This window comes from Oenococcus oeni (genome assembly GCF_020510245.1).
GTDB lineage: Bacteria > Bacillota > Bacilli > Lactobacillales > Lactobacillaceae > Oenococcus > Oenococcus oeni.
On the sequence record NZ_CP084701.1, the window covers coordinates 460,472 to 691,157 of the forward strand.

A 230,686-nucleotide genomic window follows, 5' to 3' on the forward strand; every position below is an offset into this window, starting at 1 on the left:
TGCGATTACAGCCATAGCTGCATTAGTAGCTGGCTTTGTTATTTTGTACAAGCACAATGCTAAGTTCCGTGCTTTTGTCAACGGTATTATCAAGGCCGCTGCTGATTTAGCTAAAAATGTTATCAAATGGTTTTCCGACATGTTCCATGATATTTCATCTGGACTAAGCTCTTTTGGCAAAACCTTTTCCAAAATTTGGAATGGGATTACTCAACCATTCAGAGACGCTGGCCATAGCGCTTTTAAATATGTTCACGATCAGTTCAAGCTTTATACAGACCTAATTTCCAATGTCTTTAAGCTCTTTAAAGATGTGTTTACAGGCAACTGGAAGAACTTGGGTAAAGATGTCAAAAATATTTGGTCTGGTCTTTGGAAAGATATTAAAGGCATTGTTAAAGACGCTATTAATGGCGTGATTGGCATTATTAATGACGGAATTGGTGCAATCGATAGTGTTATCCATGACTTCGGTGGTAAAAAACATGCCATTGGTTTAATTCCTAAGTTTGCCAAAGGCACACAAAACGGTGCGCCAAAAGGTTTGGCCATGGTCAATGATGGTGCTGGTCAAGAAGCCATTATTGATAAACAGCAGAATGTGCATATTCTAAAGGGAAAGAACCAGCTCGTTAACTTTGAAGGTGGCGAAACGGTTGTTCCTTATGAAGCGTCAAAGTCCATGTTTGGCGGGCTGGTTAGCCACTTTGCTTCTGGTACTGGAAATTGGCTGTCAGCAGTCGGAAGCTGGTTTAAAGACAAATGGGATGCTTTAACGACCTTTATCAAAGATCCGTTGAGTGCTGTTGGAAAAGTCATGACGAAAGCCATGAGCAGCACACTAGGTGGCGCTTCCGCTTTGGTTAGTTCGATTACGCCAGCCTTGGGTAAAGGCTTGGTTAATGGAATTTCCGATCCGATCAAAAAATTGTTCGAATCATTGAAATCCAAACACGATGATGAATCATCTAATCCTTCTGGCACCAGCATTACTCGTTGGACTGCCGATGTTAAACGGGCTTTGAAAGCTAACGGCTTGTCAACAAGTGCTTCAATGGTCAGCAAAGTCTTACGCCAGATTCAAACCGAATCTGGTGGTAATCCAACGGTTACTCAACATGGTTACACGGACATTAACACGATTTCCGGAAATCTTGCCAAAGGTTTGATGCAGGTTATTCCAACAACCTTTAATGCCTATGCTTTTGCTGGCCATAAGAATATTTTTAACGGATATGACAACTTGTTAGCCGCTTTGGCTTATGCCAAAAACCGTTATGGCTCATCACTTAGTTACTTAGGCCAAGGTCATGGTTATGCCAATGGTGGCTTAATTTCGACTCATGGTTTATATGAAATTTCCGAAAATAATCGGCCAGAATTCGTTGTCCCAACTGATAATCCATCTCGTGCCAGAGATTTGTTGAATCAAGCTAGTCAAATGTCTGGTAATGGTTCAATATCTGCGACAGATAATTCCAAAATGGAGTCATTGCTTAGCCAAAATAATCAATTGACAGGATTGGTTACTAATTTGCTTGAAGCAATATTGGGGGAAACAAAGAAAAATAGCGAACAAAAAACCAGTGTTAATTATCGAAAAATTAATCAAGCACTCGGACAAATTAATTTGCAGACATCGAGGGGGCTTTAAATGACTGAAAGAATTATGACTTGGAACGGTATTAGTTCTGATAACTTTAATGTGTTTTTTTTAGCAGACGCTATTACTTTTTCCAAGCCGGAAAGAGACCTCACTCAAATTGAAATACCTGGAAGAGATGGATATGTCACAATTGACAACGAAAGATTAAAACCCGTTTCACAAAATTTTGATCTAGTATTTTTGCGGAAAATGTCTGATACAAAGTCAATTACAGATTACATTAATGCAATTACTAATTGGCTTTTTTCAACTAATAGCTGGTCACAATTGGAACTTGATTTATTCCCTGATTATTTTTTCAGGGCTATGATTCAGTCTGGTTTTGACATAATAAAGACTAATGCTTTATCTGGAAATTTTACTGTTCCGTTTCTTCTTTACCCCTATAAATTTCTCAAGTCTGGTCAAACACAAATAGCTGCCAGTGCTTCGCTAACGAATCCAACTGCTTACTCGGCTTCGCCTATTTATACAATTACAGGTTCTGGAAACGGATCCTTAACGATCAATGGTATCGGTATGGGCTTTCAAAATGTGAATGGCGGGCTGGTTATCGATATTGAAAAACAAACTGTAATGGATTTGAATGGTCAACCAGCTTATTCAACGATGACTAGCGAAGTATTTCCAATCTTAAAGTCAGGATTGAACACATTATCTTGGACAAGCGGTTGGTCTGTACAACTAGTTCCTAACTGGAAGGAGGTGATTTAATGGCAGTTTTATATGAGTCCGGAACAGCTGTTTCACAAGCGGTCGGTGGTGGACTTGGTTTTCTATCTGATGCTGTTGGCATACAAGTCACGAATTCCGTTAATGGCGAATTTTATTTAGAAATGCTTTATCCAAACGATAGTCTGTTATCTAAGGAATTGCTTGAGAATCGTTTAATCAAAGCTGACGCTGGTACTTCATTGAAGAACCAGCTTTTTATTATCAAAAAAGTTCAGCGATTTAATGATGGCAGTCAATCTTTGCAAACGTCAAGCGGATCAAGTGTTTCTATTCCGACTGGAATTTATGTTTATGCCGAACAAGTTGGTTTGAGTCTGACTAAAGATATTTCTTTAAAACAGCCAACAGTCACTATCAATAGCCAAGACGCAACTGGCGCTTTAACTGTTTGGAAGAATAATTTAGCTATTAATACACCTTTTGTGGTTGATTCCGACATTGCTACTCAAAATTCTACTGCCTTCACACTGGCTGATTTTCAGCATGCTAGTGACGCTTTAGCTGGTACAACAGGATCCATTCTTGATGTCTGGGGTGGTGAATATAAATTTGATAATTACCATATCAGTCTTTTACAGAGGATGGGAAAAACTGTTAACGGTATTCTGTCTTATGGACGAAATATTCAAACGATTGAACAAGAATCTGATATATCTACGATTTATAATTCCATCATTCCATATGCGACAGTTTCTCAACCATCTGGTGATAGTAGTGTTGATATTATTCACGTCTTATCTGGTAGTGATTATATTCAAGCGGGTAGTTATGCCAATCAATATCCTTATCCAATCACGTTGCCCGTTGATTTCTCTGACCAGTTCTATGCGTCTGACGCTAGTGCTGATGAGAAACAAGGTAAATACGCTTATTCCGACGCCCAATTAAAAGCATTGGCGCAAAAATATTTATCTGATAACGAAGTTGGAAAGCCAACTGCCAATATGACAGTAACGGCTATTGATTTATCGAAGTCACTTGAATATCAAGGAACGAACGAGCAACCAATCGAATTAGGCGATATTGTCCCAACGAACTATGAACCGCTGGCAATTAGTGGTACAGCAGAAGTCACACAAACTATTTGGGATGACATTACTAAACAATACGTTGAATATACGTTTGGCCAAAAACAGACGTTGACTAGCGCAATGGTTAGTATTGCTGATAATGCAGTTAGCGGTGTACAAAAACAAGTCACGGCAATTAATACGATTATCAATGGTTTGGGACAACCTGATTCATACTCTGGCGACCCTACAGCTGGTTACCCTGCTGATCCAGTTTTAGGGCAAAAGTTCTTCTTAACAGATGGTAATAACCAATACATTTATCAATATTCCTATGACGACGCGACTGGCACGTACTATTGGAAAGAATTAGTCAGCACTTATACCAGTCAGGAAATAGATAATAAAGTTTCTTCTGTTGTTTCTGACGCCAAATCCTACACTGATGACTTGAATGATTCTCTTACTCCGCAAATAGCTGCTATTGACAGTCAAGCATCTAATGCTGTTGTTGGTGCACAAACCGCTAATAATAACGTTAATTCACTTTCTTCAGCTACGGATATTTCCACAAGCCAAGCTAATTCAAATGCCAGTCAGGCTATAAATCAAGCATCTGAAGCAATCTTGGCGGCAAGTAATGCCAATGTATCGGTTAGCTCTTTGTCTGGAGAGTTAACTACAAATAAAACTGCTATTGCAAGTAATGCGCAGGTAATTGCTACCAAAGCAGATCAAACAACAGTAAATTCTTTAGGTTCACAGGTTGGTTCTCAATCTACGTTGCTAGCTCAAACTGCTAGTGAAGTAGCGTTAAAAGCTGATTCAGCCGCCGTCAGTTCATTAAGTGGGCAAGTTTCAGAGAATTCAGCCCAAATTGCAGTCAATGCTAACTCTATTCAAGACACTGTTACTAGTATTAACAACCTCCAAATTGGTGGAAGAAACCTCGTGCTTGGAACTTCAAATGCAATAAATGTTCTTAATGACTCAAATGGTTCATGGACACAAAGCACTAGTGGCTTAGTTTCGTCAATTTATGGACAAAGTGATCAATTAACAGTAAGTTTCTTTATTACTTTAGTTAATCAGACTTCCATGCCTAAATTCCGGCTTAATTTTACCAATAAGTGGGGTAATGACAATCAGACAACAGCTGGAGCTTCCATATATTCATTTGATTCCGTATGGACAATCAGGCAAATATCCGACACAGAGTATTTTATGTCAGCTCCATTTCTTGTTAATTTTTCATCAAATGGGATACCTAGTCGCATAGATTTTGTTGCTCAAGAAAATGGTATTCCTAACTCTGGTTTTAATATTACTAGTTTTAAGGTAGAAGAAGGCAACAAGCCAACAGCTTGGTCACCGGCTCCGGAAGACATGGCTACAGAAGCTGATCTCTTAATAACCTCTAGTGAAGTAGCAACAAAAGTATCGGAAGCCGACTTCTCAACCTACCAAACTCAGACTGCGAGTGCTATAGCGGCTAAGGTATCTAACGATTCATTTGCTAGTTACCAGCAACAAGTGGCTGACGGATTTAGTCAGACTGTTTCAACAAGCACGTTTAATACATTACAAACACAAGTCAATAATCTTGGGCAAACCAACCTAATTGCGAACTCTGACTTTAATCCCGATACCGGTGGATGGATTACATGGAAAAATGCAACACTTGGGACAGTTTTAAGCAATCTGCATAATGTTAGTGGGAAAAATGTTATGGAAATAACTGCTTCTACTACTGGAATTGGTCCAAGAGTAATTTCACAACCTATTCCTATTAATTCTTTGAATAGTACAACTTCTCCAACGGTATCGCTAAGCTTTGCATATTATGTATTCACAGGTTCTACTAATTATTTCCAAATTCAATATCTTGATGACGCTGGTACCGATATGGGATATGCCGGAGCAGTTGCTTTATCTGGAAGTGGTTGGCAAGCCTACGTATTACAAAATATAACTTTGACAATACCTACTGGTGCAACTCATATAGCTTTGCTATTTGATGCTCGTGCTAATGGAAAACTTGGTATTGCAATGCCTATGCTTGTTAATGGCTCTACTATAGGATCATATGTTCCCGGTCCTTATGTGGGCCAAACGACAGCTCAAACATCTGCCATGAGTACTATTAACCAAGATCTCACATCAATAACAGATTTTGTTACTGACGGTAATGGAAACATGGGTACTGGTCTATTGACTGCTTTAGAAGCAACTACACTTATGCAAGGATTAGATGGGACGAAATCGATCATGTCTCAAACAAGTGCCGCTTGGACGGTTGCCTTGCAAAATACTGGTGCGCCAAATCTTTTAGCCAATACTTCGGACATGACGGATTTAACCGGTTGGGGTAGTTCTACTGCAAATGATGTTTCTATAGTTGAGCATTCCTTTTATGCTAATGGCACTAGAAACCTATTTAAACTATCAACATCAGGAATTGGTGAAGTTTATTTAACCAGCGATCGCATTCCTTTAATTGGAGGCGCTACGTATACGGTCCAGTTAAAAGCCTTCCATAATAGTGCTCAGACATCAATGGATATTTTCCTATTGACGCGTTCAGCTAGTTCCACGAATGCTTATGACCATGCACAATCTAAGCAAAATCTTGTTCCAAGTGTATCGGCGATTAATGAATATACAGTAACCATTACAGTTCCTGCAGATGTTGCTTCTGGCTATGTACGAATTGATAATAATGGTTCTAGTACATCCGGAACTAGCGCAGATTTATATGTAACCGAAATAAAGTTGGCTCAAGAATCAATCGCAAGTCCTTATTCATCAAAACCAATTGATGGTAATAGCTTATTGGCACAAATCAATGTGCAAGCAGGCACGACACTTATCCAAAACGATAAAATATATTTGAACGCTTCTTCGATTGTTTTTGGCGGCACTGCATTTATAAACGATGCCATGGTTACTGATTTATCGGCTTCTAAACTTACCGCTGGAACGATTGACGCAAGCAAAATTACCGTTATTAATTTGGACGCCAATAATATTTCGGCTAATGCCTCAGCATTCTTTACCACACAATGGCAAAGCAACTATGGACAATATCTATCCATAACTGCTTCTGAAATAGACTTTATTACTTCTTCTAATACTGCCAAAATAAATTCAAGTGGTTTTACAGTTTATCAAGGCAGTGGACAATTTGGATTCAACGTTACCAAATGGGGCGATTCATCAGGGGGCACAACATCTTCATATGGAACTTATATGGGGACTTATACATCGAATGGATTCTTAGCATTTACCGGTAATGGAATTGGAAGTACTTTAGTCTGGATGGATTCTGGCATGTCCAAAGGGAGCCAGGTGGGCGAACTTGGCGCTTGGAACTTCTACCGTGATGTTTTAATTGCCCCTGATGCTTCTAACACTAATCAATCAAGGCAATTGTCATTCTTTGGTACTAATTATGGTATCAAAGCCGATAACCAACATTCATCATTAAACTTCTATACACAAAATCATTTCTGGTTCAGCCATAAAATTGTTGTTAACGGTTCGGTAGCTTCTACTTCACTACTTTCTCTAAAAACAATTATTGGAGAAATGGGAACAACCGAAGCTATTGACGATATTTTAGCAACAGATATAGAAAAATATTATTTCAATGATGATCCAGACCAAGTTATCCAACTGTCTCCGATTATTGATGATGTAAATACAACTCCTAAATATTCGATACCAGCCATTATCAACAACGGAGATTCAGTAAATATTTATGCTATGGCTTCGTTGTCATTTCTTGCCATTAAACAATTAGTTGCTGAATTAGGCGATTATACAATTAAAGGAACTACGCTTCTTGATGGTAAAAATGTTAAAGCTAATTCAATGAGCGTCAATTCGCTTGATGCGAATTACATTGCCGTGAATAATGGAATTCTTAATCTTTCATCTAGTGATAAAACTTCTGTGGTTCAAATTAATTCTGGTAGTGTATTGATCCAGCAAAATACGTCCGCTGGAGTTCTTGATGGTCAAATGTTGATCAATGCCTATTCATTCTCTGTATTTTATGGATCAAATTTGATGACCATGGAAGCAGACGGCATCCATATGTTAGACGAAAATAGTTTGTTATATACAAACATTTATAATGGCTATATCGAAATGAGTGCCACGCAATCGTCTACACAAGCGATCAGTGTTGGCGGCTTAATTACGACATATGATTCTACTAATGGCGGCGGAGTATTCTTAATTGCTAATACACCTGGAATGGGTGGAACTACTCATAATTCTTCTTCTGGTAATTATTGGAACGCTGCTAATGTTGGGCTTGCCTATCGCAATTCAACAACTGATGAAAATTCTGTAGGTTTTGCTCTTAGATACAACGTAACTGGCCAAACTATTTATATTAATTCAACTGATGTTGTGTTTTCTAATAGTGCTGGCACAGGAAACGGAAAAATTCACTTTGGTACGGCGGGTTCTGCTTATGGAATACAAGTAGATTCAACTGGTGCTTCTATGAACTTCTATAGTTCTGATCATTTCTGGTTCAGCAAAAAAATTGAAGTTGTAAGCACCACTTATACATCTCTGCTTTCTAAAAAGAATGTTCTTGGAGAATATAAGTATGATGCCTTGAATGAAATTAATAAAACCGATATTAGATTAATCAAATTCAAGTCTCAACCAAACGATAAGGAACATTTAACTGCTATTATTGATGATGTAAACGAGCAAAGTAAATACTATTTGCCGAGCATTATGAAAGATGATGGTGGTGTTGATCTTTACTCTGCCGTTTCTCTAACGTTCTTAGCAATCAAAAAAGAAGATTCCAAAGTTGAGAAACTAAAGAAAAGGGTTAACGAACTTGAAAATCAGGTTAAAATGTTGCAATCAGCTTAAAATTTAAGTGATTATTATAATATTGGACAGAAAGGATATTTATGGAATTCCAGAACAAAGAAATACAACCGGTCATGCGATTTATTTCGGCATTTGCCGAGTCCGGTATTTCTGCACAAGCGACTAGAGCTCTTGTCAGGCTAAACGATCTTCTTGTAGACGCTACAAAGCCAATGGGAAAGTCACAAGAAGAATTAGTTAAAAGATATGGCGGAGAAATTAATAAATCCAGCGGTCAAATTTCTTGGCCAAAGCAGGATAACAATATTGCTCCTGATGAATATAACGAAGAATTCGCTAAAATGCTTGATGAAACAGTCATTGTTAAACCAAGAAGGCGTTGATCAATATTCATTTACATCACTTGTGGCTTTGGGATTGAAAGAAGAGGATAGCAAGGTTGAAACACTAAAGCAACGTGTCACAGAATTAGAAAACAAAATAAAAACTTTGAAAGCCGCATAGGCTTTTTTATTTAGGAGAAAATATGGAAATCAAGAATCAAGATATTATCCCAGTTGCAAACTTTTTAGGTTCATTGAAGTTGCCTGCTAAAGTGGCTCGTGGCGTGGCTAAGTTTCAAAAGTCGCTGGCTGAAATTGCCAAAGACTTGTATGAATCTGAAAAAGATTTAGTCAAACAATTCGGCGGTTCAGTCGATGACCAGGGGCGCATTACGTGGCCTGTTGACTTGCCTACTGCACAAGTCGATTATCAGCAAGCTCATAAAGACCTGTTTGATGAAACGGCTGAAATTCAGCCACGCTACAAAGAAGAATTTAGTGTCATCAAAGACTATTTTGCAAGCTTTGACCAAGACATCGATCCACAAAACTTACATGGTTTTGATGCCTTTATGGACGCTTTTGAACCAATTGAAGAAACAAAAGAGGCTAAGAAATGATAGGAAAAGAAAGTATGGAAATCACAGATCATTCAATTATTTTTCACGGGAACAGTGTTCTTAAATCAGGCACGGTCGATGCAAGCCACATCAAAATTATTAATCAAGGAGACAAATAATGGAAATCAATAAATCACAGAGCTTCAATGCTCAAAGCAAAGACGCTAATGGCAGCCAAATTGCCTATTTCAATGGTTCGGTCAATGGTAGTAACGTCAGCCTTTCGGTCAATCCTATTAACGTACAAGGATTTAGTGCCAATCGTACTCAAATTGAAGCAGATTTTGCCGACTTTGAAAAGTCTGTTTTTGATGAAGCGGCATCACAAGACGTCACGCCTGCGAGTTAATACATGAATCCGGATGGCATTAGGTCTTGGCTAATGTTGATCGCAACAGGCATTGGCCTGCTGGGATCCATTTATGCCATATTCAGAAAAACATTAAATAAATTCTTCACAGACAACTTTAAAGAGTCCACTGAGTCGTTAAACGAAACAGTCCATTTACTCAATGAAAGTGTTAAAAAACAGTCCGAAATGTTAGATCATGATTTCAAAAAAATCCAAGAGATAGATGAAAAAGAGTCTGATCATGAGAAACGCATTCATACGTTAGAGGATTGGAAAGAATTTACAAATGGAAAATAAACAATTTAATAGTTTAAAAAATATGTTTGCACTAGCTAATTAGCCAGTGCTTTTTATTAGGAGGTAATTTTTCATTGACACATAAAAAGTTAAATACAATTTTAATAACAATCTCGGCTTTATCGGCTTTTGCGATTGCTTCACCGGTCTTTGCGGCTAAAGGAGATCAAGGAGTGGATTTAAGCCACTATCAGACAAGCACAGCCGAGTTCGGACAGGCAAGCGACAAGTTTGCCATTATCCAATTGGGTGGTTATTACGATGGCTACTTTAGTCCACAGTCGACTTATGCTACACAAGTAGCTTCAACGATTGCCCAGGGTAAAAGGGCACATACGTATATTTATGCTCAATTCTCCAGCAACGCTCAAGCTGATGAGATGCTAAATTATTATCTGCCCAAGGTTCAAACTCCTAAAGGCTCGATTGTTGCTTTGGATGTTGAATCAGGCAACCCAAACACGACCAGCGTTAAATATGCTTTAGACAAAATCCAGGCAGCCGGTTATACAGCTGTCTTGTATGGTTACAAAGCTTTTTTAACCAGTCATCTTGACCTAGCTTCTTTAGCTAAAAGTTACCCACTTTGGATGGCTGAATATCCTAATTACAACGTAACGACTAGTCCGAACTATAATTACTTTCCAAGTTTTAATAATATTCACTTATTTCAATTCACTAGTACTTATAAGGCTGGTGGCTTAGACGGTGACATTGATTTAACTGGGATTACCGATAACGGATATAAGGGAACGACCACAGCTTCAACCGGAGGCACAGCGGTAAAGACAACCACTTCTACACCAGCTGTTAAAGCCGGTCAGCAAGCCAACAACACTCCAAAGAGTTCAATCGTTGTTGGTGACACGGTTAAGGTCAACTTCAGTGCTTCTAAATGGTCGACTGGTGAATCAATTCCAAGCTGGGTTAAGGGTAAAAGCTATAAAGTTGCGCAGGTATCAGGTAACAACGTTCTCTTGGCTGGGATTAGTTCCTGGATCAGTAAGAGCAATGTTGAGATTCTGTTAACCACCTCAACGACTGCTAAAATATCCGCTCCTAGCTCAACTGGATATTACACGGTTCAAAGTGGCGACACACTCGGTGCTATAGCTGCTAAATATGGAACTACTTATCAGAAACTAGCTTCATTAAATGGAATTGGCAGTCCATATATCATCGTTCCAGGAGAAAAGTTAAAGGTTTCCGGATCCGTATCATCTAGTTCTGCTAGCTACTACAAAGTTGCTTCTGGTGATACATTGAGCGCAATTGCTAGTAAGTATGGAACAAGCGTTAGTAAATTAGTTTCATTAAATGGATTAAAAAATGCCAACTATATTTATGTTGGTGAAAATTTAAAAATAAAGTGACAAAAACGTCTTAAAAAGGCGAAAAGTTTACATTGCTTAGACAAGTAAACTTTTTAAAAATACAAAGGAGAATTAAAAAATGAATCTAGTTAATATTTCTGATCTTATTATTGCGATCGCCGTGGCCGTTATTCCGGTTATTGGTGCCTACGTCGTTAAAATCTTAAAAGCCAATAAGTTTGTTGCTTTACTAACGCCATTGGCTCACGATGCCGTGGTAGCTGTACAAAAGCTAGGTGTTGTTAAATACATTGAAGGGGAAGCTAAAAAGTCTAAGGCCGTTGAGCTTGTTGTTTCAGCTTTAACTAAACTTGGTTTTAAAAAGGCTGATCTAACCACTATAGAAAATGCTGTCGAAGATGAATATTCTAAGGCCATTAAAGAATTGGATGTCACTTACCCACAGATGACCGAAGAACAAGAAAAAGCAGCTGCAGAGCAAGCAACTGCTAAAGCACAGGCCGATCAAGCGGCCGCAGCTGCTAAAGCTAAATCCGATGCACTTGCCGCAGCTCAAAAGGCTGCTACCGATGCACAAGCTAACCTAGCAAAATTACAAGCAGCTAATTAATAAATAAACTAAAAGCGTCTAACCTTAATTGGTTGGGCGCTTTTTTTATATCTTAATTTGCCACATTTTTGCCACACAATGTAACGAAACGCCTATATATCAACGTTTTATGATCCCCATTGGAGCTATGTAAATTCACTGGTATCAGCATTTATAGCACGTTTGTACAAAAAAGCATCTAACCAATTAAGGGTGGATGCTTTTTTAATTTTAATTAATTATTAAAAAAATTAAATGTTTTTATAGGGAAAAATAATCTAAACCGGATATTTTCTATTCCGGCTCTTTATGAAAAAAGATGAATTATGATTTGATTAGCGCTTAGTAATAACTAATCGTCATTTCTAAAGGGATTTAATAACGAAATATAATTTCGATGTCTCAAAAGCATTACTTCGGAAATCCTTTATTTTTTGAACATTATATTCCCATTAGATCAATAAAAGACATCATACAAAACAATTAATAGAGATTATTGACTTGGAGGCATCAGTACTAATATGTCCAAGAAAAAAATATCGCCTAATTTGCTTTATCTGGTCTTTAATTTTTTTGTGCCAATGATGTTTTAGCATTTTTCCCAGCTGTGAGTATTTTCAGTCAGTATATATTCAAGACGATTTTCTTTTTTTCAGCTGTAATTAGTGGGACCGTTATTCAAATAATAATAGAAAGAACTGAGAAACATGATAATCTTTGGTTTATTTGGCCTATATATTTCTTTTAATAATGGTTTTATTCTTTGCTACACAATTCATATTTTCTCAATTTAAAATAGTTATCGTACTTCTTTTGTTAGAGAAAAAAGAATTGTAGTTTCAAGCAATCTTAAGATCTTTGGTAATTAATTCCAGTGCTTTTAAAAAACGCTTCCGTTTAATAAAATAAATCACAGTTAAGAAGAGCCGATCTTGGTTGCGACGATTAGTTTGGTTCCAAATAATCATCAGCATCGAAACGACTAACATTGGTTAATTTTTAATCTGCTTGTTTCACTTAACTAATACTAGATTGTTCCTATAGGTGCTAAATTGCTAAAAAGCTGTTCCGGATCATAAAAAATTTTAATCCAGTCGGTTTTTATGTGCGTTTCTTTAAATTAAAACAGCCAACTTAGGGCTGTTTTTTATTGAAAAATTTGCTAGACTCTAATGCGGGTATCTTTGATACCTAAAACTAAATTAATTGCTGATTAATTCAGTTTTCATGTTGTATCGGTTGATGAAAAGGCCGATATTGGGACCGCCACTATTAAATTAGTAGTGGTTTTTTAATGCAAACCATATTAAATTAAATAACTGATTTACTAATCCTGCTTTTGGAGTAGGTCTCTTTTAATCATTCATTTAATTCAGTTAACAAGGAAACCGTTTTTTTAAAAGGATTAGTGCTTTTTATTTAAAAAAGACTATAATTCATTCAAGGCACTTTTAATAAGTACCGACCGCCAAAATTTTTTTAAGTAATCATATTAATTTATCCATGTTTCAATAATTACAACATATATCTCCCGGCCTTTAATTAGGCCGGTTTTTTAAATATTTTTCAGTAGTTTGTTTGATTTGAGCTGTAAGCAGTTTCGAATCATAATTCCTGAGAAATATGGATTATACTGAACGTAGGACCACTGCTTTTTAATAATTTTCGAACGATATTTTCAATAAATAAGATCCTTGAAAATGCTTTTCGGATTCCAAGTCATAAAAAATTCAGTTATTTCCAAATTCAGAGGATGGTTATGATGACGAAAAACAATTGTGAAGAGATTTTAAACGATATCTATAATCTAATACTTAATCCAGCGACCAGTGCTTGGGAACGTTCATTGCTTTCATCTGCTAAGAACGCGATCGGCGAAGATATGAATTTTGAGCGTCAGCTTTCAAAACTGGAATTTGAATTGTGACCGCTTGCTGTCAGAAATAATTTGACTGCCGATGTGACAGATTTTTACATGAAAATTACCGGAAATTCACCTGATCATCTTCAATTTGATTTTTCGAAACATTATGCAAAAGATCTCTCTTATCAAGATCGAGCGATATTTGCCGGGGGATGTTTCTGGTGTATGGTCGAGCCCTTTGAAAACGAGCGTGGAATTGTTTCAGTACTGTCCGGTTATACCGGAGGCCATGTTGATCATCCAACATATGAACAAGTGGTGAGCGGCTATACAGGCCATGTTGAAGCAGTTGAAATTATTTTTGATACGAGAATTATTCAATACACAGAGTTGCTTGATCTTTATTGGCAAATAACCGATCCGACTGACGAATTTGGCCAAATTAATGATCATGGGCGATAATTATCGACCGGTAATTTTTGTTAGAAATGAAGAACAAAGAAAAATTGCTGAGAGTTCAAAACTAAAATTAGCCGAATCGGGAATGTATAATCGTCCAATCGTTACAGCGATTGAACCGGCAACCAATTTTTGGCCTGCAGAAAATTTTCACCAGCAATTTTACAAGAAAAATCCGAAAAAGTACAAAATAATTGAAAAATCCCGTCAACGGTATTTGGCATTTCAGCATTTGCAGGGAAGGATCAGATTGGGTTTGAAAGGACTTACGAAGAAGCACTGAAAAGTGTTTTTTTGATTTATTTAATCTTTCAGCCGTTTTTAATCTTGAATTAATTTTCAATATAATTTTATTTAAAATTTCTACTCTACATTAGTAAACGTGCTTGTTCAAAGCAAACATCAGTAATTTCGGAGAAGTACTCAAGTCTGGTTTAAGAGGCCTGTTTAATTTATTAGGCAGGTAGGTCGTTAACTTTTGTTACGATGCGAGGGTTCAAATCCCTTTCCTTCTCCATAAGTCTTTATTTATAAAATGTTAATCTCTTCTTTTTTTAACTTGAAAAGAAATTAGTATCAAGCCCAAAAGACCAAGGCTGATTCCTAGAAACATAAATTGATAAACACTCAGCCAAATAACCGATACAAATATTAAAAATGCATTGCTTACAAAGACGCTGGCGATATAGATTATTCGAAATAGATTATTAATAGGAACAAAAAGACAGATAACTTGAAAAATATTTAATGCTCCGGAAGCCAAGGCGGCATAAATAGAAATGTTCAGGATTAGGCTGCCGGCTTTTGTAATCGAATAATTGTCGATCGCATTTTTAATTAATGTGAAGGCGATCAGAATAGTGCCGATTGCCGAAATTAACTTTAAAAAAAGTAGGAAGAACTTGAATAAACGATTGTCATTATACATAATCAGATCCAACTTTCCCTTGCTTAAATAAAAACTATATTTTAATTATATTCGTATATTACAATCATTGGTTTAGACTGACCTATTTGGATGTTTAAAATGTTTAGGAATATTTATTTTTTTGATATGAAGAAAAAGTTTTAAACATTTTGATTGCTCGTGGCTGATTTACAAAACGGAACTATTTAATGTATTGTTTTTTTGAACTATACTTACTTTTAGAAACCAATTTAAGGAGGTAGATATATGTCGCAAATAAATGCTTCTGCATCAGGGACTTATGCTTTTGATGATCAATTTAAAGTTAACCGGCTTGGTTATGGAACAATGTAGCTGACCGGTGGGGGGACTTGGGGCCCATATGATGATCCAAATAATGCCGTATCCGTTATTAAAAAAGCGGTTGATTTGGGAATCAATTTTTTTGACACGGCCGATTCTTATGGTCCGTGGTTTGCTGATCGTTACTTGGCAGAGGGCTTGAAGTCAGCAAGCAATCGTGATGAGATTTTTATTTCTGACAAGGTTGGCCAAACTCGTCAGGGACCCGGCGTTTGGACACCACATGGGGAACCTAATTATCTTCGTCAACAGGTTGAAGTATCTCTAATGACCTTGGGTATTGATCATGAAGATTTGCTCTTTTTACACCGAATCGATTCGCATTTTTCGGTTGCTGAACAGGTTGGCGAATTAAAAAAGCTACAGGACGAAGGAAAAATAAAGCACATTGGTCTCAGCCAGGTAACTGTCGGACAAATCAAGGAAGCCCAAAAATACGCAAAGATTGATGCGGTTGAAAATCTTTATAATGTTTCTGACCATCGCGACGACGATGTCCTCGATTATGCCGAATCACAGCACATGGCTTTTGTACCCTGGTTTCCATTGAATACTGGAAAACTGACCGGGGCAAACAGTCCGTTGGCCAAGATTGCCAATAAATATAAAGCAAGTCCGGCTCAGATTGCCTTAGCCTGGTTGTTGAAACGATCAGGAAATGTTCTTCCAATCCCTGGTACAAGTTCGGTAGCTCATTTGGAGGATAACGTGGCTGCCGCTTCAATCAAATTGAGTGATGATGATTTCAAAGCTATTACTAATCTGGGTGTTTCTAATAGGTAGATTAGCGATAAATCAATTACGCATCAGCTCTAATATGATCCTGAGTAAATCGTATTGGAGCTTTTTTCATAAATATTTTAATTTTTTTTGAATATTTGCTTAAATACTAATTTTTTATTAGTAAAATAGACAATAGTTTCTTTGAGGGGATCGGGCGACGAGTGCTGTTTCTTTGGAGAATTTTATAACAATGAAAACAGCAATTAAAAAAGTTTTAGAATACCAGGGATTAGATGTTTTTGATTATTCTCTGGAGAATAGTCAGGGTGCGCGAATTTCCATTAGGAACTTTCCTGATTTTTGGCATGAATTTTCAATCATAGACGAGAATAAAGAACGCCAAAATCTCCTGATCGACTCTTTCAACAAAAAAAATATCGCTCAAAATATAGAAAAATTCCAAAATTTAAAAGCAGTTGTTCACGAAAACTCAATTACGTTAAAAGAAGATCTGCATTCTATTTCTAAAGAAAGCAATTCCAGGAGAACCCTTTTTCAAATAACTTATACTCTTTTTGAAGATAATTCGGTCACGATTAATTTTGATACCGATTCACAAACGGATTATTCTAAATTGTCGGTTTATCTGGAAAATTATTGGATTGCGGCAAAGAATCAAGTAAAAGTTGAGTCGGAAGATAATTTCCAAATCGATGGAAAGCAAGTTGAACACACACTTGTTTTATCTGAAAATGATCGAAAAGAATTTCCGGTTCTTCAAATAAAAGATCCTGATTCAAAATACGGTTTGGATTTCTTTACAAACATGGATCAACTACTTTTATCAATGGTTAATTTAAAGAATTCAAGCTCTATCTCGTTTAACAAAAAGCAAAGCAGCAACTTAGCACTTCAACTTTGTTTTAAAAATTTATTCGATTTTGAAAAAAATAATCAATTAGATGTTCGAAATAATTGGATTACGTATAGAATTAAATACCATTGAGTAATTAAGGATTTTTTATGCATAGTTTGACTGAGGGGAAACCGTTAAAATTAATAATTTTCTTCACAATACCGCTTTTATTGGGGAACCTTTTTCAGCAGCTTTATACTTTTACCGACACGGTGATTGTTGGCCGGGCTTTAGGTGTTAGTGCTTTAGCAGCTGTTTCTTTAGCAGCGGCCTTAAATTGGCTGTTGGTGGGTTTTGCTCAGGGTTTTACTGCTGGAACGGCAATTGTAACTGCCAAACGTTTTGGCGCAGGAGATTTTCGCGGTGTCCGTCAGTCGATGGTCACGACAATTCTGTGCACAGTAATTTTGACAATTTTCATGACTTTTATTGCAGTTGCTTTCAATAAACAAATTTTGGAATTAATGCAAACGCCGAAAAATGTCATGACTCAGGCGAACATTTTTCTAACGATTCTATTGGGATTTATGTTCACGACAATGAGCTATAATTTGGCAGCTAATGCAATGCGGGCGGTTGGCAATTCCCGAGCACCATTGATTTTTCTAATTGTAGCTGTCTTTATCAACATCGCCTTGGAACTTCTTTTTATCGTTGTTTTTCATTGGGGCATTGCCGGAGCGGCTTTTGCTACTGTGATCGCTCAACTTATTTCGGGGATTGTTAGTTTTGTTTATATTTATAAGGTTTTGCCTGTTTTGCAAGTCCATCGCGGCGATTGGCACACTGATATGAATGATATTAAAGAACATTTGCGTTTTGGTCTGCCGATGGCTTTTCAAAATTCAATCATCGCAATCGGCGGAGTAATTTTGCAAACGGCATTAAATACCCTCGGCACTGATTCGGTTGCTTCTTCCGGTGCTGCCTCAAGAATTGATCAATTGGCAACTTTGCCCATGATGAGTATCGGAATTACGATGGCGACTTTTACTGCTCAGAATTTAGGAGCCAGGAAATATTCCCGAATTCTCGAAGGGGTAAAGAAAGCTTTGATCGTTGGCGGAATTTGGGCAGTTTCCATGTCAATTCTCGAAATTAGTTTTGGCCATTATATAGTTCAACTTTTCTTGGGCTCCGGTAGTCAACAGGTCCACGTACTCGAGCTGTCGCGAATTTACTTTATCATCAATGGCGGAGCTTATATTCTTTTATCGACTCTATTCTTGATTCGTTATACCCTGCAGGGCTTGGGAAACACTTATGTTCCTACGATCGCCGGTGTTTTCGAATTATCGATGCGGGCCTTTGCGGCTCTTGTACTGGTTGCTATTTTCGGTTATGCCGGAGCAGTTATGGGCACGCCCCTGGCTTGGTTTGGTTCTCTAACGGCATTAACCCCGGCCTGGCTTTCAGCCCATAAGAAGCTGAAAAAATTGAGTGACGGACAAAAGATTAACAAAAAATTTGAAGAAGCAGATTAGTTTTTCATTGTTGAAATTGGTCTTTATTCGTATTTCTGTTTATAATATTAGTCAGGAATGGTCAAATTATGGCAGAAGCTAATATTTCAGATTTAATTGAACAATATTTAAAGGAAATCCTCAGTCAGGACGAAATCACCGAGATTAAACGAAGCGAGATCGCCAGTCGTTTTGCTGTTGTACCAAGTCAAATCAATTATGTAATCAACACCCGTTTTACCCTTCAAAATGGATATATAGTAGAATCCAAACGTGGCGGCGGCGGATATATCCGTATTGAACATGTTGATTTGGTTGATGATACAAAAATCTTTGATGAACTGATAGATTATATCGGCGATTCAATCGGCAATAACAATGCGGATCAAATTATTACTGCTCTTTTGGAAGACAAAGTTGTCAGTGAAAGAGAAGCAAATTTGATGGTTGCAGCAATCGACAAGAATTCTTTGCGGATTTCTGATAAAGTATCAGAAAACACAGTTCGAGCTCGTGTCCTTGTTGGCATGATCAATCGGCTGAGATTTGAGAGTACAAACATTCATGGATAATCAATACACAGCATCTGCAAAAAATGTTTTACTTTTAGCCCAGGAACAGGCGAAGTATTTTAAACATGAAATCGTTGGTTCGGAACATTTGCTGTCGGCTCTTACTTTGGAAAAAGATGGGTTGGCGAGCAAGGTTCTTCAAGATTACAATGTCACCGACGATGATATTAGAAATGAAATTGAACAATTTACCGGATATGGAACTCATACAAATATAAAAGCCGGCTTTTTGGCTTATTCTCCAAAGGCTCAGGAAATTTTAAAGAATGCAGCATTGCAGGCCCAAAGTCTTGGCGCCCGTCAAATTGGAACCGAACACCTCCTTTTGGCTTTATTGACTGATGAATCGATTCTTAGCTCGCGGATTTTGGCTAGTTTGGACGTCCGTTTGCAGGATTTGACTCGTGCGATTTTTAAGCGGATTGGTGTCGATCCAAATCAGCAAAAACCGAAATCCAAGCAGCAGGGACAGGCTAATCAACAGGGAACGCCGACTTTGGATTCGATGTCGCGTGATTTAACGGCTTTGGCGTCAGCTGGCCAAATTGATCCAGTTGTCGGTCGGGATCAGGAAGTTCATCGGGTAATTCAGATTTTGAGCCGTCGAACGAAAAATAATCCGGTTTTGATTGGCGAACCAGGTGTCGGCAAGACGGCAATTGCCGAAGGTCTGGCACACAAAATTGCCACTGGTCAAGTTCCTTTTGATCTGGCGAATAAACGTTTGATGGCCCTTGACATGGGCGCCTTAATCGCTGGTACCAAGTATCGTGGCGAATTCGAAGACCGCTTAAAGAAAATTATCAACGAAATTCATCAGGATGGTCAAGTGATTCTTTTCATTGATGAATTGCATACTTTAATTGGCGCTGGTGGGGCCGAAGGAGCACTGGATGCCTCCAACCTTTTAAAGCCTGCTTTGGCTCGTGGAGAATTGCAAACAATCGGTGCAACTACTTTTGATGAATATCAGAAGTACATTGAATCCGATCAAGCGCTTGAACGTCGTTTCGCAAGCGTAACAATCGATGAACCAAGTCAGGAAGATTCGGTTGAAATTTTAAAGGGTTTGCGACCGCGTTATGAGGAACATCATCGCGTTAATATCTCCGATGAGGCAATCAATGCAGCTGTTAAATTAAGTTCACGTTATATTGCGGACCGTTTTCTTCCCGACAAGGCGATTGATTTAATGGATGAGGCGGCTGCGAAGGTTCGAATCGATACAGTCCAACCAGAGGATAAAAAGGTTGATTTAGAAAGACAGCTGAATGGTTTACGTGATCAATTGGATGATGCTGTTTCTTCTGGCGATTTCGATCAAGCAACCAAGATTCGCCAGCAAGAAATCAAAATAAGAAAAGAATTAGCAGTTGTTGAGACCGACAATTTGATTAATGGCACAAAAGATCATAAATATCAGTTAACGGTCCGGGAAAAGGATATTACCGATGTTGTCGGACAACAGACTGGTATTCCTGTGACGCAATTACAAAAATCAGAATCCGAGCGGCTTCTGCATTTGGAGGAAATACTTCACCGTCGGGTCGTCGGACAAAATGAAGCAATTTCGGCTGTTTCTCGGGCTATTCGTAGAGCCCGCTCGGGTATCAAAGATCCAAGCCGTCCGATTGGGACCTTTCTTTTTCTTGGTCCGACTGGTGTTGGTAAGACTGAATTGGCTAAGGCTTTGGCCGAGGCAATGTTTGATTCGGAAGATAATATGATTCGAGTCGATATGTCCGAATATCAGGAATCATATTCTGCTTCGCGATTAATCGGATCCGCGCCTGGCTATGTTGGCTATGATGAAGGCGGCCAGCTAACCGAACGTGTGCGCAATCATCCTTACTCGGTTGTTTTATTGGATGAAGCCGAAAAGGCTCATCCGGATATCTTTAATCTTTTATTGCAGGTTTTCGATGATGGCTATATGACTGATTCAAAGGGTCGTAAAGTTGATTTTAGAAATACGATTATTATCATGACATCGAACCTTGGAGCAACTCGAATTCGCGATAACAAACATGTTGGTTTTGGTGCAATCGAGCCCCAAGACAGTTACAAAGCAATGTCCAGCGAAATTCAAACAGCTTTAAAGGAACGTTTTCGTCCAGAATTTATCAACCGAATCGACGAGACGATTATTTTCCATTCTTTGAGCAAACCTGAACTTCACAAAATTGTCGAGTTAATGAGTCATGGAATTTTGCAACGTGTTGCTGAACAAGGGGTCTCGATCAAGATAAATAAAGCGGCTATTGATTTGGTTGCTCAAGTCGGATTTGATCCTGAATATGGAGCTCGTCCAATTCGGCGAGCTTTCCAAAACCAGGTTGAAGATAAAGTTTCGGATGCTTTGCTATCCAAGGATATTCGACCAGGCGATTCCGTGACAGTTGGTTCGCGAAAAGGCAAAATCGATCTAATGATTCATCACCAAATTGAAAAAAGTACAAAATAAAAGCTTTCAGTCTTATTGACGGAAAGTTTTTTTGTTTTTTACACAAATTGTTTATTCAATTACTTTTCAAGTATTGAAATATAATTGGTCTATGGCTAATTATATAAAAGATATTCGTGAGAAGGTCGGCCATATGCCGTTAATCATGGTTGGTGTAGGCGCTGCTTATATTAAAGAAGAGAAAGTCCTGCTGCAGAAAAGGGCCGATACAGGGGGATGGGGTCTTCCCGGTGGCTATATGGAATACGGAGAAAGTATCGAGCAGACTTTAAAACGTGAGTTTAAAGAGGATGCCGGATTGGAGATTATTGATTACAAATTTTTGAAAAACTTCGACCGGGAATTTTTTAAATATCCAAATGGTGATCAAACTCAAGTTCTGACACCCTTTTATTTAGTAACGAAGGTCAAAGAGGGTAAACCGCAATTTGATCCTCACGAAACTTCGAGAGTTGATTTTTTCGATTTTAATGATTTGCCGGAAATCCATTTTGCTTCCCATAAACGTATTCTTACTTATCTGCAAGATATTTTGTAAATATATCTATTCTTTAATAAAAGTAAGTTAATCGGCCGTTAGTTTGGAGTGTATTTTTTTTGTAAGAAATTTCCAAAGCGGAGGGGTTATTCGTAACTGCTTTAAGTCGGTTTCATTGAGTGAATAATTAATTCCTGCTTCTTGTCCGTTCTGAACTTTCTCGACCCATTGAGGCTCACGCAGCATTTCTCGTCCAAGGGCAACAAAATTAAAGCCATCTTCAATTACTTTTTCGGCTTCTTCCGGTTTGGCAATGTTCCCCACAGCAATCAAAGGAACTTCATTTTTGGTATGTTCTTTAATTTGATCGACAACCGGAATTTGATCGTCAGAATCGTTTTTGCTGGTTTGCCAAACGTCTCTTGTTGAAATATGCAGATAATCGATCGGCTGTTTTTTTAAAACATCGATTAAGGCTAAAGTATCAGCCAAACGAATTCCGGGAGTTTCAATTTCTTCCGGAGAAATTCGGTAACCGATGATAAAGGGGCGGCCGGCATATCTTTCAACAATTTTATGGACTTGCTCCACAACTGCCAATGGGAACTTCATTCTTTTTTTCAGACTCCCTCCCCAGTCGTCTGATCGCCGATTGGAATGGGGAGAAAAAAACTGCTGGATTAAATAGGTTTTGGCTCCATGCAATTCTATTCCATCGAAGCCGGCTTCGATCGCTCGCCGGGTGGCCTGCCCGAAATCTGAAATTATCTGCAGAATTTCTTCGTTTGTTAATTCACGCGGTATCTCCGATCCGGGCCGTAAAGAAGCAACAGCCGAGGGACCGACAGCTTGCTGACCACGAAGAATCTTAGAGTCACTTATTCGGCCGGCATGGTGTAATTGCAGAATGGCCTTAGTGCCATTGACTTTAATTGTATTTGCAACCTGAGTCAGGCTTGGAAGCATATCGTCGCTGGCACAACTCAGCTGACCTTCGAAACCTTTGCCTAGGCTACTAACGTTACTTGCCGGAGTTATAAAGATTCCGGCCCCACCGGTTCTCAGGGCAAAATAATCCAATTCGTTTTTGGTGACATTTCCATCTTCAAAACTTGAGCATTCCGTCATCGGTGGGATTACAATTCTATTTTTAATCTTGATGCCATTTTTGAATTCGAACGTCTGTAAAAATTGATAATTTGTCATAAACAGCCTCTTTTTATTTAAACAGCTAAATCTGACACTTTGATAATTATCTTCTCAGTTCCCTTAATTATAGAACTTTGATATAATCTAAATGAGGCTAATCCAGTGAAGAAGACACTAATTCCAAAAAAATAAAAAATGAAATTGGTGTTTTATATTAATTAAAAACCACCGATTTCCAGAAGGTGGTTTTTGTGTATTCTCATATTGAAAATTTAGAAAAAATATTAATGGCGATCTTTTAATCAAGATCAAAAAACTAAATATTAATGCTCGTCAAAGGATTGGCGTTATTGGCGATAATGGCCAAGGTAAAACAACTTTACTGAATATTGTTTCCGGCCAAGATCGTAACTTTTCCGGGAAGCTTCAAAATCAGGGGAAAATAGTTTTTGTCGAACGGCTTAATCGGTTCAATGATTTATCCGGTGGCCAGAAAACGCGTGAACTGATTGAAAAAGCTTTAGCGCAAAAACCGAACTTGCTTTTGTTGGATGAGCCAACGACCCATCTTGATGAAAAAAATATTAAGTGGCTACTTAGAGAGTTGCGTAATTTTTCCGGAAGTATTTTAGCCGTTTCTCATGATCGGTATTTTTTAAAACAATTCGCTGATTTACTTTGGGTCTTTGAAAATCATCAAGTAAAGGAATTCACGGGAGATTTTGTTCATTTTATTGAATTTAGAAAATCTTTATCACTTAATCAAAAAAATGTCTATAAAAGTGCAAAAAACAAAAGCCGGCAATTGCAAAAATCTGCTCAAATTATTAGTAGTAAAGCCGATAAATTAGCGAAAACGAGTATTCGAAACCCTTTTTATGGCAAGAAATCAAAAAAATTAGCTCATTTAGCCAAGAATAATCAAAGGCGAATTGAAAATTTGGAAAAAGTAGAAAAACCTTACGAAAAAAAATCTCTGAAATTAAGAAATTCGTTTAACTTGAAAGAAGGCAAAAATTTCATTAAAGTTTTGAATCTCGACGTTATTCGTGAAGAACGTTTGTTGGTATCTGGACTCAGCTTGACAATTTCAACTGGGGACAAAGTGGCATTAATCGGCGATAATGGTGTCGGGAAAACAACTTCGATCGAGGCGATTATGTGTGCGAAAGCGCCAGTTGTTACTCGTTCGGAAAATTTGGAGATCGCTTATTTTCATCAGGATTTAAGTCAATTGGATGATTCTAAAAATTTGTTGGAAAATATTTTAAACGGATCGCTTGAAAGCGAACAAACAGCCCGTGATTTCCTTGGCGCTTTCGGGATCCGTCGAGATAAAGTTTTTCAAAAAACGATCAGTCTTTCAGGTGGGGAAAAAATCAAATTAGCTTTGATAAAGACTTTATTATCTGGAGCCAATCTTTTGATTTTGGACGAGCCGACGAATTTTCTTGATATAACGGCGGTTAAGGCTTTAGAGGATTTCCTGCTTGGTTATTCGGGCGGTGTTCTATTAATTTCCCATGACCGTGAATTAGTTGAAACAGTTGCAAATAAAATATACAAAATTTCAGGTCAACGTATAATTGAATTATGAGTATTTTAGATGAAACTTTTCAATTGAATAACGGGAATCAGATTCCTAAGGTCGCCTTTGGCACTTGGCGATTAAAAGATGGGGATGAAGCTTATCAAGCCGTTGCGGCTGCCCTGAAAATCGGTTATCGCCATATTGATACTGCTTTTCATTATTTTAACGAGCCATCTGTCGGCCAAGCGATCAAGGATTCAGGAATCAAACGGGAAGATATTTTTCTGACAACAAAATTGCCGGCCGAAATTAAAAATCATGATGATATTTTAAAGAATTTTCAGGAATCTCTCGATCGGTTGCAGACAGATTATGTCGATCTTTATTTAATTCACGCTCCATGGCCGTGGGCTGACATTAATTTGGATTATCGCTATGATGGCGCTAATCGCGAGGCTTGGCAGGCAATGGAAGAAATTTATAAATCCGGTCGGGCAAAAGCAATCGGTGTTTCTAATTTTGATGTGCACGATTTAAAAAACATTCAACAAATTTGGTCGGTTAAACCGGCAGTTAACCAAATAGAATTTTACGTCGGTTGGACACAGCCGAAGATTGCCGCTTATACTAAGTCCTTGGATATCCAACTGGAGGCATATTCCCCGCTAGCAACCGGAGGCTTGGCAACTCAACCCGATATTCAGAAGATTGCCGAAAAATATCAGGTTTCCGTTCCTCAGGTTGCGCTGAAATACGTTCTTCAAAAGAATGTTTTGCCACTGCCGCGGGCTACGAAGGCCGAACATGTTAAATCGAATGCGGAACTTGATTTTGAGATTTCTGCAGCTGACATGGAAGTTCTTGACAAATTGCCGGATACCGGTCAAGCGCGTCACAATGTCACGATGGGCTAAAGGATGGCTGAAGGTAATTACATTAGCCGGATTCGTGCCAAAATCGGTCATGATCCTTTAATTATGATTAATACGTTTGCTGTCCTTTGGAATGAAAAACACGATGCCATTTTTTTGGAACAAAGAGCTGATATTCCTGATGGATGGGGTTTTCCGGGTGGCTTTGTCGAATATGGCGAATCGCCGATGGATGCAATTGTCCGCGAGGTCAAAGAAGAGACCAATCTGGATGTTAAAGTAAAAAATATGTTTGAAATGATTTCGAGTGTTAATCCACATAACTTTTGGGGAGACGCTCAACAGAATTTAAGCTTGGGATTCGAAATTGAATTGCTTGACGGAAAATTGCAGGTTGATCAAAGTGAGACTTTGGCGGCTGAATTTGTTCCAATTAATCCGGAACCAAAGATGTTCGTCCCAGCAGCTCAGGCAAATATGCATCGGATTTTGACTTGGGAAGATCGGCCGAAACCCTGGTTAATTGACAGTAATATAAAAAGTCATAGTTGAACTATGACTTTTTATTTTTCTTATATTTGAATAAAACGGATGTCAGCCAAGGGAGATAGCACAGGGCGATAATAGTAACGACCAGATAAATTTTGCCGGTCGAATTATTGATCAAGTAATGGCCAAGTTTGGGCAGGCGCGCCAAAATATCAAGCACACCAAAACCAATAAAAGAGAAATTTAAGAAAAACCATAGTTTACGGTCTTTTTGCCGAAAATACCAGATCAATTCGGACAACATTAATAAAATAATGACGGATATACCAAGTATTCCCTGAAGCTTCAATTGAAAAGATGTTCTAACGAATATCATGATTAAAAAGATTGGGATAGTCAAAATTATGATCAATATGATCTTCAAGATCCGTGAGAGAATATTTTTGTTTCTGTAGATATCACGATTGATTATATAAAAGATGCCGATCACTAATATAATCGCGTAGAGACCCGTTAGACCGATGCTGCCTATATTGAGTGTCCGTTGGGGATTTAGCAGACTGGGAAAAAACCAAAAAATGTGAAAGATCCGATGGTTATCAAAATTAATTTAAAAGCTTCAATAAAATCGTTAGGCAAAACTTTAATCATATCATCGGCATATGCTTGTGGGCTTTTGCCAAAATAATCCTTGGATGAAATGCCCTTAGCTTGGGCCTCCAACATGTCCTGCAGTATTTCCAGTAAAAGTGTTTCGACTTGTTGATCATTTTTTGAAAGACTTTTCGTTCGTAGATACAGCAGCAAATTTTCGTAATATGCTTTGTTAGCAGGACTTAGTTGTTCTCGTAATTGATTGTTTTTCTCGATTAATTGCTCGCTGGTCATTACTTATCCTTTTTAATTAGTTGGTCCACACTGTTTGCTAAAGACTGCCATTCGCTTACGAATATCTTCTTTTCTCCCAAACCTTTTTCGCTAATTCGATAATACTTTCGCTTTGGTCCGTCAGACGATGGTTGCATTTTACCGGTGATTAATCCCTTCTTTTCCATGTTTAAAAGTAATGGATAAATCGTTCCCTTGGGGATGCCTTGAAAACCATACTGCTCTAATTCTTGACTAATTTTATAACCGTACATCTCTTTTTTTGTGGAAGTTTGTCAAATGGTGTTGAAGGATAGTTTCTATCCTTTGGAGATCTCCTCGTGTGGGAGATCTTTTTTGTTGTTTTATTAGTTGCGGCGTTTAATCTGGTGTGTTGTCTGAATATCGTACTTGAAGGCATAACAAATAAGCCTACCATCGTGACGTTATTGTGGTAGATAATCTAGGCAATCAGCTGGTAGACGCGTGTGAACATATTGGCCTGATTGGAGAAGCCATAACAAGCACGTTTGAGCTCCTTGATCTTACGGTTGATGCCCTCTATCGGTCCGTTAGAGTAGGACGATTTGGCGGCGTTAATTACTCCATTAAGATTCTTTTCGTAGGGTATGCATGGCCGTATCTAGGGGCGTGCCGTTAGGCTGATAGTTAGTGATGATATTCTTGAGTTCATCAGCGTGACGCCCCATCAAAGCATCGTGGAGATCGATGTAGGTTTCATAAGCTGTTTTGAAGGCCGGAAACGTATCGGCTCCAATATCAATAGCGTTCTGTTCGGTCGAGTACTCATTCAGGCCGAAGAGGTAGCGGCTCTTTTGTGCGTCAGGGTTGGCCTTGTGGAATAGGCGCCATAGTGATTTCAGTACTTTATATTCCCGAATGCTTGTCGAGTTGCTTTAAACATTGAGTGCGAATGGTATCCATCGTCCGGCCCATTAATTGAATAATGTGGAACCGATCAATAATGAGTTCGGCGTTAGGGAATAGTTCGTGCACGAATGCCTGATAGGAGGCGTTCATGTCCATGATGACGCGTTGAACCGCGGCCCGTTCTGCGGTGCTGTACTGACTAAGAAAGAACTGTTTGATGGTTCTATTAAGGCGGTCGCTAAGTACTTTAACTGATTTGTGAGTGTCGGCGTCAATGCAAATAAACGACATGGAGCCGTGCGTGGAACGGAATTCATCAAAGCATAGATTAATCGGTAACCGGCGGCTCGCGTGTGGATGAATATTAGCCGTCAAAATACGCTGAACTGAGTTTGTCGAAATACCGGTGAGACTGGCGATAGTCTTAGCCGGGAGTGATTTACTACTGGCTAGCTTCAGCACATGAGTCGCTAGTCCGTGACCGATGGCGTGGTTGGTTGATACCACTGGAGTGGTGGCCGTACAAGTGCTATGGCAGTTACTACAACGCCAGCGTTGCTTGTTTAGCTCTAGAATTACGGGCCGGTCCATGGGTCCTGCAATGTGGACATGAGTGAGCTTGTGTCCGTTAGGGTGCAACGTATTGTATCCACAGCTGGGACAGCGCCTGAGTGTGTAGGTAAGCTCTGCCTGGATGACCAAATACTTTTTGCGACCCGAGCCCCGACCATGAAATTCATCACGAGTACCGAACACCTGAATGTTTGTGTCTGTAATTCCCAGTAATTTAAGTGTATTATCTAGTTGGGATATCTATTCCTACCCCGCTTATCTTGAGTTTCGTCGCTTAAAGCATAGCACTAGGGAGGCTTAGATGCCTTTTTTTGTTATCAAAAAGGGCCTAGTACTTTTGGAATGGAAATACTTTCCAACACCAAAAATTCTAGACCCTTTTTTGTCAGTAATATTAGCAAGCAGCCCTGAAGAATACCTTTTAACATTTGCGATGACGTTTCCTGTTTCAAAACTATCGCCTTCTTTCACTAGCTTGTATTGCCAACTAATAATTTAACAAAATTTCATCTAGTTTGCAATACATACTAGATTAATAGAAAAAGGGGAAAATGTTTTGATAATTTGTATATCGTAAATTAAATAAATGTCATAAAAACTTTAGAAGCAAGAAATTCTTTTGACAATCTTAAAGGTCTTATAAAGAATATTTTTATTTTTTTTAGCGCGCTAAAATGGTTTATATGGTCAAAATTGAGAGAATTTATGGAACAGAATCAAAGGGTTATCGAATTTTAATTGATAGTCTTTGGCCCCGTGGGGTTAGTAAGGAAAAAGCCGCAATCGACTTATGGGCAAAAGATATTGCCCCTTCGGCAGATTTACGCAAACAGTTTTACGATCACGATATTGATGAAATGGCTTTTAGGGCAATTTATTTAACGGAGCTTTCGAGCAATCCCGCCAGCAAAGATTTCTTGCAGACCTTAAGAGACCACGAGGACAGTGTTTTATTGTATGCAGCTAAAGATGATCATGAAAATAATGCTAAAGTTTTGGCTGATTATTTAAAACGTCAAGGATTTGATTTCAGCAAAAATGAACCGGAAAAGGAGCCTGATAAAGACGACCAAGAAAGCAAAATCTGAATTTATTCATGTAATCCATCCCTGGCCGCCAATTTATGATGAGAATTCAAAAGTTTTATTATTAGGCAGCTTACCGTCTCCGAAATCTTTGGCTTCCGGATTTTACTATGGCAGCCCTCAGAATATATTTTGGTCGACTTTGGCAAAAACGCTTGGTGTTGATGAACCGGAAAAAAGTAAAGAAGCGCGTTTATCGTTTGCTTTGAAACATCGTGTTGCGATATGGATAACTTTAAAGGAAGCCGACATTATTGGAGCACAGGATTCAACAATTAAGAATCCTGTTCCAAATGATTTTTCCGATATTTTAAAGAATTCTCAAATTAGGACAATTTTTACAGAAGGAAAAAAAGCCACGGAGCTCTTTAACAAATTGGCAGCGCCGAAAATAGGCCAAGAATCAGTTTATTTGCCCTCGACTTCTCCTGCTAATCGGGCCACACAGGCCAAACCGATTTTTATGGAACGTTGGAATTTGGTTAAAGACGCTCTTAATGACTGATCTGAAGCGCAAATACTGCTACTGCCGTTTTTAGTTCAAATTTTTTATATCACTAATCGGGAACTGTTGGGGAATTGAGACAGTTTTTTTAATTATATCTAAGTAAGCGCTTCCACAATGTTTATTTCTTCACAATAATATGGTATATTATCTTTGTAAATTTTTGTACAAACTTTCAGGGTGCAAGTTTACGAATTCCTCAAAAATTTAGAAAAGTAAAACCATCTTTTGTGACAGAAAATCACAGATTACTGGAAACAAATAATCTGTTATTTGGTTTTGTTTGAAGAAATAAGAATCTTTCAAATTGTTCGTTTGTTTTAGTCGGTGTGCTTAATTATCGTGATTTAATGGTCTTTCTATTTGCTACAAAAGAAGGAATTAAGATATTCAAAGAAAGTCGAGAACTAAAAATGAAAGCTGCAGTTGTTCGTGAAAAAAATGATGGGTTTGTTGATCTGATAGATGATTGGAAACCACGTGAATTAGGCTTTGGCGATGCATTGGTAGATGTTGAGTATTGTGGTCTTTGCCACACCGATCTGCATTGTGCAAGCGGAGATTTTGGCGATCCAAATACTTTAGGCGAACGCAACGGAGATTTCCGTCGTGTCGTTGGACATGAAGGAGTTGGAATTGTTTCTAAATTGGGCGAAGGGGCAGACCAATATTTGAAGGTTGGCGATCGTGTTTCAATCGCTTGGTTCTATGACGCTTGTGGTGTTTGCGACTATTGTGTATCCGGTAACGAGACTTTTTGTCGCAAGGTAAGAAATTCCGGTTATACAGTTGATGGCGCAATGGCTCAACAGGTTGTTGTCGATGCTAAATATGCAGTTAAAGTTCCTGAAGGACTTGATCCGGCTCAGGCTTCTTCGATTACTTGTGCCGGAGTTACAATGTACAAATCTTTGAAAGTCGGCGAAACCAAACCTGGTCAGTGGGTATCTGTACATGGTGCCGGCGGATTAGGCAATTTGGCTGTTCAATACGCTCATAATGTTTTTGGTGCCCATGTTGTTGCAATTGATGGAAATCCGGATAAGCTGGAAGCCGCTAAAGAAGGTGGCGCTGAAGTTTTGATTAACCGTAAGCAGCCCGGCATCGATGTTGCTGCTGAAGTTCAAAAGGACACTGGCGGTGTCCACAACGCCCAAGTTACGGCTGTTAATGATGCAGCTTTCAAGCAGGCTGTTGATTCGCTTCGGCCAATGGGCAAGCTTGTTGCTGTTGCTCTTCCGCAGGGCGATATGGAACTTAATATTGTTAAAACTGTTTTGGATGGGATCGAAGTTCGTGGCTCATTAGTTGGAACAAGAGCTGATTTGAAAGAAGCTTTCCAATTTGGCGCCGAAGGTAAGGTTACCCCAATTGTTGAAAAGGTTGATTTGAATGATATTAATGATGTGATTGAAGAAATGAAAGAGGGCACGATCACTGGTCGCAAAGTCTTTGATTTTACTCACATGTGAGATAAATATTTAATCATTTAAAAAAGTTCGCTTAAAGCGAACTTTTTTTATTTGATCTCAACAGTAAAAATTTCGGCATTTTCAATATACAAAGTATTTAAATTCTGCATTAATAAAATCAGCAAACCAAAAGAAAGGCTGAATGAAATAATCTCAAAGGCAGTTAGTGATAGATAATGCACGGTTTGAAAGAGAATTTCCGAAAGTGCCAACAATCCCGCAAAACCATAAGCCGTTAGAAGAAATTCACGGGTGGCATTCGGCAGTAGCCATTTCAAACCGATAATTAAAATTAATACTAATATGACAAGGGCGTTGGCGGACCACCAATGCAGTTCGTGTAACCAAATAATCGATCGATTATTTTGGAAAGCACCCACTAAACCAAAAACGATTGAAGTTGCCGCTAAGAGCAAACGCAAGACCTTCATTTGTGTGTTAAAGAACTGAGGGATTTGAAAAATTAAAGAAAAAATATAATCAATTAAAGTCAACATAATCATGGCGGAAAAGATTAAAGTCAGATTGAACTGCCACCAGTTATTTGATAAATTCGACCCCAAATAAGAGAAATTAATTTGCCACCAATCTTCATGCTTGTTATTGATCATTGAGAAAAAAATTCCGCCAACAAGTGTGAAAATCAGAATTGTTGTGATTGTTGAAAAATCAATTGACTGAGCTGCGTTCATCATTAAATAACTTGCTATCCCGACAAAGCCGGCAATCAAAGCAGAACTTGTGTACCGATCCAAAATAACGCCGTGAAAGGCCAAATCAACGAAATAAAAGAAATAGGAAGTTAAAGAAAAATCAAGCAACGTAAACGCAATCGACAGAGTTGTGATTGAGCGAAATTTTGCTAATCGACTTGTAATGACCAACTGTTTTCTGCCTAGTAACAATAATGCGATTAAAAAAGTAATAAATCCGAATAGAGCAGCTAAATAAATTGTAATTTGACTGATTGAGTTGGCACCTGATAATTTAACGTAGTCTGTTTTTTGAATAAAAAAATTGACCAGTGCGACGAATCCGGCTAATAGGCCGGGAACCATAAACCAGCGAAGTGATTGTGTTTGTGCCTCTGTTTTTGTTTCTTTGGCTTGAAGAATAATTCGATTATGATCGATTCTTGCCAGGAGCTTATTTTTACCGCCATTATTCAAATATAGTTTGTCAAAGGCTCTTTTTGGAATCGAGATATTTACCTGCTCATTTTTATTCATTACTTAATTCTAATTCAATTGGTAAATTCCTATAATCTCAATTATTCCTGCATATGGCGTAAAATATTTGCATATGCAAAAAGTATTTATTTTAAGTGCGGTTCGAACACCGATCGGAAAATTTGGCGGCGTTTTAAAAAATAAAACGGCTGTTGAACTCGGAGCAACGGTTATTAAATCACTGCTTAAGCGTTCAGAAATATCTGCCGAGGAAATAGATGAAATTTATATGGGTAATGTTATTCAAGCAGGCGTCGGGCAGAATCCTGCTCGTCAAGCAGCTCGTCTAGCCGGTATTCCCTTTTCAATTCCCAGCACGACAATTAATGATGTTTGTGGGTCGGGACTGCATTCGATTAATTTGGCGGCTAAATTAATCGCTGGCGGTTTTGATGACATAATTGTAGCCGGAGGAATGGAATCGATGTCCAATGCTCCATTTTTGCTTAAAAATCATCGATTTGGACATAAATTAGGAAACGAAAAGATTGATGATACATTGTTACGGGATGCTTTGATTGACCCGATCGGAAACTTCCATATGGGTATTACAGCCGAGAACATTGCAGAAAGATACTCTATTAGTCGTCAATCGATGGATAGATATGCGCTTGAATCGCATTCTCGGGCAGTTAGAGCCGAGAAAAAGGGTCTTTTCAATGATGAAATCGTTGCTGTCGATCAAGTTAAGCAAGATCAAGCACCAAGAGCCGACACTTCTTTAGAACAATTGTCGAAGTTAAAGGCTGTTTTCAAAGAAGGGGGCAAAGTCACAGCTGGAAATGCTTCGGGAATTAATGATGGAGCTGCTGGAGTTATTTTAGCCAGCGAAAGAAAAGTGGGAGAACTTAATTTGAATCCTCTAGCCGAATGGAAATTTGGGAATGCCGTTGGCGTTAATCCGGAGATTATGGGAATCGGACCGGTTTTTGCAATTAATGATCTGTATAAAAAAAACAATCTAAGTGATCAGGATATTGACTTATACGAGTTAAACGAAGCTTATGCTTCACAGATGCTGGTCGATACGTCGGAACTTCATCTGAATTTAAACAAGGTTAATCCTAATGGGGGATCAATTGCTTTGGGACACCCGGTGGGTGCTTCTGGCGCAAGGATTTTAGTCACCTTATTGTACGATCTGATTCATGAAGAAAAAAAACGCGGAATTGCCAGTTTATGTGTCGGCGGTGGCATGGGTGTTTCAACAATGATTGAAAAAATTTAACTAATCCGAAGCAATTTTGCACTTTTCTGGATTTTTAGGGGCTTAAAAGTGTAAAATATTTACGTTCGGATGGATACCCAAGTGGCTGAAGGGGTCGGTCTAGAAAACCGATAGGTCGTGTATGCGGCGCGAGAGTTCGAATCTCTCTCCATCCATAATGACGTTGGCAGGTCAAGAACTACTCCATTAGTGTTTTTACACATCTTGATATCGCTTGTCGAGGTGATATTTAGTTTTTATAAAAATAGATCGGCATCCAATGTTATGGACCGGTTTCGTTAATGTTTTCCTATTTTGACTTAATCGAATTTTTCGCTGAGCTCAATTATGATAGGATTTAAGGAATAATTCTGTTTATTTAATTCTTCTTTTATTATCGAAGCTTTTATCTGAATGGAAACTGTATGTACGATAATCAATCAAAGGAGCTATTACTAGTGGATTACGATAACTTTTTTCTAGGTGTTGATAATATGGCGGAATCTGTCGATTTTTATAAAAATGTCCTGGGTTTGCCTGTTAAATTTGATTTCCGCGACAAAGGGATGATAGGATTTCAAATTGGTGAAAATGAACCAGCCATTATTCTAAAAGATCGGCACATGTTTCCTGACGCGGAATCAACGCTTTGGTTTGTAGTCAAGAATGTGAAAGATACCTATTCTCATTTAAAGGAAAGTGGACATGTAAATTTTATGTCGGAGCCATACGAGATTCATACTGGGCTTGCTGTAGAATTCGAAGATTTATCCGGCAATCGTTTGGGAATTACTGATTACAGCAAACAATAGTTATGTGGCAGTATGTGGTATAAAGTAAACTCAATCTTTGGTTTATGTATCTTGAGGACCTTTCAGAAGCTTTAAATGGTTAATCGGGGTTAATACTGATTAAGTCATTAATAGAGTGTGTCATTAAGAAGATGAATTTCTTTGAAAAGGTAGCAGGATTTTCGGGCTTGGGTTGGTTCATCCAATTGGCAATAATGGTTAGTGTTTGGGTAACGGCCAGTTGCATCATGAATTCGACGCTTAAACCAGTCTTGGCCTCAGAGCCTTTAAAGTAAGGTTCTAAAATATCAATATAACTTTTCATAATAAATCTAGTCCAAGGCGGGCAGGCTATGCCCTTGTACAAAATCTGCAAATATTGTCGTTTACTGTAAAGATCGGGCAGGATTTCTTCAGCAAAAAAATGAATTAAATCGGTGTGTTGATATGCAGCTTGTTGAGATAAAAATTTTTTTAATTTCATTTGTGGATTCTGATCGATGAAATAATGCAGGGCAATAACTAGTTCATCGATGCTCTGATAGTGAGTTTTATATAACGCTTGGCGTGACATCCCCAGTTTGTTTGCCACACTGATTAATGTTATTTTGGAATATGAGCTTGATTCTTTGATGACAAGGACAAAAGCCGTAAAAATACGTTCGTCAATTTCGTTACATTGCATTTAAGACGCCCCCTAAAAAAGTTATTTGAAAATGAGCCGATATTCTACAATTAATTTCATTATGAGTCAATGATAAACGGTTGACAACTGTCAACCAAAAGGGATTGAATAGTATTTTTTTTCATGAGAAGATTGATTGATGGAAGTACTTAATAATATTGATAAGAGTGTACAGAAAGATATCTTTGAGATATTAAAAGAGAATGTCAATAGGTAGTACGATTGTGTATACATCGCATATAGTGTTAACAAATTATCCGGTTACAGAGGTTGAAATATGAAGATCTTTAAAATAATCTGCATGTACATTGTCAACCTGTTGATTCTGGCGACGGTAACTTTACCAAATCACAAGAACATAGTTACGGTTGTTTGCCAACAGTTTTCAAAGAATACAATTATCCCGGGAATTTGGCTTGCCCTAGTTGTTTTGATATTATTCCTCTTAGCTGATCGTTTGAATAAAAAGGATAGCAATGATATTTATTTCAATCGACTAAGATCAATAATGATGTTATTGATCTTTGTTTCTTTAGCGACAAGTATCTTTTTTTGAATCGAATGGTGCATTAAAAAACTAACAAGAAACGACTGATTTTTAAACAAGCAATTTTTTAGTAATCGTTAACCAATTGCGAATTTGGGCTATAGTCTTAAAAAAGTTTGACATTCGTGAAAAAGACCGATATCGTAATCTCGTTGGTGAGAAAATTGCCACTGCTAAAGATTGAAAGAGGCATGTGATTTCATGGAAGTATTTGACTATGAGAATGTTCAGTTGATTCCTAACAAATGTTTGATCAGCTCGCGTTCAGAAGCTGATACGAGTGTTGAGTTTGGCGGACATCGTTTTAAATTACCCGTCGTACCAGCCAATATGGCTTCGGTTATCGACGATAAGTTGGCAATTTGGCTTGCGGAAAATGGATATTTTTACATTATGCACCGCTTTGAACCGGGGAAAAGATTTAACTTTGTGACCGATATGAAGCAAAGGGGTTTGATTAGTTCGATCAGTGTCGGCGTTAAAGAAGAAGAATATCGTCTGATCGACGAACTGGTTGATGCTGGTTTGACGCCGGACTATATCACAATTGATATTGCCCATGGCTATGCTAATACTGTGATTGATATGATCCATTATATTAAAAAACATTTGCCGAAGGCCTTTGTCGTTGCTGGAAATATTGCGACACCGGATGCTGTCCGTGAATTAGAGGACGCTGGTGCCGACGCCACAAAAGTTGGGATTGGTCCTGGAAGAGCCTGCATCACAAAATTAAAGACAGGTTTCGGGACAGCTGGTTGGCAGCTGGCAGCTGTCCGTTTGTGTGCTAAAGCAGCCCGCAAACCGATTATTGCAGACGGTGGTATTCGTCATAATGGTGATATCGCCAAGTCGGTTCGTTTCGGCGCGAGCATGGTTATGATTGGCTCCCTTTTTGCCGGCCATAAACAGTCTCCTGGCAGTGATCTGGTGATCGACCATCGTCACTACAAGCAGTATTATGGGTCAGCTTCAGCCAAACAAAAAGGCGTTTACAAGAATGTCGAGGGGAAGGACCTTTTGGTTCCTTACCGTGGTGACATTGCAAACACCTTAAACGAAATGGCTCAGGATCTCCAGTCCTCGATTTCTTATGCTGGAGGAAATAATCTCCAAGCTTTGAGAACTGTTAATTATGTGATTGTGCAAAATACAATCATGAATGGTGATTAAAGATAATAAATAAATTTAATTTTCCTGCTGTTTAACACTTCCAGCAGGATTTTTTATTTTATTAGTCACCCTGTCTGGTTGGATAATCAAATTTAATAGAACAGCACATAAGCTGGCAATAACAACGCCGTTACTGAAAATTAATCTAACTGTTTCCGGTAAACTTTGGAAGATATTCGGTTCGACGCTGACACCTAAACCGGCGCCAATCGAAATAGCAGCCACAAGGATATTTTTGTTGTTTGAAAAATCCATTTTCTCCAGTATGCGGATTCCCTGAATAGCAATCATGCCAAACATAATCACGGTTGCACCACCAATCACGGGAGTGGGGATGATTGTTGCTAATGCACCGATTTTAGGCAGTAGGCCGAGCAGCATTAAGAAACCGGCAGCATAGTAAATCGGTTGGCGGCTTTTAATACCGGACAATTGGACCAAACTGACGTTTTGTGAAAAAGTCGTATACGGAAAAGTATTGAAGATACCACCTAATATGCCGGCTAAAGCCTCGGCACGGTAACCTTTTTTGAGATCCTTTTCGCCAATCGGTTTTTTGGTGATATCGCCGAGGGCGAAAAAAACACCAGTTGATTCTACTAAGGAAACCAATGAAATGGCAATCATTGTCAAAATAGAAGAAACCTCAAAACGTGGAGTGCCGAAGTAAAAAGGTTGTGGGAAGTGGAACCAACTGGCATCAACAACTGCTTTAAAGGAAACCATGCCCATCAAGGAAGCTAAGATTGTCCCCAGTAGAAGACCGATCAGGACGGCGATTCGACTGATGAAACCACGACCATAAACACTGCAAACCAAAACAACTAAAATCGTGAACAGACCCACAATCAAATTATTGCCGGAACCAAAGGATTTAGCTGTGGCACTGCCGCCGCCAAGATTTACAAAACCGATTGGGATCAGAGTTAAACCAATTACTGTAATGACAGTTCCGGTTACCAAGGGTGGAAAGAACTTGCGGATTTTGGCAAAGAGGCCCGCAATTAAAAAGACAAAGACGGCTGAAGCAATGATCGCACCATACATAGTGCCGATTGAAAAATTTTGACCAATCATTTCCAATGGAGCGACTGCTTGGATGGCGCAGCCTAAGATAACCGGTAATCCAATCCCAAAAATGCGATTAGTAAATAATTGCAGAAAAGTGGCCAGCCCACACATGAAGATATCAATTGAAATAAGATAGGTCATTTGAGCAGCACTGAATTTAAGTGCACCACCGATTAGTAGTGGGACAAGAACTGCTCCGGAATACATTGCCAACAGATGTTGAATACCTAAAAGCGCTGAATGATAATTATCGACAAGATTATTTTGACTTTCCCGATTATTAATTGACATGCGAAGTTTCCCCTTGTTTACTAAAAACGACTTGTCCATCCTCGAAACGATCAATGCTTGCCAGCGAGACAAGCGGCAGGTTTTTTGACAAGATTAATTGATGTCCAGCTTGAAAACGTTTTTCAATTACAATACCGACGCCGACAGCGCTGGCACCCGCCTGATTTATGATATCCAGTAATCCTTGAACCGCTTGGCCGTTAGCCAGAAAATCGTCAATGATCAAAACACGATCACCGGGATTGATAAACCTTTTTGAAACGGCAATCTGGTTTTCTGTCTGTTTTGTATATGAATAAACGCTGGCAGAAAAGAACTCCTCATTTAAAGTACGGCTTTGGTGTTTGCGCGCAAAAATCATTGGTACCTGCAGCTGAAGACTTGTCATTAGAGCTGGAGCAATTCCTGAGGATTCGATTGTGAGTACCTTACTTATGTTTTCGTGACTGAACTTTTCAGCAAAAGCCTGTCCGATTTGCGACATTAAAAAAGGATCGATTTGATGATTCAAAAAACTATCGACCTTTAGAATATCTGATCCGAGCACGATGCCTTCGGATTTAATTTTCTCTTCTAAAATTTTGATAACTAATCTCCTATCTAATTTCAATAGAAGAAAAAGCTTCCCGCAGACTATGAAAAATCAGCACAAGTACTTAATTGCTTATAGTCCTGAGTTTGTGGCTCCGGGTAGAAACGGTCATCCTTATTACGACCATATATAAGCTTTTTCAACATTCTGAATTTGTTATTTGTATCCTATCACAGGAAAAAAGTCGGCGCAAGGAAATCTTAACGTAAAATATATTCCAAAGGATATTAATGGCAGAAATTAATTATCAATTAATCGATTTTGATAATCGTGGCGACTTAGGATTGAAAAACGAGCCTTTTGAACTTTTTGGTCGAATGAAAATTGATCGTCTCAATAATAATTGGTCGTACGAAGTGGAAATATTTACTCACAAAAGGACGATGGCTTTTCCAGATGAAAGATATCATTTGCAGGAAATAAATCAGAATGGATTTGCTTTGGGCGCTTATGATGATTCGAATTGTGTCGGCCTTGCTATTTATCAAAAACATTGGAATAAATATCTTTATCTGAAAGATTTAAAAGTTAATAGGGATCATCGTAAGTTGGGCATAGGTAATCAGTTAATTAAAGAAGGACTCCGAAGGGCAGTCCAATTAGGTTACAAGGGGGTTTATGCAGTATGCCAAGATAATAACCTAGCTGCTTGCCAGTTTTACCTGAAAATCGGTTTTCAAATAGGGGGATTTAACGATTTCGACTATAATTACACGACTCAATCGGGAAAATCAGACATTTATTTTTATTTGGATAAAAATAGTGCTAGATAGATATGATCCAACGAGATAAATTGGTGTCATTATTTATAGTTTGCTTTCCTAAAAGACATTTTTATGATAAAAATAAAGGCTTTAACATTTGAGAACACTGAGACAGTTGGTGATTGCCGGATTATGGTGTTAAATTAGTTCCAAAAATAATTTTTACCATATTGGTGATTTGTATGAAATGTTTTTTTGCTTTTTCTGACTGTTAAGCGGGATGAAGATAAAATTAGTTCTTTGACTTATAAAAAGAAAAAGGCTTTTAATGATTCTACAATTTTTTTAAATTTATTTTCGGCCATTAAGAAGCGAGAATATTGTTTTTACTTTAAAAAGTTAATTCGCAATTATTGGTTGTTGGTTATATAATTAGTTAAACTAACTAAGTAATAGGAGCCAATTTTGACTGACGATTTATCCCTACAATCTTATATTATTCTGCATAATACGGCTCGGAAACTTCATTTCTTAGCACGTATCAGATCCAAGTCTGAGGGAATTCCGCAGGAGTTGGGAAGAACTTTAAACGCTATCAGCCACAAAAACGGTCGTTGCACTGCCAAAGATTTTGCAGCCCACCTGAGAATTACAGCTCCATCAGCAACAATGAAGATTAATAATCTTCTTGAAGAGGGTCTGGTTAAAAAACGTCTGGTTTCTCAAGACCATCGAAGTTTCTTTTTGGAAATTACTGAAAAAGGTGAAAAACTTCGTCAGCAAATAAACCGGCAGAATATCGAAGTTGGTTCGAGAATTTTCTCAAGTTTCAGCACACAACAAAAAAAGACTTTGTCAAAATGCTTCAGATCATTGATCGGGAGATAGACCGACAAATAGAATAATTTTTATCTTATTACGGTTGGTTTTTGTTAATTAATTTTTTTGAAGGGAATTTGGTATAAATATGCAAAAAGAAGCAGATACTGCTGGCAATAAATACGCTACTTGGCAAATGCTGCGTTTTGTTTTTGGTGAGGTTTTGCATAATCGTTGGATACTGATTTTAAACGTAGTAGCTCTGACGATTATTACAATGCTACAATTTGTAATTCCGCAAATCGAACAATTTATCATCGATTCAGTGATCCCAAAAAAAAGATTTCAGCTGGCTGATCGGTTCAACTGCGGTTTTATTACTGACGGCCGTTTTTTTAGGCTTGCTGAACTATTTTTCGGTTTATTACATGGGAGTGCTGAGCCAATCGGCGATTACAGGATTGCGCAATAAGCTTTACCATCAAATAATTCAATTGGATACTCATTTTTTCGAATCAAGTAAAACTGGTGATTTGATGACCAGACTGACTGGGGATGTCAGCAATTTGCAGAATTTAATTTCAAGCAACATGCTTTCGATAATTGGGAATTTTTTTTACTTTTATCGGTGTTTGGGCCTTTATTTTTTACGTTAATTGGCAAATGGCTTTGGCTGTCAGTCTGACTTTTCCATTTATGTTTATAATTTACCGTGTTTTTCGTGGCCGTATCCATACTGCTTTTCGCGCGGCCCGTCGTTCTCAATCCGATATGTCGAATCAAATGCAAAATACTTTAACACAGATTGAATTGATCAAAAGTTATGCCAGCGAAAATTTGGAAGAAGAACGTTTTGAAGAAAACAGTAATCGAAATAAGCGTGATTTGATTCAGGTAACACACAATATGGCTATTTTTTCGCCATTAGTCGATTTGGTTAATTATATCGGAACGGCGATAATTCTTACTCTGGGAGCTTATTTTGTCATTCACGATCAATTAACCGTAGGACAATTAGTCGCTTACTTGAGCTATGTTTCACTTTTACAAAATCCTATTCGTTCCTTGACTTCTTTGCTGAATCAGTTGCAGGAATCTTTGGTATCTTACGGAATTACGGAAGGATTATGGATATTAATCAGGTCAAATCTTCGATCGTTGAGGACAAAGGTGCAATAAATTTTCCAAAAATTTCTAAGGGAATTAATCTTGAAAACGTTAGTTTCGCATATGAGAAAGAGGAAACTATTCATGATATTACTTTTTCGATTCCCTTCGGCAAAACCACGGCTTTGGTTGGGCGTTCTGGTTCAGGAAAAACGACAATTACCAAATTGATAGATCGCCTTTATGACCTGGATAATGGTTCGATCAAATTTGATCGTCTTGATATTAAGAAAATAAAACTTAGATCTCTGCGAGAAAATATTGCTATTGTTTCACAAGATACCTATATCGTTGATGGGACAATCAAAGACAATATTATTTATGGCAAACAGGGAGCTTCAGAAGAAGATATTTGGCAGGCAGCTGAAATGGCTGATATCGCCGATTTTATTCACCAACAAACGAAGGGCATGAATACTTTGGTTGGTGAGCGAGGGGTTAAATTGTCCGGGGGGCAGAAACAAAGAATTTCAATTGCGCGGGCTTTACTTAAAGACGCTCCGATTGTTATTCTCGATGAAGCAACGGCCAGCCTGGATAATGAATCTGAGAAAAATATTCAGCATGCCTTAAAAGCGCTAATGAAAAATCGAACTTCACTAGTAATTGCTCACCGACTTTCAACAATTTATAATGCTGATCAAATTATTGTGATGAGCCAAGGACGAATTGTTGAAAAGGGCAAGCACGAACAATTGTTGAAACAAAATGGTAGCTACGCACGTTTATACAATGCTCAATTCAAATAAAAACGATAAGGACCGAAAGTATGCTTATTTTTAACAGATTAAACTAACAAAATTTCCCTTCTGGTATTTATTTTATGTGGCAAGGCAGCTAAAAAAAGGTCATATATCATATATGACCGAACGAATGACTCAAAGAAATATACACAAAAAATTTTAACTATAAATTTTTTGATGGTTTTGTAGGTATTAGAAAAGGGCATTATTCATATTTTGGTTATTTGCTAAAAATAATTTATTTAAATCCGATTTTAAAAGCGGATTAGTCCAGCTGCAGTTCACCTGATTCTGCATCATAGTAATGAACCAAACCCTTTTCGTCGCTTATGCTTTTGCCTTTGATTTGGCGACCGTCAACATCAAAATACAAGTGTTGGCCGTTAATTAATTGTGATCCTGTAACTGCAATTCCGTTAGCGCCAAAATAAGCCCAGGAGTCATCCGATAATCTTTCAAAACGTTGACTATCATTTCTCCAGAATCTGCATCAAAATAACGCATTTTGCCGTTGGCATCGGTATATTCGTGCCCTTTAATTTGGTTACTATTGTTTTGGAAATAAAGATGCTGACCATTAATTATTTGCGAACCCGTAACGGCAATTCCATTGGCATTAAAATATGCCCAAGTGTTATTGCCCAGATCAGCAAAACGTTTTTTGGCCAGTTGACCGGAATTTTCATCAGCATCGATAACTTCTTTGCCTTTGATCTGCCGGCCGTCGTTATCAAAATGGACTTGTATGCCATCTACTAGTTGGTCGCCGGTTAACGTAACACCATCAGCTGCAAAATAGGCCCAAGAATCATCTGATAATTTTTCGTAACGATTAGTGATCATTTCTCCAGAATCTGCATCAAAATAACGCATTTTGCCGTCTGAATCTTTGGCTTCTTTTCCCTTAATCTGCTGACCATCTTCATCGAAATACAGAGTTTGACCGGAAATCTTTTGAAGACCTGTGACTGCAACACCATCAGCCGCAAAATAGGCCCAGGTATTATCTGCTATTTTTTCAAAACGATTGAATACCATATCGCCGGAATCGCTGGCAAAATACCGTAGTTTGTCATTGTTGTCTTTGACGGCTTTGCCTTTGGCTTGAATACCATCCTGACCGAAGTATTGGGTATGCTCGATGCCATTGATTACAATGGTGGCCAGGCCCTTATTTGCCATCACACCGTTTTTGTCAAAGTAACGCCATTGTTTTTCTTTATCCATAAAATAATCATTTTCTACTTCTTTGCCCAGTTGATTGAAATAATAAATATTACCCTCGCCGTCTTCTAAATAAGCATCCTGCAGTTCAATTCCGTTGGGCAAAAAATAATAACGATTGTTATTGACTGTTTGAAGACCATATTTCATATATCCATCTTCGCCAAAGTAGTACCAATTTTCATTTTCGTCTTCAATAAAAGTGTTCTTTGCCTCATAACCGCTAGTCGAGTAATAATTTATTCCTTGGCTGTCGGAAATAAACCCTGTGTTTGATGGTTCGTTTAACAATTGTTTTGGTAGAAAGACATCTGTGCTGTTATCCGAACCAACTTTGAAGTAGCTATTACTAGCCCAATCTTTTAAAACATAATAAGCGCCACGCCCTTGAATATTGCTGCCGTTGAAGTATTTGGCCGACCATTCTTTTATTTTTTCGTTGGGGTCTATAGGAACTCCGGTTGAAATTTGATTCATTTGAAACAAATCCGGATACATTTCTTTGATTTTATCCAAAAAGGCACCACCGTACATAGCCTGATAAGTTCCGCCGCCTTTGGTTTGTGCTGCATATAGTGAATCATTGATCACTGAATCTTGATCATAGATACCAGAATCGTTAACGCGCTTCGCAGTCACGATCTGCATACCGGTCAAATTATAAATTTGGTACGGAACCCAATCCGCCATCGCTTTGATACCTGCTTTATGCAGGGCTATAAGTGACGTCCGCAACTGGTCGACGGTTCCGTATTTGGTCGGAGTGTTAAAACCGAGATCATAACGATCTGTAAAAGCATAGCCGTTTTGAACAATAGAATCTAGGAAACTATTATCTGTGCTTGATCGATATTGTGGTGGAAATTCAAAATTCGTGATTCCCCAGCTATTAAATAAATCGGTATTTTCGGCAATTTTGACATTTTCATATTCACTCGTTTTTGTCGGTAATGATTGAAAATTGGAAAAACTCTCATAAATCACCTGAGAATCAAGTGCTGCATTTGAATGCAAAATCTGGCCGTCATTTGTTGACTGATCGCTGCTTTGACTGCGGGCATCTTGCGTGTCTTTAGCATCGACTGGGACCCAGACAGCTAAATAGCCCGAAACCTGAGGATTAGCAGTTCCAATAATGTCTTCGCTTGTAAAAATGAGTTGTCCATCGGCGTTCGTGTATCTAATCTCGTTGACTGGGACTGATTCGTCGGATTGATAACTGGCGAGACCGTTGGTTTTTGTTAAGAGCATCGGTCGATATGCTTGATTTTTATGAGCCGCTCCCATATTGATTACTATTTGGTCGCTGCTGCTTAATTTCAAATCGGGATTGTTACTTTCAATAACTGCCAGGCCCTCTGTGCGTGTTTCTTGAGTTCCTTGATCCTTTTCATTCATTGCGTCTTTACCATAACGAACTGATGTCAAAACACCACGGTAACTGTCTTTGGCCATACTGCCGTCACCTTGTACATATTGTATCGACATGCTTTGCCCACCTGTGACGTATTTAATACGCGATTTCAACAGATTATCAATCGAATCGTAATATGGTGATTTGTTTGCCATATATTGTCCGTCATCTGTATATAAGTCACCGTAATAAACACGGGGAACTGTATCTTTGTTAGTCAGGATCATTGCATAAGTGCTTGGTATATTATATTGCGTAAATTCCTTTCGCGTCTTTAATTGGTCAGCATCGTATATTTTAAAAGCAGCTGTTAATTGATCAATTGTTGGCGTCAAACTGTCGGAATCCGGATCGATTTTTTCTTTAATAATTTCAGCGATAACAGTTTGTACTTCGCTATCGTGAGCTCTAACGAAAGAGTAATTTGGCTGTGCACCGTTTGTAGACGAGTCTTCTGATCGATTAACCAGGTTGTTGCTTATTAAGGGCTCCAAGCCGCTTCTTTTATTGCTTTCTTTATCGACAACCGGTATTGTCAATGAATACTTTAATGATAATCTCATTTTATTATCCATTGATAACTGATTACTGCCCTGGTCTTTAACGTACTCGGAGTCATTGTCGCTCCAGTCTTCTAGAATGGAAACATGTTGATCGGCCTTGGCATCGTTTTGGTCAACGCCGTAAGCTGCCTTGAAATAATCAGCGGCGATTTGCAATAAATCGGCATCTACATTATCAACGGCATCGACACGAATACTATCAAAGTTGGCATTACTTTCATTGCCGGTAATTGAACCAAAATTTAATAGATAGTACATCCAATTCAATTGCTCAGCTTGGACAACCGGATTCGAATTATCAACATCGTTTGCTAAAAGGAAGTCATATCCGCCTTGAGTCGGATCGATACTGTATAAAGGCGTCCCTGTTTGATTTGTTGGTGTCCGATTCAACAAGCGATAGTCGGAATTCGCATCGGGTGTTTTATCGTTGTTCACATACAATAAAGCGCCACCTTGCAAATGGTCTTTGCCATTCCCGCTTGTTTGCGATTCGCTACTAATATTCCAATTCGGTTGGCTTTTAACAAAATTCGTGATGACCTCTTTTAGCCACTGTGTTTGACCTTCTTGAGTTATTTTTCGTTCAATTTTAACTTGAACATTTTCAGCAGCTTTGCTTAGCCGGCCTTGATTTTCATCATTAGTAAAATTAGTTGGGCTATCGCTCAATCCTAAATTTTTCATATAGTTTAAATAGTTCACTTGAGTCGTTTTGTCCGGCCACCAGCTCATTAAAAGAGGGCGTAAATCGTCTTTTGAGGCTGCTGTCCAAGTTTGGCCGTTATCCAGAATGTCCTTTGGTCGATACCAACTATCTGCAGTCAGGTAACCATCAATAGCCGTATAATCATCGGCCTGTGTGCTATTAACCGCATTGTGGCTTGTATAATCGCTATTTTCACTGGATAGCCCGCTTTTAAACTGATAACTATTCGTGGGAAGCAGTTCGCCTGTGTTCTTGTCGAAATACAATACCTTGCCGTTGATGATCGTTGCGAAGTTCTTTTTTATCTGTCCGTTATCATCAACGTAGTAAGTTTTTCCGTCGATAACTTTTATGTTCTTTGAACTATAAACCTGTTGACTACTAGTGTTTATTGCTGAATTTGTGGCATCGCTTTTCGAAACAACTTTTTTTGTTTGTTCGGAAACGTCTGTTTTTTCCTCGATGCTATCCTGTCTGGTACTGCCGGTACTTGCCTGATTAGCGATATTGCTATCAGCGGCCTGTTTTGTCGCTTGTGTTTGTTCGGTTACTGCCACTGTTTTTGTATTGTTGCTGTTTTGCTGATTATCGTTGTCTGTCGTCTGATTATTGCCGGTAGTTGTTTGACTGGTTTTTGTGAGCGCTTGCGTTGGCGTCGTTGTTGTGTCAGTATTCTTTTGATTACCATTGGCCGTTGTTTGGCCATTGGTATCAACTTTTGAATCATCCTGTTTTGTTGCCTGTATTTGTACCGCGTTTACGGTTGCTGCATTATTGATGCTGCTGTCGGCACTGGCTGGAATAGTTGTCAGTCCGATTCCGACTACTGAAATAATGCTGGCAATAACAAAATTTTTGCCTGATTTATACAGTTTTTTCCGAACAATTTTATCCCCATCTCTCATTTGTGGTATCCCTAATCTTTCTTAAATAAAGTAAAAACGCTATAAAAAAACATAACAGAATTTTTTCGCTTGTTTTCTCTATTGAAAAAAACTGTTAACAACGAGATAAATTGAATTATGCTTTTCAAAAAAGTAAAAATATATTTTTTGGGTTTCGTTAATTGTGGTTAACGTTTGACATTTTGCTGGTAATTTATTCAACAATGCAACCCAACTGTTCCAATATACAGTTGGAAAATTTTAAAAATCTAAAATATGCAGAATTGAATATTTATAAGTCGGTAAAAAAATGAATAATACTCATAGATCAGTTATAAAAAAATTAGAAAACTCAGAGGAATATCTCAACGACAGTTGGGAACCTTAATTGGTTCTCAATCAATGGTTTCCCGAATTGAAAATAATCAGACGGAACCAAATGATCATACGCTTTTCCTCCTTTGTCGGGCACTCAATATCTCCTTTGATGAATACTTTAATTCCGTCTTTGGTCAAAGGGAATCGATTCTAGAAAAATTGGAAAGTGTTTTGTTGACAAGTTATATTGAAAATGACCGTCAGCAGTTGAATAATTTAACAGAATTTTATTTCCAGCGTTTTTCCGATGATCCAAATGATCTGGCAATTTTTCATCAATTGATGATGGTCAAGGCGACGTTATTCCATTTTGATTTTAAATTGGCGAGTTTTGATGAACAAAATAAATTAATTGAATACTTTTTCGGTGTTCAAGAATGGCAATATTACGATTTATCGCTTCTGGAATGGACCATTAATATGTTAGATATTAAAAAAATAATTCCTTATGTTTTTGAAATCGTTAGAAGAAACAACTCTAAACAAATATCCCATCGTTCAAGCAATTTAATTGAAAAAATTATAATCAATGCTTTGGAGGCTAGTATTGTTCAAGAAGAATACAAAACAACAAAATGTCTTTTGCAGATGGCTGAGTTATGGCAGGGCCGACAGATAAATTTTGAATTTAAGACCTGGCTGCTCTTTTGGAAAGGCATTTTTGAAAAAAAGACACATTTAAACGAAAACTACAATAAAAAGATCGGTCATGCTTATAAGATTGCTATGTATCTCAATAGTGAAGCAACCGTTTATCTTTTTGACAGGTTTTTGAAGTCTCTAGGCTGTGATTGAGAATTTTTATTTTTAATTTCAAAAGAAGTTTTAATTCAGGCAATAATATTAAAATTACAGCATGCTTGAAAATATTTTTGTATTCAGAGGCAACTCGGCTTGTGGAAAATCATCGACTGCTAAAGAATTAAAAAAATCTTTGGGAAACAGTACTTTACTTATTTCTCAAGACGAGGTTCGTAAAAGAATGTTGGACGAAAAGGATAAGCCGAATAATAAGTCGATTTCTTTAATTGAAACGATGATTAATTGGGCCGATCAAAACGTCGATTTTGTGATTCTTGAAGGAATTTTGAAAAGGGATGTTTACGCTAATATGCTTTTTCGACTTAAAAATCAATATCAAAAAAAGATGAAAACTTTTTACTTCGATATTTTTTTCGAGGAAACCTATCGAGGGAATCTATTAAAAAAGAAGCCTTTTTCAAGAGGATTGATGCAGGACTGGTGGCTTGATAACGATAGGCTCGGTTATGAGGACCATGTATTTACAATAAATGACGATTTACCGGCCAGGATGAAATACATTTTGAAGATTAAATAACTGTTTTTGATATTTATTTATATTTAGTGATTAGTCATGAAATAATTCAATAAGAGCAAGTTACCAGTATGTCTGAAGCTTTAATCGTGATTGATATGCAAAATGGATTAGAAGATGTTTACCAAAGGAAGCAATTGATAAACAATATTAATAAACGAATTGATCAATATCGAAGCAAAAGAAAACCATTAGTTTTTTTACAACACATTGATGAGAATATGCCTGTATTTAGTCGTGAATGGTCTTTATTTGATGATTTGCATAATCAGGCCACTGATAGATACTTCAATAAGTATCGGCCTGACTCTTTTTATCAAACCGGGCTAGAGTCTTTCTTGAAATTAAATAAAATATCTTCAATTGAATTATGTGGAGCACAGACTGAATATTGTGTTGACACTACTATCAGAGCCGCTTTTTATCTGGGCTTTCAAATCTCGGTTCTAAAAGATGGATTTTCCACCTTTGATAATGAAATTTTAACAGCAAAACAAATTAATCAGTATCATCTTTATATTTGGCAGGGAACTTTTGCAAAAATTGTTGAAATCTAAATTTTATTTTAATAAAAAAGAATCGATCTAATTACTTAGTGAATTAAATAAGTATTACGTTAAAAAATTTAAAATGTAACTGATGAGAATGTAAGAATGCTATTTATTTTTTATTCTTGTAATATTTCACCACTTCTTTGATGAATTTTTTTGTTTCTTCGTTAAGGTTCATGTCACGTAGAAAGGCAATTACCAACTGAACAGAAAAAATATCTTCCGATAATTTAAAGATGTTGCATTTGCTTGAATCGAAATTTTGTTTCAAATAAAATGATGGGATAAAAGTGCAGCCCAAGCCCTCATATGCAAGGTTTGCAGCTGTTTCCAAAGAGCGGATTTTAAAACTATTTTGAACAATGATTTTGTGATTATTTAAAAATGAATCAACAAGACGTGAAAATCCAGAACCCGGATAAAGGAAGATGAACTTCATTTTTTCCCATTTTTCCCGATCAATAGTTTCAACTGATAGAATTTTATGATTATTTTTTTTAAATAAAAGGAAAGTTTTATCTGCGATTAAATAGATTGGAGACTTGAAAAGCTTTTGATAAGAAATTTTATTTGAAAAAATCGGTAGCAAGCGAATATGCAAGTCGATTTCTTTTTCCAATAGATCATTTTCAAGTGCATTGGAGTAGTTTTCTTCAATAAAGATTCTTTGACTTTTATTGGGAAAACCTTGTTTATAAGCAGACAGAATTTCAGGAAGCAAGCGGCTTGCCAGAACTTCATTTATTCCAATACTGATTTGTTTTTTGTTTTTTGAATATTTGATTGATTCGCTTAATAAGGCAGAATAACTGCTTTCGATTTTTTCCAGACCTTGTAAATATTTAACTCCACTATTTGTTAAGGTTATTGGCCTTGTCTGTCTATTAAGCAATTGGAATCCCAATTTTTTTCATTATCTTTTATGTAGCGGCTTAGATACGGCTGAGACAAATACAACTCGGCGGCAGCTTCTGTTATGCTCCCGGTTGAAATAATTATTTTCAAATAACTCAATAAGGAAAATTCGGTAGTTACGGATTTCATTGCTGTTATTATAACAAAAAAGTTATATCAGCAATACTTAATTACTATTTTACAGGGACCTTATTAGCATCTAAAATTAAAAGTGTGATTTTATTTAGTCTTTTTGCTTGATTGATTATGTCTATTAGATCACCGCTTTTCAGCGTTATCACTGGAAATTATGTAGATAATTTGAAGTGGGAAATTCAAATTATCAGTCATAAAATTGCTTTTCATGGGTGCGATTTTTGTGTTTAATATAACTCAAAGATTATGTTTATTGGGATCATGGTTTGAATTTATAGGTTTAGAAGAATAAGGAATGGAGAGGGTTAGGACTTTTTTGTCTTAACTTTTTTTATAAGCTGAAAAAGATACTCAGGTATCACGGAGGAAAATTTAAAATGCAGCAGCAAAGGTCTAGAAAAATATTAATCCTTGTATTGTTTTTGGCATTAATCGTCGGAGGCATATGGTATGGCGGATCGCAACTTTTTACTAGCAGTTCCGGAAAATTAAAAACCGTTACTATTGGTTATCAGGCAGCTGATGAAGTCGATGTTTCCCGTCTTCGTGGACAACTTGTAAAAAAATGAAAAAGCAGGGATATAAAGTTGTTTTCAAGGAATTTCAAAATGGCTCTCCAGAGATGCAGGCATTGGCTTCTGGAAAAATAGATTACGCCCGTGTCGGCGATACGCCACCTGTTTCCGCCTTGGCGTCGGGAACAAAACTTACTTATATTGCTGAAGGGGGAACGAAAGCTTCCGGAAGTGGAGTGCTTGTGAAAAAAGGTTCCGGAATTAATTCTATTTCCGATTTAAAGGGCAAAACGATTGCATATACAGTTGGAACTTCTAGCCAATATATGGTCTTAAAGACTTTAAAATTAGCCGGTTTGAAAACCAGCGACGTCAAACTTGAAAATATGGATTCGGCTGCAGCAGCGGTGGCTTTTGCAAAAGGAAAAGTCGATGCTTGGGCAATTTGGGATCCATATGTTGCCAAAGCCGAGTTGACAGAAAGCGCCAAGCTGCTTGTTAACGGCAAAGAGAATAAAGCCGTTAACAGAAGTTTCATTGTTTCTCTAAGCAGCTACTCCAAAAAGAATACAAAAGTTAGTAAACTCCTGATTAAATACATGGAAGAAGACATGAAATGGGCAAATAAGAACACACCTGCTTTGACGAAAAAAATGTCCAAAGAATTAAAGATGTCGAAATCTGTTATTAAGAAAATGCTTAATCGCCGAACCTTCAAAATCAGTGCAATGAATAGTGAAGCAATTAAAGAAGAACAGGATATTTCAAACCAGTTTTATGCGTATAAATGGATAAAAACAAAAGTTGTGATTAAAAATCATATTGCAAATTTGAAATAATCGAGGTGGAAAATTATCGAAATTTCTCGTTCAAAAAAGAAGATGGATAAAGTAGTTCCCTGGATAATACCAGTTGGAATAATAGTAATATGGCAATTTATTGTGACTGCAGGAATTGCCTCTGGAAAGTTATTGCCTGCGCCAAGCGATATTCTGCTTGATGCTTGGAAACTTTTCAAGAGCGGAGAGTTGCAAAAAAATATTGGCATTAGTCTTTTCCGAGCATTACTTGGTTTTATTATTGGCGGCGGAATTGGTTTTATTTTAGGAGTTTTGAATGGCATTTTTAAAGTATGCCGTTTGGCTTTCGACAATACGATTCAAATGTTGCGTAATATACCTCATTTAGCATTGATTCCTTTGATTATTTTGGTTATTGGTATTGGGGAACCGTCCAAAATTTTCCTTGTTTCGGTTGGCTGCATGTTTCCGATGTATATAAACACCTATCACGGGGTAACTTCGATAGACAAAGGCTTAGTTGAAATGGGACGGTCTTATGGATTGTCAAATTCGCAGGTATTTTTCAAGATTATTTTTCCTGGTGCTTTACCGACGATCTTAATGGGTGTCAGATATGCTTTGGGTGTAATGTGGACTACTTTAATCGTTGCAGAAACTGTTGCCACCAGTTCTGGAATAGGCTACATGGCCAATGAGGCCGAACAGTTTACTGATATGAGTACTGTTATTTTATGTATTTTGATTTATGCTTTGTTTGGAAAATTATCTGATTTTATTGCCAAACTTTTAGAAGATACTTTTTTGGTCTGGCAGAATCCAAGGGAGATCAGCTAATAATTATCAATTTAATATCTGGACAAATCGAGCAGAGTTTATAGTCTTGCTCGATTTGTTTAATAAATATAAATCTTTACAAAGGAACCTTATCAATTTATGAATGAACCTTTAATGACCATTAAAAATGTCAGCAAACAGTATGGCAATCATCTGATCTTGGAAAATATAAATTTATCTTTATATGACAATGACTTTATTGCTCTAGTTGGCAAAAGTGGTGGAGGAAAAAGCACCTTGCTGCGCTTGATCGCGGGTTTTGAGCCATATAGCAGCGGAGAAATTATTTTTATGAATCAGAGAATAACTTCTTTGAACAAACAGATGCGGATAATGTTTCAGGAAGATCGCTTATTACCGTGGATGACGGTTTCAGAGAATATTTCTTTTCGTTCGCGTGGCCAACAAATTAAAGAGAAAGCTCTTTCTTTGCTAGAGCTTGTTGGTTTGGAAGATTTCGCAAACTATTATCCAATTCAATTATCCGGTGGACAAAGACAGCGAGTATCTTTGGCAAGGGCGCTGATGGCCAACCCGAAACTTTTATTGTTGGACGAACCCTTGAGTGCTCTGGATGCTTTAACTCGCTTGAATATGCAGGAGTTGATTATGGATATATGCTCCAAGCAACATTTAACAACTATTTTGGTTACTCACGATGTCGACGAGGCTGCCAGAATGGCCAACAGAATCGTCGTTTTAAAGCATGGAAGAAAAGCGGATGAAATTTCCGCTCCAGAAGACAAAACAAATACTGAAGAAATAAATCTAATAGCCGCTCAAATTAAAACTTTGATTTTAAGTGATTGAATAGACGCTCTATTTCGCTTCTCCTCTGAATTCATTAGCAGCGATCGTATTCAAAATAAACCATATATCAATCTTTGATATCATTCACTCTTTGTATCCCTGTTCGGGGAAACAAGCTTGGATAATCAAAAAATATCTTTGATTTAGCTAAGATCATCTATAACAAAACCATTGGCTCAATTTCGGCTGAAGAAATGATCTGAGACTTTTTAAGATATTCCAAGCTTTCGACTGTTTTTGGGAAAACACTTTCTTTGAGTGGTTTTCAGTCTGGTTTTGTTAATTCTTTACTAAAATTTTTTCGGGTCGTATACAAAGGTCCCTTTATATTTTCCTTATAGCTTTTCTCGATTAATTTTCCGTATAGGCCCTTAATGATTGGGATGCCGTTATCTATCAATTTTTCTCCGCATAATCGAAAATATCTTTGATAGCTATATTTTTCGTCGATCAATGTTTCTCCAACATCGAAGAAAATCGTCTATTTATTTCGCAATTACTATTTTGTGCTTTTTTGAGAAAGGCTTATCAAGATATCTCAGGTATCCACCGACTGATTCTTATGGATTTATAATTAAATTGCAAATAAAATGAGGTAAATAAAATGCGTAAAATCGGAATTATTGGAATGGGGCACGTCGGCTCGACTTTGGCTCATATTGTTATTGATCGCGGAATGGTCGATGAAATTGTTTTGTTGGATATTAATCAGAAACATTTAAAAGCCGAGGCCTTGGATTTTTGGGATGCACAGAGTTTTTTACCGCATCACACTAAAATTATTGCTGGAGATTACAAGGATTTGGCTGATGCTAATTTGATTGTCAGTACCTTTGGAAATGTGAATTTAACAGTTGAAAGTGGCGATCGTTTTGCTGAATTACAGTTTAATGTCAAACAGATTCGATCGATGGCTGAACAGTTAAAAAAAGTCCATTTTGATGGTGTTTTTTTGACGATTACGAATCCGGTCGACGTTATTACTGCTGTTTATCAAAGAGAACTTGCTTTGCCCAAAAACCAAGTTATCGGAACGGGAACTTTTCTTGACAGTTCAAGACTAAAAAAAGAAATTGGCGAGCGCTTTAAAATAGATCCGCGTTCAGTTTCCGGTTTTGTTATTGGTGAGCATGGAAATTCACAATTTCCTGCCTGGTCATCAATTAGAATATTTGATAATCCGATCTCTTCATTTGCGAAAGAAAATTCGGTAAATATTGATGATCTTGAAGAAAAAACAAAGGAGGATGCCTTCAGGGTTATTGACGGAAAGGGCTATACAAATATTGCAATTGCAACGGCTGCGGCAACTTTAATTGAAATGATTTTGTCCGACAGCCATAGCGAAGTGATTGTTTCACACTACAATAAAAAATTCGGCATTTATATTTCTTTGCCGGCAATCATTGGTCGGAAAGGGATTGTCAAAGATATCTACCTGCCATTAGATCAAAAAGAAAGTACAAAATTAAAAACTAGTGCCGAATCGATTATCAAGAAAACAAAATTATTCGAATGACTGATTTTTGTGCCGATTTATTATTTAAAATTAAATTGGAATAAATTTGAAAAAGTTATAAATTTAATCAGCTTATTGTTTATTGCAGTTTTTAGTAAATTAAATTTACGATTATTAGTTAAAGGAAATTAGAGCGGGAGAGAATTTAAAACTCTCCTGCTTTTGTGAGTAAAATTAAAGTTATGGAATTAGCACAAGCAAGAAATTCAATCAGCGACATGCAGGAACAAATAGATGGTTTTCGTTCTACTTTAGACCTGGACGCTCTCGATGCATCAATTGCGGAAAATGAAGATAAGATGAGCCAACCGGGTTTTTGGGATGATCAGCAGTCTGCTCAAAAAATCATTGATGAAACTAATACTTTGAAAAATCGGCGTGATTCCTTTTTGAGTCTGCAAAAATCGGTTGAAGATCTGACTGCAATGGCGGAACTGCTGTCGGAGGAGGATGATGCGGATATGCACGCTGAACTCGACACGGATATCGAAAAAACCGAAAAGGATTTGGAAAAATATAATCTGAATCAACTTTTAACTGAAAAGTACGATTCAAATAATGCAATTTTGGAAATTCATCCGGGCGAGGGTGGTACTGAATCAACCGATTGGGCCAGTAATCTTTACCGAATGTACACTCGTTGGGCTCAAGCCCATGATTTCAAAGTCGAAGTGACGGATTACCAAACCGGTGATGTAGCCGGAATCGACTCGGCTACGCTGCGAATTATCGGTCACAACGCATATGGCTTTTTGCGAAGCGAAAAAGGAGTTCACCGTTTCGTTCGTATCAGTCCCTTCGACTCGGCTGGGCGCCGACATACATCGTTTGTTTCCATCGATGTTATGCCCGAATTAGATGATGACGAGATTGAAATAGAGATTAAACCTCAGGATGTCAAAATGGATGTGTACCGTTCCGGGGGCGCCGGTGGCCAAAATGTCAACAAAGTTTCAACTGCCGTTCGTTTGACTCATATTCCAACTGGAATCGTTGTAGCTTCCCAGGTTGAAAGAACTCAGTATGGTAATAGAGACATTGCAATGAAGATGTTAAAGGCCAAACTTTATGAGCGGGAAGAACAAAAGCGTGAAGAAGAACATGCCAAATTATCAGGCACGAAATTGGATGTTGCCTGGGGATCACAAATTCGCTCATATGTTTTTCAACCCTATCGAATGGTAAAGGACTTACGTTCGGGTTATGAAACCGGTGATACAGATGGAGTTATGGATGGTAATTTGGATCCGTTTATTAATGCTTATCTAAAATGGAAGCTCTCCCAAAAAAATCCGGAGTAATTTTTTTAATCAGTCCCATTAATTTGGGGCTTTTTTATGTTATCTTTTAGATGCGGTGGCATACGTCCCGCACATGAAAACTGAATATTAGTAAGACACAAGGAGTTTCATAATTATGAAGAAATGGTTAGTGAGTTTACTTGCGTTGGCAGCTATTGGCGGTGCGTCATTGACGAGCGCTAATCTGGGTACAAGCGCCTTCGCAGCTTCTAAGTCAAAGTTGACTGGAAAGGTCTTAGCTGTTGGTTCAACAGCACTTCAGCCCCTCGCCGAACAACTCGGTGAGCGTTTTTCAAGTGCGAATTCTTCAGTCCAAATCACGGTTCAAGGTGGTGGCTCTGGTGCCGGCTTAACACAAGTTCAAGCTGGCTCGGTCCAAATTGGTGATTCGGATATCTTTGCTTCTCAAGAAGATGGAATTGATCCTAGTAAGATTGTCGATCACAAGGTTGCTGTTATTGGAATTGCGCCCGTGGTCAATAAGGACGTTGGTGTAAAGAGTTTGACGAAAAGTCAGTTAAAGAAGATTTTTACCGGTAAAGTTACAAATTGGGACCAAGTCGGTGGTAAAGATCAAAAGATCGATTTAATTAATAGAGCTTCTGGTTCTGGTACACGTACCGTTTTTGAAAATGCTATTTTAGGCAATGCAACTGCTGCAAGTTCTCAGGAACAAGACAGTAACGGAACGGTCCAGAAGATTGTTTCAACCACTCCAGGCGCTATCTCTTATTTGGCTTTTAGTTATATTAAAGGTCAAAGTGGTTTAAAAGCACTTAAAATTAATGGTGTTTCCCCAACCAATAAAAATGTTGAAAACAACAAGTGGAAAGTCTGGGGTTATGAGCATATGTACACCAAGGGCAAAGCGACCGGTGCTACCAAAGCTTTTATCAATTATTTCTACAAATCTAGTAACAAAAGTTTAATTAAAAAACTTGGTTATATTCCTTTGCCAAGTATGAAAGTCGTTAAACGATAACGGTGTAGTAAAGGACAAGTAATCACATTAATCCGGAGAGTTCCTCTGGGATACATATTTATTATGAAAAAAAATTTGATCAGAATTGGAATAATTTTAATCGCTGTTTTGGCGCTCTATTATGGATCGACTCATCGGGGTTTGACCAGTAATACGGTTAGCTCTACCCATGCAACAACTAAAAACATTTTAATTGTTGGCTCGACAGCGCTTCAGCCTTTGGTGGAAAAGGCAAGTTCGATGTATGAAAAAGAAAATCCAAACACTTCTATTTCGGTTCAAGGTGGTGGCTCTGGTGCCGGCTTAACACAAGTTCAAGCTGGCTCGGTCCAAATTGGTGATTCGGATATCTTTGCTTCTCAAGAAGAGGGAATCAAGCCGAGCAAAATTGTCGATCACAAGGTTGCTGTTGTAGGAATAGCACCAGTTGTTAACAAAGATATAAACGTCAGCAATCTATCCATGAAACAATTGCGGGATATTTTTACCGGCAAAATAACCAATTGGAAAGACGTTGGTGGACCGGATATGGCAATTACAGTTGTCAACCGTTCGAGCGGTTCCGGTACTCGAACTGTTTTTGAAGATTCTGTTTTAAAAGGAGAAACTGCTGTTAAAGCTCAGGAACAAGACAGTAACGGGACGGTACAGAAGATTATTTCTTCTACACCGGGATCAATATCCTATTTAGCATCCGGTTATATTTCCGGAAAGAATTTAAGGGCGGTCAAGGTAGACAATGTTAGCCTTACTACTGAAAATATTGAGAATAATAAGTGGAAAATCTGGGGTTACGAGCACATGTATACACACGGAAAAGCGGAAGGCCAAACTGCTAGTTTTATCAAATATTTTAAATCGAAGAAAGTTCAAAACGGAATTGTCAAAGAACTTGGTTATATTCCTTTAGCCGGTATGAAGGTTGATAAAAATTCTCAAGGAAAGGTAACGAGCAAGTAATTATGGCAAGGAGAAATAAAAAAAATAGTCAAGACCCGATTAAAGAGTCGTTACTAAGAAAGTCTATTTCGGCTAAAAAAGATATGTTTGGTCGTTCATTGAGTTTATCAGCATTAATTTTAATTGGTGTGGTTGTTTTTTCGATTTTTTTCTTTGTTCTGAGCCGTGGTTTAATGGCTTTCACTCTTGACGGGATTAATCCTTTCAAATTCATTTTTGGAACGGTCTGGAACCCAACAACACCGGACTCCAATGGAAATTTACAGTTTGGTGCTTTTCCAATGATTGTCGGTTCCTTTCTGGTTACTTTGCTGAGTGCCTTGGTTGCGACTCCCTTTGCAATCGCAACGGCTTTATTTATGGTCGAACTTCAATCTAATTGGGGCAAAAAAATCATGCAGCCGGTTGTCGAATTGCTGGTTGGTATTCCATCGGTTGTTTATGGTTTTATAGGATTAACAGTTGTTGTTCCTCTTTTGCGAAAGACTTTCGGTGGTTCGGGATTTGGGATTCTGGCAGGAACAATTGTACTTTTTGTTATGATTTTGCCTACCATCACTTCTCTCACAGTTGATGCGCTGAGAAATGTTCCAAATCATTATCGGGAGTTAGCTTTGGCAATTGGGGCAACGCGTTGGCAAATGATTTATAAAGTTATTCTCCGAGCTGCCACGCCAGGAATTTTAACGGCAGTGGTCTTTGGAATGGCACGTGCCTTTGGTGAGGCTTTGGCGGTTCAAATGGTTGTAGGCAACGCGCCAATTATGCCAAACGGTCTGCTCGAGTCCGCTTCGACTCTAACATCTATTTTGACTCAAGGTATTGGAAATACTTCGGATGGTTCTGTTCAAAACGATGTGCTTTGGACATTGGCCACGTTGCTTTTGATCATGTCGCTTTTCTTCAATTTGATTATTCGTTTTATTGGTAAGCGGACTAATATCACGCAAGGAGGGCATTAATGAATACGAAAGTAACGAATAAAATTGCAATCGGGATTATTTATTTTATTTCTGCTTTAGTAATCTTAATATTGGCAGCTTTATTAATTTCGATACTTGGTCAAGGCCTTCCTCATGTTAGTTGGCACTTTTTAATCAGCCATTCTTCTTCTTTTGAATCTGGTGGTGGAATATCGGATCAACTTTTCAATTCTTTTTATCTTTTAATTGTTTCCATGATTATCTCTTTGCCAATCGCACTTGGATCTGCGATTTATCTCAATGAATTTGCTGATCCCAAATCGGAATTTATTGCTGTTTTTCGTTCGGCAATCGAAGTTTTGAGCTCTTTGCCATCGGTTGTTGTCGGCTTGTTTGGTTTTCTGTTGTTTGTTTTGAAATTTCATATGGGTTTTTCTGTTTTGTCCGGTGCAATCGCCTTAACTTTTTTCAATCTTCCACTTTTGACGCGTTCGATTGAAAATTCTTTGGCTGCTATTCCCAATCTGCAAAGAGAAGCTGGTTTGGCACTTGGTCTTTCGAAATGGGAAACGACTGAAAAAGTTATTTTTCCAGCCGCTGTTCCTTCGATCGTCACCGGAGTTGTTTTAGCGGCTGGAAGAGTTTTCGGTGAAGCTGCTGCGTTGCTTTTTACTTCGGGACAATCAGCGCCTCAACTAAACTGGTACAATTGGAATCCGCTCAATTCTAATAGTCCGCTGAATTTGATGCGTCCGGCCGAGACACTGGCTGTTCATATTTGGAAGGTCAATTCGGAAGGAACAATGCCGGATGCCGTGGAGGTTTCTGCCGGTTCATCGGCTGTTTTAATTGTTATGGTTTTTATTTTTAATCTTTCAGCACGTTTCTTTGGCAACATGCTGTATAAGAAGATGACATCGGGGACAGGTAAGTAATGGCCAGAACGAGAAAAAGTAAACCATCTTTAGTCAAAAATATCAAGAAGATTATTAATTTGGATAACCCGGATAGCTATATATCCGAACCAGACCCTTCCAAACACGAACTTGCTCTTAAGGCGGAAAACGTTTCTGTTTTTTATGATGAAAATGAAGCGATTAAATCGGTTAATCTGGCCTTTGAACGTTTTAAAATCACTACTTTAATTGGAGCTTCCGGATCAGGGAAATCTACTTTCATCCGCTCTTTGAATCGAATGAATGATGGTATTGCTCGTGTTAGTGGTAAGATAATGTATCGTGGTCTTGATCTTAATTCGCCTGATGTCGACGTTTATGAAGTTCGCCGACACATTGGGATGGTTTTTCAAATGCCGAATCCCTTCGCGAAATCAATTTATAATAATATTACTTTTGCTTTAACCCAACGCGGAAAATATTCGAAAGAACAATTGGATGAGATTGTTGAATCTTCATTAAAACAGGCTGCCCTATGGGACCAGGTCAAAGACGACTTGAATAAATCTGCTCTGGAACTCTCAGGAGGCCAAGCACAACGTCTTGTTATCGCCAGGGCTTTGGCTTTGAAACCCGATATTTTGTTGATGGATGAGCCGACAAGTGCGCTTGATCCAAAATCAATAATGCAAATTGAAGAAACGATGATGGAATTAAAGAAAAAATATACCATCATTATAGTTACGCATAATTTACAGCAGGCTGCTAGAATTGGTGATTACACAGCTTTTTTCCATTTAGGTAAAGTAATCGAGTATGATTTGACTCGAAAGATTTTTACCCGTCCCAAAGTTAAATTGACTGATGATTATGTTTCGGGGAATTTTGGCTAATGGCAGAAAAAGAAAATTATTTATTAACGACTAAAAATGTGAATCTTTTTTATGGCAAGAAACAGGCTTTGTTTGACATAAATTTGTCTTTTCCAAAAAACGGAATCACAGCTCTGATCGGGCCATCGGGTTCTGGAAAAACAACTTATCTTCGCAGCCTTAATAGAATGCATGATTTGACCCCTGGGGTTAAGGTTGAAGGAAAATTTTTGTTTCACAACAACGACATTTATTCGGACAACTTTGATTTGGTTGATTTGCGCAAACGAATTGGTATGGTTTTTCAACAACCGACTCCTTTTCCTTTTAGTGTTTACGATAATGTTGCTTTTGGTTTGAGACTTGGGAAAAAAATATCCAAGCATCAATTGGATGAAGATGTCGAAAAAGCTTTACGCCAAGCCGGAGTTTGGAATGAAGTTAAAGACCGGTTGGGAGCGAATGCTTTGGGTTTATCGGGTGGCCAACAGCAACGTGTCAGTGTCGCGCGCGTTTTGGCGACGAAACCGGATATTTTGTTATTGGATGAGCCAACCAGCGCCCTTGACCCGATTTCAAGTCGAGTTGTCGAAGACTCGCTTTTAGATTTAAAAAAAGAATATTGTTTGATTATTGTTACCCATAATATGCAGCAAGCGGCTAGAATCAGCCAGACTACGGCCTTTTTTAACGATGGTCGTTTAATTGAGGTTGGTAAAACACGTGAAATTTTCTTAAATCCAAAAGAAGAAGAGACGCAGGACTACGTTAGTGGTAAATTTGGTTAAAAATAAAAAATAAATGAAAAAGGAGGAAGATACCGTGAGCAGAATTTTTGATATCGAAATGGAAGATTTGGACGATCAATTCCGTAGTATGGGGAAAATGGTGGCCAGAACTATTGATAAATCGGTAGTCGGTTTTATGGCCCACGACACAAAAACTGCTGAAGAAATTATTGATCGTGATCACGAAATTAACGAGCGGGAAGCCGCAATCGAAAAAAAGACTTTTGAAATGATTGCTTTATATCAACCAGTCACAACCGATTTAAGAGAAGTCGTAACGATTTTGAAGGCTGTTTCTGTTTTGGAAAGAATGGGTGATTATGCTCGTGATATTGCTTATTCGACTATTCGAATTCATCATCGTGAAAATGGTGACCGTAGAATGCCTGAAATCGAAAGAAAAATTTCTGAAATGGGTTTGATGGCAACTCGAACTTTTGATGAGATTTTGGACGCTTATGTTTCAGATTCGATTGATGATGCGCAAAAAGTTGCTGATCATTCTGAAGAAGTGAGCCGACTTTCGGCAACAATTCGTAAAGATATATTAACTTCCATGAAAGGCGATGTTGATACAATTGATGCTGGAGCTGATTACTTGGTTGTTGTGGGTTATTTGAAACGTACTGCCGACCACGCTACCGATATAGCTGAATGGTTAGTTTATAAACGCAGCGGTAAAATTGTCGAGTTGAATCCAGGTTCTTCAAGCTTTATTTAAAGAGGGGACCATATGAGTTTTTTGTATAAATTGGTTGTCAATACCTTGGTTTTTGTAGTTTTTCATTATTTGTTTCCTTATGGATTAACTGTCAAAGATTGGACTTCGGCCTTTGTGGCTGCGGTAGTTTTAGCTTTGCTAAATACTTTTCTTAAGCCGCTTTTACATATTATTTCTTTTCCGATTACTTTTATCACATTGGGACTATTTAGTATCGTCATCAACATGATAGTTTTGGCCGTTGATGCCAGTTTGGTTTCCGGAATTACGATTCATGGCTGGGGTTGGGTATTCATTTTAAGCTTGGTCTTCAGCTTCACCCAAAGCTTGATTACAAGCACTGAAAGGATTAGATAATGGATGAACAGCAAAATGTAACAGTAAGGGATTTGGTTCAAAATACGGCTCTTCGAGTTGTTTGGGGTGAAGACCATTTGGAACGGCCGATTACTGTTCCTGATATTGCTCGCCCCGGTTTACAATTGACGGGTTTTTTGGATTATTTCGAACCTCGACGTGTCCAGCTATATGGTGTCAATGAAACTGAATATGCAAAAACAATGACTCACGAGCACAAGACAATTGTTTTTAAAAAGATGGCCAGTGAGACAACACCGGCTTTTGTTATTTCAACCAATTTAAAAATTCCAGAGGAGTTGATTGAAGCTGCCAAGGACGCTGGAATTCCGGTTCTGACCAGTTCTTTGACTTCTTCCCGCCTGCTTTCAAATATGACTTATTATCTTGGCGCCCAATTATCGGAACGCAAGTCGGTTCATGGCGTGCTGATCGATATCAACGGAATTGGCGTTTTGTTGACCGGGGACCCGGGAATCGGCAAGACCGAAGCGGCGCTTGAATTGATTCAACAAGGCAAAGCTCGTTTGATTGCCGATGATCGAGTTGATATATATGCCGAAGACGAGCAGCGCTTAGTCGGTGCCCCACCGGAAGTTTTAGCTAATTTAATGGAAGTCCGCGGAATAGGAATTATTGATGTCTTAAAAACTTACGGCGCAGCAACAATTCGTGATCACACGACAATTGTTTTGAATATTGATTTAAAACGTTCGAACGAAAAGGTTCAAAATTTCGACCGTCTGAGTGATGATGGCGCTAATTTTAAAATTCTTGGAATTGAAATTCCGAAAATGGAATTACCGGTTACTTCTGGTCGAAATACTGCAAGTGTCATTGACGCTGCTGCCCTAAAGTATCGAACAGAAAGAATGGGTTTTGATGCCTTATCGACTTTGGAACAACGACAGACAAAATTAATTAAGGAAAATGAAATCCATGATCAAGCAAACACGTAAAATTGCTATTCTTGGAGCCGGATCTTGGGGAACTGCTTTGGCTTCAACCTTTTCGATGAATGGTAATCAAGTAATTCTTTGGGGGAAAAACCAAAGCGATATTGATGATATTAATCAAAATCATCAAAATCGAAGGTTTCTTCAAGAAGCTTTTTTGGATAAAAATCTTAAAGCAACAACTGATTTAAAAGATGCTGTTAAAGATGCCGAGATTGTTTTGTTTGTTGTACCAACTTCGGCGGTTCGCCAGGTTGCCGGGAAATTAGCCAGTATTTTGCCGAGTTTGAAAAATGAAATTATCTTCGGCCATGCTATTAAAGGAATTGAAGTAGATTCCAATAAGCGTGTCAGCCAAATGATTAGCGAGGAAATCCCGAGTATCAAGGAGGATGATTTATTCTTTATTTCCGGGCCATCCCATGCCGAGTCAGTTGTTAAAAGGGCTATTACTTTAGTTGCAGTTGCAAGCTCCAATCAAGCACGGGCGGCAATTATTCAGGCAGCGCTGTCTAATTCCTTCTTTCGTGTATATACCAATTCTGATTTATGCGGATCGGAATATGCAGCAGCTTTGAAAAACGTTCTTGCAATTGCTGGTGGCATCATAAAAGGCCTCAAAATGACCGACAATACTCAAGCAGCTTTGGTTACTCGCGGGCTTTCCGAAATGCGTCGTTTGGGAGTTGCTTTAGGCGGAAAAAGCGAAACATTTAATGGTTTGGCTGGCTTAGGCGATTTGATCGTTACTGCTATGTCAACTAATTCCCGCAATTTTCGTGCCGGTCTCGGCCTTGCTTCCGGGAAAGATTTAAAACAGGTCCAAAAAGAGATGGGTATGGTGATTGAAGGCGTTAAAACTGCCAAAGCAGTAGACCAATTGTCAAGAAAAAACAATATTTCTATGCCAATTAGCGAAAGTGTCTATAAAATACTCTATGAAAATGCGAAAATAGATGATGTAGTCGCTGATCTTATGAATCGGCCACTGATCTCGGAGGAATAATCTACATGGTACAAAAAGTTAAAAAGGCCGTCATTCCGGCCGCTGGATTGGGCACACGGTTTTTGCCTGCAACCAAGGCTTTGGCAAAGGAAATGCTGCCAATTGTTGATACGCCGACAATCCAATTTATCGTTGAAGAAGCAATTCAGTCAGGAATCGAAGATATCGTTATCGTCGACGGAAAATCAAAACGATCAATTGAAGACCATTTTGATTCCAACACGGAATTGGAAGACAATTTGTCTGCCAAGGGTAAAGACAAGTTATTGAAATTAGTTCAGGATACGACTGATTTGAATATCTATTTCATTAGACAGTCTCATCCACATGGTTTGGGCGATGCTGTTTTAAAGGCTAAGTCTTTTATTAGCAATGAACCCTTTGTTGTAATGCTTGGTGATGATCTGATGACCGATCGTGTTCCTTTGACTAAACAATTGGTTGATCGTTATAACGAAACCGAGCAATCGACTTTGGCAGTCATGCCGGTTCCTCATGAAGAAACTTCAAAATATGGCGTAATCGATCCTTCTAAGGAAGTTAAGCCGGGACTGTTCGAAGTTAAAAATTTTGTTGAAAAACCTCGTCCTCAGGATGCACCTTCCGATTTGGCAATTATTGGTCGTTACCTATTTACACCAACAATTTTTTCCGAACTGGAAAATACAATGCCCGGCAAGGGCAACGAGATTCAGTTGACTGATGCGATTGAAAGCCTGAACCATAAAGAACATGTTTACGCTCATCAATTTGATGGTAAACGCTATGATATTGGTTCAAAGATCGGCTTTCTTGAAACGAATATTGAATTTGGATTAAAGCATCCCGATACTGGCGATGAACTTCGCAAGTATATTAAAGAACTTGCCAAGACTCTTTAAGCTTTATACTAAAGTTCAAACAATCCGCGTCCGAATTGGGCGTTTTTTTATCTAATTGAGTGAAAATAGCAGCTGTGCTAAACTAACAATTAGTAAGTAGGAGATTTTATGACACAGAAATATGATGTCGTGATAATTGGTGCCGGACCGGCCGGGATGACCACCGCAACATATGCAAGCCGAGCAAATTTATCTGTCATGATGATTAATAAAGGTATTTATGGCGGTCAGATGAACGATACAGCCGAGGTTGAAAACTACCCGGCTTTTGATTCGATATTAGGCCCTGATTTGGCCGAGAAAATGTATGCCAGCTCAACTCGTTTTGGAGCCGAATACACTTTTGGAGAAGTCCAAAATGTCATCGATCACGGTAAAACGAAAACGATAGTTACCGATGATGAGCAATACGAGGCGAAGGTGGTGATAGTTGCTAGCGGAGCGACTCACCGTCACATCGGTGTTCCCGGAGAAGATAAATATTCCGGCCGCGGCGTTTCCTATTGTGCTGTTTGTGATGGGGCTTTCTTTAAAAATGAGCAAATTGTTGTAATTGGCGGTGGCGATTCAGCCGTTGAAGAAGCCAGCTATTTAGCTAATTTAGCTAAGGATGTTACGATTGTTCATCGTCGCGATCAATTGAGAGCTTCTCGAATTGCTCAAAAACGGGCTTTTGATACAGACAACATTGATTTTTCTTGGAATAAACGGACTGAAGAAATTATCGGCGACGATGAAAAAGTTACCGGGGTTAAAGTTCTTGACAAAATTTCCAATCAAGAATCTGTAATTAAGACAAATGGTGTTTTTATCTATGTTGGAATCGACCCGAATACCCAGGGCTTGGAAAATCTGGGTATTTTAGACGAAAAAGGCTGGGTCTTGACTGATGACAATATGCAGACCAAAGTCCCCGGCATTTATGCTGTTGGAGATGTTCGCAAGGATTCTATCCGTCAAATCGCTGCTGCGGTTGGTGATGGAGCGGTCGCAGGAAAAATTTTATTTGATTATATTCAAAGCCTCTCTGATACGGAGATAGAAGCCTGATATAATCATATTTGGCATGAAAATAAAGGTTATATCGTTTGGATTTAAATATAAACATCTTCCAGAGGCTTCAATTCTTTTTGATTTGCGTTTTTTAGATAATCCATATTGGCAGCCGGAGATGAGAACGATGACCGGACTCGATGAAAAAGTATCTGATTTTATTATGTCGGTCCCTGGAGCGAGTGAATTTTATGATAATTACAAAAGAACAATCGAACAGGTATTGCCGCTAGCTCAAAAAAAGGAGTCCAAGGGCGGCGATATACAATCGGAAATTGTGATTGCGTTTGGTTGTACCGGCGGTCAGCATCGGTCGGTTGCTTTTGCTGAGCGCTTGGGAAAAGATTTAAAAAAAGACGGATACAAGGTCACGATTTCTCATCGCGATCTGCAGAAATCTCTAAAAAAAGAACTTGCTAAAGTCAAAGAGGAGGCCAAACCGTGACGGGCAGAAAAAAAAGAAATATTGTCGTAATTGGTGGCGGTTCCGGCTTGCCGGTTATTTTGCGCCCTTTACGCGACTGCAATGTCGAGGTGACCGCAATCGTAACCGTTGCCGATGATGGTGGATCATCGGGTGTAATTAGAAACTTTATGAACATTGTTCCGCCTGGAGATATTAGAAATGCTCTGGTTTCTTTATCTCTGCTGCCGGAAGATTTTTTGGATATCTTTCAATATCGGTTCGACTCGTCGGATGAGTTTTTCAAAAATCACGCTTTAGGAAATTTGATCATTGCTGCGATGACGGAAATGTCGGGCGACATCTTTGGAGCAGTTCAAAAGCTTGGTCGTTATATGATGATTTCCGGAAAAGTTTATCCAGTTGCTAACGTTCCTTTGGTTCTGCATGCTGCATTTACCGATGGAAGCACCGGTGTCGGCGAACATGAAATTACGATTGCCCATAAGGTGATTGAAAAATTATCAATTACGACCGAAGCCGGAAAACAACCGGTACCTACTTCGGAAGTTTTGTTGGCGATTAATCATGCAGACATGATTGTCTTTGGCCCGGGTTCTCTTTATACTTCGATTTTACCGAATTTGGTTATTCCGGTTGTTGGCAAAGCAGTTAAGGAAAGTCCGGCAAAGAAGGTCTATATTGCCAATATTATGACTCAAAAAGGCGAAACCGATAATTACACGGATGCCAGCCACATTAAAGCAATTTATCATAATGTTTCCAAAAATATTATTGATTATGTTTTGACTAATACTGCTGTTGTTCCGGAAGATTATATCGATTATCAAAAATGGAACGAAATTTCGACTCAGGTTAAGGTCGATACAAATGAAGATCGCAAACTTGGCGTTACTCCGATTACTGGAGATTTTCTTAAGTTACGCGATCAAGGCGCTTTTCACGATGGTGATAAAATCGTTAGGAAACTGCTTGATATTTTGGATAATAAAATTAAATGACTTTTACCCAACAAGTTAAAAAAGAACTTTCGATATTGCCGATTAACGTTAAGACTTCAAAGTCGGAGTTATCGGCGATTTTTCGTCTGAATGGAATTTATCATCTCGGCACCGCTGTCGGAAATACTTTAGAAGTTCAAACCCAAAATCCTGCCAGCGCAAGAAGGACTTATCAGCTGCTTTCGCAAACCTATGAAGCCGATATCCAAACCAACATTGAAAGAGGAGGATCGGCGAAGATTTTTGGCCTCCATCGCTATGGCGTTATTACGATGAAGCAGGCCGATCAGATTCTTGCCGATATACAACTTGATCCCTTCTCCAGCGACCGACGAGTTCCGGAAGTCTTTTTGAATTCTCAAGCAAAGCAACAGGCTTTTTTACGCGCTGCTTTTTTATCGACCGGATCGGTTAACGCTCCGAATTCTAAAAATTATCATTTGGAAATTTCTGCCGCGGATGAAGATTTAATCGAACAAATTTTTTCAATTATGAATAATCGTAATTTTAATTTGGGTGCAAAAATCGCCGACCGTCGGAACAAATTAATCGTCTATTTAAAAACCGGTGAACGAATCTCAGACTTTTTATCAATTATTCAAGCCACCAGTTCGATGCTGCATTTTGAAGATGCGCGTATCATGTCGGATATGCGTAATTCGGCCAATCGTTTGGCTAATGCCGATAATGCCAATGTGACCCGAATGGCCGAAGCCGCCGAAAGACAATACGAGGCGATGGATTTTTTGCGTCAGCAGAATCGTTTGGATAATTTACCGGAAAAATTGAAGATTGTTGCTGACTTGCGTTTAAAAAACCCGGAGGCCAGTTTAAGCGATTTGGCGGGAATGATCGAAGGGCAGGAATTGACGAAATCCGGAATTAATCATCGAATGCGAAAATTGATGCAAATCGTCAAGGAATTGAATCATAAAAAAGTTTGACCTTTCTTGACCATTGAACTATACTAATTTTATTAAATTTAAGGAGGCGCGATATGTGGCCTGGAGTTATTGAACAAACAGCAAATGGACGCGAGAGTTATGATCTTCCAAGTCGTCTTTTAAAGGACCGAATTATCTTGGTTCAAGGAGAAGTCGAAGATCAAATGGCAACAAGCATTGTTGCTCAACTATTGTTCTTGGATGCTCAAGATCCAAATAAAGATATATATATGTATATAAATTCACCAGGAGGATCAGTTACCGCTGGTATGGCAATCGTTGATACAATGAACTTCATCAGATCAGATGTTCAAACAATTGTCATGGGAATGGCTGCCTCGATGGCAACTATTATTGCTTCATCCGGTACCAAAGGCAAGCGTTTTATGCTTCCAAATGCCGAGTACTTGATTCATCAGCCGATGGGAGGCGCCGGAGCCGGCACCCAGCAGACCGATATGTCAATTATTGCCGATCAACTTTTGAAGACTCGGAAGAGATTAAATAACATCTTAAAAGAAAATTCCGGTAAGCCGATCGAGAAGATTGAAAAAGATACCGAGCGTGATCATTGGATGGATTCCAAGGAAACCTTGGACTATGGCTTGATTGATAAGATTTTAATTAATAAAGAAAAAAATAAATCATAAAAGAAGAAGTAATTATTAAGAAGCCGTTTGACTTCTTTTTTTTGGCAAACTTAATTACTTCACATTTGTAAATGCTTCACAAAAGTGATATAATTTTTAAATGAAGGAGGTTTCCAATGGAAATTGACATAAAGGCCTATCTAATAGATCACAATTTGACGATTTATCAAGTTGCCAAGGCGGGAGGATATGGCTATACAACAATTCATAAATCTTTTAACAAACCACAATCCGATGCGACGAGTCTGAACCTGCGGGACCTCGATGCTCTCGCACAAGCCACTCAAAGCAGTATGTGGGAGGTGTTAAAAGAGTTAGAAACCGATTATTTAGAAGATTGATAGGAGGATTCAATCATGGCTAATAATGATTATTTTAATAACAGTAATAATGATCCATTCAACTCGATGGATGACATATTCAATAATTTAATGGGACGAATGAACGGAATTAATTCCGAATCCCGTTATCTAATCAATGGACAGGAAGTAAGCCCGGAAGAGTTTGCTGCTTACCGTCAAAGTGGCAAAATGCCGATTAACGGTCAATTTCAGGAAGTTGGGTCACAGGCTCAGCCCGGGCAGCTTGGGACGGCTGTTTCTCAAAAAAATGGTCAATCAAAGAAAACGGGTATTTTGGAAAAACTCGGCCGTAATTTGACCGAGGAAGCGCGACAAGGCAAACTAGATCCGGTAATCGGCAGGAACAAGGAAATTCAGGAGACTGCAGAGATTTTAAGCCGACGGACAAAGAACAACCCGGTTCTAGTTGGCGACGCTGGAGTCGGGAAAACGGCTGTTGTCGAAGGACTGGCTCAGGCGATTATCAATGGAAATGTTCCGGCAGCAATTAAAGGCAAAGAAATATATTCTATCGATATTTCTGCTCTTGAAGCAGGAACTCAGTATCGTGGAAGTTTTGAAGAAAATATTCAAAAATTAATTAGTGAAGTAAAAAGTGCCGGCAACGTGATCCTTTTCTTTGATGAAATTCATCAAATATTAGGAGCCGGCAACACCGGAGAAGAGTCCGGATCTAATGGAATGGCTGATATCTTAAAACCGGCTTTAAGCCGAGGTGAGGTTTCTGTGATCGGAGCCACGACTCAAGACGAGTATCGGAATACGATTATGAAGAATGCTGCTTTGGCGCGTCGCTTTAACGAAGTAACTGTTAACGCGCCAAGCCCGGAAGATACATTGGCAATTCTAAAAGGTGTCCGTTCGCTTTATGAAAAACACCATCATGTTAAGTTTCCCGACGATGCCTTAAAAGCGGCTGTTGATTATTCAGTTCAGTATATTCCACAAAGGTCCTTACCGGATAAAGCGATTGATTTGGTGGACATGACAGCCGCTCACTTATCGGCTCAACACCCGGTGACAGACAAAGTCAGTTTGGAAAATGATTTGAAAAATGCCAAAACCGAACAGGACCAGTCTGCGGCAAAGGAAGATTTCGAGAAAGCTGCCGCTGCCAAAAAGCGGGTCGAAGAGCTTGAAGATAAGTTAAAAAACGTTTCCAGCGAAAATAAAAAAGAAGAAGTTGTTGTTAAACCGAATGATATTGCTCAATCGGTCGAGCGTTTAACCGGTATTCCTGTTGCCAAAATGGGTGCGAATGATATTGAGCGCTTAAAGGGGATCGCCGGTCGTTTAAAGGGCAAGGTAATTGGCCAAAACGAGGCCGTTGAAGCAGTTGCACGAGCTGTTCGCCGTAATCGGGCCGGCTTTGACGAAGGGAATCGCCCGATTGGAAGTTTTCTATTTGTTGGACCGACTGGAGTAGGAAAAACCGAATTGGCCAAACAATTGGCTTTGGATATGTTCGGTTCCAAAGATGCGATTATTCGTCTGGATATGTCCGAGTATTCCGATTTAACTGCTAGTTCTAAGCTTATCGGTACATCGGCTGGATATGTCGGTTACAACGATAATCAAAATACGCTTACAGAAAAAGTCCGGCGCAATCCTTATTCGATTGTTTTACTTGATGAAATCGAAAAAGCTAATCCACAAATCATCACTCTATTGCTTCAAGTTCTGGATGATGGCCGTTTGACAGATGGTCAAGGCAATGTTGTCAACTTTAAGAACACAGTTGTGATCGCTACTTCAAATGCTGGTTTTGGAAATGAATCGGATAATAAAAAAGACCAAGACAAGTCGATTATTGAACGTTTGGAGCCCTACTTCCGGCCGGAGTTCTTGAATCGTTTTAATGCCATTGTTGAATTTAGCCACTTGAGCAAAGAAAATCTAAAACAAATTGTTGAATTAATGCTTACGGAAGTTAATCAAACGTTGGCAAAGAAAGGCATCAAGCTGGAAGTCACCCAAGCGGCCAAAGATTATTTGATGAATCAAGGATACGATGAAGCGATGGGCGCTCGTCCTTTGCGAAGGGTGATCGAACAGCAGATTCGTGATAAAGTTACTGATTTCTATCTCGATAATCTTAACGCCAAGAATCTCAAAGCAGATATCGATAATGGAACAATTAAGATCACTGGAAAGTGACCCATATTAAAAAATCCCTAAAAATTATTTTTGGGGATTTTTTTTTAACTTTTAAATAATTCAACCGGAAGTAATGGAGGATTGGCAAAATGGATATCCGGTTTTTCTATTCGTTTAAAGAGAAGATCAATCAAGGCGTCGGCAATTTGGGAAATCGGCTGAACGATTGTTGCGATGTCGGTTAGGTACAAACGAACAAAAGCTGTACCGTCGTAACCAACCACAGGGATTTTTTTAAAATTGTTCTCTTTAATGATTTTATTGATTTGAAGAGCAGTCGTATCGTTGTTGGCGAAAATACCATCGAATTTATTTCCAGAAAGCAAATCTTTCAACTCTTCGGATTTTTTTTCTTCCGTGAAGTGAGCATCCGGAAAAGAAAATTCTTCAGCTTGAACGTTTGCTTTATGGATCGGATTTAAAGCACCGATTGCCCGCAATGAGGTTGGGGATTTTGAATCGTCATCATCAGTAATAATGGCAATTCTTTTGGCTCCTTGATCAATTAAATACTGGGTAGCCAACTTTCCGCCATTGAGATTGTCCGAAGAAACAATTGGAATTTTGTCCGACAAAAAACGATCGAAAGAAACAATTGGCATATTCACCTGATCGTACTCTTCAACACCAAGATTATGCGAGCCTGTGATAATCCCTTCAACCATATTGGCAGCCAGCATTCCAAGATAGCGTCTTTCCGCTTCGACATTGTTTGCCGAACTGGCAATAATGATCTTATATCCCTTAGCAGATAGCTTGACTTCCAATTCGTTTGAAAGTTCTGAGAAAAAGGGATTTGCAATTGTTGGGAAAATTAAACCAATAAATTTTGATGATTTCCCTTGCAGCGAACGCGCTAAGGCGTTTGGGTGATAGTTCAACGCTCTAATTGCTGCATAGACCTTATCATGGGTTTTTTTGGAAACGTGTGGAAAATCGTTTAAGACGCGCGAAACCGTTGTGATTGTTACGCCAGCTCTTTTAGCGACGTCCTGTAATTTTGCAACCATAAAGAATTCCTCTTGCTACATTTTAACAATCTTCGGCCGACCTGTGAATTCTTCCTCTTCTAAAAAAAACTAATGTTAAGAATATTCCCTGATTTTAATAGTTGTTTCCATAAGAAAAACCGGATTTAAATCCGGTTTTTCATTAATTAAAATAACTGTAATTTTTTATCCATGTGAGTGAACGGTTGACAACCGTTTTCGGTGACGTGGACGCAGTCTTCGATGCGGACTCCCAAGTCTCCTGGAATATATACACCGGGTTCGAGACTAAAACACATCCCCGGTTCCAAGACGAGATCGTTGCCCTGCATAATTGAAGGGTATTCGTGTTCGGACATGCCCATTCCGTGCCCTAAGCGGTGGATGAAATATTTTCCATAACCGGCCTTTTCAATGATATCGCGAGCTATTTTGTCCAACGAGGCAGCAGTTATGCCTGGCTTAACGGCTGCCTGAGCTGCTAACTGGGCTTCCAAGACTACTTGGTGAACTTCTCGCATATGATCGGTTGGCGTACCCAAAGCAACCGTCCGACTGGCATCCGAGATATACCCTTTATAAACAGTGCCCAGGTCAAACAGAACCAGTGAATTATTTTTTAACGCCAAGTCCGATGTTTCCCCGTGAGGATCGGCCGCATGTTCGGCTGTTTGAACCAGAGTACCAAAGGACATTTCCGGAACATTGCGGTTTTTTGTTGCAAATTCAAGTTTGGCAGCAACTTGGAGTTCTGTTTTGCCGACTTTCAGAGCCTTAAAACCGGCTTCGAAAGCTAAATCGGCATCCCTACCGGCTTGTTCAAGCTTCTTTATTTCATCTTCGTCTTTAATCAGACGCTGATGCTCGATAACCGGCGTTAAATTAAATGAATAATCGGCATCTGGAAAAGCTGCCTGAAGGCGATTAAAACGAGATAGAGTCAAATTTCCCTGCTCGGTTGCTATTTTTTTTGGATTGGCGCTACGCTCTTTAATATGGTCATAGATCATTTCTAAGCCGTCTTCATTATCTTGGTAGCCATATAAGTCGTAGGGCCAGCCAACCGATTTAACGACTTCGACTTCTAAAGCCGGTGCGAAGATGAAAGGATCCTTATCGGCAAAAACGATCATTGCCAAAATCCTTTCATAAGGATTGGAACCGAATCCGGTGATATATTGAATTGTTTTATAGTCTGAAATAAAAGCGAAGTCGATCTGTTTATCGACAAGGGTCTTTTGCAATTTGTTTAATCTTGTCTGATTGAATTTAGCCATAGATCGAGTATAGTTCAAACAACTTTTGTAGAATGAAGATATGACAAAATTATTGTTGTTGCAAAAAATTAAGGATCCGGATCTTAAACAGATCCATCGTGATTTTCCTGATTTAGAATTGATTAACGCTGACGAGATGACTAATGAACTGGTCGACCAAATTGAAATTGTTTATGGCCAATTTAGTCATCTTCAAAAAGGTTATGGCTTCAGTTCTTGGTTTGGCAAAGTCGTTCCAAACGGTAAATCCCTAAAATGGGTTCAAACAATTTCTGCTGGGATTGATTTTTTGCCACTTGATCAACTGGCAAAACGCGGAATTATGGTTTCTAATATGAGTGGCCTTCATTCTGAAGCAATTTCGGAAAATGTTCTGGCTTACATTTTGATTTTGAATCGCGGATTAAAATTCGCTCTTGCAAATCAAGCAAAGCAAAGTTGGGACTTTAATTTTCCAAAAATCAAGCAATTGCAGGATAAGAAAATTCTTATTTTCGGGACTGGCGCAATTGGTTCAGCAATCGCTAAAATATTGCAGGCTTTTGATGTTGAAGTTATTGGTGTTAATCGCCACGGAAAGGATCTTAAATATTTTGATCGGGTTATTACTCAAGAGCAGTTGGGAGATTTTGCGGATGCCGACTATTTGATCAGTGACATGCCCTTGACAACACAGACTCGTGGTTATTTCGACTCGGATTTCTTTTCACTGTTTAAAAAACAACCAATTTTTATCAATGTTGGCCGGGGACCGAGTGTTGTTGAGAAGGACCTAATTAAAGCTTTGAAAGCTGATATCTTATCCGGTGCTGCTTTGGATGTTTTTGAGCATGAACCGCTTGCGAGTGATTCACCACTTTGGAAGATGGAGAATGTGATCGTAACTCCTCACTCCTCAGCGCTTTTGGAACATTTCCAACGCGATGCTTATAAAATTTTCGGACCGAACTTAAAAAGTTATTTGGCCAATGGTAAACTGGCCGTTAACGAAGTTAATTTAAAAGAAGGCTATTAATGAAACATCAGACAAAGATTTTGCATTTAAAAAACGGTTACGACATTTGGTCGGCTTCTTTTGGAAACCCCGATGCACCGATTAAATTGTTGACTCTTCATGGCGGACCCGGTGGAACTTCCAAAGAATTCTGGCCGTGGGCAGAAAATTTTCAAAAATATGTTGGTATGGATGTTCAAGTATTCACTTACGATCAGCTTGGTTCTTTCTGGTCGGAATCACCCGACTGGACGAAGAAGGAAAACGTTGATAAATTTTTGAATTATCAATATTATTTGGATGAATTGGAAGAAGTCCGCTCTTTGATGGGCCTTGATCATTTTTATCTGTTAGGGCATTCCTGGGGTGGTGTGTTGACCTACGAATACAGTTTGGCTCATCCCGAACATTTGAAAGGCTCAATTGTTTATTCAATGACAGATAACATTAAGGATTATGTCACCTCGATTAATCAGGAACGTTTGGATTTGCTTGGTCAGGACGAAGTAGACTATATGAAATCAATTGAAGCCAAGGAAGATTTTTCCGATTCTCGCTATCATGCCGATCTAAATAAATTGTATAAAGAGAATATCGAGAGAACGGCGAACTACAATCCCGATGCCGGTCCTGATCTTTTGGCAACTGATGTTTATAATCACTTTCAAGGAAATAACGAATTCGTCGTTACCGGTATTTTGAAAGATTGGAATATTCGTCCGCGTTTGCATAATATTAAAATTCCAATGCTTCTCACAACCGGCGAAAAAGATACGATGCCTGTCTGGTCGATGAAAGAAACAGCAAAAACGATTCCCAGAGCGGAATTGTTTGTTAACAAAGACGGTGGCCACCATCATGCAGTCGATCATCCGGTGGAATTTTATAACAATTTGGCGGCTTTTCTGAAGCGCACCGAAGCGGCTCAATGAGTTTGAAAGATCCTTCTGCGGGTCTTTTTTAACACGGCTATAATTTTAATATGTATGACTTTTTGACGGGCATCATTAAAACGATCGCGGCGGGTTACGTGGGCATCGATGTTAATGGAATTGGTTTTCGCGTTTTTACGCCCAACCCTTATGAATATAATCAAAACGATCAAACGACAATCTTTACTGAACAAATTGTTCGTGATAATCAGATTAGTCTTTATGGTTTTAAAACAGTTAAAGAAAGGAATCTTTTTCAAAAACTGCTCAATGTTTCCGGAATCGGACCAAAATCGGCCTTGGCAATTATTGCCGGTGGCGATCGTGATGGGCTGATTGCCGCTGTCGAGAACGGTAAACCGAAATATTTAACTAAGTTCCCGGGTATCGGAAATAAAACCGCCCAACAGATCGTTCTTGATCTCAAGGGAAAATTGGGCGATTTTTCGAAAAATATCGCTCCGATGAAGAATCTGTTGGAAAATTCTGCTGAATTGGATGATGCCTTGGCCGCCCTAGTGGCTTTGGGCTTTTCTTCAAAAGAAGTTAACAAAATAAATCCAAAATTAGCCAGTCTTGGTGAATTAACAACCGATGCATATATTCAAAAAGGACTTAAACTATTAACCAAATGAATGATGAAGATCAAAAAATTTTAGATGCAAAACCAATCGCGGACGAGATCGATTCTGAATTGACATTGAGACCAAAGTATTTGAGGGAATATATTGGTCAAAAAGAGATTAAGGATCAACTGTCTGTGTATTTAAAAGCCGCCAAACAACGGGACGAAGCTCTTGATCACGTTTTGCTTTTTGGACCACCTGGGTTGGGCAAAACTACTTTGGCGATTGTTATTGCCAACGAGATGGGAGCGAAAATTAAAACAACCTCGGGACCGGCCATTGAAAAAACCGGTGATCTGGTTGCTTTATTGAATGAATTGACCGCCGGCGATATTTTATTTATCGATGAAATTCATCGCTTGCCAAAGTCGGTTGAAGAAGTTCTTTATTCGGCAATGGAAGATTTTTATGTTGATATCGTTGTTGGCCAGGGAGAAACGGCTCATGCGATTCATTTTCCGTTACCGCCCTTTACTTTGATTGGTGCAACTACAAGAGCTGGAATGCTTTCAGCACCATTAAGGGATCGGTTTGGGATTGTTGCTCATATGCAATTTTATCCGGTTAGCGATTTAAAATTGATAGCCAAACGTACAGCTGAAATTTTCGATACTTCGATTGCCGGTTCCGGTGCTGCTGAATTGGCTTTGCGTTCGCGGGGGACACCTAGAATTGTTAACCGTTTGCTGAAAAGAGTCCGCGATTTTGCTCAGGTTGCCGGCAAAGATACAATTGACGAACAGATTGTTGACAACGCTTTAAACAAATTACATGTTGACGCTCGCGGATTGGACGAGACCGACTTGAAATATCTCAATACTTTGATACACCAATATAAAGGTGGTCCAGCCGGCGTGAATGCCCTTGCTTCTAATATTGGCGAAGATAGTGAAACGGTCGAGGAAATGGTCGAACCTTATTTACTCCAAATCGGTTTTATTCAAAGAACTCCGCGGGGTCGCCAGGCGACCCAAGCTGCTTATGAGCATCTTCAGATTCCCTATCAGACCGGTCTGTCTTGATTTGAATAATATATATAGCTATAGCTTGAATTGATTTTTTTGACCGAGCCGTTTAAAGAGGATTAGGCCGATTTGTTTTTTAATCTCCGTTTGCAAGTAATTATTTTTTGAAAGAAGAAAAAAATGACTGAAGAAAAAGTACCACACTATACTTTGAGTGATTTTGATTATAATTTGCCGCATGAATTAATTGCTCAAACCCCTTTAAAACAGCGAGATGCCTCACGTTTGCTCCTTTTAAATGCTAAGACCGGCGCTTATGAAGACAAGCATTTTTATGACATTATCGATTATCTAAATCCTGGTGATGCGCTTGTAATGAACAATTCGCGTGTTATTCCGGCTCGGCTGCGTGGCTGGCGTCCTGAAACCAAGGGACATGTCGAAGTACTTTTATTAAGACAGGATCATGGCGATGTTTGGGAAACTTTGATTAAACCGGCCAAGAAATTTCCGGTTGGTTCGGTAATTGATTTTGGTAATGAGAATGAAACGATCATGACCGGTAAAGTTGTTGGCGAACTTGAACATGGTGGCCGTTATGTGGAATTTCAATATGATGGAATTTTTATGGAATTGTTGGATAAGCTTGGCGAAATGCCGCTTCCGCCATACATTAAAGAGAAATTAAAAGACCAGGAACGCTATCAAACAGTATATTCAAAAATTGAAGGATCGGCGGCAGCTCCAACTGCCGGCTTGCATTGGACTCCGGAACTGCTTGACAAGGTTCGCGCAAAGGGCATTAAAACAATCGAATTGACTTTGCATGTTGGCCTTGGAACTTTTCGTCCGGTCGAAGAGGAAAATATTGACAAACATAAAATGCATTCCGAATTTTACCAATTGAGCCAGGCAGCGGCCGACCAGATCAACCAAGTTCGCAATAATGGCGGTCGGATTGTTGCTACCGGTACAACAACGATTCGAACTTTGGAAACAATTGGTCATAAATTTAACAGGGATAAATATGGAGGCAATGTTCAGGCGGACTCCGGTTGGACTGATATATTTATTAAACCTGGTTTCAGATGGACAACTGTCGACGCTTTTATTACCAACTTTCATTTACCAAAATCAACGCTTGTTATGCTGGTCGCCGCGTTTACGGGTCGTGAAAATATCCTAAATGCATATAAGCACGCGATTCAAGAAAAATATCGTTTCTTTTCTTTCGGGGATGCGATGTTCATCCATAAGTGAATTTATGATTGAGCAGTTTTTAAAAACTGTTTTTTCTTTGCTCTAAAATTAGATTATGTGTACTTCGATATTTCAAATCGCATATGACCACAGTCACCTTCTTTCTCGGACAATGGATTGGCACGGTTTATATGCCTTTCCACTTTTTGTTCCGCGTGGGTATAAGTGGAGTTCAGTTTACGATGGGAAAGAATACATCAATAAATATGCTGCTATTGGATCAGGCCATGACCGAAAAATGCACGCCGATTTATCGGATGGCGTGAATGAATTTGGTTTATCCGTACAAAAATTGACTTTTGCCAATGCCAGTCGGCAATATGCCAAAACGAGAAATGAAAAGAAAATTCAGTTGGCTCCTTTTGAATTTGCCTTTTGGGCAATGACAAATTTTCGTTCGGTCCAGGAATTGATCGAGTCCTTGCCGTCAATCGAGGTTATAAATGACAACGAAGCGCTGAACAAATATGGCGACGCCGATCTGCATTATGCTGCTGCTGATCCTAGTGGACGTTTTGTTATTATCGAACCTTTGTCGATGCCGATGCGGGTCATTGAAAATCCTTTGGGCGTCGTAACGAATGCTCCTAATTTTAAACGCGAAGTCAATAAACTGAATGACTATATGCCTTTGCTTCCCGAATACTTGAATGGACAACTGTCCTACAATTCCCAGCATGTTGCTTCAAAAGATTTTTCCGGTAAAAAACAGTTGCCGGGCGGTTATACTCCCAGCGCTAGATTTATTCGCGCAGCTTATTTAAAAGAAAGAAGTGATTCGGCAGCCGATCAGGAAGAACAGCTCGTTAATGCCCGCAATATTTTAAATTCCGTTACAGTTCCGAAGATGTCGTCCCGTTCAGACACTTATACGGTTTATCGTTCGGCGGTTGCTTTGGAAACAAGGACTTTATACTACGAAAACTATTCCGCAACCGGATTGTTTAAATTGGTGCTTAATGATAGTCTGTTAGAACAAAGCAAAGAGATTTTTTTTCAAAGAAGATACAAGCAATTTTCAAACTATTTCTTTAAATTGATTGTTGTCTTAAGCGATAATTTTTGTTTAGGAAGCTTGATTGATAAAATTAAGATGATGTCCACATTCGAAGAACAATTAGATCGTCAAAAACATATTCGTAATTTCAGTATTGTTGCTCATATTGATCACGGGAAATCGACTTTAGCTGATCGAATTCTCGAGATGACTCATTCGGTTGCTCAAAGGCAAATGAAGGCGCAGATTCTTGACGACATGCCGTTGGAACGCGAACGAGGAATCACGATCAAGATGAATTCTGTCGAAGTTCACTATGATGCCAAAGATGGCCAACGCTACATTTTTCATTTGATCGATACTCCTGGTCACGTGGATTTTTCCTATGAAGTTTCCCGCGCTCTTGCTGCTGCTGATGGGGCGCTTTTGGTCGTTGATGCAACTCAGGGAGTTCAAGCCCAGACTTTGGCGAACGTTTATTTAGCAATTGATAATGATTTGGAAATCTTGCCGGTTATTAACAAGATCGATCTTCCGTCGGCCGATCCAAAAGGAACCAAAGCAGAGATTGAAGACGATATTGGAATCGACACAAGTGATGCAGCTGATGTTTCTGCCAAAACTGGTCTGGGAGTTGCTGATCTTCTTGAGAAAATCGTTAAAATAATTCCGGCTCCCACCGGGGATTTGAATGCTCCTTTACAGGCCCTAATTTTTGATTCGAAATACGATTCCTATCGCGGGGTTGTTTTATCGATTCGTGTCAAAGAGGGTCAAATTCATCTTGGCGATAAAATTCGTTTAATGAATGCCGGTGCTGATTATGAAGTCACTGAACTGGGCGTTTTTTTTCCCGACGCTACACCACGAAAAGAATTGATTGCCGGAGATGTTGGCTATTTAACCGCTTCTATCAAGGACATCCATATAGCGCGTTCCGGCGATACAGTCACAAATGCCGATCGTCCCGCTCAAAAGGCGCTTCAAGGATATCGGCCAATGACGCCAATGGTTTATGCCGGTATTTATCCAACCGATAATGGTAAATATAATGAGCTTCGCGATGCTTTGGATAAATTAAGTCTTAATGATGCCAGCCTAGAATACGAACCGGAGACTTCAACTGCACTCGGTTTTGGTTTCCGTGTCGGTTTTCTCGGCTTGCTGCACATGGATGTTGTTCAAGAACGTTTGGAACGCGAGTTCGACTTGGAAATCGTTATTACGGCGCCCACGGTTACTTATCATGTAATCAAAACCGATGGGAGTGAGGAAGATATTTCCAATCCGTCTGATATCCCGGATGCCAGCAGCATTAAAGAAATTCGCGAACCCTTTGTCAATGCAACGATTATGGTTCCCGAACAGTACGTTGGCACAGTAATGGAACTTGCGCAAGCTAAGCGCGGAATCTTCGATACAATGGATTATCTCGATAAATCACGTGTCAACGTTAAATATAAGATGCCTTTATCGGAGATAATTTTTGATTTCTTCGATAAAATAAAGTCTTCTACCAAGGGTTATGCCAGTCTCGATTACAGTCTTGCTGGATTCTTTGTTTCTGACTTAAAAAAGATCGACATTTTGTTAAATGGTGACAAGGTCGATGCTTTGAGTTTTATATCTCATAAAGATTTCGCCGACAATCGGGCTCGGGTCGTAACTGGAAAACTAAAGAAAGTTATTCCTCGCCAGAACTTTGAAATTCCGATTCAGGCAGCGATTGGATCAAAAATTATTGCTCGAACAAATATTAAGGCTTATCGAAAAGATGTTACCGTTAAGATTCACACCGGAGATCCTGATCGACGTGCCAAACTGCTCGATAAACAACGGGCCGGCAAAGCGCGAATGAAATCGATTGGGCGGGTAGATGTTCCCCAAGAAGCCTTTATGGCTATTTTGAAGAATTCAGATGATGAACAGTATAATAAGGGACTCTCGTGAAAATTGATCATTCCAAAGGATTATTTTTTTCGGCGACAATTGCCGTGCTTTTGTTGACTTTCTTTTCGATCTTTTATCGTTTTCAAAATAGGCCGACACTAGCAATGGCAGAAAAAGACGCGAAAAGCATTTTTTCAGGGGCTGTTTCTAATAATCTATCGGAAAAGTATTTGTATGGCGGCAAGGCCACTTCGAAAGAGCTTTATATAAAAAAATAAAAAAGAATCTATTAAATGGACTTGTTTTAAGCAATTCTTTGATTTACAAGAATCATCAATATAAGAAAAATCAGGTTTTAGATAAAATTGCCGAAAGAATTTATCGTCTAGAATTTAAAAATCGTCAAGTGAAAATCGAAAGTGTCAGTCTGAATAATTTTCATACGGTTACGGTGGACTATAAAGTAAGGCAGATTATCTTATCAAAGGTGCTCGACAAACTCAGCGCTTCCTCTGAAAAAGACCTGGCTGCAGCTGAAAAACAAACCAGTATCAGTGATCTCAATCAATCACAGATTGCCTTTTTGCAATACATTCTTATCTCTATTCATTGGGATAAGTATTTTTCAGAGTATAATGCTGCATCTTGGTCAAAAAGTAGTTTCCAAATGATTTTCGATCCCAAAAAGCAGCACTACTTAATCAGCAAAAAAACGTTACAATCTATTCAGACAAGTGAGATAAAAAATGGCGAATAATAAGATATCCCAAACAACAAAAAAGCTCTCCCAAATTTTTAATTCAGAAAAGCAACCAGCTGTTTTCTTTGATAAGAATGTTTCGACTATTGAAGAGAATAATTCCTTGCTTGATGGTCAAACCGATGTGCCGGTACTTGATCCTCACGATCTTTTAGTAGAAGTTCAGGCAGTTTCTGTCAATCCGGTTGATACTAAGCTGCGTCAAACAGGAGTGGCATCCAAGATTAAAATTCTTGGTTACGATGCTTTTGGAATTGTCAAAAATACCGGGAAAGATGTCACTCGTTTTCATGCGGGGGATCGGGTTTATTATGCCGGCACGACCCAGCGACCCGGTAGTAATGAAAAATTTCAGGCGGTCGATGAAAGACTGGTTGGTCGTGCACCGGAAAAATTAAATAAAAGTGAAATTGCAGCAATGCCGTTAACCAGTATCACGGCTTATGAGATTCTTGTTGATCAACTTGGCTTAAGATTTCAAAATCACGCAGCCGATGGCAAAAATATGTTGGTAATTAATGGGGCTGGTGGTGTTGGCTCTGTGCTGCTGCAAATGGCAGCTTATCTTGGCATTAATCTTTCGGTAACTGCTCATTCATCGGAATCGATCGAATGGCTAAAAAAGTATTCAGTCGATAAAATCTACGATTATGAAAATATTGACGAAACACTGGCCGATCAAAAATTCGACTATATTGTTTTTCTCTACGATCCGGCTCTCTACTGGGATATTGCGATTAAGCATATTAAACCGTACGGACAGCTGGTGTCAATTGTAGGCACCAATAAGCCTTTAAATATGGGGCCTTTGAAAAACATTGCAGTGCAATTCAAATGGGAATATATGTTTGCCAAATCGGATTTCAATCATAATATTTTGAGTCAGGGCCAGGCGCTTGATAAAATTGCTATTTTGTTGGACGCCGGAATCTTAAAAACGACACTTAATAAAACTTTTGATCTAATTAATGCCGAAAATTTACGGCAGGCCTATAAACTGGTTGAAAGCGGAAGAATGCAGGGCAAAGTTGTTTTGAATGGACCGTTCGACAAGGCTTTAAAGTGACTTCGCGCTTTTTTTTAGAGAATAGCCAGGAATTTTTATCGGGAAATAAGATTTCCAAAAAAAATAATCCCGATGTTTTTCATCATTTAAAAGATGTTCTGCGTGTCAAGGATAAAGATTTGGTTGAATTGGTTGCCGGTCAATCGGCTTATTTAGTTCGGGTTAATGAGATCTCTGCAATGGAAGTCTTTTTTAATCGGCTGGATAAACTTTCGAAAGATCCGGAAATACCGGTCAAGACGACAATTGTTGTTCCGCTTTTAAAATCTGATCATCTGGATTGGCTTATTCAAAAAGCAACTGAACTAGGCGTTTTTAAGATCATTCTCACTAATTTTTCCTATAGTGTTGTTAAAGATATAAAAATCGAAAAGAAACTTCAACGTTATGAAAAAATTGTTAAGGGAGCAGCTGAACAATCCCATCGCCTGCTTGTTCCAGAAATTATTTATGAAAAAAAATTTATTGAACAAGCTGGATTAAGTGATCATCAAATTGGTATTGTTGCTTGGGAAGAGAGTGCTAAGGCCGGAGAAAAATCGAATTTGTTTAAAATGATTCGTTTGGCAAAACTTGATTCCAAGTTCAATGAGATCGTTGCTGTTTTTGGTCCTGAGGGGGGAATCAGCAAAAAAGAGATTAAAAAACTTGAATCAAGCGGTTTCATCACAGCCGGATTGGGTCCGAGAATTCTGCGTGCGGAAACAGCTCCACTTTATTTGCTCTCATCCGTCAGTCTTTTGATAGAATTGAGCTAACTTATTATGGTTAAGATAATTAAAAAGCGATATTTATTTTGGTTTATGATTTCGATTCTTCTGAGTGCCTTAGGACCGTTAATTTTTCGAGCACATTTTTTGGATGGATCCAGGAGAATAATTTGGTTACTAGGAGTTATTTTTGGTGGTTTCTCGTTGTATAGTGGTTATTATTTCCGCCGTTTTGGATTACGTTTTTGGGGTATCTTCATTTTTCCTTTAACTTTTAGCCTGATTAATTATTTTTCCAAGCTTGTTTTTGGTTCTTCGCTGATTACTTACAGTTATGCTTATTTCTTCGCCGCCTTTTATGTTGTTCTTGCGCTTTTTACTTTTGTCGGCGACGATAATCATGATTCTGATTTGGATAAGCAAATACCGGTTGACGACGGTTTTAAGGAGCTTCATGATGGCAAAAATTGAGAATCGCTCTTTTGAAGATGTCCACGATATTTATGTAAAGTATTTAGCTCCTGATCAGGTCAAACGAGTTGATTCCGCTTATCAACTTGCAAAAAAGATGCATGCAGGCCAAAAACGCAAGTCTGGAGAAGACTATATTTATCACCCGATTCAGGTTGCTGGAATCTTAGCGGATTTGAAAATGGATCCAGACACGATTGCTGCTGGTTTCTTGCATGATGTTGTCGAAGATACGCCAGAAACAAATGATGAAATTCGTCAGAATTACGGCGATGATGTTGCCGATATTGTTGACGGTGTGACCAAACTTGGTAGGATTCATTATGAATCGACCGAAGAAAACATGGCTGAAAATCACCGTAAATTGCTGTTGGCAATGGCTAAGGATGTCCGGGTTATTATCGTTAAACTTGCCGATCGTTTGCATAATATGCGAACTCTTCAGGTCCATCGACCGGAAAAGCAGCATCGGATTGCCAGCGAAACACTTGATATTTATGCTCCTCTGGCTCATCGACTTGGGCTTGCCAATATTAAATGGGAACTTGAAGATTTGAGTCTTCGTTATCTTGATCCGGATGAATATCATCGAATTGCCAAAATGATGCATTCTCGTCGTGAAGAGCGTGATGCCGATATTGCTTCGGCGACAAAACAAATAGAAAAAGTAATTAGTGATTTGAAAATTGGTCATTTTGAAGTTACCGGCAGACCAAAGCATATTTATTCAATTTATCGGAAAATGACCGATAAGCATAAACAGTTTTCGGAAATTTATGATTTGCTCGCAATTCGTGTGTTGGTTGACAGTGTTGCCGATTGTTACGCGGCATTGGGTACGATTCACGCTAATTGGAAGCCCCTGCCAGGGCGTTTTAAAGATTACATTGCGTTGCCAAAACCCAATGGCTATCAGTCACTACATACGACGATTATCGGTCCGAATGGTCATCCGTTGGAAGTTCAAATCCGCACTTTTGAGATGCACCAGGTTGCAGAGTTTGGTGTTGCTGCTCACTGGGCTTATAAAGAAAATAAAGGTTCTGAAAAACAGGCTCGCGTCAGCGATTCGGATCAGCAGCATTTGAATGCAATCCAAGGGATCCTTGAATTGCAAGAGGGTGCAACTGATGCAGAGCAGTTTGTCGATACCGTTAAAGGCGATCTTTTCTCTGACCGAGTATATGCTTTTACGCCTAAAGGTGACGTTTTTGAACTACCTGTTGGTTCTAAGCCAATTGATATGGCTTTTGCTATTCACTCTGATATTGGGCTGCACACGGTCGGCGCTAAAGTAAATGGCAAAATTGTGCCTTTAGATTATGAGATTCAAACGGGTGATATTGTTGAAATTGTGACTTCACCGACGCCGAAAGTTTCTCGTGATTGGCTTGGGCTGGTTGCGAGCCGACGGGCTCGAAATAAGATTCGCGCTTATTTTCGCCAGCAGGCACGTTCTTCCAATATCGAAGGCGGTCGGCAAATGCTTGAGGAATATTTGCAGGAGAAACAGCTGCCAGTTGATAAGGCGATGACGGAAGAAAACCTAACCGTTACGGCTACGAAGATGCATTTGTTCTCGGGCGATGATTTGTTGGCAATGATCGGTTATGGGGAAGTTTCCTTGCAACAAGCCGGTAATCGTTTGACGGAAGACATCCGAAAAAAAATTGCCGAAAGGAAAGCCGAAGAAGTTCAAAAAGCTTTGCTTTCTGGTAAAGAGGATGCGGCAAAGGACTTAATCAGAAAAGGCAGCGCTCCGATTGTTAAAAATCGTCCTGAAGAAGACATCACGATCGCTGGTATCGATTCGCTTTTAATTCACCTTTCTAAATGTTGTACGCCGATTCCCGGGGATAAAATTATTGGCTATATCACAAAAGGACGTGGGGTAACTGTTCATCGTGCCAACTGTCCTAATATTAAAAAATCGATTGAAAAAGGCGAGCGTATTATTGAAGTTGAATGGAATAATCCGGATGGCAATAGGCCGAATTATGATGCTGATTTGACTGTCAGCAGTTCCGATCGTCCGGGTATTTTAAACGATGTTATTCGTTCGGTTAACTCTAATACTCATTATCTGAATGCCGTATCGGCTCATAATGAAAAAGACGGTGTTGGTATTATCAGTTTGACTGTCGGGGTAAAAAATGTTGAACAACTGCAGCATATAATTGATTCGATTGCCGGCGTTCATGACGTTTATGAGGTAACCCGCAGCTTTCATTAAACTTTTTCATGCCGTTATTAAAAACAAGTTTTATCATAAAACTTGTTTTTATTTTGTCTTTGATAAAGATGGCTGGACATTGTCAAACCAGTCCTGCAATCCTTTTTTGACGTCTTGAGCAATGGCTTCTTGGTAGGAAGCTGATTTTATGTACTGAAAATCGTTTGAATTATTTAAGTAACCCATTTCCAACAATACAGAGGGGAGATAAGTATAGTGGATTACGTAAAAGTTTCCGGATCTCACACCGCGGTTTGATAAGGGTAAATTATTAAAATGCTTTTTCAGGGTTTCTGCAAGGCTGTATGAATTAGTCGTTTTTTTATGATAATAATATTCAGTAAAGCCAGTCGCTGCATTTGCAACCGTATAGTTATCGAAATGAATACTGATAAAAGCATCGGCATGATATTTTTTTGAGATATTGCTTATTTTGGAAAGCGGCCACAAAAGTTTATCACTGTCGCGAGTCATAATTACACGGGCACCGGTTGATTCCAGAGCTTTTTTAATTTTTCGTGCTGTCCTTAAAGTATAGGTTTTTTCGAAATACTTAGGATCTGTCGCCCCATCAATCGCCAATGATCCTGGATCTGATCCACCATGCCCAGGATCCAAAACAATCGTTGCTTCTGTCATTCGGGTGACTTTACTGACATTATTTGCTTTTTCTTCTGCAACCCAACTGGCAACCCAGCCGGTTTTTTTGTCGATACTTGAACGAACTTTCAGCCACCCGTGTTTCTCTTTAAGAATCGTTAATTTTTCTGAATTTGAAAAAGTTGCCAATTGTTTGTACATCGGTCCCGGGCCGTCACGCAAAACCGTTTTCTTGGCTTTGGTAGTAATTGATTTTAAATTGCTGCTTTTCTTGATTTGATCAGGAACATAAATCGAGGCCACTAACAATAAACCAGCAATAATTAAAACAGCCGAAACGATTAAAGGAACCTGTTTTTTTAAAATCCTTCTAAGCACAGGCAGATCATATATCAAAATTATTCTGACAACATTTATCCAGTGTTAAAATTTCCTATGTATGTCTGATAAACTTTTTCAAAAACCAAAAGGAACGGCTGATTTGTTGCCGGCCGTTCAAGCAATTTGGGATAAAATTAATCGAGCAGCTCAGGAAATTTTCGGTCGCCGTTATCGTTTTGGCAGGATCGATACACCTTTATTTGAAAACTACGAAATTTTTGCACGTACTTCCGGGGATTCATCGGATGTTGTTAGCAAAGAAATGTATGATTTCTACGATAAAGGCAATCGGCACCTGGCTTTACGTCCGGAAGGCACTGCCGGAGTAGTTCGCGCCTATGTAGAGAATAAGCTGTATGGACCCGAATATGAAAAGCCGGTTAATCTTTACTACTTGGAATCTATGTTCCGTTATGAAAGGCCACAAGCTGGGCGGACACGCGAATTTCATCAGTTGGGCGTTGAAAGTTTTGGTTCCGATTCTCCTTTTTTGGATGCACAAATTATTCAAATGGCGATTGATTTTTTTCAAGAATTCAATTTAGATAATTTTATTGTCAAAATAAATTCGCTTGGCGACGAGGAATCCCGAACTAATTATCGGAGCGCTCTGGTGGATTATTTAAAGCAATTTGAAGATCGGTTAAGTAATGATTCGAAAAATCGTTTGAAATCAAATCCCTTGCGGATTTTAGATTCAAAAGATCCAAAAGACCAGGAACTGCTTATTGATGCACCAAAAATTTTGGATTATTTAAATCAGGAATCGAAAGATCGCTTTAAAAAAGTTACCAAAGCTTTAGATGATTTCGATATCAGTTACGAAATTGATAATAAATTGGTTCGCGGTTTGGATTATTACAATAACACGATTTTTGAAATCGAAACACGGGATCCAAAACTTAAATCATCTGCAACCGTTTGTGGTGGTGGACGCTATTCGGGGATGGTTGAGGAATTCGGCGGTCCGGAGACGCCGGCAATTGGTTTTGGGATTGGTTTGGAACGACTGATCACTTTAGTTGGCCAAATTGAAGATCAGGATCATAACGATGTTTATATCGTTCAAACCGATAAATCGGTTAATGAGTTTGCAAATTTGCTGGCAAAGCGATTACGTGAAAAATTTCATTTCGGAGTTTTGCTTGATTACACTGATCGATCAATGAAATCGCAATTAAAATCTGCCGATCGAACCAAGTCGCGATATTCTATTGTGATTGGTGAAGAAGAAGTTAAAAACAAAAAAGTAACAATTAAGAAAATGGCCGATGGCAGCCAGAAAAAAATATTATTGGATAAGTTAACAATTGGGGATTTTTCATGAGTGGAAAACAAAGAACAGTTTATGCAGGTTTAGTAAATGAAAAAATGGCTGGTCAGGCAATTACTTTAAAGGGTTGGGTTCAGAAACGTCGGGATCTCGGCGGATTGATTTTTGTTGATTTACGTGATCGCGAAGGAATTGTTCAGTTGACTTTTTCTGATGAATTTTCTAAAGACGCTCTAAAGACGGCTGAAAGAATTCGTAGCGAGTATGTTATTTCAATTACCGGAGTTGTTTCTCTCAGGGCAGAATCAGCGATTAATCCGAAAATGAAGACAGGAAAAGTCGAAGTGCTTGTTCACCAAGCAGAAATTTTAGCCGAATCAAAAACGCCTCCTTTTGATATCGAAGACGGAGTCGACGTTAACGAAGAATTAAAATTAAAGTATCGTTACCTTGATCTTCGCCGTCCAGAGATGCAAAAAGGCTTGATTTTGCGCTCGAAAATTATGTCTTCTTCGATGCGTTTTATGGAAGAAAATGGTTTCTTGGATATTGAAACGCCGTATCTTGCCAAGAGTACTCCGGAAGGCGCGCGCGATTATTTGGTTCCTTCGCGCATTTACCCAGGAAGTTTTTATGCTTTACCTCAGTCACCGCAGTTATTCAAGCAATTGTTAATGGGTGCTGGCTTTGATCGTTATTTCCAAATTGCCCGTTGTTTTCGTGACGAAGATCTGCGTGGCGATCGTCAACCAGAATTTACCCAGCTTGATATGGAAACGTCCTTCATGAATCAAGGCGAAATCATGGAACTTGTTAATCGCTGGATTACCCAGATTATGTCCGATGTTGTCAAGGCAAATATTGACTCGAACAGTTTTCCGGTTTTGCATTGGCAAGAAGCAATGGACCGTTTTGGTTCCGACAAACCTGATTTACGTTTTGGCATCGAGCTTCACGATGTTTCCGAAATAATGAAACAAACAAATTTCACTGTCTTTACCGGAGCTATTAAAAAGGGCGGTTTCGTTAAAGCAATCGTCGCTCCAAAGGGAGCAACGAAATTTACAAGAAAAATGATTGATGGACAGACTGATTATATTAAACGTTTTGGTGCTAAAGGACTGGCCTGGATTAAATTTGAGAATGGAGAATTTTCTGGACCAATTGCCAAGTTTGTGTCTGATGTAAAGGGTCAGTTGGTTTCCTTTTTGTCACTGTCCGATGGCGATTTGGTATTCTTTGCTGCGGACACGTTCTCGGTTGTTTCCGATACTCTTGGGTATTTACGCAAATACGTTGCTAAAGAACTTGATTTGATTGATGAAAGCAAATGGGATTTTGCCTGGATTGTCGACTGGCCTCTCTTCGAATATTCGGAGGATTTTGGTCGCTGGATTGCAGCCCACCATCCTTTTACAATGCCTAACGAGGAAGATCTGCATTATCTGGACGATGGTGAAGATCCTCATTTGGCACACGCTCAATCGTACGACCTGGTTCTTAATGGATACGAGCTCGGTTCCGGTTCGATTCGTATTCACACAATGGATATTCAGAAAAAAATGCTTAAGGCTTTGGGTTTCACTTCTGATCAGGCAGAAAAGGCCTTTGGATTTTTGCTTGAGGCAATGGAATATGGTTTTCCACCAATGGGTGGAATTGCTCTGGGCCTGGACCGTTTGGCTATGCTTTTGTCCGGCAAAGAAAACATTCGAGAGGTAATCGCTTTTCCAAAGAATTCTAATGCAACTGAACCAATGACCAAAGCTCCTTCGAGAGTTTCTGAAAAGCAGTTGGCGGAGTTGGGATTGAGAGTTCCGGAATGATTATTACTAACGTAACGCTTTTTTAATGATTGAAGTTATTTTGTAAATTTAATGTAATATTGGAATTATGAAGAGGGATAGTAGAAAAAGTAGTTTTATTCCAGGTATTGAGGGCTTGCGGGCCTTTTCGGTTATTGGGGTGATTCTTTTTCACTTGTGGCCGAAAATCTTTGCCGGTGGATTTGCCGGAGTGACGGTCTTTTTTGTTATTTCAGGTTTTTTAATGATAAGAATCATCCTTAATGAATTTTACGAACGGGGCCGTTTTCGAATCAAACGTTTTTATTCACGGCGTTTCTGGCGTCTGTACCCGGCTTTTATCGTAATGATATTTTTAACGACCGCAGTTTTAGCAGTTGCTTTTCCTGAGGGACTATTTGGTATCAGGGGTTCGCTATTAAGCAATATATTTTATGTTAATAATTGGTATCAAATTGCCAATTCGCTTTCTTATTTTGCTGCTAGTGCTCATTGGTCGGTCTTTACCCATCTTTGGTCGCTTTCTGTCGAAGCGCAGTTTTATTTATTTTGGCCGCTTCTTTTATCCTTAATTCTTTATTTCGGTGATAAGCGTTGGCAACTTGCCTTGATTGTTCCAACTATTTTTGCTTTGATTTCCGCGACTTTGTTTGCAATTTTATATTCGCCGATTTCAACCAATCGTGCCTATTATGGAACGGATACAAGAGTTTTTTCATTCATTATTGGCGGGATTGTTGCCATTTTTATGTCTTTGGCCGCTTCTCCTTACTGTCCGAAACAAATTACCCGGATACTCATTTTTTTAAAAAAACTTCAGGCTATTTAATTTCCTTAAGTTTGCTTGGCTTAATTGCACTGTTTATTCTTGCTAATGGAGTCCAGGCCTGGGTTTATTACTTTGGAATGTTGCTGCTGAGTATTTTTACGGCGATTTTAATCTTTTATTTATCAAGTAATCCACAAAGCGAATTTGGTTTATTAATGGGCAATCGCTATTTTAGATACATTGGTTCGCGTTCTTATTCGATTTATCTCTATCAATTGCCGATTATGATGATTATCGAACGAATTTTCCCTGTCGTTTCTCTGCTTGATGATATATTGAGATCAATTACTTCTGTCCTGATTATTCTGTTTGTTTCCGAACTTTCCTATCGACTAATCGAAATGCCTTTTCGACATGGATTCGTTCTTCGTTTAACGAAACTGGCATTTAATTGGAAAACAATTTTGTCGATCACTGTAGCTGTTTTCGCCATTGGAGGCACGGCCTTCGGCCTTATTTCCAAAAGTGCGGTTCGTTCAAAAGATGCCGACCAACTTCAACAAAAATTGAATAAGAGTTCAAAAGTAATTGAAAAGCGAAACAACAAGGCTGTTCAGGCTCGAAAAAGTTCATCTTCTTCAACTTCATCTGCTTCCAGCAGTTCCGATTCTCATGAACAACAATTGGCTTCTATCTTTGGCACAAGCAGTGAAAATATTCACAAGGTTGAATCCTTGAATATTACTGCAGTCGGTGATTCACTTTTATTGGACGTTGGGCCGGATATTCAATGGGTTATGCCCAAGACGATTGTTAATGCAAAGGTCGGCCGACATACTCTTAACGCAATCGATATTTTGCGTCACTTAAAAAAAGAGGGAAAACTGGATCCGATTATTTTGATGGTTATTGGAACAAATGGAGAAATTTCTGCACAAAATATTCAAGAAGTGCGTTCCATTGCCGGTTCTCGACAAGTATATTGGGTTAACTCATTCTCTGGGGGCAAGCCTTGGGAAGGCCCTAATAATCAGCTGTTAAACGCAGCAGCTAAAAAGGATCGACGACTGCATATTGTTGACTGGTATGATTCTGCCCGCTCTCATCCGGAATGGTTTTCTCCGGATGGCATTCACCCTCAGCGAACGGGAAACCGTATCATGACGACGATGATTATTAATTCAATTGCTTCGAATACCAAGTAACTTTACATTTTCGTGACAAAAATATTATTTTTTGCAATATAAAAAGTTAATTTACTCACATATTGTAACCTGCAATTTTACATTATTCGTTTGATCCTCCAAAAATGTCTTTATCTGAAATATTGAGGAAAAATAAAAATAGGACAATACTTTCCAATGGGGAGTGGGTATTTTTACACTAAGAAAGTCAGGAGACTAGTTAAGGCATTAATTGTTTTAGCTTGTTTTGCTGCTTTTTCTTTTCTTATTCCCTCAACGGTGGGTAAAGCCGACCATTGAGATGCTTCAGCGAATAGTTCTTTTTCTGTGGCTAGAGGACTTGCTAGGTCGGTTGGGCAAACCGCAGCAACTTTTAACCCACCAGCGTCGACAGCTAAAAGCAAAAAGGACAAGACTTCTACAGGAAATACGCTTCAACAACTGGATTACGTCAAGTCGACAGTTCAAAATACAACTCCTTTGGAGAACAATGTTTCTTATGCTGCGACCAGCAGTAGCCAACAAACTCTAAGCAGCGTTCAAACTTCTTCCCAAAGTTCCAGCAGTTCTATAAGCGAAAGTAGCTACTCAAGCTCAACTGCGACCGGCACGAGTATGTACAGTGAATCGCAAAATACTGTACAAAGGTCCAGTGTTTCAAGCAGCTATAGTTACGCTGCAAAAATCAGCTCGTCATCCTCTATTCCACAAACGTCTGTTTCTTCTTCGAGCTCCAGCAGTTCGATTTCATCCGGCAGTGATGATATTAACTGGCTTATTTCTCGCGAATCGTCCGGTAATCCGAACGCTGTTAATGGTTCTTATAAAGGAATCGGCCAACTTAGCGAGGCTGCTTACGAGACATATCTTGGTATGACTTGGGATCAGGTTAAAGGGAACTATCAACTGCAATTAAAAGCGATGCAGGCATATATTTCTGCCCGTTATGCTTCCGTTTCTGCTGCGATTAGTTTTTGGCAACAGAATGGCTGGTACTAATTTCTAATTTTTATGGCGGAAGTCCTTGCCCCACAAGGGCTTTTGCTGTAACATATACAAGTATGCCTTTTACGTTTTACGCTTTAATACGGCCGAAAACGCCGGTATATCAATGATTAGCAATGATATTCAAGGTTGCGACACGCTCGGCACCGTTGCCATGGCGTTGAGATGCCGGTTTTTGAATGGAGCAAGCTGATTTTGAAAATCAACGAAAGGATAAATTATGGCAGAAAGAAAAATTCGGATTCGCTTGAAGGCTTATGAGTATCGTACGATCGATGCTTCAGCGGCAAAAATTGTTGAAACTGCAAAACGCACTGGTGCGCAGGTAGTTGGTCCAATTCCTTTGCCGACTGAGCGCACTATATATACTATTTTGCGTTCGCCTCATAAGCACAAGGATTCACGAGAGCAATTTGAAATGCGTACACATAAGCGCTTGATTGATTTGGTTAATCCAACTGATAAAACTGTTGACTCGCTTCGCAAGTTAGACCTACCAGCTGGTGTAGCAATCGAAATCAAGCTTTGATCATTTAATAATTAAGGAGAAAGTCATGACAAAAGGTATCTTAGGCCGAAAAGTCGGTATGACTCAGGTTTTTACTGATAAAGGCGAGCTTATTCCTGTGACTGTCATTGAAGCATTGCCAAATGTGGTGCTGCAAGTAAAGACTCCCGAGACTGATGGCTATTCAGCTTTGCAGCTCGGCGTCTTTGACAAGCGCAAGATTGCCGCTAATAAACCTGAACAAGGTCACGCAAAAAAAGCTAGCGCGGCCCCTAAGCGCTACGTTCGCGAAATTCGTGACGCGCAAGGCGATTATAAACAAGGCGATAAAGTTAAAGTCGATGTTTTTGCCGCTGGTGAATATGTTGATGTCCAAGGAATTACAAAGGGACATGGTTTCCAAGGATCTATAAAACGTTTGGGACAGTCACGTGGACCAATGGCCCACGGATCTCGTTACCATCGTCGTCCTGGTTCAATGGGATCTATCATCAACAAAGTCTTTAAAGGAAAACTTCTTCCTGGACAAATGGGTGGCGACCTCAGAACCGCACAAAAACTTTTGGTTGCAGGCGTTGATCCGGCGAATAATTTGATTTTAATCAAAGGTAATGTTCCCGGAGCAAATAAAAGCTTTGTGACTATCAAGTCTACTGTTAAACCATTTAAAGCAAGCAAAATCAAGTTGGGTGGCACAGTTGGACAAGAAGTTAAAGCAGAAGCCAAAGACACGGCTTCTACAGAAAAAAAACAAGCAGAAACAAAAAATGACTCTGCTTCCGCAGAATAAGAAAGGAGAACATTATGACTAAAGTTGCTTTATATAAACAAGATGGTACTCAAGCTGGTGAAGTCGAGTTAGCAGATTCGATTTTTGCAATTGAACCTAACGAAGCTGTAGTTACTGATGCGGTTTTGATGCAACGTGCATCTTTGCGTCAAGGTACTCATTCGGTCAAGAATCGTTCTACTGTTTCTGGTGGTGGGAGAAAGCCATGGCGTCAAAAAGGAACTGGTAACGCTCGTCAAGGTTCGATCCGTGCTCCACAATGGCGTGGCGGTGCAATTTCGATGGGCCCGATTCCTCGCCCTTATGCTTATAAAATAAACCGCAAGGCTTATCGTTTGGCTTTGAAGAGTGTTCTATCAGATAAAGTTTCAGCAAAGAACTTCGTTATTATCGACGAGCTTAATTTTGAGAAGCCTTCAACGAAAGCTATTGCTGATAGTTTGAACAAATTAGAGGCTACCAAGAAGACTTTGTTGGTGGTTGACGATGCAAACGAAAATGCAAAACTTTCGGCTCGTAATTTGCCAAATGTTCAAGTAACCACGGCTAGTGGCGTTAATGTTTACGACCTAGTGAAGGCTCAGAAAGTTGTTATCGTACAGTCAGCTGTAAAACAAGTTGAGGAGGTATTAGGCTAATGCAGGCACGCGACGTAATTTTACGACCAATAATCACTGAATCATCGATGGCTGGCGCTGATCGCAAGGTTTATCAGTTTGAAGTTAATCGGAAGGCTACCAAGACCGATGTTAAGGTGGCGGTTGCTGATGTTTTTGGCGTTACAGTCAAGAAGGTTAATATTGCTAATGTTCGTGGGAAAAATAAGCGAATGGGCCGTTACCAAGGGCTTACACGCAATCGCAAAAAGGCCACCGTTAGTTTAACTGCTGATTCAAAAGACATCGAAGTTTTCAAAAACCAAGAAGAAAATAAATAATTTTTTAGAAAGGAGTAACGCATGGCTATCAAGACTTATAAACCGACAACTAATGGACGTCGTAATATGAGCGGATTTGATTTTTCCGTTATTACAAAAACGACACCAGAGAAAAGTTTGTTGGCAAAAAAATCTAAGACCGGCGCTCGTAACGCTGAAGGTCGTATGACTGTTCGCCATCATGGTGGTGGTCATAAGCAGCAATATCGTATTATTGATTTCAAACGAATCAAGGACGACAAGACTGCCACGGTTAAAGCAATCGAGTATGATCCTAATCGGACTGCTAATATTGCTTTGCTCGTTTATGAAGATGGTGTGAAGAGTTATATCTTGGCGCCTAAGGGATTAGAAGCTGGAACTAAAGTTCAGTCTGGTCCCGATGCCGATATTAAGGTCGGTAATGCGTTGCCGTTAGGCAACATTCCCGAAGGTACATTAATTCACAATATAGAATTAAAACCTGGTAAGGGCGGTCAGCTGGCTCGTTCGGCTGGTACTTCGGCACAAATTTTAGGTAAGGATGATGCTGGCAAATATGTGATTATTCGTTTATCATCTGGCGAAGTTCGTATGATCCCTGCTACTTCTCGTGCAACGATTGGTGAAGTTGGCAACGCTGAACATTCACTTATCAGTTGGGGTAAGGCAGGTCGTTCCCGCTGGCGCGGCAAGACTCCACATGTTCGTGGTTCTGTTATGAACCCGAATGATCACCCACATGGTGGTGGTGAAGGAAAAGCTCCTGTCGGTCATCCGAGTCCTATGAGCCCATGGGGCAAGAAGTCTTATGGTAAGAAGACTCGTGATAAGAAGAAGCCATCAACTAAGTTCATTGTTCGTGGACGGAAGGGTAAGTAATCGGAGGTTTAGATGAGTCGTAGTTTGAAAAAAGGACCTTTTGCTGATCCATCGTTGTTAAAGAAGATCGAGCAATTAAAAGGCCAAAGTAAAAAACCAGTCATCCGTACTTGGTCACGTCGTTCAACAATCTTTCCAAGTTTTATTGGTTTTACGATTGCTGTTTACGATGGTCGCAAGCACGTTCCGGTATATATCCAAGATGATATGGTTGGTCACAAACTCGGAGAGTTTGTTCCAACTCGTACTTTCCGTGGACATGCTGGTAGTGATGATAAGAAGACAGGAAAGTAAGGAGTAAGTCATGGCTGAAAATGTTACATCTGCAAAAGCCACAGCTTTTCAAGTTCGAATCGCGCCTCGTAAAGCTCGATTGGTCCTTGATACTGTTCGTGGCAAAAGTGTTAATGAAGCTTACGCAATCCTGAAATTCTTGCCTAATACAGGTACTGAGCCGGTATATAAGGTGCTCAATTCAGCGGTTGCGAATGCTGAAAATAATTTTGCTCTTGACAGAGCAGATTTGGTGATCAAGGAAGCTTATGCCAACGAAGGACCAACTATGAAACGTTTTCGTCCTCGTGCTAAAGGTACGGCATCTAAAATCAACAAACGCACAAGTCATATTACAATCGTCGTTTCCGAAAACGACAAGAAAGGAGCTTGAGTATGGGCCAAAAGATTAATCCAATTGGATTCCGTGTTGGAGTCATTCGTGACTGGGATGCTAAATGGTATGCCGACAAAAAGGAATACGTTCCTGCTTTACAAGAAGACTTGCGGATTCGCAAATATCTTGAAACGAATTTAAAAGATGCAGCTGTTGATCGTATCACAATCGAACGTACTGAACCTACTCGCATTAATTTAACTATTCATACTGCTAAGCCTGGTATTGTTATTGGTCGTGGCGGTGCTGATGTTGAGCGTTTGCGTAGTGAATTGTCAAAGATAGTTGATACTTATAAGGGTCAACACAAGCGCGTCAATATCAATATTGTCGAGATTCGTAAACCAGATTTAAATGCTCACCTTGTTGGCCAACAAATTGCTGCCGATTTAGAGAGGCGTGTTGCTTTCCGTCGCGCAATGCGTGGAGCTATTCAACGTGTTCAACGTGCTGGCGCTAAGGGTGTTCGCACAATGGTATCAGGACGTTTGAATGGAGCTGATATTGCTCGTAAAGAGCAATATACGGAGGGCACCGTTCCTCTTCATACTTTACGTGCTGATATTGATTATTCTTGGGACGAAGCGATGACTTCTTACGGTAATCTTGGTATTAAAACATGGATTTATCGTGGCGATGCCGAGAATGGCCAATTCATTAAAGATGAGGATGTTGCTGCTGCAGCGAATAATCGTGGCCGTGGCAATAATCGTGGCCGTGGAAACAGTCGTCAGAATGGTGGTCGTTCTCGTCGCCCTCGTCAAGGTCAAGCTTCTACTCAAGGACGAGGAGGTAATAACTAATGTTAGTTCCTAAACGTGTTAAGTACCGTCGTGTTCATCGTGGACACATGCGCGGTGAAGCTAAAGGTGGCCGGACAGTTGCTTTTGGTGATTACGGTTTGCAATCACTTGAAAATAATTGGATTACGAACCGCCAAATCGAGGCAGCTCGTATCGCCATTACCCGTTATATGAAACGTGGTGGTAAAGTCTGGATTAAGATTTTTCCACAAAAGTCCTATACATCCAAGGGTGTTGGTGTCCGTATGGGTAATGGAAAAGGTGCTCCGGAAGGCTGGGTAGCCCCGACCAAGCGTGGAACAATTATGTTCGAAGTTGGCGGAGTTTCCGAAGCCGTGGCTAAAGAAGCTTTGCGATTAGCTATGCATAAATTGCCAGTTAAGGCAAAAATTGTTAGCAAAGCCGAAGCAAGTAAGGAGGTAAACGCATAATGAAAGCTTCAGAAATTAAAGGTCTATCCCGCGATGATTTGTTAAAGCGTGAAAAAGATGCCAAAGAAGAACTTTTTAATTTACGTTTCCAACAAGCTGCAGGTCAATTAGAGAATACCGCCCGTCTTTCAACGGTCAAAAAAGACATTGCAAGAATTAAAACTGAGCTGTGGGCTCAGGAAATCGCTGCCGAAAAGGCAAAGGCATAAGGAGGTTACTATGAGTGAAGAACGTAATACACGTAAAGTTTATCGTGGCCGTGTTGTTTCTGACAAGATGGACAAGACCATTACTGTAGCAGTTGAAACTTATAAAAACCACCCTGTCTATGGTAAGCGAGTTAACTATGCTAAAAAGTTTAAGGCACATGATGAGAATAATGATGCCAAATTGAATGACGTTGTTGAGATTATGGAGACTCGTCCATTGTCTGCTACTAAGCGTTTTCGTCTTGTTCGTGTGGTCGAAAAAGCTGTCGTCTTGTAATATTTTGAAAGGAGCAGAACTATGATTCAACAAGAAAGTCGCCTTAAAGTTGCTGATAACTCTGGCGCTCGTGAAATTTTGACAATCAAAGTTCTTGGCGGTTCCGGAAGGAAATTTGCTAATATCGGCGATATGATTGTCGCCACTGTTAAACAAGCTATTCCTGGCGGCACCGTTAAGAAAGGTGATGTTGTTAAAGCGGTTATCGTTCGTACGGTTAGTGGTGTTCATCGAATTGATGGTTCATATATTAAATTTGATGAAAATGCCGCTGTCATCGTTAGAGATGATAAGTCGCCGGTTGGTACACGTATTTTTGGACCTGTCGCACGTGAATTACGCGATAACAACTATATGCGTATTGTAAGTCTTGCGCCGGAAGTTCTATAAGGAGGATCACATGAATATTAAGACTGGAGATAAAGTCCGCGTGATCGCCGGTAAGGACAAGGGTAAAGAAGGATCAGTTACCAAGGTATTTTTGAAAACTGATCGTGTAATTGTCGAAGGCGTGAACAAAGTCAAAAAACATCAAAAGCCAACCCAGGCAGAGCCTAAGGGTGGAATTATCGAAAAAGAGGCAGCTATCCATGTATCCAATGTGATGCTGCTGGATGCCTCTAAAAAGAAAACAATTCGCGCTAGCAAGCGCGAAAGCAATAAAAAATAAGCGGGAGAAATCATTTTCATGGTAAATGCGTTAAAAGAAAAATATGTTAATGAAGTTCGACCAGCTCTGATTTCAAAGTTTGACTATACATCATTAATGCAGGCCCCTAAGCTTGAGAAAATTGTCTTGAACATGGGTGTCGGCGATGCTGTTACTAACTCTAATAATCTTGATGAAGCTGTCTCTGAACTGCGTTTAATTGCTGGCCAACAACCAGTTGTCACCAAGGCTAAAAAGTCAATTGCTGGTTTCCGTTTACGTGAGGGAATGAGTATTGGAAGTAAAGTTACACTTCGTGGAACACGTATGTATGACTTTCTTGATAAATTGATTAATGTTGCATTACCTCGTGTTCGTGATTTCCACGGTACGTCCACCAAATCTTTCGATGGTCGTGGAAATTATACTCTTGGTATCAAAGAACAATTAATTTTCCCTGAAATCAATTACGATGACGTTAATCGGGTCCGCGGACTTGATATTGTTATTGTTACGACTGCCAAGACTGATGAAGAAGGTCTTGAATTACTTAGTCAACTTGGCATGCCCTTTGCTAAGTAATTATTAAAAAGCACAAACAAAGTATCGCTATTGGACAAACGTGCTTTTTAGATAAATTATCAATGATGTTTTGTCTAAAAAGTGCATTGTTACGCGACAACTGTTAGAAAGGAAATTCATTATGACAATGTCTGATCCAATTGCAGACTTTTTGACCCGGATCCGGAATGCGAACATGGTTCGTCACGAAACCGTTGAGACCCCTGCTTCAAAGATCAAAATTAATATTGCCCAAATTTTAAAGGATGAGGGTTTTATTACCGATTATCAAGTTGTTGATACTCCTAATAAGCAAGGTTTGATTTCTTTGAGTTTAAAGTATGGCCCAAATCGTGAGCGTATTATTACTGGTTTAAAACGGATTTCAAAACCCGGTTTGCGTTCTTATGTCCAGGCTGATTCTGTTCCTAAAGTACTAAATGGTTTGGGAATTGCGATTTTGTCAACATCTGAAGGCGTTATGACAGATAAAGCTGCTCGTGCTAAGATGATTGGCGGAGAAGTAATCGCGTACGTATGGTAATTTAATCCATGGTTAATTTATCTAGGAAAGGAGAAAACCATGAGTCGTATCGGAAATAAAGCAATCACCATTCCTACTGGTGTTGAAATAAAGCAGGAGGGCGATCAGGTAACTGTTAAGGGTCCTAAAGGTGAAATTACCCGTTCGATCGCGTCGGTGATTTCAATGAATATCGAGGGATCTGAAGCTAAGTTCAGTCGTCCCGATGATTCTAATCGGAATAAAGCATTGCATGGAACTACTCGTGCTAATGTTGCTAATATGATTGAGGGCGTTTCTAAAGGTTTTAAAAAGAATCTTGAACTTGTTGGTGTTGGATATCGTGCTTCGATGCAAGGAGATAAACTTGTGTTGACTGTTGGTTTTTCCCACCCGGTTGAGTTTGAAGCGCGTGAAGGTCTGAAAGTTGCTGTACCTGATGCTACCCATATTTCTATTGAGGGTATTTCCAAACAACGTGTCGGTGATTTTGCAGCTGAGATTCGCGGAGTTCGTCCGCCTGAACCTTATAAAGGCAAGGGAATTCGTTATCAAGGCGAAATCGTACGTCGTAAGGAAGGAAAGACTGGTAAATAACTAGTCTAAATTATTAAAAGGAAGCATTGCTATGATTACAAAACCAGATAAAAATAAGACGCGTCAAAAGCGTCACGCGCGTGTGCGTGGTAAGATTTCTGGTACTGCACAGCGCCCCCGTTTGAGTGTTTTTCGTTCTAATTCAAACATCTACGCACAAGTAATTGATGACGTAGCAGGTGTCACGCTAGCAAGTGCCTCTACTTTGGAAAAAGAAAACCAAGGTGGAACTAAATCTGAACAAGCAAGTAAGGTTGGCCAGTCGGTTGCCAAACTAGCTATTGCAAAAAAAATCACTGAGGTTGTTTTTGACCGGAGTGGGTATCTCTATCACGGACGTGTTCGGTCTCTGGCCGACGGCGCTCGTGAAGCAGGTTTGAAATTCTAAGGGAAGGAGGAAAAAATATGGCAGAATATATTAATCCAAATGCACTTGGCGATCTTGAAGAAAATGTTGTTTCTATCAATCGTGTTACAAAAGTTGTGAAAGGTGGCCGTCGGCTTCGTTTTTCCGCTTTGGTAATTGTTGGTGATAGAAATGGGCATGTTGGCTTTGGTACTGGAAAGGCCCAAGAAGTTCCTGAGGCTATTCGTAAAGCTGTTGAAGATGCTAAACGTCATTTGATCAAGGTCCCGACCGTTGGAACTACGATTCCTCATCAGGTTCTTGGCGTTGACGGAGGCGGAAAAGTTCTCTTAAAGCCTGCTTCTGAAGGTTCCGGGGTTGCTGCAGGAGGCTCTACTCGTCCAATTATGGAGTTAGCAGGTATCCCTGATGTTACTGCGAAATCACTTGGATCATCAACTGCTGTCAATGTTGTTCGTGCAACGTTTGATGGTTTAAAGAACTTAAAGGAAGCTAAGGTGGTTGCTGCATTGCGTGGCGTTAGCCTTGGAGAATAAGGAGGAGACATGGCAGATTTAAAAATTACTTTAATTAAAAGCATAGTTCATCGTGAGCCTCGTCAACGAGAGATTGCAAAGTCTCTTGGCTTGGGTCGTGTTCACTCTTCTGTTGTTCGCCCAGATAATGCTGCGACTCGTGGTATCATTTTTAAGATTGCTCATCTTGTTTCGGTTGAGGAGGTTAACAAATAATGGATTTATCAACTTTAAAACCAGTCGCTGGTTCTCGTAAATCTTCTACTCGAAAAGCTCGCGGTTTCTCTGCCGGCAAAGGAAAGACAGCTGGTCGTGGACAAAAAGGCCAGAAGGCTCGTGAAGGAAAAAAATTGCGTCTAAGTTTCGAAGGTGGCCAAATGCCATTGATGCGTCGTATGCCTAAACGTGGATTTAACAATATTTCTCGTAAAGAGTATGCAATCGTTAATCTTGACCAACTTAATAAGTTTGACGATGGAACAACTGTTTCGGCCTCTTCATTGAAAGAAGCTGGTATCATTAAAAAGGAATTATCAGGCGTCAAAGTTTTGGCTTCTGGTAAACTTAATAAAAAAATTACTATTCATGCAGCAAAAGCTTCACAAGCTGCACAGGATTCAATCAAAGAAGCCGGTAGCAAGATTATTTTAACTACCGAAACTGCTGATTCAGAAAATTAATTTCCATGTTTAGTTTATTAATAAAAGCTCTAAAACAAAAGGAAATTCGCGTTCGTATCTATTGGACTTTGCTTATTTTGCTTGTCTATAGGTTTGGCGCCTACATAACCGTCCCGGGTGTCAATGCAAGTGCTTTGACAAAGCTAATGGACCAGACTTCATTACTTTCGATTTTAAACTTGTTCTCTGGTGGCGGTCTTTCGGCATATTCTCTTTTTGCTCTTGGCGTTAGTCCTTATGTTACAGCTCAAATTATCATTCAGTTGTTGCAAATGGATATCGTTCCGAAATTGGTTGAATGGTCCAAACAGGGTGAGACTGGTCGTCGTAAAACTACTCAGGTAACTCGTTACTTGACAATTGTTTTGGCTTTCATTCAATCGATTGGTATTACGGCTGGTCTAAATGCTTTGGGCGAACCAATAGGGGTAACTTTACTGAAAAATACTTCTCTCAATTCTTATTTTGTTATTGCGGCCGTTATGACGGTTGGATCGATGTTTTCTGTTTGGCTTGGTGAACAGATTCAGGACAAAGGCATTGGCAATGGCGTTTCGATGATTATTTTCGCCGGTATTGTTGCCCAACTGATACCAGGGATATGGCAGCTTTTTCAGGAGGATGTTCTTGAAGGTCCAGCAGTAAACGGATGGATTAGCTTTGGTGTTCTTTTCTTGGCCCTACTGATTGTTGTTACTTTCGTTACATGGTTTTATGGCGCTGTTCGCCGTCTCCCTATGCAATATACGCGTTCGGATCGTAATTATGGTGACGAAAGTTATTTGCCATTAAGAGTTAATGTCTCCGGCGTTATTCCGGTTATCTTCGCTTCATCTCTTATCACAACTCCTCAAACTATTTTGCAGGCTTTTGTTGGTTCTTGGGGAGATAAGCCATGGTATAAGATCGCTAGCAACATCTTCAGCCTTCAGACATGGGAAGGGACATTAGCATATGGCTTGATGATTGTCTTATTTACTTTCTTTTACGCCTTTGTCCAGGTTAATCCGGAAAAGGTATCCGAAAATCTGCAAAAGCAGGGTTCCTATATAATCGGTGTAAGGCCTGGCGAAGAGACGAAGAAGTTCCTTAGTCGCCTACTTAATCGTTTATCCGGTCCAGGGTCGATCTTTTTAGCCGTTGTTGCAGTTGTACCACTTTTAGCACAGAATTTTGGAATTCTAGATGCCAATTCAAAGATTGGTTTGGGTGGTACTAGTCTATTGATTGTGATTGGTGTCGCGGTTGATTTGATGCACCAAATTGAAGGATTGACAGAAAAGAAAAACTATATTGGTTTGATTCGCTCACATCCTTATTACGATAAAGAATTATCTGAAGGGAAAATTTAAAATGTCTAAAAATATTGTTATGTTGGGTCTTCCTGGAGTTGGCAAAGGTACAAACGCTGATATTATGGTTGAGGATTTTAAACTGCCTCACATATCTACTGGAGATATTTTTCGTTCGGCGATGGCCAATCATACTGAATTAGGTGATAAGGCTAAATCTTTCATGGATGCCGGGAATCTTGTTCCTGATGAAATCACAAATGGAATTGTGAACGAACGTTTGAATGAGGCTGATGTTAAGGATGCCGGTGGTTTTATTCTCGATGGCTATCCGAGAAATACTTCTCAAGCAGATTCACTGGAATCTTTTTTGAGAAGTATTCAACAGAAGCTTAATGCGGTTATCTATTTAGATGCTTCGGAAAAAACCGTAACTAATAGAATGCTTGGACGTGGTAGGGAAGACGATACACCGGAAGTTGTCGCTCACAGAATTGATGTTGCAAAAAAAGAAACCATGCCCTTGGTTGAATATTATCGTAATAAAGGAAGTCTTTACACGATTGATGCAAATGGAGAAGTTTCAGTTGTTTATCCAAAGATTAAAAAACTTGTTTCAAATTTATAAATAGCTTGATTTTCTTTAGTAATGCTGATATAATTTGCAGGTTGACCGTATGAATTTGGAGGTAAGAGTGGCAGGAAACGACGTTATTGAGATTGAAGGAGTAATTAAAGAAACAAAACCAAACGCTAACTTTATTGTTGAGTTGGAAAACGGTGCAAGGATTCAAGCCGGAGTTTCTGGCAAGATTCGTAAAAATTATATCCGTATTCTCGTTGGAGACCGTGTGACGGTTGAAATGTCGCCATATGATTTGACTAAGGGTCGAATCACTTATCGTCATAAATAAGGCGAGACAACAATCAGTTAACCGAATAGGAGGAATAGATTGTGAAAGTACGTCCATCTGTAAAACCAATGTGTGATCAATGCCGTGTTATTAAGCGGAATGGTCGCGTTATGGTAATTTGCTCGGCAAATCCCAAACACAAGCAACGCCAGGGCAAGTAACATTAGGCAGGTCGGTGGCATAAAGAACCGGCATACATATAGAAAGGAGGAATTGTTATGGCTCGTATTGCAGGTATTGACTTACCACGTGACAAAAGGATCGTGATTGGTCTTACTTATATATATGGAATCGGTAATACTACTGCTGAGAAGGTTTTGGCAGAAGCTGGTGTGAGCGAAGATGTCCGTGTACGTGACCTTAGTCCTGAAGATGAGGATAAAGTTCGTGCAGCAGTTGACAAATTAAACTTAACACTTGAAGGTGATTTGCGTCGTGAAGTTAGCTTAAATATTAAGGGACTTCAGGAAATCGCCTCTTACCGTGGTATTCGTCACCGTCGTGGATTACCAGTTCGTGGACAACACACGAAGAATAATGCACGTACTCGTAAAGGCCCAGCTAGAGCGATTGCTGGCAAGAAGAAATAATTAAGAAAGGAGATTTTCAGTATGGCAAGTCGTACAAGTCGCACAAGTGGTCATAAGCGTCGCGCTAAAAAGAATATTGAAAAAGGCGTTGCCCATATTCATTCAACTTTTAATAACACGATTGTTTTGATCACTGATCAAGCAGGAAACGCAGTTTCTTGGTCATCAGCTGGTTCATTAGGTTTTAAGGGTTCTCGTAAGTCTACTCCTTTTGCTGCTCAACTTGCTGGTGAAGCTGCTGCCAAAGCAGCAATGGAACAAAATATGCATAGTGTTGCAATCAGTGTTAAAGGACCAGGTCCTGGACGCGAATCTGCAATTCGTGCTGTTGCCGCTGCTGGTTTAGAAATTACTGCAATTAGCGACGTCACTCCCGTTCCTCATAACGGTTCTCGTCCACCGAAGCAGCGTCGGGCATAAAAAATATATAGGAGAGGCAAATATATGATCGAATTTCAAAAGCCAACAATTTCGACCGTCGAAGAATCAGAAAATTATGGAAAGTTTGTTGCCGAGCCTCTCGAGCGCGGTTATGGAACTACTCTTGGAAATTCATTAAGAAGAGTTTTGTTATCCAGCCTGCCCGGTGCAGCAATTAATTCTGTCCAGATTGATGGTGTCCTTCATGAATTCACGACTATTGATGGTGTAACAGAAGATGTTACTCAAATAATTTTGAATTTAAAAAAGGTTGCTATGCGGATTGATTCCGATGAACAGAAGACGCTTGAAGTTGACTTTAGTGGTGCTGGTGAATTGACTGCCGGAGATATCAAAAGCGATGGCGATGTTGAGATTTTGAATCCTGATTTGCACATTGCGACAGTCTCGGCTGGTAAGAGCCTACATATGGCTCTCACTGCTGTACGTGGTCGCGGATATGATTCAGCTGAAGAGAATAAAGCCAAGATGGAACTTGGCATTGGTGTTTTAGCGATTGATTCAATTTATACACCTATTTCTAAGGTTAATTATACAGTCGAAAAGACTCGTGTTGGTCATCGTGATGATTATGACAAATTAACGTTAGAAGTGTGGACTGATGGTTCTGTTAGTCCAAGCGAGTCTTTGAGTCTTGGATCCAAGATATTATCTGAACATCTAGCTTTGTTCATTGATTTGAGTAATGCTGGGAAGAAAGAAATGATGCTTGATCCTGATGCTGTTGAGACAGTTATGGAAAACAAGGAACCAATCGAAGAGCTTGAACTTTCGGTTCGTTCGTTTAACTGTCTGAAACGTGCGGGAATTAATACAATTGAGGATCTAACAGATAAAACCCTGCATGATATGGGCGAAGTTAGAAATCTTGGACGCAAATCACTTGAAGAGATTATTCAAAAATTAGCTGAACGTGGTCAGTCATTTAAGCAGGAAACTGAAAACTAAATAATCGGAGAAATCCAGAAAGGAGTAATCATGGGATACCGTAAGTTGCAAAGGACCAAGTCCCAGCGCAAAGCACTTTTGCGTGATTTGACAACTAATTTAATTCTTAACGGCAAAATTCAAACAACCGAAGCACGTGCCAAAGAGGTTCGCCGCCAGGCTGAGAAAATGATTACGCTTGGAAAGCGTGGTGATCTTGCTGCTCGTCGTTTAGCGGCTACCTATCTTCGCGATGTTGAAGATGAAAATAAGATTAAAAACGCAACCAATGCTGAGGATATTGTTGAGCAAAAGGCTGTTAAGACTTTGTTTAGTGATGTAGCTCCTCGCTTTAAAAGTCGAAATGGTGGTTATACACGCATTTATAAATTAGGTCAACGTCGCGGTGATGCTGCTCCAATGGCATTACTGGAATTTGTTGATTAAATTAATTATTTTAAAAGCCCCAAATTTATCTAAAGTTTTAAAAGTTTCGATGCTTTATGGACTAAAGATTAAATTTGAGGGCTTTTTTATTTTTAACAGTTTTCCTTTGTTAAAATTTTAATGATGGTTTCAGCTATTGTAATTAACAATTTGTCGTTTTCTTTTGATGATGGTCAGGAATTGTTTCGACAACTTTCTCTGCAGGTTAATCGTGGGGAGTGGCTTTCTTTGGTTGGCAGAAATGGATCTGGGAAGTCGACTTTGATGAGATTGATACTTGGTCTTGAAACGCCTTCGTCGGGTACAATAAAAGTTGCGGCGCGGCTTGGAGCCGTTTTTCAGAATCCAGAGGATCAATTTATTGGAGCAACCGTTGAAGATGAGTTGGCTTTTGGATTGGAGAATCAACAAATTAAGCCCGAATTGATGCCTAACAAGATCAAGGAGACTTTGCAGGAGATTGGCATGTCTGATTATGCCAAAAGCTCTCCAGATCAGTTGTCCGGTGGTCAAAAGCAGCGTGTGGCGATTGGCTCGGCTTTGATTTTGAATGCCGATGTCTTATTTTTCGATGAAGCGACTAGTATGTTAGATCCATTGGCCAGAGAATCAATAATAAATTTAATTGGTAAGCTTCATAAGCAAAACCCGAATTTAACGATTATTAATATTACCCATGATCCAGATGAAATATTATGGGGGCAACGAGCTGTTGTTTTAGAAAAAGGTAAAATAATCGCTGATGAACCCGCAAAAGTTTTAATGTCGGATATTGATTTTCTTCACCACCATCAATTGGGTGAGACTTTTGTCTCTAAATTGGTTTCAAAGATCAATCAAAAACGTTCGTTGAATCGAAAAATACCTTCTTCGATTATTTCTCAAAAAGAGCTGCTCTCATGGCTATTGAATTCAAACAAGTAAATTATTTATATAAATCTTTTTTACACGAAAATTCTTTTTCTTTAAATAATCTTTCTCTATCAATTAATTCTGGAGAATTTATTTTAGTTGCCGGCCAAACCGGTTCTGGCAAAACTACTTTTTTAAGATTGCTTGATACCCTGATTTTACCCTCTAATGGTGAAATAAATTTTGATGGGCAAATCATTAACAACAGTTCTCCTGAAAAAATTCTTATGAAAGTTAGACGGAATTTTGGATTTGTTTTTCAGTTCCCCCAAAGACAATTATTTTCTCCGACAGTGTTAGATGATGTTGAGTTTGCTGCACTGAATTTTGGTAATAATAAAGCAGAGGCTTCAAAAAAAGCCAAAGAGGTTCTTAAACAAATTGGAATTGAAGAGGATCTTTGGGAACACTCTGTTTTTAATTTATCGGTTGGCCAAATGCGTAAAGTCGCAATTGCCGGAGCTCTAGTTAACCAACCAAAATATTTACTGTTGGACGAACCAACCTCAGGGATGGATGAATATGCTAAAAATGATCTTTTGAAAATTCTGAATTATTTTCACGAACAGGGAGCAACTATCATTGCTGTAAGCCATGATATTAATACTTTGGCTCCTCTGGTTGATCGAGCGATTATTTTTAGAAGAGGAAAAATAATATCTGACAATAACCCGACAAAAATATTTAGCAAACCGATGAATGCTGATATCCAACCACCCTCAACAGTCTCTTTTGCTCGTTCCATAGGATTGAAATCAACTCCTTTGTCGATTGACGAGCTTGCCGATGAAATCGAGGCAATCAATGAATAATATTTTCGGCCGTTTTTTACCAACTGATTCTTTGCTTGGAAAATTGGATCCACGTACTAAAATTGTAATTGATTTTTTTTTCGTAATCATTCTACTTTTTGCTAATTCTTGGTTAACATATGGAATTTTGATTTTTTTTGTGGCTTTTGCGATCTACTGTTCAAAAATTCCAATCAAGGTTTTTTGGTTGGGCTTACGCTCGATTCTCTCACTTGTTATTTTAATGATGCTAATCCAATTGCTTTTAACCGCACCAAGCGATCAGTCGGACATTCTTATCAGTTTCGGTTGGCTGAGAATTTCTTCTACTGGCCTTATAAATTCGATTATAATTGCTTTACGCTTTTTCTTAATGATTTTTATGACAACTGTGTTGACGGTAACGACGCCTTCGACTTCGATCGCCGACGGAATTTCCAGTCTTCTAAAGCCTTTGAGCAAGATTGGTTTGGACACTAAAACTTTCGCTTTATTAATTTCGATGACGCTGCGTTTTGTTCCGATTTTGTCCGACGAATTTTCGACAATTGTCGATGCTCAAAGATCACGCGGACTCAGTTTGAAAACTGGCAGCATTGTTAAACGAACAAAAACACTGATTCCGATGATAATTCCTTTAATCAGCGTCGCGTTTAAAAAGGCTTTGACCTTGGCTGATACGATGGAAATCAGAGGTTTTATTGATGCGAAGAGCAGGACCAGTTTTCATCAATTGAAATTTCAAAAAATAGATTTAATTGTCCTGATAATTTTTACCGTTATTTCCTTTTCGATTGTTTATTTTAGTTATGCAAAATTATAAGGTTACAATTTCATATGATGGTCATTATTTTGAAGGTTTTCAAACGCAAAATAGGCCGGGTAGCAGAACTGTTCAGGATGAATTAATTAAGGTTGTTTCAAAAATGGCTAAAACGAAAATCAAGGTTATCGGAGCTAGCCGAACGGATGCCGGCGTTCATGCTAACGGTCAGGTAATCAATTTCATTTTTCCTTTTGATTTAAATGAAAAAGCAATTTTAATGGGGATGAATAGTCAATTACCGACCGATATTCTTGTTAAAAAAGTTGAGAAAGTGCCAATTAACTTTAATGCTCGACACAGCAGCCATCGGAAACGTTATTTATATCGAGTTTCGACAAGTAAATTTATCGATCCTTTCAAACGTTTTTATACCGGACATTATTTTTGGAATTTGGATACTAATAAAATTCAAGAAGCCTTACCTGATTTAATTGGCGAACACGATTTTTCCAGTTTCGCGGCTTCCGGTAATCAAACAGCCACTACGATCAGAACGGTTACAAAAGCGGAGTTGAAGATTTTTCCTAAAAATAATGAATTATTATTTACTTTTGAAGGAAACGCCTTTCTTTATAATCAAATTCGGATTATGGTCGGCGTACTTTTGGAAATTGGCAATGGAACAAGACCGGTCCATGATATTATTCGTTTGATTAAAATTAAAGATCGTCAACAGGCACGTTTCACAGCTCCAGCATCTGGACTATACTTAGACGAGGTTTACTATGAGTCAATGGATTAAGACAATCGAATATTTTGTTGGTCAGGATGACCAAACGCCAAATATTGCGGTGATTGAAATTAATCATCCGAAGAAAACAGATAATGGCAGTGAACTGGTGAAACTCTTGAATGGGTCCGAACCATTTTCTAATTTTAATGAAGAAACAAAAAAATATGATAATTTTTCAATGATGACACTATCCGAAGATTCTTTTTTTCAATTGGGATTGGAAGTTTTTACTCGTCTTAGTTCAGATCCTTTTTACGAATCAATTATTTTTTTTGATTCAGAAATTAAAGGATTCTTACCGGTAGCAACTAAACAATTAGCTCAATTCGTTGATCGGAATATGAATCTTGAAAGAGATAATACTAATACTCTTTCAAAACCTAGTCATGACGCTCTCAATCGTTTTTATAAACTGCAGACAAAGGAAACTGAAAAAATTGAAAACCCAGCTTTACAGACTTCCCTTGATACAAACGAAGTCAATCAGAATAACATCAACGACTTGATCAATGGGGCAGTTTTCCTGATACCGACACGAATTAAAAAGCATAAGGTTCGACAGGATTCGATCGATTTTTTCTTATTATCACAGGATGGCGAAGCGGATGTTACTTATTTACCGATTTTTACCGATTGGGATCATTTGAGCCAGTGGTATTTTTCGCCAAGTGCAAATGGTTATAACACTGACGATCTAGCCCAAATTATTGCTGTTCCGGTACAGGGCTTGGTCGAGATCCGCGGTAATCTTGGGAGTGCGATTTCTCATATTGTTGTCAATCCGATAACCAATGATTTTATTTTGGAATTATCGGCAAATAGTGATAACGATTCTGAATAATGACTTGACTTTGATGCATAAAAACTAGTATCATATTTAACGGTCTTATTTACTCCATGCCCTGGTACGGATGTAGTGAAGAGGATAAAAAATTATGCGTAGTACATTTTTAGCAAAACCACATGAAATTCAACGCAATTGGTATATCGTTGATGCTACCGACGTGCCTTTAGGTCGTTTAAGTAGCGTTGTCGCTACCGTTTTGCGCGGAAAGAATAAACCAACTTTTACACCGTCTGTTGATACTGGCGACTTTGTTATCGTTATAAACGCCGATAAAGTTCAATTGACTGGCAAAAAGGCGACTGACAAAACCTATTATCACCATTCTGGTTATCCAGGTGGCTTGAAGGCTCGTAAAGCCGGAACCCTTCGTGAGAAGAACCCTAAGAAGTTGATTGAGTTATCAGTTCAAGGTATGCTTCCAAAAAATACTTTGGGTCGTGCTCAAGGATTAAAATTACATGTTTATGCTAGTGGCGAGGAAGTTGGGCAAAGTGCTCAAAAACCACAGGTATTAAATATCAAGGATTTACTCTAAGAAAGGAACTGATAAATAATGGCAAATACTCAATATGCAGGAACGGGTCGTCGTAAGGTTTCAGTCGCTCGTGTTCGTTTAACACCCGGAAGCGGAAAAATTACAATTAACAATCGTTCTTTTGAAGAATATATTCCGGCAGCCAATCTTCGGGCCGTCGTTATTCAACCTTTTGCAGTTACATCGACAGACGGAACTTATGATGTAAATGTAAATGTTGTTGGTGGCGGCTTTGCTGGTCAAGCTGGCGCAACTCGTCATGGTATCGCTCGGGCTTTGCTCCAAGTTGATCCTGATTTTCGCCCAGCCTTAAAATCGGCAGGCCTGTTGACTCGTGATTCTCGTATGGTTGAACGTAAGAAGCCGGGTTTAAAAAAAGCTCGTCGTGCTTCTCAATTCAGTAAGCGTTAATCTTAGGAATAAGAGCTCGGTTGTTACCGAGTTTTTTTGTGCCTAAAAATGACAACTGTTGGATAATTCTTTATACTTGTAATCATGCGATTTATTTGAATGGGGATTGGATTAATGACTGAAGAAACAGTACAACCATTGATTGAATTTAAAAACGTAAGTTTGGATTACGGTGAGACTAAAGTGCTTAAAAAAGTTGATTTGGAGATTGAAGAGGGGAAGTTTTACACTTTGCTTGGCCCTTCTGGATCTGGAAAATCGACTATTTTAAGCTTGATTTCTGGGAGATTACAGCCTACCGGAGGTGATATTTTAATTGAAGGTAAAAATGTTAACAGTTTGCCTTCAAATCAACGGAAGGTCAATACTGTTTTTCAAAATTACGCTTTGTTTCCCAATATGAATGTTTACGATAATGTGGCTTTTGGTCCTTCTATTAAGGGATTTTCAAAAAAAAAGATCGATCAATTAGTCAAATCGATGCTGAAACTTGTGAAACTTGACGATTTTTCCGATCGGGAAATTTCTGAAATTTCCGGAGGCCAACAACAACGTGTAGCGATTGCCCGCGCTTTGGCCAATCAGCCGAAGGTTTTATTGTTGGATGAGCCGCTCTCGGCTCTTGATTATAAATTACGCAAGGAAATGCAGTCTGAGTTGCGTGAATTGCAGCAACGTCTGGGAATCACCTTTATTTTTGTTACTCATGATCAAGAAGAAGCCTTGGCAATGTCCGACTGGATTTTTGTAATTAATGATGGAAAGGTTGAACAGTCCGGTTCTCCGGTCGATATTTACGATGAGCCGATCAACCATTTTGTTGCCAATTTTATCGGCGAGGCAAATATTGTGCCTGGTGTAATGAAAGAAGATTATCTCGTCAGCTTCGCTGGTAAGGATTTTAAAAACGTCGATGCAGGAATGCGTACTAATGAACGTGTCGAGGTAGTTATTCGTCCGGAAGATTTGGATATCGTTGTGCCGAGTCGGGGTAAATTACAGGTTACGATTGAGGATCAGTCATTTCGGGGTGATTCTTATGAAATTACAGCAATTGACGATGCTGGTAATGAATGGGCTGTCCAGGCAACTAATCCAGCCAAAATCGGTCAGCGTAGGGGCTTGAAATTTGACCCGGAGGATATACATATTATGAGATTAAACGAGTCTGAAGAGGATTTTGATGCTCGTCTGGAATCTTACGAGGGTGAAGACTGATGAAGAAGGGGAAACTGTTTTTCGCAGTCCTTTATGTTCTTTGGCTGGCTTTATTTGTTGTAGTTCCAATTGCCTTGCTGCTTTTTCAATCTTTAACCAGTGAAAGTGGACAGTTGACCTTGAATAATTTTGTTTCTTATTTTTCTTCCGGAACATATCTTCGAATGACTTTTAACTCGATCTTTTACGCTTTTTTGATTACTTTGATTACACTTGTCATTTCTTATCCAACGGCCTATCTTCTGTCCCAGTTGAAGAATCGCCAGTTTTGGTTGCTTTTGGTAATATTGCCAACCTGGATCAATTTGTTACTGAAAACATATGCCTTTATCGGTTTATTGTCTCGTGATGGTACGGCGAATTCTTTTATTGGCTTATTCGGCATTAGTCCTCAGCAGTTGCTTTTCACAGATTCAAGTTTCGTACTCGTTTCCAGCTACATTGAAATTCCCTTTATGATATTGCCGATTTTTAATGCTTTAAACGAAATTGATCGAGATTTAGTTCAAGCAAGCCGGGACCTTGGCGCAAATTCCTGGCAAACACTTTGGCGTTTGATTATTCCTTTATCGATGCCCGGGGTCAAGTCTGGAGTTCAATCCGTTTTTATTCCTTCTTTGAGCCTCTTCATGATCACGCGTTTAATCGGTGGAAATCGGGTTATCACCTTGGGGACGGCAATTGAGGAACTTTTCCTGACTACTCAAAATTGGCACATGGGTTCTACGATTGGAGTCATTTTGATTATTGCGATGGTTGCAACAATGGTTATCACCCGCGAACGGAAGAAATCGGTTTTACGTAGGGGAGGCAAATAATGAAGAAAAACAAAATCGGTAACCTCTATTTATGGCTTGTCTTTATCGTACTTTACGTTCCTATTTTCTATTTAATTACTTATTCCTTTAATTCGGGTAAATACATGCATGGCTGGAAGGGATTTTCCTTGATTCATTATTGCCAGCTTTGGGCAGATACAAGAATGATCGAGATCGTTGTCGATACGTTGATTATTGCTTTTTTATCGTCAGTTTTAGCAACGATTATTGGAACCTTTGGCGCACTTTGGATTAATTTTGCCAAAAGCCAATTAACAAAAAATATTTTACTTAATTTTAATTCGATTCTTTTAGTCAGTCCGGATGTTATTATCGGGGCCAGTTTTCTGATTTTTTTCACTGCTATAGGCCTTTCTTTGGGTTTTTTGTCTGTCCTATTAAGCCATATCGCTTTTAGTATTCCAATTGTTGTTTTAATGGTTTTGCCAAGACTGCAGGAAATGCCAGTTACCCTTACAGAGGCTGCTGAAGATCTTGGAGCGAATTTTTGGCAGGTTTTAAATAAGGTTACTCTGCCTTATATTTCTTCAGGAATTATGGCTGGTTTTTTTATGGCTCTAACCTATTCACTGGATGATTTTGCGGTTACTTTCTTTGTTACCGGCAATGGGTTTTCTACCTTATCGGTTGAAATATATTCCAGGGCCCGCCAAGGCATTAGCCTGGAAATTAATGCACTTTCAGCCATTATGTTTATTGTTAGTTTGATTCTTGTCTTTATTTACTATTTTATTTCCCGTAACGGTAATAGAAAACGGACACCCGGTCTGGAGGCGACAAAATGAAAAAACTTTTATCGGCTCTATTTGCCATCAGTCTGGTTATTGTCGGTTTATTCGCTATTCAACGCTATTTGGTTGCAAAAGAAAATGCAGCCGCCGGCACATCTGGAAGTGGCTCCAAAGTGCTTAACATTTATAATTGGGGAGATTATATTGATCCCAGTTTATTAACTAAATTCACAAAAGAAACCGGTTATCGGATTAATTATGAAACTTTTGATTCCAACGAAGATATGTATGCCAAAGTAAAGCAGGGCGGAACTTCTTACGACATTGTCGTTCCATCGGACTACATGGTTGAAAAAATGCGTCGAGAAAAAATGCTTTTACCAATTAATCGTAAGAAGTTCAAAGGCTTTAAATATTACGACAAGCGTTTTTTAAACAAGTCTTTTGATCCGGGGAATAAATATTCGATTCCGTATTTTTGGGGGACGCTTGGAATTGTTTATAATGACAAATTTGTTAAAAGGTCGGAAGTTGAAAGCTGGGATCAACTCTGGTCAAGTAAATTTCGCGACAAGATTCTTTTGGTTGATTCGGCTCGTGATGATTTTGCCTTCTCTTTAATTTCGATGGGAAAGTCGGTTAATGATAAAAGACCGGCAGATGTGCAGGCGGCTAAAGCAAAGCTAGATGCTTTGATGCCAAATGTCAAAGCAATTTTAGACGATGAGATTGTCATGTACATGGTCCAGGAGGAGGCGCCAATTGGGATAACCTGGTCTGGTGAGGCTTCCGAGATGATTGCGGAGAATAAGCATCTTCATTACGTAATTCCAAAAGAAGGTTCCAATATTTGGTTTGACAATTTGGCGATTCCAAAGACCGCCAAACATTTTAAAGCGATCTATAAATTTTTGAACTTTATGTCCGAACCTAAAAATGCGGCTCAAAATGCTGAATATGTTGAATATTCCACTCCAAATAAAGGCGCAATCAAAATCCTGCCAAAATCGGTTACTGGTGATCAACAATTCTATCCAAGCAATAAAACACTAAAAAATCTTCACGTCTATTCTGATCTCGGCCAAAAATGGACTCAGATTTATAACGATCTGTTCCTTGAATTTAAGATGACAAGCCGTTAATGATGGAAAAAAATAAAAAACTTGGTCTATTTTATGGTGTTTTGGGTCCTTTTCTGTGGGGAACCAACGGTGTTGTTACTCAATACTTGCTCAAAGTTGTTGATATAAATGTTAATTGGCTGCTTTCGGTGCGTTTGCTCTTTGCCGGGACGGCACTTATTTTGTACGTATTTTTAACTGATAGGAAAAATCTTTTTCGATTATTGGCCAATAAACAGGTCTATTTTCAAATGATTATTTTCATTATTTTTGGTGACTTTCTATCCCAATATACTTACATTATCGCGATTGCTAAATCCAACGCTGCATTGGCAACGATTTTGACTTCTTTAAATCCTGTTTTTGTAATTTTTTTTTATGTTTTTCTGCAAAAGAGAGTCCCACAACGAATTGATGTTATTTCGGTTTTTGTGGCACTTTTAGGAACTTTTCTTCTTGTTACTCACGGATCTTTTAATCATTTGGAAATTTCTCCGGCCGGACTTTTTTGGGGTCTGCTTGCCGCTGCAGTTTATGCTTTTGGCACAATTTATCCGATTGGACTGATAGGCGAATACGGTCCTCTTCCAGTCACGGCTATTTCCCTTTTTGTATCGGGAATTGCTTTCAATTTTTATCGTCCTTTTTTATCGCGTTGCCAACGATGTCACTAAGTAATTGGTTTTTACTGATCTTCTTTACGATTATCAGCACCGCTTTTGGAACTGCAATGTGGTTTTTAAGTCTTCACTTGATAGGGCCAACGACAATGAGTTTACTATCGGCTGTCGAACCGATGACTGCGATGATTTTAAGTGTTTTGCTTTTATCGGTTCCGATGGAATTGATTGATTATCTAGGAGCTGGATTGGTCATATTGATGATTGTTCTTCAATCCCTGAAAACAAGAAAAATTGGTTAATGGCCTATACCAATGTTCCTTTAAGCGACAACAATGCTGTTTTCAGCGTTTTTTTTAGTTATCCTAGAAGTCGGTATTTAGACCAATTTATATTTAGGAGTAGATATATATGTGTGGAATCGTTGGATATACTGGTGTTAATAACGCCCTGCCATTTCTGTTGAATGGCCTAGAAAAATTGGAATATCGTGGTTATGATTCGGCTGGCGTTTATGTACATACAGATGACAATCGTGATGTACTTGTAAAAGAAAAAGGTCGGGTTAAGGATCTTGAAAAAAAGGTCAAAGAATATGATATGCAGGGTAAATCAGGAATTGCGCATACACGTTGGGCGACCCATGGGCAGCCAAGTATTGAAAACGCTCATCCCCATGTTAGTGCCGATGGACGTTATTATTTAGTTCATAATGGCGTGATTGAAAATTATAAGCAGCTAAAAGCTGATTACCTATCTGATGTTGAGTTTAAATCCCAAACAGACACCGAGGTTGCCGTTCAGTTAGTTGGTAAATTTGCCAGTCAAGGCTTGGATACACTTGCAGCTTTTCGGAAAATGATTAATCTCCTTGATGATAATTCTTCATATGCCTTTTTGTTGATGGATACAAAACAACCCGATTTACTTTATACTGCTAAGACTAAAAGTCCTCTATTAATTGGGATTTCTGAAACTGGTAATGTTGTTGCATCCGATGCTCCGGCTGCTTTGGACCTGACAAAAGATTTTATAGAATTACGTGATGGCGAGATCGCCGTTGTGTCTAAAAATGATGTGCAGTTATATGATGCAGAAGGTAATAACTATACTCGTCAGCCTTTTCATTTGGACATTGATCCAACCGCTGCCGATAAGGGAGCATATCCCTTCTTTATGTTAAAAGAGATTGATGAGCAGGCGATTGTCACTCGAACACTGATTGAACATTATTTTGTTAACGGCCTTCCTCATATCAATGAAAAAATTATTCAAGCAATTAAGCAATCCGACCGCCTTTATATTGTTGCTGCCGGTACCAGCTATCATGCCGGTTTAATCGGTCGACGTTTCTTTGAAAAGTGGGCTGGGATTCCGACCGAAACTCATATCGCTTCCGAATTTGCCTACGATCGGCCAATTATTTCAAAAAAACCCTTTTTTATTTTTATTAGTCAGTCTGGTGAAACAGCTGATAGTATTCAGGTACTTGATTTTGTTCAAAAAGAATCATATCCAAGTTTGACGATTTCCAATGTAATGAATTCAACATTAACGCGCGAATCGGATTTTGCTTTACCAATATTGGCTGGTCCGGAAATCGCTGTTGCTTCAACTAAAGCATATACAGCGCAGATTATGACACAAGTCATTTTGGCCGCCGCCATTGCCGGTGGACACTCGGAATTGCAAGAAGAACTAAGCCGGCTTGCGATTGATCTTCAAGCGGAAATCGATGGTAAAGAAAAAATTAAGCAGATTGCCGATAAATATTTGGTCAATGCCAATCGTACTTTTTATATCGGTCGAGGCGCCGATGCTGATTCTACTTTAGAAGCTGCACTAAAACTTAAAGAAATATCCTATACTTTAGTTGAGGGTTTTGCGGCCGGAGAATTAAAACACGGAACAATTTCTCTGATTGAACAAGCGACTCCTGTAATTGGTTTAATATCGCAATCTAAAATGGCCGGATTGACTCGTTCCAATCTCGAAGAGACAATGGCTCGTGGAGCCAAAGCAGTCACGATTGTTACGAAGAATCTCGCCACTAAGGATGATGATATTATTTTGCCTGCGTTAACAGGCGAAATGGAGATGTTTGGTCCGATCTTGGAAGCTATTCCAATTCAACTTTTGGCTTATTATACTTCTTTGGGTCGGAACTTGGATGTTGATCATCCGCGTAACTTAGCAAAATCCGTAACTGTACAGTGAGGATATTGAAAACATGAAGGTTACTTTCAAAAAAGATTACTTAAAAGATTTTGTTGCCGATTCCGAGGTTGAATTGCTAAAACCAACGGCCGGTTTTGTCCGTGACACATTGCTTGCCCGTACTGGCGTTGGTAATGAGATGGAGGATTGGCTGACTTTGCCAAGCGACTACGATAAAGAAGAGTTTGCTCGGATTTTAAAGGTCGCTGATGAAATTAAGTCTGATTCTAAAGTCTTGGTCGTGATTGGAATTGGCGGTTCTTATCTCGGCGCTCGAGCAGTAATTGAGTTCTTAAAGTCCGAATTCCATAACGAAAAGGCAAATAAAGAAGGTCTTCCTGAAGTATATTTCGTTGGTACTTCCGCTTCTGGTCGCTATGTTGATGATGTAATCGATTTGATTGGCAACCGTGATTTTTCGATTAATATTATTTCCAAATCGGGAACCACAACCGAGCCTGCGATTGCTTTCCGTACTTTTAAGAGCTTAATTGAAAAAAAGTATGGCAAGGAAGAAGCCAGCAAACGAATTTTCGCGACAACTGATGCTCATAAAGGTGCCCTTTTGAACGTTGCAAAAGAAAATGGCTATGAGCGTTTCGTTGTTCCTGATGGTATAGGTGGAAGATACTCAGTATTAAGCGCTGTTGGTCTTTTACCAATTGCCGTTGCTGGAATCAACATTCAGAAGTTGATGGATGGCGCCAAGGCAGCCCAGGAAGAATTTGCCAAAGACGAAGATATTCTAAACAAAGCATCGATTCTTTATGCAATCTATCGAAACATTTTGTACCGAAAAGGTTTTGATGTCGAGACGATTGTTGGTTATGAACCACAGTTCAGGTTCTTATTTGAATGGTGGAAACAATTGATGGCTGAGTCTGAAGGAAAAGACAATAAGGGCATTTATCCAACCTCAGCGATTTTCTCGACTGATTTGCATTCTATCGGCCAGTACATTCAAGATGGTAAGAAAATTCTATTCGAAACGATTTTGGATATTACCAAGCCGATTAGCGATCGCGTTGTTCCATCAGCTGATGATAATACTGATAATCTTGACTATATTTTAAATAAGCCGATGAAAGAGGTCAATGAAGCCGCACTTACAGCTACTGCACAAGCCCACACTTCGGCTGGCGTTCCAAACATTCTTTTGCAGTTGGATGATCTCGATGAATTTAATTTGGGTAACCTAATTTATTTCTTTGAGGCTGCTGTTGCGGTTTCCGGTTACTTGGATGGTATTAATCCATTTGATCAGCCCGGTGTTGAAATTTATAAAACAAATATGTTTAAAATTCTTGGCAAACCAGGTTATACAGATTAATTTAAAAACCGGTTAAAACCGGTTTTTAAATTAGGGGGATTTATGATTGTTTGTACAACTGAAAATATCGCTGGATATAGGATCGATAAAACTTTTGGGGAAGTTTTCGGTTTGACGACACGAAGCCGAAATCTTGTCCGAACCTTTGGTGCCGGATTAAAAACGCTTGTTGGCGGAGAAGTCGTTACATGGACTCAATTGCAAGACCAGGCTCGTTTAGAAGCGATTGAACGTTTGAAAAACAATGCTGATAAAATTGGCGCCAACGCAGTTACTATGATGCGTTTTGATTCTAACGAAGCTAATGGAATAATGAGTGTTGTCGCTTATGGAACAGCTGTAAAAGTTTCTGAATTGTGAGTTTTTACACTATAATAGTAGAAGTATATTGGAAATTTGTTAGGAGGCTAAATGACAAAATTAACTGTAAAAGACCTTGACTTAAAAGGCAAAAAAGTTTTGATGCGGGTTGATTTCAACGTACCGATTAAGGATGGCGTTATTGGCAATGACAACCGTGTTGTTGCTGCTTTGCCAACGATTAAATATGTTCTTGAACAGGGTGGAAAGGCTATTCTTTTTAGCCATCTCGGTCGTATTAAGAAGGCTGAGGACAAGCCAGGCTTGAGTTTGGCCCCGGTGGCCAAGCATCTGAGCGATTTGCTTAATCAAGAAGTTGTTTTCCCTGGAAAAACCGAGGGGAAAGAGCTCGAAGATGCTATCGACAAATTAAAAGACGGCCAGGTATTAATGGTTGAAAATACACGCTATGAGGACGTCGACGCCAATGGCGAGTACGTTAAACGCGAATCCGGCAACGACCCTGAATTAGGTAAATATTGGGCTGATTTGGGGGATGATTTGTTTGTCAACGATGCTTTTGGAACAGCACATCGTTCCCATGCGTCGAATGTTGGCATTGCCTCGAATGTTTCGAAAACTGCTGCTGGATTTCTAATGGAAAAAGAAATCAAGTATTTGGATGAGGCTGTTAATAATCCAAAGCGTCCATTCGTGGCTGTCTTAGGAGGCGCCAAAGTTTCTGATAAAATCGAAGTTATCAAAAATTTGTTGTCAAAAGCCGACAAAGTTATTGTTGGTGGTGGGATGAGTTACACTTTTTCCAACGCCAAGGGCGTGAAGATTGGTAATTCTTTGTTTGAAGCCGATAAAGTCTCTTTGGCCAAAGAAATTATGAAAGAAGCAGGTGACAAGCTCGTTTTGCCTGAGGATTCGGTTGCAGCTGAAAGCTTTGCAAACGATGTTCCAACAAAGGTTTTTGAAAACGGTATTCCTGATGGTTGGATGGGTCTTGATATTGGACCAAAAACGATCGAGAAATTCAAAAATACCCTAAAAGGGGCCAAGACAGTTGTTTGGAACGGTCCGATGGGTGTCTTTGAAATGAGTAATTTCGCTAACGGAACTTTGGAATTAGGAAAGTTTATTGGATCCCTAACTTCTGAAGGAGCGGCAACAATTGTTGGTGGTGGTGATTCAACTGCCGCAGTTTCTCAACTTGGAATTGCTGATCAATTTACTCACATTTCTACAGGTGGTGGAGCTAGTCTTGAATATCTGGAAGGTAAAACTCTTCCTGGCATTGCTGCTATTTCTGATAAGTGAAGTAAATAAAAAAAGCCCGGAATTTACCGAGCTTTTTTTATGCACATTTTCAATTTGATTAGGAATTTTCGTTAGTAATTAACATAATGCCCAGTAGAGCAGCAAGAAAGAAAAGAATTGCTAAGATTGCCAAGACGATTTTCGTGGGTGTCTTTTTAATTTTATGGGCAAAACTTATTTCTAGAAGAGCAACGAAGGCTAAAGCGACCGCTATTTTGAGAATTGTTAAGATTGGTTGGCTGTGAGCTGTTTTAAGAGCCAACAATAGTCCGCTGACAAAAAGTGGAAGATAAATAATTCTTGTAGTTAAAACAAGATTTTTATCTTTTTCGGGTTGCAAAATCAAAGCAGCTGTTGCTGAGACTGCAATTGCGATAACCGACATTACGTGGATAGCAATAATAATCTGCATGATGCCTTTATTTTAACGCACCGGACAGCTAAATAAAAAACACTGACTTTTTAATCTAAAGCCAGTGTTTTTAAAACATTTAGTTATCTTTTTGATTCGTGGCAGGAACGTCAGACGGGACTGTCTTGGCAGGTGCGTTTATCTTTTTCGGAACTAATACTATCTTGCCATCTTTATTAAGAGTCGCTCTGAGTTGATGAGCATTTGGATTGTCAAGATAGAAATCAGCAACCTTGTCTTCAATTTGTTCCTGAACGACACGACGCAGTGGTCGAGCGCCCATTTCCGGATTAAATCCTAATTCAACCAGTTTATCTTTGGCTGCTTTATCAACATCGACATGCAAATTATTATCAGCCAGCATTGAGTTCATTTGATTAAGCATCAGATCGGTGATTTTGCTCAATTCACTCTTACCAAGTTCTTTAAACTCGACAATTGCATCAAAACGGTTCAAAAATTCTGGTTTGAAGTAGTTCTTCAACTTTTCAACCAAGCGATGTTCAGCCGAATCTTCGGCTGTTTCAGCCGCAAAACCAACCGGATTATTTCCAACATCTCCACTTCCAGCATTGGAGGTCGCGATTACAATTGTATCTTTGAAACTAACTACATGGCCCTGTGAATCAGTTAAACGGCCATCATCGAGAATTTGCAGGAACATATTCATAACATCACGATGTGCCTTCTCGATTTCATCAAGCAAAATCAGTGAATATGGGTGGCGACGAACCTGCTCGGTTAATTGACCAGCTTCTTCATAGCCGACGTATCCAGCAGGAGCACCGATCAATTTTGAAATGCTTTGTGGTTCCATATATTCAGACATATCAAAGCGAATCATGGATTCTTCAGAACCAAACATTTCTTTAGAAAGTTGTTTGGCTGTTTCGGTTTTTCCGACCCCGGTTGGTCCGACAAACAGGAAAGAACCGATTGGACGACCGGACTTTGTTAATCCGATCCGATTGCGACGAACAGCACGGGAAACACGTTCAACAGCTTCGTTTTGGCCAATTACGTGTGCACGTAAGTGAGTATCCAAATCTTTTAACTGAGAGGCCTCGTTTTTCTTCAAATCGCCGACAGGAATTTTCGTCTTTTCTTCAATAATTTTGGCAATATCCGAAACAGTGACCGTTGCTGCATTAGCCACATTTTCTGGATTTTCTTCGGCAATTTTTTTTTGCTTCTGAAGATTATCTACCTGATCGCGCCAGTAACTGGCTTTTTCATAGTCTTCTTTTTCAATTGCTTGTTGTTTCATTGCTTCAGCATTATTGATTTTTTGCTGAATTTCTTCAGAACTTACGAATTCCAGATGAAGATTTTTCCTTGAACCCGCTTCATCGATCAAATCAATTGCTTTGTCGGGCAAAAAGCGCTCTGGAATGTAGCGATCTGATAGATCGACCGCTGTTTCCAATACATCATCGGGGTACTTTACATGGTGGAAGTCTTCATATTTCGGACGGAGACCTTTGAGAATCTCGACTGCTTCGATTCTCGACGGTTCTTCAACCATTACTTCTTGAAAACGTCGAGAAACGGCTCCGTCTTTTTCAATATTTCGATATTCTTTTAAAGTAGTCGCGCCAATCAACTGAAATTCGCCACGGGCGAGGGCCGGTTTTAAAATATTTCCGGCATCCATTCCGCCTTCGGCATTTCCTGCTCCCATGATTTCGTGAATTTCATCAATAAACAGGATAACTTCGTCGCGTGATTCAACTTCTTTCATTAGTTGCTGCATTCTAGCTTCAAATTGTCCTCGCATACTGGTCCCTTGAACTAAGGAAACCATATCCAAACGGATAACTTCCTTATTCATTAATTTATCGGGAACTTTCTTTGCGACGATTGCTTGTGCCAGCCCTTCGACAACAGCCGTTTTTCCAACACCGGGTTCGCCAATCAAGACAGGATTATTTTTTGTCCGTCTGTTGAGAATCTCAATTACACGCTCAACTTCTTTTCCGCGTCCAATAACCGGGTCTAATTTGCCTTTACGTGCTTGTTCCGTGATGTTTATGCCGAACTGCTCGAGCAAACCATTTTTCTTTTTATTATTATTTCCGCCGGTGTTTCCCGGACGAGCCTGAGCTGAACCGTTATTTGCTTGTTGCATATTTGCCATTTGGCCGTTCAATTGACGAAAAATATCATCAACATTAAAATTACCAAAAACGAAGGGATCGTCATTATAATCAGCCATTTTTTCCTCCGTCAAATAAAGAAAAATTTCAAACATTGGAGTCATTAGCAATGTTTGACCTTTATTGACCTTTGCAGAAAATTATACACCATTCTTATTAATAGTCAATAATGGTCAGAGATTCTCAAATCGTCCTGTTGGGCCTTCTCTGGAAGATTCAGTTATAATTCTTATAAGATGAAAAAGTTTTTACTATTTCTTGGGATTTTCCTCTTGCTTCTTATTGGGGTAGGATTTTATGCCTGGCATATAGAAAGAGATAGTTCGGATAAATATCAACAATTGAAAACGCTTGCAAAAAAACAGGTTGAAGAAAACAAATATAAGCAGGCAAAAAAAACGTTAACAAATTCATTGGACTTTGTTATAAACCAAGGAGCAATCGAAAGTAAAATTAACCAAATTTCCAGTTTTCAGGAAGCGTCGAAGTTTTTGAAAGTCAAAAATTATTCTGACGCAATTACCGCATTTAAAAAAATTCAATCATATAAAAATGGCTACAACATACTATTGTCACGTGCTAATGACTCGATTGAAAAGGCACGTCAAGCAATCGAAGAGCAGAAGAATCAAGCTGCCAAGGAAAGCTCTGAAGAGACTGAAACTGCCGGACAAGCTGATTCGGCATCGGCATCTTCCAGCGAGGCAGCCAAATCCAGCAGTTCGATTGCCAGCGAATGGACTAAAATTTATCAGACAACATCCAGCATTCCTCAAGAGGTTGTTGATCAGGGTCGTAAAAATCTTCAAGATGCGGGTGTTAATACGGACGCCATTTCTGATCTGAAAATTAGAGAGATGATTGTTGCTGCTGGAAAATTGCAGGAAAATATAGTTACCTATGCAAAGGAGAATGGATATAGCAACTAATGGATAAAGATTTTAAAGAACAACTAGAAGCATTAAGAAACGGAGAAATTGACCAATTCGAAGTGACGAGCGAAACTTTTCCTGATTTCTACAAGGCATGGAGCGATTTTAGTTTTCAATCCAGTATCAAAGGTTTTGCACAAAAAGGCGGAAAAATCATTTATCGTCGAAAAGAAAAGGTAGAATAATTAGTGAGCGTTTTGAAGCTTTAATCTAAAATTTGTTTAGAAAGCTTTTCGTGTAAGCGCTTGTGTAATATAAGTTTATTGATAAAATTAGATTAGAGGTTATGGAGGAATTATGGTTTCTAAAGAATTTACGATTACTGCTGACTCTGGCTTACACGCTCGTCCTGCGACGATGCTTGTTCAAAAAGCCTCAGAGTTCGATTCAAAGTTGACTTTGAAGTATGATGGCAAAGAAGTCAATCTAAAGTCGATTATGGGTGTAATGAGTCTTGGCGCGGGTAAAGGTGCTAAGATCGAGATCGTTGCCGACGGTGGCGACGCACAAGCAGCCCTTGACGGTGTTGAAGGTACGCTTAAGAGCGAGTCTCTAGTTTAATCTTGTAATATTTTAGCAACGTTCAGCGTTGTTTTTTTATACAAAAATTTGCTTGTTTTAAAATATTTTTTAAAAAATTGTTGATTTTTGGTAGTTGAATTAAAAACACCTCATAATTGGTCTTTTCAATTACGAGGCGAAAAATGACTTTATTTATTTTTACTTTATTTATTTTTTGCTTAAAAGAGCAGCAGCAGCCTGATCGAGAATAACCGTGACTTTTGGATGTTTTTGCAAAATAGAAGCTGGCACATCTTCGGTGACTGGTCCTTCGATAAATTCTTTAACTGCTTGTGCCTTTTCTTTCCCGTAAGCGGCAATTAAAATTTCTTTGCTTTTCATAATTGAGGCAATTCCCATTGAAACTGCTTGTTTTGGTACTTGATCAATCGAGTCGAAGAAACGCGAATTCGCTTGAATCGTATTATCTGTTAAATTGACGATGTGTGTTTGGGAATTAAAAGATGTTCCCGGCTCGTTGAATCCAATATGGCCGTTGCGACCAATACCAAGAATTTGCAGGTCGATCGGATTTTCTTCGATTATTTGATCATAATGTTTGGTTTCGCTTTTTAAATCATCAGCTAAGCCATTAGGCATGTAAGAATGAGCGAAGGGCTTTTTTGAGAAAAAGTATTTGTTCATGAAGTAGTGGTAACTTTCCGGATGGTTATTAGCAAGACCTTTGTACTCGTCAAGATTAATTGATATGAATTTTGTGAAGTCCAAATCCGATTGTGTGATTGCATCATAAATCGATATCGGCGTAGAACCGGTTGCCAAACCAAATACTTGTGCTCCTTGTTGAATTGCTTGTTTAAAAATCTGGAGGCCCTTTTGGCCAGCTTCGATTTGCGAATTAATAATTTCAAGTTTCATATTTTATGTCCTCAATAAAAGTATATCTTTTTAAAAAGTCAAGAACAATATTAAATTGGTATATAAATTGGTATAGTTTTTTTGTGGTTTTTTAACCATATTGGAATAAATTTTGTAAAACTAAAAATATCGGCAATTTTGGCTGCCAATCTTTGAAACAACAGGGTAGACCAAAAAATATTTATGGTTATTTTTGTCCTTTTAATCGTTATATAATTTAAATGGGGAGATAATCATGGTAGAAAAGAAAAATGTTCTACTTGTTGATGCAGCTGGAATGTCTATTTCGTTGCTGGCCAAAAAAATGGATGACTACGCTGAAATGAACAAGCTTCCATATTCGGTCGAAGGTGCGCTGCTGATTCAGTTGGACTTGATAAAGCTTCTAAAAGCGAGCCAAGGGTTATTTTGGTTGCACCACAGGTACGTTATTTGGTAAACAAGTACCAAAAAGCCTACGACAATAAAATTCCCGTCGGTTTAATCGATATGGTTGCCTATGGAATGATGGATGCCGGAAGAGTTTTAAAGCAAGTCGAAGCATTGGATAAGTGAATATAAAATTAGACCGTTTTGGTTGGCGAACGGTCTTTTGTTTTATCAAAAAAATGGAGGTAGGAATTGGAAATAAAATTAATCGCATTGGATTTAGACAACACTTTGTTGAATGCTAATAGTGAAATCAGCAGTCGCAATCGGGAAGTATTGAAGCTTTTACATAATAAAGGACTAAAAGTTGTTTTAACAACCGGCCGTCCCATTAAAGGGATTCTACCTTTTATAGATCAATTGGAATTAAAGCAGCCGGAAGATTATTCAATTAACTTTAATGGCGGCGTCATTCAAAATAATTTGAGTAAGAAAATTATTTTCAGCAAATTTTTAACGAAAGAAGATATTGTACCAATTAACGATTTGGCCAACCAGATGCGTTTCCCATTGGATGGTGTCGCAATTGACCGTGCTTATTCAATTATCGATATAAGAAAATCCGGTTATCAATCTTTTATAGGTAAATTAATGGATTTTACCGATCTTAGTTTTCATGATTTACCTGCCGATGAGCATTATTACAAATTTATTAGTCAAACAGATCCTGAGCAAGTTGCCAAAATTCAAGAAAAAGCCGCTGATTACCCAACTTTTACAATCGTTAAAAGTCGGCCCAATCTGTTGGAATTTTTGCCTAAGGGGGTCAATAAAAGTTTCGGTCTTGGCCAATTAATCAAACATTTTGGTTGGACATTTGATAACGTCATGGCTTTTGGCGACGAGGAAAATGATTTGCCAATGATTAAATCGGCGGGTATTGGTGTTGCAATGGGAAATGCGATCAAAGAGGTTAAGGAGGCAGCCCAAGCTGTGACAAAACTTAATACCGAAGATGGCGTGGCTGCTTACCTGGTGAAATATTTCGATCTATAGAATCGTGGGTCGGAGTTAATTGTTGCTGATGGAATTCTTTTGTACTTTGTTCACTTTTGATCTGAATTTTGGATAAAATATCCTAAGGAATTGTTGAAAACAGTTTCAAAGTCTATGATAGATACGACGGCATTTAGGTATTTGAATCTTAATTGACTTAAAAAGCCGAAGATTATTGAAAACGATTTTTTTGGTTACTTGTTTTTATAAACAAGGGTCGAAATTTTCATTATCAATAAATTCAAGTGGGGTATACAATGGCTGAAACGAAGAAATTAACTGGAATTGCGGCATCGGATGGTGTTGGGATCGCTAAAAGTTATTTATTGGTTGACCCAAGTTTAGCTTTTCCTTATAACGAAAAAATCAAAGATGTTGCTGCAGAGGAGAGTCGTTTAGACAAAGCACTTTCCGCTTCTAAAGACGATTTGAAGAAAATCGAAGCCAAAGCCGAAAAAAATCTTGGCAAAGAAGAAGCAGAAGTTTTTCAGGCACATATTACGATTCTTTCCGATCCGGAATTGGTTTCAGGAATTAAAGCACAGATTGAGCACAAACAAATTAATGCCGAATCAGCACTTAAAAATGTGACCGATAATTATATAGCGACTTTCGAAACGATGACTGATAACGCTTATATGCAGGAACGTGCAGCCGATATTCGTGATATTGCAAAACGAGTTACCAGCCATTTGTTGGGAATTGATTTGCCAAATCCGGCTTTAATCGATGAAGAGGTAATTATCGTTGCTCATGATTTGACCCCGTCCGATACCGCACAGCTCGATCCGACTTTTGTTAAGGGAATTGTTACTGATATCGGTGGACGAACAGCTCATGCTTCGATCATGGCTCGTTCTTTGGAAATTCCGGCAGTTGTTGGTATTGGGAATGCAATCAGTGAAATCAAGAATCACGTAAACATAATCGTTGACGGCGGAGCCGGCCAGGTCTTAATCGATCCGAACGAAGAAGAAGAAGTCGTATATGCTCGTAAAGTTGGTGAATACTTTGCTCGGAAACGCGAACAAGCCAAGCTTAAAAATCAAACGACTGAATCGGCCGATGGTAAGCACTTTGATATCAACGCGAATATTGGTTCTCCGAAAGACTTGGATTCAGTGATTGAAAGTGGGGCAGAGGGAATTGGTTTATTCCGGACAGAATTTTTGTTTATTGATTCAGATCATCTTCCAACTGAAGATGAGCAATTTTCTGCTTATAAGGCCGCATTGCAGGCAGTAGATGGAAAACCAGTTACGATCCGTACGATGGATATTGGCGGTGATAAACAGTTGAGTTATTGGAAATTGCCGAAGGAAGATAACCCGTTTTTGGGCTATCGTGCGATTCGTATTTCTCTAAAACAGGATGATATCTTCCGTACACAACTTAGGGCACTTTTACGCGCCTCGGTTTACGGGAATTTATGGATTATGTTTCCTATGATCGCTACTTTGCCTGAGTTCCGTCAAGCGAAGAAAATCTATGAAGAAGAAAAAGATAAATTGCTTTCTAAGGGCACTAAGATTGCTGACGATATAAAGCTTGGAATCATGGTTGAAATTCCTGCCTCGGCTGTTTTAGCTGATAAATTCGCCAAAGAGGTTGATTTCTTTTCAATCGGTACTAATGATTTGATTCAATATACGATGGCAGCTGATCGAGGGAACGATAGTGTTTCTTATTTATATCAGCCATATAATCCGGCAATTTTGCGATTGGTTCATAATGTTATCGATGCTGCACATAAAGAAAATAAAGTTGTCGCGATGTGTGGAGAAATGGCAGGAGATCCAGTTGCCGTACCTGTCCTGGTGGGATTGGGCCTTGACGAGTTTTCGATGTCGGCTTCATCGGTTTTGCCGACTCGTTCGCTGATAAAACACTTAAAATTCTCGGACATGAAAAAATTAGCAATAGAGAGTTTGGATAAAGACACGAATCAAGAAGTAATCGATTTAGTCAAAAATTCAATTAAATGAGGGCCTACGGGTCTTTTTTTTTACTTAAAAGTATAATAAAAGCATGAATATTGGACTTTTTACCGACACCTATTTTCCACAAATATCCGGTGTCAGCACAAGCACGCAAATTTTGGCCCAACAATTGGAAAACTTGGGTCACAACGTTTATATTTTTACGACAACCGATCCAAAAGTAAAACGTTCGCATTATGGGCATGGATCAGAAAAAAATATTTATCGTTTTTCTTCGATTCCATATACAGGGTTTAAGGACCGCCGGATTACTTTTCGTGGTTTTTTTGAGGCGATCGAAATTGCACGAACCTTACGTCTCGATATTATTCATACTCAGACAGAATTCAGTCTTGGATTGATGGGGAAAATAATTGCCCGCCAGCTGAAGATTCCGATTGTGCACACATATCACACGATGTACCAAGATTATACGCATTATGTAATGAACGGGAGATTAATCAAAGCAGGTGGTGTTGAAGTAATTGTCCGCGCTTATTTGAAGTCGGTTAATGGAGTGATTGCCCCGAGCCAAAGAGTTTATGATACTTTACGCGGTTATGGAGTGGATGCCCCGATGCCGATAATTCCGACCGGTGTCAGTTTTTCAAAAAATATGCCTGATAATTCAGCTGAATTAAGAAAAACCTTAAAAATAAGGCCAAGACAACCGGTTATTTTGTCACTGGGCAGAGTCGCTTTTGAAAAGAATATCGAAGAGCTTATTAATGTGATGTCTTATATTATTAACGATTTTCACAATGCAATTCTCGTTATTGCCGGGGATGGTCCGGCAAGAGAAGAGTTGGAAGACCATGCTAAGGCTCTTGGCCTGAACAAACACGTCAAGTTTGTCGGCATGGTCGACCATGCCGATGTCTATTCCTATTACCGGATGGCCGATGTTTTTGCCAGTCCTTCGACTTCCGAATCACAAGGCTTAACCTTTATCGAGGCAGTTAATGCCAATCGTCCTTTTGTCGCAATGTCGAATCCTTATTTAACCCAAATTACGAAATCCAAATTTATTGGCACAATTGTCCATGACAATGCAGAGATGACTGAAGCGATTGAAAACTATCTTTCTGATCCAAGTTTTAAAAAGGAAAATCCTGAACGTGATAGGGTTTTAAAAGAGATTAGTGCTGAAAAATTTGGAGCCGACGTTTTAAAATTCTATCAACAAATTATTAATAGCTTTGATCCGAATGGCTCCAAGTCTTCTGACGAACCAACTGATGAGGAAATTGGCTATGCCCGTCAATTATTAGGTCGTTTGCCTCTGCCGAAAGTCGCAAAACGAAAGATTTTGAAAGTTAAAAAGGAAGCACGTGATAATAAATAGTAGAATAAATTGAATGAAAGTATTGCAGTATTTTGAAAACCCGGGTTTAATCAGTCGTTCCGGGATTGGACACGCTCAACGTTTGCAGCAGGAGGAACTCTCTTATACGGATATAGTTCTTGACACTAGCCCTTTTTCTAAAGATTACGACCTGATTGACGTTAACACTTATGGGCCTAAATCCTTGGCAATGGTGGCCAAGGCTCGTTTACAGAATCGAAAGGTTGTTTATCACGCTCATTCGACTTATGAAGATTTTCGCAATTCTTTTATTGGATCGAATTTTCTTTCCAAACCCTTTAAAAAGCATCTGATTAAAGCTTATCGGCAGGCTGATTTAATTATTACGCCAACGCCTTATGCTAAATCTCTATTACGGTCTTATGGATTAAAACAGCCGATTGTTCCAATATCGAATGGCGTACGGGTTTCCTCTTATCGTCGAAACAAGTCTAAAATTATTAAGTTCCGTCAGTTTTTGAATTTAAAGGAAAATGATAAAAGAAAAATAATTATTTCTGTTGGCCTTTATTTTCAAAGAAAAGGGATTATGGATTTTGTTGAATTGGCAAGGAGAAATCCCGAGCATCTTTTTGTATGGTTTGGTTATACCGATTTACGGATTATTCCAAAAAAAATCAGGGAAACCGTAAAAAAAGACCATCCTGATAATTGTGTTTTTGCTGGATATATTACTGGAGATGTTTTGCAGGGAGCTTATTCCGGCGCCGACCTGTTTTTATATCCCAGCTATGAAGAAACCGAAGGGATTGTTGTTCTTGAGGCTTTGGCCAGCTCACAAAAGGTCCTCGTTCGCGATATTCCTGTTTATAACGACTGGCTTCATGATGGATTTGATTGTTATAAAGCGTCTAATCTGGATGAATTTGATAAACGCTTAAACGAAATTTTGGCTGGGAAAGTTAAGAATGTATCAAAAGCAGGGCACGAAGTTGCTTTAAAGCGGGATGTTTCGTTGATTGGGCCGCAATTAAAAAAAGCTTATGAAGAAGCTTTGTCTTTGCCAAGTCAGGAGAGTAGATGAATACTAAACAACGGGTTTTTTGGATGTTTTTTACGCTTTTTATCGGCGCTTTGGCTTTTATTTATAGTTTCCATAAAGTGAATATTAGGGAGTTTAGAGAACAAATTTCTCAAACTAATTACGGTTGGCTTCTGGTCGCTTTTGTATTGATTATTTTTTATTATCTTTCAATGGCTTGGATCTTAAAAATTCTTTTGGAACCAACTAAAGTCAGTTTTTGGGGAATTTTACGAACTCCTTTTATGGAACAGTTTGGCAATGGAATTACTCCTTTTTCGGTTGGCGGGCAGCCGATGCAAATTCTTGGTCTGCGCCAGGCTGGTGTTTCTCTTGGGGAGGGCAGCTCAGTCTCCTTGATGAAATTCGTTATTTATCAATCGATGATTGTGATAGCATTTTTTATCTGCTTGTTGTTTGGATACCAGTATGTTGCTAATCATATGTTGGCAATGACAAGTCTGGTTGTCTTTGGCATCGTTATTCACGCACTTGTTTTGCTGGTTCTCATATTTATTATGTTTTTTCCGCCAATTACGGAGAAAATTGCAAATATTGTTTTGATACCATTTCACTGGTTTCTGACCGATCAGCAAGTTGATGGAATTGATAGGAAACTTAACCAAAAAATTATCGAGTTTCATGATGTTTCCAAAAAGTTGGCGAACGATCCGAAAAAATTGATTAAGGTTTCGCTTGTTACTTTAATACAGCTCTTCGTCTATTATTTGATTCCCTACTTTATTCTCCTAGCCGTTGGAGCCGATAATGCCGATCCGATGTTCATTGTTGTTTTAAACGTTATCCTGACTTTGGCAATTTCTATTTTTCCCGTTCCTGGTGGCACTGGTGGCGCGGAAATAGGCTTCTCGCTACTTTTTTCCAGTTTCCTGCCAAACCATACAGTCACCATTTTTGCAATGCTGGTTTGGCGAATAATAACTTATTATTTTGGCATCTTCACTGGTTTGATAGCGTATAATGTAATACCGAATCAGCTTGATGAAAAAGATCATGTCGAAAACTGAATCGGAAATTACTCCAATTATTAACCGTCTTGAAGCAATGGTTAAGGATCAGAGCGGACAAGAAGTGCAAGTTCGAAATTTTGATCTTTATGGGTTAAATCTAGCTAGAGTGAGTTTTGATCGTCGAACGAATATTTTTACTATTAAGGAGTTTCGAGATAATCATGTTTTTAAATTTGATAATATCGATTTAGTTGCTATTGATATCTACGAAATTCTCCGTGATTTGAAGTTGACTTTTTAATGATTAGACATAAATTTGAACAAATAAAGAATTTTTTAAGTAACCACCAGGTTCGACCAATCGTCGCGTTTTTTTTGATCAACCTGTTTTTTATTGAATTGAAAACGGTTATAGAATATTACATTAATTTTAATCTTGGCATTAAAGGAATGATGCAGGTTTTGATTTCCGTTCTTAATCCTTTGCCAACGGCGATTTTATTTTTGAGTATTGCTTTATATTTTCGCGGTTATTTGGCCTATTGGCTGATGATTTTGATGAATCTCATTCAGACTTTGTGGTTATTTGCCAATATGCTTTATTACCGCGAATTCAGTGATTTTTTGTCTTTTTCAATTATGTCTTCCGGTTCTTCAGTTAGCGAAAATCTAGGAAAATCGATTGCCGGTATCATTCGTTTGAGCGATTTTCTTGTTTTTTTGGATATTATTGTTCTAATCCTTCTTCTTCTTTTCCGGCAAATTACCTCTGATAAAAAAGGCTTGCAAAGAAGATATGCTGTTTTGACTTCAACACTCGGTTTTGTACTTATTTTTGTTGTTTTTGGTCTGGCAAATTCCAATCGTTCAGGTTTGTTGACTCGTTCTTTTGATACTAACTATATTGTTAAATATTTAGGATTGAATGAATATGCGGCTTTTAATGCTGTACAGACCCGTAACCAGGCTGTTAGCCGAAAAAAAGCCAGTGCAGCTGAATTGAAGCCGATTCTAAAGTGGATCAATTCTAATCGTGCGCCGGTAAATGTGAAATATTATGGCGTCGATAAAGGGAAAAATGTCTTTGTTTTCCATTTGGAATCTTTTCAGCAGTTTTTAATAGATTATAAAGTCGATGGAAAAGAAGTCACGCCGAATCTTAATAAGTTCTATCACGATTCGCATACCTTGTCTTTCGATAATTTTTATAATCAAGTAGGCCAAGGGAAAACTTCTGATGCCGAGATGATGTTGGATAACTCTCTATTTGGTTTGTCCTCTGGTTCGGCGATGGTTGAATATGGGACAAGCAATACTTTCCAGTCGGCTCCAGCGATCTTAAATCAATTAGGATATACGACAGCAGCATTCCACGGGGATGTACCGTCTTTTTGGAATCGTGATAATACATATAAATCATGGGGTTATGATTATTTTTTCAGTAAGAATTTTTATTCGAATGCTTCTAAGTCGACTTACAATGTCGGTTACGGAATGCTGGATAAAATTTTCTTGAAAGATGCATCGAAATATATCGCTGAATTGCCGCAACCTTTCTACGCAAAAGTTATAACTGTTACCAACCATTACCCCTACGAGACTAATAAGGAGATATCTAGCCAATTTCCGGCTACAACGACAGGCGATAAGACCGTTGACCATTATGTCCAGACTGCTCATTATTTGGATTCAGCTTTTGGCGAATTTATCGCTTGGCTTAAGGCCAGTGGCCTTTATGACAACAGTGTAATTTATGTTTATGGGGATCATTATGGAATTTCGGAAAATCACGAAGCAGCGATTGCTCAATTATTAAAAAAGAAAAAAATCACCAATTATGATCTAGCTCAATTTCAAAAAGTTCCTTTTATGATTCACGCCAGTAATTTAAAAGGGGGAATAGACCACACTTATGGCGGAGAAATCGATGTTCTGCCAACTTTGCTTGATCTGTTGGGAGTCCAGAACACCAACTCTGTTCAATTCGGGAGCGACCTTCTTTCAACTAAGCGTCGCCAGATTGTCAGTTTCAGGAATGGAGATTTTGTTACGCCGACCGTAATCAAAATGAATGGTACGTATTGGAACACACAGACTGGAAAATCGATAAAATATAAAACCGCCTCCAAATCAATGAAAAAATTTATCGATAAGACTCAAGAATATGTCGACGATCAGCTTAAGTATTCCGATGAAGTTGTTACCGGAGATTTACTGCGTTTTTACCATCGAATGAATTTTAAGACCGTAATTAAGAAAAACTATAGTTATACAACGAGCAGCACACTTGCTCGTTTAAAGAAGGCCTTAACTTCGAATCCAAGTTCTTTGGATGCCAAAAATAAGGGCAAGTCTTTGGCATCGCTCTATAAAACCAGTGAACTTATGCTGAAGTCCCAATCTAAAATAAAAAAATACTATGAAAAAGTTAAAGAAGAGAAAGCTAAGGAGAAGTCGTCTTCTGATAGTTCTTCTGCTTCGGTTGAACCGGCTTCCAGCAGTTCTTCATCATCTAGTGCATCTTCTTCTAAATAACTTTTTCCCTACCCGCTGAATCTTCAGCGGGTTTTTATATTTTTTTTCATTTTCCTATTGACCTTCGGTTTAAATGGCTGTAATATATTTAAGTCAGCTCAGGGAGCGCGGCGGACTTAAAAGATTTCTTTTCTCAAGAAATTGTTGAAAAAGTCTTGACATTCGCTTGCTTCTCTGGCACGATATAAAGGTTGCTTTTGAAGTGACGCAGCACTTTGAAAACTGAACAGAACAAAGACAAACAAATTGTGTAGGGATTCATATTTATGCAAATAGATATGAACAAATTAATTAATTTGCGAAGTCAATTCGTAATACAAAAACAATAAATTACGTAACAACGTTTGGTAAAACAAACAGTCAGTAATTCATTATGAACGCTAAGTTCAAACTTTTTAAATTGAGAGTTTGATCCTGGCTCAGGATGAACGCTGGTGGCGTGCCTAATACATGCAAGTCGTACGCTAGCCGCTGAATTGATCCTTCGGGTGAAGTGAGGCAATGACTAGAGTGGCGAACTGGTGAGTAACACGTAAGAAACCTGCCCTTTAGTGGGGGATAACATTTGGAAACAGATGCTAATACCGCGTAACAACAAATCACACATGTGATCTGTTTGAAAGGTCCTTTTGGATCGCTAGAGGATGGTCTTGCGGCGTATTAGCTTGTTGGTAGGGTAGAAGCCTACCAAGGCAATGATGCGTAGCCGAGTTGAGAGACTGGCCGGCCACATTGGGACTGAGACACTGCCCAAACTCCTACGGGAGGCTGCAGTAGGGAATTTTCCGCAATGCACGAAAGTGTGACGGAGCGACGCCGCGTGTGTGATGAAGGCTTTCGGGTCGTAAAGCACTGTTGTAAGGGAAGAATAACTGAATTCAGAGAAAGTTTTCAGCTTGACGGTACCTTACCAGAAAGGGATGGCTAAATACGTGCCAGCAGCCGCGGTAATACGTATGTCCCGAGCGTTATCCGGATTTATTGGGCGTAAAGCGAGCGCAGACGGTTTATTAAGTCTGATGTGAAATCCCGAGGCCCAACCTCGGAACTGCATTGGAAACTGATTTACTTGAGTGCGATAGAGGCAAGTGGAACTCCATGTGTAGCGGTGAAATGCGTAGATATGTGGAAGAACACCAGTGGCGAAAGCGGCTTGCTAGATCGTAACTGACGTTGAGGCTCGAAAGTATGGGTAGCAAACGGGATTAGATACCCCGGTAGTCCATACCGTAAACGATGGGTGCTAGTTGTTAAGAGGTTTCCGCCTCCTAGTGACGTAGCAAACGCATTAAGCACCCCGCCTGAGGAGTACGGCCGCAAGGCTAAAACTTAAAGGAATTGACGGGGACCCGCACAAGCGGTGGAGCATGTGGTTTAATTCGAAGATACGCGAAAAACCTTACCAGGTCTTGACATACCAATGATCGCTTTTGTAATGAAAGCTTTTCTTCGGAACATTGGATACAGGTGGTGCATGGTCGTCGTCAGCTCGTGTCGTGAGATGTTGGGTTAAGTCCCGCAACGAGCGCAACCCTTGTTATTAGTTGCCAGCATTTAGTTGGGCACTCTAATGAGACTGCCGGTGATAAACCGGAGGAAGGTGGGGACGACGTCAGATCATCATGCCCCTTATGACCTGGGCAACACACGTGCTACAATGGGAAGTACAACGAGTCGCAAACCGGCGACGGTAAGCTAATCTCTTAAAACTTCTCTCAGTTCGGACTGGAGTCTGCAACTCGACTCCACGAAGGCGGAATCGCTAGTAATCGCGAATCAGCATGTCGCGGTGAATACGTTCCCGGGTCTTGTACACACCGCCCGTCAAATCATGGGAGTCGGAAGTACCCAAAGTCGCTTGGCTAACTTTTAGAGGCCGGTGCCTAAGGTAAAATCGATGACTGGGATTAAGTCGTAACAAGGTAGCCGTAGGAGAACCTGCGGCTGGATCACCTCCTTTCTAAGGATAATCGGAATACTACACTGATTTAAATATCAAGGTTTGTTTGTTTGAGTTCTGTTCGGTTTTCAGAGCGCCGCCCTGAAAACACAAGCAACTGGGGAATTAGCTCAGCTGGGAGAGCACCTGCTTTGCAAGCAGGGGGTCATCGGTTCGAACCCGATATTCTCCATTGGCATTTTTTTGCCAATTGCACATTGATAACTGAATAGTAATTTAATTTCTTGTTAATTAAAATCCTGATGTCTCTTACGACATCGAGACATCAGGTAAATTGAACCGAGAAATTCACTTCGATAAAAGTAACTGAAAAGTTACCGCTAATAAAATCTAGAGATAGATCTCATAAATAATTTATTAGTTAATCGTCGATTTTTAATCGATAGGTTAAGTTAATAAGGGCGCATGGTGGATGCCTTGGCACTAGAAGGCGATGAAGGACGTGACTAACTACGATATGCCTCGGTTAGCTGTAAGTAAGCTTACCCGGGGGTTTCCGAATGGGGCAACCCGATCTTAATGATCATCATCTTTTTGAATTCATAGATTAGATGAAGCAAACGCTGTGAACTGAAACATCTAAGTAGCAGTAGGAAAGTAAAGAAATTTCGATTCCGTCAGTAGCGGCGAGCGAACGCGGAAGAGCCCAAACCTGGATGCTTGCATCCAGGGGTTGTAGGACTGATGTTGAGTTACAAAGGTATAAGATAGCAGAAACAGTTGGGAAGCTGTTCCAAAGAGGGTGACAGGCCCGTATGCGAAATCTTGTACTCTCTAATCAGGATCCTGAGTACGGCCCAGCACGTGAAATTGGGTCGGAATCTGGGAGGACCATCTCCCAAGGCTAAATACTAACTAGTGACCGATAGCGAACAAGTACCGTGAGGGAAAGGTGAAAAGAACCCCGGAAGGGGAGTGAAATAGTTCTTGAAACCGTGTGCTTACAAGAAGTTCGAGGCCGTTAATGGCTGAGAGCGTGCTTTTTGTAGAATGAACCGGAGAGTTACGATTGCGTGCAAGGTTAAGGTGCAAAGACTGGAGCCGTAGCGAAAGCGAGTCTTAATAGGGCGAATCAGTACGTAGTTGTAGACCCGAAACCGAGTGACCTATCCATGGTCAGGTTGAAGGTGGGGTAATACCTACTGGAGGACCGAACAAGTGGGTGTTAAAAAACCCTTTGATGAACTGTGGATAGCGGTGAAATTCCAATCGAACTCGGAGATAGCTGGTTCTATCCGAAATACATTTAGGTGTAGCCTTGCAATTAGCTTACTGGAGGTAGAGCACTATTTGGTCTAGGGGCCCTTCAAGGGTTACCAAAATCAGATAAACTCCGAATGCCAGCTAAGTATGTGCAGGAGTCAGACGGTGAGTGATAAGATCCATCGTCAAAAGGGGAACAGCCCAGATCACCAGTTAAGGTCCCTAAATATATGCTAAGTGGAAAACGTTGTGAAGGTGCATAGACAACTAGGAGGTTGGCTCAGAAGCAGCCACCCTTTAAAGAGTGCGTAATAGCTCACTAGTCGAGTGCTCTTGCGCGGATAATGTACCGGGGCTAAGCATATTACCGAAACTGTGGATGCGTAAGCATGGTAGGATAGCGTAATTAACGCGATGAAGGATGACCGTAAGGACATGTTGGAGCGTTAACTAGTGAGAATTCCGGTATGAGTAGCGAAAGATAGGTGAGAATCCTATCCACCGAATGAGTAAGGTTTCCCCCGGAAGGCTCGTCCGCGGGGGGTTAGTCGGGACCTAAGGCGAGGCTGAAAAGCGTAGTCGATGGACAACAGGTTGATATTCCTGTACCGATATTTAATTGCCGAAGGAAGGACGCAGAAGGATAACACAGGCCACTATTGGATGTGGTTTTAAACAGTTAGTCTTCATAAGAGTCAAATGCTTTTATGTTTAAGGATAAGCTGTGAATGTACCAAGTTTACTTGGAAATTGTGTGATTTCACGCTGCTGAAAAAAGTTTCGTAGGAAGAAAATATTGCCCGTACCGCAAACCGACACAGGTACTCAAGTGGAGAACACTAAGGTGAGCGAGTGAACTATTGTTAAGGAACTCTGCAAAATGAGTCCGTAACTTCGGAAGAAGGACTGCTGGTTTTATACCAGCCGCAGCAAATAGGCCCAAACAACTGTTTATCAAAAACACAGGTTTCTGCAAAATCGTAAGATGAAGTATAGGGGCTGACGCCTGCCCAGTGCTGGAAGGTTAAAAGGAGGACTTAGCTTCGGCGAAGGTCTTAATTGAAGCCCCAGTGAACGGCGGCCGTAACTATAACGGTCCTAAGGTAGCGAAATTCCTTGTCGGGTAAGTTCCGACCCGCATGAAAGGCGTAATGATTTGGGCGCTGTCTCAACAATAGACTCGGTGAAATTTAAATTCCAGTGAAGATGCTGGGTACCCGCGACAGGACGGAAAGACCCCGTGGAGCTTTACTGTAGCTTGATATTGAATGTTTGTGCTGCATGTGCAGGATAGGTAGGAGACTTTGAAGTCGGAACGCTAGTTTCGATTGAGTCACCCTTGAGATACTACCTCTGTTGTATGAACGTTCTAACTCTGATCAGTTATCCTGATCGAAGACAGTGTCTGGCAGGCAGTTTGACTGGGGCGGTCGCCTCCTAAAAGATAACGGAGGCGCTCAAAGGTTTGCTCAGAATGGTTGGAAATCATTCGTAGCGTGTAAAGGCATAAGCAAGCTTGACTGTGAGACTGACAAGTCGAGCAGGTACGAAAGTAGGACTTAGTGATCCGGTGGTTCCGTATGGAAGGGCCATCGCTCAACGGACAAAAGCTACCCCGGGGATAACAGGCTCATCTCCCCCAAGAGTCCACATCGACGGGGAGGTTTGGCACCTCGATGTCGGCTCATCGCATCCTGGGGCTGTAGTCGGTCCCAAGGGTTGGGCTGTTCGCCCATTAAAGCGGTACGCGAGCTGGGTTCAGAACGTCGTGAGACAGTTCGGTCCCTATCCGTCGTGGGCGCAGGAAATTTGAGAGGATCTGTCCTTAGTACGAGAGGACCGGGATGGACATACCTCTGGTGTACCAGTTGTTCTGCCAAGAGCACCGCTGGGTAGCTACGTATGGATTAGATAATCGCTGAAAGCATCTAAGTGAGAAACTAACCTCGAGATGAGATTTCCCATTCGTCAGAAGTAAGACCCCTGAGAGACGATCAGGTAGATAGGCTAGAAGTGGAAGTGTAGTGATGCATGGAGCGGACTAGTACTAATAGGTCGAGGACTTAACCAAGTAAGTGGTTTGGTTCAATTGCTTGATTAACAGTGTTAAATTACTATTCGGTTATCAGCGCGCAAGTACTGAGTGTCGTGTTAATTCCGATGAGGTCACACCTGTTCCCATTCCGAACACAGAAGTTAAGCTTGTCAGGGCCCAAAGTAGTTACAGGAACGCCTGTTGCAAGGTTAGGTCGATGCGATGCAATTCACCCGTTTGGGTGTTTTTTTGCCCAGCCTACGACTTTAACGATTGCTTTGATTCGTGTTAATTATCCTCACAGGATTTGTCTGCCGACTGACTCGATCATTATAATTAAGCAGGTATACGAGGGCGAAATGACAGATTGCCCCTTTAAGGTTATTATCTATACATGAGTGATTATTCAAAACTAGCGCAGGCTAGTATTAAAAGGCTTCTTAAACGTGGAGTTTCTCTGAATGATATTTATAAATTAACGAGTGATTTTTTGCTGCAACATTATCATTTTTCAGCTAAGAATGAACGGATAGTTAAAGCTTTGTCGATCGTTTTAAAACGAGATGAAGTCAATGATATTATTCTTACAGCGCTTTATATGGACGAGGCTGCTGAGACGATGCCGGATAGCGAACCTTTGAAGGGCAGACTCTCTCGCGATGCGAATGGCCACAATGTTGATGAAATTTTGGCGATTGGCTTGGCCTCTCAATTCGGTGCAGCTGCAACGGTTCATTATGGTTGGCTCGATAACGAAAAGCCCGGCTTGATTGGCGTTTTAAATGATAAAACAGATTCTATCAATGTTTATATTGATGATATTCTTGCAGCATTGGTTGCCTCGAGTGCTATGGAATATTTAGAGTTAGATGGTGGAAACAAATATTAATTTAGGAAGAATAGGATTTTAATAGGTTATAAATTTCATGGAAGCAATATCAATTAATTCATTTCCTCAAGCTGTGACAATAGCAGGATCGGATTCGGATGGATCAGCTGGCGCACAAGCTGATTTACATGCCTTCTTTTCCCGACATATTTATGGTATGTCGATTCTTGTTGCGGCGGTTGCTGGAAATTCATACGGAATCAGTGCAGGACACAACTTTCCTTTAGATTTTATCGATGCAGAGTTCAAAGCCCTGGCTGATGATTTTCATATTAAGTCTGCTAAAACCGGTATGTTGGCCGATAGCGAACTTATTTTGGATATTGTAAAAAACTATCAAAAGGTTCAATTTGGCCCTTTGGTTGTCGATCCTGTTATTACGACGAAACATGGAGCAAAATTGCTCGAGGATGAAGCAATTGACACTTTAAGAGAAAGACTTCTGCCTTTAGCTGAAGTTGTTACACCCAATTTTTCAGAGGCTCAAGTGATAACCGGATCAGAACTTAAAGACCAGAATGAGCTGGTTGAGGCTGCTGAAAAAATTCAAAAATTCGGTGCTAAAAATGTCGTTATTAAAGGTGCACATTTAATCGGTTCCAAACAAAAAAAGGTTTCTGATTATGTTTTATTAGAAAATGGCGATGGTTACTTTTTAAGTGAAGAGTACATTGATACAAGCCATATCAATGGAACGGGTGACACTTTCTCAGCGGTTATCGCGGCTGAGATTGCAAAAGGAGAAACTGTTAAGAATTCTATTGAAATAGCCAAAAAGGCAACTCACCAAGCGATTGTTAAAACAATTGGCGTCGGCCATAAATTTGGGCCGATTAATCATTGGGCGATTGAATAACTGGGATATAATCTAGTTTGATGGATCAGTTGAGAAATTATTTGTCGAAACATGCTATCGTCGCTCGGGCAGGGGCGGCGATTTTATATGGTGTTTTGGTTGGCTTTGCCATGAATTTTTTTTGGAAGCCGGGCAACATATATTCCAGTGGTTTCAATGGATTAGGCCAATTGGTTGGTTTCTTTTTTTCAACCAATCTTCTACCTGTAATTATTTTGCTTGTTAACATACCAATGACAATTTTGGCCTGGATCATGATTAGCCGCCGTTTGGCTTTTTTTGAGATCTTTGCAATTGCCTGTTCTTCTATATTTATTGATTTAATTATTGCACCGGCAAAACCTTTAATTTCCGATCCTTTGATGTGTGCCATTTTTGGAGGGGCTTTGAACGGATTTGCAACCGGTTTTGCGTTAAAAAACGGTGTCGCAACCGGTGGCTTGGACGTTTTTGAAATCATTGGGAAACGTTTATGGAATATTAAAGTCTTTCCAATAAATGTTGCTTTCAATTCAATAATTATGATTGGATCCGGTTTCCAACATGGATGGAAATATGCTTTTTATTCCATTATCGGAATTGTTGTTTCTGCTTGGATGACCTCGATTGCTTATACTCAGCAACAGCAAATGGAAGTTATGATTGTCACTAATAATAAAGATAAAATGATTCAGGAGATTCAGTCCCGACTTCGTCGCGGTATCACGGTCGTCGATGATGCCAAAGGTGGCTATTTACATGATTCCAAACACGTGATTTTTACCGTTATAACTCTTGAAGAGCGTTATGAATTACGCGAAGCAATCGAAGCAGCTGATAAAAAAGCTTTTGCTTCAATGTGGAAGGTTGATCATACTTTGGGTAATTTTTATGAAAAACAGGTATGAAAAATTAAGCTTTTCATCGAATATGAATTGGCTTAAAAGTTTCAAATATTATTAAAAAACATACCTGGCCAATTCTTTTTGCTAGGTATGTTTTTTTAATATTTATCTATTTCTTTATTTTCGATTATTTTATTTTTTAATGCAGTTCTTTGGATTTTTCCAGTCGCTCCCCGTGGGATATCCTTCATAAAAAAGATGTATTGTGGAACTTTAAATTTCTCTTCTTGCAGGGAAACTATTTTTCGGATTTGCTTGGCAAAATCAATTAATGCCGTTTTTTTGTCTGTTGAATCTTTTAAAATAATTACGGCAGCGACTGTCTCTCCGTATATTTTGTCCGGATAGCCAATTACTGCCGCCGAATCGACGAAGGGCAATTTATCTATGATGTCTTCAACTTCATAAGGACTGATTTTATCGCCGGACTTGTTAATCATTTCCTTGCTTCTTCCAGCGAGAAAAATAAAGCCGTCTTTGTCCAAATGACCGACATCACCGGTTCTAAACCATCCGTTAACAAAAGATTCCTGGTCTCGATTATGGAGATAGCTGGTAATTGTATTTGTACCCTTGATCCAAATTTCCCCGTCTTCTCCAATTGATAATTCCTTGGTTAATTTTTTATCAGATATTTTTATCGCGATGTTAAAAGGTTTGCCTGATGAACCAGCTGGGCTATGGAGAGGGGGCATTGGATCTACGGCAATTTGACTGGGAGCCTCAGTCATTCCATAGGAATTTAAGATCGGTACTTTAAAACGTTCCTCGAATTGATCCATTGCTGCAATTGCTAAAGGCGCCGAGGTTGAGCGTATAAAACGCAACTTTTGCAAGTTATTTGGATTAATTTCTGTGTTCAACAGGATTAAAATAATTGCCGGAGCCGCCGAAACCCAAGTAACTTCCTGGTTTTCGACAACCGGCCAGAATTTATGGGCGGAGAAATGTTTCTGAACAACGATGGAACCGCCTGAAATTAAAGCCGACATTAAAGCAATGTTTTGGGCATTTATGTGGTAAAAAGGCAGCACGATATAAACACGATCATTTTCTGTTAGCTTATGGCTTTGAACAACATTATCGCCGGCTGTATACATTTGGCTATGGTCTAATAAAACACCTTTCGGTTTTCCGGTTGTTCCGGAAGTATAAATAACGATTCCCGAGTGTTTGGGAATTTCATCAAAATCATTGACATCATTATTTGCTTTGATTGTCTCCCAAGATGTTAATTTAATTGAATAATCGCCGTAATTACTTAGAGTTTTAATTTTTGGATTTTTAACAATCTGATTAAAAAGTTCTTGGTAATCGTCATCTAAAATTGCTGCTTTGTAATTTCTTTTTCTGAATTCATTTTTGGCCTGCTTTTCCGGCATTTTCGGATTCATAGAATAAATAGCCAACCCGGTTCGCATCGCCGCTAAATAGCTAATGACGTAAGCGGTTGAGTTTGGTAAAGCCAATAACAATAAATCTCCGACTTTAAGTCCAGCCTTGTTGAAAGTTTTGACCGCCTGATCAACGGCTTCCAAAAGTTGGCCATTAGTCAACCAAAGATTTAAGTCGGCATCGTATAGTTTCTTTTTATTCGGATTTTTTTTAATCCAAAAAAAGTTTTTTTAACTAGATCTGAATTATATTCTGACATTTGTTCCTCTTTTATTTAAAGGTCTTCCTATGACATAGTGTGCGATTGGTGTGTTGTATAGGATCCAGCACAGTGCCCCTGAAAACCCGATAACAAAAATCGTTGCCAGAGGCCATATCAACCAGATGTACCAAGAACCGTTTGGTATCGGAATTATCATCATACGCAGAATCGATAAAGCGATTGTCTGCGTAAGATATAATCCGAAAGCAATTTTTTGTGCTTTTGAGACAAAGGCGATTAATTTTGGGTGCTTGTTGTTTTTTACGAAACGATCATAGAGGTAACCAACGTAAAAAATATTTGATATCACAATCAATGCATAAACTACTATTAATGGTTGATGAACTTCGTAAGCTTTGTTGTAACTCAATTTTAGGATGTAAATATTATAAAAATAATAAAGCACCATTGTCGGAATACCGATTAAAGTTGCAATGAAAAGCTGTTTTATATGGGAAACGATCCATTTTTCGACGTCAGAATAGTGAATACCTGCCAAAGCTCCGGCAATGAAATAACCTTCGTAAGTGAGGACGAACATCCCATAACTTTTAAATAGGTAGGGCCAGTTTTCGGTTGCTAAATGAGGGAATATAAATTTTGTAAAAATTGTGATTAATAATTGAATTGCAATTGAGCAGAAAAAGACGATTAAATGTTTACCTTCGGTTTTTTTGAACAGGAAACGCATTAATGGGTAACAAAGATAAAGTTGTAGCATCACCATTAAAAAATACATATAGTATCCATTGCCATGGATCAATAAATCCCAATATTGCAGCCACCAATTGCCGGTTGAAATTTTTTCAAAATCGTGTTCGACCAGATGATAAATAAAATTCCAGAAAAAATAAGGTATCAGAACCCAAAAATACCGCCGTTTCCAAAACTTGATTAAATGCATCGGCCGATTGTAGGAGTTTAAAAACAGGACCAGCCCGGAGATGAACATGAAACCCATTCTTGTGAAATGCATTGGCATGTGGAAAGATCCCAGCGTAAGAAAAGAAGCCGATCCAACCTGAAATTTATATGTAAAAACGGTTGAAGTGTGAATTATCAAAACACCAAGAATAAACAAAAGCCGCATCAAATCAACACCATATAAATATTTACGTTTAATAGCAATTTTCTCTGAAGACATCGAGAACATTGTAGACGTAGCAAAAGATACTGTGTAACAGTTTTATTTCAATATAATGACAAAAAGTTAGTTAAATACTGTTTTTCCTTTCTTACTAAAAGTTCCTTCAATTATCCTGTATAATGAACTTATTAAATGAGGGAGTAACGGCGAACGATTTCGTTCGCGGGAAATCCAAGTTGCACGAACGAATTGTTCTGGTGACCCTTAATCAGTGAGACTCATCTTAATTTTTTAAGAGAAGGAGTCTTTTATTTTGCCTAAAAAAAACTTTTACAACCAAAATATCAAGGAAGTTGTTGACCAATTTGCTTCCGATAAAAGTAGAGGCCTCAGCCAAGCCGTCGCCAATCAGAAATTAAAAACAGATGGTCCAAATGTTTTAAATAAAGCTAAGCGAACTACTTTATTGCAGAAATTCATCAATCAATTCAAGGATTTTATGATTGCGATCTTGGCGGTTGCAGCCGTCATTGCGGCAATGACTGGCGAGTTGGTCGATGCGATTTTTATTTTGCTGGTCGTTGTCTTGAATGCAATTTTTGGTGTCTTCCAGGAATCAAAAGCAGAAGATGCGATTGAAGCTTTAAAAAAGATGTCGACTCCGAATGCCAATGTTCGCCGTGATGGCAAAGTTGTTTCATTGCCGGCAACGGAACTTGTGACCGGCGACATTGTCTTAATGGAAGCTGGTGACATTGTCCCGGCCGATCTGCGTTTGATCGAAGCAAATTCTTTAAAAATCGAAGAAGCAGCCTTAACCGGCGAATCTGTTCCGGTTGAAAAATCTGCGGCTGTTTTAAGGTCTAAAAAACCAAGTCTCGGCGATCGTCATAATATGGTTTTCATGAACACAAACGTCACATATGGGCGTGGAGTTGGGATAGTTGTGGCTACGGGGATGAAAACCGAGGTTGGTCATATTGCCAGTATGCTGGAGCAGACAAAAGAGAGTGCTACTCCGCTGCAGGCCAATTTAAAACAACTCGGGAAAAGTCTGACTTATTTAATTCTTGTTATTTCGATAATTGTTTTTGTGATTGGAATAATCAAAGGAGCGGAATCCTGGGTCAACATGTTGCTGACAGCAATTAGTATTGCTGTAGCGGCGATTCCAGAAGGCTTACCAGCGATTGTTACAATTACGTTGGCGCTGGGCACCGGTCGTTTGGCAAAGAAAAATGCTTTAATGAGACGTTTGGCGGCGGTTGAAACCTTGGGATCGACCGAAATAATCGGTTCGGATAAAACCGGCACCTTAACACAGAACAAGATGACCGTTGAAAAATATGTTGTCAGTAATCAAGTTGTAGATGCGGACCAGCCGATTAAAAAGGATCCAACTGCCGAAAAATTAGCACTTGTAATGGCCCTGAATAATGATACAAAAATGACTGAGGAGGGTTTATTGGGCGACCCAACTGAAACTGCTCTTATTTCATTTAACGAAAAGCAGGGCCAGGACTTGAATCATTTGTTTAACAGGATGCCGCGAGTTGCCGAAATACCATTTGATTCGGAACGAAAATTAATGACAACCGTTAATAAGAATTCCAACCAATATATTGTTACTGTCAAAGGTGCACCCGACGAGTTACTGCGCCGGACATCAAAAATTGAAATTTCCGGAAAAGTCTCAGTTTTAACAAATGAAAACCGACAAAAATTGTTAGAAATTAATCATCGATTGGCAAAACAGGCTTTGCGTGTCTTGGCATTTGCCTATCAAAATGTTAAGGAAGTTCCTGGAAAATTAACGAGCAAGGCAGTTGAAAAAGATCTTGTTTTTGTTGGTTTTGTCGCGATGATCGATCCGGAACGTCCAGAAGTAGCTCAGGCCGTTAAAGAAGCTCGCCGGGCGGGTATTCGGCCGATTATGATCACTGGGGACCATAAGGACACGGCTGCCGCAATTGCAAGACGTCTGGGAATTCTGACTGCCGATCAGGGACCCGAGGCCGTAATCACTGGAGCCCAGCTGGATCAAATTCCTGATGATAAATTTCAGGACAGTGTTACTCAATATAGTGTTTACGCGCGTGTTGCTCCGGAACATAAAGTCAGAATTGTCAATGCCTGGAAAAAACGCGGTAAGGTTGTCGCGATGACTGGGGATGGTGTTAATGATGCTCCGGCTTTGAAAACAGCCGATATCGGTGTGGCCATGGGAATTACCGGGACAGAGGTTTCAAAGGGCGCTTCCGATATGGTTCTGGCTGATGACAATTTTGCTACGATCGTTAATGCAGTCAAGGAAGGCCGGACTGTTTTCGCTAATATTCAAAAAGCATTACAGTATTTGCTTTCTTCCAACTTGGCTGAAGTTATGACCTTGTTCACTATGACTATCTTGGGATGGGAACTTTTCGCGCCTGTCATGATTCTTTGGATTAATTTGGTAACTGATACTTTTCCGGCAATCGCACTTGGTCTGGAACCATCGGAAACAGGTATCATGAATCGTCCACCTCGCGGTAAAACATCCAGCTTTTTGTCGGATGGGGTTGGTATTGCAATCATTTGGCAGGGTATCGTTCAGGCTCTGACGGTTTTGGCAGTTTATGCTTTGGCAATTGCTTATCCGGATCATGCGGGCAATATAAATCTTATTCATCGGGATGCTTTGACGATGGCTTTTATGACGCTTGGATTGATGCAGCTTTTTAATGCCTTTAATGTTAAATCCGTCTACCAGTCGATTTTTAAAATCAGACCTTTTGCAAATAAATACTTTAATGGAGCTATTTTGTTCAGCTTGCTTTCGATGGCGATTGTCGTTTTTTTGCCGGGTCTAAACGATATTTTTCACGTTTCCGATTTAAATTTGGGTCAGTGGTTAATTGTTTTGGCTGCCTCTTTTTCAATCATTTTAATTGTTGAAGTAGTAAAATTATTCGAGCACCTTGTTTTAAAGAAGAGATAATTATGAAACCAGTTAAACCACAACAATTTGCTTTGGGACTACAGGATTTTTTGAAAAAAATCGATCAGATTAATACGAAAGTCAGTCCTTCTTACAGCGAACTCAAAAAATTTCTGGATAGTGACCAGTTGCCTGATCTTTCTGACAGCAAGTTTAAGAATATTGCTGCTGAGTTTATGGATGCCAATGAGCAATATCAGCAGGCTGTCGATAATTTAAAGGGATTGTCGGCACCGGTTCATTTAATCGGTCTGAAGATGAATCTTGTCGCTTATTTTCAGGATTATGTTAATGCGACGAAAGATATGACAAATTCTTTGAATTTAGATAAAAAATCGGTTGATCTGGCTAAATTTTCTCAATCAGAAAAGGATCAAGATGATTTAATGCATAAGGTCAATCGTAATGTTAATCGAATTTTAATGTCGAGAGGTCTTCAAGGCTGATTATGACGGCAATTTCAAACGGTCAATTAAAGGCGCTCGTTGAGCGCCTTTCAACTACATATTTTCATTTATCTTTCGGGCACGCTGTTAAATTTAACAATCACTTGCGTTCCACTGGCGGACGGGTTGTGTTTCCAAAAAGTGGTCGTCAGATATTGGAAAGTAAAATTTATATGGAAATTAATCCGAAACTTGATGATAAAGATCTTCCGGGAATTGTCAAACACGAACTGGCACATTATTATATTTATTTGCATAAAGGCTTACATCGCGAAAACGATCGTGATTTTCAGGCTTTATTAAAAAAACTTGGCGCACCAAGATATTCACCGCTTCATACCAGACAGAAGTCTTTTTATCTTTATGAGTGCAATGGCCCTCAGTGTCATAAATATCTGCGGAACAGAAGAATAAATTTGCGGAAAATGCGCTGCAGCATCGATGGGGCGACACTAAAATTAGTGTCCGAGCGCCATTTAAAGTAATTAAAAAACCAGTCGAGGGCTGGTTTTTTATTATCACTCACTTGGAACTTTCAACATTTTCTGTTTCGATTAAGCCATATTTTCCATCATCACGTTTATAGACGATATCCAATTGGTTTGTATCGGAGTTAAGGAATAAAAAGAAATCATGGTCAAGCATTTCCATTTGCAACACCGCTTCTTCAATATCCATTGGTTTCAATGACAGGTTCTTTCTACGAATAACATCGATTTTCTTATCTTCATTCGTATCGGAAGGAACCGGATCAATCGCTTCATTGAAGTCGATTCCTTTAAAACCTCTTTCTCGGGATTTACGGTTAACCCTTGTCTTGAACTTACGGATTTGCCGCAGCAGTTTGGCGGAAACCAAGTCAACAGCATTATAGAAATCACTTTGCGTCTCTTCGGCACGTAATGTCAGATACGGTAGTGGAATTGTAACTTCGATTTTAAAAGTTTTTTCATTGTATTTCCGAACATTGATATGAGCTATGGGATTGTTTTTTTGATCAATATAATTGTTAAGTTTTTCCAAGCGAAGCTTGATGTAGTTATTGATAACATCCGTTGTACTCATATTTTCACCACGAATTTGATATTCAATCATAATTTCCTCCTACTTAAATTTTAAACTAGTCTAACACTCAGAAGCCGATTTTTCGTTTATTTTAAATTTAATAAGATTATTCATGCTCTTATTTGATTTAATTGCTAAATTTGTCTCTTTTTCGCTTTTTTTCAAGCAGTTCGTCCGTTTTTCTAGTATAATATTTTTTGTTCGCGGACGTGGCGGAATTGGCAGACGCGCAGGATTAAGGATCCTGTGGTAGAAATACCGTATGGGTTCGACTCCCATCGCCCGCATTTTAGCTCTATATCGACAAAGATTGATATAGAGCTTTTTTGTTGCTTAAATGCCTTTGTATAGGTGTTTGTAGCTATGATTAATGATCGCTAATCTTTTATTATTCTCTATAAAAACTTTGCACACTTTGCACACTTTTTGCACACTAAAATATCTTCATTGCTTTCATTTCTTCTTGATTTTTCTTTTCTTCTAAAAGATGCGAATATACCTGTTCTGTTATCGAAAGATTGGCATGTCCTAATCTTCCAGACACATATTGCATTGAAATATCATGTGCTAATAGCATTGAAGCATGTGTATGCCTTAAAGCGTGAAACGTAACGTGCTTGATTTCTAGTTTTTCACATAAATATTTTAAGTCTTTGTTGATTCCGTTAGATGTCATGTCAAAAAGTCGCTTGTCATTATGCTTGAAATCACTATAAACTTCAAACCATTTATCCGGCATTATGATTTCTCTAATCGAATTCTTGGTTTTTGGAGCTTTATCCTTATTGGTAAATTTATCAACTGCTTTAGTAATAGAGATGAGATGTTTTTTGGTATCGATATCTGCATCGGTTAATGCTCGAAGCTCACCAAATCTTGCTCCTGACAGAAGACCAGTTAATATCATAAAATTACCCCTAGATAGGTTCTTTATACAATGGTCTATCAATTTTTCAGCTTCATTCAATTCCAAATATTTATTTTCAATAGGCACTTTAGTTGCATTATTGTACACTAAACCAATTCTTATAGTAGGATCCTTAATTATCAATTCTTCAGCTAAGGCATCTTTTAAAGCGGCCGAAATTTGACCCTTGCGTTTTTGTACTGTTTTTTCAGCGTGATCTTTACCAAAATTATTAATAAATGTCTGAAAATTAGATCGTGTGAACGATTTCAAAGTCATCGTGGGCAAATACTTCTTAATTGTGTGAAGTGTGTCTCGATACTGGTATATAGTTTGATTTGATCGGTTGACACGATATGTGAGGTACCAATTCTCAAAGTAATCAGATAAAAGTATGTCAGGCTGTTCTTTTTCTTGTTGTTTCCCAGATAATACTTGGCCAACCCAGATTTGTGCATCTTTTGTTTTAAGAAAACCACTTTTATTTTTGGTCCGGAATTCTCCGGTAACTGGATCCCTGTAGGATACTCGTGCTTGATAATATTTTCCGCGTTTTTTAATTGAAGCCATATTTTTATTCCTTAACTGAATCCATTAATAAGGTTTTCTTTCCAAAAATCGTGCTCTCTTTTGTCTTTTATGTTTCTCTTCCTATGGATTTACGTAAAATCCAGCATGGCATGTATTTTATAAGTACTTTCTTACGTCTCTTTGTGCCCACTTTGTGGCAAAATATTCTGCTTTGCCAGTTTTAATTGATTGCCTGTTTGATAGATCATTTCCTGAATCGAAATTCGCGTGATTTATTTCATGTATCATCGTAGTTGCCTGAATTTCGATTGGATCATCTTTATTAATATAGATATCGTTTCCACGTATTTGTCCGTGGAAAACAATATCCAAATCATCAGGTAAAGAAATAAAATGGAAATGATATTTAGGATAATCATTTTCTATTTTTTCCGTTGGTAGCATTAAATCACTTCTTTTTGTTTTGTATGAAATCTATATATTCATTAATTTTTTCAATTTGTTCATCAGTGGCACTTGGATCAACAGAGTTTGCTAACGTGAGTTGTTTTGCCGAAAGCTGTCCTGAATTTCCACGCCCCAACAAGTAATCCACTGAGACATGAAGAACATCTGCAACATTTGCTAAATTGCCTGATTTTGGGTCTTGCTTTTTCCACCTATTAAGACTTTGGACAGTTACGCCAGACTTTTCAGATAGTTCAACTATTGTCATTCCTCTGGTTCTGGCGACTTCTGAAATTCTTTCGTAAACGTTCATTTTTATAATTTTCCTTAAATTTTAAGATTTTATTAAGTAACGTTTACGTTCATTACATGCTTTGACACTTAATGTTTAGGAGCGTAATATAAAAGATGTTCCGAACGAACGTTAGATATAAACGCAAAAAAAGAATTTAAAAAGTTAGGGAAACTTGTCATTCTTTCTTTTTTTAATGTGTTTACGCCTATCATGATACTCACGTTTACGTGTATAAGTCAAGTAAAAAGGAACGGAAAGGGTATTTTATATGACAGATGAATTGATTACTAAGCTACTGGAAGCTTCATTCTCGGATCGCGTGAATGTAGCCCTCACTCTCAACCATTCATCTTTAAGAGAATTGGGTAAAGATGTACAACAAGTTGTTGATCCCGAAAGAAAGCGAGGCCCATATACGGGCGAGCAAATGAGAAAAGTTATTTATGGAAATATTTCTAAGGGCCCAAATTATAGAAGACAGCTCGAAGCTATTAGAGAAGTTTTGGGGATCTAATGTTTACGATTTACAAATTAAAGCTATGAGAAAGGAGAAATATGATTTCTGAATTACATCCCTACCGATTATTGAATCTTACAACTGCTACTCATGAATTCAGACATAATGGAAATCCTAATTCAAATGATTATCAGTTTTTCTATAGAATTAAGCATTTTCAAGATGGGAAGACAATTAAGTGGCAGTGGCAAGATATTCAAAATTATTTGGATAGAAACAAAAAATAACTTCTTACGATTTTTTTATCCTGTCGCAACAATTTGATATGCCATTTAATTCACTTCTCATCTGCTAATTCTCTCTAGCAGCTTAATTTTAGGAGAAATATTTACAAACGATCAAAAAATTGTCAAGAAAGGAACACTTATGAACTTAGTATATTTAGAACTCGAAATGACAGCTGTCGGCATGATTATTGGTATCTGTTTATCGGTAATCGGTATGGCAATCGTACAGTGGAAGCTGTCGAAGATGACTTTAAAAGAATTTTTTAAAGGAGCCGACAATGGCGATTCCGAAATATATTAGAAAGCAAAGCGAGTACACACCGGACTTCGTTAATAAAAGCCATCGCTTATTAAATTATTTATCCGATAACGTCAATAAAAACTATCGTTCATCGGAATTAGGTTTCTTGTTTACTGTCAAAGACACAGGACGCATGCTTAGATATTATTCGGAATATCTCTTGCGTTTGGGCTTACCGATTTCGACTGGCGACTACGGCTATAAATTTACCGACAAGCCCGAAGACCTGTACCGTTCGGCAAAACGCGATCAGGCAATCGGCCAAGGGGCGATGGAAAGATATCATCTAAAGATCAAAGCAGCCAGGAAATTAGAAAGGCAACAAAAAAAGCTCTTAGCGGCAACTAAGAGCGAGAAACATCCAATTCACTAGAAAGGACAAACAAATTATATGACAGAAATGGAACTGTCGGCAACTATCGAACCGATCCTGGATTACAAAGCAGCTTCTATTCAGCTAAAGAATGCCGATATTTTAAAAGACTATGTCAAAAAACAGATCGACAGATATAGGGATTTGTTGATTACCGATGAAACTTTAACCGAAGCCAAAAAGAGCCGAGCCGACCTTAACAAATTAAACAAAGCCTTAAGCAGCCAAAGAACAGCCATCAAAAAAGAAATCCTCAAACCTTTCGCCCAAATCGAAAGCGTGCTAAGAAAACTGGAGACTGATACCAAACAGGCTTCCGGTTCGATCGATCAGGGAGTCAAGCAATTAGAAGACCGGCAAAGACAAGCTCGAGAAGATAATCTTAAAGCCTATCTAGCTGAATTGATTGTTAAGTATCCATACTTACAGACAATCGAGATCAAGATTCCCGAAGACTGGACCAATAAAAGCAACTTCACCAAGTCGATGGGTTTATCAGTTGGACTAACTAGAATGATTGCCGATACTTTAGGCAGCTTGGAAAAACAAAAAGAGACTCGGGCATCGAATTTAGAAACGGTCCGCTCCTATGCAGAGGTCAAAGATGTCAATCCCGACCCTTATCTAAGAATGCTTACTAAAATGGATTATCAGCCGGCCGAGATATTTCGGGCCATCGACCTGGATATCGAAAACGCCAGGGAAAAGGCAGCTCAAGAAGAAATCGACCTTCAATTAAGACAGTCACAAGAAAGTGCCCACAAAAAAGTTGTTAACGACCTGTTGATCGATACAGATACCGGAGAAACGATTAAAAGAGTTGAAAAAATGTCCTACTGGTATTACGGCCTGGTCTTAAGTAAAGATAAAAAAGATCTCCTGGACAACTTTCTAATTGCTAAACAAATAAAAATCTTTGGTAGCAAAGAAAAGAGCCAAATATGAAAGTCTATAACTCATCGGATATTCAAATCGGCAATTATATGTATCTAGTCTATGGCGATGCCGGAAGCGGGAAGACTTCGACAGCCAGGTATCTAAAGGGCAGAAAACTATTGATCAGTTTGGACCAAAGCCAGGAGCCGGCTAAAGACTGGAAAGACACGGTGATTGCCGAACCTGAAGAAGCCGATTTAATCAAGCCCTATGAAAATATCACAGCCTTCTTTGATTTAGTCGAAAACAAGTTTTTAGCCAAAGTCGATGTCGTGATTATCGATAATATCAGTCAATTAGAAAGACTGGTCTTAACCGAATTGATTAGTAAGTACAAGGACAACCGACAGGCCTATCAGGCCATGCAGGAATACTTCCGTTCGCTTGCCACGAAGTTTAGATTCTGGCACAAACCGATTTACGTCACGGCTTGGGAAATGAGCTTTCAACAAAGCGACAGCTTGGGGGCACAGGTCACTCAATACACAGTCGATATGAATGCCAAAGCCAGAACGGCTTTTACCGGCCTGTTCGATCTGGTGGGACGCATATCGGCCGATCACGAGGGCAAAAGAATCATCCAGCTGCAGCCTACAGACCAGCTGTTTGCCAAAAACCGCATTGATTCAAGAAAGAAATGTCTGCCGGAACACTTATTTGGCGGCCAGGAATACGAAGAAGAAATCAATTTAGAAAAAGAGGATAAAAACAATGCCATTTAATTACGACAGCGACAACATCGGAAACGACAATCAATTCTTAGATGAATCAGGTACTTACAACGTAGCAATTTCCAGTCATAAAGTCAGCCAGACTTCTACAGGAAAAGACATGCTGACAGTCGATTATCAAGTCCTTGATGGAGACCATAAAGGGCAGACGATTAATTACGACAACTACGTCGATGGGGAAAAGTCCAAGTGGAGAATCAACCGTTTGATTAATAAAACCTTAGGCGATAAAGTCCCTAAAGGCTATCAATTCAAAAGTCTTGACCAGATCGGTCAAGTAGTAACCGGCAAGCCCTTATCAATAAGAGTCGAGTGGCAGGCCCAAGAACAGGGCAGACACATCGGTGACTATTATCTGGTTGTTAAAAACATCGATGCCAAATTACCAGCTAGTATGCCTGACGGTAAAAAGCGTCCCGGCAGCGAGAATGAATCAACCATCGCTTCCAAGCAAGCGCCAGCCAACGATCTTGGCAGAATGGCCAATCCTTTTGCTAAGCAGACACAAACCAACGACAACATGGAAATCTCTGATGATGATCTGCCGTTTTAAGAGGTATCTGAATGGCAGAAATATCATGGATAAAACTTAAAACTACGATGTTCGATGACGAAAAGGTTCGCTTGATTCAATCGATGCCGGAGTCCGATGCAATCCTGCTTATCTGGATTAGATTATTAATCCTAGCCGGTAAGACCAATGATGACGGCCTTATCTATATTCAAAGAAACATGCCTTATACCGATGAGACTTTGGCGACTTTATTCAATAAGCCCTTAAACGTTATCAGATTAGCAATTACCACTTTAAGCAAGTTCGACATGATCGATACCAATGAGAGCGGAGTAATTGCCATCACTAATTGGGAAAAACATCAAAACATCGACGGCTTGGCCAAAGTTAGAGAACAGTCTCGTATCAGAATGCAAAAGAGTCGTGCTAAAAAGAAAGAAATCGAAAGTTCTCTACTTATTATTGATAAAGGCAAAGGCAACGTTACGCAACGTGTTACGCAACGTGACGGTACAGATATAGATATAGATATAGATATAGATAAAGAGATAGATACAGATAAAGACATTATGTCAGGCAAGCCTGACGAATCATCATCACCAAACATCACGATTGCTAAAAAAGCCCTGAACTATTTCAACCAACAGAGCAATCGAAAGTTCAATCTATCAGCAAAGAAGAATACCAAACCGATTATTGCCAGATTAAATGAAGGCTTTAGCCCTGAAGATTTAAAGACAGTCATTGATCGGGCCTGTTCACATTGGAAAGGCAAAGCTGACTACGAACAGTTTCTAAGACCGGAAACGATCTTTAACGGCCGTTTTGATGAAAGACTGAATAACACTATCAAATGGGAGTACAAGCAGGCTGATGTCAAACAAAAAGAAATTGCGATTGATTATGGCAGTGCTGAAAAAATTGACAATCAAGTTGCTTTGGATGCTTTAGAGAAATACAAGGCTGGAAAGTCATGATGAAAAGAAAAGAAATCGAGAAACTGGAAACTCAAATCAGGGGCTATCAGTTTGATCTCCAGTTTGCTCATGACAACCTTAAACAGACTGATTATCTAAATGGCTTAATCAGCAGCCTTGAATACAAACGTGACCTTCTAAAGGGAAAACAGACATGACCTTTGAAAAGACCTATAAGATTCGCCCTGTTCCGGCATCCAGGCCTAAAGTACCAAGATTTGGCCATCCTTATTATCCAAAGAGATATACCCAGTTTAGAAAAGACTGGGCCTTAATTACGCATAACGATTGGCCGATGATCTATCTAGAGACCAAAGACGCTAGAGCATACGAGTTCTCTTATGAAGCCTGGTTTGATAAACACCCGGTCGCTGATATCGATAATCTCTTTAAAGCTTTAACCGATACCCTGGTCAAAGCAAAAGTTATTCCTGATGACAACCTGATCTGCAGATCTTATATCGATAAGCATTTTCATGCCGGAAAAGAACAGGTCAAAATCACGATTAGAAAAATCAATTGAAAGGGAAAGCGGATTTAATGCAAGTTCAAGATAGCCTATTCAATGATCGAATAGAACCAATTAAATATAACGAGTCGGCAACTGCTGGCAAGGTTTACAACTATCTTGAATACTACTATCAGGATAGAAAAGGTAAATTATTTGTTCTAGAACCCGGATTAAGAGGCCAGAAACTTTCGTCTGATAAAGTCCAATCCGGTTCAGGGAACAATTCTACTGAAGATGCTTTGATTCGTTATATAGATGCGAGAAGAGAAATCGAACAATGTGAAAAGGCCTTGGAATATTTATCTTTGACTGAATGGGGAATCTTAAAGCACCGGTATATGGAATATATGAAAGATGTTGATGTTGCTAAACGAATGCAGCTAACAACTAACGATAGAGAAAGCAATGTAATTATTCCCAACCAAACTTATTGGTATCGTAAACGAAAAGAAGCAAATCATTTTGCTCAAATGTTTGCTATTACCGGCACCATTTTAATGGTTGAATGACTGTGACTGTAGTATATCCGTAGTAAATTAGTAGTATTTTCATAGCAGATTCATAGTATCAGGGGTATATACTGATATAGTCGAAAGATTAAAGGTAAGACAACCAGCGAAATGCTGGTTTTTATTTTTTCTGGGACATTTTATAAAAAGTTTCTCAATTCGAACTTAACCAGAAAACATAATGGAAATTATAATTTTTTCAGAAGTTTCTTCAAAATTTATTTTTGATTGTTTGAGTAAAATTAAATTTTTCTAGGTTAAAAAAGTTGACTACGTTTTATGACTAAACATATAAATAGAAATCTTGATTTTATCCTTTATTTGATGCATTATCTAGCTAATGCTATCAAATTGGGGATAATAGTAGATGGAATTTTGTATTTTTAAATTAAATTTGGAACCGTCAATATTAGATGTTTATTCAGCTAATTTGGATGAACTTTTTCGTAAAGTAATTCCCTTGGAATTATCTAAGTTGTTTGGAAATCCAGGCACAACTCGTGATAAGGACATAATTTATTTTTCTGGGAAAATGGACGTATCTATAAGAGAAATAAAACATTCTAGTACATTTAAACAATTTGAAGAAAACGAGAAACTTTTAAAGCTGGGTTATGATTCGGTTATTAGAGGATTTGATACTGAAGGGAAAGTAATTTATTCTAAAGAATATTTATCTATAAGGGATAGTACTCAACGAGCAATCAATAATTTGATTAATTCGTTTCCTATTCTTCTTGCTTCAGAAGATTTTGTGCCTAACAAGGAAGTTAATTTTGATTTTCATCCTAGAGTTGGGACGGGTTTTGAATTTTTAAAAAGAGGTCGGAAAATTATCAAGTATCTTTCCATTTTGGAAAGTAACGAAGAAGAATTTGACTCAGATTTTTTTTACTCATTAAATGATGAAAAATTGCTCCTACGTAGTTCGAATGATGATCTTATGGACTACGGTCGTGCCAAAGAGTTAGAAAGAAGAATAAATTTCTTTTATAAACTTACTAACATTGGTAGGGTTCATATTAACCCAATTTATAATAAAATCTCCATTGATGGATCCTATTCAGAAATTACTTTGACTTTTGTATATCCAAATGGGAGCTTAGCAGATGACCAATCTGATGCAATAATGAAAAGTAGAGCAGCAATAAGGAAAATAAATTTGCAGGCCTCAAAGGGAAGTAAATTGAATCCAGAAGGAATAGAAGATTTAATCCAACAAGAGGATGATCATACTAAGGGATATTTTGTTTCTGCGATTAGTAGGGGGAAGAATGTTCTTAAATCAGTTATTCAAAAGCGGACAAAAGATTTGTAAACATGTGAATAGGAATGACGAAGATAAACATTTTAAACAGATGAACTACGATCCAAAGCAGAATCCTTTAATTACAAATCCTTTCAAAATTATTTGGATGACAAAAAAATTTATCTTAACTTCTTTTGGAAGTGTGACCAGTTACTGTATTATTGCAATTTTTTTAATTTTTTATGTAATTTTCAGATTTGTATTTAAATTACCTATAGGACTTTCAAGATTCTCAATCGGGATTTTGTTAGGACCATCCATAACAGCTTTAGCTTTTACACTTGCGATTTTGACTGCTACTATGCGATTATTCAAAACTGAAGATCTAGCTGCTATTTATTTATACGGTAAAGGTCAACAGGGAAAAGTTTTTTATGAAACTATAGCTGAATATATCTGGTGTTCGAGCATTTGGTTTTTGTTGAGTGTTTTTTCTCTTGGAAGTTTACTATTTAATTTTGAATTTGGTGTTTTTATTCATCAATGCTTAGACGTTATAGTTTCAATTGTTAGCTTATTCGGTTTTGCTAGTTTATGGGACTTGACTATTTCTTATATCCAAGTTCTAACAAAAAAAGTACAAAGGAAATTATCAGGTGAAGACGAAGACTAAAAATCAAACAATGCCTTTATTAGGTTTTGCTGTTTTTAGGAATTAAAAAATAATCAATAGATTAGTTTAATGACTATTTTTTAAAACAGACATGAAATTAATAGCATTTACTTTAGCAATCGTACCATTAGCGGTTGCTTTTAATTTACATAAAAAACCGAATATTTCTGAATCTAAAATCAATGAATTAATAATTCCACTCCTTTGAATTCGTATAACGAGGAGCATCACAAGAAATAAAAGAAGTTGGCATAACTACAAAACACCAACATAAAAGAAGCTTAAAAAGACTATATAGAAAGTCAGTACATAAATGAGATGGACTAAAGATATTTTAGAGAAAGCTAAGTCATTAAAAGATCAAGACTTAAGCTATCCCAAGATAGCTAAAAAATTAAATAAAGAGTTCAATATCTCAGTTTCGGCTAGCTCAGTTAATCACGCCCTGCTTGATTATCAAAGAGGCAAATATCATTTTACTGATGAAAAGAAGCCAAAAGATAGAGAATTAAAAAGCAAAATCAGAATTAACGAGGACGACAGTGAAGAGTCGACGACCTTAATCAAGATGACTGAAGAGCAGGCTAAATCAAAAGAGTTTGTTTTAAAGGCTCATGGTTTTAATCCTGGCGAGTGGTCGATCGTTAATGTAGTTAACAACCTCTGGCAGCAGCATTCTATTCAAGACGGCACGGTTGATCTTTATCAATCCAAAATTATCGTTAAACCTAAAACCGGCTTAACGTTAGAAGAACAATTGGCTTTCTTAACAGAGAATGTAAAACCGCTTCAGCTGCCTGATACTAAGCAATCCCTATCAACTGGGAACTTAGTAATTCCTTTGGCCGACATGCACTGGGGCATTATGACTTTTAACGACTATTTGCCGATATTAAAAAGATTGATCGAAATAATCCAGCAGGGATATAACCGGATCGTAATTGAACAGTTGGGCGATTACTATCATTCCGATCAGATCAATTCCTCTCAAACAGTCAAAGCAACTCAACTAAATGAAGTCGATATGCCTAAAGCAATTCATGACGGCGAAAAGTTTATGTTTACTTTGATCGAAACTGCCTATCAATACTGCAATCATTTGTCAGTTAAATATGTCGGTGGTAATCATTCATATGATCTGGAATATATGTTTGAGGAACTTCTCAGGTTGAAATACCCGCAAGTGGATGTTGATATCAATAACGGTTACCGAGATGCTTATTTACTGGACCAGGTTGGGATAATTATTTCTCATGGTGATAAGGCTTTAAATAAAATTCCGATGCTGTTCGCTTCTGAGTTTTCCGATGTCTGGTCCAAAGCTAATTACAGGGAAAGCCATAACGGGCATTACCATTTTTCAAAGGATATCGACTCCAATGGAGTGGTCAACCGTCAAATTCCAGTCTTTAAGAAAGGAGATAGCTACGAATACGAGAACGGTTTGACGATGTCTTCCAAACGCATGGAAGCATTTGAATATTATCCGGATGGTCCTAAAGCTGTTTATTATATTTGATCTCATCCCCGATTAATAATTTTCATATGCTGTTCAAGCTTCTTAATGATTAATTATTAAATAGTACTGGCCAACTTAAAGCTGCAAGTATCTTGCCCTACAATTGATGATTGTGAATAATTTAAGAGCGACTATTAACCAATTGACTCCTGCAGCACAAACGGCCGTTAAAGAGATAATCTCAAATGCCAAAGAAAACGACGAGGCAATTGTCGATATAGATTTCAGCAATCAACAGCTATCGATTGCAGACAGCGACAGTATTGCCGCCTTAACTGATGGACAAACACATTTGTTTGCAATCTATACGGTCTATGACAAGGATCATAAAACAATCAAAAGACTGCAGGCAAGATTAAATAAAGAAGCATTGAAACAGCTGTAAAGCTGTTTTTTTATTATTCAAAAGGAAAAATATGAACAAGCAAACTAAAAAAATGAATAGAGGTGTCGTTCCATGACTGTTTATATAGACCGCTATGGCAAAGACCACGGCAGTATTACCGGCATGCTGGTTATTAGAGACATCGCCAGCAATGCCTATGTTGAAAAGGCATTTAAAACACATATCAAATTAACACCGCAATCGGCTAAGGCAAAAGTATTTCTGAATTTGTCTGAGGCCGATTTTTTTATGGAAAGCCACAACATGGCAAATTACAGGTATTCAATCAAAGTAAATGATTAATTGTTTTCTAATTCCGAAAGGCGGTCGGCAGCTAACTTTTGAATCTTTTTAAGATCTTCGATAGTTGCATGCTGTTTTATAAAAGAGTTGGTTCGATATTTTGCCTGGCGGTAGTTTCTTTCGTCTTTGCTCAGGCTTTTGAAAAACTTCTCGTTGTTCTTGATGATGTTTTCCGGTGTCTTCGGTTTTTGCGTATTGCCCATATATCCTTCTTTCTATATCAATGTAACCCAAAATAAATGTACATTTATTACAGTTATATTACAAGTGTACATTTGTTATTGAAATACTATAAGTGTACATGTATAGTAATTATTGTAAGGTTGATCAAGAGATGAACCAAAAGGAGATAAAGGCCATGAAAGAAATCAACGAGATCGAAGAATTAAGAGAAGTTCTTAAAGAAATCAAAAAAGCCAACCATATCAAAGGTTCGGACTTAAAACTCCGGGTAAGGGATTCGTTGAACTTTATCGGCATTATCGACTTAACGGTTTATAATCTGAACACCAATACAATGGCAGCCTTAAAAGAAATCAAGGACCTGCAAATCAATCAGGTAGAAGAAGACGATCCGATGACCGATTATTTCGCCGGCGGTCACATCAGCGTCAATACTTATTACGAAGACCAGACAAAAGAACAAGCCGAAGAGATCTTCTTAAACTGCAAGATAAAGAGCATTTACTTTGTGAAAGACGGAAAGATCATGCAGGAAGGCGTTCCGGGTTATCCTTCAATAGTTTCAAAGGATATCCAAGGACTGGGAAATTACGTGATCTACGATGTTGTTGAAACACTTAAAAACGAAGTACTAGAAAGGGCTTAAGGCTCTTTTTTTATTTGAAAGGGGGTGGGCGGTAGATGTGACTAAACAAGAAGAAGCCAGACAAGACTATTTAAACGGCATGAAGTATAAAGACATTGCCGAAAAGTATGCAGTATCGCTCAACACCGTCAAGTCTTGGAAGAAAAGAAATAACTGGCAAAGGGGTGCACCCAAAGAAAAAAGGGTGCGCAAAAAGGTTGCAGAGAAAATCAATCAAAGTCCCGGCTTAACCGATAAGCAGAGGCTTTTTTGTTTGTACTATCTACAACGCTATAACGCCACGTGGGCATATCAAAAAGCCTATGAAGCCGATTACGACGTTGCTAATGTAAACGGGCCCCGCATGCTTGTTAATACTAGTGTTAAATCTCTTCTAACCAAGCTAAAACAGCAGCAGTCAGCCGATTTATATTTGAATGCCAACGATATTCTAAAAGAGTTCGCCAAGCAGGCTACGGCTAATTTAGGCGATTATGTGGACTTTGGGAAATACGATGTCTTAGCCCAAGACGAACAGGGTAATATCAAACTCGATTCAAACGATAACCCGGTTAAATACCACAATTCATGGGTGCAGTTAAAGAATAAAAACGGCCTTGATACTAGTTTGATCAAGTCTGTACACATTGGAAAAGACGGCGTAATAGTTGAGTTATACGACAAACAAAGGGCCATGAAAGAGCTGTTAGACCGTCTTCCTGAACCAGAAATAAAAGACGAGAGCGATGACGGATTTTTAAGGGCAATTGATAAAAACCTAGAAAACACCTGGAAAGAAAGCGATGAAGATGAAACTTAAAATACATCGAACTAAATTTCATTTCGATCCCTTTTCTAAAAAACAGATGCAGGTACTTTCATGGTGGCGTTATCAAGAAACAAAAGAAAAAGAAGCGATTATTGCCGATGGTTCAGTCCGTGCCGGCAAGACGGTTATTATGTCTTTATCCTTCATTCTTTGGGGTATGACGGAGTTTAATGACCAGCAGTTTGGAATTGCCGGCAAGACGATCGGATCGTTAAGACGCAATGTTATCAGGCCTCTTAAGACTATGCTGGAGAGTCGTGGCTATGCGGTTCACGATTCCAGATCAGAAAATATGCTGATTGTTAGAAAGGGCAGCAAGACTAATTACTATTTCTTGTTCGGAGGCAAAGACGAATCAAGCCAAGACTTAGTACAAGGGATTACTTTATCCGGCTTTTTCTTTGATGAAGTGGCTTTAATGCCGCAGTCATTTGTAAATCAAGCCACGGCCCGGTGTTCGGTTGAGAACTCAAAACTATGGTTTAACTGCAACCCAGCTGGGCCTTATCACTGGTTTAAAGTTGAATGGCTTGATCAATTGGACAAGCACAACACCATCCGAATTCATTTCACAATGGCAGATAACCCATCCTTATCCCAAGCGATTAGAGAGCGTTTTGAGCGCATGTATTCCGGTGTGTTTTATCAGCGCTATATCTTAGGCCTTTGGGTAATGTCTGAAGGGATTATCTATGACAACTTCGATGAAAACAGCATGGTAATCGATCCGCCCAATGACAGGCATTATGAAAAGTATTATGTTTCCTGTGATTATGGGACTTTAAACCCTACAGTCTTCTTACTGTGGGGCCTTTTTGACGGTACCTGGTACTGTTTGGATGAGTATTACTATTCTGGTCGCGACACACAAAGGCAGAAAACAGACGAACAGTATGCCGATGACCTTGATAAATTCTTAGACGATGTCAAAGCAACAATTATTGTCGATCCGAGTGCAGCTTCTTTTATTGCTGTGCTTAGAAAACGAGGCCGGACAGTTATCAAAGCTAAAAACGATGTTCTGGATGGTATCAGGGCAACGCAAACGGCTATGAATACCGGCAAGATTTTATTTACGAGAAAATGCAAGAACCTGTTTAAAGAACTGGCTTCCTACATTTGGGATGATAAGGCATCGGAACACGGAGAAGACAAACCGGTTAAGCAGCATGATCACGGATGCGATTCTATGCGCTATTTCGTTTATATGATCGTATTCAAAAAGCGCACGATCACGGTCACAAAGAAACCGAATATGTTCTACAAGAATTTTTAAAAAGAATGGAGATGATGAAATGGGAATTGCGATAGACGAGTCGTTATTAGACGATCTTAACGATCCGGGCTTTGATGTTTTAAACTATGCTATCGAGAAACACAATCAAAAGAAAGACCGTTTAAAAAGGTTAAATGACTACTATGACGGCCAGCAGGACATCTTAAGTCATAAAATGCAAAACAATCAGCATTCAAGCAATAACAAAGTTCTGGTAAATCATGCCAAGTATATAACCGATATGATCACGGGCTTTATTGCCGGCAATCCGATCTCTTATTCTGCTGGCAAGGACAAAAACATCGATGCGATTGTGCAGCTGTTTCAGGATTTGAATATTCAAAAACACGATATCGAATCGGAAAAGGATTTAAGTGTTTTCGGTTCTTCTTTTGAGCTGCTTTACGCAAAAGAGATCGGCACACCTGATAAGCCAAGAACAGAAGTGCAAATCGGTTCGATTGACCCGCGCGGGATGGTTATGGTAACCGACGATACAATCGAGCATAACCCTTTGTTTGCGATTCACATTCAGCCTAAATATACGTTAAAAGGCAATGATAGCGGCTTTTTAATAAGTGTTTATACTAAAACCAACGTGATTCAGTATCGAACTTATAGCGGTTCTAAGTTAAGTGATGCCAATATCAAAACGACGACGGTTAAAAAACATTATTTCGGTGATGTTCCGGTTGTCGAATATAGAAACAACGAAGAAAGACAGGGCGATTACGAGCAGAATATCACTCAAATAGATGCCTATAATACTTTGCAATCCGACCGGATTACCGATAAACAAGATTTTATCGATGCTTTGTTGGTTGTCTATGGATTCTCTTTACAAGGAGAAAAAGACGACGAAGACAGTAAAAAATTAAGGAACGGTTTAATTGACGGCGCACCCGGCAAAGGAGAAGAAGGCGCATCGGTCGAATGGCTGACCAAACAATTAGACGAACAGCAAGTCGAACTATTATCTAAATCAATTGAGAACGACATCCATAAAACCTCATACGTGCCGAACATGAATGACGAGAACTTTATGGGCAATGTATCTGGAGAAGCGATGAAATACAAGCTATTCGGGCTTCTTAACCTATTGTCGGTTAAGAGCATGTATTTAATCGAAGGATTAAAAAGGCGTTTGACTCTGGTCCAGCATTTTCTGCAAGTACAAGGTCAGGCAACTGATATTTCAGGCTGTAAGATCACGATTACACCTAATATCCCTGTTAACTTGTCGGATGTTATAAGCAATATCAAAAATGCCGATGGAATTATCCCACGGACTATTACTTACAGCTGGCTGCCGGATGTCGATGATCCGAAAGATGTCGAGGAACAGTTAACAAAACAAAAGACCGATGATATCAAAACCAGTCAGAAAGCTTTAACAGGCGATAAGGGTGCCAACATTGATCAGTCGCCATACAGTGAGGAGGACAGTAAAGATGATCCAAGCAACAATAAAAAGAAAACAGGATCAATTTAGCTTAATTGTCACTGGTCATGCGGGTTTTAACGATTATGGACGTGATATTGTCTGTGCTGCTGTTTCGATTTTATTGGAGCATACAGCTAGTCATTTAGCCGATGCAGTTGTCAAAGACGACGGAATTCGTTACGAACTAATAGCAGTGATTACTGATAATGTCGATCAGGCTTTTGTTTTGGCATTAAAAGACACTTTATGTCTGATATCTGGAAGCTACCCGAAAAATCTATCGGTATCTGTTGAAGGCTGACTATGGCCGATAAAGACAAACTCACTTACTGGGAATTGAGGGCAGTTAGAAACGAGCAGAAAGCCCACAACCAGGCCAATGACAAAGTCGATGTAATTACTAACGCCTACCTGCGTTCACAGGATTATCTAACAAATCAAGTTGATAATATTTATAAGCGGTATTTTGGGGACGGGCAGTTTGCCGAAGAACAGATCAAAGATATTTTAAACACAACCGTTAGCCCAAGTGAACTAGTAACTTTACAAGCTTTGGCCAAAAACATTTCTGATCTGCAATCCAAAAAGCAGGTTGTTGATTATTTATCGGCATTGGCAGCAAAAGGCCGGATTACCCGACTGGAAGAAATAAAAGCCAAAGCATATATATCCGTTAAAAGAGCTGCCAATATTGAACTTAAGGAGTCAACTGATCTATATACGCAGGTTATCCAGGAAGCTTGGAACCAAGCGACGGCCGAAGGAATTATCGGAGATGTAACTAAAGACGTTCAATTATACGAAAAAGGCTATGCTCCTGAACTGGATAAGACAAATAGAACGATTAAAATCGTCAATCCAAACACCGGCAAAACGATCACAAAAGTTAAAGCGATACCTGATAAAGAAATCAAAACATTTAAGCAGTTATCGGATAGTTATGTTAAAGAGGCTTTAAATCAACGTTGGCAGGGCAAAAATTACTCTAACCGTATTTGGAACAATACAGATGCTTTAGCGGATAAATTGGATGAACTATTCACGACGCAATCAATGTCAGGCATGAGTGAATACGATATGGCCAGAGCGATTGAAAAGGAGTTCGGAACCGGCATTTATAACGCCAAACGTTTAATCAGGACTGAAGCCAATTACTTTCACAACCAGACAAAACTTGATGGTTGGAAAGCACACAAGGTTAAAGAATACCAGCTGGTTGCCGTGCTGGATAATCGAACATCGCAGATATGTCGAAAAAAAGATGGTCAAGTATTTTTGGTTAAAGACGCTAAATGTGATGGGGCAGAAGGGAATTACCCGCCTTTTCATGTTTTTTGCCGAACCGTGGCCGTGATCCATTTTGCTAATAGTCCTTATACAGGAACTAGAACGGCCAATAATCCAAACACAAAAACAGCTTTCCAACTGAAACAAAATAAGACTTATCAGGATTGGGAAGAAATTGTTAATCAATCAAAATGACTTTTGACCTGTCGCATGTCTTTAAACTAGGCAAATAACCAGCGTGTACGGGTTTAACTACTCCAACATATTTATTAATCAAAGCATCGTATATGGGATTTTCCTGTATGGGGTGCTTTTTTTATGGAGCGAATTAGATGTGTACGAGCCAAGGAGAAAAAATGTTAAAGAAAGTTAGTTTTTACAGTTCGTTATTGAACTTGCAGCGCTTTGCAGAAGGTGGTGAAGGTTTACAAGGTGACCCAACAGGAAACGAAGACGATCAAGGGCAGAAAAATCCTCAAGGCAAAGAAAATACAAGCGAGCCGTTTAAATCTTTTAAAACCGAAGACGAGTTCAATAGCTGGTTTGATTCGGCTTACGATAAACGCTTTGAAAAATCTTCGGAAACGTTAAAAGCCAAGTGGGAAGTGGAATCCAAGCAGCAAAAGTCATATGAAAAGATGACCGACGCTGAGAAAAAGGAATATGACCTCAACCAAGCCCAAGAAAAACTTAACCAGCGTGAACAGGAAGTAACTATCAAAGAAAACCGCGCCAATATCACCAACAAATTGGCTGAAGACGGACTCCCGGTTAATCTTGCCAAAGCTTTCGAGCCGGCATTTTCCAATACGGACAATCTGGAAACTATCTATAAAGCAGTTACCGAAGGTTTTAGAAACGCTTTAAAAGAGGGCGTTGACAAGGTTTTGGCTGATTCGTCCACTGTTCCGGGAACTAGTGGCAGCGGGGCACAAAAATCTTCTGGTGCTGTATTTGCCGAATCCAATAACAAACAAAAGGCTGGTTCCAAAACTATTTGGGACACATTCAAATAAATCAAGGAGAAGTATCTATGTACATTAAACCCAAAGTAGAAGTCAATCAGCTTAACTTTTTGGCCTCTCAAAAAGTAGTGTCGTTTACACAAACAATCGATTCTACTAATTACAACGTTAAGACCGATGAACTAGGTCACAAAGTGATTCCTGCAGGGACCGTCTTTCCAACCAATGACGATAAGGCAATCGGTGTCACTTACAACGAAGTTGACGTCACCAACGGACCTCAACCAGTAGCGGTTATCCAGGAAGGTTGGCTGCTAGGTCAAAGATTGCCAGTTATTCCAACCACCGCAGCAATCACAGCTATGTCTACGATTCATTTCAAGGATATTGCCGATCTTAATATCGATGCTGGTAGCGGTGAATAAAAACAATTGGAATTAAAAGGAGAAATTATTAATGTTAAAAACAGTTAATTTACAGCGTTTTGCCGACATTGCAGAGTTATTTTCGCAAAAAGATGTTTTGGATTATACCCGCAATCGTGAGTATCCGGTTCTTTTGGGAGACTCGTTATTTCCTGCACGCAAAACTCAATCACTCGAACTGGACGAGTTAACAGCTGGAGCCAGGACACCGATAATTGCATCGTTATCGGCTTTTGATGCCGAAGCGGAGATCGGCAGCCGGGAAGCCAGCAAGCTTTCTTTGGAACTTGCCTATATCAAGCGCAAACTGCAGATCAAAGAAAAGGATCTGATCGCCTTGCAAAATCCACGGACACCTGAAGAACAGAAATACGTTCAAGGCCGCGTCTATAACGATATCGATGTTTTGGTTCAGGGTGTTTTGGCACGTGTCGAAAAGATGACCATGGATGTTCTTTCAACCGGAAAGATTATCGATAAGGACTTAGATATTTCACTTGATTACCAAGTTCCAAGCGAACACCAAGCCACCCTGACTGCAAGCAAGACTTGGGATAACGATGGTGTCGATATTTTAGCCAACCTTACTTTCTGGTCAGACTCTTTGGATATTGCTCCAACCCGTGCTTTGACCTCTAAGAAAATCTATCGTCTGATCACGACTAATGCCAAGGTCCTGCAGGCTATTTTCGGAACTTCCACCCGTGCATTGAGCCAAACTGAATTTGACGCCTTTATGCAGTCGCAGGGACTTCCTGTTATTCGTACTTACGACAACAAGTATAAAGAGCAGGGCAAAGACGGCAAGTACACTTCCGAACGTTATTTCCCTGAAAACCGGATTGTTTTAATGAATGACGATTTGCTGGGCGAGAAAATCTTTGGACCAACACCTGAAGAAATCAGTCTGTCCGGAGACTCAAGCGTCAAGACCAGTCAATTCGGCAATGTCTTTGCCACGATCTATAAAGCAAGTATCGATCCGGTCGGTGTATGGGAAAAAGCTGCCGCAACTGCCTTGCCTGGATTTGCAGCGGCCGATGAAGTCTTTCAGGCACAGGTTCTCGCTTAATTTCAGGAGGTTCAGGCAATGAATGATACAGAACAAATTCAAGCCCTGATTACTCGATTGGGCATTGGCAAAGAATTGGCAACCGACTTCTACAACGATGGTGTAGCACAGGTTCTTGACTACACAAATCGAAAGAAGCTAGTCGGTAATATGCCGGTTTACGCTAAAAAGCTTGCCATCATTGCCTTCAACCGTAACGGAACCGAAGGTGAAACCGAACGTGTCGAAGGTGGCGTTACCAATGAATTCGAAGCCGGGATTCCTTTGAGTATTCGGCAAAGTTTGGCCAAATATCGCAGGGCCGTAATCGGAGAACTGCCATGAGATTAAAAGAGAGCGATTTAAAGACCGTTTATCTGCGTGAATTGATTCATGGCCAGGACGAAGAAGGCCACGATTTAAAACCGTCATGGGGAGAAGCGATCGAATTGCAAATGAATATTCAAAGCGCCGGCGGTTCTGTAAATGCTCAAATTTGGGGCAAAGAACTTAAGTACATTAAGTCCTGCCGTTATCAGGGCGACTTGATAAGAGAAGGTGTTAACGAGAACTGGGGAATTTGTTTGTATGCTACAAGTAATAGCGATCCAGATTATCTGATCGATTCGATTCAGACCTTTTCCACTCATAAAAATATCACCTTAGAAAAACGGGATAAGGGAAGTGGAACAAATGGCTGAAATCGAGATTAAAGGACTTGATCGTTTGAAATCCAAACTACAGCGCCTGCCGAAAATTATGAAAAATTCGGCTTATGATGCCAACTTCGATATTGTCGAAAAGGTTGAAGGCTATGCCGTTAGAGAACTTCAATCGAGTGTCAAACATGGCAGTGGAGAACTGGCACGGAGCCTGAAATATGAAGTAGTCGATAAAGAAGGCAATCTTGTCGGTCGTGTCTGGACCGATAACCCGGTTGGCGTCTATCGAGAATTAGGAACAGGACTTCACGGACAGGAATCGCCTAAGAATTTGCCGGAAGGACAAAGTATTGCTTACCGGCAAACACCCTGGTTTATTACAGCCGAAGAGGTCGATGGTGATTTGAATGCCTTGTATGGAATTCCAAAGATCGAAATCAACGGCAAAATTTTTTATCGAACCAGTGGACAACCGGCCAGGCAATTTTTGGTGCCGGCCATTCAACAGGTCGAAGACGAAGCGCCAACCATTATTAAGAATCGTGTTCAAAGCGATTTGCACGATCAGTTAGGAGCTTCATGACAGAGATAATCAACATGAGTTCCAAAACTTTTCAGCTGCTGAAGTCTATCAGCGATATTAAACAGGTCGCAAGCAACTATCCCGACAGTTTTACAGTTTATCCGACTGCTATTTATCAGACTTCTCATAAAGCACATTTTGTTAACAACCATATGCAGGAGATGCAGACGGAATGGACGATTACGGTTGACTTGTTTGTCGACTACGGCAGCTTAACAGATATTACAAATAAGCTCATATCGCTTTTTAGAGCTATGGGCTTTTTAAATGACACGGCCAGCCAAGATCTTTCCGGTATTACCAGAACAGTGATTCGCTTTACTGGGATCGTTGATAACGAGCTGGGCCGTGTCTATCAGAAAGGATAAAGATGAAAAAAATTAATTTACAACGCTTCACCGGGACAGTCGATTCAAGTGCTGGACTTATCGCTACGGGAACAAAACTGGAATATTCGTCTAATGGTACTGCTTTTTCAGAAGTTGCCGACGTTCAGACGGTCCCTGATATCGGACAGGCACCCGAAACGGTCGATGTTACTTCTTTGACCGATACGAAGCGCAAGAGCGTTTCTGGTTTGGCCAATGCCGCCAATCTGGCTTTTCAGGTTGTCTACAAAGGAGACAATTTCAAAGACCTGATCGCAAAAGACGGTGACGGTGTCCAATACCATTGGCGTGTTACTTACCCGGACGGAATGACGGCAACCTTCACCGGTTCGTTTTCATTGCAGATGGGTAACGTGGCTGTTAACGGGGCATTGAACTTTACGATCACGGTCGTTGTTTCAGATGGCCCGAACTTCGCTGCCGCTACAGCGTCAACAGGAGAATAAAAAAATTTGTCGCCTAACAAATCAACAGTTCCTTATGGGGCGGCCTTAATGGAGAAAATTAATGGTAAAAAAAGCAACAAAAAGCCTTCAATTCGGCGGATTAACGCTGGAATTAAAAATAACTTCCCGTGATGTTTTAAATATCGAGAAGCGTTTGGGCAAGTCAATGATGAGCTTGTTTATGTCTGGTGACGGTTCGATGAAACTGCCGCCTTTAAACGAAATGTTGATTGTATTGCAAGGATCCAACCAAACACACGGTGTATCCGACAGCGATATTTTAAAGGCTTTCGGCAAGTATTTCGATGACGAAGGCCATTCACCAATGGAATTATTTTCCGTGCTGACCGATTTGTTTCAGGACTCCGGTTTTTTCGGCAAAAAGGATTCGGCTTCGAAGACAGTTTTGGAATCGGCACCGGTCCTGGACAACCAGCCAAAAGAGGACAGCGACCTGCTTTAAAAGAAAAGTATTCGACTGTTTCGGAACTGCTTTATGCTATTTATCCCTTATCGGTTCAATCCGGCATCGATGCCGAACAGTTTTGGGAAATGAATTTTGAAGAGATTATGGTACAGACCTTGGCCAACAATCAAAACAAAGTTCAACAAATGCGCATGCGGGCGATTATGGATCACAAGCAATCCGAATTGATGGCTTATGCCTTAAACGATCCTTCCAAGATGCCAAAAGCAGAAGAAGCCTATCCGTTTCTAAAACAGTTTGAAAAGGTCCAGGACAAAGTACCTGATTGGAAAAGAGACCAGCTGCTATTAATGCAGCAGGCTCAAAGGATTAAAGCGGCTAAAAGCTGAATAATCGGATAAAAAGATGAAAGGAGGTTAATCACATGGAGCTAGAAGAACTCGAAGTTCTTTTCAAAATGAACACCAGCCAGATCCAGCCGATGCTGGACAAACTGCAAAGTTCTTTTCAACAAGCACTCGGCAAGACTGCCGATACGGCTAAGACCGGCATGGAAAAAACCGAAAGTGCCATGGATGTTTCCAAGGGAATGGCGAAGGTTTCCAGCCAGCTGTCCAAATTAAACGAGACAATCGGCATCCACTTCGATCGGATGAAAACGACAGTCGGCCAAGGTACCGCAAAGATCGATCAAAGCAGCGGCAACATGTTCGGGTCGACAAAACAAAAAGTCGGCCAGGACCTTGATTCCGTTCTGGCAATTATCAATTCCAAAATGAATCAGGCAAAAGCCGCACAGGCCAAGATACACGATCTGATGAATCAGAAAAGTTCTTTGGCCGTCGATCAGCAGACGGGTACTCAAGGCGTTAAGTTCGATAGTCAGATTGCTACGGCACAGGCTCAAATGACCCGTTATCAAACTCAGGCCAGAGCTCTTGCTCAATCGATGAAAACGGAATTCAACGAAGTTCCCGATTCGCTCTATCGGATTTCTTCGGCCATGGATCAAAACGAGACGAAGATCAATGGTCTTAATTCCCGTTTGAAATCCTTGCAGGGAGAATACAAGGATGTTGCCGAAACGATGAATCTGATGGGCAACAGCAGCAAACTGGAAAAGCAGAGTGCCTACCTGGAAAAATCGATGATGAGCGTTCGAGAGCAGATTAATAAACTGGTCAGTTCAAACGACAGTCTAAATAAATCCTATGCCTACGTTTCGGATCGGGGAGAAAAACTTAAGTCGGTCGTCGGGAGTCTGGATACAACGCTTGCCAATAATTCCAAAATGGCCACGGCTTCGTCTTCTTCGATGAGAAACATGGGATCGTCCATGAATGAAGCCGGTGGCCGTATGAGAAAAATGGGCAACGACGGCAATTCATCAATGGACAAAATGGCTGCCGGGACAAGAAGGTCTTATACGGCTTTAGGCGAATTGGTCAGGCAGGTCCGTTTTCTTCCGGCTATGCTGGTTGTTTACGGACTGCTTTATCAGGGGATTATGAACCTGGCTTCCGGATTTATGAGTGCTTTGAAAACCAATACACAGTTTTCAAGCAGCCTTAATCAGATTCAGGTTAACCTTCTTACGGCCTTTTACCCGATTTACAGCTATATACTGCCGGCAATCAATTCTCTGATGGCTGCTTTAAGCAAAGCAACTGCTTGGATTGCTCAGTTTGTTGCCGCACTGGCCGGCATGAGCTATTCGGCCGCCCGTAAAGGGGCTTCCGGGTTATACTCGCAAATTCAAGCTATGAACGATACTTCGTCGGCTTCTAAAAGTTCAGCTGCTGCAATCAAAAAAGCCAATGAGCAGATTGCTGCTTCCAACAAAGCTGGTGCTGCTCAGGTCAAAGCGGCCAACAAGCAGATAACAGCTTCCAACAAAGAAGCTCAGGCTGCTTTTGAAGAGACGAAGAAAAAGAACAAAGAACTGGCTGAATCTCTGATGGGCTTTGACGAGATCAACGTGCTTGATAAAAGTTACGGCAATGATTCTCTGCAGGCTCCCGAAAAACAGTCTCTGCAGACTTTCACACCGCAGGACAAGCAGACGGCCGACAGTTCCGATCTTTCTTCAGGTACTGGTGGAGGATTGGATTTCAGTGCTCCTTTAAAACAGTCCAACAAATTGATTGGCGTCATTCAGGGATTAAAGAAAATCCTTGGCGAACTGTTCGATCCAATGCAGCAGGCTTGGCAGGCCAAGGGGCAAAAGGTTGTCGATTCCTTTAAAAATGCCTGGAATCAGATTTTGAAACTGCTGGGCGATGTCGGCCAGTCGTTTCTTCATGTCTGGGATGGCGGAACTGGTGAAAAGATCATGGCCAATATCTTTGATATTATCGCCAACGTCTTTAATATTGTCGGCAACCTGGCCGGGCAGTTTGACAAAGCTTGGAAGCACGGCGATGTCGGCACATCAATCTTTAAAACACTATTGGGCTTTGTCAATGATTTTCTTTCGGCATTAAATGATATGACATCGGCCACAGCCAAGTGGGCTTCTAAGATTGATTTCACGCCGTTATTGCAGTCAATTGACGGACTGTTAAAGGCCATCAGGCCAATTCTAAAAGATGTTTGGGATGGACTGGACTGGGGATACCAGCATGTGCTGTTGCCATTAGCGACATTTGCGATTACTGATTTGATTCCGGATTTCTTTGATCTAGTCAGTGCGGCTCTAAAAGTAATCGGCAGTATCATCAATGCTTCTAAACCGGCTTTTAGCTGGTTTTGGGATTCCTTTCTCGAACCTTTGGCCAAATGGACCGGCGGGGCGATTGTTGGTGTTTTAAAAACGCTAACTAATGCTTTAAGCGGCGTTTCTGGTTGGGTCGACAAGCATCAAAAAGCTGTCGAATTTATCGCTAAAACCCTGTTACAGATGTTTACCTTTAAAGTCGGCTTTGGTGCTTTGAACACAGGTGTTGGCCTGATTGGAAAAATTGCCGATAAAGCAGTTATTATCGGCGGCAAAGGGAATGTCTTGGCCTCGTTTTTTGGAAAGATTACCGGTTTAAGCAGTTTGAAAGAAGCTGCTACCAATGTTAAAACCTTGTGGTCTTTAGCTTCCATGAAATGGGAGGATTTTGCTAAAGGCGTGACGGGCATGGCCAGCGCCATTAAGAACTGGTCTGCCTGGTCTAAGATTGCTACTGCTGCTCAGGCAGCATGGAATGCGGTTCTTGCAGTGAACCCAATCTATTTGGTTGTGGCGGCAATTGCTGTTTTGGTTGCCGGGCTCGTTTGGTTCTTTACGCAAACGAAGACCGGACAGAAAATCTGGTCTGATTTTATCAAGTGGCTGAAGAATGCTTGGACGGATATTCAAAAGTTTTTTGTCAATCTTTGGAATGCCATTGCCAAGTTCTTCAGCGATATATGGAACGGCATGAAAACAGCTGGTTCCAAAGCCTGGAATTGGATTTCTGATGCCTTTAAAAATACTTTCAATGGCATCGGATCCTTTTTCCGCAGCATTTGGAACGGCCTGGCCACTTTCTGGAACAATATCTGGGGAGGTTTGAAGTCGACCGGGTCCAACGCTTGGAATTGGATTTCTAAAACAATCAGTGGTGTGCTGGGCGGTATTAATTCAGGCTGGCATTCGATGTGGAACGGCATAGGAAGTTTCTTTACCGGTGTTTGGAACGGGATTAAAAGCACGGTTAAGACCGCTATGAATGATGTTATTGGTTTTATCAATAGCGGTATTAAAGGGATTGATTCGGTCATTCATGCTTTTGGCGGTTCTAAAACAGCCATTGGATTAATTCCTAAATTTGCCAAAGGAACGCCCGGAGCTCCAAAAGGCTTGGCAATGGTTAATGATGGTGGCGGTCAAGAAGCCATCATCGACAATCAGAAAAATGTGCATGTTTTGGATGGAGAAAATCAACTTGTTGATTTCGAAGGCGGGGAAACGGTTATTCCTTATGAAGCGTCAAAGCCCTTGTTAGGCAATGGAATTAACCATTTTGCCAACGGAACTTTTGGCTGGCTTTCCGGATTTGGCAACTGGATAAAAGACAAATGGGAATCGATTACTAAATTCATTTCCAATCCTGTCAAAGCTTTGCAAAACATTGCCGGAGACACGATCAAAAGTTTATCCGGCGGCAAGTCCAGCTTGGTTTCCAATATCGCTCCTGCTTTGGGCGGTGGATTGATAAACGGTATTGCAGCACCATTCAAAAGCTTATTGAGTTCCTTTAAAAGTAAGCACGATGCAGAAGACGAATCGCCAGCCGGATCTGGGGTCCAACGCTGGAAAGATACGGTTAAAAAAGCGTTAAGCAAAAATAATCTATCTACCAGTACTTCAATGGTCAACAGAATACTAAGGCAGATCCAAACTGAATCGGGTGGTAACGAAAAAGCGGTACAGCATGGCTATACCGATGTGAATTCAATCAGCGGTGATTTGGCCAAAGGCCTTATGCAGGTTATCTCTGCTACTTTTAATCATTATAAATTTTCAGGGTATGGAAATATTTCTAAAGGTTACGATAACCTGCTGGCTGCTTTGAACTATGCCAAACATCGTTACGGACCTTCTCTCTCTTATCTGGGACGGGGTCATGGATATGCCAACGGTGGTCTAATCGATAAGGACGGAATGTATCGGGTCGGCGAAGGAAATAAACCAGAGATGGTGCTTCCTTTGACTGATACTCCTAGAGCAATGGAACTTATTAAACAGGCAATGAAGTTTATGGGTCAAACCTTTGGAAATGGTTTGCAAATGCCGTCTTCTCTTACCAGTGAAACTGATTTAAATAGTTTGAACGCAGCAACTGGCAATCAAAGCAGCAACAATCAGGGAGGAATTAATCAATTTGGCTCAAATATTGTTAATGCTTTGGTTCAGGCTTTGCAGATGAATACCGGAAACTCAGCTGCCAACAGCCAACCGGTCGATTTGAATCTAACAGTTCAAATTGGCAATGAAACGATTGGCAATGCAGCTATTAAAGGAATCAACGAAGTTAATCAAAAGAACGGAAGAAACATGCTGAAACTATAAAAGGAGGCGGTTAAACTTGGCACAATATGCTTTATCGATTAATGGGGCACAGGTTAAAAGCCCGCAAACATTAGAATGCGCCGTCCAGGATATCGATGCAAAAGCTGACCGTGACTCCAATGGACTTTTGCATCGGGATCGGGTCGCTGTGAAAAGGAAACTCTCTGTAAAATGGGGGCCTTTAACGGTCAGCGAATGCAAAACGATTTTAACTGCCATGTCTGGGCAGTTTTTTTCTTGCACTTATTTGGATCCTCAGGAAGGCACCTTATCGACGAGAACGTTTTATGCAGGTGATCGGACAATGCCGGTTTATACGTTCAACGAACAGCTGTCCACTTATGTTTGGCAAAATTTATCAGTTGACTTTATCGAACAATAAAACAGAAAGGAGGGTAAATATTTGATTATACAAACTACAGCTGCCACGGCTGCCTGGAAAGCATCCCAAAGAACGCTTGATACAGTGGTGACAATTGACGGAACGGATTATCACACGTCTGATATAACATCAATTGCCTATGACGGCGGGGCATTTACCGGCGATACATTTTCGATCGGGTCGACTTATGAAAACAGTGTCACGATAACTTTTTCCCACTTGGTCGAGGGTTTTGTTCAAGGACAATTAGTGGCGCCAAAAGTCGGTGTCAAATTGGTGGATGGAACTTTCGAGTACAGTCCGTTGGGAATATTCGTTATTTCAGACGATATCGAAATGGACCGGAACAATGATGTAACGACTATCAAAGCTTACGACTTGATGTGTATGCTGGAAGGAACTTATACCTCAAAACTCACTTATCCGGCCAAAATGACAGACGTTATTGCCGAGATTGCGAGTTTGTCCGGAGTACCGTTGAATTCTGACGATATTGCCCGTTTGCCTCTTATGAATAACCTGGCCAAAGCAATTACCGGACAGACTTATCGAAATGCGATCGGGTGGATAGCCCAGTTTTATAGCGGTTTTGCCTTGTTTGATCGTGACGGCAAGCTGACAATCAGAACGATTAACGATACGGATTATGCGATTGATGCCGGCCAGTATTTACAAGGTGGCCTGACCAAAAACGAAGCTGCCTATGTGATCGGTGGGATTCAATGCCAGGTCACGACCACTACGACTGATTCGGACGGTAATTCGACTGACGACACGGTCACTTTACAGTCCGGTAGCAGAGCGGGCTCGCAGGTTCAATTGACTAATAACGTCATGACCCAAGAACGGCTTGACGCAATCTGGACCAAACTGCAGAATCTGGCTTTCTATCCTTTTAGTCTGAATTGGTTCGGTAATCCAGCGATTGAAGCAGGCGACTGGTTTGCTTTGCAGGACACGAAGGGCAATCGATTCAACGTACCGAATTGTTCTTACACGATGACCTTTGATGGTAGTTTTTCTTCTGTTTCGTCGGCCCAACAGACTTCGACATCGTCCGACATTTATTCTTACAATGGCGATTTAACATCGGCTATCAATAAATTAAAATCGCAAACGGCCGGGTTAAATTCCTATACGCATATTGCTTATGCCGATGACGCTACTGGAAAAGGTTTCTCACAAGACCCCACTGGCAAAGCCTATTTGGGCGTTTACACGGATTCCAATTCTGTCGATAGCACGGATCCGGCTAAATATGTTTGGATGCAGACCAGAGGAAGTGATGGAGAAGATGGCACCAGTGTCGAGTCTTCTACTGTTGCTTATCAGGCTGCCACGAGCGGGACTATTACGCCAACCGGTACATGGGCTAGTGACATACCGGTGGTTCCGGCTGGCCAGTATCTTTGGACGAAAACCGTTTTTCATTATTCTAATGATTCCACCTCCACAACTTACAGCGTCTCTTATTTCGGGACTAACGGCTCCAATGGAACTGCGGGTATACCTGGAGCGGACGGCAAGACACCGTATTTTCACACGGCTTATTCGACAGCTTCCGACGGGTCGACCGGTTTTAGTACGACCGACCCGACTAACAAGACTTATCTAGGGACTTACAGCGACTTTACACAAGCCGATAGTACGAACGCGGTATCTTATGACTGGGTTAAAATTCAAGGCAATACAGGCGCCACTGGTGCAACGGGGGCAACGGGAAAAGGAATTACATCGACCGTTATTACTTACCAAGCCTCGACTAGCGGTACTGTCGCTCCTAGTGGGACTTGGAGCTCATCGATACCGTCTGTGTCTGCAAGTCAATATCTGTGGACTCGGACGGTGATGACTTTCTCTGATGGGGCGAGCACAACGTCCTATTCCGTAGGGATGATGGGAGCTACGGGTGCCAAAGGAGACACCGGCGTGCAGGGAATACCTGGTGCTAACGGCCAGAGTTCCTACCTGCATATCGCTTATGCCGATTCTGCCGATGGAAAAACGAATTTCAGTATTACTTCTGCCGGATTAAGGCAGTATATCGGAACTTATACGGATTTTACATCGACAAGTAGTTCTGATCCGACTAAATATGTCTGGCAGCAGACTAAAGGAGATACTGGTGCACAGGGACCCGCCGGAACTGATATCACAGCGATTACTTATGGATCGACTGCTCCAAGCAGTCCTAAAGAAGGGGATGTTTGGTATAAGCCGAACGGCAATTCTATTCAGATTGAAATTTATCATAACGGTTCATGGGTGCTCGATATCGATGATTCGATCGTGCAGAGAATTACCGATGCAACCAAAGATGTGCTGACTAGTGCCAAAACTTATACCGATGATACGGCAAAAAATGTAATTGCCGAATTAAGCTCGGCCAACAAAATTGTCAATTCGGAGTTTGATACGGACACAGCTCAAAAGAATGTTGTTGAAAGTTCAACAACTGTTCCGACTCCTAATTCAAAAGGATATGCCGATCAAACAATTGTCGGACGCAATCTGCTGAGAAACACGAGTGCTTTTGCTAATACGGATCACTGGAGCAATTCCGGTGGCGGTTCTTCTTTAGCAATTGTTTCTCGTGCTTTTTATCAAAACGGTCAAGGTAAATTACTAAAACTTTCGACTTCCGGAACTACGGAAGTATTTTTAATGTCCGAGCATTTTTCCGTTCAAGCCGGTGAAAGCTATACCTTTCAGATTAAAGCCTTCAATAACTCCAATGTCGTTTCAATGGATTTCTTTGCTTTGGGACGCCAAACGGGCAGCACTTCCGATTATACGAAGGTTGTCGCAAGCAAACTTAGCATGCAGCCTTCGATTAGCGGTATTGGCACTTTCTCATTTTCTTTTACGGTTCCCGATGGTATCGGAGAACTTTATATAAGGATTGATAACAACGGTTCTAAGGTTTCCGGCAGCAGTGCCGATCTTTATGTTGCCGAAATGAAATTGGAAGTCGGATCTTTGACTCCTTACATTAAAGCGCCTGAAGATTTAGCTATTGCCAATTGGCAGGATACGATTGTTAATGATCCGGTAGATGGAACTTATGTTGTTTCCGGTACGACATCAACTAAAGCCTCAACGGTTCAAGTAAAGAACTCAGCCGGTACGATTGTTGCATCTCAGGATCTCAGCCAGTCTAAAAATTCCGATCAGACATTTACGCGAGGCAGCTTTTCGGCTGTGACTCACGATAACGACGATGGGACCGGCACGGCCAGTATTCCTACTCCGACTGCTGGTACTTCTTTGATAGTTGTCGATGAATTAAATAAAAATATTTATTCGAACAACAATATGAGTGTTCCTAATCTAGCTAGGGATAGCGAAATGCTATTGGGACTGAGTGGAACTGATTCGGATCCGCATTTTTCTTATAACTTGGCAGACTTTGTATCGATTGTTGCCAACGGATATAACGGCCACAATGTCTTGGATATCAAAAGATCCAGCGGTTCCGGAACTTTGGTGGCGATTACGGCATATCAAAATTCAGTTCCAGGAGATGCCTGGTCGATGGGATTTTATTACCGGGTTCTTACTGATACAACTTTTTCAAATGATTCTTCCTGTTACTTTGATCCAAGAACATCAACCGGGACCGCAGCAACTGTACAAGGGAAAACCATTTTAACCGCTGGAACCACATGGAGGTATGTAAAAGTCGAAGATGCAGTAATGCCAAGTACGACTGCCAAGGTACGCTTTCGTTTCGATATGTTGGGGACTGGTCATATACAGATCGCACTCCCAATGATGGTTAAAGCTGTAAAAGCAGTCGATTATGTATCGGATACAATTGATGTTTCCAAGTGGGTGGCAACACTGCCAGCAGATGGAAAAAGCTATAAAGCTACGATCAAAGCGCCTAAAGATACGACAGCAACAATTTTGAATTTTAATATGCCGACAGCGATTGATCGATATAATTTTTCGTTTTCTTTTCCGGCGGTTATGGGAAATTACACGCTGGCTTTGTCGGAGGCGACTTATTCTTTTACAGTTCAGCAGAATCTTTTTCCAGTTACTTCGAACGGATATGTAGTTTCAAAGACTGGTGTCATTTCCGGAAAAGCGCCTAATAATACTTCTGTGATTTACCTTCTGTCAAGTTCGGGAGGAAGCTATTCGACCGGCGTTCAATCAGACGGCAGTTTTGCTATTGCAGTCAACACGGACGGCAGTGGCTATACGATTCATGCTGAATACCAGCAAAGTTATCTTGGTCTGACCGACTGGCACGATTTCAGTCCGGACCTGCCGGCTTCCTCCTATATATCAGCTAATGAACTTGTTTCTGGATCCAAAGTTATTGAAGTGACTAACAATACACTTTATGCCGATGATATTCCGAGTTTTGCTAATGTTGCGATCTCTGTTGGCGCTCAGTTTAAATTGATTTCCGGGACGGCTAAATTGGCCGTTGTTTTTTATAAAAACGATGGAACCAATCTGGGAACCCAATCGGTTTCGATTGCTGGCAGCGATTGGACGAGTTTTAGTTTGATAAATATCGTTACACCGGCAAACGTCGATTATATCCGGGTTATGGTCCAGGCACCGTCCGGAACCGTTCGCTTTACTCGGGCCATTTTGGTATTTTCGGCCAGTCTGCCGGCTTATACGCCGGGCATTGGGATTTCCGGCAAAGGCGTTCTTGGTTTGTTCAACAACAATTATGTATTGGGGATGTTAAGCAATGCCGGAGCTGTGGTTTCCGGTATTAACGGCAATGCAGACGGTCTGCGTTTGACAGGCAAAACAATTTCTTTAGATGGCGATACAGTGGCCACTGGCGATTTTTGGGCAAGCCAGATTAATGCGATCAAAATTAACGCTGCCAACATCGTAGCCGGTGAGCTCGATGCCAATATTATTCACGTTATCCACCTGGATGTTTCCAGTCTGACCGGCGATATTACTTCGTTTATTAAATCTAATTGGGCAGATCCTTATGGAAACAATATTGATATTGAAGGATCGGAAATTTCTCTGCATGACAACCAAAAAAACTACGAAATGCTTATCAAGGCCAGCGAGATCGATATCAATAACCTAAACGACGGTTCCTACACGAAAATAAGTAATGGAAATATTGAAATGGCTAATAGTTCGCCAACTGGTCACATCGAAAGCGTCGGCGGTTTGATGCTCGGAGAAAACGTTGTCGACGAACGCTTGAATGGCATCTATTTAATTGCCAACACTTATGGCAAAGGCGGGACAAACCATAATATCGATAGCGATAGTTATTGGGCTGCCGATGATGTCGGGATTGCATATAGAAACGATTCCACAAATGAAAATTTCGGTGTCGCTTATCGCTATAACGTCACCAGTGGGCTCAACCTGTTTTTTGCTCCGGTCGATTTCAATGGCTATAAATTCAATATCCAGGGAGCTGGAGAAACTTTTAATCTGACATGGGTATCATGGTCCGATCTTTCTTCCGGTTGGAAGTACCCAGCCATTCATTCTTATGGATCGGCTGCTAAAGGCGGTATCGCAATTGGCGGAAATGCCGTCTATGCATTTGGATTAGCCGGGCGTACGCAATTAATTTAATTTGAGAAAGGGCATAAAATATGCACACTACACTAAATCAGGACTTTAAAGACGCTAACGGAAACGTTCTTTATAGTTTGTCGACGGTTTTGAACGGGGATGGCAAGACACCTGTTGTCCAGACGGTTGGAAGCACAGCCCCTGTGGGTTTCAACGATGACGGTTCTCCGATTATGCCTCAAGTAGACGAAGAAAAACTTTTGGCTGATCAGCAGTCTTTTATGTCTCGAGCCATCACGGTTCAAAAAGTATTAAGTCAGTCCAACGGGATTGATCCGTCGCTAGTAAATATGATTGGAGCTGAAAATGATTCAAAAAATAACACTTAAGAGGCGTTTTCTAGCAGCTTCGATTAAACTCTTGGCTGATCTGGCTAATTCAGGCGGAATGAATGTCAAAGAGGCTAGAGCAGTCAAGTTCTTTATTAGGGACGCAAGTCCAAAACAACAAGAGATTCAGGAAATAACCAAAGACCTGGTCGAAAAGCATGCCGGAAAATACGACAAAAAAGCTGTGCTTTTCTTTAAAGACGATTCCATTGAAAAAGACTTTTACAAAGACTTGCTTGATGCCCTTGACGAAACGATTACGATCCTTGCCGCTTTTGACCGGCAGTTTACTGTTTTAAAGCATTTCTTTGATAACTACGAAGGTGAATTGCCAAAAGGCAACCGGGTCGGTTTTGATATTTTTACGGATGCTTTAGAGAAAGGGAACACTGATTAATGGAAGCTTTCTTTAAAGATGCTTTGACTTTCTTAGGGGCCATTCTGGCTGCTTATATGACGGCCAAGATTACGGCTTCTCTTAAAAATGAACCAGCCTTTGCCGATAGAGTGATCCAACAGACAGACACGATCGTTAATCTGCAAGGCAATGTATCCGAACTAAAGGATAAACAGCTGGAGGCCGAAGAACGGCATGCCAAAGATACGGAACTGATCAAAAAACTCTTGGATCAAAACCAAGAGAATCAGAAGCTGATCAAGACCTTACAGGATCAAAACAAAATCCTAAAAAAGCAGAATAAACTCTTGTCCGATTATGCTAAACGTAATGGTTTTCCCTTGGATGATATCCTGGCAGGCAAAGCGTCTTGAACAAACAATTTAATCTATTAAAACTTATATGCAGCACTGGCTTATTCTTGGCCGGTGCTTTTTTTGGAGGTTATCCTACATTGAAAACTAAATTAAAAACCTTATTAACGGCAGTTGTCTTATTACTGTCTTTTTCTTTGCCGCTGTCAGCCTATGCCGCTAAAAACGATCAAGGCGTCGACTTGTCACACTGGCAGGGAGATACGGCCGTTTTCGGACAGGCAAGCGACAAATTTGCCATTATCCAATTGGGTGGCTATTACGATGGCTACTTTAGTCCACAGTCGACTTATGCCACACAGGTCGCAAGTACGATCGCACAGGGCAAAAGGGCACACACCTATATTTATGCTCAATTCTCTAGCAATTCCGAAGCTGATGAGATGTTAAATTATTATCTGCCCAAGATTCAAACCCCTAAGGGTTCGATCGTGGCTTTGGATGTTGAATCAGGCAGCCCGAACACAGTCAGTGTTAAGTATGCCTTGGACAAAGTACAAGCAGCTGGTTACACAGCCGTTTTGTATGGTTATAAGTCTTTTCTAACTAGTCATCTAGACCTTGAAAGTCTGGCTAAGGCATATCCCTTATGGATGGCTGAATATCCTAATTACAACGTAACGACTAGTCCCAACTATAATTACTTTCCAAGTTTCGACAATATCCATCTATTCCAATTCACCAGTACCTATAAGGCTGGTGGCTTAGATGGTGACATTGATTTAACTGGGATTACTGATAACGGCTACAAAGGGACGACTACAGCCCCATTGGGTGGAACAGCCGTTAAAACCACACTTCTACACCAGCCGTGAAAGTCGGTCAGCAAGCCAACAACACACCAAAGAGTTCGATCGTTGTTGGTGATACGGTCAAGGTCAACTTCTCGGCTTCTAAATGGTCGACTGGCGAATCAATTCCAAGCTGGGTCAAAGGCAAGTCTTATAAAGTAGCACAGGTTTCAGGAAACAATGTTCTCTTGGCTGGGATCAGTTCCTGGATTAGTAAATCTAATGTTGAGATTCTGTTAACGACTTCAACCAGTTCAGCACTTAGTTCTTCTAGTTCTACCGGCACTTATACAGTTCAATCGGGCGATACTTTATCGGCAATAGCAGCTAAGTATGGAACCACTTATCAGAAACTAGCTTCATTAAACGGGATTGGCAGCCCATACCTGATTATTCTAGGAGAGAAGTTAAAGCTAAGCGGAACAACTGCTGGTTCAGCTGCTTACTACAAAGTAGTTTATGGAAATACGCTTTCTGGTATTGCGGAAAAATATGCTACGACCGTTGTTAAATTAGTTTCTTTAAATGGATTAAAAAATGCCAACTATATTTACGTTGGCCAAACACTAAGGGTTAAATAAAGGAGAAATTATGAATCTATCAAATATCGATGTTACAGCTTTAATCATTATTATCGCAGCTGTCTGGTTTGTCGTGCAGTCAATCAGCGCTACCAAGTTGCCAAACAAATTCCTACCGCTGGTATCAATTGTGGTTGGAATCATTATTTCAGTTGCTTATTCTTATTTAAGCAGTAAGAACATTCAATTAGAACAAGACCTGTTTTTTGGTATCTTTGCTGGTTTTTCTGCCAGCGGATTAGATGACACATTGACCAAGTCTGTTTCCGGATTGATTAATAATTTTGTTGGTGTTCTAATTTCTAAGGCGAGTGATAGTTCTAACACAACTAGTTCTACAGATTCTTCAAGTACTGATACCAAAACTGCAAAATAACTTAAATATGCAAATTAAACCCACCGGCTATATGCTGGTGGGTTTTTGTCGTATCATAAGTTTGTTTTAATTCTAATTAAAAAATATTGGAGAGTATGCTTTTGACATTAAGTGCAGAAGAAACAATTAATAATTTTCTAAATGATATTAAGGTGGAAAAAGAAAAATCTAATGATTCATCTTATTCTAAAAGTCTTATCTCAATAGAAAGTAAGGCAAATGATGTTTTGACAGAATTGAAAGGCGAAAAAATTAGTCATATTTTCTCTTTAAGACTAGATGATTTTAGAAAATCAACTATTGGCTTATCTGTTGATCACTTAAAAAATGAGGTTACTAGTGTTCATTTCACAAAAGAAGGTGTTGATAATAATAATCTCTTGAATCAAATGAAAAAAATATTGAATGATTTTAAAATTATTAAGTATTTGTTTGATTTCTCTCAACATAAAAAAAATATTGTCATATGTGGTCCTAATGGTAGTGGAAAATCAGCTTTTGCGAGTTTCTTAAAGAGCTCTTATTTAAGCAATTTAATCGTATTGCCCGCACAAAAATTTTTATATTACATGGATCTTCAAAGTTATCAAAACAAAACGATTGAAGATTATGTAAAGGTTGAACAGAAAGATTCTCTAAAGATTGTTCGAGACGGTGAGCCTTTTGATATAAATAATCCTGAGAATTTACATTTTAGCGTTTCTCAAGATTTAATGCACAGATTTACAATTGCAATTAATGCGTTAGTTAACAACCATGTTGAGATAGCACTCGAAGATAGAAAAAAGAATAAAAAATCTGGGAATACTTTCTTAGAAGAAGTTCAAGATATTTGGAATAGTTTTTTTCCTAATATAGAGCTATTTGTTGATCAAGCTTCCAGAGTTCTTAGAGCTAAAAATGTTAATAGTGAGCAAGAATATTATGTTAATTCTCTAAGTGATGGAGAAAAATCTTGTCTTTATTATTTGGCAAGTATTTTCACAGCTCCGAAGAATAGCTTTGTTGTTGTCGATGAACCTGAAACTTATATGAATCCAGCTATTTATAATAAATTATGGGACATATTAGTTAATAGAAGAAACGATTGTCAATTTATCTTTATTTCACACAATAAAGATTTCATATCTTCTCGTATCAATTTTTCAATTTTATGGATTAAAAACTTTAATGCACCAGATTCATGGAATTTAGAAGAGATAAGTGATCAAAATAATATTCCTATTGATTTATTAGTTTCTCTGGTTGGCAGCAGTAAAGACATTATTTTTTGTGAAGGTTCGGCTTCAAGTTGGGACAACAAACTGTATTCTCAATTATTCATTAACGATAAAACTATAATACCTGTTGGTGGCCATGATCAAGTTATTGAGTATACCAAGGCTGTGACAAGACTTTCCAAAAGCTTAAATGTGAAAGCATTTGGTATTATCGATGGAGATGGTAGAAGCGATGAAGAAATGGAAAGTTTATCAAAGAAGAACGTTTTAGTGTTGCCCTTTAACGAAATTGAAATGGTATTTTTTGATGAAGATATAGTTAAAAGTGTCTTAGAACCATTTAATAAGATGGATAATTTTAGCAAATTCAAAAATGCACTTTTCGTCAAATTAGAAGAAAAAAAGAATCAAATTATTTTGAATATTTTGGTTGATGAAGCTAATTATCGTTTGGAGAATGAAAAAATTTGTAATAGAAACAGTGTAGAAGAGATTCGCCAGAATTTAACAAATACTTATTCTTCCATCAATAATTTTATTGAGAAAAACTATAATGAATTAGAAAATAAAATAAATTGTATAATCTCTACTAATGATTATTACGGTGCTCTAAAGATATGCAATTTAAAGGGAGAAGTTGCTTATGGGATTGCTGATAGAGAATTGGATAATTCATTTTTAGAAAGAGCCTTAACAAGAATCGAAATCGATGATGATCTAAGAAAAAAAATTAGAGACAAATATTTTAAAAAAATAAGTTGATGAATCTTTGCCCTTTAGAACACCTGTTCGTATAATTAATCTATGACAGCTGAACAAATAATTATCCAAACTGTTAGAAAACTTCCAATTCCAACTAAAGGCCATGTTATCTATTATGATGAGTTACTAGCTTTAACCGGTTTAGAAGAAAACGACTTTATTATTGCCATGCAGCATTTATCAGTTAAATATCATTTTTATTTCTCTACTTATATTGATCAGGATACTGGAGAGATTAAGGATAACGTAGGACAGATTCTTGATATCTATAAGATTATAAAGTAAAACATTACTGATATAAAAACAACCACTAGCTATATGCTGGTGGTTGTTTTTTTATTCGACATATTTTATGGATATTGGTTCTGGGTATCCAGGCGAATGGCATCCTTTTTTATTCAAGGCTGCATAAAAACTCATTTTATCCACTTTCATTAGCTTACCTGAATGGCTTCTTACCCAATATCTTTTATTAGTATCACGAAAGATAATTGTTGAGGCTGGATGAACCCCACCCATTGCATCACCGGGTGAGTACATCTCTATTTCAGTATTTCCAGGTGCAATCAATTCTATATGAGAAGAATAATCAATTTGAATTGAATCAAAAATATCTTCCTTTTTATCATCCACTGACTTATTAGAAACTAAAAAGCACCATACATCGTATATGGGAGAATTTGATTGATTGGAAATAGTTATCTTATTGCCTAAAGTATTTCCAAAACGATCAGGCTTATCAGCTGTTACTTTTCCTGATATCCAAGAAGTAATTTTGCTTGCTTGCTTTGCTTCCAATTCTTTCATTTTGTTCCTTTCTTCTATAATTGTTAAATAATTAGAAATAATAGCAATTATGGCTAATATGCCTGAAATACTTATAAGGTTCGCTTTATCAATGAGGTTCCTAAAATCTTCAAAACGAAAATAAAATAAAAACATCAGAGCGATGAAGAAAAAAAGAAGAATTTTCAAATTTCTTAATATTATTTTTCTGAAACACAGGGATATTTTTGCTGTAAACCAAGCAATGATACGCCGCTTTGTAAACCATTCTCTTGCTTCATTCGATGAATTTATGGTCATAGCAAAGACAGTAATGATAATAATTAATATAAAAATAAACCAAAAAAATAAATTAGACATTCCTCTCTCATTAAAAACTCTCTAACAGTGTTAAGTATAGTTTTTTGTTAAGATATTAGTAAAAATATTCAAAATAAAAATAATATTTTTCATTTGTCCGATCTAATTACGTATAAATAGGTGAGGGCATAAAAGACCTCAATCAATTTTAAAAACCTCCTCAAAACTATCTCTATTTAAAGACTACCTCTCAACTGAGGTAGTTTTTCTTTTGCCTTTTTAAAACAGCCCTGGCAATCGCTCTACTGATCATACTGACTGTTAAGGGCAGCTTGTTTTCTTTTAAGTATTCTTTTGCCTTATGCCAATTATCTTCATCGGTTATCGAATCGATAAACTCATGACCAACCGGAGTAATGTCTTTGATTAGAAAATTACGGGCATCCAAGTCCAGCGGATCTTCAAAGTAATTAAATCTTTCGCCTTCGACTAATCCATAGTCAATGGCTTGTTTTAGAGCGTAGAAGTAATCAATTCTAACTATTCCTGTTTCCTTAGAACTTTCATCGACTGCTTTATTAGTTAAGATCGTATCCGGTTCAATCGGCAGTCTTTGAAGAATTATCATCATTTGTCTTAAGGCTTCTTTATTAAGTTCCATTACTCTCTCCAGTTAATGAACTATTAATACGAACGCATGTTCGCATAAACTATTCTAACTCTATTTTTATATTCTTAAAAATGCTTCATTCAATCATTTCTATTTTTTATTTTTTATTTTTTTATCATTTATTTTTTAATCATTTGTGTTTTAAACGTTTACAATTAAAAAGGTTCACATTTGTAAAGGGATAGAGTTTTGGTGAATAGGGATTTTTTGTGCAAAAATAACAAATACATAGTATGGATCGAATACTCCGTTATATTCATATTTTTTTTGTTCTTGTTTTCTTTTAGCAGGAAATGTATAGGTACAGATGATGTAAATTTTTCCAATCAGATTAAGGTTTTAGGCTATTTTCCTTGGCTTGCCGGCAGATATTTCGGCTGGTCTGGTAGAGTATTTTCTGATGCCGTGACTGGTATTTTTTTGTTTGTTCCGATACCAGTTTGGGCTGCTTTTAATTCTTTTCTATTTTGTTTATTGATCTTTTCTCTAACTGAAATAGTTTTCGGGAGTCATAGTATAAACAAGGACACAATTGTTTTATCAGTTTTTTTCTATATTCCGCTTGGAATATTTGTTGATTCGGCTTCTTGGATTGTTGGTTCGTTCAATTATTTGTGGGTCACGAGTCTGGGTGTTTATTCTTTAACGTATTTAAAAAATGAATATCTAGGAAAAATTAGCAAAAGGAGGATTATTTATCTAATTTTTGCTTTTTTTGCTTGTTTAGGAACTGAACAGTTGGCACTGGTCTTGGCCTGTCTGTCTTTTATTTTGATAATAACTTTTTATATCCGAAAAGAATCAATAAATATCAACTTAATATCTTATTTCGTTTCATGCTTTGTGCCCCTTATTATTTCAGTACTTTCGCCGGGTGACTCAAGAAGAAGAGTATTAGACTCTCATCGATGGTATAAGAATTTTCTAAGTGAATCTATAACGGAAAAAATTAAAATAGGATTCAATTGGGAAATTTCAAATTTATTTAAGCTCGTCCTGCCTTTGTCTTTAGTCCTACTAATCATTTTTATTTACGAAGCATTCCGAAAAGAGAGTATTAAAAAGATAGATTTTTCTATAAATTTAGCTATTTTTTTCCTTATTTTCTTGACAATTAATTTACTAAAAATAAAAAACATTGATTTTAATAATTATTTTCAATATCCGCTTAACAATCACCACTTGATTTTTCTTTTGGTTTTATATGGACTTTTTTTCTTTGCTGTATTGAATAGAACCGCTAATAACAAAAAAATTGTTATGCTGACCTTTTTGGCTTCTATTTTGTCTGCTGCACTGCTTTATTTTTCCCCGACTATTTTTGCATCGGGGGCTAGGACTTATTGGATAAGCTGGATCTGCTTGGTATTCATATTTGTCCAAGTATTGTCTGATATTAAACTCGTTAATGCTCGAAGCTTGTTTTTATTATCAATTTATCCTTTATCTAATCTAATGCTATATGCTTATTGGCTGATATCTCAGGGATTTATTCCTCACACGTTGTGGTAGACCGAAGGGAAGGACTTAATGAATAATAAGATGATTGGTAAGAAAAAGTTAATTATTATCGTTCCCGTTCACAATGAACAAGAAACGATACCAATTTTCGTTGAAGCAATTTCCAAAATTGATTTGCTGATTAAACCTGAAATTGTTTTCGTCGATGATGGTTCTACGGATGAAAGTTTGAAAGTAATTAAAAAGGAAAAAGCAACTTATAGCGGTATCCATTACCTTTCATTTTCTAGAAATTTTGGGAAAGAGGGAGGATTATTAGCTGGTTTAAGGTCCGCTGTGGATTATGACTATGTGGCCGTTATGGACGTTGACTTGCAGGATCCTCCAGAATTATTGCCACAAATGCTTTCTAAACTTCAAGATCGGAATATCGACATGGTTGTGGCTAGAAGGTCCAACCGGAGGGATGAGCCTTTAATTCGTTCCTTCTTCTCTAGCGAATTTTATTCTTTAATGAATAAACTGAGTCAAACAAAATTGGTAGCCGGAGAACGCGACTTTCGTTTGATGAAGCAAAATGTTGTTAAAGCAATTGTGTCGTTATCAGAAAATCAGCGTTTTTCTAAGGGGATTTTCTCTTGGGTAGGTTTTAAAAAAGAGTACATTTCTTACGAAAATAGGGATCGTAGTGCTGGGAAAAGTTCGTGGTCGTTTATAGACTTATTTAAATATGCTATTGACGGAATTGTAAGTTTTTCAACTTTTCCTTTAACTGTAATTACTTTTTTGGGTATTATCTGTTTTTTCTTGTCTTTGATAGCAGCGACAGTCGTCTTAGTAAGATTTTTTATGGGTATTCCCAGCGCTTTCGGTTGGGCATCCACAATAATAATTGTTTTATTTTTTAGTGGCGTTCAGTTATTGAGCTTAGGGGTATTAGGAAGATATATAGCTTCAACATATTTAGAATCAAAGAAACGTCCAAATTATATCGTTAGAGAGTCCGATTTGAAGCAATAGCATGAAGAGATAAATTTTTTTATTTTCCGAGCACTGCTTTTATTTTTTGTATATAACCATGAAATATATCAGGAAACCCATTGATATACTAAGTGGATCGTTTATGTTTATGTCTATAAAAATAAATCAAGTAATTAATCAATAAACTAAAATCTCTAGATAATAACTGAATATTTTTTTATTCATTTATGGATTAAACAACTACAATTAAAAAGGCTCACATCTGTGAAGGGATAGTGAACTAATTTAATTTTTTTGGAGAAAATTGATGGAAAAAAATAAAAAGCCGTTTTATAAAAAATGGTGGTTTTGGGTTATTGTGGTGATACTCTTTTTTATTGGCCTTGGTTCACACCAGCAAGATAATTCTGCAGAAAAATCCAATAATAGCTCTTCAAGCGTGAAGGCTGTGAAATCCGCATCCACTTCGAGTAAAGCAGCAGTTTCTAAATCTTCTAGTTTAAAAACAGAATGGACAGAAGACGACTATAACGCTTTGGCTACTGGCGACATAGCCAGCTATGGACAAGGTGGAACAAGCTACAACGTTGTTGTGGCTAAATTTGGTAAACCTTCTTCAACGAGTGAAAGCACCATCAGTGGCGTTAAAGACGTTGTTTGTGATTGGACCAATGTTAAAGGTGGTTTGGGATCTAACATCGCACTTACTTTTACAAGCAAAGATGGAATCGATGCAAATCTATTGCTCATATCAAAATCTAAAGCGAATTAATTTTATTGGAGAGAAAAATGATTTTTTTAGGCATTTTATCATTATTGATGTTTTTTGTTGGAATAATTTATCTAATAGCTTATCCAATTTATAAGTTATTTGAAAAAAGCAAAATAAACCGTATTTATATTTTGATTGCATTGGGAATTACAATTATTGGTGCTGCTATATTTATAAAAACTTCATTTGTTTACAACAAGGAAACTGAAGCAAGCACTTCAAAGCAAAGCAAAAAAATTAATCATAAAGCAACAAAGATAACATTAAAAGTTAACGGCAAGCAAACAGACTATACAGATCGCGAACTGACTGCTAACGATATTAGGCAAGCAACCATCACCGGCACTATAAAAGGTGATACTAAAGTTCACTTCTTAGAAGACCAGGGTGGTGATCAAGAATTCAATGTTGAAGCCAATTCGGATGGTACTTTTTCTAAGACTATAACTTTGCCTTCTAGTAAAGCGGAGATTTCATACTGGATAGATTCTGAAAAACAGAACAAAAGTCAGAATTCTGAAGACAGTACACTTCTTAAAGTGACGATAAAATCAGCCGATTATGCTGCAGAAGCTAGTTCTATTTCTGCATCGAGCATGTCAGCTGCTTCTGCCTCTTCTGCAGCGGCAGCCTCTTCATCTACTGAAGCCGCTTCATCAAAGGCCGCAGCCGCTGCTTCGTCCATTGCTGATTATCGATCCGATATAACTTATGATTCATTGGCCAGAAACCCTGATCAATACAAAGGACAAAAAGTGGTTTATACCGGAGAAGTTGTTCAGGTATTGGAAGGTGATGACGAAACCGATTTGCGGGTTGCGATCAATGGTGACTATGATGATATAGTCTATGTCGCCTTTGATCCTTCGATTATGAACGGATCACATATCTTGGAGAATGATAAGATCCAATTTTATGGCAAATCAAAGGGTGATTACACTTATAAAGCAACTTCTGGTACAAAAATAACGGTTCCGTTGGTTATTGCCAAAAAGATTAATGACCAAGGGACTGCTCCTGATGATTATGGTGAATGATAAAGATATCAATATTTAAATTATTAAAACTATCACGATAAAGAGCCAGTTTTCTTTTACTTCGAAGCATTTTATAATTGATGTTTTGCTTATAAACAAAGAATCTATATTATGTTATTTGATTATATTATTTGGAATTAAAGCAAAGTAGGATTTTTTTATCTTTAATATTTGTTTTCAATTTCAAAATTATTTATAGAGTTAAAAGTTATAGAGATGAAGGGATTATGATATATTTTTTGTTGCTTTTTGCATTGTTGGGTTTTGTTTTTTTACCCGTGGGAATTATTTGGCTAATTGTAGCCTTTATTAGAAAGACGAAGAAAAAATTACCATCGATAATTTTAATTTTGGGTATTTTGTTAATTGGTATTGGCGTAGCTACTACGGAATATAACGATAGAGTTAATACTATCCAAATATATAGTACGAAGATTAATAAAGTTTACATTGCTAAAAATATAGTTCAAAAAGATGATTGGTTAATTGAAGGATCAACTAAAGCACCTAATGGAGCTAAAATTGCCGTAGCTAATTTAAATGATGATTCTTCTGCTGGTGAAATCACAAAATCACCAATCGCAACTACAGCAGAAGTTAAGTGGCCAAAGGTTGAAAATGGAAAGTTTAGAGCATACATTGATATTTCTGAGGCTATGGGACCAAACGAACACGAGGCTGGACAATCGGTTTCTTTGCACATTGTCGCTTTAACAAATTACAATAAAAAGATTACTAGTACCATTCCTAATAAAATGGTGTCTACAATTGAAAACGACAGCTCAGCAGAAAAATTTTCTTTGACAGCCAAGCAAGCAAACTATTTAAATAGTTTGAGATAATTAATTTATTGATAAAAACATAACTGTTTCATATTTGAGGCGGTTTTTCTTTTACTTTAAAATAACTCTAACAATAGCTCTACTAATCGTACTGATTGTTAAGGGATGGGTTACTTTATTCTAATTATCCTCACTTGTTATCGAATTAAAAAAGGGCAAATATTCAAGCAACGAAAAACTTATCATCTTTTTTAATTTTTTTATTTTAATTGCGTATAAATAGATGAGGGCATAAAAACTCTCAATCAATCTTTAAAACTTCCCTCTAAATTAAAACCGCTAAGTTAAATGCTTGGCGGTCTTTTTTTATTTATGCAATAAGGCAGTTTATATTTTAAAATAAATATAATTAAATCAGGTTATTTTGATTAATTCACTGAATTGGAGAATAATATGACGTCACGTTTGAAGCTTCCTCCTAATCAAAAGTTTTTGGTTGGGGTTAATGAAGCAGCCGGTTTGTTAAATAGAAATTCTGATTACTTTAATGAAAATATTCGATACACAAGGGAATTTTTGGATATGAATATCGAAAAACAGGGTGGCCAATTCTCAACAGAGTTATTGGCTCAATATGCTAGAGAAATGAAATAAAATAAGGGACCAAAAAATATATTAATAAAGATAGTTGGCTTTTGTTTGTATAAATTAAAACCACTAAGTTTTGTGCATATTTTTTTATATGTCTACTAAAACCAAGTAAAAAATTAACATTATCAATCAAGAATCACCTTATTATGTGCCCGATAAAACTGTGACGTACATCAATACGATTTTTATTAATAGATAAAGGGATATCTTGCCGAAAAATTTTGCACACTTTTTTGCACATAATGCTGTAAACGCCTATATAACGACAAATTAAATGGTCATCGCCCGCATTTTAGCTCTATATCGACAAAGGTGATATAGAGCTTTTTTTGCTTAAATGCCTTTGTATGGTGTTTGTAGCTATGATTAATGATCGCTAATCTTTTATTATTTTCTATAAAAACTTTAAAAACTTTGTTTAATCACAATATCCTTGTTACTTTAATTTCATTTTTTTAAAGACGAGAGTATTTTTTTGATAATACATAATCCGGCAAACATTAGCCTTTCGTGTCATTAAACTTTTCTAACGGGAATATCAATACGTAGGAATGTGAATAGTTTAGAACGATATTGTCTTCCTTTGGAATTCTCAAGGTGCTTTCATGTGATGAACTTTGTTTTTTTATTAAAAGAAATACAATTCATAATGTATTATTATTGTCTTTGCGTTGTCGGTATCAATAATTGTAGTTAACATTTTAAAAAAGGAGACATTTTCATAATGAAAGCAGCTGTATTAAAGAACTATGGGACCCTCCCTGAATACCAAGAGTTTCCAGAACCTAAACCGAAAAATTATGATGAACTACTAGTAACTCCAATTGCTTCTTCTGTTAAACGGCTCGATGTTATCAGGGCTGCAGGAAAACATTATACTAAGTTTTCTGAATTGCCGGCCGTGATGGGCATGGATGGAGTAGCTAAACTGGATAACAATTCTCGTGTATATGCGATGGGAATTACTGGAATGATGGCAGAAAAAGCTTTGATTGATCAGCGAACAATGACTGTTTTACCTGATGGATTAGACGCCGGATTAGCGGCTGCGTTGCCTAATGCTTTGATCGGATCCGATTTGGCTTTGTTGGAAAGAGGAAAAATAAAAACCGGAGATGTAGTTTTTATTAATGGTGCTACTGGTCTCACTGGATCATTAGCCATCCAAATGGCAAAACTGCGTGGCGCAAAACGAGTGATCGTTACCGGTCGCGATCCAATTAAATTGCAGCACTTAAAGGATCTGGGAGCAGATTTAACAATCACGACTAACCAACCGGATAATAGTTTTGTCAAAGAATTAATTAATGCATATAACCAATCACCCTTTAATCTGATTTTAGATTATTTGTGGGGGCATCCAGCAGAATTAATCATAGAGGCTTTACGTCGTATTAGATTTCTTAATTCTCTTAAATATATTTCAATCGGCAGTTTGGCTGGCGAAGGAATATCTGTTCCTTCACAGCTGTTACGCAGCAAGGATTTAGAATTGATCGGTTCTGGAATTGGTAGTCTTGATCCGAATGCTGTTCAGGTTTATATGCAAAAACATTTAACTGAAATATTCGATTATGCAAATCAGGGAAAACTGAGTATGGAGTTGAAGAGTTTCCCACTGGATAAGATTTCCTCTGCTTGGATATCTGCGCCTGCCGTTATCACTATTTAGACAAGTTTTTAAAAAAGTAAATACATTGTGAATTTGGTTTGCCTGTTTGAAGCTTGATATGCTTTGTTCATCGTGAACTTGAAGCCATACCGAACCGGCTTATGAACAGTAACTGATTCATATTCTAAAATCCAATCTTTGACCATGAAACCGATAAATGGTTATGTTAACAAAATAATTGATGAGAGTGCCCTGCAATTTGATTTAGTCGGCTGTGCTTCTATAGATTAAATTTTTATTTTTTTGCAAAGCTTCTTTAATAAGTGGATTTTTCCTTTTTAAAAACTCGGTGTATAGAAAAGATGTTGTTCCACTCAATAGCCAAATATACCAATTCTTTTGTTGACTGAATGTTGAGTAAACCAACAATTCTCCTTTGATTTCGGAAAAAATTTCTTTAAAGATAGAACTTGCAGTCAACGACTCAAACAAAGCCGAACATCCAACTCCTACTAAAATGATAATTATCCAACCTAAAAGATAAGGGTATCCTTTCCGAATGTATACAACAGGGCGGTCATGTTTGTCCAACTCTGTTGTTTCTTTAAATTCGACTTTTGAAACTTGAAAAATTGCGATAAATATCGATACTATGAATAAAAAGAGTAAAACAATGAAATTTTTAAGGTTCCAAATCATGGTGACGATAAACATGATCACTGAGTAAATGGGAATAACGACACTTGTAAACCTAGTAAGTTTTTCAAATTTAAGGGATTTACTGGTTACACGAAAAATTGCCCAAAATAAAACCAATATGAATAAAGCATTCAATTTCACTTTTCACTCTCCTGAAACTATTAATTATTAAAATTTAACTTACCACCGATGGAAACTTGTTACAATTTATTTTGAGATATAAAAACCGTATTTTAACCATAATGATACCTATTAAAAACCCGATATATCAAGCTTTTTATACTGCTTTACCGATTTTAATTGTTTGAGACAGCTTTTCCTGCTGGTAAAAAATAAAAACAAGCACTAGTTCGTTTAAACATTAAGGCCCTTGGAGAGATCTGAGCCTTTATTTGTCAAGCGAATATAAGTTGGATGAGTCTGAGCCGATTTAACTTCAATTAAGCCAAGGTTGATCAAGATTCGACAATCATTGTGGAAAGTAGATGTCATTGGCAGCTTGCTATACCAAAGACGTCCGGTTACGTCGGAATTATTGCAGATAAACTCAAACATTTTTAATGAGGAAGCAGCTAGTTCTTTTTTCACAAGTCTATTCTACCAAAGGAGCGATTAAAGAATTTTAAGATCATAACGTCTCGGGGCTCATTACTAGCAAAAAACAGATTTCTCAAAATTGGATGAAAAATATCTTCATTTGTATTGTGCACAAAAAATATTGAAGAAGCACAATAACGATAATGATTTTTGGACATCGAACGGTAATTGTTTTTCACTATAATTAGTACATTGAATAATTTAATTTCTATATCTTTAATTCTTATATTTACAACTTTAATTGGGAATTTCTTTAAGAGAATCGGTCTGCCGATTGTTGTTGGAGAGCTCTGCGTGGGGGTGGCATTGGGTCCTGGCATCTTGGGCTGGATTGAGCCAAACCAGTTTATTAAAACTTTCTCCGAGTTTGGTGTTGTTCTGTTGATGTTTTTAGCTGGACTTGGAAGTGATCTTAAGGGATTGAAAAAGTTTTTTAAACCAAGTATTACAATTGCATTTTCCGGTACGATTTTTCCTTTAATAATGACTTATTTTGTGGCTAGAGCATTTCGCTTCAATTTTTCTCAAGCTGCTTTTCTTGGCGTTATCTTTTCCACAACTTCGGTATCGATAACAGTTGAGATTCTAAGAGAAATGAATCTTTTAGCGAGCAACGAAGGGATCACAATCTTAGGTTCCTCAGTGGCCGATGATATTATTTCAGTCTTTGTGCTGAGTTTACTGATTAGTTTTACCGGAAGCCAATCAAATGAAAATGCAATGAATATAGTTTATAAGATTTTGGGTTTAGTTGCTTATTTTGTTTTTGCATTTGTCGTTATTCATTGGCTTATTAATTACATTATGTTTTATACAAAAAAATTGTTTTCTCCTATGTCTGAGACAGTTGTTTCTATCGTTCTTTGTTTTTCGATGGCTAGTTTAAGTGAACTATGTGGGTTGAGTGATGTAATTGGTGCTTTCTTTGCAGGCTTGGCGATAAGCACTACCGATTCCAAGAGCGAAATCGTTAAAAACATTAATCCGATTGGTTATGCGGTCTTTATTCCTTTTTTCTTTGTAAGCATCGGCTTAAATGTCAGTTTCGAAGGATTTACAAATGATTTTTTGTTGATTTTATCCTTAACCGTAATTGGTATTTTAAGCAAAATCATTGGCGCTGGATTTGCTTCAAAGTTTTGCGGATTTGACTATCCACACTCCTATCTAATCGGTTCGGGAATGGTTGCCAGGGGTGAAATGGCCTTAATTGTCGCTCAGATTGGTTTTTCTGCCAATTTGTTAACCGCTGGTAGATACACAGCTGTGATCATGGCAATTATTTTAGTTACCTTGTCTGCTCCCTTTTTAGTTAAGCATGCGGCCGGAAGGCTAACTAAACAGGCCAGTTAGCCTTTTTAAAAAAATAAAATTGTTCAATTTAAACAAAGCTGATAATGAATTGTTGATGCTTAAATATAAGGTCGGTTTTGATATTGAGAAGAAAATCGAATTATTAAACTGGCGACGACTATTTCACAGAAGAAGAATATATTAATTTCAAAGTTATTTTGATACAAAAACAAGTACTGTTAAGTAAATATAACGGTATTCCGCCATTGCAGAATATGAATAATGGATATTTTAATCATTTTGTAGATACTTTTGTTTATTGAGAATCTTCTAAAATTTATCATTTGATATTGATTTACCTTATTTATAAAAATCGGCAAAATAATTATTATTTATTAGTTGCATTGCCGGCAATTGTCGTTTGTAGATATAAGCTTCGGGTCTGCCGAAGATTAAATGTTCTATTAAGTCTACACTTAAGGTAGTTAATTGGCATTTAGCAATTGGCCGTTTTATAAGGAGGATTGTGATGCATTTACTGTGGACATTAATTGTAGGCGCCATTATTGGCGCAATAGCTGGTGCTTTAACCAGCAAAGGGCAGGCAATGGGTTGGATAGCCAATATTGTCGCCGGCTTAGTTGGTTCTTGGGTTGGGGAGTCATTACTCGGTACTTGGGGACCGACTCTTGCCGGAATTGCCATTATTCCATCATTGATTGGTGCAGTGATCGTTGTTGCGATTGTTGCTTGGTTAATGATGAGGATGAATGTCGATAAACAAACTAATTAATAAACATTTAATAATAAAATAAAGAACTTTTGATGCTTGGAAGTATTACCAAGCGTTTTTTTGTTCCGAGTTTCATGAATCCTAACGGAATATCGATAAATATCTGCATATCAGCGTCATTTGTTTGGCTTTTGATTAAATTGATTTTGTTGAATATTCAAATTTCGTTTCAAAAAGCAGGGAATCAAATATAATAATTATGGATACCGATGTTTGGTATCCAGATACCGTTTACATTAATAAAATAGTAATTTGTTCCAGCACCCTTAATTAGATTTGGGGGTGTTTTTTTATTGGACTGTTAATATAAAATATATGAAAAACAAACGCTTGATTTTCATTGGCGGCCCGATGGGTGTTGGCAAAACAACTCTTGGACAATATTTGGTTGAACATAAATTAGACAATGCCGTTTTTTTAGATGGCGATTGGTGTTGGTACATGAATCCTTGGAATTTTAATGACGAAAATAAGAAAATGGTCGTTAAAAACATTCAGTATCTCTTGAATTCTTTTATTGCGAACAGCTAATTGGAAAATATCGTCTTTGTTTGGGTCATGCATCAACAAAAAATCATCGATGAAATTTTAAGAGGGCTTAAGGGCGATTACGATTTTTATTCTTTTTCTCTGAGGCCATCGGTTTCTGAACTAAGAAAAAGATTTATCAAGGATATCAGGTCTGGTATCAGAGAAGAAAAGGATCTTAGCGAAGCTGTTGCCAGAATTCCAATGTATAAATCCGTGCATTCTTTTAAAATCAATGTAACAGGTACGGAGTACCCGGAAAATGCCCAAAAAATTCTTAAAGTTATTAATCAGGCTAAATGAATTTTCTGATTAATTGTTTTCCGTTTTGAATAAGGAGTTTATTTTAATTATGATAATGGGTCTTAATCATTCACAGTTTTTGTTAATGCAGCAGGGGGACAAATCGGTTGAAATCCGTCTTAATGATCGAAAACGTTCCTTTTTAAAAGAGGGATCACTGATTACCTTTATAGATTTAAAGACTGATAAAAAAATTGAGGTAATTGTTAAAAAAATATATAAATTTAAAACTTTTTGTGAATTGTATAAGTCTTTTACCTCTACCGAAGTTGGAAGTGCCACTAATGATTCTTTAGAAAAAATGGTTAATGATACTTACAAAATATATTCGCCGGCACAAGAAAGGAATTTTGGCGTTCTCGCAATTAGAATTCGGTTAATTCATTAATTTAATAAGGATTTTTTTAGTATCGCAATTATTATAAAAGTAGGGATAATTCAAGCAAGCTATTTATACCAAAACTTTTCTTATCGAAAAATTGATTTTCTGATAATAGCCGAACATTAATGAATATTTTTTGGAAAAAAGTTCATAATTAAGGATAAATTGGCTTATAAAAAGATTAATTTTCGAATATTATTCGCATATTTTTAAGACTTGCTTAAATCAATGAAACTGAAATTGTAAAGTTAAACAACGAAATTACATTTATTAATACAGGAATTATTTATTTAGTAGATTAAGGAAGAAATGAAATGACTGTATTAACAGAATTGGCTGGACAATTAATTGATTTACAAAATGAAGCCGGTATCAGTAGACAAATTTTGACTTATCAAGAAGTAGACAAGTTTAATCGGGAACACGGTTTGAAGCAGTTGGCTGACGAAGTTAAAGCTATGTGGGAAGAAATGTCGGATAAAGATAGAGAAAATAACAGTATTACGATTGTACCGGATTTTCTTCAAAGAAAATCGAAGGCACTTGAATTGTTGGACCAAGGCTTAAGCTATCGGACTGTTTCCTACATACTTAAAGTAAATTCTTCAAAGGTGTTTAGATGGAATTTGGAACATAAACAAGTTATCTCAGAAGAAAAGGGAGTACTGAATTAGGCAAAGAGTAACCGAATTGTAGAAGCAGAGCCAATATCTCCATCTCTGCCTTCATAGGTGAAGAGAAGGCCTAACTGAGGATTTATAAAAAATTGAGATATCTTTCATATTTTTTAAAAACAAAAAAGATGGAAATCTTGAGTTCAACTATTCCACCTTGAAGGATAATTCATTATATTCAATTCTTGCTTATTCAATTCTTTTGAAATTAAGTTTTACATCTGAATAAAAATCAGTGAAGTTTTCATCTGTGATTTGAAAGAAACATAACCCGTTTGACAAAGTATTTTTGCAAACTTTTGTCGAACCGATAAATTTTTGTTGAACATCTGCCGGAGTTATTAAACGAAGCGATGTTTCATTATTTGGAATATGATAGTGAAAACTGATATTTGGTTCTATGAACACTTTTATCCAATCCTTTAACTTTATTCACCAATTCACATTGGCTGAATCAATTTTATTATTCAAAACTCAATTAAGTTCATACATTGTTGTATTCGTTAACTATAATTAAGATTCTGAGGTATTTAAAAACGAATCAAATTTAGAAGATTATCTTCTTTTTTATCATTCGCTTTGGTTATGATATAGCCGCCATTAGGATTATCCAGGTCAACGACTTCAATTTCAGCTTCGCGACCACATTTATCTGTATAGAAAAAATGATTTCCTTGCCCAATTTCCATGAATAAGTCTAAAACTTTAAGTACATTTTTTTCTTTTAGCGACCAAACCTGCATCGGCCATTTCAATTTGACCGCAATAATTCTTTTCCCATCTTTAGAAAACTTAACTGCTATAATTCTGTGTCTCATTCTGCTCTCTTTTTGGAAATTATAAAACAAAGAATTAATCACCAAATTTGTCCTGTCAGGAAATTTGACATGCTTATTATATATAGAAATGAATATCTATACGGCGGTCTACATGATGTGATTATTTTGTTTTTCTATATGTTTCTTGTTTATACTAAACAGCAAAGGCTATTCGGTGACGATATTGAAAAACAAGCAAATTAATTTGTCTCCTTTAACAATTCAAGAAGCAAAAAATAAGTTTGAATTTTTTAAAAATCCTAAACTGTTCATTTACACAAAAAGACAGGCTTTTCAAAATATTCAGGATGCGGAAAATTTTATTAACAGGCATAGACAAATGCCTAACTTTTTTGGGATTTATCTAAATCAGAAACAGAAATTGATTGGTAATTGTCAGCTGAGTATTGATAAAAATCAGCAAAAAGGAGAAATTGCCTATTCAATTGATGAGCCTTATTGAGGAAAAGGAATTGCCACTGAAGCAGCTGAATGTTTGCTTAAATTAGGTTTTTCATCTTATTCTCTTAATAAAATTTCTGCTTCTTTCGTACCGAATAATATTGGTTCAAAGAAGGTACTTAAAAAAATTGGTATGCATTATGTTAGTACTACTGAAAGAGCTTTCGACAAAAAGGAATTGCTTTTGATCTAGATAATTTTGAGATAACAAAGGCAGCATATTCTCCGAAAGAGAAGATAAGTAATTTATAATCGGATTAATCGCCATTAAAATTCAAACATATATTATTAGAGAAAGTTAACTAGGGTGGAGCAATTTAAATTTTTTAAATTTGGAACAGAAGATCAAGAATATTATCGTGAAAATCTTATTTTAAGAAACGAAGTCTTAAGGAAAACGATTGGAAAAAATATTTTTGATGACGATCTCGAAATTGAAAAAAATAATCTTTTTTATGGGATCACCATACATAAACACTTGATCGCAACTTTTAGTCTTTTCGATGAGGAATTATTAACTGCTCATTTGGTAGCTTTCGCGGTCAAAAAAGATTTTCAAAAACAAGGCCTAGGATCTCGACTTTTAAAGTACGCAATAGATGATTTAAGAAATCGTGGTTATAAGCAAATTAAAACCAACGCGAGAACCAGTGCTCACGGTTTTTATCTTAAAAATGGTTTTAAAGACCTTGGTCCGCGCTATCATAATTCTAGACTGGGTATTGATGATTACTCGATGGTATATGTTTTGTAGCCACTTTTATTCTTAAAATTTTTTGATCGAGTTTTCAAATCCGATTAACCGGAATTAGATTCAGGTCAGAAAAGAAAGATTTTATTGCTCTTATTCTAATAATCTGGAACTGGAATAAGAGTTTTTTTGCTTAATTAAATAGTGCAAGTACTTTTCTATAGTTAGTTAGTTAATATTGACAAAACTAACTAATAAATATAGAATTTATTTTGTTAGAAAATATAAAACTAACTAATTAGATAAATTGTGAGGCGGAAAAATGAATAATAAGGAGATTTTTGAAGAACTGGCAACATTGGCACGCCAACCCGCCATTTGGTTTGCAGCCCGGAGCTTTTATGGTCATGGTGGCAACCAGCGACCAGACAACAGTCGACGTTTACTAAGAGTTTTAGCGGAAACGGATAATAATTTAACTGCCGGAGCGATCGCTGATATTTTAGCAATACGACCGGCTTCGGTGACGCAAATTATTAAAAAACTAGAGAACGACGAGTATATTCAGCGTGTTAGAGATGAGAGCGATGCACGGGTGGTTCGTGTGAAAATAACTTCCAAGGGTCGTAAACAATTGGAGTTGTTAGAAGATAAACAAAGTGATTTCCAGACAGAATTATTTGATGTTTTTGATGACGATGAGCGCCAACGCTTCGGCGAAAGTTTGCGTAAATTAAACGAGCACGTAATGTCGGATGAGTATCTGGACAATATGCGCAGCAAAATGGATAAACACATGCGCTTTGGTTTCGATCATTTTGTGAATGTTAGCAATGCACGAAAATTTCATGAAAATCAGACTGGATATCTTAAAAAAATGCGGCAGCATCAACAACAAAGACCTTTTAACGATGAAGATAATGAGGGTATTTAATTAAAGAAGTAATACCAACAAAAAACATGACTATTCCATTGAATATAAATGAAATAGTTCTGTCGGATTCGATCAATTTTAGCAATGACAAGAGTTTGTCTTAACTATTTTCGGTCAGAGCAAAGGAGAAAAACTAATGTCAGAAAGAACGCTTAGCATGCGTACGACATCCACTAGCCGCAAAAGTAAGAAAGCGCTAAAAGCAAAGATTTCGGGCCTTTGGAAAATTATTAAAATAGCGCATCCACAATTCAAATGGATGATACCGGGGCTATTGTTCTCAGTTATTGGCGTGGTCTTCAATTTAATGACGCCAAAATATTCGGGAAAATTAATTAATTCCTTTAGCGGCCAAAGCTTAAAAAATATTCATCTTGATAGCACGACCATAGCGCTTGTTTTGGCCCTGTTTATTGGCGGCGCCATTGTATCGGCCATTGGTAATTTTTTGACCGGTGTGGCAGGAGAACAACTGGTGCGTAATTTACGCGAAATCGTTTGGGATAAATTGGTTATTTTCAAAATGCCGTATTTTGATAGTGTAAAATCCGGAGAAACAACTTCCCGTTTAACAAGTGATACTTCGCAGGTGAAAACATTAGTTGCTAATACATTGCCAAACTTTTTGACAAGTATGATTTCAATGGTTGGTGCGGTTATTTTGATGTTCACAACTGATTGGCACATGGCAATTTGGATATTTATTGCTGTACCGGTTACAGCTCTATTAGTAGCGCCGGTCATGGTTTTGGGTTCAAAAGTAGGCCGTGGTACTCAGGATGCAATGGCTGATTTTACAGGTGGATCACAAGAAACTCTTGCCGAAATGCGTTTGGTGAAATCTTCCGGCGCTGAACAGCATGTTTTAAAACGCGGTGTTGATCAAATTCAAAATTTGTTTAAATTCGGGCGGCGCGAAGCTATTGTTGATGGTGTAATGGGACCGATCATGACAATGGTAATGATGGGTTTGTTTGCTTTGATTTTAGTTGTTGGTTCTTTACGTGTTGCCAAGGGCGAGTCGTCTATGGGAACATTGTTTAGTTTCATTATGTATCTATTTCAGATTATGCCTGCTCTGGTAAGCGTGGGTACCTTTGGTTCGACCTTTGCCAAGACACAAGGTGCGACACATCGCTTGATTGACTTGTTGGATGAGCCGGTTGAAGAACTTAATAAAGGAAAAAGCGTTGATGTCGAGGGACTCACTCTAACAGCTGATCACGTTGATTTTGCCTATGAAAACGATCAACCGATTTTACACAATGTATCCTTTGAGGCAAAACCGAATACGATTGTGGCCTTTGCCGGTCCTTCAGATGGTGGCAAATCAACAATATTTCAATTACTTGAACGTTTTTATCAGCCTGATCAGGGAACTATTAATATTGGTAATCACAATATTGAAAATATTTCACTCAACTCATGGCGCTCGCAAATCGGCTTTGTATCACAGGATTCATCAATTATGGCTGGTACAATTCGCGATAATTTGACCTACGGATTAAAAAAAGAGTTTTCTGATGAAAGATTGTGGGAAGTTTTGCAATTAGCTTATGCAGATAAATTCGTTGACAACATGCCAAAAAATTGGATACACAAGTCGGCGAACGGGGAGTAAAAGTCTCCGGCGGCCAACGTCAACGTTTGGCAATTGCTCGTGCTTTTTTGCGGAATCCTAAGATTTTGATGTTGTATGAAGCAACAGCAAGTTTGGATTCCGAATCGGAGGCAATGGTGCAACGTGCCCTTGAACAATTGATGAAAAATCGAACAACCTTGGTTATCGCACACCGCTTGTCAACAATCGTCGACGCCGACAAGATTTACTTTATCGAACACGGTGAAGTGACTGGTTCTGGTACTCACCAAGAATTGTTAAAAAGTCATGAGCTATATGCTGAGTATGTTTCTGAACAATTTGTTACCAAATAATTTAAAAGAGGTAATTGAAATGAAAAAAGAAACACAGAAACTAACAAAATTAGATCCCCGAATTACAGAATTCCAAGATTCTCTTCGAAAGAAATATGCCGAAAATAACAAAAAAGCAAAAAAAGGACAGATTGATTTTGTTGGTTCGTCATTAATGGAATTTTTTCCCATTGAGAAAATGCAAAAGGATCATGATCTCGGTTTGAACAAAATAATTTACAATCGTGGTGTTCGTGCCACAACGACAGCGGATTTGCTTCAACACACCGACACACTTATCTTTGATTTGGTACCCAGTAAAATTTTTATCAACATTGGATCAAATGACGTCGGGTTTAATGTACCAGAAAAAATTTTTTTGGAAAACTACGACAACATCTTAAAACGAATAAAAGAAAAACTGCCAGACAGCAAAGTATTTGTGATGGCTTATTATCCGATGTCAGGCACTGGCACTGATTTTGATGACAGAAGCAACAGCGATCTGCAAAAAGCAAATGAAAAAGTTCGTCAATTAGCTGAGGAAAATGGCTATCAGTTTATCAATGTTAATGAAGGACTAGCTGATAGCGAAGGCCATTTACGTTCCGACTTAACTTTTGACGGAGTACACATGCTGCCAGCCGGCTTTGAGATCGTGCTTAAGAATTTAATGCCTTATTTAACATAATTTAGAAAGAGTCAGAATCAATTATTTCTTTCCCCGAGAATTCGTGAAAAATTTGAATTTGAAACTACTGAAAATCATCTCTTAATTGAGATGTTTTTTTATTGAAAAAATCTCAAAAATAAAAACATTGCTGAAAGCTTTTTTTGAAAACGCTTTATGTAAACACTTGCAAAAAGTTCAATGATTGATTATGATTAAGGAGTAAGGCAAAGTTGTACGTACAAGTGAAGGAGGTAACGATGCTGGGTTTCGGAAAAAAGAAAAAAGTATTAGTTGATGATCAAAAATTGTATGTTCCCGTAAACGGAAAGGTTGTCAATTTATCGACTGTTTCTGACCCTGTTTTTGCTCAGAAGATGATGGGCGAAGGCTTTGCTGTCGAACCGGAAGACAAGCTAGTTGTAGCACCTGTCTCTGGTGAGGTCACCGTCCTTCAACCACATGCTGTTGGATTTAAAAGAGCCGACGGCTTGGAAGTTTTGCTTCATATGGGTATCGATACGGTCAGCATGAATGGGGAACCCTTCAAACTTTTTGTCAAAGTAGGCGATATTGTTTCCGGTGGCGATAAAGTCGCCGAAGTTGACTGGTCGGAAATCAAGAAAGCTGGTTTTCCTTTAACAACAATGGTTTTGATTACTAATTCCAAGGACTTGCTTGACGATTTTTCTGTCGATTACGGAGTTTCCGATCACGGAGAGTCTATTGGTTGGGCTAAAAGTAAGTAATTTTTATTTGAGAGGTTATTATGGCAAAGCAAGATTATAAAAAATTGGCTGCCGATATCATCGATGGTGTTGGCGGAGCGGATAATGTTGACAAAGTTATTCATTGTATTACTCGATTAAGATTTTATTTAAAAGATGAAAAGAAAGCCGATACAGAAAAAATTTCCAGTTTGCCTGGGGTAGCAGGGGCCGTTTACAATGTGGCGCTTGGCCAGTATCAAATTGTTATCGGCCCTGCTGTCACGGATGTCTATGATCAGGTGGTAGCCCAATTGGGTACATCAGTTGTCGATGAAAATGCGACTAATCAAGCAGTGGCCGAGACGCAGGCTTCAGCAGGAAAAAAGCGGCCAACTAATCCTTGGGGCTGGATTGTCTACGGCTTTCAATTATTGATTGGAACGATCACAGGCTCAATGATTCCGATCATTGGATTGTTGGCAGCTTCCGGTATTTTAAAAGGTTTTTTGACCCTTTTTACATTTAACTTAGGTTGGATTGATGTTAAATCAACAACTTATATCTTGATTAACGCGATGGGCGATTCGACCTTTTATTTCCTGCCGATTCTAGTCGGATACACGGCTGCTAAGCAGTTGAAATCCGATCCGATTACTGTCGCTGCCATCGGTGGTGTACTCGTACATCCAACCGTAATTGCGATTGCAGCGGCCTCGACAAAGGGAATAAATAGTTTATTTGGAATTCCTTTAAATGCAACCTTCTTTGGTTTGCCGATTCACATTCCGAATTATTCTTACACAATTTTTCCAATTATTTTCGCGGCTTGGCTGGCACGCCCGGTCGGAAATTGGTTGAAGAAAGTTTTGCCGCTTAGTTTACGCTCGATTTTCCAACCTTTATTCACACTGTTTATTGTTACAACAGTTGTTGTAGCTATAGTCGGCCCGGTTATTTCTCTTATTTCGGCTGGTTTGGCTGCTGTGATTAACTTTCTGGTTACTTCTAACGAAGCAATTGCTGGATTGGTTATCGGAGCTTTCTATCAGTGCTTGGTTATCTTCGGTCTGCATTGGATGGTTATTCCACTTATTTCCAACGATATTGCCTCGACGGGACATTCTGTTTTAAACGGATTAGTTAATTTCACAATGATTGCGCAAGGAGCCGGAGCTTTGGGCGTTTGGGCAAAATCAAAGAAAGAAGATCTTAAAAACCTGGCCTTTGCCGGTGCATTATCTGGTTTTGCCGGAGTAACAGAACCAGCAATGTATGGTATTAATTTGAAATACGGGCGTGTCTTTTGGATGGCAAGTATTGGCAGTGCTGTTGGTGCCTTTACTGCTGGATTAATGAAAATAAATATGTATGGGTTCACGGGATCCTGGATTGGTTTTCCTTCCTTCTTCTCAAAGACAAACCCGAATAATATTTGGATTTTCGTAATTGCAAGTATTGTAACGACGGTTGTTTCGTTCCTAGCTGTTTACTTCTGGGGATTCAAGGATAACGACGTTGACATGGTAAGAAACGTCGAGAGAAAGAATGTCTTTAAGGAGGCAGTTAACTAATTTATGAAGGACGGAACTATGTCTGACTTTGCAAATAAAGTTGTCTATCAAGTTTACCCAAAATCGTTCAAAGACAGCAACAATGATGGTATTGGCGATTTGAAGGGAATTATTGAAAATTTACCGTATTTAGCCAAATTAGGAATTGACTATTTGTGGCTGAATCCGATTTTTCCTTCCCCTCAACGCGATAATGGATACGATATTAGTGATTATCGTGCGATTGATCCGATTTTTGGCACAATGAATGATTTTAAGGAACTTGTTTCCAAAGCGGCTGAGCATAATATTAGCATTATGATGGACATGGTATTTAACCATACTTCGATAACTCATCAATGGTTTCAAAAAGCTTTGGCCGGGGACAAAAAATATCAGGCTTATTATATTCTTAGACCCAAAAAAGCTGACGGTTCCGCTCCAAATAACTGGCAGTCCAAATTTGGCGGCAGCGCCTGGGCATCGTTTGGGGATACTGACTTGGATTATCTGCATTTATATGATATTTCCCAAGCGGATTTGAATTGGCGGAACCCGGAAGTTGTTTCGGAAGTAAATCATGTGTTGAAATTTTGGCTTGATAAAGGCGTGAAAGCTTTTCGTTTCGATGTAATCAACGTAATTGGCAAGGATCAGCAATTATTAGACGATCCGACTGGCGGGGACGGTAAAACTATGTATACGGATAAACCAATCGTCCATGATTACTTGCAAAATATGTATCGAGACGTTTTTGCTAAAGAAAATAATATTATGACGGTCGGCGAACTAAGCTCAACTAGCGTTGAAAACGCAGTTGAATACACGGCACCGGATCGTCACGAACTGTCGATGGCATTTACTTTCCATCATTTAAAAGTCGACTATCAAAATGGCGATAAATGGACCAAAATACCTTATGATTTTCAAAAATTGCGACAGGTTCTGCATCAATGGGGAAAGGGCTTATCGGATGGTAACGGCTGGCCTGCTTGGTTTTGGAACAATCATGATCAACCACGTGCGATTAACCGCTTCGTTTCCAACCCGAAATATTACCGTTTGGGAGCGGAAATGTTGGCTGCCGTTGTTCATTTGAATCGGGGCACTCCATATATATACATGGGTGAGGAAATCGGTATGATAAACCCGGATTTCAAATCTATCGATAGTTATGTCGATGTCGAATCCCATAATGCTTATAAAGAATTATTGAAAAAAGGGACCTCAGCTAGTGAAGCTTTCCAAATCGTTAAAAGCAAGTCACGTGATAATTCTAGAATACCAATGCAATGGAATTCAGAAAAATATGCTGGTTTCTCACGACACAAGCCGTGGTTGGCTAATGGAAATTATAAAGATATCAATGTTGCTAAGGATCTGTCTGACCCGAATGGATTGTTTAGTTTCTACCAACAACTTATTTTATTGAGAAAACAAGAAAAAGTTATTGCTAAAGGGGATTATCAACCTTTCTTTCCAGACATTCCCGAAATAATTGCTTTTAAACGACAATTTCAGGAAGATTCATTACTTGTAATCAACCATTTTGGTGAAGAAAAAATTACTTTATCACTGCCGTTAGAGTCTCTTGGCGGGAAAATTATATTGTCGAATTATTCGAATAAAAGGATTGCTAGGCAGTTAACTCTTAAGCCATACGAGACACTTGCAATTAAATATTAAAATAAAACCCGATCTTTTAAGAGCGGGTTTTTCGTTATTTTTTTTGGCGTCGGGAGAATTCATTAAATTGAAATTTATCAGGTCGGTGTCTACTGATCGTATGTTGAAAATATGTTGTGTCGGCTAAATGGACACGACTTTCGACTTGGATTAAACGGTTCTCCCGTTCGGGAAGATCGGGCATTAACAAGCGATCCTGCTTGCTGATTAATTCTGCTGTCACTGATTTTTCAGCATATGAAATAGTAAGCTTCTCTGTGTTTTCTAAATATTCATAGATTGAACCAGCAGCAATTTCAGCTGTTAAATTATGCACCACGCTCCGATCGAAATAATCTTCGTCAATGACACTGGCCAAACCGTTAATATAACGGACGCGAATGAGGTGATATAGTTTGGTTTTGGCCGGAAAACCAGTCGTTTGTCGGTTCATAGCCGTTGATTGAAGTCTCTTAAGCAACACAACTTTTGTATTTGCATCCAACCTTTGAACCTGTTTTAATTCTTGGAAACTTGTTAAACCAGAAATTGGAAAGTTGACTAAACTATGTTGCAAAACCTGTGATCCGCGGCCATGCTGCTTTTGAATAAAACCGTCCTCTTCCAAATGTGATAAAGCTTTGCGGACGGTATCCCGAGAACAGGAAAATTGACTGGCTATTTTTGCTTCGCTCGGCAAAAAAGAATTGGCAGGGTACTTTTCCTGAATAATATCTGTTTTGAATTGTTGATAAATTTCAATATAGCGTGCTGTCATCAGACGTTTCGTATTTCATCAAGAACTATGATTGCTGCATCTCATTATACTTGAAAACGTTTTTCAAGCACACAATCTTAGGCCTGAATCTTGAAACCGAATTTTGAAGTTTTTGTTTTCAAGAATCATTTAATTTTAAATTTTCATGCAGAAATTTTGGCATAATGAGAATAAAGTTTTTAATTTAGATATAGTAAAAAGAGGCTAATTTTAACTAAAATAATTAAATTTATACTACAAAATTTTTCCAACGAGTTTTTAAGAGAAACATTATTTATACTTTTGATCATCATTTTATTCGTTGCTATTGCTTTTTCCTTCAATCGGCTGCCCGTGTTTAAAGGGAAACTGCTGGTTAAAAACGGCAAAATTTCAAAAAAAAATTTGAGTGATGATGGCAAAAGAGAAACTAACTATATAAGGGTTCTCTTGAAAAAGGAGAAGGGTGTACCAATTCTTTTTGATAGACTCTATTTAATCGTCGAACCAAAATCGGAAAATAATAAAGTTATTCCAAAAAATAAAATTGTTTTAAATATTAGAACGCTCCTTGTTGAGGGTGAAAGAATATCCAAGACGGCTAATAAAATGGTTTATGTTCCTTTTTCACTAGACGGTTTGGACGGATTTTTCGTAGACATTAGTTTTTCTACCGTTAAAAAATCTATTTCAGCAAAGTTCACCGGTTTGGATTATTCGAAAACAAATTTTGTTTTTGCCGCTCGTTTAGTCACGGGTGAAATAATTTATTCAAATAAATTCAAAATTAATATTTCCAAGCGTTCGTTATACACTCTGCCTGAAAATTAGCTGGTCAGTGAGATTTTAGATTTAAAATACTTTTTCAGGACATGTTGTCCAAGTCTTTTTTAAACATCCTCACAAGCTCCATTATGTCGCTTTCTCTTGTCAACTCGATTGAATCATACTTTTGCTGAAAATTAGAATTGAGGTTCATCAATGCAATTGCAAGTTCGATCGCACGATCTAGGTTTATATTTTTGTCCATTCAACACCCGTTCTCCTTTATTTTTGCTAATCATTCATTAAGAAAGCTATGAGGCTTTTCTCGTCAATAAGCTTTATTTGTTTTTGATCAAAGAACTCAGCAACTTTAATTTTAACCAAAATAAATTATTTTAATTAAAAAATAAAAATATTTAAATAAAAATATTCCAATAAATATTCATTCACGACCTTTGATTTAACCGAAAAGTTTCCTTGTGATATATTTATCATGAATAACACAAAATAGTATTATCCATCCCAGAAAGAAGGCTTAAAAATATGGTAGAGCGTGCATATGATTTTTTGATGCCCAGTGTTAATTTCTTTGGTCCGGGGGTCATTTCAAAAATTGGCGAACGTGCAAAAATGCTGGGAATGAAGAAACCGGTTATTGTAACTGATAAGTTTCTTGAGAATTTAAAAAATGGTGCTGTTGCTCAAACACTTGCTTCTTTAAAAAAATCCGGTGTCGATTATGTTGTTTATAACGAAGTCGAACCGAACCCAAAAATTCATAACATTAAAGAAGTCAAAACATTGTACGAGAAGGAGGACGCTGATTCAATTATTACGGTTGGTGGTGGATCAGCCCATGATACCGGAAAAGGTGCCGGCATCATTATGACGAATGGCGACGACATTACAAAATTGGCCGGCATCGAGACGCTGAAAAATCCGCTGCCTCCGTTGATTGCTGTTAACACGACAGCCGGGACTGGTTCGGAATTGACCCGGCATGCTGTTATCACTAATGAAGAGACGCACCTCAAATTCGTTGTTGTTTCCTGGAGAAATATTCCTCTTGTGTCGTTTAATGATCCGACATTGATGTTAGACATTCCAAAGGGACTAACAGCTGCAACTGGTATGGATGCTTTTGTTCAAGCAGTTGAACCTTATGTTTCGGTTGATCATAATCCGATTACTGATTCACAATGCATTCAGGCGATTAAATTAATTGAAAGCAGTTTACGTGAAGCTGTTGCTAACGGACACAATCTTCAAGCTCGTACCAAAATGGTCGAAGCCGAGATGTTGGCTGGAATGGCCTTTAATAATGCCAATCTCGGTTATGTACATGCAATGGCTCATCAGTTGGGTGGCCAGTATGATGCCCCACATGGTGTTTGCTGTGCGTTGCTTCTTCCTTATGCTGAAGAATACAATTTAATCGCCGATCCGGAACGTTTTGCCGAACTGGCACGGATTATGGGCGAAAATACTGATGGATTGTCAACCAGAGACGCCGCCGAATTATCAATTAAAGCAATGAAACAGCTATCTGAAGATGTTGGTATATCACACTCGATTAAAGATATCGGCGCAAAACCCGAAGACTTCGACTTAATGGCAGAAAATGCCTTAAAAGACGGCAATGCATTTTCCAATCCACGTAAAGGTACTAAAGAGGATATCGTTAAAATATTCCAAGAAGCTTACGATGCAAAATGAATAACTTGATTATTGGTCAAATATTAAAAACGAAATTCGTATACACATTGAGTATTTAAGTTAAAAAAACTCCCGATCCAAGTAATCGGGAGTTTTAATTAATTACAATCCAATAAGAGTATTAATATAACCACGATCTTTATCATCAATTGCAGTTATTTAAAATAGAGAATCACAAATTCAAACATCAAGTAATTTGAAATCGAAAGAAGTTGTAAGCAACATTGTTGTATTCGCTTACATTTATGTATTATAATAAACTTTGGCGTTGATAACAACGTCCTCGTATAAGTTCTTCTCTTAAAATTTAGTTTTCTCTAAAAAACAGTCATATTTGTGGCTGTTTTTTAATTCATAGTTATATCAAACGATTGATAATTGTTTAAGAACTTTTTTGTCCAGATCGCTTTTATGATTGATTTTATATTAAGCATTATTTTTTTGTATAATTATTAAGATTATTTTTTACCGATGAAAATTAAAGTACTAAAAAGAAGTTTTAAATATGGTTTTTTTATCACTACATTATTGACGATTCTGGATGCCACGAAGCACCTATTGTTTGATTATGAGGGAATCCACGATACCTATTCGCTGTTATTGAAAAACAATGCTGTGTGGGTCTTTATTATTTCGATTTTTTCCCTCTACTTGCTTCTTGTCCTCCTTGCGACTGTTGTAATTTATCTTTTTTTCAATTTCACGCATAAGCTGTTGTTCCGGAGATCTCGCTGATCGATTCCTTTTTTTTGGCAGCTTTTTTGTCAATAGGCCTTCCTAATTAATCGACTAGTATTTTTGAGTTAAAAAAATGCCCCAAAAAGTGGGTGGGCATAAACGTTTTTTGATGTAAACATAAAAAATTGAAAGTGTAAATTACTGTAAGCAACATCAATGGATGCGCTTACATCAATCCATTATAATAATTTAAATCAGATATTACAAATATCAATTACCAACAAAGAAGATTAAATTTTCCAATATAAAATCCGATTGAATCAACTCAAAAATAATATGATTTCTTTGGATATTCTTAAAATTTTTTTTTAATGATCAAGGTCTTGTAGTAGCCTATTTAGTTAGAAAGACTGGGCGGATTATTATGGGTAAAATTAAAAAAATATTTTCATGGATTTTTCCGATAACGATTGGGTTATTACTGGCATTTATAATTCATTCGTTTTTTTTGGTTCCGGTTAAAGTCGATGGCGATTCAATGTTGAATAACCTCCAAAACGGCCAGAGAGTTTGGGCTTTCAAGCTGGAAAAAATACATCGCGGCTCCGTAATTATTTTTAATGCTAAAAAAGAGGACCCCGGTATTAAAGCCAGAGAAAAATATTATGTCAAGCGTGTAATCGGTGTCCCGGGCGACAAAATTAAAGCTTCCAACGGAAATATCTATGTTAACGGCAAAAAAATATCTCAAACATATATTTCTCGTTATAACCGAACTACAGGAACCGGGAACTGGGATTTGTCATATCTGTCATCGGGCAAATCGGCTTTTGTTTCCGGAAAATCTCATTGGATTGATGGAAAAGCTGTTAAAGTTCCAAAGGGCAATTATTTTGTTTTGGGGGACAATCGTTCAGTTTCTGAAGATAGTAGATATTTTGGTTTTGTCAAAAAGTCGCACGTTCTTGGCGTTGCGAAGATTTTTCCTTGGGATAAAAGTCATAAGGCAGTCAATGATGCCTGGAAAAATTTTTTTAATTAGCAAATAGTTGTTTAATCTGGGTTCTGACCGTTTCCTAGGAAAATATTTTTTTCTTTCGAAATACGCAAGCAACCACTCCGTGAAATCAAATAGTAATTTTTATTTAATCTTTTTTCTGTATACTTGTATAAAATTAACAATTTCATACTGTTTTTCATTTTCCTTCAAATTGAAGGAAAGATCATCTTTTCAAAATTTATTTTAAGGAGAAGTTTATGACAGAAAAAATTTCTACCGTTTTTAAAGATTTTGCTTTTAAAGATTCTCAATTGACTCTTTTAGCGGGTCCTTGTGCAATTGAATCATATGAAACTTGCGCTCAAGTTGCCGAGAAACTGAAGGAAATTACCGAAAAGCTCCATATCAATTATGTTTTTAAGTCTTCCTTTGATAAGGCCAATCGGAGTTCCGCTGATTCCGACAGAGGCAGCGGCTTGGAAAAGGGCCTCGCGATTTTGGAAAGGATCAAAAAGAATTTTGATTTACCAATTGTGACCGATGTCCACGAATCATATCAGTGTCAGCCAGTCAGCGAAGTTGCCGATGTCTTACAGATACCAGCATTTTTGAGTCGACAAACCGATTTGTTGTTGGCGGCTGCAAAAACCGGAAAAGTCGTTAACATCAAAAAGGGCCAATTCATGGCACCTGAAGATATTAAATCGGCAACTTCCAAAATCGACCCAATTACGTCGAAGATTCTGATCACGGAGCGGGGAACCAGCTTTGGTTATCATCGCTTGGTTGTTGATATGACCGGTCTGATCGAGATGAGGGAAGCCGGTTTTCCAATCATCTTCGATGCGACTCATTCTGTTCAAGTTCCAAGTGCTCATGGCAATCATTCCGGTGGCAATCGGGATTATGCTTTTCCATTGATGCGGGCTGCCTTGGAAATCGGCGTTGACGGCATTTTCGCCGAAGTTCATCCTAATCCGCCGGAAGCTATCTCCGATGCCGATAATCAATTATATTTGAGCAAGATTGAACCGATTTTAGTCTCTGCCAATCATATTTTTCAAGAACACCTGGCCAGCCAAGAGGAGAGGTCCGCTGATGGCTTATTATGAGATCGCTCGTGATGTATTTGCAAAGGAATCGGCTGAGCTTGCAAGCGTGGCTAAACGTTTAGACGATAAATTTGACAAATTGGTCGATCTGATTAACGACACCAATGGCCGGATTGTGTTCATTGGAATTGGCAAATCTCAAATTATTGCCGAAAAAATTTCTGCTTCGCTTTCATCTGTTTCAATTCATAGTTTTACAGTCGATGCCGGAACAGCTTATCATGGAGACCTTGGCCGGATATCAGATGATGATTTGTTAATTTTCGTTTCGAATAGTGGCGAAACACAGGAAGTTGTCCAGACTCTTTTTGCATTGCAGACGATTTATCCAAAGGGTCTTAAAACAGTCTCTTTGACCGGCAATTTGGATTCCACTTTGGCAACTAATACCGGTCTGGCTTTTGACCTTGGCGTCTCTAAAGAAGCTGATACTACCGGGCTTGCTCCAACTAGTTCGACGACAGCAACACTGGTATTTGGGGATGCTCTTCTGGCAGCTATGGAAAAGAGTATTTCCTTTAATAGAAATCAATTCGCTTTGTATCATCCTGGTGGGACAATTGGGAAGCTATTGCTGCAAAGAGTTAAACATGTTATGCATGAAAAGGTTCCTTATGCCAACGAAGACACGCCGATTAACGAAGTTATTTATCAGATCAGCGATTATGGTATCGGAATGACTTTGGTCAAAGATAAAGATAGCGGCAAGGCGATTGGGATTGTTACCGATGGAGATATTAGAAAGAAATTCCTGTCGGTTCAATCTGTTAAAAAATCAGTAGCTTCTGATTATATGACGAAAGGCTTCGTTAGTATCAATCAGGAAAAGCGTAATAGAACCGCTTGGCAGTTAATGGCCAATCATGGAATTTCAAACTTGGTAGTTATTGATAACGACGAAAAAGTTGTTGGCGTTGTGACCATCCATGATGTTTTGTAACTGATTAATTGGTTAACTGGAATAATAATTTTTGAAATATCTATTTGGAGGGACTAATCTTGTTGATTAGTTCTTTTTTTAAACTTACATAACGATAATATTATTTGTCTAGTTTAATAATTACTGTTTTTGTTTTTTCATAATATTGCATATATTATGTATGTGTATGAACCGTTAGGCTTAATTTAAAATGAATTCAAGCCAAAATGAGTTTGTTGATGTTTTATTTGAAAAAGAGGTTATGCTTATGAAACCTGAAAATACTTTTAATTCAAAAGAATCTGTTGATGTTGGCGGTTCTGAAAGAATTCCCAGCGAAATGCGGGCTTGGGAAGTGGCTAGCCCAGCGCCAATTGATAGCTCGCCATCGCCCATTCATTTTGTAAAACATCCGGTTCCGGTCCCTAAAACCAGTGAAGTGTTGGTTCGGGTTATTTCGTGCGGTATTTGCCACACTGATCTGCATGTTGCCGAAGGTGATCTTCCGGTTCATCATCCCCACGTAATTCCCGGCCATGAAATTATTGGGCGGGTCGTCGCGAACGGCCCACAAGCAGGTCGTTTTAATTTAGGCGATCGGATTGGAGTTCCTTGGTTGCGTTGGACCTGCGGCGTATGTACTTATTGCCGATCCGGCAAAGAGAATCTTTGTCCTAATTCGCTTTATACTGGTTGGGATCATGATGGAGGGTATGCCGAATATGTGACTGTTCCAGAAGGATTTGCTTATCGGATTCCGTCTGCTTTTAACTCGGTCACTGCTGCGCCGCTGCTTTGTGCCGGCATCATTGGCTATCATGCTTTTCGTCGGGCAAATGTTCCGGCCGGAGGCCGCCTAGGTCTTTATGGTTTTGGTGGTTCTGCTCATCTGGCAGCTCAGATTGCCATTGCTCAAGGTATTGAAGTCCACGTATTCACGCGTGGAAAAGACGCACAGCGTTTTGCTTTGGAACTAGGTGCGGCGTCGGCCCAGGGCGTTTACGACCCATCTCCGGTCTCTTTGGATTCATCAATTCTTTTTGCTCCGGTTGGCGATATCGTGCCGAAAGCTTTGGAAAATTTGGCAGCCGGCGGGACATTAGCACTAGCCGGTATCCATTTAACCGATGTTCCTTCGCTGAACTACCAGAATCATTTGTTTCATGAAAAAGTTCTTACTAGTGTTGAAAGTAATACACGTCGCGATGGTGAAGAATTCCTGACTTTGGCCGATCGATTGAAGATTCATCCAAAAACAACTGAGTATCCTTTTGAAAAAGCCGATGAAGCGCTGCGCCATTTGTCGCACGGCGATATGCAGGGCGCCTGTGTTTTGCGCATCAGCGAAGGATGAATTTTTAATCCGAGAATTATGTTTAATAAAAAAAACAGTTCGAATCTTTATGAAGAACGCACTAATGCTATAACTAGTATGTATTAAACAGGTGGATCGGTTATGCTTGTAATATCGCAATCTAATTTTTGATTAAAAATATTTATGGAGTTATTAGCATGGACTTTACGAAACGACAAACTCGCATTATTAATATGCTGAAACAAACCAGCCCTTTGACCAGTGAAAAAATTGCTGGTAATTTAGAACTTAGTGTTTCGACAATTAGACCGGATTTGCGTTTTCTAACTTCGGTTGAAATTTTGAATGCCCGTCCAAAAGTGGGTTATGAGTTTAAGGGCAACCAATTATTGAACTTTGATTACGATCATATTTATCAGACGCCTATTTCTGAGATTTTACTGCCAACGACCGAAATTAAGGCTAGTGACACACTTCAGGTGGCTGTCGGGAAATTATTTTTAAAAGATGTTGGTTCTCTATATGTTGTCAATGAAAAAGGTGATTTGGTTGGTTTAATTTCCCGAAAAGATCTTTTGCGGGCCAGTTTGAATAATAGTAATGTTCAGTCAATGATGGCCAGCATTATAATGACGAGAATGCCGAATATTATTACAGCAACTCCTGATATGTCGGTTATCGAAGCCGGGAAATTGCTTTTACTTCATAAGGTTGATTCTTTGCCCGTGGTAGAGAAACAGTCAAGCCGTCATGCGATTGGGAAAATAACCAAAAACAGAATTTTTCAACATTTCATCGAAATCGGTATGAAAACAATAAACAATTGAATTTGAATTTTAAATAAAATAAAAAGGGACTTTTTTGTATCTTTTTTATAATATTTGTTAAGCATTAATTTTTTATAAAATACGTCATATTTAAAAAAATATTAAAGCAATATTCAGGTCATATTAAGAAATAAGACCGGTTTAAAGGCTTTTTGATATAAATTTAATGTAAGCGCTTGCTATTTTTTTGAATATATTATACATTATATATTGAACCAATAATACGTATTATTTGTTCAAAAGGAGCGAATATATGACTAAACAAATATATGACTTTTCAGAAGGCAATATGAAAATGCGCGACTTGTTGGGAGGGAAAGGCGCCGGTTTGGCCGAGATGACCAATATGGATCTGCCAGTTCCACACGGTTTCACGATTACAACTGAAGCCTGTCACGATTACCAACGCAGACAGGAATTAAGTGAACAGCTTCTGGCAGAACTTGATCAGTCACTAAGTGCCTTAAGCAGGCTGACGGGCAAACAATTCAATGGATCAGATCATCCATTACTACTTTCAGTCCGTTCAGGCGCTGCTATTTCGATGCCTGGAATGATGGATACAATTTTAAATATTGGATTAAATGATCAAACGGTTATTGCATTGGCAGAATTAACCGGTAATGAAAGATTCGCATACGATAGCTACCGGCGTTTACTGGCTATGTTCGGTAACGTTGTCGATGGAATTCCGGAGGATGATTTTGATCAAATTTTGACGGATACGAAAATTGCCAATAATTACGAATCGGATCTGGATTTAACAATTGATGATTTGAAGGAAATTGTAGCCAAGTTTAAGAATCTTTACGAAAATTACGATCATGGTGGTTTCCCTCAGGATCCAAAAGAACAACTTCTAGCAGCTGTTAATTCGGTTTTTGATTCTTGGAATAACCATCGGGCACAGATTTACCGTCGCCAAAATAATATTTCAGAAGATCTCGGAACTGCGGTAAATATTCAGGAAATGGTTTTTGGCAACTATGGAGAGGACTCAGGAACGGGAGTTGCTTTCACGAGAAACCCATCAACTGGCGAGGAAGGCCTTTTTGGAGAATATTTGCTTAACGCTCAAGGAGAAGATGTTGTTGCAGGCATTCGGACACCGAAACCAGTCTCTGTTCTAAAGGAATCAATGCCAATCTTGTATGAACAATTGTTGGATATCGCAAAAAAGCTGGAAAATCATTATCGTGATATGCAGGATCTGGAATTTACGATCGAGAACGGAAAAATGTATTTGCTTCAAACTCGTAGTGGCAAACGAACACCGACGGCATCTGTTAAAATTGCCGTCGATCAGGTTAATGAAGGTTTGCTTAGTAAAAAAGAGGCTTTGCTTAGGGTTGAACCGGAATCTGTTTCGAAAATGCTCCATCCGGAATTTGAAGAAGAGGATCTTCGACAACACGAGATTCTCACAACTGGACTCCCAGCTTCTCCTGGGGCTGCAAGCGGACAAGTTTATTTCACAGCCCAAGACGCAAAACAAGCTAGCGATAATAATAAAAAGGTCGTTTTGATGCGTGCCGACACGTCTCCGGAAGATATCGAGGGAATGATTGTCAGTCAGGCAATCGTTACTTCGCGGGGCGGTATGACATCGCACGCAGCTGTTGTGGCACGTGGGATGGCTTCGACTGGGGTCGTTGGAGCTCACGAATTAGAAGTCGATTATCAAAAAAAGTTGCTAAGGTTAAGAATCAATTGATTCACGAAGGCGATTGGGTTTCGGTCGATGGCACAAGCGGAAACTTGTATTTAGGCAGAATCAAGACCACTGATGCAACGATCAAAGGCGAACTTTCCGTGTTGCTCGGATGGGCAAAAGAAGCCAGCAAAATGGGTGTTTATACAAATGCCGATACACCAAAGGATTTTCAAAAAGCTTTGGATTTCGATGCCGACGGGATTGGTTTAACCAGGACCGAGCACATGTTTTTCAAACCGGAACGCTTGTTGCAAATGCGTCGTTTAATTTTGGCTGAAGATGCTGCTGGCCGAAAGGACCCTTTGAAAAAACTTCTTCAAATGCAGCAGGGGGATTTTTACGAAATTTATAAGTTGGCCCGCGATAAAGAGGTTACGATCAGACTATTGGATCCGCCACTTCATGAGTTCCTGCCGCATGATGAAAAAGAAATTGAAGTCGTTTCCAAACAGACACAAATTAGTTCGGAAAAACTTAAAGATCGGATTGATTCCTTGAAAGAATCAAACCCAATGCTTGGTCATCGTGGAGACCGTTTGGCCGTTACCTTCCCGGATATTTACGAGATGCAGGTTCAGGCAATCATGAACGCTGTCGTCCGCTTGCATAATGAAGGAGTTGAGGTTTCTCCTCACATCATGATTCCGTTAACAAATTCAAAACAGGAAATGGCCTGGGTTCGGAATCTGGTGGTTAAACAGATTGATAGAGTATCGACGGAAAACGATATCGCTGTTAAATATACAGTGGGAACAATGATGGAAATGCCACGTGCCTGCATCACAGCCGATGCAATCGCAGAATGTTCGGATTTCTTTAGTTTTGGTACAAATGATTTGACACAATTAACTTTTGGCTACTCCCGGGATGATATCGGTTCTTTTGTACCGGCATATATCAAAGAGGGAATTCTTCCTGTTGATCCTTTCCAGACTGTTGATACCGAAGGTGTCGGCGAATTAATGAAAATTGCGGTTGTTAAGGGAAGAAAAACGAAAAAAGATTTGCCAATCGGTGTTTGTGGCGAAGTGGGCGGCGATCCGAAATCAATCGAATTTTTTGAGGAAATTGGCGTAACTTATGTTTCCTGCTCGCCTTATCGAGTACCAATTGCACGACTGGCTGCTGCGCAAGCACATATTCGGAGCGTTGTTAATGAACCTCAATTTGAAAAGGTTTGAAAATTTATCTCAAATAATTTTAAAAGCTCCTTGGCGGAATTTTTCAACAAGGAGTTTTTTTATTAGAGTTATTTTAATTGTTTTTTCGCTTTTGATATATTTGAACAAATATTTTTGCAAAATCTTTTATCTGGATGTGAGCATAAGGCTGATTATGTCAGCAATTTTAAAACCGGAAACCAACAAAGGATGGCTAAAAACGTTTAAAGAAATTAAAGTTTTATTCATCGCTTTTGAAAAGGATAGCAAATACTTGAATTTATGATAATTTGGTAGATTGTAAAATTAATCCGAACGCTGTTCGGACAAAAAAGATCAGCTTCCTTTAAAATGGTGTTTACCACAAACCCATCTTTTAGGAGCTGATCTTTTGTCTAGTATAACCTATTCCGAACGAATTAAAATCGAAACCTTTTGTGAACTAGGGCTGTCCAATATCCAAATGGGCGTTCGGCTGAACCGATCACCGTCAACAATTTCTTATGAATTATCTCGATGTCAACCTTATCAGGCTGAATTAGCACAAACAGATGCCGAATACAAGCGATCACGATGTGGTCGGAAAACTAAGCTGAGCGATGAGTTAAAGCAAAAAATTCTCAACCATTTACGTCTAAGCTGGTCACCAGGAATGATTGCTCACGAATTTAAACTAGCTACTAAATCTATTTATAATTGGCTAAATCAGGGGAGAATTGGTTTCTCCTTGAATGATCTACCTGAACATGGCGTACGCCAACGGCGTAACGTTGACCAACGATCCAAATATAATCAATCTTTGGGGCGATCAATTGAACAGCGTCCCATGATGATTAATCAACGTAATCGCATCGGCGATTTTGAACTAGATACAGTCGTTGGTCCTCGTGGGCATAGTAAGGCAGTTTTATTAACTTTAATCGATCGAAAATCACGGTTCCTTTGGGCATACCGGTTAAAAGATCGGACGACAGCGACTGTTAATGAAGCACTAACTAAGTTCCTAACCACTTTTAATGGTCCGGTGCACAGCTTTACTGTGGACCGTGGCACTGAGTTTAGTGGGCTAGTATCACTTGAATCACAATATGGTATTAAGACCTATTACTGCCATGCTTATACGCCAGCTGAACGTGGTAGTAATGAACGCTTTAATCGGAATTTACGTTATTTTTATCCTAAAGGGACTTATTTTGAGCACATTAGTGCTCAAGGCTTGAAAACCACCTTACTCGAAATTAATCAGAGGCCACTTAAAATACTTGACTGGCAAACACCTTATCGGGTTATGCTGACAAATTTGTCCAAAAATTCGGATTAAATTTGCAATCTACCATTTCGAATTATTACGGTCGACTTGTTTTGAAATCCCGTTTTGAAACAGTAGAGGATCAACGGATCAAAATATTACCGTCTTTTGATAAAAATGGCTACTGTCAGCGCTGCCGACAACGGGCTGTTTGCTCCTTACCAGACCAAGAATACTTTTGTACTGTATGTTTAAAAATGGGCCGAAATTCGAGTTTAAACTGTTTTTGGCACGCTGAAGATATTCGTGGAAAAAAACAAGAGAGCTGTTTGAATTGGAATGGACAACTGACTCGGCAGCAGCAGAAAGTATCTAATGAAATAATTGCTTCGATTAACAATAAAGAGAACCGATTGATTTGAGCTGTAACAGGGGCTGGAAAAACAGAAATGATTTTTCCGGCGATCGATCATGTAATTAAAAAGGGTGGCCGGGTTGCAGTTGTTTCCCCAAGAATCGACGTCATTTTAGAGCTTGCGCCGCGCTTAAGAAAAGCTTTTTCCAAACTGGATTTAGTGCTTTTATATGGAGATACGCCGGAAGAGTATCATTATACGAAATTAGTTTTGGCAACAACCCATCAATTACTTAAATTTTCGCAGGCCTTTGATTTATTGATTATTGATGAAGTCGATTCTTTTCCTTTTCATGGCGATTTGATGCTGGAATCGGCTGCTTTACGAGCCAGGAAAAAAATTGATTCAACAATTTATTTAACAGCAACACCAACAAAAAAATTAATTAATGACTACCGAAAAAAGCGGTTGGATGCTTCTTTTCTCCCACTAAGGTTTCACCAACATTTATTACCGGAATTAACTTTTTCACGAATTGGCGATTGGCGCAAGCAAATAATAAAAAATCGTTTGCCAAGAAAATTGAAGATCCAAATCGAGAAATATCAAAAAAGCGGTCAGCGATTTTTACTGTTCGTCCCAAAGGTCAGCGATTTGAAAAATACTTTAGAAACTATTGAAAGTTTTTCGGAAATCAAGGGACTGTCTGTTCATGCGGCCGATCCTGAGCGCAAAAGCAAAGTTCAGCAAATGCGGGATCGAAAAATACAATTTCTTGTTACGACAACAATTTTGGAACGCGGGGTAACTTTTCCGGGAATCGACGTGATTATTCTTGGAGCCGACAATCAAATTTTTTCAGTTAACGCAATTGTTCAAATTGCCGGTCGGGTCGGCCGTAATAAAGATCGTCCGAGTGGTTTGGTTTTAGCTTTAATCGAAGAAAAAACGCAAGTTTTGATACGAGCGTCTCGACAAATTCGTTTTATGAATGAAAAAGGTCTAAAACAACTCAATAATGTTCAATAACTGTTTGGTTTGCGACAATTTATTTAATTCTGATCATCATTTTTCCGATTTAATCTGGCCAAATTTTAAGAATAATCCTTTGTGCCAGGAGTGCCGAAATAAAATCGAATTACTTTCCGGTGAAAAATGTGAAGATTGTGGACGCGTTACGTCAGAGAAAATTTGTCAGGACTGTTTATATTGGCGAAAGAAGTTTGATTTTAGTCTGTCCAATCATTCCTTGATTTGTTATAACGACTGGATGAAAAAATTTATGCATCAGTATAAATTCGTTGGTGATTATAGATTACGGCTGGTTTTTTTGGAAAAATTGTCCGACAAATTTAAAAATACAATTATTAAATCTGATTTTGTTATTCCGATCCCAATTAGTAAAAAAACATTGCAGATACGAGGTTTTAATCAAGTAACGGGTCTTTTTGATTTTGCTAGAAGTCGGATGTCGACGAAAATTCTTCAGGTTAAGCCAAAAGAACAGCTTTCAAAATTAAACCGTCGTCAACGTTTGAAAAAAGAGAATCTATTTTATTTGACCGGTTCCTCTATCGAAAATAAATCGGTGCTGCTGCTCGATGATGTGTACACTACCGGAACGACTCTTCATCAGACAGCGGCAGTATTATATGAAGCTGGAGCAAAAAAAGTTAACAGCATTACTTTGGCCCGTTAGAATATTTATGTCTTAGTTGCTATAATATTTATCAGTGAAAATGTGCCTTTTTGGGCAGAGGAGTTAATTTGGTTAATCCAGTTAGAAAGTTAATTGAAAATCCAAAACGTCAGTTACATAAATATGAACATTTAGCTGATTTGACAGAAGCGCATGCGGACGAAATGGCTGCTTTATCGGATAAGCAGTTACAGGCTAAGACCGACGAATTTAAAAGTCGTTATAAAAATGGTGAAACACTCGATCAACTTTTGCCAGAAGCCTTTGCGGCGGTTAGAGAAGCCGATAAACGCGTTCTCGGTCTTTATCCATTTAGAGTCCAAATTATCGGTGGTGCCGTTTTGCATGGTGGAAATATCGCCGAAATGAAGACCGGTGAAGGTAAGACGCTAACTGCCACGATGCCAGTTTATCTGAACGCCCTGCCGGGCGATGGTGTACATGTTGTTACCGTTAACGAATATTTAACCCAATATCAAGCCGAAGAAATGGGCCAGGTATATAAATTCATGGGTCTCTCGATTGGCGTCAATTTAAATGAAATGCCAAATGATGAAAAACGGGCTGCTTTTGCCTGTGACATCACTTATACAACCAATTCGGCAATCGGATTCGATTATCTGCGTGACAATATGGCTCAAACGATGGAAGAAAGGGTTGTCCGTTCTTTGAATTATGTCTTGATTGATGAGGCTGATTCTATTTTGATTGATTCGGCCCGTACTCCTTTGATTATTGGTGGCTCTTCCGATAATGTAAACATGTTCTATCAAAGAGCCGATCGTTTTGTTAAGACCCTTGATGAAGGGGAAGACAAAGATTATACGGTTGATGAAGAACAAAA

General features: G+C 38.8%; 246 protein-coding genes, 4 tRNA genes, 3 rRNA genes, 7 pseudogenes and 1 riboswitch (2 of these 261 cut by a window edge). Of the genes and pseudogenes, 226 read left to right on the forward strand and 34 right to left on the reverse strand.

What is annotated here, in order from left to right:
- From J3U91_RS02355 to J3U91_RS02395, 10 genes are all read left to right on the forward strand, one after another.
- Positions 1-1,654, forward strand: partial view of a tape measure protein gene (locus tag J3U91_RS02355; RefSeq protein WP_002819735.1) — the 3' end only. Its footprint begins 2,003 nt before the window's first position; only the last 1,654 of its 3,657 coding nucleotides appear in the window; its start codon lies beyond the left edge, outside the window; its stop codon occupies positions 1,652-1,654.
- Positions 1,655-2,380, forward strand: coding sequence for a hypothetical protein (locus tag J3U91_RS02360; RefSeq protein ID WP_002819734.1), 726 nt, complete (start codon positions 1,655-1,657; stop codon positions 2,378-2,380). It abuts the gene before it with no gap.
- Complete coding sequence (locus tag J3U91_RS02365) at positions 2,380-8,313, forward strand: phage tail spike protein (protein ID WP_002819733.1); 5,934 nt, start codon at positions 2,380-2,382, stop codon at positions 8,311-8,313. Before J3U91_RS02360 ends, J3U91_RS02365 begins: the two co-directional genes overlap by 1 nt.
- Positions 8,314-8,354: 41 nt before the next feature.
- On the forward strand, positions 8,355-8,657 hold the full coding sequence (locus tag J3U91_RS02370) for a hypothetical protein (protein WP_002819732.1): 303 nt from the start codon (positions 8,355-8,357) through the stop codon (positions 8,655-8,657).
- Positions 8,658-8,800: 143 nt separating this feature from the next.
- Complete coding sequence (locus J3U91_RS02375) at positions 8,801-9,217, forward strand: hypothetical protein (protein WP_002819730.1); 417 nt, start codon at positions 8,801-8,803, stop codon at positions 9,215-9,217.
- Entirely contained in the window at positions 9,214-9,336 is a 123-nt protein-coding gene (locus tag J3U91_RS09855) for a hypothetical protein (RefSeq protein WP_002819729.1), read from the forward strand. The genes J3U91_RS02375 and J3U91_RS09855 overlap by 4 nt, the downstream gene beginning before the upstream one ends.
- Positions 9,336-9,566: a hypothetical protein gene (locus J3U91_RS02380; RefSeq protein WP_002819727.1), complete on the forward strand. Its 231-nt coding sequence runs from the start codon at positions 9,336-9,338 to the stop codon at positions 9,564-9,566. The genes J3U91_RS09855 and J3U91_RS02380 overlap by 1 nt, the downstream gene beginning before the upstream one ends.
- A gap of 3 nt (positions 9,567-9,569) precedes the next feature.
- A complete protein-coding gene (locus J3U91_RS02385; protein ID WP_002819726.1) occupies positions 9,570-9,866 on the forward strand; it encodes a hypothetical protein in 297 nt (98 codons plus the stop codon).
- Positions 9,867-9,940: 74 nt separating this feature from the next.
- Complete coding sequence (locus tag J3U91_RS02390; RefSeq protein ID WP_002826674.1) at positions 9,941-11,239, forward strand: LysM peptidoglycan-binding domain-containing protein; 1,299 nt, start codon at positions 9,941-9,943, stop codon at positions 11,237-11,239.
- A gap of 79 nt (positions 11,240-11,318) precedes the next feature.
- Entirely contained in the window at positions 11,319-11,810 is a 492-nt protein-coding gene (locus J3U91_RS02395) for a holin (protein WP_002820062.1), read from the forward strand.
- An 818-nt stretch (positions 11,811-12,628) separates the two neighbouring features.
- Here the strand turns inward: J3U91_RS02395 and J3U91_RS02400 are convergent.
- Positions 12,629-12,778, reverse strand: coding sequence for a hypothetical protein (locus J3U91_RS02400; RefSeq protein WP_002818317.1), 150 nt, complete (start codon positions 12,776-12,778; stop codon positions 12,629-12,631).
- A gap of 773 nt (positions 12,779-13,551) precedes the next feature.
- Between J3U91_RS02400 and msrA the strand changes: the two are divergent.
- A pseudogene (gene msrA / locus J3U91_RS02405) lies at positions 13,552-14,395 on the forward strand (peptide-methionine (S)-S-oxide reductase MsrA).
- 130 nt (positions 14,396-14,525) lie between these two features.
- A tRNA-OTHER gene (locus tag J3U91_RS02410) sits at positions 14,526-14,629 on the forward strand.
- A gap of 21 nt (positions 14,630-14,650) precedes the next feature.
- On the opposite strand, the gene J3U91_RS02415 is transcribed toward J3U91_RS02410, so the two are convergent.
- Positions 14,651-15,040, reverse strand: coding sequence for a hypothetical protein (locus J3U91_RS02415; RefSeq protein WP_002818325.1), 390 nt, complete (start codon positions 15,038-15,040; stop codon positions 14,651-14,653).
- A gap of 246 nt (positions 15,041-15,286) precedes the next feature.
- Between J3U91_RS02415 and J3U91_RS02420 the strand changes: the two are divergent.
- The 6 genes and pseudogenes from J3U91_RS02420 (at position 15,287) to J3U91_RS02445 (ending at position 22,058) form a co-directional block, all read left to right on the forward strand.
- Positions 15,287-16,165 (forward strand): annotated as a pseudogene (locus J3U91_RS02420) (aldo/keto reductase).
- Between the two features lie 190 nt (positions 16,166-16,355).
- Positions 16,356-17,111, forward strand: a complete 756-nt coding sequence (locus tag J3U91_RS02425; protein WP_002818327.1) for a hypothetical protein — start codon at positions 16,356-16,358, stop codon at positions 17,109-17,111.
- Between the two features lie 17 nt (positions 17,112-17,128).
- Entirely contained in the window at positions 17,129-18,505 is a 1,377-nt protein-coding gene (locus J3U91_RS02430; protein WP_002818329.1) for an MATE family efflux transporter, read from the forward strand.
- Between the two features lie 68 nt (positions 18,506-18,573).
- Positions 18,574-19,056, forward strand: coding sequence for a CtsR family transcriptional regulator (locus J3U91_RS02435; protein ID WP_002818331.1), 483 nt, complete (start codon positions 18,574-18,576; stop codon positions 19,054-19,056).
- Positions 19,049-21,520, forward strand: a complete 2,472-nt coding sequence (locus tag J3U91_RS02440) for an ATP-dependent Clp protease ATP-binding subunit (RefSeq protein WP_002818333.1) — start codon at positions 19,049-19,051, stop codon at positions 21,518-21,520. Before J3U91_RS02435 ends, J3U91_RS02440 begins: the two co-directional genes overlap by 8 nt.
- Positions 21,521-21,611: 91 nt before the next feature.
- Positions 21,612-22,058, forward strand: a complete 447-nt coding sequence (locus tag J3U91_RS02445; protein WP_226489970.1) for an NUDIX hydrolase — start codon at positions 21,612-21,614, stop codon at positions 22,056-22,058.
- Positions 22,059-22,085: 27 nt separating this feature from the next.
- Here J3U91_RS02445 and J3U91_RS02450 read toward each other — a convergent pair whose 3' ends face one another.
- A complete protein-coding gene (locus J3U91_RS02450; RefSeq protein WP_002818337.1) occupies positions 22,086-23,204 on the reverse strand; it encodes an NADH-dependent flavin oxidoreductase in 1,119 nt (372 codons plus the stop codon).
- 292 nt (positions 23,205-23,496) lie between these two features.
- Here J3U91_RS02450 and J3U91_RS09975 point away from each other — a divergent pair.
- The 4 genes and pseudogenes from J3U91_RS09975 to J3U91_RS02465 form a co-directional block, all read left to right on the forward strand.
- A pseudogene (locus tag J3U91_RS09975) lies at positions 23,497-23,664 on the forward strand (ABC transporter ATP-binding protein); the annotation flags it as partial.
- Positions 23,665-23,685: 21 nt separating this feature from the next.
- Positions 23,686-24,744, forward strand: a complete 1,059-nt coding sequence (locus tag J3U91_RS02455) for an ATP-binding cassette domain-containing protein (protein ID WP_002818340.1) — start codon at positions 23,686-23,688, stop codon at positions 24,742-24,744.
- The gene (locus J3U91_RS02460; protein WP_002817060.1) at positions 24,741-25,592 is read left to right on the forward strand and encodes an aldo/keto reductase; all 852 of its coding nucleotides are present in this window, start codon (positions 24,741-24,743) and stop codon (positions 25,590-25,592) included. Before J3U91_RS02455 ends, J3U91_RS02460 begins: the two co-directional genes overlap by 4 nt.
- Positions 25,593-25,595: 3 nt before the next feature.
- Positions 25,596-26,102 (forward strand): NUDIX domain-containing protein, encoded by a 507-nt coding sequence (locus tag J3U91_RS02465; protein WP_002817059.1) that lies wholly within the window; start codon positions 25,596-25,598, stop codon positions 26,100-26,102.
- A gap of 1 nt (position 26,103) precedes the next feature.
- On the opposite strand, the gene J3U91_RS02470 is transcribed toward J3U91_RS02465, so the two are convergent.
- The 4 genes and pseudogenes from J3U91_RS02470 to J3U91_RS02485 form a co-directional block, all read right to left on the reverse strand.
- The gene (locus J3U91_RS02470; RefSeq protein ID WP_226489971.1) at positions 26,104-26,415 is read right to left on the reverse strand and encodes a hypothetical protein; all 312 of its coding nucleotides are present in this window, start codon (positions 26,413-26,415) and stop codon (positions 26,104-26,106) included.
- 176 nt (positions 26,416-26,591) lie between these two features.
- A complete protein-coding gene (locus J3U91_RS02475) occupies positions 26,592-26,927 on the reverse strand; it encodes a DUF1129 domain-containing protein (protein ID WP_002817058.1) in 336 nt (111 codons plus the stop codon).
- Positions 26,927-27,181, reverse strand: coding sequence for a PadR family transcriptional regulator (locus J3U91_RS02480; protein WP_002818342.1), 255 nt, complete (start codon positions 27,179-27,181; stop codon positions 26,927-26,929). Before J3U91_RS02480 ends, J3U91_RS02475 begins: the two co-directional genes overlap by 1 nt.
- Positions 27,182-27,369: 188 nt before the next feature.
- Positions 27,370-28,610: pseudogene (locus J3U91_RS02485) on the reverse strand (ISL3-like element IS1165 family transposase).
- 434 nt (positions 28,611-29,044) lie between these two features.
- Between J3U91_RS02485 and J3U91_RS02490 the strand changes: the two are divergent.
- The 3 genes from J3U91_RS02490 (at position 29,045) to adhP (ending at position 31,432) form a co-directional block, all read left to right on the forward strand.
- The gene (locus J3U91_RS02490; protein ID WP_002817057.1) at positions 29,045-29,458 is read left to right on the forward strand and encodes a DUF488 domain-containing protein; all 414 of its coding nucleotides are present in this window, start codon (positions 29,045-29,047) and stop codon (positions 29,456-29,458) included.
- Positions 29,409-29,960, forward strand: a complete 552-nt coding sequence (locus J3U91_RS02495) for a DNA-deoxyinosine glycosylase (RefSeq protein WP_018025256.1) — start codon at positions 29,409-29,411, stop codon at positions 29,958-29,960. Before J3U91_RS02490 ends, J3U91_RS02495 begins: the two co-directional genes overlap by 50 nt.
- Positions 29,961-30,373: 413 nt before the next feature.
- Entirely contained in the window at positions 30,374-31,432 is a 1,059-nt protein-coding gene (adhP, locus tag J3U91_RS02500) for an alcohol dehydrogenase AdhP (protein ID WP_026163838.1), read from the forward strand.
- Between the two features lie 47 nt (positions 31,433-31,479).
- Here the strand turns inward: adhP and J3U91_RS02505 are convergent, their stop codons facing one another.
- Positions 31,480-32,661 carry a hypothetical protein gene (locus J3U91_RS02505; protein ID WP_002817054.1) on the reverse strand — a complete coding sequence of 394 codons (1,182 nt, stop codon included), beginning with the start codon at positions 32,659-32,661 and terminating at the stop codon, positions 31,480-31,482.
- A gap of 73 nt (positions 32,662-32,734) precedes the next feature.
- Between J3U91_RS02505 and J3U91_RS02510 the strand changes: the two genes are divergently transcribed.
- From J3U91_RS02510 to J3U91_RS02520, 3 genes are all read left to right on the forward strand, one after another.
- Positions 32,735-33,889: a thiolase family protein gene (locus J3U91_RS02510; RefSeq protein WP_002818348.1), complete on the forward strand. Its 1,155-nt coding sequence runs from the start codon at positions 32,735-32,737 to the stop codon at positions 33,887-33,889.
- A gap of 67 nt (positions 33,890-33,956) precedes the next feature.
- Positions 33,957-34,044, forward strand: a tRNA-Ser gene (locus J3U91_RS02515).
- Positions 34,045-34,293: 249 nt separating this feature from the next.
- Positions 34,294-34,680: a VOC family protein gene (locus J3U91_RS02520; RefSeq protein WP_002820992.1), complete on the forward strand. Its 387-nt coding sequence runs from the start codon at positions 34,294-34,296 to the stop codon at positions 34,678-34,680.
- A gap of 79 nt (positions 34,681-34,759) precedes the next feature.
- Here J3U91_RS02520 and J3U91_RS02525 read toward each other — a convergent pair whose 3' ends face one another.
- On the reverse strand, positions 34,760-35,344 hold the full coding sequence (locus tag J3U91_RS02525) for a TetR/AcrR family transcriptional regulator (protein WP_002818352.1): 585 nt from the start codon (positions 35,342-35,344) through the stop codon (positions 34,760-34,762).
- Between the two features lie 277 nt (positions 35,345-35,621).
- Between J3U91_RS02525 and J3U91_RS02530 the strand changes: the two genes are divergently transcribed.
- A complete protein-coding gene (locus J3U91_RS02530; RefSeq protein WP_002818354.1) occupies positions 35,622-35,900 on the forward strand; it encodes a hypothetical protein in 279 nt (92 codons plus the stop codon).
- A 192-nt stretch (positions 35,901-36,092) separates the two neighbouring features.
- Positions 36,093-37,064 (forward strand): GMP reductase, encoded by a 972-nt coding sequence (locus J3U91_RS02535; RefSeq protein WP_002817212.1) that lies wholly within the window; start codon positions 36,093-36,095, stop codon positions 37,062-37,064.
- A gap of 15 nt (positions 37,065-37,079) precedes the next feature.
- Here J3U91_RS02535 and J3U91_RS02540 read toward each other — a convergent pair whose 3' ends face one another.
- Both J3U91_RS02540 and J3U91_RS02545 read right to left on the reverse strand, forming a co-directional pair.
- A complete protein-coding gene (locus tag J3U91_RS02540) occupies positions 37,080-38,426 on the reverse strand; it encodes a nucleobase:cation symporter-2 family protein (protein WP_002818356.1) in 1,347 nt (448 codons plus the stop codon).
- The gene (locus J3U91_RS02545; protein ID WP_032825126.1) at positions 38,416-39,012 is read right to left on the reverse strand and encodes a xanthine phosphoribosyltransferase; all 597 of its coding nucleotides are present in this window, start codon (positions 39,010-39,012) and stop codon (positions 38,416-38,418) included. Before J3U91_RS02545 ends, J3U91_RS02540 begins: the two co-directional genes overlap by 11 nt.
- Before the next feature lie 61 nt (positions 39,013-39,073).
- Positions 39,074-39,171, reverse strand: a riboswitch (purine riboswitch).
- A gap of 77 nt (positions 39,172-39,248) precedes the next feature.
- Between J3U91_RS02545 and J3U91_RS02550 the strand changes: the two genes are divergently transcribed.
- The 6 genes from J3U91_RS02550 to J3U91_RS09940 all read left to right on the forward strand — a co-directional run bounded on the left by J3U91_RS02550 (position 39,249) and on the right by J3U91_RS09940 (position 42,457).
- Positions 39,249-39,791, forward strand: coding sequence for a GNAT family N-acetyltransferase (locus J3U91_RS02550; protein WP_002818359.1), 543 nt, complete (start codon positions 39,249-39,251; stop codon positions 39,789-39,791).
- Between the two features lie 396 nt (positions 39,792-40,187).
- Positions 40,188-40,610 carry a MarR family winged helix-turn-helix transcriptional regulator gene (locus J3U91_RS02555; protein WP_002820383.1) on the forward strand — a complete coding sequence of 141 codons (423 nt, stop codon included), beginning with the start codon at positions 40,188-40,190 and terminating at the stop codon, positions 40,608-40,610.
- A 79-nt stretch (positions 40,611-40,689) separates the two neighbouring features.
- Positions 40,690-41,013 carry a hypothetical protein gene (locus J3U91_RS09925; RefSeq protein WP_002818369.1) on the forward strand — a complete coding sequence of 108 codons (324 nt, stop codon included), beginning with the start codon at positions 40,690-40,692 and terminating at the stop codon, positions 41,011-41,013.
- Positions 40,922-41,197 (forward strand): ABC transporter transmembrane domain-containing protein, encoded by a 276-nt coding sequence (locus J3U91_RS09930; RefSeq protein ID WP_257611042.1) that lies wholly within the window; start codon positions 40,922-40,924, stop codon positions 41,195-41,197. The genes J3U91_RS09925 and J3U91_RS09930 overlap by 92 nt, the downstream gene beginning before the upstream one ends.
- Positions 41,145-41,720, forward strand: coding sequence for an ABC transporter ATP-binding protein (locus J3U91_RS09935; protein ID WP_002818370.1), 576 nt, complete (start codon positions 41,145-41,147; stop codon positions 41,718-41,720). The genes J3U91_RS09930 and J3U91_RS09935 overlap by 53 nt, the downstream gene beginning before the upstream one ends.
- Positions 41,669-42,457, forward strand: a complete 789-nt coding sequence (locus J3U91_RS09940; protein WP_242821524.1) for an ABC transporter ATP-binding protein — start codon at positions 41,669-41,671, stop codon at positions 42,455-42,457. Before J3U91_RS09935 ends, J3U91_RS09940 begins: the two co-directional genes overlap by 52 nt.
- A gap of 259 nt (positions 42,458-42,716) precedes the next feature.
- Here J3U91_RS09940 and J3U91_RS02565 read toward each other — a convergent pair whose 3' ends face one another.
- Both J3U91_RS02565 and J3U91_RS02570 read right to left on the reverse strand, forming a co-directional pair.
- On the reverse strand, positions 42,717-42,824 hold the full coding sequence (locus J3U91_RS02565) for a hypothetical protein (RefSeq protein WP_219314785.1): 108 nt from the start codon (positions 42,822-42,824) through the stop codon (positions 42,717-42,719).
- A gap of 14 nt (positions 42,825-42,838) precedes the next feature.
- Positions 42,839-47,266 carry a glycoside hydrolase family 70 protein gene (locus tag J3U91_RS02570; RefSeq protein ID WP_002818379.1) on the reverse strand — a complete coding sequence of 1,476 codons (4,428 nt, stop codon included), beginning with the start codon at positions 47,264-47,266 and terminating at the stop codon, positions 42,839-42,841.
- A gap of 354 nt (positions 47,267-47,620) precedes the next feature.
- On the opposite strand from J3U91_RS02570, the gene J3U91_RS02575 reads away from it, so the two are divergent.
- From J3U91_RS02575 to J3U91_RS02585, 3 genes are all read left to right on the forward strand, one after another.
- Positions 47,621-48,418 carry a helix-turn-helix domain-containing protein gene (locus tag J3U91_RS02575; protein ID WP_002818381.1) on the forward strand — a complete coding sequence of 266 codons (798 nt, stop codon included), beginning with the start codon at positions 47,621-47,623 and terminating at the stop codon, positions 48,416-48,418.
- Between the two features lie 61 nt (positions 48,419-48,479).
- Positions 48,480-48,962 (forward strand): kinase, encoded by a 483-nt coding sequence (locus tag J3U91_RS02580; protein WP_002818382.1) that lies wholly within the window; start codon positions 48,480-48,482, stop codon positions 48,960-48,962.
- A 68-nt stretch (positions 48,963-49,030) separates the two neighbouring features.
- On the forward strand, positions 49,031-49,516 hold the full coding sequence (locus J3U91_RS02585; RefSeq protein WP_002818383.1) for a cysteine hydrolase family protein: 486 nt from the start codon (positions 49,031-49,033) through the stop codon (positions 49,514-49,516).
- Positions 49,517-49,619: 103 nt separating this feature from the next.
- On the opposite strand, the gene J3U91_RS02590 is transcribed toward J3U91_RS02585, so the two are convergent.
- Together J3U91_RS02590 and J3U91_RS02595 are read right to left on the reverse strand one after the other, a co-directional pair.
- Entirely contained in the window at positions 49,620-50,414 is a 795-nt protein-coding gene (locus tag J3U91_RS02590; RefSeq protein WP_002818384.1) for a LysR family transcriptional regulator substrate-binding protein, read from the reverse strand.
- Positions 50,375-50,554, reverse strand: coding sequence for a helix-turn-helix domain-containing protein (locus J3U91_RS02595; RefSeq protein WP_002824930.1), 180 nt, complete (start codon positions 50,552-50,554; stop codon positions 50,375-50,377). Before J3U91_RS02595 ends, J3U91_RS02590 begins: the two co-directional genes overlap by 40 nt.
- Positions 50,555-50,937: 383 nt before the next feature.
- On the opposite strand from J3U91_RS02595, the gene J3U91_RS02600 reads away from it, so the two are divergent.
- The 24 genes from J3U91_RS02600 (at position 50,938) to J3U91_RS02715 (ending at position 72,275) form a co-directional block, all read left to right on the forward strand.
- Entirely contained in the window at positions 50,938-51,129 is a 192-nt protein-coding gene (locus J3U91_RS02600) for a hypothetical protein (RefSeq protein WP_002818388.1), read from the forward strand.
- Positions 51,126-51,914, forward strand: a complete 789-nt coding sequence (locus tag J3U91_RS02605; RefSeq protein WP_002818391.1) for an aliphatic sulfonate ABC transporter substrate-binding protein — start codon at positions 51,126-51,128, stop codon at positions 51,912-51,914. The genes J3U91_RS02600 and J3U91_RS02605 overlap by 4 nt, the downstream gene beginning before the upstream one ends.
- Positions 51,915-51,956: 42 nt before the next feature.
- A complete protein-coding gene (locus tag J3U91_RS02610; protein ID WP_002817224.1) occupies positions 51,957-52,712 on the forward strand; it encodes an ABC transporter permease subunit in 756 nt (251 codons plus the stop codon).
- Positions 52,713-52,811: 99 nt separating this feature from the next.
- Complete coding sequence (locus tag J3U91_RS02615) at positions 52,812-53,522, forward strand: ABC transporter ATP-binding protein (RefSeq protein WP_002817226.1); 711 nt, start codon at positions 52,812-52,814, stop codon at positions 53,520-53,522.
- Between the two features lie 604 nt (positions 53,523-54,126).
- Positions 54,127-55,041 (forward strand): lactate/malate family dehydrogenase, encoded by a 915-nt coding sequence (locus J3U91_RS02620; protein ID WP_002818397.1) that lies wholly within the window; start codon positions 54,127-54,129, stop codon positions 55,039-55,041.
- Between the two features lie 182 nt (positions 55,042-55,223).
- Positions 55,224-56,342, forward strand: a complete 1,119-nt coding sequence (prfB, locus tag J3U91_RS02625) for a peptide chain release factor 2 (protein ID WP_002818400.1) — start codon at positions 55,224-55,226, stop codon at positions 56,340-56,342.
- Between the two features lie 115 nt (positions 56,343-56,457).
- Complete coding sequence (locus J3U91_RS02630; RefSeq protein ID WP_002820381.1) at positions 56,458-57,324, forward strand: phosphate ABC transporter substrate-binding protein; 867 nt, start codon at positions 56,458-56,460, stop codon at positions 57,322-57,324.
- 63 nt (positions 57,325-57,387) lie between these two features.
- A complete protein-coding gene (locus tag J3U91_RS02635) occupies positions 57,388-58,284 on the forward strand; it encodes a phosphate ABC transporter substrate-binding protein (RefSeq protein WP_002820380.1) in 897 nt (298 codons plus the stop codon).
- Between the two features lie 2 nt (positions 58,285-58,286).
- Positions 58,287-59,246, forward strand: a complete 960-nt coding sequence (pstC, locus tag J3U91_RS02640; RefSeq protein ID WP_002818409.1) for a phosphate ABC transporter permease subunit PstC — start codon at positions 58,287-58,289, stop codon at positions 59,244-59,246.
- Entirely contained in the window at positions 59,246-60,142 is an 897-nt protein-coding gene (pstA, locus tag J3U91_RS02645) for a phosphate ABC transporter permease PstA (protein ID WP_002818410.1), read from the forward strand. Before pstC ends, pstA begins: the two co-directional genes overlap by 1 nt.
- Positions 60,142-60,996: a phosphate ABC transporter ATP-binding protein PstB gene (gene pstB / locus J3U91_RS02650; protein ID WP_002818411.1), complete on the forward strand. Its 855-nt coding sequence runs from the start codon at positions 60,142-60,144 to the stop codon at positions 60,994-60,996. Before pstA ends, pstB (J3U91_RS02650) begins: the two co-directional genes overlap by 1 nt.
- A complete protein-coding gene (pstB, locus tag J3U91_RS02655; RefSeq protein WP_002818413.1) occupies positions 60,996-61,763 on the forward strand; it encodes a phosphate ABC transporter ATP-binding protein PstB in 768 nt (255 codons plus the stop codon). The genes pstB (J3U91_RS02650) and pstB (J3U91_RS02655) overlap by 1 nt, the downstream gene beginning before the upstream one ends.
- A 34-nt stretch (positions 61,764-61,797) precedes the next feature.
- On the forward strand, positions 61,798-62,484 hold the full coding sequence (phoU, locus tag J3U91_RS02660) for a phosphate signaling complex protein PhoU (RefSeq protein ID WP_002818415.1): 687 nt from the start codon (positions 61,798-61,800) through the stop codon (positions 62,482-62,484).
- 12 nt (positions 62,485-62,496) lie between these two features.
- Entirely contained in the window at positions 62,497-62,841 is a 345-nt protein-coding gene (locus tag J3U91_RS02665) for a phage holin family protein (protein WP_002817238.1), read from the forward strand.
- Complete coding sequence (gene hprK, locus J3U91_RS02670) at positions 62,841-63,800, forward strand: HPr(Ser) kinase/phosphatase (RefSeq protein WP_002818417.1); 960 nt, start codon at positions 62,841-62,843, stop codon at positions 63,798-63,800. The genes J3U91_RS02665 and hprK overlap by 1 nt, the downstream gene beginning before the upstream one ends.
- The gene (locus J3U91_RS02675; RefSeq protein ID WP_002818420.1) at positions 63,781-64,803 is read left to right on the forward strand and encodes an NAD(P)H-dependent glycerol-3-phosphate dehydrogenase; all 1,023 of its coding nucleotides are present in this window, start codon (positions 63,781-63,783) and stop codon (positions 64,801-64,803) included. Before hprK ends, J3U91_RS02675 begins: the two co-directional genes overlap by 20 nt.
- A 5-nt stretch (positions 64,804-64,808) precedes the next feature.
- A complete protein-coding gene (gene galU / locus J3U91_RS02680) occupies positions 64,809-65,684 on the forward strand; it encodes a UTP--glucose-1-phosphate uridylyltransferase GalU (protein ID WP_002818421.1) in 876 nt (291 codons plus the stop codon).
- A gap of 108 nt (positions 65,685-65,792) precedes the next feature.
- Positions 65,793-66,734, forward strand: a complete 942-nt coding sequence (gene trxB / locus J3U91_RS02685; protein ID WP_002818422.1) for a thioredoxin-disulfide reductase — start codon at positions 65,793-65,795, stop codon at positions 66,732-66,734.
- A gap of 16 nt (positions 66,735-66,750) precedes the next feature.
- A complete protein-coding gene (locus tag J3U91_RS02690) occupies positions 66,751-67,182 on the forward strand; it encodes a RapZ C-terminal domain-containing protein (RefSeq protein WP_002817243.1) in 432 nt (143 codons plus the stop codon).
- Entirely contained in the window at positions 67,179-68,162 is a 984-nt protein-coding gene (locus J3U91_RS02695) for a gluconeogenesis factor YvcK family protein (protein ID WP_002817244.1), read from the forward strand. Before J3U91_RS02690 ends, J3U91_RS02695 begins: the two co-directional genes overlap by 4 nt.
- Positions 68,159-69,106, forward strand: coding sequence for a DNA-binding protein WhiA (gene whiA / locus J3U91_RS02700; protein WP_002817245.1), 948 nt, complete (start codon positions 68,159-68,161; stop codon positions 69,104-69,106). Before J3U91_RS02695 ends, whiA begins: the two co-directional genes overlap by 4 nt.
- Positions 69,107-69,159: 53 nt before the next feature.
- The gene (locus J3U91_RS02705) at positions 69,160-69,756 is read left to right on the forward strand and encodes an ATP-dependent Clp protease proteolytic subunit (RefSeq protein WP_002818424.1); all 597 of its coding nucleotides are present in this window, start codon (positions 69,160-69,162) and stop codon (positions 69,754-69,756) included.
- Between the two features lie 116 nt (positions 69,757-69,872).
- A complete protein-coding gene (locus tag J3U91_RS02710) occupies positions 69,873-70,097 on the forward strand; it encodes a hypothetical protein (RefSeq protein ID WP_002817248.1) in 225 nt (74 codons plus the stop codon).
- A 15-nt stretch (positions 70,098-70,112) separates the two neighbouring features.
- Positions 70,113-72,275, forward strand: coding sequence for an ATP-dependent Clp protease ATP-binding subunit (locus tag J3U91_RS02715; protein ID WP_002818426.1), 2,163 nt, complete (start codon positions 70,113-70,115; stop codon positions 72,273-72,275).
- Between the two features lie 44 nt (positions 72,276-72,319).
- Here J3U91_RS02715 and J3U91_RS02720 read toward each other — a convergent pair whose 3' ends face one another.
- Positions 72,320-73,285, reverse strand: a complete 966-nt coding sequence (locus J3U91_RS02720) for a LacI family DNA-binding transcriptional regulator (RefSeq protein ID WP_002818428.1) — start codon at positions 73,283-73,285, stop codon at positions 72,320-72,322.
- A gap of 146 nt (positions 73,286-73,431) precedes the next feature.
- The gene (locus J3U91_RS02725; RefSeq protein WP_002818429.1) at positions 73,432-74,541 is read right to left on the reverse strand and encodes an aminopeptidase P family protein; all 1,110 of its coding nucleotides are present in this window, start codon (positions 74,539-74,541) and stop codon (positions 73,432-73,434) included.
- Between the two features lie 40 nt (positions 74,542-74,581).
- On the opposite strand from J3U91_RS02725, the gene J3U91_RS02730 reads away from it, so the two are divergent.
- From J3U91_RS02730 to J3U91_RS02790, 12 genes are all read left to right on the forward strand, one after another.
- Positions 74,582-75,556, forward strand: a complete 975-nt coding sequence (locus tag J3U91_RS02730; protein ID WP_002818430.1) for a phosphoglycerate dehydrogenase — start codon at positions 74,582-74,584, stop codon at positions 75,554-75,556.
- Positions 75,556-76,467: a proline iminopeptidase-family hydrolase gene (locus J3U91_RS02735; RefSeq protein ID WP_002818432.1), complete on the forward strand. Its 912-nt coding sequence runs from the start codon at positions 75,556-75,558 to the stop codon at positions 76,465-76,467. Before J3U91_RS02730 ends, J3U91_RS02735 begins: the two co-directional genes overlap by 1 nt.
- Before the next feature lie 50 nt (positions 76,468-76,517).
- Positions 76,518-77,102: a Holliday junction branch migration protein RuvA gene (gene ruvA, locus J3U91_RS02740; protein ID WP_011677520.1), complete on the forward strand. Its 585-nt coding sequence runs from the start codon at positions 76,518-76,520 to the stop codon at positions 77,100-77,102.
- Positions 77,099-78,115, forward strand: coding sequence for a Holliday junction branch migration DNA helicase RuvB (gene ruvB / locus J3U91_RS02745; protein WP_002818435.1), 1,017 nt, complete (start codon positions 77,099-77,101; stop codon positions 78,113-78,115). The genes ruvA and ruvB overlap by 4 nt, the downstream gene beginning before the upstream one ends.
- A gap of 123 nt (positions 78,116-78,238) precedes the next feature.
- Positions 78,239-79,318 carry a tRNA preQ1(34) S-adenosylmethionine ribosyltransferase-isomerase QueA gene (queA, locus tag J3U91_RS02750; RefSeq protein ID WP_002818438.1) on the forward strand — a complete coding sequence of 360 codons (1,080 nt, stop codon included), beginning with the start codon at positions 78,239-78,241 and terminating at the stop codon, positions 79,316-79,318.
- Between the two features lie 112 nt (positions 79,319-79,430).
- Positions 79,431-82,265, forward strand: coding sequence for a translation elongation factor 4 (lepA, locus tag J3U91_RS02760; RefSeq protein WP_002818439.1), 2,835 nt, complete (start codon positions 79,431-79,433; stop codon positions 82,263-82,265).
- Positions 82,262-82,483 carry a hypothetical protein gene (locus J3U91_RS02765; RefSeq protein ID WP_002818440.1) on the forward strand — a complete coding sequence of 74 codons (222 nt, stop codon included), beginning with the start codon at positions 82,262-82,264 and terminating at the stop codon, positions 82,481-82,483. Before lepA ends, J3U91_RS02765 begins: the two co-directional genes overlap by 4 nt.
- A gap of 38 nt (positions 82,484-82,521) precedes the next feature.
- Entirely contained in the window at positions 82,522-82,962 is a 441-nt protein-coding gene (locus J3U91_RS02770; protein WP_002818441.1) for a hypothetical protein, read from the forward strand.
- Positions 82,952-84,031 carry a zinc-binding alcohol dehydrogenase family protein gene (locus tag J3U91_RS02775; protein ID WP_002818442.1) on the forward strand — a complete coding sequence of 360 codons (1,080 nt, stop codon included), beginning with the start codon at positions 82,952-82,954 and terminating at the stop codon, positions 84,029-84,031. Before J3U91_RS02770 ends, J3U91_RS02775 begins: the two co-directional genes overlap by 11 nt.
- Positions 84,028-84,789, forward strand: a complete 762-nt coding sequence (locus tag J3U91_RS02780; RefSeq protein ID WP_002818443.1) for an RsmE family RNA methyltransferase — start codon at positions 84,028-84,030, stop codon at positions 84,787-84,789. Before J3U91_RS02775 ends, J3U91_RS02780 begins: the two co-directional genes overlap by 4 nt.
- 6 nt (positions 84,790-84,795) lie before the next feature.
- Positions 84,796-85,212, forward strand: a complete 417-nt coding sequence (locus J3U91_RS02785; RefSeq protein ID WP_002818444.1) for a hypothetical protein — start codon at positions 84,796-84,798, stop codon at positions 85,210-85,212.
- Positions 85,199-87,445 carry a RelA/SpoT family protein gene (locus J3U91_RS02790; RefSeq protein WP_002818445.1) on the forward strand — a complete coding sequence of 749 codons (2,247 nt, stop codon included), beginning with the start codon at positions 85,199-85,201 and terminating at the stop codon, positions 87,443-87,445. The genes J3U91_RS02785 and J3U91_RS02790 overlap by 14 nt, the downstream gene beginning before the upstream one ends.
- Positions 87,446-87,493: 48 nt before the next feature.
- Here the strand turns inward: J3U91_RS02790 and J3U91_RS02795 are convergent, their stop codons facing one another.
- Positions 87,494-88,423 carry an N-acetylmuramoyl-L-alanine amidase family protein gene (locus J3U91_RS02795; protein WP_002818446.1) on the reverse strand — a complete coding sequence of 310 codons (930 nt, stop codon included), beginning with the start codon at positions 88,421-88,423 and terminating at the stop codon, positions 87,494-87,496.
- Positions 88,424-88,484: 61 nt separating this feature from the next.
- Between J3U91_RS02795 and hisS the strand changes: the two genes are divergently transcribed.
- The 50 genes from hisS (at position 88,485) to J3U91_RS03045 (ending at position 123,208) form a co-directional block, all read left to right on the forward strand.
- Positions 88,485-89,753: a histidine--tRNA ligase gene (gene hisS, locus J3U91_RS02800; protein ID WP_002818447.1), complete on the forward strand. Its 1,269-nt coding sequence runs from the start codon at positions 88,485-88,487 to the stop codon at positions 89,751-89,753.
- Positions 89,750-91,525 (forward strand): aspartate--tRNA ligase, encoded by a 1,776-nt coding sequence (aspS, locus tag J3U91_RS02805; protein WP_002818448.1) that lies wholly within the window; start codon positions 89,750-89,752, stop codon positions 91,523-91,525. The genes hisS and aspS overlap by 4 nt, the downstream gene beginning before the upstream one ends.
- Positions 91,526-91,592: 67 nt before the next feature.
- The gene (locus J3U91_RS02810; protein WP_002818449.1) at positions 91,593-92,333 is read left to right on the forward strand and encodes an acyltransferase family protein; all 741 of its coding nucleotides are present in this window, start codon (positions 91,593-91,595) and stop codon (positions 92,331-92,333) included.
- 11 nt (positions 92,334-92,344) lie between these two features.
- A complete protein-coding gene (locus tag J3U91_RS02815) occupies positions 92,345-93,478 on the forward strand; it encodes an acyltransferase family protein (protein WP_002818451.1) in 1,134 nt (377 codons plus the stop codon).
- A 306-nt stretch (positions 93,479-93,784) separates the two neighbouring features.
- A complete protein-coding gene (locus tag J3U91_RS02820) occupies positions 93,785-94,456 on the forward strand; it encodes an aggregation-promoting factor C-terminal-like domain-containing protein (RefSeq protein ID WP_002820377.1) in 672 nt (223 codons plus the stop codon).
- Positions 94,457-94,682: 226 nt separating this feature from the next.
- Positions 94,683-94,991 (forward strand): 30S ribosomal protein S10, encoded by a 309-nt coding sequence (rpsJ, locus tag J3U91_RS02825; protein WP_002817271.1) that lies wholly within the window; start codon positions 94,683-94,685, stop codon positions 94,989-94,991.
- Positions 94,992-95,016: 25 nt separating this feature from the next.
- A complete protein-coding gene (rplC, locus tag J3U91_RS02830) occupies positions 95,017-95,760 on the forward strand; it encodes a 50S ribosomal protein L3 (protein WP_002818455.1) in 744 nt (247 codons plus the stop codon).
- 14 nt (positions 95,761-95,774) lie between these two features.
- Positions 95,775-96,398 (forward strand): 50S ribosomal protein L4, encoded by a 624-nt coding sequence (rplD, locus tag J3U91_RS02835; RefSeq protein WP_002818456.1) that lies wholly within the window; start codon positions 95,775-95,777, stop codon positions 96,396-96,398.
- Positions 96,398-96,697, forward strand: coding sequence for a 50S ribosomal protein L23 (gene rplW / locus J3U91_RS02840; RefSeq protein WP_002817273.1), 300 nt, complete (start codon positions 96,398-96,400; stop codon positions 96,695-96,697). Before rplD ends, rplW begins: the two co-directional genes overlap by 1 nt.
- A 21-nt stretch (positions 96,698-96,718) precedes the next feature.
- Positions 96,719-97,558 (forward strand): 50S ribosomal protein L2, encoded by an 840-nt coding sequence (rplB, locus tag J3U91_RS02845; RefSeq protein WP_002818457.1) that lies wholly within the window; start codon positions 96,719-96,721, stop codon positions 97,556-97,558.
- Between the two features lie 12 nt (positions 97,559-97,570).
- Positions 97,571-97,852, forward strand: a complete 282-nt coding sequence (gene rpsS / locus J3U91_RS02850; protein ID WP_002818458.1) for a 30S ribosomal protein S19 — start codon at positions 97,571-97,573, stop codon at positions 97,850-97,852.
- Positions 97,853-97,862: 10 nt separating this feature from the next.
- Positions 97,863-98,225: a 50S ribosomal protein L22 gene (gene rplV, locus J3U91_RS02855; RefSeq protein WP_002818459.1), complete on the forward strand. Its 363-nt coding sequence runs from the start codon at positions 97,863-97,865 to the stop codon at positions 98,223-98,225.
- 2 nt (positions 98,226-98,227) lie between these two features.
- Positions 98,228-99,031 carry a 30S ribosomal protein S3 gene (rpsC, locus tag J3U91_RS02860; protein WP_002818460.1) on the forward strand — a complete coding sequence of 268 codons (804 nt, stop codon included), beginning with the start codon at positions 98,228-98,230 and terminating at the stop codon, positions 99,029-99,031.
- Positions 99,031-99,462 (forward strand): 50S ribosomal protein L16, encoded by a 432-nt coding sequence (gene rplP / locus J3U91_RS02865; RefSeq protein ID WP_002818461.1) that lies wholly within the window; start codon positions 99,031-99,033, stop codon positions 99,460-99,462. Before rpsC ends, rplP begins: the two co-directional genes overlap by 1 nt.
- Positions 99,462-99,671 carry a 50S ribosomal protein L29 gene (gene rpmC, locus J3U91_RS02870; protein ID WP_002818463.1) on the forward strand — a complete coding sequence of 70 codons (210 nt, stop codon included), beginning with the start codon at positions 99,462-99,464 and terminating at the stop codon, positions 99,669-99,671. The genes rplP and rpmC overlap by 1 nt, the downstream gene beginning before the upstream one ends.
- 10 nt (positions 99,672-99,681) lie before the next feature.
- Complete coding sequence (gene rpsQ, locus J3U91_RS02875; protein ID WP_002818464.1) at positions 99,682-99,948, forward strand: 30S ribosomal protein S17; 267 nt, start codon at positions 99,682-99,684, stop codon at positions 99,946-99,948.
- A 21-nt stretch (positions 99,949-99,969) separates the two neighbouring features.
- Complete coding sequence (rplN, locus tag J3U91_RS02880) at positions 99,970-100,338, forward strand: 50S ribosomal protein L14 (protein WP_002818465.1); 369 nt, start codon at positions 99,970-99,972, stop codon at positions 100,336-100,338.
- A gap of 10 nt (positions 100,339-100,348) precedes the next feature.
- On the forward strand, positions 100,349-100,618 hold the full coding sequence (rplX, locus tag J3U91_RS02885; protein WP_002816348.1) for a 50S ribosomal protein L24: 270 nt from the start codon (positions 100,349-100,351) through the stop codon (positions 100,616-100,618).
- Between the two features lie 18 nt (positions 100,619-100,636).
- Positions 100,637-101,179 carry a 50S ribosomal protein L5 gene (rplE, locus tag J3U91_RS02890; protein ID WP_002816349.1) on the forward strand — a complete coding sequence of 181 codons (543 nt, stop codon included), beginning with the start codon at positions 100,637-100,639 and terminating at the stop codon, positions 101,177-101,179.
- A 121-nt stretch (positions 101,180-101,300) separates the two neighbouring features.
- On the forward strand, positions 101,301-101,702 hold the full coding sequence (rpsH, locus tag J3U91_RS02895) for a 30S ribosomal protein S8 (protein ID WP_002818466.1): 402 nt from the start codon (positions 101,301-101,303) through the stop codon (positions 101,700-101,702).
- A gap of 39 nt (positions 101,703-101,741) precedes the next feature.
- Positions 101,742-102,278: a 50S ribosomal protein L6 gene (gene rplF / locus J3U91_RS02900; RefSeq protein WP_002816351.1), complete on the forward strand. Its 537-nt coding sequence runs from the start codon at positions 101,742-101,744 to the stop codon at positions 102,276-102,278.
- Positions 102,279-102,309: 31 nt separating this feature from the next.
- Positions 102,310-102,666 carry a 50S ribosomal protein L18 gene (gene rplR / locus J3U91_RS02905; RefSeq protein WP_002818467.1) on the forward strand — a complete coding sequence of 119 codons (357 nt, stop codon included), beginning with the start codon at positions 102,310-102,312 and terminating at the stop codon, positions 102,664-102,666.
- A 17-nt stretch (positions 102,667-102,683) separates the two neighbouring features.
- Positions 102,684-103,181 carry a 30S ribosomal protein S5 gene (rpsE, locus tag J3U91_RS02910; RefSeq protein ID WP_002818468.1) on the forward strand — a complete coding sequence of 166 codons (498 nt, stop codon included), beginning with the start codon at positions 102,684-102,686 and terminating at the stop codon, positions 103,179-103,181.
- 9 nt (positions 103,182-103,190) lie between these two features.
- Positions 103,191-103,376: a 50S ribosomal protein L30 gene (gene rpmD / locus J3U91_RS02915; protein ID WP_002816353.1), complete on the forward strand. Its 186-nt coding sequence runs from the start codon at positions 103,191-103,193 to the stop codon at positions 103,374-103,376.
- Positions 103,376-103,840, forward strand: coding sequence for a 50S ribosomal protein L15 (gene rplO / locus J3U91_RS02920; RefSeq protein ID WP_002818469.1), 465 nt, complete (start codon positions 103,376-103,378; stop codon positions 103,838-103,840). Before rpmD ends, rplO begins: the two co-directional genes overlap by 1 nt.
- Before the next feature lie 5 nt (positions 103,841-103,845).
- Positions 103,846-105,192: a preprotein translocase subunit SecY gene (gene secY / locus J3U91_RS02925; protein ID WP_002818472.1), complete on the forward strand. Its 1,347-nt coding sequence runs from the start codon at positions 103,846-103,848 to the stop codon at positions 105,190-105,192.
- Position 105,193: 1 nt separating this feature from the next.
- Positions 105,194-105,760 carry an adenylate kinase gene (locus J3U91_RS02930; protein WP_002818474.1) on the forward strand — a complete coding sequence of 189 codons (567 nt, stop codon included), beginning with the start codon at positions 105,194-105,196 and terminating at the stop codon, positions 105,758-105,760.
- A 49-nt stretch (positions 105,761-105,809) separates the two neighbouring features.
- Positions 105,810-106,046: a translation initiation factor IF-1 gene (gene infA, locus J3U91_RS02935; protein ID WP_002816336.1), complete on the forward strand. Its 237-nt coding sequence runs from the start codon at positions 105,810-105,812 to the stop codon at positions 106,044-106,046.
- Between the two features lie 41 nt (positions 106,047-106,087).
- Positions 106,088-106,207 (forward strand): 50S ribosomal protein L36, encoded by a 120-nt coding sequence (rpmJ, locus tag J3U91_RS02940; RefSeq protein WP_011677525.1) that lies wholly within the window; start codon positions 106,088-106,090, stop codon positions 106,205-106,207.
- A 57-nt stretch (positions 106,208-106,264) separates the two neighbouring features.
- A complete protein-coding gene (rpsM, locus tag J3U91_RS02945; RefSeq protein WP_002816335.1) occupies positions 106,265-106,636 on the forward strand; it encodes a 30S ribosomal protein S13 in 372 nt (123 codons plus the stop codon).
- A 21-nt stretch (positions 106,637-106,657) separates the two neighbouring features.
- Entirely contained in the window at positions 106,658-107,056 is a 399-nt protein-coding gene (gene rpsK, locus J3U91_RS02950; RefSeq protein WP_002818477.1) for a 30S ribosomal protein S11, read from the forward strand.
- 24 nt (positions 107,057-107,080) lie between these two features.
- On the forward strand, positions 107,081-108,025 hold the full coding sequence (locus tag J3U91_RS02955) for a DNA-directed RNA polymerase subunit alpha (RefSeq protein ID WP_002818479.1): 945 nt from the start codon (positions 107,081-107,083) through the stop codon (positions 108,023-108,025).
- A 30-nt stretch (positions 108,026-108,055) separates the two neighbouring features.
- Positions 108,056-108,451: a 50S ribosomal protein L17 gene (gene rplQ, locus J3U91_RS02960; protein WP_002818480.1), complete on the forward strand. Its 396-nt coding sequence runs from the start codon at positions 108,056-108,058 to the stop codon at positions 108,449-108,451.
- Positions 108,452-108,574: 123 nt separating this feature from the next.
- On the forward strand, positions 108,575-109,375 hold the full coding sequence (locus J3U91_RS02965; protein ID WP_002818482.1) for an ATP-binding cassette domain-containing protein: 801 nt from the start codon (positions 108,575-108,577) through the stop codon (positions 109,373-109,375).
- Positions 109,351-110,175 carry an ATP-binding cassette domain-containing protein gene (locus J3U91_RS02970; RefSeq protein ID WP_002818484.1) on the forward strand — a complete coding sequence of 275 codons (825 nt, stop codon included), beginning with the start codon at positions 109,351-109,353 and terminating at the stop codon, positions 110,173-110,175. The genes J3U91_RS02965 and J3U91_RS02970 overlap by 25 nt, the downstream gene beginning before the upstream one ends.
- Positions 110,168-110,977, forward strand: coding sequence for an energy-coupling factor transporter transmembrane component T family protein (locus J3U91_RS02975; RefSeq protein ID WP_002818486.1), 810 nt, complete (start codon positions 110,168-110,170; stop codon positions 110,975-110,977). Before J3U91_RS02970 ends, J3U91_RS02975 begins: the two co-directional genes overlap by 8 nt.
- The gene (gene truA, locus J3U91_RS02980) at positions 110,964-111,722 is read left to right on the forward strand and encodes a tRNA pseudouridine(38-40) synthase TruA (RefSeq protein WP_002818487.1); all 759 of its coding nucleotides are present in this window, start codon (positions 110,964-110,966) and stop codon (positions 111,720-111,722) included. The genes J3U91_RS02975 and truA overlap by 14 nt, the downstream gene beginning before the upstream one ends.
- Positions 111,706-112,554 carry an SseB family protein gene (locus J3U91_RS02985; protein WP_002818488.1) on the forward strand — a complete coding sequence of 283 codons (849 nt, stop codon included), beginning with the start codon at positions 111,706-111,708 and terminating at the stop codon, positions 112,552-112,554. Before truA ends, J3U91_RS02985 begins: the two co-directional genes overlap by 17 nt.
- Before the next feature lie 94 nt (positions 112,555-112,648).
- Positions 112,649-113,095, forward strand: coding sequence for a 50S ribosomal protein L13 (rplM, locus tag J3U91_RS02990; RefSeq protein ID WP_002818489.1), 447 nt, complete (start codon positions 112,649-112,651; stop codon positions 113,093-113,095).
- A gap of 18 nt (positions 113,096-113,113) precedes the next feature.
- The gene (gene rpsI, locus J3U91_RS02995) at positions 113,114-113,506 is read left to right on the forward strand and encodes a 30S ribosomal protein S9 (RefSeq protein ID WP_002818490.1); all 393 of its coding nucleotides are present in this window, start codon (positions 113,114-113,116) and stop codon (positions 113,504-113,506) included.
- Between the two features lie 114 nt (positions 113,507-113,620).
- Positions 113,621-114,724, forward strand: a complete 1,104-nt coding sequence (locus J3U91_RS03000; protein ID WP_032804491.1) for an ABC transporter ATP-binding protein — start codon at positions 113,621-113,623, stop codon at positions 114,722-114,724.
- A complete protein-coding gene (locus J3U91_RS03005) occupies positions 114,724-115,542 on the forward strand; it encodes an ABC transporter permease (RefSeq protein ID WP_002818491.1) in 819 nt (272 codons plus the stop codon). The genes J3U91_RS03000 and J3U91_RS03005 overlap by 1 nt, the downstream gene beginning before the upstream one ends.
- The gene (locus J3U91_RS03010) at positions 115,542-116,348 is read left to right on the forward strand and encodes an ABC transporter permease (RefSeq protein WP_002818492.1); all 807 of its coding nucleotides are present in this window, start codon (positions 115,542-115,544) and stop codon (positions 116,346-116,348) included. Before J3U91_RS03005 ends, J3U91_RS03010 begins: the two co-directional genes overlap by 1 nt.
- Complete coding sequence (locus J3U91_RS03015; protein ID WP_002816514.1) at positions 116,345-117,436, forward strand: ABC transporter substrate-binding protein; 1,092 nt, start codon at positions 116,345-116,347, stop codon at positions 117,434-117,436. The genes J3U91_RS03010 and J3U91_RS03015 overlap by 4 nt, the downstream gene beginning before the upstream one ends.
- The gene (locus J3U91_RS03020) at positions 117,436-118,089 is read left to right on the forward strand and encodes a DMT family transporter (RefSeq protein WP_002818493.1); all 654 of its coding nucleotides are present in this window, start codon (positions 117,436-117,438) and stop codon (positions 118,087-118,089) included. Before J3U91_RS03015 ends, J3U91_RS03020 begins: the two co-directional genes overlap by 1 nt.
- Positions 118,071-118,337: an EamA family transporter gene (locus tag J3U91_RS03025; RefSeq protein ID WP_437817668.1), complete on the forward strand. Its 267-nt coding sequence runs from the start codon at positions 118,071-118,073 to the stop codon at positions 118,335-118,337. Before J3U91_RS03020 ends, J3U91_RS03025 begins: the two co-directional genes overlap by 19 nt.
- A gap of 109 nt (positions 118,338-118,446) precedes the next feature.
- Positions 118,447-120,252: a glutamine--fructose-6-phosphate transaminase (isomerizing) gene (gene glmS, locus J3U91_RS03030; RefSeq protein ID WP_002818495.1), complete on the forward strand. Its 1,806-nt coding sequence runs from the start codon at positions 118,447-118,449 to the stop codon at positions 120,250-120,252.
- A 13-nt stretch (positions 120,253-120,265) separates the two neighbouring features.
- A complete protein-coding gene (locus J3U91_RS03035; RefSeq protein WP_002818496.1) occupies positions 120,266-121,582 on the forward strand; it encodes a glucose-6-phosphate isomerase in 1,317 nt (438 codons plus the stop codon).
- Between the two features lie 42 nt (positions 121,583-121,624).
- Positions 121,625-121,942 carry a heavy metal-binding domain-containing protein gene (locus J3U91_RS03040; RefSeq protein ID WP_002816510.1) on the forward strand — a complete coding sequence of 106 codons (318 nt, stop codon included), beginning with the start codon at positions 121,625-121,627 and terminating at the stop codon, positions 121,940-121,942.
- Positions 121,943-121,993: 51 nt separating this feature from the next.
- Complete coding sequence (locus J3U91_RS03045; protein ID WP_002818499.1) at positions 121,994-123,208, forward strand: phosphoglycerate kinase; 1,215 nt, start codon at positions 121,994-121,996, stop codon at positions 123,206-123,208.
- Between the two features lie 58 nt (positions 123,209-123,266).
- Here the strand turns inward: J3U91_RS03045 and J3U91_RS03050 are convergent, their stop codons facing one another.
- Both J3U91_RS03050 and J3U91_RS03055 read right to left on the reverse strand, forming a co-directional pair.
- Positions 123,267-123,620, reverse strand: a complete 354-nt coding sequence (locus J3U91_RS03050) for a DUF1516 family protein (RefSeq protein ID WP_002818500.1) — start codon at positions 123,618-123,620, stop codon at positions 123,267-123,269.
- Positions 123,621-123,699: 79 nt separating this feature from the next.
- The gene (locus J3U91_RS03055) at positions 123,700-125,880 is read right to left on the reverse strand and encodes an ATP-dependent Clp protease ATP-binding subunit (RefSeq protein ID WP_002818501.1); all 2,181 of its coding nucleotides are present in this window, start codon (positions 125,878-125,880) and stop codon (positions 123,700-123,702) included.
- Between the two features lie 132 nt (positions 125,881-126,012).
- On the opposite strand from J3U91_RS03055, the gene J3U91_RS03060 reads away from it, so the two are divergent.
- The 3 genes from J3U91_RS03060 to J3U91_RS03070 all read left to right on the forward strand — a co-directional run bounded on the left by J3U91_RS03060 (position 126,013) and on the right by J3U91_RS03070 (position 127,269).
- Positions 126,013-126,705: a hypothetical protein gene (locus J3U91_RS03060; protein WP_002818504.1), complete on the forward strand. Its 693-nt coding sequence runs from the start codon at positions 126,013-126,015 to the stop codon at positions 126,703-126,705.
- Positions 126,705-126,893 carry a hypothetical protein gene (locus tag J3U91_RS03065; RefSeq protein WP_002818505.1) on the forward strand — a complete coding sequence of 63 codons (189 nt, stop codon included), beginning with the start codon at positions 126,705-126,707 and terminating at the stop codon, positions 126,891-126,893. Before J3U91_RS03060 ends, J3U91_RS03065 begins: the two co-directional genes overlap by 1 nt.
- A gap of 112 nt (positions 126,894-127,005) precedes the next feature.
- Positions 127,006-127,269: a phosphocarrier protein HPr gene (locus tag J3U91_RS03070; protein ID WP_002816503.1), complete on the forward strand. Its 264-nt coding sequence runs from the start codon at positions 127,006-127,008 to the stop codon at positions 127,267-127,269.
- A gap of 168 nt (positions 127,270-127,437) precedes the next feature.
- Here the strand turns inward: J3U91_RS03070 and nagB are convergent, their stop codons facing one another.
- Positions 127,438-128,148: a glucosamine-6-phosphate deaminase gene (gene nagB / locus J3U91_RS03075; RefSeq protein ID WP_002818506.1), complete on the reverse strand. Its 711-nt coding sequence runs from the start codon at positions 128,146-128,148 to the stop codon at positions 127,438-127,440.
- Positions 128,149-128,383: 235 nt separating this feature from the next.
- On the opposite strand from nagB, the gene J3U91_RS03080 reads away from it, so the two are divergent.
- From J3U91_RS03080 to J3U91_RS03155, 16 genes are all read left to right on the forward strand, one after another.
- On the forward strand, positions 128,384-128,587 hold the full coding sequence (locus tag J3U91_RS03080; protein ID WP_002818507.1) for a PTS sugar transporter subunit IIB: 204 nt from the start codon (positions 128,384-128,386) through the stop codon (positions 128,585-128,587).
- Entirely contained in the window at positions 128,557-128,703 is a 147-nt protein-coding gene (locus tag J3U91_RS03085) for a hypothetical protein (protein WP_189311648.1), read from the forward strand. The genes J3U91_RS03080 and J3U91_RS03085 overlap by 31 nt, the downstream gene beginning before the upstream one ends.
- Before the next feature lie 66 nt (positions 128,704-128,769).
- Complete coding sequence (locus J3U91_RS03090; RefSeq protein ID WP_002818509.1) at positions 128,770-129,573, forward strand: Cof-type HAD-IIB family hydrolase; 804 nt, start codon at positions 128,770-128,772, stop codon at positions 129,571-129,573.
- Positions 129,574-129,830: 257 nt separating this feature from the next.
- Positions 129,831-131,558, forward strand: a complete 1,728-nt coding sequence (gene ptsP, locus J3U91_RS03095) for a phosphoenolpyruvate--protein phosphotransferase (protein WP_002818510.1) — start codon at positions 129,831-129,833, stop codon at positions 131,556-131,558.
- 43 nt (positions 131,559-131,601) lie between these two features.
- Entirely contained in the window at positions 131,602-132,897 is a 1,296-nt protein-coding gene (locus J3U91_RS03100) for a glycosyltransferase family 4 protein (RefSeq protein ID WP_002818511.1), read from the forward strand.
- A gap of 13 nt (positions 132,898-132,910) precedes the next feature.
- Complete coding sequence (locus J3U91_RS03105) at positions 132,911-133,942, forward strand: LTA glycolipid anchor biosynthesis glycosyltransferase, IagA/BgsA family (RefSeq protein WP_002816498.1); 1,032 nt, start codon at positions 132,911-132,913, stop codon at positions 133,940-133,942.
- On the forward strand, positions 133,939-134,967 hold the full coding sequence (locus tag J3U91_RS03110; protein WP_002818512.1) for a lysylphosphatidylglycerol synthase transmembrane domain-containing protein: 1,029 nt from the start codon (positions 133,939-133,941) through the stop codon (positions 134,965-134,967). Before J3U91_RS03105 ends, J3U91_RS03110 begins: the two co-directional genes overlap by 4 nt.
- On the forward strand, positions 134,954-135,211 hold the full coding sequence (locus tag J3U91_RS03115; protein ID WP_002818513.1) for a YkuJ family protein: 258 nt from the start codon (positions 134,954-134,956) through the stop codon (positions 135,209-135,211). The genes J3U91_RS03110 and J3U91_RS03115 overlap by 14 nt, the downstream gene beginning before the upstream one ends.
- Positions 135,211-137,445 carry an LTA synthase family protein gene (locus J3U91_RS03120; protein WP_002818514.1) on the forward strand — a complete coding sequence of 745 codons (2,235 nt, stop codon included), beginning with the start codon at positions 135,211-135,213 and terminating at the stop codon, positions 137,443-137,445. The genes J3U91_RS03115 and J3U91_RS03120 overlap by 1 nt, the downstream gene beginning before the upstream one ends.
- Before the next feature lie 396 nt (positions 137,446-137,841).
- Positions 137,842-139,405, forward strand: a 16S ribosomal RNA gene (locus tag J3U91_RS03125).
- Between the two features lie 99 nt (positions 139,406-139,504).
- Positions 139,505-139,577 (forward strand) — tRNA-Ala (locus J3U91_RS03130).
- Between the two features lie 213 nt (positions 139,578-139,790).
- Positions 139,791-142,679: ribosomal RNA gene (locus J3U91_RS03135) — 23S ribosomal RNA — on the forward strand.
- 73 nt (positions 142,680-142,752) lie between these two features.
- Positions 142,753-142,869: ribosomal RNA gene (gene rrf, locus J3U91_RS03140) — 5S ribosomal RNA — on the forward strand.
- Together the 16S, 23S and 5S rRNA genes with 1 tRNA gene alongside form the textbook arrangement of a ribosomal RNA operon.
- Before the next feature lie 168 nt (positions 142,870-143,037).
- Entirely contained in the window at positions 143,038-143,532 is a 495-nt protein-coding gene (locus J3U91_RS03145; protein WP_002820367.1) for a phosphatidylglycerophosphatase A family protein, read from the forward strand.
- Between the two features lie 37 nt (positions 143,533-143,569).
- Positions 143,570-144,388 carry a bifunctional hydroxymethylpyrimidine kinase/phosphomethylpyrimidine kinase gene (gene thiD / locus J3U91_RS03150; RefSeq protein ID WP_002820366.1) on the forward strand — a complete coding sequence of 273 codons (819 nt, stop codon included), beginning with the start codon at positions 143,570-143,572 and terminating at the stop codon, positions 144,386-144,388.
- A 20-nt stretch (positions 144,389-144,408) separates the two neighbouring features.
- Positions 144,409-145,275 (forward strand): YitT family protein, encoded by an 867-nt coding sequence (locus tag J3U91_RS03155; protein WP_002820364.1) that lies wholly within the window; start codon positions 144,409-144,411, stop codon positions 145,273-145,275.
- A 95-nt stretch (positions 145,276-145,370) separates the two neighbouring features.
- On the opposite strand, the gene J3U91_RS03160 is transcribed toward J3U91_RS03155, so the two are convergent.
- Together J3U91_RS03160 and J3U91_RS03165 are read right to left on the reverse strand one after the other, a co-directional pair.
- A complete protein-coding gene (locus J3U91_RS03160) occupies positions 145,371-146,828 on the reverse strand; it encodes an AMP-binding protein (protein WP_002819272.1) in 1,458 nt (485 codons plus the stop codon).
- Between the two features lie 84 nt (positions 146,829-146,912).
- The gene (locus J3U91_RS03165) at positions 146,913-148,082 is read right to left on the reverse strand and encodes an acyltransferase (RefSeq protein WP_002819271.1); all 1,170 of its coding nucleotides are present in this window, start codon (positions 148,080-148,082) and stop codon (positions 146,913-146,915) included.
- A 247-nt stretch (positions 148,083-148,329) separates the two neighbouring features.
- On the opposite strand from J3U91_RS03165, the gene J3U91_RS03170 reads away from it, so the two are divergent.
- The 3 genes from J3U91_RS03170 to J3U91_RS03180 are packed head-to-tail and all read left to right on the forward strand — an operon-like array spanning position 148,330 to position 151,927.
- A complete protein-coding gene (locus tag J3U91_RS03170) occupies positions 148,330-150,996 on the forward strand; it encodes a cation-translocating P-type ATPase (protein WP_002819269.1) in 2,667 nt (888 codons plus the stop codon).
- A gap of 2 nt (positions 150,997-150,998) precedes the next feature.
- Positions 150,999-151,442, forward strand: coding sequence for a hypothetical protein (locus J3U91_RS03175; RefSeq protein ID WP_002816552.1), 444 nt, complete (start codon positions 150,999-151,001; stop codon positions 151,440-151,442).
- 2 nt (positions 151,443-151,444) lie between these two features.
- Positions 151,445-151,927 (forward strand): SprT family protein, encoded by a 483-nt coding sequence (locus J3U91_RS03180; RefSeq protein ID WP_002819267.1) that lies wholly within the window; start codon positions 151,445-151,447, stop codon positions 151,925-151,927.
- A gap of 37 nt (positions 151,928-151,964) precedes the next feature.
- Here J3U91_RS03180 and hpf read toward each other — a convergent pair whose 3' ends face one another.
- Positions 151,965-152,537, reverse strand: coding sequence for a ribosome hibernation-promoting factor, HPF/YfiA family (gene hpf, locus J3U91_RS03185; protein ID WP_002819266.1), 573 nt, complete (start codon positions 152,535-152,537; stop codon positions 151,965-151,967).
- Between the two features lie 173 nt (positions 152,538-152,710).
- On the opposite strand from hpf, the gene J3U91_RS03190 reads away from it, so the two are divergent.
- Positions 152,711-152,794, forward strand: a tRNA-Leu gene (locus tag J3U91_RS03190).
- Between the two features lie 146 nt (positions 152,795-152,940).
- On the opposite strand, the gene J3U91_RS03195 is transcribed toward J3U91_RS03190, so the two are convergent.
- The 3 genes from J3U91_RS03195 to J3U91_RS03205 form a co-directional block, all read right to left on the reverse strand.
- Positions 152,941-153,984 carry a tyrosine-type recombinase/integrase gene (locus J3U91_RS03195; RefSeq protein WP_002819899.1) on the reverse strand — a complete coding sequence of 348 codons (1,044 nt, stop codon included), beginning with the start codon at positions 153,982-153,984 and terminating at the stop codon, positions 152,941-152,943.
- A gap of 117 nt (positions 153,985-154,101) precedes the next feature.
- The gene (locus J3U91_RS03200; protein WP_002819897.1) at positions 154,102-154,389 is read right to left on the reverse strand and encodes a M78 family metallopeptidase domain-containing protein; all 288 of its coding nucleotides are present in this window, start codon (positions 154,387-154,389) and stop codon (positions 154,102-154,104) included.
- Positions 154,390-154,393: 4 nt separating this feature from the next.
- Positions 154,394-154,705 (reverse strand): helix-turn-helix domain-containing protein, encoded by a 312-nt coding sequence (locus J3U91_RS03205; protein ID WP_002819896.1) that lies wholly within the window; start codon positions 154,703-154,705, stop codon positions 154,394-154,396.
- A 250-nt stretch (positions 154,706-154,955) separates the two neighbouring features.
- Here J3U91_RS03205 and J3U91_RS03210 point away from each other — a divergent pair, with 250 nt between their 5' ends.
- The 16 genes from J3U91_RS03210 (at position 154,956) to J3U91_RS03285 (ending at position 164,412) form a co-directional block, all read left to right on the forward strand.
- Positions 154,956-155,201, forward strand: coding sequence for a hypothetical protein (locus J3U91_RS03210; protein WP_002826655.1), 246 nt, complete (start codon positions 154,956-154,958; stop codon positions 155,199-155,201).
- A 41-nt stretch (positions 155,202-155,242) separates the two neighbouring features.
- Positions 155,243-155,431, forward strand: a complete 189-nt coding sequence (locus tag J3U91_RS03215) for a hypothetical protein (protein ID WP_002819893.1) — start codon at positions 155,243-155,245, stop codon at positions 155,429-155,431.
- Between the two features lie 139 nt (positions 155,432-155,570).
- Positions 155,571-155,732 carry a hypothetical protein gene (locus tag J3U91_RS03220; protein ID WP_002819892.1) on the forward strand — a complete coding sequence of 54 codons (162 nt, stop codon included), beginning with the start codon at positions 155,571-155,573 and terminating at the stop codon, positions 155,730-155,732.
- Entirely contained in the window at positions 155,710-156,105 is a 396-nt protein-coding gene (locus J3U91_RS03225; protein WP_002819891.1) for a hypothetical protein, read from the forward strand. The genes J3U91_RS03220 and J3U91_RS03225 overlap by 23 nt, the downstream gene beginning before the upstream one ends.
- Before the next feature lie 18 nt (positions 156,106-156,123).
- A complete protein-coding gene (locus tag J3U91_RS03230; RefSeq protein ID WP_002819889.1) occupies positions 156,124-157,050 on the forward strand; it encodes a DUF1351 domain-containing protein in 927 nt (308 codons plus the stop codon).
- Positions 157,047-157,763, forward strand: coding sequence for an AAA family ATPase (locus tag J3U91_RS03235; protein WP_002819888.1), 717 nt, complete (start codon positions 157,047-157,049; stop codon positions 157,761-157,763). Before J3U91_RS03230 ends, J3U91_RS03235 begins: the two co-directional genes overlap by 4 nt.
- The gene (locus J3U91_RS03240) at positions 157,753-158,325 is read left to right on the forward strand and encodes a DUF669 domain-containing protein (RefSeq protein WP_002819887.1); all 573 of its coding nucleotides are present in this window, start codon (positions 157,753-157,755) and stop codon (positions 158,323-158,325) included. Before J3U91_RS03235 ends, J3U91_RS03240 begins: the two co-directional genes overlap by 11 nt.
- Before the next feature lie 11 nt (positions 158,326-158,336).
- Entirely contained in the window at positions 158,337-159,263 is a 927-nt protein-coding gene (locus tag J3U91_RS03245) for a phage replisome organizer N-terminal domain-containing protein (protein WP_002819886.1), read from the forward strand.
- Complete coding sequence (locus tag J3U91_RS03250; protein WP_154079725.1) at positions 159,260-159,421, forward strand: hypothetical protein; 162 nt, start codon at positions 159,260-159,262, stop codon at positions 159,419-159,421. The genes J3U91_RS03245 and J3U91_RS03250 overlap by 4 nt, the downstream gene beginning before the upstream one ends.
- Positions 159,418-159,786, forward strand: a complete 369-nt coding sequence (locus tag J3U91_RS03255; RefSeq protein ID WP_002819883.1) for a RusA family crossover junction endodeoxyribonuclease — start codon at positions 159,418-159,420, stop codon at positions 159,784-159,786. The genes J3U91_RS03250 and J3U91_RS03255 overlap by 4 nt, the downstream gene beginning before the upstream one ends.
- Before the next feature lie 17 nt (positions 159,787-159,803).
- A complete protein-coding gene (locus J3U91_RS03260; RefSeq protein ID WP_002819881.1) occupies positions 159,804-160,283 on the forward strand; it encodes a hypothetical protein in 480 nt (159 codons plus the stop codon).
- Between the two features lie 367 nt (positions 160,284-160,650).
- Positions 160,651-161,601, forward strand: coding sequence for a hypothetical protein (locus J3U91_RS03265; RefSeq protein WP_002819879.1), 951 nt, complete (start codon positions 160,651-160,653; stop codon positions 161,599-161,601).
- On the forward strand, positions 161,558-162,205 hold the full coding sequence (locus tag J3U91_RS03270; RefSeq protein ID WP_002819878.1) for a hypothetical protein: 648 nt from the start codon (positions 161,558-161,560) through the stop codon (positions 162,203-162,205). Before J3U91_RS03265 ends, J3U91_RS03270 begins: the two co-directional genes overlap by 44 nt.
- Before the next feature lie 313 nt (positions 162,206-162,518).
- Positions 162,519-163,724, forward strand: a complete 1,206-nt coding sequence (locus J3U91_RS03275; RefSeq protein ID WP_002819876.1) for a hypothetical protein — start codon at positions 162,519-162,521, stop codon at positions 163,722-163,724.
- Between the two features lie 106 nt (positions 163,725-163,830).
- Complete coding sequence (locus J3U91_RS03280; RefSeq protein ID WP_002826653.1) at positions 163,831-164,109, forward strand: hypothetical protein; 279 nt, start codon at positions 163,831-163,833, stop codon at positions 164,107-164,109.
- A gap of 72 nt (positions 164,110-164,181) precedes the next feature.
- Entirely contained in the window at positions 164,182-164,412 is a 231-nt protein-coding gene (locus tag J3U91_RS03285) for a hypothetical protein (RefSeq protein WP_002819838.1), read from the forward strand.
- On the opposite strand, the gene J3U91_RS03290 is transcribed toward J3U91_RS03285, so the two are convergent.
- Positions 164,409-164,615: a hypothetical protein gene (locus J3U91_RS03290; protein ID WP_002819839.1), complete on the reverse strand. Its 207-nt coding sequence runs from the start codon at positions 164,613-164,615 to the stop codon at positions 164,409-164,411. The two genes, J3U91_RS03285 and J3U91_RS03290, sit on opposite strands and share 4 nt — an antisense overlap.
- A gap of 155 nt (positions 164,616-164,770) precedes the next feature.
- On the opposite strand from J3U91_RS03290, the gene J3U91_RS03295 reads away from it, so the two are divergent.
- From J3U91_RS03295 to J3U91_RS03420, 26 genes and pseudogenes are all read left to right on the forward strand, one after another.
- Complete coding sequence (locus tag J3U91_RS03295) at positions 164,771-165,241, forward strand: hypothetical protein (RefSeq protein ID WP_002819840.1); 471 nt, start codon at positions 164,771-164,773, stop codon at positions 165,239-165,241.
- Positions 165,242-165,278: 37 nt separating this feature from the next.
- Positions 165,279-166,040 carry a terminase small subunit gene (locus J3U91_RS03300; protein ID WP_002819841.1) on the forward strand — a complete coding sequence of 254 codons (762 nt, stop codon included), beginning with the start codon at positions 165,279-165,281 and terminating at the stop codon, positions 166,038-166,040.
- Entirely contained in the window at positions 166,024-167,325 is a 1,302-nt protein-coding gene (locus J3U91_RS03305; RefSeq protein ID WP_002826651.1) for a PBSX family phage terminase large subunit, read from the forward strand. The genes J3U91_RS03300 and J3U91_RS03305 overlap by 17 nt, the downstream gene beginning before the upstream one ends.
- 19 nt (positions 167,326-167,344) lie before the next feature.
- On the forward strand, positions 167,345-168,817 hold the full coding sequence (locus J3U91_RS03310; RefSeq protein ID WP_002819843.1) for a phage portal protein: 1,473 nt from the start codon (positions 167,345-167,347) through the stop codon (positions 168,815-168,817).
- Positions 168,777-169,070 (forward strand): ribosomal-processing cysteine protease Prp, encoded by a 294-nt coding sequence (locus tag J3U91_RS03315; RefSeq protein ID WP_002819844.1) that lies wholly within the window; start codon positions 168,777-168,779, stop codon positions 169,068-169,070. Before J3U91_RS03310 ends, J3U91_RS03315 begins: the two co-directional genes overlap by 41 nt.
- 2 nt (positions 169,071-169,072) lie before the next feature.
- The gene (locus J3U91_RS03320; protein ID WP_002819845.1) at positions 169,073-170,251 is read left to right on the forward strand and encodes a minor capsid protein; all 1,179 of its coding nucleotides are present in this window, start codon (positions 169,073-169,075) and stop codon (positions 170,249-170,251) included.
- A 161-nt stretch (positions 170,252-170,412) separates the two neighbouring features.
- Positions 170,413-171,072 (forward strand): capsid assembly scaffolding protein Gp46 family protein, encoded by a 660-nt coding sequence (locus tag J3U91_RS03325; RefSeq protein ID WP_002819846.1) that lies wholly within the window; start codon positions 170,413-170,415, stop codon positions 171,070-171,072.
- Between the two features lie 17 nt (positions 171,073-171,089).
- Positions 171,090-171,446 carry a hypothetical protein gene (locus tag J3U91_RS03330; protein ID WP_002819847.1) on the forward strand — a complete coding sequence of 119 codons (357 nt, stop codon included), beginning with the start codon at positions 171,090-171,092 and terminating at the stop codon, positions 171,444-171,446.
- 31 nt (positions 171,447-171,477) lie between these two features.
- The gene (locus J3U91_RS03335) at positions 171,478-172,518 is read left to right on the forward strand and encodes a major capsid protein (protein WP_002819848.1); all 1,041 of its coding nucleotides are present in this window, start codon (positions 171,478-171,480) and stop codon (positions 172,516-172,518) included.
- Positions 172,519-172,536: 18 nt separating this feature from the next.
- Positions 172,537-172,842, forward strand: a complete 306-nt coding sequence (locus tag J3U91_RS03340; protein ID WP_002819849.1) for a phage head-tail connector protein — start codon at positions 172,537-172,539, stop codon at positions 172,840-172,842.
- Positions 172,839-173,198 carry a hypothetical protein gene (locus tag J3U91_RS03345; RefSeq protein ID WP_002819850.1) on the forward strand — a complete coding sequence of 120 codons (360 nt, stop codon included), beginning with the start codon at positions 172,839-172,841 and terminating at the stop codon, positions 173,196-173,198. Before J3U91_RS03340 ends, J3U91_RS03345 begins: the two co-directional genes overlap by 4 nt.
- Positions 173,191-173,742: a hypothetical protein gene (locus tag J3U91_RS03350; RefSeq protein ID WP_002819851.1), complete on the forward strand. Its 552-nt coding sequence runs from the start codon at positions 173,191-173,193 to the stop codon at positions 173,740-173,742. Before J3U91_RS03345 ends, J3U91_RS03350 begins: the two co-directional genes overlap by 8 nt.
- On the forward strand, positions 173,739-174,110 hold the full coding sequence (locus J3U91_RS03355) for a hypothetical protein (protein ID WP_002819852.1): 372 nt from the start codon (positions 173,739-173,741) through the stop codon (positions 174,108-174,110). Before J3U91_RS03350 ends, J3U91_RS03355 begins: the two co-directional genes overlap by 4 nt.
- A gap of 2 nt (positions 174,111-174,112) precedes the next feature.
- The gene (locus J3U91_RS03360; protein ID WP_002819853.1) at positions 174,113-174,577 is read left to right on the forward strand and encodes a phage tail tube protein; all 465 of its coding nucleotides are present in this window, start codon (positions 174,113-174,115) and stop codon (positions 174,575-174,577) included.
- A gap of 61 nt (positions 174,578-174,638) precedes the next feature.
- Positions 174,639-175,040, forward strand: coding sequence for a DUF6096 family protein (locus J3U91_RS03365; protein ID WP_002819854.1), 402 nt, complete (start codon positions 174,639-174,641; stop codon positions 175,038-175,040).
- A gap of 89 nt (positions 175,041-175,129) precedes the next feature.
- Positions 175,130-175,393, forward strand: coding sequence for a hypothetical protein (locus J3U91_RS03370; RefSeq protein ID WP_002819855.1), 264 nt, complete (start codon positions 175,130-175,132; stop codon positions 175,391-175,393).
- Between the two features lie 35 nt (positions 175,394-175,428).
- Positions 175,429-180,045, forward strand: a complete 4,617-nt coding sequence (locus J3U91_RS03375) for a transglycosylase SLT domain-containing protein (protein WP_002826650.1) — start codon at positions 175,429-175,431, stop codon at positions 180,043-180,045.
- A gap of 16 nt (positions 180,046-180,061) precedes the next feature.
- Complete coding sequence (locus J3U91_RS03380) at positions 180,062-180,427, forward strand: DUF6711 family protein (protein ID WP_002819902.1); 366 nt, start codon at positions 180,062-180,064, stop codon at positions 180,425-180,427.
- 21 nt (positions 180,428-180,448) lie between these two features.
- The gene (locus J3U91_RS03385) at positions 180,449-186,010 is read left to right on the forward strand and encodes a gp58-like family protein (protein ID WP_002819903.1); all 5,562 of its coding nucleotides are present in this window, start codon (positions 180,449-180,451) and stop codon (positions 186,008-186,010) included.
- Positions 186,011-186,030: 20 nt separating this feature from the next.
- On the forward strand, positions 186,031-186,339 hold the full coding sequence (locus tag J3U91_RS03390) for a hypothetical protein (RefSeq protein WP_002819904.1): 309 nt from the start codon (positions 186,031-186,033) through the stop codon (positions 186,337-186,339).
- The gene (locus J3U91_RS03395; protein ID WP_002819905.1) at positions 186,317-186,736 is read left to right on the forward strand and encodes a hypothetical protein; all 420 of its coding nucleotides are present in this window, start codon (positions 186,317-186,319) and stop codon (positions 186,734-186,736) included. Before J3U91_RS03390 ends, J3U91_RS03395 begins: the two co-directional genes overlap by 23 nt.
- Positions 186,736-187,110, forward strand: coding sequence for a hypothetical protein (locus J3U91_RS03400; RefSeq protein ID WP_002819906.1), 375 nt, complete (start codon positions 186,736-186,738; stop codon positions 187,108-187,110). The genes J3U91_RS03395 and J3U91_RS03400 overlap by 1 nt, the downstream gene beginning before the upstream one ends.
- 80 nt (positions 187,111-187,190) lie before the next feature.
- Positions 187,191-188,482, forward strand: a pseudogene (locus tag J3U91_RS03405) (LysM peptidoglycan-binding domain-containing protein).
- Positions 188,483-188,492: 10 nt separating this feature from the next.
- Positions 188,493-188,858 (forward strand): holin, encoded by a 366-nt coding sequence (locus tag J3U91_RS03410; protein WP_002819917.1) that lies wholly within the window; start codon positions 188,493-188,495, stop codon positions 188,856-188,858.
- Positions 188,859-188,953: 95 nt separating this feature from the next.
- On the forward strand, positions 188,954-190,840 hold the full coding sequence (locus J3U91_RS03415; protein WP_002819916.1) for an AAA family ATPase: 1,887 nt from the start codon (positions 188,954-188,956) through the stop codon (positions 190,838-190,840).
- 42 nt (positions 190,841-190,882) lie between these two features.
- Positions 190,883-191,125, forward strand: coding sequence for a hypothetical protein (locus J3U91_RS03420; RefSeq protein WP_002819915.1), 243 nt, complete (start codon positions 190,883-190,885; stop codon positions 191,123-191,125).
- A gap of 51 nt (positions 191,126-191,176) precedes the next feature.
- On the opposite strand, the gene J3U91_RS03425 is transcribed toward J3U91_RS03420, so the two are convergent.
- Together J3U91_RS03425 and J3U91_RS03430 are read right to left on the reverse strand one after the other, a co-directional pair.
- Positions 191,177-191,986, reverse strand: coding sequence for a hypothetical protein (locus J3U91_RS03425; protein ID WP_002819914.1), 810 nt, complete (start codon positions 191,984-191,986; stop codon positions 191,177-191,179).
- Between the two features lie 190 nt (positions 191,987-192,176).
- A complete protein-coding gene (locus J3U91_RS03430) occupies positions 192,177-192,587 on the reverse strand; it encodes a DUF2513 domain-containing protein (protein ID WP_002819913.1) in 411 nt (136 codons plus the stop codon).
- 201 nt (positions 192,588-192,788) lie between these two features.
- Between J3U91_RS03430 and J3U91_RS03435 the strand changes: the two genes are divergently transcribed.
- From J3U91_RS03435 to J3U91_RS03465, 7 genes are all read left to right on the forward strand, one after another.
- Positions 192,789-194,108, forward strand: coding sequence for a DUF6056 family protein (locus J3U91_RS03435; protein ID WP_226489974.1), 1,320 nt, complete (start codon positions 192,789-192,791; stop codon positions 194,106-194,108).
- A gap of 18 nt (positions 194,109-194,126) precedes the next feature.
- Positions 194,127-195,077, forward strand: a complete 951-nt coding sequence (locus J3U91_RS03440; RefSeq protein WP_002819911.1) for a glycosyltransferase family 2 protein — start codon at positions 194,127-194,129, stop codon at positions 195,075-195,077.
- Positions 195,078-195,345: 268 nt separating this feature from the next.
- Positions 195,346-195,810 (forward strand): hypothetical protein, encoded by a 465-nt coding sequence (locus tag J3U91_RS03445; RefSeq protein WP_002819910.1) that lies wholly within the window; start codon positions 195,346-195,348, stop codon positions 195,808-195,810.
- A gap of 17 nt (positions 195,811-195,827) precedes the next feature.
- Entirely contained in the window at positions 195,828-196,847 is a 1,020-nt protein-coding gene (locus J3U91_RS03450) for a hypothetical protein (RefSeq protein WP_226489975.1), read from the forward strand.
- A gap of 131 nt (positions 196,848-196,978) precedes the next feature.
- Positions 196,979-197,689, forward strand: coding sequence for a hypothetical protein (locus tag J3U91_RS03455; protein ID WP_226489976.1), 711 nt, complete (start codon positions 196,979-196,981; stop codon positions 197,687-197,689).
- A 393-nt stretch (positions 197,690-198,082) separates the two neighbouring features.
- Positions 198,083-198,283: a hypothetical protein gene (locus tag J3U91_RS03460; protein WP_002820015.1), complete on the forward strand. Its 201-nt coding sequence runs from the start codon at positions 198,083-198,085 to the stop codon at positions 198,281-198,283.
- A gap of 721 nt (positions 198,284-199,004) precedes the next feature.
- Complete coding sequence (locus J3U91_RS03465; protein ID WP_002819263.1) at positions 199,005-199,952, forward strand: quinone oxidoreductase family protein; 948 nt, start codon at positions 199,005-199,007, stop codon at positions 199,950-199,952.
- Positions 199,953-200,156: 204 nt separating this feature from the next.
- Here the strand turns inward: J3U91_RS03465 and J3U91_RS03470 are convergent, their stop codons facing one another.
- Together J3U91_RS03470 and J3U91_RS03475 are read right to left on the reverse strand one after the other, a co-directional pair.
- Positions 200,157-200,732: a hypothetical protein gene (locus tag J3U91_RS03470; RefSeq protein WP_002819261.1), complete on the reverse strand. Its 576-nt coding sequence runs from the start codon at positions 200,730-200,732 to the stop codon at positions 200,157-200,159.
- Between the two features lie 213 nt (positions 200,733-200,945).
- Positions 200,946-201,179 (reverse strand): hypothetical protein, encoded by a 234-nt coding sequence (locus J3U91_RS03475; protein WP_002819260.1) that lies wholly within the window; start codon positions 201,177-201,179, stop codon positions 200,946-200,948.
- A 201-nt stretch (positions 201,180-201,380) separates the two neighbouring features.
- Between J3U91_RS03475 and J3U91_RS03480 the strand changes: the two genes are divergently transcribed.
- The 6 genes from J3U91_RS03480 to J3U91_RS03505 all read left to right on the forward strand — a co-directional run bounded on the left by J3U91_RS03480 (position 201,381) and on the right by J3U91_RS03505 (position 205,161).
- Entirely contained in the window at positions 201,381-202,541 is a 1,161-nt protein-coding gene (locus J3U91_RS03480; RefSeq protein WP_002820359.1) for a cation:proton antiporter, read from the forward strand.
- 469 nt (positions 202,542-203,010) lie between these two features.
- Positions 203,011-203,274 (forward strand): GlsB/YeaQ/YmgE family stress response membrane protein, encoded by a 264-nt coding sequence (locus tag J3U91_RS03485; RefSeq protein ID WP_002819257.1) that lies wholly within the window; start codon positions 203,011-203,013, stop codon positions 203,272-203,274.
- 315 nt (positions 203,275-203,589) lie between these two features.
- Positions 203,590-203,805, forward strand: coding sequence for an AAA family ATPase (locus J3U91_RS03490; protein WP_002819253.1), 216 nt, complete (start codon positions 203,590-203,592; stop codon positions 203,803-203,805).
- Positions 203,806-203,832: 27 nt separating this feature from the next.
- The gene (locus tag J3U91_RS03495; protein ID WP_226489977.1) at positions 203,833-204,105 is read left to right on the forward strand and encodes a hypothetical protein; all 273 of its coding nucleotides are present in this window, start codon (positions 203,833-203,835) and stop codon (positions 204,103-204,105) included.
- Positions 204,106-204,154: 49 nt separating this feature from the next.
- Complete coding sequence (locus J3U91_RS03500) at positions 204,155-204,493, forward strand: ASCH domain-containing protein (RefSeq protein WP_002819250.1); 339 nt, start codon at positions 204,155-204,157, stop codon at positions 204,491-204,493.
- Between the two features lie 308 nt (positions 204,494-204,801).
- Positions 204,802-205,161 (forward strand): hypothetical protein, encoded by a 360-nt coding sequence (locus tag J3U91_RS03505; protein ID WP_002819249.1) that lies wholly within the window; start codon positions 204,802-204,804, stop codon positions 205,159-205,161.
- Positions 205,162-205,691: 530 nt separating this feature from the next.
- On the opposite strand, the gene J3U91_RS03510 is transcribed toward J3U91_RS03505, so the two are convergent.
- A complete protein-coding gene (locus J3U91_RS03510; RefSeq protein WP_002819247.1) occupies positions 205,692-206,021 on the reverse strand; it encodes a DUF3892 domain-containing protein in 330 nt (109 codons plus the stop codon).
- Positions 206,022-206,154: 133 nt separating this feature from the next.
- Here J3U91_RS03510 and J3U91_RS03515 point away from each other — a divergent pair, with 133 nt between their 5' ends.
- The 9 genes and pseudogenes from J3U91_RS03515 (at position 206,155) to treC (ending at position 214,596) form a co-directional block, all read left to right on the forward strand.
- A complete protein-coding gene (locus J3U91_RS03515) occupies positions 206,155-206,442 on the forward strand; it encodes a GNAT family N-acetyltransferase (RefSeq protein ID WP_372726486.1) in 288 nt (95 codons plus the stop codon).
- Positions 206,443-206,475: 33 nt separating this feature from the next.
- Positions 206,476-206,634: a GNAT family N-acetyltransferase gene (locus tag J3U91_RS03520; RefSeq protein WP_002819244.1), complete on the forward strand. Its 159-nt coding sequence runs from the start codon at positions 206,476-206,478 to the stop codon at positions 206,632-206,634.
- A 114-nt stretch (positions 206,635-206,748) separates the two neighbouring features.
- Positions 206,749-207,195, forward strand: coding sequence for a GNAT family N-acetyltransferase (locus J3U91_RS03525; RefSeq protein ID WP_002819243.1), 447 nt, complete (start codon positions 206,749-206,751; stop codon positions 207,193-207,195).
- Between the two features lie 259 nt (positions 207,196-207,454).
- Entirely contained in the window at positions 207,455-208,066 is a 612-nt protein-coding gene (locus tag J3U91_RS03530) for a MarR family winged helix-turn-helix transcriptional regulator (RefSeq protein ID WP_002819242.1), read from the forward strand.
- Positions 208,067-208,202: 136 nt separating this feature from the next.
- A pseudogene (locus tag J3U91_RS03535) lies at positions 208,203-210,001 on the forward strand (ABC transporter ATP-binding protein).
- Between the two features lie 19 nt (positions 210,002-210,020).
- Positions 210,021-210,671, forward strand: a complete 651-nt coding sequence (locus J3U91_RS03540; RefSeq protein ID WP_002819236.1) for a GDSL-type esterase/lipase family protein — start codon at positions 210,021-210,023, stop codon at positions 210,669-210,671.
- 239 nt (positions 210,672-210,910) lie between these two features.
- Positions 210,911-211,399, forward strand: a complete 489-nt coding sequence (locus tag J3U91_RS03545; protein ID WP_002819234.1) for a PTS sugar transporter subunit IIA — start codon at positions 210,911-210,913, stop codon at positions 211,397-211,399.
- 20 nt (positions 211,400-211,419) lie between these two features.
- Positions 211,420-212,931, forward strand: a complete 1,512-nt coding sequence (locus J3U91_RS03550) for a PTS transporter subunit EIIC (protein ID WP_002819233.1) — start codon at positions 211,420-211,422, stop codon at positions 212,929-212,931.
- Between the two features lie 18 nt (positions 212,932-212,949).
- Entirely contained in the window at positions 212,950-214,596 is a 1,647-nt protein-coding gene (treC, locus tag J3U91_RS03555; protein ID WP_002819232.1) for an alpha,alpha-phosphotrehalase, read from the forward strand.
- A 34-nt stretch (positions 214,597-214,630) separates the two neighbouring features.
- Here the strand turns inward: treC and treR are convergent, their stop codons facing one another.
- Entirely contained in the window at positions 214,631-215,353 is a 723-nt protein-coding gene (treR, locus tag J3U91_RS03560; RefSeq protein WP_002819231.1) for a trehalose operon repressor, read from the reverse strand.
- A gap of 282 nt (positions 215,354-215,635) precedes the next feature.
- Here treR and J3U91_RS03565 point away from each other — a divergent pair, with 282 nt between their 5' ends.
- The 14 genes and pseudogenes from J3U91_RS03565 to secA form a co-directional block, all read left to right on the forward strand.
- Complete coding sequence (locus J3U91_RS03565) at positions 215,636-216,163, forward strand: hypothetical protein (RefSeq protein WP_002819230.1); 528 nt, start codon at positions 215,636-215,638, stop codon at positions 216,161-216,163.
- A 477-nt stretch (positions 216,164-216,640) separates the two neighbouring features.
- Positions 216,641-217,813 carry an iron-containing alcohol dehydrogenase gene (locus J3U91_RS03570; RefSeq protein ID WP_002819228.1) on the forward strand — a complete coding sequence of 391 codons (1,173 nt, stop codon included), beginning with the start codon at positions 216,641-216,643 and terminating at the stop codon, positions 217,811-217,813.
- Positions 217,814-218,915: 1,102 nt separating this feature from the next.
- Positions 218,916-219,533, forward strand: coding sequence for a signal peptidase I (lepB, locus tag J3U91_RS03575; RefSeq protein ID WP_002819226.1), 618 nt, complete (start codon positions 218,916-218,918; stop codon positions 219,531-219,533).
- 215 nt (positions 219,534-219,748) lie between these two features.
- Positions 219,749-220,603, forward strand: a complete 855-nt coding sequence (gene kdsA, locus J3U91_RS03580) for a 3-deoxy-8-phosphooctulonate synthase (RefSeq protein WP_002816795.1) — start codon at positions 219,749-219,751, stop codon at positions 220,601-220,603.
- Entirely contained in the window at positions 220,590-221,543 is a 954-nt protein-coding gene (locus J3U91_RS03585; protein ID WP_002819220.1) for a KpsF/GutQ family sugar-phosphate isomerase, read from the forward strand. Before kdsA ends, J3U91_RS03585 begins: the two co-directional genes overlap by 14 nt.
- A 247-nt stretch (positions 221,544-221,790) precedes the next feature.
- Complete coding sequence (locus tag J3U91_RS03590; RefSeq protein ID WP_044888989.1) at positions 221,791-222,876, forward strand: zinc-dependent alcohol dehydrogenase family protein; 1,086 nt, start codon at positions 221,791-221,793, stop codon at positions 222,874-222,876.
- A 158-nt stretch (positions 222,877-223,034) separates the two neighbouring features.
- A complete protein-coding gene (locus tag J3U91_RS03595; protein ID WP_002819218.1) occupies positions 223,035-223,664 on the forward strand; it encodes a CBS domain-containing protein in 630 nt (209 codons plus the stop codon).
- Positions 223,665-223,917: 253 nt separating this feature from the next.
- Positions 223,918-226,559: pseudogene (ppdK, locus tag J3U91_RS03600) on the forward strand (pyruvate, phosphate dikinase).
- Complete coding sequence (locus J3U91_RS09980) at positions 226,534-226,824, forward strand: hypothetical protein (protein ID WP_002820355.1); 291 nt, start codon at positions 226,534-226,536, stop codon at positions 226,822-226,824. Before ppdK ends, J3U91_RS09980 begins: the two are co-directional and overlap by 26 nt.
- Before the next feature lie 105 nt (positions 226,825-226,929).
- On the forward strand, positions 226,930-227,859 hold the full coding sequence (locus J3U91_RS03605) for an IS30-like element ISLpl1 family transposase (protein WP_071418214.1): 930 nt from the start codon (positions 226,930-226,932) through the stop codon (positions 227,857-227,859).
- A 185-nt stretch (positions 227,860-228,044) separates the two neighbouring features.
- A complete protein-coding gene (locus J3U91_RS03610) occupies positions 228,045-228,209 on the forward strand; it encodes a hypothetical protein (RefSeq protein WP_002819207.1) in 165 nt (54 codons plus the stop codon).
- 27 nt (positions 228,210-228,236) lie between these two features.
- Positions 228,237-229,172, forward strand: coding sequence for a helicase-related protein (locus J3U91_RS03615; protein WP_002819204.1), 936 nt, complete (start codon positions 228,237-228,239; stop codon positions 229,170-229,172).
- Positions 229,173-229,413: 241 nt separating this feature from the next.
- Positions 229,414-229,842, forward strand: coding sequence for a ComF family protein (locus tag J3U91_RS03620; protein ID WP_226489978.1), 429 nt, complete (start codon positions 229,414-229,416; stop codon positions 229,840-229,842).
- A gap of 68 nt (positions 229,843-229,910) precedes the next feature.
- Positions 229,911-230,686, forward strand: the start of a protein-coding gene (gene secA, locus J3U91_RS03625; protein ID WP_002821513.1) for a preprotein translocase subunit SecA. The gene runs 1,591 nt beyond the window's last position; the window shows 776 of its 2,367 coding nt (coding positions 1-776); the start codon lies at positions 229,911-229,913; its stop codon lies off the right edge, out of view.

Coding starts and splice junctions, on each gene's coding strand:
- rplE (WP_002816349.1), top strand. CDS start 100,637: ATGGTAAATGCGTTAAAAGAAAAATATGTTAATGAAGTTCGACCAGCT.
- J3U91_RS03235 (WP_002819888.1), top strand. CDS start 157,047: ATGAAAGTCTATAACTCATCGGATATTCAAATCGGCAATTATATGTAT.
- rpsS (WP_002818458.1), top strand. CDS start 97,571: ATGAGTCGTAGTTTGAAAAAAGGACCTTTTGCTGATCCATCGTTGTTA.
- J3U91_RS02675 (WP_002818420.1), top strand. CDS start 63,781: ATGATCAAGCAAACACGTAAAATTGCTATTCTTGGAGCCGGATCTTGG.
- J3U91_RS03370 (WP_002819855.1), top strand. CDS start 175,130: ATGAATTTTGAAGAGATTATGGTACAGACCTTGGCCAACAATCAAAAC.
- rpmC (WP_002818463.1), top strand. CDS start 99,462: ATGAAAGCTTCAGAAATTAAAGGTCTATCCCGCGATGATTTGTTAAAG.
- J3U91_RS03200 (WP_002819897.1), bottom strand. CDS start 154,389: ATGCTACCAACGGAAAAAATAGAAAATGATTATCCTAAATATCATTTC.
- prfB (WP_002818400.1), top strand. CDS start 55,224: ATGGAATTAGCACAAGCAAGAAATTCAATCAGCGACATGCAGGAACAA.
- J3U91_RS03620 (WP_226489978.1), top strand. CDS start 229,414: ATGAAAAAATTTATGCATCAGTATAAATTCGTTGGTGATTATAGATTA.
- J3U91_RS02490 (WP_002817057.1), top strand. CDS start 29,045: ATGGTTTATATGGTCAAAATTGAGAGAATTTATGGAACAGAATCAAAG.
- J3U91_RS03035 (WP_002818496.1), top strand. CDS start 120,266: ATGAAGGTTACTTTCAAAAAAGATTACTTAAAAGATTTTGTTGCCGAT.
- J3U91_RS03345 (WP_002819850.1), top strand. CDS start 172,839: ATGAGATTAAAAGAGAGCGATTTAAAGACCGTTTATCTGCGTGAATTG.
- J3U91_RS03260 (WP_002819881.1), top strand. CDS start 159,804: ATGCAAGTTCAAGATAGCCTATTCAATGATCGAATAGAACCAATTAAA.
- J3U91_RS02530 (WP_002818354.1), top strand. CDS start 35,622: ATGAAGATCTTTAAAATAATCTGCATGTACATTGTCAACCTGTTGATT.
- J3U91_RS02395 (WP_002820062.1), top strand. CDS start 11,319: ATGAATCTAGTTAATATTTCTGATCTTATTATTGCGATCGCCGTGGCC.
- J3U91_RS03430 (WP_002819913.1), bottom strand. CDS start 192,587: ATGGAACTTAATAAAGAAGCCTTAAGACAAATGATGATAATTCTTCAA.
- J3U91_RS03305 (WP_002826651.1), top strand. CDS start 166,024: ATGAAGATGAAACTTAAAATACATCGAACTAAATTTCATTTCGATCCC.
- J3U91_RS03250 (WP_154079725.1), top strand. CDS start 159,260: ATGATGAAAAGAAAAGAAATCGAGAAACTGGAAACTCAAATCAGGGGC.
- J3U91_RS02785 (WP_002818444.1), top strand. CDS start 84,796: ATGGTTAAGATAATTAAAAAGCGATATTTATTTTGGTTTATGATTTCG.
- J3U91_RS03285 (WP_002819838.1), top strand. CDS start 164,182: ATGACTGTTTATATAGACCGCTATGGCAAAGACCACGGCAGTATTACC.
- J3U91_RS03280 (WP_002826653.1), top strand. CDS start 163,831: ATGATTGTGAATAATTTAAGAGCGACTATTAACCAATTGACTCCTGCA.
- J3U91_RS03055 (WP_002818501.1), bottom strand. CDS start 125,880: ATGACTCCAATGTTTGAAATTTTTCTTTATTTGACGGAGGAAAAAATG.
- kdsA (WP_002816795.1), top strand. CDS start 219,749: ATGACAGAAAAAATTTCTACCGTTTTTAAAGATTTTGCTTTTAAAGAT.
- J3U91_RS02720 (WP_002818428.1), bottom strand. CDS start 73,285: ATGGTTGCAAAATTACAGGACGTCGCTAAAAGAGCTGGCGTAACAATC.
- J3U91_RS03245 (WP_002819886.1), top strand. CDS start 158,337: ATGGCAGAAATATCATGGATAAAACTTAAAACTACGATGTTCGATGAC.
- lepA (WP_002818439.1), top strand. CDS start 79,431: ATGGATTGGCACGGTTTATATGCCTTTCCACTTTTTGTTCCGCGTGGG.
- J3U91_RS03060 (WP_002818504.1), top strand. CDS start 126,013: ATGAAAAAGTTTTTACTATTTCTTGGGATTTTCCTCTTGCTTCTTATT.
- rpmD (WP_002816353.1), top strand. CDS start 103,191: ATGGCAGATTTAAAAATTACTTTAATTAAAAGCATAGTTCATCGTGAG.
- pstB (WP_002818413.1), top strand. CDS start 60,996: ATGGCAGAAAAAGAAAATTATTTATTAACGACTAAAAATGTGAATCTT.
- J3U91_RS03120 (WP_002818514.1), top strand. CDS start 135,211: ATGATTAGACATAAATTTGAACAAATAAAGAATTTTTTAAGTAACCAC.
- J3U91_RS03500 (WP_002819250.1), top strand. CDS start 204,155: ATGATAATGGGTCTTAATCATTCACAGTTTTTGTTAATGCAGCAGGGG.
- J3U91_RS02580 (WP_002818382.1), top strand. CDS start 48,480: ATGCTTGAAAATATTTTTGTATTCAGAGGCAACTCGGCTTGTGGAAAA.
- J3U91_RS03045 (WP_002818499.1), top strand. CDS start 121,994: ATGACAAAATTAACTGTAAAAGACCTTGACTTAAAAGGCAAAAAAGTT.
- glmS (WP_002818495.1), top strand. CDS start 118,447: ATGTGTGGAATCGTTGGATATACTGGTGTTAATAACGCCCTGCCATTT.
- J3U91_RS03590 (WP_044888989.1), top strand. CDS start 221,791: ATGAAACCTGAAAATACTTTTAATTCAAAAGAATCTGTTGATGTTGGC.
- J3U91_RS02725 (WP_002818429.1), bottom strand. CDS start 74,541: ATGGCTAAATTCAATCAGACAAGATTAAACAAATTGCAAAAGACCCTT.
- rpsI (WP_002818490.1), top strand. CDS start 113,114: ATGGCAAATACTCAATATGCAGGAACGGGTCGTCGTAAGGTTTCAGTC.
- rpsK (WP_002818477.1), top strand. CDS start 106,658: ATGGCAAGTCGTACAAGTCGCACAAGTGGTCATAAGCGTCGCGCTAAA.
- J3U91_RS03070 (WP_002816503.1), top strand. CDS start 127,006: ATGGTTTCTAAAGAATTTACGATTACTGCTGACTCTGGCTTACACGCT.
- galU (WP_002818421.1), top strand. CDS start 64,809: ATGGTACAAAAAGTTAAAAAGGCCGTCATTCCGGCCGCTGGATTGGGC.
- rplW (WP_002817273.1), top strand. CDS start 96,398: ATGCAGGCACGCGACGTAATTTTACGACCAATAATCACTGAATCATCG.
- J3U91_RS02525 (WP_002818352.1), bottom strand. CDS start 35,344: ATGCAATGTAACGAAATTGACGAACGTATTTTTACGGCTTTTGTCCTT.
- J3U91_RS09940 (WP_242821524.1), top strand. CDS start 41,669: ATGGATATTAATCAGGTCAAATCTTCGATCGTTGAGGACAAAGGTGCA.
- whiA (WP_002817245.1), top strand. CDS start 68,159: ATGACTTTTACCCAACAAGTTAAAAAAGAACTTTCGATATTGCCGATT.
- J3U91_RS03375 (WP_002826650.1), top strand. CDS start 175,429: ATGGAGCTAGAAGAACTCGAAGTTCTTTTCAAAATGAACACCAGCCAG.
- J3U91_RS03545 (WP_002819234.1), top strand. CDS start 210,911: ATGCTGGGTTTCGGAAAAAAGAAAAAAGTATTAGTTGATGATCAAAAA.
- J3U91_RS02735 (WP_002818432.1), top strand. CDS start 75,556: ATGAAACATCAGACAAAGATTTTGCATTTAAAAAACGGTTACGACATT.
- rplV (WP_002818459.1), top strand. CDS start 97,863: ATGGCTGAAAATGTTACATCTGCAAAAGCCACAGCTTTTCAAGTTCGA.
- J3U91_RS02730 (WP_002818430.1), top strand. CDS start 74,582: ATGACAAAATTATTGTTGTTGCAAAAAATTAAGGATCCGGATCTTAAA.
- J3U91_RS09980 (WP_002820355.1), top strand. CDS start 226,534: ATGAACCTCAATTTGAAAAGGTTTGAAAATTTATCTCAAATAATTTTA.
- J3U91_RS03015 (WP_002816514.1), top strand. CDS start 116,345: ATGAAAAAACTTTTATCGGCTCTATTTGCCATCAGTCTGGTTATTGTC.
- rplB (WP_002818457.1), top strand. CDS start 96,719: ATGGCTATCAAGACTTATAAACCGACAACTAATGGACGTCGTAATATG.
- J3U91_RS03330 (WP_002819847.1), top strand. CDS start 171,090: ATGTACATTAAACCCAAAGTAGAAGTCAATCAGCTTAACTTTTTGGCC.
- J3U91_RS03240 (WP_002819887.1), top strand. CDS start 157,753: ATGCCATTTAATTACGACAGCGACAACATCGGAAACGACAATCAATTC.
- J3U91_RS03490 (WP_002819253.1), top strand. CDS start 203,590: ATGAAAAACAAACGCTTGATTTTCATTGGCGGCCCGATGGGTGTTGGC.
- J3U91_RS03290 (WP_002819839.1), bottom strand. CDS start 164,615: ATGGGCAATACGCAAAAACCGAAGACACCGGAAAACATCATCAAGAAC.
- J3U91_RS02435 (WP_002818331.1), top strand. CDS start 18,574: ATGGCAGAAGCTAATATTTCAGATTTAATTGAACAATATTTAAAGGAA.
- J3U91_RS02440 (WP_002818333.1), top strand. CDS start 19,049: ATGGATAATCAATACACAGCATCTGCAAAAAATGTTTTACTTTTAGCC.
- J3U91_RS02430 (WP_002818329.1), top strand. CDS start 17,129: ATGCATAGTTTGACTGAGGGGAAACCGTTAAAATTAATAATTTTCTTC.
- J3U91_RS03225 (WP_002819891.1), top strand. CDS start 155,710: ATGGCGATTCCGAAATATATTAGAAAGCAAAGCGAGTACACACCGGAC.
- trxB (WP_002818422.1), top strand. CDS start 65,793: ATGACACAGAAATATGATGTCGTGATAATTGGTGCCGGACCGGCCGGG.
- J3U91_RS02665 (WP_002817238.1), top strand. CDS start 62,497: ATGAGTTTTTTGTATAAATTGGTTGTCAATACCTTGGTTTTTGTAGTT.
- J3U91_RS02775 (WP_002818442.1), top strand. CDS start 82,952: ATGGCGAATAATAAGATATCCCAAACAACAAAAAAGCTCTCCCAAATT.
- J3U91_RS03460 (WP_002820015.1), top strand. CDS start 198,083: ATGACGTCACGTTTGAAGCTTCCTCCTAATCAAAAGTTTTTGGTTGGG.
- J3U91_RS03420 (WP_002819915.1), top strand. CDS start 190,883: ATGACAGCTGAACAAATAATTATCCAAACTGTTAGAAAACTTCCAATT.
- J3U91_RS02475 (WP_002817058.1), bottom strand. CDS start 26,927: ATGACCAGCGAGCAATTAATCGAGAAAAACAATCAATTACGAGAACAA.
- J3U91_RS02380 (WP_002819727.1), top strand. CDS start 9,336: ATGGAAATCAATAAATCACAGAGCTTCAATGCTCAAAGCAAAGACGCT.
- J3U91_RS03145 (WP_002820367.1), top strand. CDS start 143,038: ATGAGTGATTATTCAAAACTAGCGCAGGCTAGTATTAAAAGGCTTCTT.
- hprK (WP_002818417.1), top strand. CDS start 62,841: ATGGATGAACAGCAAAATGTAACAGTAAGGGATTTGGTTCAAAATACG.
- J3U91_RS03215 (WP_002819893.1), top strand. CDS start 155,243: ATGATTTCTGAATTACATCCCTACCGATTATTGAATCTTACAACTGCT.
- J3U91_RS02790 (WP_002818445.1), top strand. CDS start 85,199: ATGGCAAAAATTGAGAATCGCTCTTTTGAAGATGTCCACGATATTTAT.
- J3U91_RS03335 (WP_002819848.1), top strand. CDS start 171,478: ATGTTAAAAACAGTTAATTTACAGCGTTTTGCCGACATTGCAGAGTTA.
- J3U91_RS03340 (WP_002819849.1), top strand. CDS start 172,537: ATGAATGATACAGAACAAATTCAAGCCCTGATTACTCGATTGGGCATT.
- J3U91_RS03530 (WP_002819242.1), top strand. CDS start 207,455: ATGAATAATAAGGAGATTTTTGAAGAACTGGCAACATTGGCACGCCAA.
- ruvA (WP_011677520.1), top strand. CDS start 76,518: ATGTATGACTTTTTGACGGGCATCATTAAAACGATCGCGGCGGGTTAC.
- J3U91_RS02495 (WP_018025256.1), top strand. CDS start 29,409: ATGAACCGGAAAAGGAGCCTGATAAAGACGACCAAGAAAGCAAAATCT.
- J3U91_RS03270 (WP_002819878.1), top strand. CDS start 161,558: ATGTTCTTAAATCAGTTATTCAAAAGCGGACAAAAGATTTGTAAACAT.
- J3U91_RS03395 (WP_002819905.1), top strand. CDS start 186,317: ATGATTCAAAAAATAACACTTAAGAGGCGTTTTCTAGCAGCTTCGATT.
- J3U91_RS02585 (WP_002818383.1), top strand. CDS start 49,031: ATGTCTGAAGCTTTAATCGTGATTGATATGCAAAATGGATTAGAAGAT.
- J3U91_RS03540 (WP_002819236.1), top strand. CDS start 210,021: ATGAAAAAAGAAACACAGAAACTAACAAAATTAGATCCCCGAATTACA.
- pstC (WP_002818409.1), top strand. CDS start 58,287: ATGGCAAGGAGAAATAAAAAAAATAGTCAAGACCCGATTAAAGAGTCG.
- queA (WP_002818438.1), top strand. CDS start 78,239: ATGACTGAAGAAAAAGTACCACACTATACTTTGAGTGATTTTGATTAT.
- rplC (WP_002818455.1), top strand. CDS start 95,017: ATGACAAAAGGTATCTTAGGCCGAAAAGTCGGTATGACTCAGGTTTTT.
- J3U91_RS02710 (WP_002817248.1), top strand. CDS start 69,873: ATGGAAATTGACATAAAGGCCTATCTAATAGATCACAATTTGACGATT.
- infA (WP_002816336.1), top strand. CDS start 105,810: ATGAATTTGGAGGTAAGAGTGGCAGGAAACGACGTTATTGAGATTGAA.
- J3U91_RS02520 (WP_002820992.1), top strand. CDS start 34,294: ATGTACGATAATCAATCAAAGGAGCTATTACTAGTGGATTACGATAAC.
- J3U91_RS02450 (WP_002818337.1), bottom strand. CDS start 23,204: ATGACAAATTATCAATTTTTACAGACGTTCGAATTCAAAAATGGCATC.
- J3U91_RS03080 (WP_002818507.1), top strand. CDS start 128,384: ATGGTAGAAAAGAAAAATGTTCTACTTGTTGATGCAGCTGGAATGTCT.
- J3U91_RS09855 (WP_002819729.1), top strand. CDS start 9,214: ATGATAGGAAAAGAAAGTATGGAAATCACAGATCATTCAATTATTTTT.
- J3U91_RS02705 (WP_002818424.1), top strand. CDS start 69,160: ATGTGGCCTGGAGTTATTGAACAAACAGCAAATGGACGCGAGAGTTAT.
- J3U91_RS03180 (WP_002819267.1), top strand. CDS start 151,445: ATGACGGCAATTTCAAACGGTCAATTAAAGGCGCTCGTTGAGCGCCTT.
- rplD (WP_002818456.1), top strand. CDS start 95,775: ATGACTAAAGTTGCTTTATATAAACAAGATGGTACTCAAGCTGGTGAA.
- pstA (WP_002818410.1), top strand. CDS start 59,246: ATGAATACGAAAGTAACGAATAAAATTGCAATCGGGATTATTTATTTT.
- J3U91_RS03110 (WP_002818512.1), top strand. CDS start 133,939: ATGAATACTAAACAACGGGTTTTTTGGATGTTTTTTACGCTTTTTATC.
- J3U91_RS03105 (WP_002816498.1), top strand. CDS start 132,911: ATGAAAGTATTGCAGTATTTTGAAAACCCGGGTTTAATCAGTCGTTCC.
- truA (WP_002818487.1), top strand. CDS start 110,964: ATGCAAAATTATAAGGTTACAATTTCATATGATGGTCATTATTTTGAA.
- thiD (WP_002820366.1), top strand. CDS start 143,570: ATGGAAGCAATATCAATTAATTCATTTCCTCAAGCTGTGACAATAGCA.
- secY (WP_002818472.1), top strand. CDS start 103,846: ATGTTTAGTTTATTAATAAAAGCTCTAAAACAAAAGGAAATTCGCGTT.
- J3U91_RS03465 (WP_002819263.1), top strand. CDS start 199,005: ATGAAAGCAGCTGTATTAAAGAACTATGGGACCCTCCCTGAATACCAA.
- J3U91_RS03595 (WP_002819218.1), top strand. CDS start 223,035: ATGGACTTTACGAAACGACAAACTCGCATTATTAATATGCTGAAACAA.
- rplR (WP_002818467.1), top strand. CDS start 102,310: ATGATTACAAAACCAGATAAAAATAAGACGCGTCAAAAGCGTCACGCG.
- rplF (WP_002816351.1), top strand. CDS start 101,742: ATGAGTCGTATCGGAAATAAAGCAATCACCATTCCTACTGGTGTTGAA.
- rplP (WP_002818461.1), top strand. CDS start 99,031: ATGTTAGTTCCTAAACGTGTTAAGTACCGTCGTGTTCATCGTGGACAC.
- J3U91_RS03615 (WP_002819204.1), top strand. CDS start 228,237: ATGATTTTTCCGGCGATCGATCATGTAATTAAAAAGGGTGGCCGGGTT.
- rplN (WP_002818465.1), top strand. CDS start 99,970: ATGATTCAACAAGAAAGTCGCCTTAAAGTTGCTGATAACTCTGGCGCT.
- J3U91_RS02930 (WP_002818474.1), top strand. CDS start 105,194: ATGTCTAAAAATATTGTTATGTTGGGTCTTCCTGGAGTTGGCAAAGGT.
- J3U91_RS02620 (WP_002818397.1), top strand. CDS start 54,127: ATGCGTAAAATCGGAATTATTGGAATGGGGCACGTCGGCTCGACTTTG.
- J3U91_RS03020 (WP_002818493.1), top strand. CDS start 117,436: ATGATGGAAAAAAATAAAAAACTTGGTCTATTTTATGGTGTTTTGGGT.
- J3U91_RS02610 (WP_002817224.1), top strand. CDS start 51,957: ATGGATAAAGTAGTTCCCTGGATAATACCAGTTGGAATAATAGTAATA.
- J3U91_RS02370 (WP_002819732.1), top strand. CDS start 8,355: ATGGAATTCCAGAACAAAGAAATACAACCGGTCATGCGATTTATTTCG.
- J3U91_RS03100 (WP_002818511.1), top strand. CDS start 131,602: ATGAATATTGGACTTTTTACCGACACCTATTTTCCACAAATATCCGGT.
- J3U91_RS02690 (WP_002817243.1), top strand. CDS start 66,751: ATGAAAATAAAGGTTATATCGTTTGGATTTAAATATAAACATCTTCCA.
- J3U91_RS03040 (WP_002816510.1), top strand. CDS start 121,625: ATGATTGTTTGTACAACTGAAAATATCGCTGGATATAGGATCGATAAA.
- rplM (WP_002818489.1), top strand. CDS start 112,649: ATGCGTAGTACATTTTTAGCAAAACCACATGAAATTCAACGCAATTGG.
- J3U91_RS03275 (WP_002819876.1), top strand. CDS start 162,519: ATGAGATGGACTAAAGATATTTTAGAGAAAGCTAAGTCATTAAAAGAT.
- J3U91_RS02375 (WP_002819730.1), top strand. CDS start 8,801: ATGGAAATCAAGAATCAAGATATTATCCCAGTTGCAAACTTTTTAGGT.
- J3U91_RS03355 (WP_002819852.1), top strand. CDS start 173,739: ATGACAGAGATAATCAACATGAGTTCCAAAACTTTTCAGCTGCTGAAG.
- pstB (WP_002818411.1), top strand. CDS start 60,142: ATGGCCAGAACGAGAAAAAGTAAACCATCTTTAGTCAAAAATATCAAG.
- J3U91_RS03495 (WP_226489977.1), top strand. CDS start 203,833: ATGCATCAACAAAAAATCATCGATGAAATTTTAAGAGGGCTTAAGGGC.
- J3U91_RS02810 (WP_002818449.1), top strand. CDS start 91,593: ATGAAGAGGGATAGTAGAAAAAGTAGTTTTATTCCAGGTATTGAGGGC.
- J3U91_RS02975 (WP_002818486.1), top strand. CDS start 110,168: ATGAATAATATTTTCGGCCGTTTTTTACCAACTGATTCTTTGCTTGGA.
- J3U91_RS02470 (WP_226489971.1), bottom strand. CDS start 26,415: ATGATATTCGTTAGAACATCTTTTCAATTGAAGCTTCAGGGAATACTT.
- J3U91_RS03365 (WP_002819854.1), top strand. CDS start 174,639: ATGGTAAAAAAAGCAACAAAAAGCCTTCAATTCGGCGGATTAACGCTG.
- J3U91_RS02965 (WP_002818482.1), top strand. CDS start 108,575: ATGGTTTCAGCTATTGTAATTAACAATTTGTCGTTTTCTTTTGATGAT.
- J3U91_RS03205 (WP_002819896.1), bottom strand. CDS start 154,705: ATGAACGTTTACGAAAGAATTTCAGAAGTCGCCAGAACCAGAGGAATG.
- J3U91_RS03550 (WP_002819233.1), top strand. CDS start 211,420: ATGGCAAAGCAAGATTATAAAAAATTGGCTGCCGATATCATCGATGGT.
- J3U91_RS03255 (WP_002819883.1), top strand. CDS start 159,418: ATGACCTTTGAAAAGACCTATAAGATTCGCCCTGTTCCGGCATCCAGG.
- J3U91_RS02480 (WP_002818342.1), bottom strand. CDS start 27,181: ATGTACGGTTATAAAATTAGTCAAGAATTAGAGCAGTATGGTTTTCAA.
- J3U91_RS03175 (WP_002816552.1), top strand. CDS start 150,999: ATGAAACCAGTTAAACCACAACAATTTGCTTTGGGACTACAGGATTTT.
- J3U91_RS03410 (WP_002819917.1), top strand. CDS start 188,493: ATGAATCTATCAAATATCGATGTTACAGCTTTAATCATTATTATCGCA.
- J3U91_RS02635 (WP_002820380.1), top strand. CDS start 57,388: ATGAAAAAAAATTTGATCAGAATTGGAATAATTTTAATCGCTGTTTTG.
- J3U91_RS03570 (WP_002819228.1), top strand. CDS start 216,641: ATGGTAGAGCGTGCATATGATTTTTTGATGCCCAGTGTTAATTTCTTT.
- J3U91_RS02365 (WP_002819733.1), top strand. CDS start 2,380: ATGGCAGTTTTATATGAGTCCGGAACAGCTGTTTCACAAGCGGTCGGT.
- J3U91_RS03065 (WP_002818505.1), top strand. CDS start 126,705: ATGGATAAAGATTTTAAAGAACAACTAGAAGCATTAAGAAACGGAGAA.
- J3U91_RS03050 (WP_002818500.1), bottom strand. CDS start 123,620: ATGCAGATTATTATTGCTATCCACGTAATGTCGGTTATCGCAATTGCA.
- J3U91_RS03505 (WP_002819249.1), top strand. CDS start 204,802: ATGACTGTATTAACAGAATTGGCTGGACAATTAATTGATTTACAAAAT.
- J3U91_RS03165 (WP_002819271.1), bottom strand. CDS start 148,082: ATGTTCTCGATGTCTTCAGAGAAAATTGCTATTAAACGTAAATATTTA.
- ruvB (WP_002818435.1), top strand. CDS start 77,099: ATGAATGATGAAGATCAAAAAATTTTAGATGCAAAACCAATCGCGGAC.
- J3U91_RS03350 (WP_002819851.1), top strand. CDS start 173,191: ATGGCTGAAATCGAGATTAAAGGACTTGATCGTTTGAAATCCAAACTA.
- J3U91_RS03585 (WP_002819220.1), top strand. CDS start 220,590: ATGGCTTATTATGAGATCGCTCGTGATGTATTTGCAAAGGAATCGGCT.
- hisS (WP_002818447.1), top strand. CDS start 88,485: ATGTCTGATAAACTTTTTCAAAAACCAAAAGGAACGGCTGATTTGTTG.
- nagB (WP_002818506.1), bottom strand. CDS start 128,148: ATGAAACTTGAAATTATTAATTCGCAAATCGAAGCTGGCCAAAAGGGC.
- J3U91_RS03220 (WP_002819892.1), top strand. CDS start 155,571: ATGAACTTAGTATATTTAGAACTCGAAATGACAGCTGTCGGCATGATT.
- rpsH (WP_002818466.1), top strand. CDS start 101,301: ATGACAATGTCTGATCCAATTGCAGACTTTTTGACCCGGATCCGGAAT.
- J3U91_RS02510 (WP_002818348.1), top strand. CDS start 32,735: ATGCAAAAAGTATTTATTTTAAGTGCGGTTCGAACACCGATCGGAAAA.
- J3U91_RS03415 (WP_002819916.1), top strand. CDS start 188,954: ATGCTTTTGACATTAAGTGCAGAAGAAACAATTAATAATTTTCTAAAT.
- ptsP (WP_002818510.1), top strand. CDS start 129,831: ATGGCTGAAACGAAGAAATTAACTGGAATTGCGGCATCGGATGGTGTT.
- treR (WP_002819231.1), bottom strand. CDS start 215,353: ATGACAGCACGCTATATTGAAATTTATCAACAATTCAAAACAGATATT.
- lepB (WP_002819226.1), top strand. CDS start 218,916: ATGGGTAAAATTAAAAAAATATTTTCATGGATTTTTCCGATAACGATT.
- J3U91_RS03005 (WP_002818491.1), top strand. CDS start 114,724: ATGAAGAAGGGGAAACTGTTTTTCGCAGTCCTTTATGTTCTTTGGCTG.
- aspS (WP_002818448.1), top strand. CDS start 89,750: ATGAGTGGAAAACAAAGAACAGTTTATGCAGGTTTAGTAAATGAAAAA.
- J3U91_RS03000 (WP_032804491.1), top strand. CDS start 113,621: ATGACTGAAGAAACAGTACAACCATTGATTGAATTTAAAAACGTAAGT.
- rpsQ (WP_002818464.1), top strand. CDS start 99,682: ATGAGTGAAGAACGTAATACACGTAAAGTTTATCGTGGCCGTGTTGTT.
- J3U91_RS02415 (WP_002818325.1), bottom strand. CDS start 15,040: ATGTATAATGACAATCGTTTATTCAAGTTCTTCCTACTTTTTTTAAAG.
- J3U91_RS03310 (WP_002819843.1), top strand. CDS start 167,345: ATGGGAATTGCGATAGACGAGTCGTTATTAGACGATCTTAACGATCCG.
- J3U91_RS03425 (WP_002819914.1), bottom strand. CDS start 191,986: ATGTCTAATTTATTTTTTTGGTTTATTTTTATATTAATTATTATCATT.
- J3U91_RS02715 (WP_002818426.1), top strand. CDS start 70,113: ATGGCTAATAATGATTATTTTAATAACAGTAATAATGATCCATTCAAC.
- J3U91_RS03360 (WP_002819853.1), top strand. CDS start 174,113: ATGAAAAAAATTAATTTACAACGCTTCACCGGGACAGTCGATTCAAGT.
- J3U91_RS03445 (WP_002819910.1), top strand. CDS start 195,346: ATGGAAAAAAATAAAAAGCCGTTTTATAAAAAATGGTGGTTTTGGGTT.
- J3U91_RS03010 (WP_002818492.1), top strand. CDS start 115,542: ATGAAGAAAAACAAAATCGGTAACCTCTATTTATGGCTTGTCTTTATC.
- J3U91_RS03440 (WP_002819911.1), top strand. CDS start 194,127: ATGAATAATAAGATGATTGGTAAGAAAAAGTTAATTATTATCGTTCCC.
- J3U91_RS03325 (WP_002819846.1), top strand. CDS start 170,413: ATGTTAAAGAAAGTTAGTTTTTACAGTTCGTTATTGAACTTGCAGCGC.
- J3U91_RS02595 (WP_002824930.1), bottom strand. CDS start 50,554: ATGAAATCCGTAACTACCGAATTTTCCTTATTGAGTTATTTGAAAATA.
- adhP (WP_026163838.1), top strand. CDS start 30,374: ATGAAAGCTGCAGTTGTTCGTGAAAAAAATGATGGGTTTGTTGATCTG.
- J3U91_RS02385 (WP_002819726.1), top strand. CDS start 9,570: ATGAATCCGGATGGCATTAGGTCTTGGCTAATGTTGATCGCAACAGGC.
- J3U91_RS02600 (WP_002818388.1), top strand. CDS start 50,938: ATGCAGCAGCAAAGGTCTAGAAAAATATTAATCCTTGTATTGTTTTTG.
- J3U91_RS02465 (WP_002817059.1), top strand. CDS start 25,596: ATGGCTGAAGGTAATTACATTAGCCGGATTCGTGCCAAAATCGGTCAT.
- J3U91_RS03115 (WP_002818513.1), top strand. CDS start 134,954: ATGTCGAAAACTGAATCGGAAATTACTCCAATTATTAACCGTCTTGAA.
- J3U91_RS02630 (WP_002820381.1), top strand. CDS start 56,458: ATGAAGAAATGGTTAGTGAGTTTACTTGCGTTGGCAGCTATTGGCGGT.
- J3U91_RS02535 (WP_002817212.1), top strand. CDS start 36,093: ATGGAAGTATTTGACTATGAGAATGTTCAGTTGATTCCTAACAAATGT.
- J3U91_RS02445 (WP_226489970.1), top strand. CDS start 21,612: ATGGCTAATTATATAAAAGATATTCGTGAGAAGGTCGGCCATATGCCG.
- J3U91_RS03450 (WP_226489975.1), top strand. CDS start 195,828: ATGATTTTTTTAGGCATTTTATCATTATTGATGTTTTTTGTTGGAATA.
- J3U91_RS03485 (WP_002819257.1), top strand. CDS start 203,011: ATGCATTTACTGTGGACATTAATTGTAGGCGCCATTATTGGCGCAATA.
- treC (WP_002819232.1), top strand. CDS start 212,950: ATGTCTGACTTTGCAAATAAAGTTGTCTATCAAGTTTACCCAAAATCG.
- J3U91_RS03315 (WP_002819844.1), top strand. CDS start 168,777: ATGATCCAAGCAACAATAAAAAGAAAACAGGATCAATTTAGCTTAATT.
- J3U91_RS02460 (WP_002817060.1), top strand. CDS start 24,741: ATGAGTATTTTAGATGAAACTTTTCAATTGAATAACGGGAATCAGATT.
- rpsE (WP_002818468.1), top strand. CDS start 102,684: ATGGCAGAATATATTAATCCAAATGCACTTGGCGATCTTGAAGAAAAT.
- hpf (WP_002819266.1), bottom strand. CDS start 152,537: ATGATTGAATATCAAATTCGTGGTGAAAATATGAGTACAACGGATGTT.
- J3U91_RS03265 (WP_002819879.1), top strand. CDS start 160,651: ATGGAATTTTGTATTTTTAAATTAAATTTGGAACCGTCAATATTAGAT.
- J3U91_RS02550 (WP_002818359.1), top strand. CDS start 39,249: ATGGCAGAAATTAATTATCAATTAATCGATTTTGATAATCGTGGCGAC.
- rplO (WP_002818469.1), top strand. CDS start 103,376: ATGGATTTATCAACTTTAAAACCAGTCGCTGGTTCTCGTAAATCTTCT.
- J3U91_RS02505 (WP_002817054.1), bottom strand. CDS start 32,661: ATGAATAAAAATGAGCAGGTAAATATCTCGATTCCAAAAAGAGCCTTT.
- J3U91_RS02540 (WP_002818356.1), bottom strand. CDS start 38,426: ATGTCAATTAATAATCGGGAAAGTCAAAATAATCTTGTCGATAATTAT.
- J3U91_RS03400 (WP_002819906.1), top strand. CDS start 186,736: ATGGAAGCTTTCTTTAAAGATGCTTTGACTTTCTTAGGGGCCATTCTG.
- J3U91_RS03320 (WP_002819845.1), top strand. CDS start 169,073: ATGGCCGATAAAGACAAACTCACTTACTGGGAATTGAGGGCAGTTAGA.
- J3U91_RS02970 (WP_002818484.1), top strand. CDS start 109,351: ATGGCTATTGAATTCAAACAAGTAAATTATTTATATAAATCTTTTTTA.
- J3U91_RS03390 (WP_002819904.1), top strand. CDS start 186,031: ATGCACACTACACTAAATCAGGACTTTAAAGACGCTAACGGAAACGTT.
- rplX (WP_002816348.1), top strand. CDS start 100,349: ATGAATATTAAGACTGGAGATAAAGTCCGCGTGATCGCCGGTAAGGAC.
- J3U91_RS03155 (WP_002820364.1), top strand. CDS start 144,409: ATGGATCAGTTGAGAAATTATTTGTCGAAACATGCTATCGTCGCTCGG.
- J3U91_RS02425 (WP_002818327.1), top strand. CDS start 16,356: ATGAAAACAGCAATTAAAAAAGTTTTAGAATACCAGGGATTAGATGTT.
- J3U91_RS02955 (WP_002818479.1), top strand. CDS start 107,081: ATGATCGAATTTCAAAAGCCAACAATTTCGACCGTCGAAGAATCAGAA.
- J3U91_RS02985 (WP_002818488.1), top strand. CDS start 111,706: ATGAGTCAATGGATTAAGACAATCGAATATTTTGTTGGTCAGGATGAC.
- rpsJ (WP_002817271.1), top strand. CDS start 94,683: ATGGCAGAAAGAAAAATTCGGATTCGCTTGAAGGCTTATGAGTATCGT.
- rpsM (WP_002816335.1), top strand. CDS start 106,265: ATGGCTCGTATTGCAGGTATTGACTTACCACGTGACAAAAGGATCGTG.
- J3U91_RS03610 (WP_002819207.1), top strand. CDS start 228,045: ATGGGCCGAAATTCGAGTTTAAACTGTTTTTGGCACGCTGAAGATATT.
- J3U91_RS03210 (WP_002826655.1), top strand. CDS start 154,956: ATGACAGATGAATTGATTACTAAGCTACTGGAAGCTTCATTCTCGGAT.
- J3U91_RS09925 (WP_002818369.1), top strand. CDS start 40,690: ATGCAAAAAGAAGCAGATACTGCTGGCAATAAATACGCTACTTGGCAA.
- rpsC (WP_002818460.1), top strand. CDS start 98,228: ATGGGCCAAAAGATTAATCCAATTGGATTCCGTGTTGGAGTCATTCGT.
- J3U91_RS03230 (WP_002819889.1), top strand. CDS start 156,124: ATGACAGAAATGGAACTGTCGGCAACTATCGAACCGATCCTGGATTAC.
- J3U91_RS02615 (WP_002817226.1), top strand. CDS start 52,812: ATGAATGAACCTTTAATGACCATTAAAAATGTCAGCAAACAGTATGGC.
- J3U91_RS02360 (WP_002819734.1), top strand. CDS start 1,655: ATGACTGAAAGAATTATGACTTGGAACGGTATTAGTTCTGATAACTTT.
- J3U91_RS02605 (WP_002818391.1), top strand. CDS start 51,126: ATGAAAAAGCAGGGATATAAAGTTGTTTTCAAGGAATTTCAAAATGGC.
- J3U91_RS02400 (WP_002818317.1), bottom strand. CDS start 12,778: ATGTTAGTCGTTTCGATGCTGATGATTATTTGGAACCAAACTAATCGT.
- J3U91_RS03195 (WP_002819899.1), bottom strand. CDS start 153,984: ATGGCTTCAATTAAAAAACGCGGAAAATATTATCAAGCACGAGTATCC.
- J3U91_RS03295 (WP_002819840.1), top strand. CDS start 164,771: ATGAAAGAAATCAACGAGATCGAAGAATTAAGAGAAGTTCTTAAAGAA.
- rplQ (WP_002818480.1), top strand. CDS start 108,056: ATGGGATACCGTAAGTTGCAAAGGACCAAGTCCCAGCGCAAAGCACTT.
- J3U91_RS02570 (WP_002818379.1), bottom strand. CDS start 47,266: ATGAGAGATGGGGATAAAATTGTTCGGAAAAAACTGTATAAATCAGGC.